This window comes from Bdellovibrio svalbardensis, from assembly GCF_029531655.1.
Classification (GTDB): domain Bacteria; phylum Bdellovibrionota; class Bdellovibrionia; order Bdellovibrionales; family Bdellovibrionaceae; genus Bdellovibrio; species Bdellovibrio svalbardensis.
The window spans coordinates 1-230,686 of sequence record NZ_JANRMI010000001.1; the positions used below are offsets into that span (position 1 = coordinate 1).

At 44.8% G+C, this 230,686-nt stretch carries 225 protein-coding genes, 5 tRNA genes and 1 other RNA gene (1 of these 231 cut by a window edge); 98 read left to right on the forward strand and 133 right to left on the reverse strand.

Features of this window, described 5'->3' with window-relative positions:
• Positions 1-79: 79 nt before the first annotated feature.
• From NWE73_RS00005 to rpsU, 7 genes are all read right to left on the reverse strand, one after another.
• Positions 80-156 (reverse strand) — tRNA-Met (locus tag NWE73_RS00005).
• 109 nt (positions 157-265) lie between these two features.
• Positions 266-2,035 (reverse strand): DUF885 domain-containing protein, encoded by a 1,770-nt coding sequence (locus tag NWE73_RS00010; RefSeq protein WP_277576213.1) that lies wholly within the window; start codon positions 2,033-2,035, stop codon positions 266-268.
• A 122-nt stretch (positions 2,036-2,157) separates the two neighbouring features.
• The gene (locus NWE73_RS00015; protein WP_277576214.1) at positions 2,158-3,117 is read right to left on the reverse strand and encodes a hypothetical protein; all 960 of its coding nucleotides are present in this window, start codon (positions 3,115-3,117) and stop codon (positions 2,158-2,160) included.
• Positions 3,118-3,313: 196 nt separating this feature from the next.
• Positions 3,314-5,143 carry an RNA polymerase sigma factor RpoD gene (rpoD, locus tag NWE73_RS00020; RefSeq protein ID WP_277576215.1) on the reverse strand — a complete coding sequence of 610 codons (1,830 nt, stop codon included), beginning with the start codon at positions 5,141-5,143 and terminating at the stop codon, positions 3,314-3,316.
• A 13-nt stretch (positions 5,144-5,156) separates the two neighbouring features.
• Positions 5,157-7,025 (reverse strand): DNA primase, encoded by a 1,869-nt coding sequence (gene dnaG / locus NWE73_RS00025; RefSeq protein WP_277576216.1) that lies wholly within the window; start codon positions 7,023-7,025, stop codon positions 5,157-5,159.
• Positions 7,026-7,147: 122 nt separating this feature from the next.
• Positions 7,148-7,594, reverse strand: a complete 447-nt coding sequence (locus NWE73_RS00030; protein WP_277576217.1) for a GatB/YqeY domain-containing protein — start codon at positions 7,592-7,594, stop codon at positions 7,148-7,150.
• A 109-nt stretch (positions 7,595-7,703) separates the two neighbouring features.
• A complete protein-coding gene (gene rpsU / locus NWE73_RS00035; protein WP_407652927.1) occupies positions 7,704-7,898 on the reverse strand; it encodes a 30S ribosomal protein S21 in 195 nt (64 codons plus the stop codon).
• Positions 7,899-8,128: 230 nt separating this feature from the next.
• Between rpsU and tadA the strand changes: the two genes are divergently transcribed.
• The gene (gene tadA, locus NWE73_RS00040; RefSeq protein WP_277576218.1) at positions 8,129-9,085 is read left to right on the forward strand and encodes a tRNA adenosine(34) deaminase TadA; all 957 of its coding nucleotides are present in this window, start codon (positions 8,129-8,131) and stop codon (positions 9,083-9,085) included.
• Between the two features lie 110 nt (positions 9,086-9,195).
• On the opposite strand, the gene NWE73_RS00045 is transcribed toward tadA, so the two are convergent.
• The 6 genes from NWE73_RS00045 to NWE73_RS00070 form a co-directional block, all read right to left on the reverse strand.
• Positions 9,196-9,873 carry a response regulator transcription factor gene (locus NWE73_RS00045; RefSeq protein WP_277576219.1) on the reverse strand — a complete coding sequence of 226 codons (678 nt, stop codon included), beginning with the start codon at positions 9,871-9,873 and terminating at the stop codon, positions 9,196-9,198.
• 98 nt (positions 9,874-9,971) lie between these two features.
• Entirely contained in the window at positions 9,972-10,334 is a 363-nt protein-coding gene (locus tag NWE73_RS00050; RefSeq protein WP_277576220.1) for a translation initiation factor, read from the reverse strand.
• Entirely contained in the window at positions 10,331-11,866 is a 1,536-nt protein-coding gene (locus NWE73_RS00055; RefSeq protein WP_277576221.1) for a SpoVR family protein, read from the reverse strand. Before NWE73_RS00055 ends, NWE73_RS00050 begins: the two co-directional genes overlap by 4 nt.
• Positions 11,867-11,962: 96 nt before the next feature.
• Positions 11,963-13,060 (reverse strand): DUF444 family protein, encoded by a 1,098-nt coding sequence (locus NWE73_RS00060; RefSeq protein ID WP_277576222.1) that lies wholly within the window; start codon positions 13,058-13,060, stop codon positions 11,963-11,965.
• The gene (locus NWE73_RS00065) at positions 13,060-15,135 is read right to left on the reverse strand and encodes a PrkA family serine protein kinase (protein WP_277576223.1); all 2,076 of its coding nucleotides are present in this window, start codon (positions 15,133-15,135) and stop codon (positions 13,060-13,062) included. The genes NWE73_RS00060 and NWE73_RS00065 overlap by 1 nt, the downstream gene beginning before the upstream one ends.
• Before the next feature lie 78 nt (positions 15,136-15,213).
• Positions 15,214-15,867 (reverse strand): hypothetical protein, encoded by a 654-nt coding sequence (locus tag NWE73_RS00070; protein ID WP_277576224.1) that lies wholly within the window; start codon positions 15,865-15,867, stop codon positions 15,214-15,216.
• 17 nt (positions 15,868-15,884) lie between these two features.
• On the opposite strand from NWE73_RS00070, the gene NWE73_RS00075 reads away from it, so the two are divergent.
• Positions 15,885-16,508: a hypothetical protein gene (locus tag NWE73_RS00075; RefSeq protein ID WP_277576225.1), complete on the forward strand. Its 624-nt coding sequence runs from the start codon at positions 15,885-15,887 to the stop codon at positions 16,506-16,508.
• On the opposite strand, the gene NWE73_RS00080 is transcribed toward NWE73_RS00075, so the two are convergent.
• From NWE73_RS00080 to NWE73_RS00090, 3 genes are all read right to left on the reverse strand, one after another.
• A complete protein-coding gene (locus NWE73_RS00080) occupies positions 16,492-18,618 on the reverse strand; it encodes a hypothetical protein (protein WP_277576226.1) in 2,127 nt (708 codons plus the stop codon). The two genes, NWE73_RS00075 and NWE73_RS00080, sit on opposite strands and share 17 nt — an antisense overlap.
• A gap of 11 nt (positions 18,619-18,629) precedes the next feature.
• Complete coding sequence (locus NWE73_RS00085) at positions 18,630-20,501, reverse strand: tetratricopeptide repeat protein (RefSeq protein ID WP_277576227.1); 1,872 nt, start codon at positions 20,499-20,501, stop codon at positions 18,630-18,632.
• Positions 20,502-20,574: 73 nt separating this feature from the next.
• Positions 20,575-21,063, reverse strand: coding sequence for a hypothetical protein (locus tag NWE73_RS00090; RefSeq protein ID WP_277576228.1), 489 nt, complete (start codon positions 21,061-21,063; stop codon positions 20,575-20,577).
• Positions 21,064-21,370: 307 nt separating this feature from the next.
• Between NWE73_RS00090 and NWE73_RS00095 the strand changes: the two genes are divergently transcribed.
• Positions 21,371-21,898: a polyhydroxyalkanoate synthesis regulator DNA-binding domain-containing protein gene (locus NWE73_RS00095; protein ID WP_277576229.1), complete on the forward strand. Its 528-nt coding sequence runs from the start codon at positions 21,371-21,373 to the stop codon at positions 21,896-21,898.
• Between the two features lie 134 nt (positions 21,899-22,032).
• Here NWE73_RS00095 and NWE73_RS00100 read toward each other — a convergent pair whose 3' ends face one another.
• Positions 22,033-23,280, reverse strand: a complete 1,248-nt coding sequence (locus NWE73_RS00100; RefSeq protein WP_277576230.1) for a COG3014 family protein — start codon at positions 23,278-23,280, stop codon at positions 22,033-22,035.
• Positions 23,280-23,876 carry a penicillin-binding protein activator LpoB gene (gene lpoB, locus NWE73_RS00105; protein ID WP_277576231.1) on the reverse strand — a complete coding sequence of 199 codons (597 nt, stop codon included), beginning with the start codon at positions 23,874-23,876 and terminating at the stop codon, positions 23,280-23,282. Before lpoB ends, NWE73_RS00100 begins: the two co-directional genes overlap by 1 nt.
• A gap of 170 nt (positions 23,877-24,046) precedes the next feature.
• On the opposite strand from lpoB, the gene NWE73_RS00110 reads away from it, so the two are divergent.
• On the forward strand, positions 24,047-24,466 hold the full coding sequence (locus tag NWE73_RS00110; protein ID WP_277576232.1) for a JAB domain-containing protein: 420 nt from the start codon (positions 24,047-24,049) through the stop codon (positions 24,464-24,466).
• Between the two features lie 3 nt (positions 24,467-24,469).
• Here the strand turns inward: NWE73_RS00110 and NWE73_RS00115 are convergent, their stop codons facing one another.
• Positions 24,470-25,093 (reverse strand): hypothetical protein, encoded by a 624-nt coding sequence (locus tag NWE73_RS00115; RefSeq protein WP_277576233.1) that lies wholly within the window; start codon positions 25,091-25,093, stop codon positions 24,470-24,472.
• A 248-nt stretch (positions 25,094-25,341) separates the two neighbouring features.
• On the opposite strand from NWE73_RS00115, the gene NWE73_RS00120 reads away from it, so the two are divergent.
• Complete coding sequence (locus NWE73_RS00120) at positions 25,342-25,836, forward strand: hypothetical protein (protein ID WP_277576234.1); 495 nt, start codon at positions 25,342-25,344, stop codon at positions 25,834-25,836.
• A 52-nt stretch (positions 25,837-25,888) separates the two neighbouring features.
• On the opposite strand, the gene NWE73_RS00125 is transcribed toward NWE73_RS00120, so the two are convergent.
• The 10 genes from NWE73_RS00125 to NWE73_RS00170 all read right to left on the reverse strand — a co-directional run bounded on the left by NWE73_RS00125 (position 25,889) and on the right by NWE73_RS00170 (position 36,433).
• Positions 25,889-26,809: a spore coat protein U domain-containing protein gene (locus NWE73_RS00125; protein ID WP_277576235.1), complete on the reverse strand. Its 921-nt coding sequence runs from the start codon at positions 26,807-26,809 to the stop codon at positions 25,889-25,891.
• Positions 26,806-29,196 (reverse strand): fimbria/pilus outer membrane usher protein, encoded by a 2,391-nt coding sequence (locus NWE73_RS00130; protein ID WP_277576236.1) that lies wholly within the window; start codon positions 29,194-29,196, stop codon positions 26,806-26,808. Before NWE73_RS00130 ends, NWE73_RS00125 begins: the two co-directional genes overlap by 4 nt.
• A gap of 26 nt (positions 29,197-29,222) precedes the next feature.
• Positions 29,223-29,957: a fimbria/pilus periplasmic chaperone gene (locus NWE73_RS00135; protein WP_277576237.1), complete on the reverse strand. Its 735-nt coding sequence runs from the start codon at positions 29,955-29,957 to the stop codon at positions 29,223-29,225.
• A gap of 98 nt (positions 29,958-30,055) precedes the next feature.
• On the reverse strand, positions 30,056-30,280 hold the full coding sequence (locus NWE73_RS00140) for a hypothetical protein (protein WP_277576238.1): 225 nt from the start codon (positions 30,278-30,280) through the stop codon (positions 30,056-30,058).
• A 31-nt stretch (positions 30,281-30,311) separates the two neighbouring features.
• Positions 30,312-32,174, reverse strand: a complete 1,863-nt coding sequence (locus tag NWE73_RS00145; RefSeq protein WP_277576239.1) for a HAMP domain-containing sensor histidine kinase — start codon at positions 32,172-32,174, stop codon at positions 30,312-30,314.
• Between the two features lie 101 nt (positions 32,175-32,275).
• The gene (locus NWE73_RS00150) at positions 32,276-33,247 is read right to left on the reverse strand and encodes a hypothetical protein (protein ID WP_277576240.1); all 972 of its coding nucleotides are present in this window, start codon (positions 33,245-33,247) and stop codon (positions 32,276-32,278) included.
• Positions 33,228-33,698: a hypothetical protein gene (locus NWE73_RS00155; RefSeq protein ID WP_277576241.1), complete on the reverse strand. Its 471-nt coding sequence runs from the start codon at positions 33,696-33,698 to the stop codon at positions 33,228-33,230. Before NWE73_RS00155 ends, NWE73_RS00150 begins: the two co-directional genes overlap by 20 nt.
• Positions 33,699-33,708: 10 nt before the next feature.
• Entirely contained in the window at positions 33,709-34,752 is a 1,044-nt protein-coding gene (locus NWE73_RS00160) for a rod shape-determining protein (protein ID WP_088616163.1), read from the reverse strand.
• A gap of 112 nt (positions 34,753-34,864) precedes the next feature.
• Positions 34,865-35,905 (reverse strand): hypothetical protein, encoded by a 1,041-nt coding sequence (locus NWE73_RS00165; protein ID WP_277576242.1) that lies wholly within the window; start codon positions 35,903-35,905, stop codon positions 34,865-34,867.
• Between the two features lie 15 nt (positions 35,906-35,920).
• Entirely contained in the window at positions 35,921-36,433 is a 513-nt protein-coding gene (locus NWE73_RS00170) for a hypothetical protein (RefSeq protein ID WP_277576243.1), read from the reverse strand.
• 370 nt (positions 36,434-36,803) lie between these two features.
• On the opposite strand from NWE73_RS00170, the gene NWE73_RS00175 reads away from it, so the two are divergent.
• The gene (locus tag NWE73_RS00175; RefSeq protein ID WP_277576244.1) at positions 36,804-37,259 is read left to right on the forward strand and encodes an AP2 domain-containing protein; all 456 of its coding nucleotides are present in this window, start codon (positions 36,804-36,806) and stop codon (positions 37,257-37,259) included.
• A gap of 27 nt (positions 37,260-37,286) precedes the next feature.
• Here NWE73_RS00175 and NWE73_RS00180 read toward each other — a convergent pair whose 3' ends face one another.
• Together NWE73_RS00180 and NWE73_RS00185 are read right to left on the reverse strand one after the other, a co-directional pair.
• Positions 37,287-38,921 carry a glycerol-3-phosphate dehydrogenase/oxidase gene (locus tag NWE73_RS00180; RefSeq protein WP_277576245.1) on the reverse strand — a complete coding sequence of 545 codons (1,635 nt, stop codon included), beginning with the start codon at positions 38,919-38,921 and terminating at the stop codon, positions 37,287-37,289.
• Between the two features lie 4 nt (positions 38,922-38,925).
• Entirely contained in the window at positions 38,926-39,381 is a 456-nt protein-coding gene (locus NWE73_RS00185; protein WP_277576246.1) for a hypothetical protein, read from the reverse strand.
• A gap of 53 nt (positions 39,382-39,434) precedes the next feature.
• Between NWE73_RS00185 and NWE73_RS00190 the strand changes: the two genes are divergently transcribed.
• Positions 39,435-40,178: an HAD family hydrolase gene (locus NWE73_RS00190; RefSeq protein ID WP_277576247.1), complete on the forward strand. Its 744-nt coding sequence runs from the start codon at positions 39,435-39,437 to the stop codon at positions 40,176-40,178.
• 76 nt (positions 40,179-40,254) lie between these two features.
• Here the strand turns inward: NWE73_RS00190 and NWE73_RS00195 are convergent, their stop codons facing one another.
• From NWE73_RS00195 to NWE73_RS00225, 7 genes are all read right to left on the reverse strand, one after another.
• Complete coding sequence (locus NWE73_RS00195) at positions 40,255-41,574, reverse strand: aminopeptidase P family protein (RefSeq protein ID WP_277576248.1); 1,320 nt, start codon at positions 41,572-41,574, stop codon at positions 40,255-40,257.
• An 8-nt stretch (positions 41,575-41,582) separates the two neighbouring features.
• Positions 41,583-42,611, reverse strand: coding sequence for a patatin-like phospholipase family protein (locus tag NWE73_RS00200; protein WP_277576249.1), 1,029 nt, complete (start codon positions 42,609-42,611; stop codon positions 41,583-41,585).
• Positions 42,571-43,353: a TlyA family RNA methyltransferase gene (locus tag NWE73_RS00205; protein WP_277576250.1), complete on the reverse strand. Its 783-nt coding sequence runs from the start codon at positions 43,351-43,353 to the stop codon at positions 42,571-42,573. Before NWE73_RS00205 ends, NWE73_RS00200 begins: the two co-directional genes overlap by 41 nt.
• A 9-nt stretch (positions 43,354-43,362) precedes the next feature.
• Positions 43,363-44,232, reverse strand: coding sequence for a polyprenyl synthetase family protein (locus NWE73_RS00210; RefSeq protein ID WP_277576251.1), 870 nt, complete (start codon positions 44,230-44,232; stop codon positions 43,363-43,365).
• A 1-nt stretch (position 44,233) separates the two neighbouring features.
• The gene (locus NWE73_RS00215; protein ID WP_277576252.1) at positions 44,234-44,458 is read right to left on the reverse strand and encodes an exodeoxyribonuclease VII small subunit; all 225 of its coding nucleotides are present in this window, start codon (positions 44,456-44,458) and stop codon (positions 44,234-44,236) included.
• 2 nt (positions 44,459-44,460) lie between these two features.
• Positions 44,461-45,888 carry an exodeoxyribonuclease VII large subunit gene (gene xseA / locus NWE73_RS00220; protein WP_277576253.1) on the reverse strand — a complete coding sequence of 476 codons (1,428 nt, stop codon included), beginning with the start codon at positions 45,886-45,888 and terminating at the stop codon, positions 44,461-44,463.
• A gap of 97 nt (positions 45,889-45,985) precedes the next feature.
• Positions 45,986-46,204 carry a hypothetical protein gene (locus NWE73_RS00225; protein ID WP_277576254.1) on the reverse strand — a complete coding sequence of 73 codons (219 nt, stop codon included), beginning with the start codon at positions 46,202-46,204 and terminating at the stop codon, positions 45,986-45,988.
• 77 nt (positions 46,205-46,281) lie between these two features.
• Here NWE73_RS00225 and ssrS point away from each other — a divergent pair.
• The 3 genes from ssrS to NWE73_RS00240 all read left to right on the forward strand — a co-directional run bounded on the left by ssrS (position 46,282) and on the right by NWE73_RS00240 (position 49,093).
• Positions 46,282-46,457, forward strand: a non-coding RNA gene (gene ssrS, locus NWE73_RS00230) — 6S RNA.
• 141 nt (positions 46,458-46,598) lie between these two features.
• The gene (locus NWE73_RS00235) at positions 46,599-48,557 is read left to right on the forward strand and encodes a hypothetical protein (protein ID WP_277576255.1); all 1,959 of its coding nucleotides are present in this window, start codon (positions 46,599-46,601) and stop codon (positions 48,555-48,557) included.
• Positions 48,539-49,093 carry a hypothetical protein gene (locus NWE73_RS00240; RefSeq protein ID WP_277576256.1) on the forward strand — a complete coding sequence of 185 codons (555 nt, stop codon included), beginning with the start codon at positions 48,539-48,541 and terminating at the stop codon, positions 49,091-49,093. The genes NWE73_RS00235 and NWE73_RS00240 overlap by 19 nt, the downstream gene beginning before the upstream one ends.
• A gap of 5 nt (positions 49,094-49,098) precedes the next feature.
• Here the strand turns inward: NWE73_RS00240 and NWE73_RS00245 are convergent, their stop codons facing one another.
• The 7 genes from NWE73_RS00245 to NWE73_RS00275 form a co-directional block, all read right to left on the reverse strand.
• Complete coding sequence (locus NWE73_RS00245; RefSeq protein WP_277576257.1) at positions 49,099-50,586, reverse strand: pyridoxal phosphate-dependent decarboxylase family protein; 1,488 nt, start codon at positions 50,584-50,586, stop codon at positions 49,099-49,101.
• Positions 50,587-50,975: 389 nt separating this feature from the next.
• Positions 50,976-51,536 (reverse strand): NifU family protein, encoded by a 561-nt coding sequence (locus tag NWE73_RS00250; RefSeq protein WP_277576258.1) that lies wholly within the window; start codon positions 51,534-51,536, stop codon positions 50,976-50,978.
• Positions 51,533-52,762, reverse strand: a complete 1,230-nt coding sequence (locus NWE73_RS00255; protein WP_277576259.1) for an aminotransferase class V-fold PLP-dependent enzyme — start codon at positions 52,760-52,762, stop codon at positions 51,533-51,535. The genes NWE73_RS00250 and NWE73_RS00255 overlap by 4 nt, the downstream gene beginning before the upstream one ends.
• The gene (gene sufD, locus NWE73_RS00260) at positions 52,759-54,021 is read right to left on the reverse strand and encodes a Fe-S cluster assembly protein SufD (protein ID WP_277576260.1); all 1,263 of its coding nucleotides are present in this window, start codon (positions 54,019-54,021) and stop codon (positions 52,759-52,761) included. The genes NWE73_RS00255 and sufD overlap by 4 nt, the downstream gene beginning before the upstream one ends.
• 143 nt (positions 54,022-54,164) lie before the next feature.
• Positions 54,165-54,917, reverse strand: coding sequence for a Fe-S cluster assembly ATPase SufC (sufC, locus tag NWE73_RS00265; protein ID WP_407652928.1), 753 nt, complete (start codon positions 54,915-54,917; stop codon positions 54,165-54,167).
• A 19-nt stretch (positions 54,918-54,936) separates the two neighbouring features.
• The gene (gene sufB, locus NWE73_RS00270; RefSeq protein ID WP_277576262.1) at positions 54,937-56,394 is read right to left on the reverse strand and encodes a Fe-S cluster assembly protein SufB; all 1,458 of its coding nucleotides are present in this window, start codon (positions 56,392-56,394) and stop codon (positions 54,937-54,939) included.
• Positions 56,387-56,842 (reverse strand): RrF2 family transcriptional regulator, encoded by a 456-nt coding sequence (locus tag NWE73_RS00275; protein WP_277576263.1) that lies wholly within the window; start codon positions 56,840-56,842, stop codon positions 56,387-56,389. Before NWE73_RS00275 ends, sufB begins: the two co-directional genes overlap by 8 nt.
• A gap of 217 nt (positions 56,843-57,059) precedes the next feature.
• Between NWE73_RS00275 and NWE73_RS00280 the strand changes: the two genes are divergently transcribed.
• Positions 57,060-57,920, forward strand: a complete 861-nt coding sequence (locus NWE73_RS00280; RefSeq protein ID WP_277576264.1) for a PI-PLC domain-containing protein — start codon at positions 57,060-57,062, stop codon at positions 57,918-57,920.
• A 2-nt stretch (positions 57,921-57,922) separates the two neighbouring features.
• Here NWE73_RS00280 and NWE73_RS00285 read toward each other — a convergent pair whose 3' ends face one another.
• Positions 57,923-58,837 carry a coiled-coil domain-containing protein gene (locus NWE73_RS00285; protein WP_277576265.1) on the reverse strand — a complete coding sequence of 305 codons (915 nt, stop codon included), beginning with the start codon at positions 58,835-58,837 and terminating at the stop codon, positions 57,923-57,925.
• Positions 58,838-58,961: 124 nt separating this feature from the next.
• Here NWE73_RS00285 and tolQ point away from each other — a divergent pair, with 124 nt between their 5' ends.
• The 6 genes from tolQ (at position 58,962) to NWE73_RS00315 (ending at position 65,515) form a co-directional block, all read left to right on the forward strand.
• Entirely contained in the window at positions 58,962-59,714 is a 753-nt protein-coding gene (tolQ, locus tag NWE73_RS00290; RefSeq protein WP_277576266.1) for a protein TolQ, read from the forward strand.
• Positions 59,715-59,716: 2 nt separating this feature from the next.
• Positions 59,717-60,136: an ExbD/TolR family protein gene (locus NWE73_RS00295; protein WP_277576267.1), complete on the forward strand. Its 420-nt coding sequence runs from the start codon at positions 59,717-59,719 to the stop codon at positions 60,134-60,136.
• Positions 60,133-61,011: a TonB C-terminal domain-containing protein gene (locus tag NWE73_RS00300; RefSeq protein WP_277576268.1), complete on the forward strand. Its 879-nt coding sequence runs from the start codon at positions 60,133-60,135 to the stop codon at positions 61,009-61,011. Before NWE73_RS00295 ends, NWE73_RS00300 begins: the two co-directional genes overlap by 4 nt.
• Before the next feature lie 67 nt (positions 61,012-61,078).
• Positions 61,079-62,470 (forward strand): translocation protein TolB, encoded by a 1,392-nt coding sequence (locus NWE73_RS00305; RefSeq protein ID WP_277576269.1) that lies wholly within the window; start codon positions 61,079-61,081, stop codon positions 62,468-62,470.
• Complete coding sequence (locus NWE73_RS00310) at positions 62,463-64,778, forward strand: [protein-PII] uridylyltransferase family protein (protein ID WP_277576270.1); 2,316 nt, start codon at positions 62,463-62,465, stop codon at positions 64,776-64,778. The genes NWE73_RS00305 and NWE73_RS00310 overlap by 8 nt, the downstream gene beginning before the upstream one ends.
• 230 nt (positions 64,779-65,008) lie before the next feature.
• On the forward strand, positions 65,009-65,515 hold the full coding sequence (locus tag NWE73_RS00315) for a peptidylprolyl isomerase (RefSeq protein WP_407652929.1): 507 nt from the start codon (positions 65,009-65,011) through the stop codon (positions 65,513-65,515).
• Between the two features lie 81 nt (positions 65,516-65,596).
• Here NWE73_RS00315 and NWE73_RS00320 read toward each other — a convergent pair whose 3' ends face one another.
• The 5 genes from NWE73_RS00320 to trxA form a co-directional block, all read right to left on the reverse strand.
• A complete protein-coding gene (locus tag NWE73_RS00320) occupies positions 65,597-66,049 on the reverse strand; it encodes a DUF4430 domain-containing protein (protein ID WP_277576272.1) in 453 nt (150 codons plus the stop codon).
• Positions 66,050-66,107: 58 nt separating this feature from the next.
• Complete coding sequence (locus NWE73_RS00325; RefSeq protein WP_277576273.1) at positions 66,108-68,114, reverse strand: di-heme-cytochrome C peroxidase; 2,007 nt, start codon at positions 68,112-68,114, stop codon at positions 66,108-66,110.
• Between the two features lie 3 nt (positions 68,115-68,117).
• Complete coding sequence (locus tag NWE73_RS00330; RefSeq protein ID WP_277576274.1) at positions 68,118-68,483, reverse strand: DUF1304 domain-containing protein; 366 nt, start codon at positions 68,481-68,483, stop codon at positions 68,118-68,120.
• 12 nt (positions 68,484-68,495) lie between these two features.
• On the reverse strand, positions 68,496-70,811 hold the full coding sequence (locus NWE73_RS00335) for a cytochrome P450 (protein ID WP_277576275.1): 2,316 nt from the start codon (positions 70,809-70,811) through the stop codon (positions 68,496-68,498).
• Positions 70,812-70,997: 186 nt separating this feature from the next.
• Positions 70,998-71,399 carry a thioredoxin gene (gene trxA / locus NWE73_RS00340; protein WP_277576276.1) on the reverse strand — a complete coding sequence of 134 codons (402 nt, stop codon included), beginning with the start codon at positions 71,397-71,399 and terminating at the stop codon, positions 70,998-71,000.
• A gap of 10 nt (positions 71,400-71,409) precedes the next feature.
• Here trxA and NWE73_RS00345 point away from each other — a divergent pair, with 10 nt between their 5' ends.
• The 6 genes from NWE73_RS00345 (at position 71,410) to NWE73_RS00370 (ending at position 80,776) form a co-directional block, all read left to right on the forward strand.
• Positions 71,410-71,886, forward strand: coding sequence for a DUF3015 family protein (locus tag NWE73_RS00345; protein WP_277576277.1), 477 nt, complete (start codon positions 71,410-71,412; stop codon positions 71,884-71,886).
• The gene (locus NWE73_RS00350) at positions 71,876-73,705 is read left to right on the forward strand and encodes an Lnb N-terminal periplasmic domain-containing protein (protein WP_277576278.1); all 1,830 of its coding nucleotides are present in this window, start codon (positions 71,876-71,878) and stop codon (positions 73,703-73,705) included. The genes NWE73_RS00345 and NWE73_RS00350 overlap by 11 nt, the downstream gene beginning before the upstream one ends.
• A gap of 128 nt (positions 73,706-73,833) precedes the next feature.
• Positions 73,834-76,680: a hypothetical protein gene (locus NWE73_RS00355; RefSeq protein WP_277576279.1), complete on the forward strand. Its 2,847-nt coding sequence runs from the start codon at positions 73,834-73,836 to the stop codon at positions 76,678-76,680.
• 178 nt (positions 76,681-76,858) lie between these two features.
• On the forward strand, positions 76,859-78,328 hold the full coding sequence (locus NWE73_RS00360; RefSeq protein ID WP_277576280.1) for a DUF1254 domain-containing protein: 1,470 nt from the start codon (positions 76,859-76,861) through the stop codon (positions 78,326-78,328).
• Positions 78,329-78,361: 33 nt separating this feature from the next.
• Entirely contained in the window at positions 78,362-79,888 is a 1,527-nt protein-coding gene (locus NWE73_RS00365) for a phospholipase D family protein (RefSeq protein ID WP_277576281.1), read from the forward strand.
• 183 nt (positions 79,889-80,071) lie between these two features.
• On the forward strand, positions 80,072-80,776 hold the full coding sequence (locus NWE73_RS00370; protein ID WP_277576282.1) for a hypothetical protein: 705 nt from the start codon (positions 80,072-80,074) through the stop codon (positions 80,774-80,776).
• 50 nt (positions 80,777-80,826) lie between these two features.
• Here NWE73_RS00370 and NWE73_RS00375 read toward each other — a convergent pair whose 3' ends face one another.
• Together NWE73_RS00375 and NWE73_RS00380 are read right to left on the reverse strand one after the other, a co-directional pair.
• Positions 80,827-81,579: an OmpA family protein gene (locus NWE73_RS00375; RefSeq protein ID WP_277576283.1), complete on the reverse strand. Its 753-nt coding sequence runs from the start codon at positions 81,577-81,579 to the stop codon at positions 80,827-80,829.
• Positions 81,580-81,586: 7 nt separating this feature from the next.
• Positions 81,587-82,375 carry a flagellar motor protein gene (locus NWE73_RS00380; RefSeq protein WP_277576284.1) on the reverse strand — a complete coding sequence of 263 codons (789 nt, stop codon included), beginning with the start codon at positions 82,373-82,375 and terminating at the stop codon, positions 81,587-81,589.
• Positions 82,376-82,422: 47 nt separating this feature from the next.
• Between NWE73_RS00380 and NWE73_RS00385 the strand changes: the two genes are divergently transcribed.
• The 5 genes from NWE73_RS00385 (at position 82,423) to NWE73_RS00405 (ending at position 85,868) form a co-directional block, all read left to right on the forward strand.
• Positions 82,423-83,016, forward strand: a complete 594-nt coding sequence (locus NWE73_RS00385; protein WP_277576285.1) for a phosphatase PAP2 family protein — start codon at positions 82,423-82,425, stop codon at positions 83,014-83,016.
• The gene (locus NWE73_RS00390; RefSeq protein WP_277576286.1) at positions 83,013-83,999 is read left to right on the forward strand and encodes an NAD-dependent epimerase/dehydratase family protein; all 987 of its coding nucleotides are present in this window, start codon (positions 83,013-83,015) and stop codon (positions 83,997-83,999) included. Before NWE73_RS00385 ends, NWE73_RS00390 begins: the two co-directional genes overlap by 4 nt.
• 1 nt (position 84,000) lies before the next feature.
• A complete protein-coding gene (mtgA, locus tag NWE73_RS00395; protein WP_277576287.1) occupies positions 84,001-84,819 on the forward strand; it encodes a monofunctional biosynthetic peptidoglycan transglycosylase in 819 nt (272 codons plus the stop codon).
• 63 nt (positions 84,820-84,882) lie between these two features.
• Positions 84,883-85,536: a protein-glutamine glutaminase family protein gene (locus NWE73_RS00400; RefSeq protein ID WP_277576288.1), complete on the forward strand. Its 654-nt coding sequence runs from the start codon at positions 84,883-84,885 to the stop codon at positions 85,534-85,536.
• Positions 85,536-85,868 (forward strand): hypothetical protein, encoded by a 333-nt coding sequence (locus NWE73_RS00405; RefSeq protein WP_277576289.1) that lies wholly within the window; start codon positions 85,536-85,538, stop codon positions 85,866-85,868. The genes NWE73_RS00400 and NWE73_RS00405 overlap by 1 nt, the downstream gene beginning before the upstream one ends.
• Here the strand turns inward: NWE73_RS00405 and NWE73_RS00410 are convergent, their stop codons facing one another.
• The 6 genes from NWE73_RS00410 to lysC form a co-directional block, all read right to left on the reverse strand.
• Positions 85,869-86,657, reverse strand: a complete 789-nt coding sequence (locus NWE73_RS00410; RefSeq protein ID WP_277576290.1) for an ABC transporter permease — start codon at positions 86,655-86,657, stop codon at positions 85,869-85,871. It abuts the gene before it with no gap.
• Between the two features lies 1 nt (position 86,658).
• Positions 86,659-87,585 carry an ABC transporter ATP-binding protein gene (locus NWE73_RS00415; protein WP_277576291.1) on the reverse strand — a complete coding sequence of 309 codons (927 nt, stop codon included), beginning with the start codon at positions 87,583-87,585 and terminating at the stop codon, positions 86,659-86,661.
• Positions 87,585-89,399 carry a translational GTPase TypA gene (typA, locus tag NWE73_RS00420; protein WP_277576292.1) on the reverse strand — a complete coding sequence of 605 codons (1,815 nt, stop codon included), beginning with the start codon at positions 89,397-89,399 and terminating at the stop codon, positions 87,585-87,587. The genes NWE73_RS00415 and typA overlap by 1 nt, the downstream gene beginning before the upstream one ends.
• A 111-nt stretch (positions 89,400-89,510) precedes the next feature.
• Positions 89,511-90,524 carry a tRNA dihydrouridine synthase DusB gene (gene dusB, locus NWE73_RS00425; protein WP_277576293.1) on the reverse strand — a complete coding sequence of 338 codons (1,014 nt, stop codon included), beginning with the start codon at positions 90,522-90,524 and terminating at the stop codon, positions 89,511-89,513.
• Positions 90,525-90,678: 154 nt separating this feature from the next.
• The gene (locus NWE73_RS00430; RefSeq protein WP_277576294.1) at positions 90,679-91,278 is read right to left on the reverse strand and encodes a nitroreductase family protein; all 600 of its coding nucleotides are present in this window, start codon (positions 91,276-91,278) and stop codon (positions 90,679-90,681) included.
• A 10-nt stretch (positions 91,279-91,288) separates the two neighbouring features.
• On the reverse strand, positions 91,289-92,653 hold the full coding sequence (gene lysC / locus NWE73_RS00435) for a lysine-sensitive aspartokinase 3 (protein ID WP_277576295.1): 1,365 nt from the start codon (positions 92,651-92,653) through the stop codon (positions 91,289-91,291).
• Positions 92,654-92,751: 98 nt separating this feature from the next.
• Here lysC and NWE73_RS00440 point away from each other — a divergent pair, with 98 nt between their 5' ends.
• Positions 92,752-93,240, forward strand: coding sequence for a hypothetical protein (locus NWE73_RS00440; protein ID WP_277576296.1), 489 nt, complete (start codon positions 92,752-92,754; stop codon positions 93,238-93,240).
• 18 nt (positions 93,241-93,258) lie between these two features.
• Here the strand turns inward: NWE73_RS00440 and mltG are convergent, their stop codons facing one another.
• From mltG to NWE73_RS00465, 5 genes are read right to left on the reverse strand one after another with little or no spacing between them, the layout of a single operon-like run.
• Entirely contained in the window at positions 93,259-94,347 is a 1,089-nt protein-coding gene (mltG, locus tag NWE73_RS00445) for an endolytic transglycosylase MltG (RefSeq protein ID WP_277576297.1), read from the reverse strand.
• Positions 94,347-95,864, reverse strand: a complete 1,518-nt coding sequence (locus NWE73_RS00450; protein ID WP_277576298.1) for a succinylglutamate-semialdehyde dehydrogenase — start codon at positions 95,862-95,864, stop codon at positions 94,347-94,349. Before NWE73_RS00450 ends, mltG begins: the two co-directional genes overlap by 1 nt.
• Before the next feature lie 5 nt (positions 95,865-95,869).
• Complete coding sequence (locus NWE73_RS00455) at positions 95,870-96,910, reverse strand: arginine N-succinyltransferase (protein WP_277576299.1); 1,041 nt, start codon at positions 96,908-96,910, stop codon at positions 95,870-95,872.
• Positions 96,907-98,253: a M20 family metallopeptidase gene (locus NWE73_RS00460; RefSeq protein WP_277576300.1), complete on the reverse strand. Its 1,347-nt coding sequence runs from the start codon at positions 98,251-98,253 to the stop codon at positions 96,907-96,909. The genes NWE73_RS00455 and NWE73_RS00460 overlap by 4 nt, the downstream gene beginning before the upstream one ends.
• Positions 98,254-99,630: an aminotransferase class III-fold pyridoxal phosphate-dependent enzyme gene (locus tag NWE73_RS00465; protein ID WP_277576301.1), complete on the reverse strand. Its 1,377-nt coding sequence runs from the start codon at positions 99,628-99,630 to the stop codon at positions 98,254-98,256.
• Between the two features lie 176 nt (positions 99,631-99,806).
• Here NWE73_RS00465 and NWE73_RS00470 point away from each other — a divergent pair, with 176 nt between their 5' ends.
• Positions 99,807-100,592: a tetratricopeptide repeat protein gene (locus tag NWE73_RS00470; RefSeq protein ID WP_277576302.1), complete on the forward strand. Its 786-nt coding sequence runs from the start codon at positions 99,807-99,809 to the stop codon at positions 100,590-100,592.
• On the opposite strand, the gene NWE73_RS00475 is transcribed toward NWE73_RS00470, so the two are convergent.
• Positions 100,529-101,314 carry a hypothetical protein gene (locus NWE73_RS00475; RefSeq protein WP_277576303.1) on the reverse strand — a complete coding sequence of 262 codons (786 nt, stop codon included), beginning with the start codon at positions 101,312-101,314 and terminating at the stop codon, positions 100,529-100,531. The genes NWE73_RS00470 and NWE73_RS00475 overlap by 64 nt on opposite strands.
• A complete protein-coding gene (locus NWE73_RS00480; protein ID WP_277576304.1) occupies positions 101,274-101,612 on the reverse strand; it encodes a hypothetical protein in 339 nt (112 codons plus the stop codon). The genes NWE73_RS00475 and NWE73_RS00480 overlap by 41 nt, the downstream gene beginning before the upstream one ends.
• Positions 101,613-101,708: 96 nt before the next feature.
• On the opposite strand from NWE73_RS00480, the gene NWE73_RS00485 reads away from it, so the two are divergent.
• From NWE73_RS00485 to NWE73_RS00560, 16 genes are all read left to right on the forward strand, one after another.
• The gene (locus tag NWE73_RS00485; protein WP_277576305.1) at positions 101,709-102,428 is read left to right on the forward strand and encodes an outer membrane protein assembly factor BamD; all 720 of its coding nucleotides are present in this window, start codon (positions 101,709-101,711) and stop codon (positions 102,426-102,428) included.
• Positions 102,428-103,153: a tetratricopeptide repeat protein gene (locus NWE73_RS00490; RefSeq protein ID WP_277576306.1), complete on the forward strand. Its 726-nt coding sequence runs from the start codon at positions 102,428-102,430 to the stop codon at positions 103,151-103,153. The genes NWE73_RS00485 and NWE73_RS00490 overlap by 1 nt, the downstream gene beginning before the upstream one ends.
• 32 nt (positions 103,154-103,185) lie before the next feature.
• The gene (gene hpt, locus NWE73_RS00495; RefSeq protein WP_277576307.1) at positions 103,186-103,704 is read left to right on the forward strand and encodes a hypoxanthine phosphoribosyltransferase; all 519 of its coding nucleotides are present in this window, start codon (positions 103,186-103,188) and stop codon (positions 103,702-103,704) included.
• 434 nt (positions 103,705-104,138) lie between these two features.
• Entirely contained in the window at positions 104,139-104,327 is a 189-nt protein-coding gene (locus tag NWE73_RS00500; RefSeq protein WP_277576308.1) for a Flp1 family type IVb pilin, read from the forward strand.
• 28 nt (positions 104,328-104,355) lie between these two features.
• Positions 104,356-104,538, forward strand: a complete 183-nt coding sequence (locus NWE73_RS00505) for a hypothetical protein (RefSeq protein ID WP_277576309.1) — start codon at positions 104,356-104,358, stop codon at positions 104,536-104,538.
• Between the two features lie 2 nt (positions 104,539-104,540).
• Entirely contained in the window at positions 104,541-104,792 is a 252-nt protein-coding gene (locus NWE73_RS00510; protein WP_277576310.1) for a TadE/TadG family type IV pilus assembly protein, read from the forward strand.
• Positions 104,793-104,800: 8 nt separating this feature from the next.
• A complete protein-coding gene (locus NWE73_RS00515; RefSeq protein WP_277576311.1) occupies positions 104,801-105,469 on the forward strand; it encodes a hypothetical protein in 669 nt (222 codons plus the stop codon).
• Positions 105,463-105,984: a hypothetical protein gene (locus tag NWE73_RS00520; RefSeq protein ID WP_277576312.1), complete on the forward strand. Its 522-nt coding sequence runs from the start codon at positions 105,463-105,465 to the stop codon at positions 105,982-105,984. Before NWE73_RS00515 ends, NWE73_RS00520 begins: the two co-directional genes overlap by 7 nt.
• An 8-nt stretch (positions 105,985-105,992) precedes the next feature.
• Positions 105,993-106,913, forward strand: coding sequence for a Flp pilus assembly protein CpaB (gene cpaB / locus NWE73_RS00525; RefSeq protein WP_277576313.1), 921 nt, complete (start codon positions 105,993-105,995; stop codon positions 106,911-106,913).
• Positions 106,914-106,953: 40 nt separating this feature from the next.
• Positions 106,954-108,480: a BON domain-containing protein gene (locus NWE73_RS00530; RefSeq protein WP_277576314.1), complete on the forward strand. Its 1,527-nt coding sequence runs from the start codon at positions 106,954-106,956 to the stop codon at positions 108,478-108,480.
• Positions 108,481-108,539: 59 nt separating this feature from the next.
• Complete coding sequence (locus tag NWE73_RS00535) at positions 108,540-110,759, forward strand: ATPase, T2SS/T4P/T4SS family (RefSeq protein ID WP_277576315.1); 2,220 nt, start codon at positions 108,540-108,542, stop codon at positions 110,757-110,759.
• Between the two features lie 3 nt (positions 110,760-110,762).
• The gene (locus tag NWE73_RS00540; protein ID WP_277576316.1) at positions 110,763-111,638 is read left to right on the forward strand and encodes a type II secretion system F family protein; all 876 of its coding nucleotides are present in this window, start codon (positions 110,763-110,765) and stop codon (positions 111,636-111,638) included.
• A 62-nt stretch (positions 111,639-111,700) separates the two neighbouring features.
• Entirely contained in the window at positions 111,701-113,353 is a 1,653-nt protein-coding gene (locus tag NWE73_RS00545; RefSeq protein ID WP_277576317.1) for a DUF6531 domain-containing protein, read from the forward strand.
• A 13-nt stretch (positions 113,354-113,366) separates the two neighbouring features.
• A complete protein-coding gene (locus NWE73_RS00550; protein ID WP_277576318.1) occupies positions 113,367-113,642 on the forward strand; it encodes a DUF2059 domain-containing protein in 276 nt (91 codons plus the stop codon).
• A 240-nt stretch (positions 113,643-113,882) separates the two neighbouring features.
• Positions 113,883-114,074 carry a hypothetical protein gene (locus NWE73_RS00555; RefSeq protein ID WP_277576319.1) on the forward strand — a complete coding sequence of 64 codons (192 nt, stop codon included), beginning with the start codon at positions 113,883-113,885 and terminating at the stop codon, positions 114,072-114,074.
• 248 nt (positions 114,075-114,322) lie between these two features.
• Positions 114,323-114,511, forward strand: coding sequence for a hypothetical protein (locus NWE73_RS00560; RefSeq protein ID WP_277576320.1), 189 nt, complete (start codon positions 114,323-114,325; stop codon positions 114,509-114,511).
• Positions 114,512-114,532: 21 nt separating this feature from the next.
• Here NWE73_RS00560 and NWE73_RS00565 read toward each other — a convergent pair whose 3' ends face one another.
• From NWE73_RS00565 to NWE73_RS00575, 3 genes are read right to left on the reverse strand one after another with little or no spacing between them, the layout of a single operon-like run.
• A complete protein-coding gene (locus NWE73_RS00565) occupies positions 114,533-114,793 on the reverse strand; it encodes a hypothetical protein (RefSeq protein WP_277576321.1) in 261 nt (86 codons plus the stop codon).
• Positions 114,780-115,172: a response regulator gene (locus tag NWE73_RS00570; protein ID WP_277576322.1), complete on the reverse strand. Its 393-nt coding sequence runs from the start codon at positions 115,170-115,172 to the stop codon at positions 114,780-114,782. Before NWE73_RS00570 ends, NWE73_RS00565 begins: the two co-directional genes overlap by 14 nt.
• Before the next feature lie 43 nt (positions 115,173-115,215).
• The gene (locus NWE73_RS00575) at positions 115,216-116,415 is read right to left on the reverse strand and encodes a hypothetical protein (RefSeq protein WP_277576323.1); all 1,200 of its coding nucleotides are present in this window, start codon (positions 116,413-116,415) and stop codon (positions 115,216-115,218) included.
• 77 nt (positions 116,416-116,492) lie between these two features.
• Between NWE73_RS00575 and NWE73_RS00580 the strand changes: the two genes are divergently transcribed.
• Complete coding sequence (locus NWE73_RS00580) at positions 116,493-118,115, forward strand: outer membrane beta-barrel protein (protein WP_277576324.1); 1,623 nt, start codon at positions 116,493-116,495, stop codon at positions 118,113-118,115.
• Positions 118,116-118,190: 75 nt separating this feature from the next.
• Here the strand turns inward: NWE73_RS00580 and groL are convergent, their stop codons facing one another.
• The 7 genes from groL to NWE73_RS00615 form a co-directional block, all read right to left on the reverse strand.
• Positions 118,191-119,837 (reverse strand): chaperonin GroEL, encoded by a 1,647-nt coding sequence (gene groL, locus NWE73_RS00585; protein WP_328517221.1) that lies wholly within the window; start codon positions 119,835-119,837, stop codon positions 118,191-118,193.
• Positions 119,838-119,933: 96 nt separating this feature from the next.
• The gene (gene groES, locus NWE73_RS00590; protein ID WP_277576325.1) at positions 119,934-120,236 is read right to left on the reverse strand and encodes a co-chaperone GroES; all 303 of its coding nucleotides are present in this window, start codon (positions 120,234-120,236) and stop codon (positions 119,934-119,936) included.
• 129 nt (positions 120,237-120,365) lie between these two features.
• The gene (locus NWE73_RS00595) at positions 120,366-120,935 is read right to left on the reverse strand and encodes a hypothetical protein (RefSeq protein WP_277576326.1); all 570 of its coding nucleotides are present in this window, start codon (positions 120,933-120,935) and stop codon (positions 120,366-120,368) included.
• 117 nt (positions 120,936-121,052) lie between these two features.
• Positions 121,053-121,640: a hypothetical protein gene (locus tag NWE73_RS00600; protein WP_277576327.1), complete on the reverse strand. Its 588-nt coding sequence runs from the start codon at positions 121,638-121,640 to the stop codon at positions 121,053-121,055.
• A 239-nt stretch (positions 121,641-121,879) separates the two neighbouring features.
• Positions 121,880-121,955: transfer RNA gene (locus NWE73_RS00605), tRNA-Asn, on the reverse strand.
• 75 nt (positions 121,956-122,030) lie between these two features.
• Complete coding sequence (locus tag NWE73_RS00610) at positions 122,031-122,492, reverse strand: hypothetical protein (protein ID WP_277576328.1); 462 nt, start codon at positions 122,490-122,492, stop codon at positions 122,031-122,033.
• Between the two features lie 109 nt (positions 122,493-122,601).
• Positions 122,602-122,678 (reverse strand) — tRNA-Arg (locus tag NWE73_RS00615).
• A 144-nt stretch (positions 122,679-122,822) separates the two neighbouring features.
• Between NWE73_RS00615 and NWE73_RS00620 the strand changes: the two genes are divergently transcribed.
• A tRNA-Ser gene (locus NWE73_RS00620) sits at positions 122,823-122,913 on the forward strand.
• A gap of 80 nt (positions 122,914-122,993) precedes the next feature.
• On the opposite strand, the gene NWE73_RS00625 is transcribed toward NWE73_RS00620, so the two are convergent.
• The 10 genes from NWE73_RS00625 to NWE73_RS00670 all read right to left on the reverse strand — a co-directional run bounded on the left by NWE73_RS00625 (position 122,994) and on the right by NWE73_RS00670 (position 135,326).
• On the reverse strand, positions 122,994-125,336 hold the full coding sequence (locus NWE73_RS00625) for a phosphoenolpyruvate carboxylase (protein WP_277576329.1): 2,343 nt from the start codon (positions 125,334-125,336) through the stop codon (positions 122,994-122,996).
• A gap of 47 nt (positions 125,337-125,383) precedes the next feature.
• Positions 125,384-125,908, reverse strand: coding sequence for a preQ(1) synthase (queF, locus tag NWE73_RS00630; protein WP_277576330.1), 525 nt, complete (start codon positions 125,906-125,908; stop codon positions 125,384-125,386).
• Positions 125,909-125,948: 40 nt separating this feature from the next.
• On the reverse strand, positions 125,949-127,988 hold the full coding sequence (locus NWE73_RS00635) for a hypothetical protein (RefSeq protein ID WP_277576331.1): 2,040 nt from the start codon (positions 127,986-127,988) through the stop codon (positions 125,949-125,951).
• Positions 127,989-128,058: 70 nt separating this feature from the next.
• Positions 128,059-128,526, reverse strand: coding sequence for a nucleoside deaminase (locus tag NWE73_RS00640; protein WP_277576332.1), 468 nt, complete (start codon positions 128,524-128,526; stop codon positions 128,059-128,061).
• Positions 128,527-128,613: 87 nt separating this feature from the next.
• Positions 128,614-129,633 carry a 3D domain-containing protein gene (locus NWE73_RS00645; protein ID WP_277576333.1) on the reverse strand — a complete coding sequence of 340 codons (1,020 nt, stop codon included), beginning with the start codon at positions 129,631-129,633 and terminating at the stop codon, positions 128,614-128,616.
• Between the two features lie 112 nt (positions 129,634-129,745).
• Complete coding sequence (locus NWE73_RS00650; protein WP_277576334.1) at positions 129,746-130,381, reverse strand: DedA family protein; 636 nt, start codon at positions 130,379-130,381, stop codon at positions 129,746-129,748.
• A 90-nt stretch (positions 130,382-130,471) separates the two neighbouring features.
• Positions 130,472-130,561 (reverse strand) — tRNA-Ser (locus tag NWE73_RS00655).
• A gap of 128 nt (positions 130,562-130,689) precedes the next feature.
• A complete protein-coding gene (gene serS, locus NWE73_RS00660; RefSeq protein WP_277576335.1) occupies positions 130,690-131,982 on the reverse strand; it encodes a serine--tRNA ligase in 1,293 nt (430 codons plus the stop codon).
• A 17-nt stretch (positions 131,983-131,999) separates the two neighbouring features.
• The gene (locus NWE73_RS00665) at positions 132,000-132,308 is read right to left on the reverse strand and encodes a hypothetical protein (protein ID WP_277576336.1); all 309 of its coding nucleotides are present in this window, start codon (positions 132,306-132,308) and stop codon (positions 132,000-132,002) included.
• Positions 132,309-132,410: 102 nt separating this feature from the next.
• Entirely contained in the window at positions 132,411-135,326 is a 2,916-nt protein-coding gene (locus NWE73_RS00670; protein ID WP_277576337.1) for a tetratricopeptide repeat protein, read from the reverse strand.
• A 260-nt stretch (positions 135,327-135,586) separates the two neighbouring features.
• On the opposite strand from NWE73_RS00670, the gene NWE73_RS00675 reads away from it, so the two are divergent.
• A complete protein-coding gene (locus tag NWE73_RS00675; RefSeq protein ID WP_277576338.1) occupies positions 135,587-135,982 on the forward strand; it encodes a hypothetical protein in 396 nt (131 codons plus the stop codon).
• Between the two features lie 177 nt (positions 135,983-136,159).
• Here NWE73_RS00675 and murA read toward each other — a convergent pair whose 3' ends face one another.
• The 4 genes from murA to NWE73_RS00695 all read right to left on the reverse strand — a co-directional run bounded on the left by murA (position 136,160) and on the right by NWE73_RS00695 (position 139,756).
• Entirely contained in the window at positions 136,160-137,413 is a 1,254-nt protein-coding gene (gene murA / locus NWE73_RS00680) for a UDP-N-acetylglucosamine 1-carboxyvinyltransferase (RefSeq protein ID WP_277576339.1), read from the reverse strand.
• Positions 137,406-138,287 (reverse strand): peptide chain release factor N(5)-glutamine methyltransferase, encoded by an 882-nt coding sequence (prmC, locus tag NWE73_RS00685; RefSeq protein WP_277576340.1) that lies wholly within the window; start codon positions 138,285-138,287, stop codon positions 137,406-137,408. The genes murA and prmC overlap by 8 nt, the downstream gene beginning before the upstream one ends.
• A gap of 5 nt (positions 138,288-138,292) precedes the next feature.
• Positions 138,293-139,366 (reverse strand): peptide chain release factor 1, encoded by a 1,074-nt coding sequence (prfA, locus tag NWE73_RS00690; protein WP_277576341.1) that lies wholly within the window; start codon positions 139,364-139,366, stop codon positions 138,293-138,295.
• Between the two features lie 144 nt (positions 139,367-139,510).
• Complete coding sequence (locus NWE73_RS00695; protein WP_277576342.1) at positions 139,511-139,756, reverse strand: type B 50S ribosomal protein L31; 246 nt, start codon at positions 139,754-139,756, stop codon at positions 139,511-139,513.
• 196 nt (positions 139,757-139,952) lie between these two features.
• On the opposite strand from NWE73_RS00695, the gene NWE73_RS00700 reads away from it, so the two are divergent.
• Entirely contained in the window at positions 139,953-140,660 is a 708-nt protein-coding gene (locus NWE73_RS00700; RefSeq protein ID WP_277576343.1) for a DUF2461 domain-containing protein, read from the forward strand.
• 121 nt (positions 140,661-140,781) lie between these two features.
• On the opposite strand, the gene rho is transcribed toward NWE73_RS00700, so the two are convergent.
• A complete protein-coding gene (gene rho, locus NWE73_RS00705; RefSeq protein WP_407652930.1) occupies positions 140,782-142,104 on the reverse strand; it encodes a transcription termination factor Rho in 1,323 nt (440 codons plus the stop codon).
• 1,134 nt (positions 142,105-143,238) lie between these two features.
• Between rho and NWE73_RS00710 the strand changes: the two genes are divergently transcribed.
• Entirely contained in the window at positions 143,239-143,607 is a 369-nt protein-coding gene (locus NWE73_RS00710) for a PilZ domain-containing protein (protein WP_277576344.1), read from the forward strand.
• Positions 143,608-143,673: 66 nt separating this feature from the next.
• Here NWE73_RS00710 and NWE73_RS00715 read toward each other — a convergent pair whose 3' ends face one another.
• From NWE73_RS00715 to gatC, 6 genes are all read right to left on the reverse strand, one after another.
• Positions 143,674-145,029 carry an LPXTG cell wall anchor domain-containing protein gene (locus NWE73_RS00715; RefSeq protein WP_277576345.1) on the reverse strand — a complete coding sequence of 452 codons (1,356 nt, stop codon included), beginning with the start codon at positions 145,027-145,029 and terminating at the stop codon, positions 143,674-143,676.
• A gap of 106 nt (positions 145,030-145,135) precedes the next feature.
• Entirely contained in the window at positions 145,136-145,573 is a 438-nt protein-coding gene (locus tag NWE73_RS00720) for a DUF192 domain-containing protein (RefSeq protein ID WP_277576346.1), read from the reverse strand.
• Positions 145,542-146,462, reverse strand: a complete 921-nt coding sequence (locus NWE73_RS00725; protein ID WP_277576347.1) for a Ppx/GppA phosphatase family protein — start codon at positions 146,460-146,462, stop codon at positions 145,542-145,544. Before NWE73_RS00725 ends, NWE73_RS00720 begins: the two co-directional genes overlap by 32 nt.
• Position 146,463: 1 nt before the next feature.
• On the reverse strand, positions 146,464-147,897 hold the full coding sequence (gatB, locus tag NWE73_RS00730; protein WP_277576348.1) for an Asp-tRNA(Asn)/Glu-tRNA(Gln) amidotransferase subunit GatB: 1,434 nt from the start codon (positions 147,895-147,897) through the stop codon (positions 146,464-146,466).
• Positions 147,887-149,359, reverse strand: coding sequence for an Asp-tRNA(Asn)/Glu-tRNA(Gln) amidotransferase subunit GatA (gene gatA, locus NWE73_RS00735; protein ID WP_277576349.1), 1,473 nt, complete (start codon positions 149,357-149,359; stop codon positions 147,887-147,889). Before gatA ends, gatB begins: the two co-directional genes overlap by 11 nt.
• 11 nt (positions 149,360-149,370) lie before the next feature.
• A complete protein-coding gene (gene gatC, locus NWE73_RS00740; protein WP_277576350.1) occupies positions 149,371-149,652 on the reverse strand; it encodes an Asp-tRNA(Asn)/Glu-tRNA(Gln) amidotransferase subunit GatC in 282 nt (93 codons plus the stop codon).
• 179 nt (positions 149,653-149,831) lie between these two features.
• Here gatC and ligA point away from each other — a divergent pair, with 179 nt between their 5' ends.
• Positions 149,832-151,865, forward strand: coding sequence for an NAD-dependent DNA ligase LigA (gene ligA / locus NWE73_RS00745; RefSeq protein ID WP_277576351.1), 2,034 nt, complete (start codon positions 149,832-149,834; stop codon positions 151,863-151,865).
• Between the two features lie 91 nt (positions 151,866-151,956).
• On the opposite strand, the gene NWE73_RS00750 is transcribed toward ligA, so the two are convergent.
• Both NWE73_RS00750 and NWE73_RS00755 read right to left on the reverse strand, forming a co-directional pair.
• Positions 151,957-152,151, reverse strand: a complete 195-nt coding sequence (locus NWE73_RS00750; RefSeq protein ID WP_277576352.1) for a hypothetical protein — start codon at positions 152,149-152,151, stop codon at positions 151,957-151,959.
• Positions 152,152-152,277: 126 nt separating this feature from the next.
• Entirely contained in the window at positions 152,278-153,738 is a 1,461-nt protein-coding gene (locus NWE73_RS00755; protein WP_277576353.1) for a metallophosphoesterase, read from the reverse strand.
• A 29-nt stretch (positions 153,739-153,767) separates the two neighbouring features.
• On the opposite strand from NWE73_RS00755, the gene murD reads away from it, so the two are divergent.
• On the forward strand, positions 153,768-155,072 hold the full coding sequence (gene murD / locus NWE73_RS00760; RefSeq protein ID WP_277576354.1) for a UDP-N-acetylmuramoyl-L-alanine--D-glutamate ligase: 1,305 nt from the start codon (positions 153,768-153,770) through the stop codon (positions 155,070-155,072).
• A 9-nt stretch (positions 155,073-155,081) separates the two neighbouring features.
• Here the strand turns inward: murD and NWE73_RS00765 are convergent, their stop codons facing one another.
• The 11 genes from NWE73_RS00765 to NWE73_RS00815 form a co-directional block, all read right to left on the reverse strand.
• Positions 155,082-157,202, reverse strand: a complete 2,121-nt coding sequence (locus tag NWE73_RS00765) for a hypothetical protein (protein ID WP_277576355.1) — start codon at positions 157,200-157,202, stop codon at positions 155,082-155,084.
• 57 nt (positions 157,203-157,259) lie between these two features.
• Positions 157,260-157,700 carry a hypothetical protein gene (locus tag NWE73_RS00770; protein ID WP_277576356.1) on the reverse strand — a complete coding sequence of 147 codons (441 nt, stop codon included), beginning with the start codon at positions 157,698-157,700 and terminating at the stop codon, positions 157,260-157,262.
• Entirely contained in the window at positions 157,700-158,347 is a 648-nt protein-coding gene (gene fsa / locus NWE73_RS00775; RefSeq protein ID WP_277576357.1) for a fructose-6-phosphate aldolase, read from the reverse strand. Before fsa ends, NWE73_RS00770 begins: the two co-directional genes overlap by 1 nt.
• Before the next feature lie 63 nt (positions 158,348-158,410).
• The gene (locus NWE73_RS00780; protein WP_277576358.1) at positions 158,411-158,917 is read right to left on the reverse strand and encodes a 2-amino-4-hydroxy-6-hydroxymethyldihydropteridine diphosphokinase; all 507 of its coding nucleotides are present in this window, start codon (positions 158,915-158,917) and stop codon (positions 158,411-158,413) included.
• Entirely contained in the window at positions 158,914-159,600 is a 687-nt protein-coding gene (locus NWE73_RS00785) for a 4-hydroxy-tetrahydrodipicolinate reductase (RefSeq protein WP_277576359.1), read from the reverse strand. The genes NWE73_RS00780 and NWE73_RS00785 overlap by 4 nt, the downstream gene beginning before the upstream one ends.
• A complete protein-coding gene (gene dapA / locus NWE73_RS00790) occupies positions 159,597-160,481 on the reverse strand; it encodes a 4-hydroxy-tetrahydrodipicolinate synthase (RefSeq protein WP_277576360.1) in 885 nt (294 codons plus the stop codon). The genes NWE73_RS00785 and dapA overlap by 4 nt, the downstream gene beginning before the upstream one ends.
• Complete coding sequence (dapF, locus tag NWE73_RS00795) at positions 160,478-161,332, reverse strand: diaminopimelate epimerase (RefSeq protein ID WP_277576361.1); 855 nt, start codon at positions 161,330-161,332, stop codon at positions 160,478-160,480. Before dapF ends, dapA begins: the two co-directional genes overlap by 4 nt.
• A complete protein-coding gene (locus tag NWE73_RS00800; RefSeq protein WP_277576362.1) occupies positions 161,329-161,559 on the reverse strand; it encodes a lipoprotein in 231 nt (76 codons plus the stop codon). Before NWE73_RS00800 ends, dapF begins: the two co-directional genes overlap by 4 nt.
• Positions 161,543-162,430 carry a tetratricopeptide repeat protein gene (locus tag NWE73_RS00805; protein ID WP_277576363.1) on the reverse strand — a complete coding sequence of 296 codons (888 nt, stop codon included), beginning with the start codon at positions 162,428-162,430 and terminating at the stop codon, positions 161,543-161,545. Before NWE73_RS00805 ends, NWE73_RS00800 begins: the two co-directional genes overlap by 17 nt.
• Positions 162,431-162,433: 3 nt before the next feature.
• Positions 162,434-163,012 (reverse strand): DUF3108 domain-containing protein, encoded by a 579-nt coding sequence (locus NWE73_RS00810; protein WP_277576364.1) that lies wholly within the window; start codon positions 163,010-163,012, stop codon positions 162,434-162,436.
• A gap of 100 nt (positions 163,013-163,112) precedes the next feature.
• A complete protein-coding gene (locus tag NWE73_RS00815) occupies positions 163,113-165,521 on the reverse strand; it encodes a DNA translocase FtsK (protein WP_277576365.1) in 2,409 nt (802 codons plus the stop codon).
• Positions 165,522-165,677: 156 nt separating this feature from the next.
• Here NWE73_RS00815 and NWE73_RS00820 point away from each other — a divergent pair, with 156 nt between their 5' ends.
• The 5 genes from NWE73_RS00820 (at position 165,678) to NWE73_RS00840 (ending at position 169,570) form a co-directional block, all read left to right on the forward strand.
• A complete protein-coding gene (locus NWE73_RS00820) occupies positions 165,678-166,316 on the forward strand; it encodes a radical SAM protein (protein ID WP_277576366.1) in 639 nt (212 codons plus the stop codon).
• Positions 166,317-166,380: 64 nt separating this feature from the next.
• Positions 166,381-166,680 carry a helix-turn-helix domain-containing protein gene (locus NWE73_RS00825; RefSeq protein ID WP_061834327.1) on the forward strand — a complete coding sequence of 100 codons (300 nt, stop codon included), beginning with the start codon at positions 166,381-166,383 and terminating at the stop codon, positions 166,678-166,680.
• Positions 166,681-166,849: 169 nt separating this feature from the next.
• Positions 166,850-168,265, forward strand: a complete 1,416-nt coding sequence (dnaB, locus tag NWE73_RS00830) for a replicative DNA helicase (RefSeq protein WP_277576367.1) — start codon at positions 166,850-166,852, stop codon at positions 168,263-168,265.
• Positions 168,266-168,339: 74 nt separating this feature from the next.
• Positions 168,340-169,209 (forward strand): SDR family NAD(P)-dependent oxidoreductase, encoded by an 870-nt coding sequence (locus NWE73_RS00835; RefSeq protein ID WP_277576368.1) that lies wholly within the window; start codon positions 168,340-168,342, stop codon positions 169,207-169,209.
• A 148-nt stretch (positions 169,210-169,357) separates the two neighbouring features.
• Entirely contained in the window at positions 169,358-169,570 is a 213-nt protein-coding gene (locus NWE73_RS00840; protein ID WP_277576369.1) for a hypothetical protein, read from the forward strand.
• Here the strand turns inward: NWE73_RS00840 and NWE73_RS00845 are convergent, their stop codons facing one another.
• From NWE73_RS00845 to rpsF, 4 genes are all read right to left on the reverse strand, one after another.
• The gene (locus tag NWE73_RS00845) at positions 169,571-170,410 is read right to left on the reverse strand and encodes a S1 family peptidase (protein WP_277576370.1); all 840 of its coding nucleotides are present in this window, start codon (positions 170,408-170,410) and stop codon (positions 169,571-169,573) included.
• Between the two features lie 144 nt (positions 170,411-170,554).
• Positions 170,555-171,001: a 50S ribosomal protein L9 gene (rplI, locus tag NWE73_RS00850; protein WP_277576371.1), complete on the reverse strand. Its 447-nt coding sequence runs from the start codon at positions 170,999-171,001 to the stop codon at positions 170,555-170,557.
• A 42-nt stretch (positions 171,002-171,043) separates the two neighbouring features.
• The gene (locus NWE73_RS00855) at positions 171,044-171,937 is read right to left on the reverse strand and encodes a DUF2232 domain-containing protein (protein WP_277576372.1); all 894 of its coding nucleotides are present in this window, start codon (positions 171,935-171,937) and stop codon (positions 171,044-171,046) included.
• Between the two features lie 20 nt (positions 171,938-171,957).
• Positions 171,958-172,413 carry a 30S ribosomal protein S6 gene (gene rpsF, locus NWE73_RS00860; protein WP_277576373.1) on the reverse strand — a complete coding sequence of 152 codons (456 nt, stop codon included), beginning with the start codon at positions 172,411-172,413 and terminating at the stop codon, positions 171,958-171,960.
• A 185-nt stretch (positions 172,414-172,598) separates the two neighbouring features.
• On the opposite strand from rpsF, the gene NWE73_RS00865 reads away from it, so the two are divergent.
• The 9 genes from NWE73_RS00865 to NWE73_RS00905 all read left to right on the forward strand — a co-directional run bounded on the left by NWE73_RS00865 (position 172,599) and on the right by NWE73_RS00905 (position 183,247).
• On the forward strand, positions 172,599-173,288 hold the full coding sequence (locus tag NWE73_RS00865) for an FHA domain-containing protein (protein ID WP_277576374.1): 690 nt from the start codon (positions 172,599-172,601) through the stop codon (positions 173,286-173,288).
• A gap of 22 nt (positions 173,289-173,310) precedes the next feature.
• On the forward strand, positions 173,311-174,180 hold the full coding sequence (locus NWE73_RS00870) for an alpha/beta fold hydrolase (protein WP_277576375.1): 870 nt from the start codon (positions 173,311-173,313) through the stop codon (positions 174,178-174,180).
• 337 nt (positions 174,181-174,517) lie between these two features.
• On the forward strand, positions 174,518-175,054 hold the full coding sequence (locus tag NWE73_RS00875; RefSeq protein WP_277576376.1) for a protease: 537 nt from the start codon (positions 174,518-174,520) through the stop codon (positions 175,052-175,054).
• 24 nt (positions 175,055-175,078) lie between these two features.
• Entirely contained in the window at positions 175,079-177,835 is a 2,757-nt protein-coding gene (locus NWE73_RS00880) for a hypothetical protein (protein ID WP_277576377.1), read from the forward strand.
• Positions 177,835-178,434 carry a hypothetical protein gene (locus tag NWE73_RS00885; RefSeq protein ID WP_277576378.1) on the forward strand — a complete coding sequence of 200 codons (600 nt, stop codon included), beginning with the start codon at positions 177,835-177,837 and terminating at the stop codon, positions 178,432-178,434. Before NWE73_RS00880 ends, NWE73_RS00885 begins: the two co-directional genes overlap by 1 nt.
• Positions 178,435-178,481: 47 nt before the next feature.
• Positions 178,482-179,534, forward strand: a complete 1,053-nt coding sequence (locus NWE73_RS00890; protein ID WP_277576379.1) for a protease — start codon at positions 178,482-178,484, stop codon at positions 179,532-179,534.
• A gap of 54 nt (positions 179,535-179,588) precedes the next feature.
• The gene (locus tag NWE73_RS00895) at positions 179,589-181,172 is read left to right on the forward strand and encodes a hypothetical protein (RefSeq protein WP_277576380.1); all 1,584 of its coding nucleotides are present in this window, start codon (positions 179,589-179,591) and stop codon (positions 181,170-181,172) included.
• Complete coding sequence (locus NWE73_RS00900) at positions 181,172-182,035, forward strand: hypothetical protein (RefSeq protein ID WP_277576381.1); 864 nt, start codon at positions 181,172-181,174, stop codon at positions 182,033-182,035. The genes NWE73_RS00895 and NWE73_RS00900 overlap by 1 nt, the downstream gene beginning before the upstream one ends.
• Positions 182,036-182,038: 3 nt before the next feature.
• Complete coding sequence (locus NWE73_RS00905) at positions 182,039-183,247, forward strand: hypothetical protein (RefSeq protein ID WP_277576382.1); 1,209 nt, start codon at positions 182,039-182,041, stop codon at positions 183,245-183,247.
• 3 nt (positions 183,248-183,250) lie between these two features.
• Here the strand turns inward: NWE73_RS00905 and NWE73_RS00910 are convergent, their stop codons facing one another.
• From NWE73_RS00910 to NWE73_RS00925, 4 genes are all read right to left on the reverse strand, one after another.
• The gene (locus NWE73_RS00910) at positions 183,251-183,799 is read right to left on the reverse strand and encodes a DUF4383 domain-containing protein (RefSeq protein ID WP_277576383.1); all 549 of its coding nucleotides are present in this window, start codon (positions 183,797-183,799) and stop codon (positions 183,251-183,253) included.
• A 232-nt stretch (positions 183,800-184,031) separates the two neighbouring features.
• Positions 184,032-185,672: a S8 family serine peptidase gene (locus NWE73_RS00915; protein WP_277576384.1), complete on the reverse strand. Its 1,641-nt coding sequence runs from the start codon at positions 185,670-185,672 to the stop codon at positions 184,032-184,034.
• Positions 185,673-185,896: 224 nt separating this feature from the next.
• Complete coding sequence (locus NWE73_RS00920) at positions 185,897-186,148, reverse strand: hypothetical protein (RefSeq protein ID WP_277576385.1); 252 nt, start codon at positions 186,146-186,148, stop codon at positions 185,897-185,899.
• 285 nt (positions 186,149-186,433) lie between these two features.
• Positions 186,434-187,243, reverse strand: coding sequence for a TIGR02147 family protein (locus NWE73_RS00925; RefSeq protein ID WP_277576386.1), 810 nt, complete (start codon positions 187,241-187,243; stop codon positions 186,434-186,436).
• A 157-nt stretch (positions 187,244-187,400) separates the two neighbouring features.
• On the opposite strand from NWE73_RS00925, the gene NWE73_RS00930 reads away from it, so the two are divergent.
• The 3 genes from NWE73_RS00930 to NWE73_RS00940 are packed head-to-tail and all read left to right on the forward strand — an operon-like array spanning position 187,401 to position 189,745.
• The gene (locus NWE73_RS00930) at positions 187,401-187,751 is read left to right on the forward strand and encodes a hypothetical protein (protein WP_277576387.1); all 351 of its coding nucleotides are present in this window, start codon (positions 187,401-187,403) and stop codon (positions 187,749-187,751) included.
• A gap of 8 nt (positions 187,752-187,759) precedes the next feature.
• Positions 187,760-188,308, forward strand: a complete 549-nt coding sequence (locus NWE73_RS00935; RefSeq protein ID WP_277576388.1) for a hypothetical protein — start codon at positions 187,760-187,762, stop codon at positions 188,306-188,308.
• A gap of 45 nt (positions 188,309-188,353) precedes the next feature.
• Positions 188,354-189,745, forward strand: coding sequence for a hypothetical protein (locus NWE73_RS00940; RefSeq protein WP_277576389.1), 1,392 nt, complete (start codon positions 188,354-188,356; stop codon positions 189,743-189,745).
• Positions 189,746-189,797: 52 nt separating this feature from the next.
• Here the strand turns inward: NWE73_RS00940 and NWE73_RS00945 are convergent, their stop codons facing one another.
• From NWE73_RS00945 to NWE73_RS00955, 3 genes are read right to left on the reverse strand one after another with little or no spacing between them, the layout of a single operon-like run.
• Positions 189,798-190,586, reverse strand: coding sequence for a succinate dehydrogenase/fumarate reductase iron-sulfur subunit (locus NWE73_RS00945; RefSeq protein ID WP_277576390.1), 789 nt, complete (start codon positions 190,584-190,586; stop codon positions 189,798-189,800).
• Positions 190,587-190,596: 10 nt separating this feature from the next.
• Entirely contained in the window at positions 190,597-192,513 is a 1,917-nt protein-coding gene (locus tag NWE73_RS00950; protein ID WP_277576391.1) for a fumarate reductase/succinate dehydrogenase flavoprotein subunit, read from the reverse strand.
• Positions 192,514-192,526: 13 nt separating this feature from the next.
• On the reverse strand, positions 192,527-193,186 hold the full coding sequence (locus NWE73_RS00955) for a succinate dehydrogenase cytochrome b subunit (protein WP_277576392.1): 660 nt from the start codon (positions 193,184-193,186) through the stop codon (positions 192,527-192,529).
• Positions 193,187-193,364: 178 nt separating this feature from the next.
• Here NWE73_RS00955 and NWE73_RS00960 point away from each other — a divergent pair, with 178 nt between their 5' ends.
• The 9 genes from NWE73_RS00960 to NWE73_RS01000 all read left to right on the forward strand — a co-directional run bounded on the left by NWE73_RS00960 (position 193,365) and on the right by NWE73_RS01000 (position 201,540).
• Positions 193,365-194,138, forward strand: coding sequence for an electron transfer flavoprotein subunit beta/FixA family protein (locus NWE73_RS00960; RefSeq protein ID WP_277576393.1), 774 nt, complete (start codon positions 193,365-193,367; stop codon positions 194,136-194,138).
• A 12-nt stretch (positions 194,139-194,150) separates the two neighbouring features.
• On the forward strand, positions 194,151-195,119 hold the full coding sequence (locus NWE73_RS00965) for an electron transfer flavoprotein subunit alpha/FixB family protein (RefSeq protein WP_277576394.1): 969 nt from the start codon (positions 194,151-194,153) through the stop codon (positions 195,117-195,119).
• 15 nt (positions 195,120-195,134) lie between these two features.
• Positions 195,135-195,788, forward strand: a complete 654-nt coding sequence (locus tag NWE73_RS00970; RefSeq protein ID WP_277576395.1) for a lysophospholipid acyltransferase family protein — start codon at positions 195,135-195,137, stop codon at positions 195,786-195,788.
• A gap of 53 nt (positions 195,789-195,841) precedes the next feature.
• Positions 195,842-196,651: a peptidylprolyl isomerase gene (locus NWE73_RS00975; RefSeq protein ID WP_277576396.1), complete on the forward strand. Its 810-nt coding sequence runs from the start codon at positions 195,842-195,844 to the stop codon at positions 196,649-196,651.
• 63 nt (positions 196,652-196,714) lie between these two features.
• Positions 196,715-197,683 carry a peptidylprolyl isomerase gene (locus tag NWE73_RS00980; protein ID WP_277576397.1) on the forward strand — a complete coding sequence of 323 codons (969 nt, stop codon included), beginning with the start codon at positions 196,715-196,717 and terminating at the stop codon, positions 197,681-197,683.
• Positions 197,676-198,620, forward strand: a complete 945-nt coding sequence (locus NWE73_RS00985) for a peptidylprolyl isomerase (protein ID WP_277576398.1) — start codon at positions 197,676-197,678, stop codon at positions 198,618-198,620. Before NWE73_RS00980 ends, NWE73_RS00985 begins: the two co-directional genes overlap by 8 nt.
• Before the next feature lie 10 nt (positions 198,621-198,630).
• Positions 198,631-199,581 (forward strand): 4-hydroxythreonine-4-phosphate dehydrogenase PdxA, encoded by a 951-nt coding sequence (locus tag NWE73_RS00990; RefSeq protein WP_277576399.1) that lies wholly within the window; start codon positions 198,631-198,633, stop codon positions 199,579-199,581.
• A gap of 74 nt (positions 199,582-199,655) precedes the next feature.
• Complete coding sequence (locus NWE73_RS00995) at positions 199,656-201,026, forward strand: phosphomannomutase/phosphoglucomutase (RefSeq protein ID WP_277576400.1); 1,371 nt, start codon at positions 199,656-199,658, stop codon at positions 201,024-201,026.
• Between the two features lie 232 nt (positions 201,027-201,258).
• The gene (locus NWE73_RS01000) at positions 201,259-201,540 is read left to right on the forward strand and encodes a hypothetical protein (protein WP_277576401.1); all 282 of its coding nucleotides are present in this window, start codon (positions 201,259-201,261) and stop codon (positions 201,538-201,540) included.
• A gap of 71 nt (positions 201,541-201,611) precedes the next feature.
• Here the strand turns inward: NWE73_RS01000 and NWE73_RS01005 are convergent, their stop codons facing one another.
• The 11 genes from NWE73_RS01005 to dnaA form a co-directional block, all read right to left on the reverse strand.
• Positions 201,612-202,598 carry a MerR family transcriptional regulator gene (locus NWE73_RS01005; protein WP_277576402.1) on the reverse strand — a complete coding sequence of 329 codons (987 nt, stop codon included), beginning with the start codon at positions 202,596-202,598 and terminating at the stop codon, positions 201,612-201,614.
• A 120-nt stretch (positions 202,599-202,718) separates the two neighbouring features.
• Positions 202,719-203,030, reverse strand: coding sequence for an ATP synthase F0 subunit C (locus NWE73_RS01010; protein ID WP_277576403.1), 312 nt, complete (start codon positions 203,028-203,030; stop codon positions 202,719-202,721).
• Between the two features lie 36 nt (positions 203,031-203,066).
• Positions 203,067-203,756: a F0F1 ATP synthase subunit A gene (gene atpB, locus NWE73_RS01015; protein WP_277576404.1), complete on the reverse strand. Its 690-nt coding sequence runs from the start codon at positions 203,754-203,756 to the stop codon at positions 203,067-203,069.
• The gene (locus tag NWE73_RS01020; protein WP_277576405.1) at positions 203,746-204,114 is read right to left on the reverse strand and encodes a hypothetical protein; all 369 of its coding nucleotides are present in this window, start codon (positions 204,112-204,114) and stop codon (positions 203,746-203,748) included. The genes atpB and NWE73_RS01020 overlap by 11 nt, the downstream gene beginning before the upstream one ends.
• Positions 204,115-204,116: 2 nt before the next feature.
• Complete coding sequence (locus tag NWE73_RS01025; RefSeq protein ID WP_277576406.1) at positions 204,117-204,341, reverse strand: AtpZ/AtpI family protein; 225 nt, start codon at positions 204,339-204,341, stop codon at positions 204,117-204,119.
• On the reverse strand, positions 204,341-205,138 hold the full coding sequence (locus NWE73_RS01030) for a tetratricopeptide repeat protein (RefSeq protein WP_277576407.1): 798 nt from the start codon (positions 205,136-205,138) through the stop codon (positions 204,341-204,343). The genes NWE73_RS01025 and NWE73_RS01030 overlap by 1 nt, the downstream gene beginning before the upstream one ends.
• A 1-nt stretch (position 205,139) precedes the next feature.
• Positions 205,140-207,617: a DNA gyrase subunit A gene (gene gyrA / locus NWE73_RS01035; protein ID WP_277576408.1), complete on the reverse strand. Its 2,478-nt coding sequence runs from the start codon at positions 207,615-207,617 to the stop codon at positions 205,140-205,142.
• A 31-nt stretch (positions 207,618-207,648) separates the two neighbouring features.
• Entirely contained in the window at positions 207,649-210,066 is a 2,418-nt protein-coding gene (gene gyrB, locus NWE73_RS01040) for a DNA topoisomerase (ATP-hydrolyzing) subunit B (RefSeq protein WP_277576409.1), read from the reverse strand.
• 76 nt (positions 210,067-210,142) lie between these two features.
• On the reverse strand, positions 210,143-211,267 hold the full coding sequence (gene recF, locus NWE73_RS01045) for a DNA replication/repair protein RecF (protein WP_277576410.1): 1,125 nt from the start codon (positions 211,265-211,267) through the stop codon (positions 210,143-210,145).
• Complete coding sequence (gene dnaN / locus NWE73_RS01050) at positions 211,267-212,373, reverse strand: DNA polymerase III subunit beta (protein WP_277576411.1); 1,107 nt, start codon at positions 212,371-212,373, stop codon at positions 211,267-211,269. Before dnaN ends, recF begins: the two co-directional genes overlap by 1 nt.
• A 232-nt stretch (positions 212,374-212,605) precedes the next feature.
• Complete coding sequence (dnaA, locus tag NWE73_RS01055; RefSeq protein ID WP_277576412.1) at positions 212,606-214,027, reverse strand: chromosomal replication initiator protein DnaA; 1,422 nt, start codon at positions 214,025-214,027, stop codon at positions 212,606-212,608.
• 264 nt (positions 214,028-214,291) lie between these two features.
• On the opposite strand from dnaA, the gene rpmH reads away from it, so the two are divergent.
• From rpmH to rsmG, 8 genes are all read left to right on the forward strand, one after another.
• A complete protein-coding gene (rpmH, locus tag NWE73_RS01060; RefSeq protein ID WP_080602459.1) occupies positions 214,292-214,441 on the forward strand; it encodes a 50S ribosomal protein L34 in 150 nt (49 codons plus the stop codon).
• A complete protein-coding gene (gene rnpA / locus NWE73_RS01065) occupies positions 214,431-214,790 on the forward strand; it encodes a ribonuclease P protein component (RefSeq protein ID WP_277576413.1) in 360 nt (119 codons plus the stop codon). The genes rpmH and rnpA overlap by 11 nt, the downstream gene beginning before the upstream one ends.
• Positions 214,759-215,037, forward strand: coding sequence for a membrane protein insertion efficiency factor YidD (yidD, locus tag NWE73_RS18095; RefSeq protein ID WP_407652923.1), 279 nt, complete (start codon positions 214,759-214,761; stop codon positions 215,035-215,037). The genes rnpA and yidD overlap by 32 nt, the downstream gene beginning before the upstream one ends.
• Complete coding sequence (yidC, locus tag NWE73_RS01070) at positions 215,012-216,634, forward strand: membrane protein insertase YidC (RefSeq protein ID WP_277576414.1); 1,623 nt, start codon at positions 215,012-215,014, stop codon at positions 216,632-216,634. The genes yidD and yidC overlap by 26 nt, the downstream gene beginning before the upstream one ends.
• Positions 216,635-216,717: 83 nt before the next feature.
• Complete coding sequence (locus NWE73_RS01075; protein WP_277576415.1) at positions 216,718-217,278, forward strand: Jag family protein; 561 nt, start codon at positions 216,718-216,720, stop codon at positions 217,276-217,278.
• A gap of 23 nt (positions 217,279-217,301) precedes the next feature.
• On the forward strand, positions 217,302-218,765 hold the full coding sequence (gene mnmE, locus NWE73_RS01080; RefSeq protein ID WP_277576416.1) for a tRNA uridine-5-carboxymethylaminomethyl(34) synthesis GTPase MnmE: 1,464 nt from the start codon (positions 217,302-217,304) through the stop codon (positions 218,763-218,765).
• A 3-nt stretch (positions 218,766-218,768) separates the two neighbouring features.
• Positions 218,769-220,700 carry a tRNA uridine-5-carboxymethylaminomethyl(34) synthesis enzyme MnmG gene (gene mnmG, locus NWE73_RS01085; protein ID WP_277576417.1) on the forward strand — a complete coding sequence of 644 codons (1,932 nt, stop codon included), beginning with the start codon at positions 218,769-218,771 and terminating at the stop codon, positions 220,698-220,700.
• A complete protein-coding gene (gene rsmG / locus NWE73_RS01090) occupies positions 220,651-221,313 on the forward strand; it encodes a 16S rRNA (guanine(527)-N(7))-methyltransferase RsmG (RefSeq protein WP_277576418.1) in 663 nt (220 codons plus the stop codon). The genes mnmG and rsmG overlap by 50 nt, the downstream gene beginning before the upstream one ends.
• A gap of 39 nt (positions 221,314-221,352) precedes the next feature.
• On the opposite strand, the gene NWE73_RS01095 is transcribed toward rsmG, so the two are convergent.
• On the reverse strand, positions 221,353-221,886 hold the full coding sequence (locus NWE73_RS01095; RefSeq protein ID WP_277576419.1) for a hypothetical protein: 534 nt from the start codon (positions 221,884-221,886) through the stop codon (positions 221,353-221,355).
• Positions 221,887-222,014: 128 nt separating this feature from the next.
• Between NWE73_RS01095 and NWE73_RS01100 the strand changes: the two genes are divergently transcribed.
• The 11 genes from NWE73_RS01100 to NWE73_RS01150 all read left to right on the forward strand — a co-directional run.
• Complete coding sequence (locus NWE73_RS01100; RefSeq protein WP_277576420.1) at positions 222,015-222,848, forward strand: ParA family protein; 834 nt, start codon at positions 222,015-222,017, stop codon at positions 222,846-222,848.
• Positions 222,841-223,875, forward strand: coding sequence for a ParB/RepB/Spo0J family partition protein (locus NWE73_RS01105; RefSeq protein WP_277576421.1), 1,035 nt, complete (start codon positions 222,841-222,843; stop codon positions 223,873-223,875). Before NWE73_RS01100 ends, NWE73_RS01105 begins: the two co-directional genes overlap by 8 nt.
• Positions 223,863-224,228, forward strand: a complete 366-nt coding sequence (locus NWE73_RS01110; protein WP_277576422.1) for a bactofilin family protein — start codon at positions 223,863-223,865, stop codon at positions 224,226-224,228. Before NWE73_RS01105 ends, NWE73_RS01110 begins: the two co-directional genes overlap by 13 nt.
• Before the next feature lie 113 nt (positions 224,229-224,341).
• Positions 224,342-224,776, forward strand: a complete 435-nt coding sequence (locus tag NWE73_RS01115; protein WP_277576423.1) for an ATP synthase F0 subunit B — start codon at positions 224,342-224,344, stop codon at positions 224,774-224,776.
• A 13-nt stretch (positions 224,777-224,789) separates the two neighbouring features.
• The gene (locus NWE73_RS01120; protein WP_277576424.1) at positions 224,790-225,359 is read left to right on the forward strand and encodes an ATP synthase F0 subunit B; all 570 of its coding nucleotides are present in this window, start codon (positions 224,790-224,792) and stop codon (positions 225,357-225,359) included.
• Positions 225,356-225,904: an ATP synthase F1 subunit delta gene (gene atpH / locus NWE73_RS01125; RefSeq protein WP_277576425.1), complete on the forward strand. Its 549-nt coding sequence runs from the start codon at positions 225,356-225,358 to the stop codon at positions 225,902-225,904. The genes NWE73_RS01120 and atpH overlap by 4 nt, the downstream gene beginning before the upstream one ends.
• Positions 225,905-225,906: 2 nt before the next feature.
• Positions 225,907-227,430 (forward strand): F0F1 ATP synthase subunit alpha, encoded by a 1,524-nt coding sequence (gene atpA, locus NWE73_RS01130; RefSeq protein WP_277576426.1) that lies wholly within the window; start codon positions 225,907-225,909, stop codon positions 227,428-227,430.
• Positions 227,431-227,442: 12 nt separating this feature from the next.
• Positions 227,443-228,327, forward strand: a complete 885-nt coding sequence (gene atpG / locus NWE73_RS01135; RefSeq protein ID WP_277576427.1) for an ATP synthase F1 subunit gamma — start codon at positions 227,443-227,445, stop codon at positions 228,325-228,327.
• Positions 228,328-228,338: 11 nt separating this feature from the next.
• Positions 228,339-229,745: a F0F1 ATP synthase subunit beta gene (gene atpD / locus NWE73_RS01140; protein ID WP_277576428.1), complete on the forward strand. Its 1,407-nt coding sequence runs from the start codon at positions 228,339-228,341 to the stop codon at positions 229,743-229,745.
• Between the two features lie 29 nt (positions 229,746-229,774).
• Positions 229,775-230,191: an ATP synthase F1 subunit epsilon gene (gene atpC, locus NWE73_RS01145; protein WP_277576429.1), complete on the forward strand. Its 417-nt coding sequence runs from the start codon at positions 229,775-229,777 to the stop codon at positions 230,189-230,191.
• A 118-nt stretch (positions 230,192-230,309) separates the two neighbouring features.
• Positions 230,310-230,686, forward strand: partial view of an ATP-dependent DNA helicase gene (locus tag NWE73_RS01150; RefSeq protein ID WP_277576430.1) — the 5' end (the start) only. Its footprint extends 2,038 nt past the window's final position; the window shows 377 of its 2,415 coding nt (coding positions 1-377); its start codon is at positions 230,310-230,312; its stop codon lies off the right edge, out of view.

Here is a 230,686-nt window from a genome sequence, read left to right on the forward strand (position 1 = left end):
ACAATAAATAATTTATGTAAAGTTCTGATCTATTTCGATTTCTTAAAAACACGAAAACCACCTTGCGGTGGTTTTAAAATGGTAGGGGCTGAGGGACTTGAACCCACGATCCTCCCGTTATGAGCGGGATGCTTTAACCAACTAAGCTAAGCCCCCATCGGGCTGGTTGGAAAATACCTTACCAAAAAGGACGAGGACTACAAAGCCACAGCGCGCCACCCCAAACTTTATCTGGTCAGGTGGAGCGCTAAAACTTACCAACTGCTTAATCGAGAGCCAAACAAGCCGGGCTGTTCTTCACCTTATCGAAAATCATCGGCAGCGGCAGCAGGCCATAGGACAGAACCTGATCATTGAAGCATTTAGGGTCAAAGTTCTGCCCTGCTCTTGCCTCAGCCCATTCTCTGGTTTTTTTAACCATCAAGTAGCCATAGTAATAAGACGGCGCCTGGCCCGGGGCCATGATCGAATAACGACGCAGTTCCAGCTCGGCCATTTCCTTGGAAACGCCCAGTTCTTTGGTGAAAACATCAAACACACGTTGATCTTTGATTTTACCTAACTGAATTTGCGGATCCAAGAAGGCTCTCGCCATTCTCCAAAGACGCATTTGCAAGCCCACAAATTTTTCCTCGTCTTTGACATAAGGATAAACCATGTCTTCCGCATACAAAGCCCAACCTTCGACATTCACGCTATTCATGGCATAAGTGGCGCGAATCATCGACATTCCGCCTTCCAACATACGACTGAACTGAAGATCATGCCCAGGACGCCCCTCATGAGCCGTCAACATGATCGCCGCATACTGATGAGTGAAATCGTCATAAGGCATTTTGCCCTTCGCCGTCGGCACAACAAACTCAGGACGCTCCCCTTTATTATTTACGAACGGAGGAGGATTCAAATGTGGAACTGGAGCGGCTTTACTTTCTGCCTCCCCAGCAAGGCGAATCACCAAAGGTTGCGCGGGCAAAGTTGCGATTCTGTTCTTGATAATAATGTCTTTCAGACGGGCATCCGCTTCGTGATAAAGCTTTTCCACTTCATCATGCTTGGTCACTTGCTTCTTTTTCAAGAAAGCCATGACGTCTTTCGGCTGTGACGACTGCAAGTGATACTTTTTAGCTAAGTTTTTCGCCAATGCCTGATAGCGAGGATAAAGCTCTTTGTACCCTGCCTCGCCGATCTCGATCAGCTCTTCAGGACTTACTTGGAAGCCCATGGCCTTTAAGTTAAAGGCATACAGATCACGGGGTAGCTGAGCTTTCGTGCGCGCATAAGGTAAAATGTCGGATTTAACAAAGGCATCGAACACCACGGCCTGACTTTTAAACTTTTCATAGTCTGCCTGCCAATCCGTGCGCCCCGTTGATTTCAACAACTCTTCAATTCCCGCCGTGTAGGTCGGACTTTCGGAAAGATACAAATCCACTTCGCGCTTATACGGATAAACAGGATTTTTTCCGGCAAATTCTTTCGCTTGCTCTTTCATGTGCTCTGCACACGCCACCAGGAAAGGCTTGTACTTGCCAAAACCATTCACGTACTTTTTAAAACGATCCACAGCCTTGGCCTGTCTGTCTTTCGGGATCTGTGGATTGATCATGGCCTGCAAGCCTTGGAAAATGTCCTTCGTCCCAGCGTTAAAGGTCATCACCGCCAGCTTCTTATCCAGCTCGGTTCCTTCAATGGTCAGTTTCACTTTTTCCTTAAGGATTGCAATGTCCTCAAGAGTTTCAGGGGGATGAGATTTCTTCGATTCAGATTCAAGCTTTGCCAACCATTTCTTTTCAAAAGAAAGAATACGTTCTTCATACGTGGAATCTAGCCCTGTGACCTCGGTATCAAATTCAGAGAATCCCAAGTAAGAAGCCATCTCTGGTGAAAGACTTCCGCGTTCGCGTGAATATTTATTTGCGATCTCGTCAGACTGGCGAATCCAATCCTTCACAGAAGGCAGGGTCGACGTTTTTTGATGGGAACAAGATGCCAATACAATCAATGCAGAAACAAGGACAGTCTTCCAGGTCATAATATCTCCTAGTCAAACTTGATTTGATTTTCAAATCTGTTCATTGGCAATATCTTTCATGACTGGAAAAACAAAAAGCCCTCCGAAGAGGGCTTTAAAGTCGTTCAAATTTTTTTGAAGGCTTATCTAACGGCTCCAGATCTTTCCGCCTTATTCTCTTTTTCCTTAGGCGCAGATTTCGGTGAAATTCCACCACCCATCATCACCACGCCGCCGCCAATCATCATACCACCAACTCCTGGCATCATGCCCATGCCGTATATGCCACCACCATAGACACCCATACCCCAGGCTTGGTCTGCCATCGTGCATGCTGCTATCTTAGAACCGAGGTCAAAATTCCCCATCGCATTAGGTTTCTCGCTCTCAGCACCCAAGAAGCTAGAAAAAGATTTTCCTTCAGCCTTGAGTTCTTTCGCACGACCGTCATAAGCCATTTGCGCTTGAGCGAATAAAGATCCACATTGAGCCGCATTTTGTGAGCCCATTTGCTTCACAATCGGAGTCAAAGCATCACAGAATTTTTTGTCATAGTTGACCTTAGCTTCGACTGCTGCTTTTTCATCTTTTGCTTGGTACGCAATATCCTGGTTCACAGCGCAGTTGTCGCCATCGTAGACAAAAGTGCTTTCCAACGATTTAAGAACAGGCATCTTCATCGTACAAGTTGGACAGTTATACTTTTTCGCCAATTCAACCTGCTTTTTCATATCAAAAAGCTTATTCACAGACATGATTTTTCCATCTTGTCTTTTGATTTCGACAGTTTTTCTAACGGTCTCAAAAATCATTTTACCGCTACCATCCATACGCGGCTCTTTAGATTTATAAACGATTGTCTCTACGCCATTGGCATTTGATCTTGAAACAATTCTATTTGCATCAAACACTTCCGTTTGGCCTTCTGGATTGATTGCGAAAGCTGCGCCATCTGGATCCATTCCCACAAACATATCCATAGTGGCTTGATTCACCTTCGCCTGACAGGCAAAGTTCTTATTCATTTTAGCCAAGTCCATGCCAGATGCCGCCATTGCTGTCGTCGCTGAACACATCAATGTCAGCAGAATTCCCAATCTCACCAGAGCCTCCCATTTAAGTTTTGATTGCAGCTTATCAGAGGATCTACAAAACATGATATGGTCTAAGAAAAGAGCAGGTCCTTGGTCTACGGCAGAAATCCGAAATTTGTGGCTCGGAGGGATCTATACAGCGATAACGATAAAAAAAACGGGGACAAATTGTCCCCGTTTTAATCTTCAATATTTTTTTATAACCTTAGTTATCAACGAAGTTTTTCAACTTGTTGCTGCGAGAAGGATGACGAAGCTTACGAAGAGCCTTCGCCTCGATCTGACGAATACGTTCACGAGTTACGTTGAAGTCTTGCCCCACTTCTTCCAACGTGTGATCCGATTCTTCACCGATACCGAAACGCATACGAAGAACTTTTTCTTCTCTTGGAGTCAAAGTCGAAAGAACACGGCGAGTTTGTTCCGCCAAGTTCAGGTTCACAATCGCTTCTGCAGGATTGATCACCTTTTTGTCTTCGATAAAGTCGCCCAAGTGTGAATCTTCTTCTTCCCCTACTGGAGTTTCCAAAGAAATCGGCTCTTTTGCGATTTTCAAAACTTTACGAACTTTGTCTACCGGCATGTCCATTTTATCAGCGATCTCTTCAGGGGTTGGCTCGCGGCCAAGCTCTTGAATGAGGTAACGAGATGTACGAACAAGCTTATTGATAGTCTCGATCATATGAACAGGGATACGGATCGTACGCGCCTGATCGGCAATCGCACGAGTGATCGCCTGACGAATCCACCAAGTTGCGTAAGTCGAGAATTTGTAACCACGACGGTACTCGAATTTATCAACGGCTTTCATCAAACCGATGTTACCTTCCTGGATCAAATCCAAGAATTGCAAACCACGGTTCGTGTACTTCTTAGCGATCGAAACCACGAGACGAAGATTCGCCTCTACCAACTCAGATTTCGCTGCATCGGCCTCACGCTCACCTTTCCAGATGGCTGTGTATGTTTCTTTCACCCAAGTGTGATTCATTTCAGTTTCTGAATCCAAACGCTTGATACGGACTTCAGCTTCTTGAGCCTGGATCACGTAAGATTTGTACTTTTGATAGTTCAAACCTGTATCGCGAGTCATTCTTGTTAATTCTTTTTCATTCGACTCAACAAGCTTCATACGCTCAATCATCGATGCAACGTCTTTAGAGAACGTGCGCTCAACACCGTCTTTAATACGACGACGAAGAGTTCCGATACGACCTACCAAGTTTTTGAACTTGATCACGATACGGTTGATGGTTTTACGGTTGAAGTTCACTGATTCAAAATTCGCCATCAACTTGTCATTCATTAGAACAAGTTCTTTCATGGCTGCTTGACGAGCAGGCGTGTTCGTTTCTTCTTTACGAAGAACTTCGAACTGCTTCGCTGAGGCTTTTTGGTACTCAGTGACTTTGCCGATCAATTCATGAATTTTGTCGATGTACTCTTTTTCATCGTACTGAGTGTCTTCGTCCTCAAGACCACGGAAGATCGCCTTAACTTTGATACGTCCTTCATCAAGACGTTTACCAAGTTGGATGATCTCGTAAGTTCCCAAAGGAGACAAAAGGATCGCACGAACGATCTCGCGCTCCCCTTTTTCGATACGACGAGCAATCTCAACTTCACCCTCACGAGTTAGAAGCGAGACGCTACCCATTTTACGCAAATAAAGACGAACAGGGTCATTGCCCTTAACGTCTTCGCTTTCAGCTTTTTCTTCTTCATCTACTTCTTCGTCGTCAGAATCAGGGCTTTCAAGGAATGAACCTTCGCCTTCTTCGTCTTTCGAAGTTTCAGACAAGTCTGAAATTACTACACCACCAGCCTCTAGGCCATGCATGAAGGCATCTAGAGCTGCGGGGGCGATAATTTCAGGAGGAAGGAGGTCGTTGATCTCTTCGATCGTCAACGCGCCTTTCTCTTTTGCAAGCTTCAGAAACTTCTGAATTTCTTCTTTAATTAGAAGTTCTTGTTCCTGCAAAGAAAGAACTTTTGTAGGTTCTTTCTCTTGTTTGTTTGGTAGGTTTTGTTTCATCAATACCTCGCCTTTACCCTTTATTCAGAGAGAGTCTATCTCTATGAGCTTTCATTATCTGTTCCAACTTTTCTGAGCTTGGCTCGGACTTTAATTCCTGAGCCAATTGCTTCGCTTGATCACGCAAGAAATTGTCGCGTACGCGCTTAAAGCAATCGCCTAGAAGCTTCATCTCTTTCTCTTCGTCAAACCCTGGGTCGCCATCTGGAGTCGGCTCCGCAACAAATAATAATTCAGGGTGATCTACATAAGAGACTAGAAGACTGGTCAATTTATCAAACTTATTAAGATCTTGTCTATACACATCGGAAGCTTTCTCGAGGATCTTTTTCACTCCCGTGTGTGCAATGTAATCGAGTACTTTTTCATTCACAAAACGCTCGAAGTTGGCACGACTTTTGAGCACCAGGCCCAGCAGCATTACCTCGGCTTTGGAGGCACCTTTCAAGCTAATCTTGCCCCCTTCTGCACTGTCTGACACAGCTGCAGGAGGTGTTGGGTTAGCATTTTGAGGCTGCATACTTGGCTGCACCGTCCTAGAGATTCCAGGGCGATTTTGCGAATATACAGGTCCGCTGCTTTGTAGACCCACAGCCTGACGGAGCCAAGGCAGGGTCACACTCATCTTCTGAGCGGCCTCAGCCAGGTACAAATCGCGCAAACGCTGATCTGGGATCACCTCATACAAAGGCTTCAATTTATCCGCGAGCTTAACCTTCTCAGAGGCATCACCGCGATAACCTTCCATCCAACGTGCCAAGATCATTACAAACAAATCTGGGGCGCGTTCCAGCTCAATTTTCAAAGCTTCCGCACCATACTTCTTCACATAATCATCAGGGTCCATGTTGTTTGGAAGCGTCAGACCTTTCGGATACAAATCAGCCGCCAACAAGATTGGCAAACTTCTTTCCGCCGCTTCCATTCCCGCAGAGTCACCATCAAAAAGTGCCACGACGTTTTTAGTCATACGTTTCAGCATTCTTCCATGATCCGGAGTCAAAGCCGTTCCCATGGTCGCCACAGAGTTGCGAATGCCCGCTTGATAAAGCGACACCAGATCCATATAGCCTTCAACGATCAAGGCCATATCTTCGCTGCGAATGTATTTTGCCGTCTGCGAAAGTCCGTACAGAACTTTGCCTTTTATGAAGACCGGCGTTTCTGGAGAATTTAAATATTTAGGTTCAGTTTCTTTTTTCTCGAGGTAACGTCCACCGAACGCAATGGGCTCACCCATTGGAGAAAAGATCGGGAACATCAAACGATCTCTGAACAGATCGAAGTAACCTGGCTTGCCATTGCGGGCTTTTACCAAGCGCGCTTCTTCAGCCAGGGTCATTGAGATTTGCTTGCCTTGCAGATGTCTTTCCAGACCATCCCACTCAGCAATCGCGTATCCAATACCAAAGGTTTCGATCACTTCCTGAGTCAGTCCACGACTTGCGATGTACTTTTTCACAGGATGATCATTGGAAACGCGTTTTAGCTGATCAGAAAAATAATCAGCTGCAACTTTATTAACTTTTAAAAGGGCCTTCTTTTTATCCGCCAGCTGATCACGGTTTGGATCATCATTTTCAGGAGCCGGAATCGGAATGCTCGCGCGATTTGCAAGATACTCCACAGCTTCCGGGAAATTCATCCCCTGGTAGTCGCGCAAGAACGAGAACATGTTCCCGCTTTTGTGACATCCGAAGCAATGATAGACCTGTTTGGTTTCCGAAACGGAGAACGACGCCGTTTTTTCAGCGTGATCTGGAAACGGACAGCGGCCCATAAGGCCGCTACCACTAGGTTTTAACTGTGTGTATTGAGAAATGAGGTCTACAAGGTTATTCGCCTCGGAAACCTTCTCAATAAAGTCTTGAGAAAATCGCATGCTTGTCTACACTCCGGCTTCGCCGGAGTAGTCATCCAATTCAGCTTTCCTGAATTGTCTTCCCTATCTCCGACCACCATTAAGAACATGTTCACAGATTGACTTGCGTCAAGGTCTGGGAACTAGGCCAATTTAGCTTTAATAACTTCGCTTACGATTTTGTTGTCGGCGGCGCCACCGGATTTTGCGATGACTTCTTTCATCACAGGACCCATGTCCTTCACGGTTTTAGCACCCAATGCTGCAATAACTTCTACAACCAAAGCTTCGATCTGTTCACGGCCCATTTGCGCTGGCAAATAGACTTCAAGAACTTTCAACTCTGCAGTTTCTTGATCAACGAGATCCTGGCGGCCAGCTTGTTGAAACTGATCGATAGATTCTTTTCTTTGTTTTACTAATTTTTTGATTACGAGCAACACTTCATCTGGAGTGATTGCATCCGGGCGCATATCGATTTCACGATTTTTGATCGCTGCTTGGAGCATACGAAGAGCTCCCAACTTAACTGATTCTTTTGCGATCATTGCGGCTTTAACGTCGGCGGCGATTTTATCTCTGATTTCCATAGGGTCTCCCAAAAGTCATAAGAATGCGGAATAGCGTACTTTTGATAGAACAGAGGCGACCAGTGGCCGCCTCTATCAAACGTTTGAAAAACGAAGTTCTTATTCAGAACTAGTCGTTCCAACCTTTTCTAGATTTCTTAACAGCGCGCTTACGAGCTGCGATAGATTTCTTTTTAAGTCTTACTGAAGGCTTTTCAAAGTGTTCACGTTTTTTAACTTCAGAAAGAATACCTGCTTTTTCGCAAGATTTTTTGAATTTTCTGAATGCAGATTCGAAAGACTCTCCGTCTTTGATCTTAACCATTGCCACGACAATCACCTTCCCTTCAACTGTGGAAACAAGAAGCAGAGTGTATAACAAAGCAGCAGCAAAGGGGCAACCCTATGAGGTCGTGACGCGGCGAATTGTTCATTTCCCCGGTGTACCCTTTTGGATAAAGATCGCGTAGGGTTTTGTTTATGATAGTTATCTATTCAATTTCATTGAGATTATTAATAACTTAATTGATTCCTGTTCATCGAGGTCTGAGGGTTATGAGTACTGAATTTTCTTCTCCAACGATCCAGTTGGCGAGCAAGTTAGACGAAAAGTGGATGAAGAAAGCGCTGAAATTGGCAGCCAAAGCTGGCAACAAGGGTGAAGTTCCAGTCGGAGCAGTCTTGGTCTCCCCTTCCGGCGAAGTTTTGGCCCAAGCCTCAAATGTGCGCGAGACCCTTGCGACAACACTCGGTCATGCAGAACTTCTTGCGATCCATCGCGCTTCCAAAAAACTTCAATCATGGCGTTTAGAAGACTGCACTTTGTATGTAACTCTTGAACCCTGTGTGATGTGCGCCGGCGCCATTCAACAAGCTCGCTTGGGTCGTGTCGTGTATGGCGCAACTGATGCGAAAGCAGGCGGCGTCGAAAGTCTTTACAACATTCTTGCAGACACTCGCTTGAATCATCAGGTGCAGGTCACTCGCGGAGTTTTGGCGGCTGAATGTTCGAAGCTGTTGACTGATTTTTTTCAACATCGTCGTGATGAAATCAAAAAAGAAAAGTCGGAAAAAATTTATCGCCCCCGCGCCTCTGTCATCGTGGTTCACAAAAACAAAGTATTGGGATTCAATGCCGTGGATCCTCATTCAGGACAGAAGTATTTCTTCATGCCCGGAGGTGGTGTCGAGACTGGCGAATCCGCAGCCGTAGCGGCCCAACGGGAAACACTCGAAGAGACGGGTTACAAAATTCGCGTTCTTGAAGAAACTGAATTCCGCAGAAAGTATGACTTCCCCTGGAACGGCAAAATCAATCACTGCGATACGGTCTTCTTTCTTGGCGTCCTGGATGAAGAATGGCATGCACCTAGCGAAGTGCAGGATGCCGATTATCATCGAGGCGTTCAGTGGATCGAAGGGAAGAATGTTGATAAAGTCTTTGCATACAACAAAGATATTCTCTGGGCGGCACAAAAACTTATGAAGGTGGCGAGGAAACAGCGCCTTTAGAGTGGACATGTTTCATTTTGCTCTCTGAGCTTATAAAAAAAGCGGAAGTTTCCTTCCGCTTTTTTATTTTTTTTGCGCGCTGTAGACCCAAAAAAGAAGCAGGTACCTTTTTATTCTTGGGCTTCCAGGCGGTAGCCCAAAGATGGAACGGCGACGATGCGGCCGTTGAATTTTTGGATCTTGCGTTTCAAATAGTTGATTTGAGAATCGACGTTACGTGATGTCACTTCCGTGTCTCCCCAAATTTCCATCAAACACTTTTCGCGAGTGACTAGGTGGTTCTTCGCGGCAACTAGCATTTTTAGGATATCAAACTGTTTCGGCGTAAGATTCACTTCCTCGCCATCTACATAAACTTGACGAGACAGAAGGTTCATCTTCAAGTTGGCAGCAGTCAGTTCCGCAGCCACATCTGGCTCTTTCTCGGAAAGGCGTGCCTTGATTCTAAGAATCAATTCTTTAACGTGGAACGGCTTTGAGATAAAATCATCAGCGCCTGTCTCGAAGGCTTTGATACGTTCATCAATAGTTGCCGCACCAGAAACGAAGATGATCGGCGTATTTTTAGTCGCCTCATTTTCCTTCACTTCACGGCAGACATCCACACCCAACAAACCAGGCATTTTATAATCCAGCAGGATCAGATCTGGTTTTTTTGAATTAATCAGATTGACCGCAGACATGCTGTCCGAGGTGTATGAGCATTCATAAGTTGAGCCCAAAATTTCTGCCAAGAGCTTGCAACTTTCTTCATAGTCATCAACGATCACTATTCTTTTAGCAGCCAAACTAGCTCTCCTCATGGAATCTGTAATGTTCGTAAACATATTCATATTTGAAGAATGTCGCTTATCGAACAAAAATACAAGTTTTGAAAAGTCTAGATTTACATACCTTTGTATCGTAGGCCCTTCGCATCAAAAATCTTTTTGAGCTGCTCGCGCTTGTCGCCTTGAATTTCGATGGTTCCATGCTTTTCGCCAAGGCTGTGGGATCCACCCACACCGCATTTTGCCTTGAGCTCCTTGGAAAGGTCTTTCAAATAGTTTTCATTTCTTGGAAAACCGTCCATAACCGTGACCGTTTTGCCGCCCCGGCCGTTTTTCTCTAGACGGAAAATAACGGTAAACTTAGCCCCCTCGGCGGAATCTTCCGGACGACAACGGCATTCCGCCTTCAATTCCTTGCAGTTTGCACAAACGACATTGTCTTTTGGATCGGTACTATAAACTAAACGAGTATTCTTCATGAACCTGTGCTCTCTTGATTTGACGAATTCGAGCCCGAACTCGCGCCCGGCCCCTCTCCCAGTTTATGCTGGGTATATTCTTTTCCGTCAAATCTGAAAAGCTGCGGGCTCTCGTCCATCACTGTGGCGATGTTCACCGGTCTTTTCCAGAGCTTAAATACGTTTTTTAGAGTCTCACTCATGAAGTCGGGCTGCATGTCGATGCCTTCGTGCAGATGCGTCAACAAAAGCTCACCACGATTTTCAAAGTTTGCATCTTCGATACGAATAATTGGTTGTCCAAAGTTCGTCATATGAAACAGCAACTGCGCTTTGATCGCCTTGAAATTTTGCGTATCGACTTCAAACTTCTGGGTCTTCTTATTGAACTTGTAAACGAACATCTTGTTCTTAACGCAGAACTCTTCTGTTAAGAACTGGTCAATAAAGGTCACATCGTTGCAGACCTTGCGCACTTCAAAGATTTTCTCACGGCCAAGATTCAATTTCTTGTCCCAGTGCTTTCTTTCGCGAACATCATCGCACTCATCCCATTCGCGCCCGAATTGACCTTTATTCCAGCGTTCTTCGATATTGCGCATAAGTTCGATGCCGACCTTATACGGATTGTATCCGTTGGGTGCCATCGCCATAGTCCCGGCGTGATGATCGGCGAAATCAATGATCTCTGAATCATCCAGAATTTTTGTCGTCATCAATTTTGAATGCCAGTACGAAGCCCAACCTTCATTCATGGTCTTGGTCATACCCTGCGGAGAGAAGTAGTAAGCTTCATCTCTGATAATGGTCAGTACGTCCACCTGCCAGTCCGCCAGCGGAGCGTGGTGAATCAAAAATTTTAAGATGTCTTTTTCAGGTTCTGCCGGGAATCGTTGCGCTCTTTGCAAAGCTTCGTCCTCAGCACGTTTCTTTTGTTCCGCCACGAAAGCAGGCGGATTGATATAATCGCGCATGTAATCGCGATCTACGCGAAGCAAATAGTTATTCTCTTTCGGAGGCTCTGGAGACTTAGTCACAGACTTTTCCACAAAGGGACTATAGCGATCGATAAGATTTTCAACGCTCAAACAAACGTCGATGAAGTTTTCCACCACATCAATACCATAGCGATCCATGTAACGGCGAATGCGAGTCGCATGATTCGCCATTTGGTCCATCATTTTCCTGTTGGTCTTAGAGAACCAGATATTGTTCTTAAAGAAATCGCAGTGACCATACACATGGGCCATCACAAGCTTCTGATCCATCATCGCATTGCCTTCCATCAAGTAGGCATAGCAGGGATCCGTGTTGATCACCATTTCGTAAATTTTTGAAAGACCGTACTCATAGCTTTTAGAGAGATGTTCATACTCCATCCCGAATTTCCAATGTGGATAGCGAACCGGGAAACCACCATAAGCCGCAAACTGATTGATCTGATCGTAAGAGATCAATTCAAAAATAGTCTCGAAGCAATCCAGACCCGCTTCTTTGGCAATCTGACAAATTCTTTTTCTCTCTGCTTCTAACTCAGGTGTTAAATTAGCCATATGGTTCTCGCCTCTCTGCAAAAGGTGCCAGGCACCTTTTGCTTCACTCGCTGCATAAATTGCTGCTCTGAGCCTCAAAAAGGTACGGCGTACCTTCTAGCGTCCTTTGCCGAGGAAATCTTTGATGGAATCTAGGATTTTGTCTCGGGTTTCGATTTGGCTTGTTGTGATTCGTTCATCTTCGCCGAACTCTTTTTGCAGATCTTTTAGGAACTGGCCGCTGCCGTATTTACTTTCGACTTGGCCGTATCCGAATTGATTGCAGTTCGGGAGGAAGAACTCCTGCAACATCTTAATACATAGACGCGTATCCTCGCCGCTCCAGTTATCGCCATCTGAAAAATGGAACGGATAAATGTTCCATTCGTTCACCGGGTAATCGGCCTGGATGATTTCCTGACAGAGCTTGTAGGCAGAACTGATCAAAGTTCCGCCGGATTCGCTGGTCCTAAAGAAAGTGTCTTCATCAACTTCTTTTGCCGAGGCATCGTGGATGATGAAGCGGGTCTCTAAACCCTTATAATGTTTCTTTAACCAGGTATTAATCCAAAAGCTTTCAAGGCGAACGATTTCTTTTTGTTCGTCCCCCATACTGCCCGACACGTCCATCATATAAATGACGACGGCCTGAGTTTGCGGCTTCGTCACCTTCTTAAAGGACTTATATTTCATATCGCGCTTGATCGGCAGAACCACCGGATCTTCCGCATTATAACTTCCTGAAGAAACATGACGTTTTAAGGCCTGCTTATAGGAAGATTTAAAATGGCGCAGACCTTCAGGTCCCACCGGAGCAAGCCCCGTGAATTTGGTCTTCACCGCTTCAATATTTTTAGAACCTTTGGGCTGGATGCGCGGAAGCTCGAGCTTTTCACCAAGAATATCTGCGAGTTCTTCCATGGAAAGCTCAACTTCAAGCAAGTGTTCCCCTGGGGCTTCACCGGCTCGACCTTTACCACCTTCACCTGGATCACCGACATCTTGACCGGGCTGACCCTCGCCTTGACCAACACCGCCCGATTGTTTCGGACCATATCGGAAATTGGGAATGTCGATGCGAGGAAGCGGAATCTTTACGAACTCGTCTTCACGTTTCCCAATCATTTCGCCTTGGGAAACGTATTTGCGAAGGTCTTCTTTAACCTTGCCTTTGACGATGTCTTTAAATCGATTTTGATCTTCCCGTATCGACATTATTTACTCTTTACATCCCCACGAGCGAAGATACTAGCAACGTAATGAAGTACGTCCGTCGCAGAAATCTCATCATAACCAAAGTCTTTGATGAGACGGGTTTTAACTACATCAATCTTTTCCTGGGTATCCTTGTCGGCAACATTACTTACAAGCGTCGTAAGTTTGATGCTGTCTTTTTGATCTTCAAAAAGTTTCAGCTCAATCGCTTTGTGCAAGCGTTCATTCATCTTGTAGTTGAACTTTTTGCCTTCCAAAGCCAGTGCACCGATGTAATTCATAATCTCGCGGCGGAAGTCGTCTTTGCGAGACTCAGGAATTTCGATCTTATCCTCGATCGATCTCATCAAACGCTCATCCGGCTCTTCATCGTTCCCCGTGAATTGATTTCTTACGCGCTCTCTTTGTGTGTAAGCCTTCACGTTGTCGATGTAATTGCCGCAAAGTCTTTGCATCGCACTTTCGTCAGCGCTGATCGCTCTTTGCACTTCGGCCTTAATGATCTCTTCGTATTCCTGCATCACCACGCCCAAAAGTTCGCGGTATTCAGTTTTCAACTCTTCATCAGAGATCAAGGAGTGACTCTTCAACCCCGATTCCAACTCTTTAAAGACCATGAACGGATTCACAGAGCCTTTGTTGGACTGTTGAGCTGCGACCAGGGCGTTCGATAATTTATCTTGGATGTAACGAGCGGAAATACCCTCCAGACCCTCGCGCTGAGTTTCTTTACGAAGCTCACGCACGTTGTCTTCGGTATAGTTCGGCAACGTTTTACCATTATACAGTTTGAGTTTTTGCAAACGTGTGAGGTTTGCTTTTTTAGGTTTTTCCAAACGAGTAAGGATCGCCCACATCGCTGCCATCTCAACCGTATGCGGAGCAATGGATATACCACGCACCTTCTGCGAATTGAAATCGCGCTTATAGATATTCACTTCATCTCTCCAACGAGTAATATAAGGAATATCTATCTTCACAGTACGGTCACGAAGCGCTTCCATGAATTCGTTGTCTTGAAGACGACGGTACTCTGGTTCATTCGTATGACCGATAATCACTTCATCGATATGAGTCTGTGCGAATTTCTTTGGTTTGACTCTGTGTTCTTGTGATGCGCCCAAAAGGTCGTACAAGAACGCCACGTCCAATTTCAATACCTCAACGAATTCGATCATACCGCGATTGGCGATATTAAACTCTCCGTCAAAGTTGAAAGCCCGTGGATCTGAATCGGAACCGTACTCTGCGATCTTACGGTAATTGATATCACCCGTAAGCTCCGTGGAGTCCTGATTCTTTTCATCTTTCGGTTGGAAGGTACCAATCCCTACACGGTCAGCTTCGGATAAGAACAAACGTCTTACGCGGACATGCTTGAAGACCTGCATCAAGTCGCCGTCGTATTTTTCCATCAAAGCCTTGAAAATAAAGCGCGATGGCGGACTGAGCTCACCGTCCACATTGACCCGGAAGCTGCCGTCTTGTCCTTTATTCAGGGAATCATAAACAGAAGAGCGTAGGTCATCCGGAATGAGTAACAAAGGCTCCTCATTCATTGGCGTTGGGAAAATTTTAACGCCCTTGCCAAGAATGCCATCAAGTTCAAGTTTTTCATCGACCCAGTCAAATGTGTAAACCGCACCGGTGTCAGAGTAAGAATAGCGTTCAAGGCCTTTTTTAAGCATCCGACAGATCGTCGACTTTGCCGAACCCACCGGACCGTGCAGAAGAATAACACGCTTCTCAGTTCCGTAACCAAGAGCCGCGGCTTTCAACACGTTCACCAGTTTCATCAACTGCACGTCCAATCCAAACACCGCATCTTTACCGTTGTTGAATTTGTCGTCGAAGAACTTATAGCGAACGACTTCTTTTTTAAAATCTGTGTAGGTTTCTGTGCCTTCTTCAACAATCATGTCGAACATGCGTTGATAAGCATTGCGCGTGACCTTGGGGTTCTTTTTGACGATATCAAGATACTCGTCAAAGGTTCCGCTCCAATGTGCTTTTGCAGTCGCGCTTGAGTTTTGCCAGTTGGCTACTAACGAATGAAGGTCGAACTTAGAGGCCATATTATCTCCCCCGGTGGTGATGGGTGACACACCTACTAAGTTAGATTATGCATCATTGCTAGACGGTTAACGAGTTTTTTAATTTATTTGTATTGCCTTGAAGCCCTCAGGCTGCTTCAGCGTGAATGTCTCAGATTTGAACTCGACCTCTGTCTGGGGTGCTTTAAACAGCCACTGCATCTCGAATTGCGGGGCTGTAATCACAACTTTTTTCTGACCTTCATTTCTATCTTTCCACTCAACACGAATAGCTCGCTGAGCGTTCTCACACCTTGCAATCAATCCTATTGCATCTGAATAGCATTTCCAGCCCATTCCACGCACCGGCTCATCGAAGGCAATATAGGTCAGATTCATGGGATGCAAAGGCAATCCTATCATTCGTGCGACGGCGCTTTCTGAGTTTCTTCCATAATAAAATTTCTTTTCGGGATAGATAGCATAAGAAATTTCTTTGGGAGACATAACCAAACTTGCTACCTGAAAACCCAGCAAAGCAGTGATCTCGAGTCTAGCTCGATCGTTCTTAATCGCCATGATATCGATATTTACTGACTGAGTTTTTTGTTCTTTGAGGTTGCGAATCAACGCTTTTGTTTCCCATTGAGCTTTTTGAAATCCACCTTCGTGCACTGGCTTCGTCGCGCAACCACTGAAAACCCAAGTCGCGCAGAACAGAACAAGCGAAACAAATGCCGGAGAAACAAAAAAGAGATTGAACCTATTTTTCATTCCCTTAGCATAGGGAAATGAATCCTGTTAAACAAGCCCTGATCGCATTTAAAACAAATTGGAAAGAAAGTCTTTACCTCGGAGCTGCGGCCACCGTGTTTATCTTCTTTTCACAGGTTGTTCCTTTTATCGGCGCATTTCTAATCTCATTGGGGCTTTTGATCTTCCAGGAGCTCACCAATATTCGCCTGCGCACAGGTCAATGGAAGTTGGATCTCTCTCATTTTCAAAATGATTGGATGTCATTGATAATCACAGCCATCATCCTGATGCCCACGGGCATTTTATTAGGCTCTGCATTTGGCCTTTTGCAAAGCCCACAAGAACACTGGCGAACCTTCCCCATGTCACTGGGACTTTTCATTCTGGGCATCTACTTCTTTATGATTCTTTCCCACGGCTTTAATCTTCAACAAAAGCTGCATGGTGGAATCGCGAAGGCCCTGGATGCGACGGCTTTGGCTTCTATCAAAAATTTTAAACTCTATTTGGTTGCCAGTTTTTACACGAGCGTGGCACTCATGATTGGCGGGCTGCTTAAAGGCGTGGGCTTTGTCCTGGCTCTGCCGTTTCTATTCTATGTCGGCTACTTTGTTTTCGCCGACATGGTCAATAAAGACGCTTTTAAAAAAGGTTCTTGAAGAAAGAAGCAATCTTGCCAAAGAAGTTGCTAAAGAATCCGCCGCCCTCTGCAGGTTTCGGCAGATTCGCAACGGAAGCTGAGGCAATTGGTTGCGACGAAGCCGCTAAGGCGGCCGCTTTGCGTTTGCCATCCAAGATATCGCGCGGAGTTGCCACCACCACAGAATTAGATCCACAGGCTCTTTGAATTTGCTGGAATTGATTCTGCATACGGCTGTGAATCATAGAGAAACTGCCGTCCTGCCCATTACACACACCACTCGTATCGCCTTGCACGCAATATGATTTCGTCAATTTAGCGTAGCTATCTTCAAGCATGGTAGTGTTCTGTCTGATCAATTCACTCTCAACCAAAGAATCCGTGTCTTTATCCACAGTTTTACTCATGGCGATCATATTCAAACAACTTTTCTCGTGATCTTGATAGTTCTGCTGCTCCATGCACAAGTAGTTACACTTCTGCGAGATGGTCGCGGCACCGCATTTACAGTCATTTTCTGAGATGAAGTCTTTGACGACATCCAGCTTGCTGTCTTTACATTCATTGCGCTTTTTGCGATCTGAAGCCAAAGACTCATTCGCCGCTTGTGTCGCCTTCTCAGCCCCCGTCGCCAACGAGACCATATCATTCAACAAGACAGAACGCGCGTTGTGCATCTGAAGCTCTACATTGGCCCACTGCTGATACATGCGATCAAAGCCAGCACACAATTCCGCTTGAGAGCGAGGCTGCTCAGACTGCAAGATCGGCTGCATTTGTTTAAGCAGCTCAACCTGCTGACTCATCTCACGAATCGCAGAACTACACTGCATACGAGATGCATTGTCAGAAGATTTATCCATCACACTTTGAAGCTTACGGATATCACTTTCCAGAAGCAGACGACGATCTTCAAGTTCATTGGCAACCACCAAGGGATCTTTGCCATTCAAAGAAGTCAGAACCGCCAGACGCAATTGTACATTTTTATCAATCTCAGCGACTTTCTCAGAAAGCTTTTGCAAATCATCCCAGGCCTTTTGCCCACGACCCGTCATACGCTCGCGCGTTGCCGGATCCATTTGCCCTGTCACCTCGTAGAAAATCTTTTTAACTAAAGAAGCAGCCCCGTCCGTTGCGAACTGCACCAGCATGGAACCCAAGGTGTATCCAAAACCGCTGGCCAGACCAATCTTGAAGAAGGTCTTTGGATCCTGAAATCCCTGAAGAGTCTTATTGATATCACTCACCGAGCTCCTCATAGTCTCCGTTGAGTTCGCAATTGTCCCTTGAATGGAATGCGCTTCACCCGCAAGATTGTTCACAGAGGAGGAGGCATTATTGATGGAACTCGCGATATTGTTTCCCGCACCCGCGACATTGTTTCCCGCGCTGGCAAGTCCATCCACAGAACCTTTAATCCCGCCGACGGTGTTGTTCAGACCATCCAAGGATCCCTTCACACTGTTCACTGCGCTGGAATCAATATTAATATTTGGAAGATTGACGTTTGGAATATTGCCATTGAACCCGCTGGTCAAATCTGCCAATGAAAATCCATCCGCCGCATAAGCCGGACTTACGAAGAATTTAAATAGACGATTCCAGTTTTGATGAGACTCTAAAGAGGCTACTGCCTGTGTCCCTTCAATTTGCTGGCGCTGCAAAAGTTCAGCTTCATAGTAGGTTGGCAACATGTAAGCAAGACGAATACTTGCTACAGAGTATTTAAAGTTCTTTTGATCTTTAGATACAAATAGCTTAATCAAACGCGCTTCATTGGGAACAGGTGCCTCATAGGCAATATAAGATCCGCGATCTTCTTTTTTCCACACCTTAATCCCCATCAGCTTCGACATCTCTGCCGCAAGATCCTTGGGAACACCTTTGCCGTGTGGAGATTTAATTTCACCGGAAGTCATTGTCGCGACAGGTATCACGTTGCCGCGCAACCTGATCATTCGCTGACGGCCTTGGGTTGTAACGCGAACCCCGCCTTCGGAGATGGAATACTTATCCGAAGTGGCCCAGTTTCTTTCGATAGATGAAATAGCCTGAGGGCTTGCTGATTTAGCAAACCCCAAAGACGAAGCTAATAGTATTGAAATTCCGACTACGTACGAAATCATCTAAAACTCTCTTATTTGCTTGTATGTTCGGCTAACGGAGCCTCCACCGATGCTGGCAAACGTGGGGTGCTCAACTCTTGTTTTTCTATTGCAGTAATCTTGTTGCGAATCTCTTTAACCTTGTTCTTGTCAGATTCCAGATCCGCAGCTTTGCGATACATCTTCTTCGCTTTATCCACCATGGATTGCTTGTAGTATGCGTCGCCCAAATGTTCCGCGATAACACTCACTGTGCCTTGGAATTTATGTGCGGCTTCCAGGAATTTCACTGCCTCAGTGAATTTACTTTGCTTGTACAAAATCCAACCCAATGTATCGAGCACGTAACCATCTTGTGGTTCGAGCTCCATCGCTCGACGAGCCAATTTCTCTGCATCCGGAAGATTTTGATTCAACTCAGCCCAGGTGAAAGCCAAATAGTTCAAACCTTGTACGTGGTTTGGATCCAATTCCAAAACTTTTTTCATTTCAGTGATCACAACGTCTTTTTTACCAAGGCGATCATTGATAGTTCCATAATAGAATCGCAATTGCGCATTCTCTGGGAACTTCTCCAAACCTTGCTCAAGAACTTTTGCAGCCGCTTTGTAGTCATTCTTTTCATCCAAAAGCGAAGCGTACATAGCGTAAACTTGCGGTTGGTCACTTCTTTCAGCCAAACCTTTGGAGATAACCTCCACAGCCTCATCCAAACGATTCATCCCTTTAAGAAGGTAAGCCGAATGAACCGTCGCCTCACCAAAGAATGTGCTGGATGCCGGAATCTTTTTAAATTCACGCACCGCTTTTTCATTTTGATGAGTTTCTTCGTAGACCGCCGCCAAATAGAAGCGCACTTTATCAGATTCTGGAGCTTCCTTAAGAACAGCCTCCAACTTTTCAGTCGCCAGCGGATACTTCTTCTGCTCAATCAAAATCAAGGCCATTTTCATTTTGACGTTCAATGGCTCATCCGTATTTTGCTCCAACACTTCCAATTGCTCATAAGCCAGGTCATATTTACCTTGCTCAATGAAAGTTTGTGACAACACTTCAGCGATCTTCGGACTAGGAGAGTTCTCTTTCTGGAAATTGCGATAAAGAGTGATCGCCTTTGCTTCGTTTTTTTGCTTGCTATACAAAGCACCCAAAGACAGAACTGCATCAGCAAAATCTGGTTTAAGAACCAAAGCTTTCTTGAAAGCTGCCTCAGCTGCTTTTTGGAATTTCGCTTCTGGCTGCTCCATGCGAACACGGCCAATATAGTATTGTGCCAGATACGGGGAAGTGTAATCTGGATTTTTCACCAAAGACTCAAAATAGCTGACTGCTTTATCCGATTGCTTTTGTTCAGAGTACAATGCCCCAATGTACAATGGAGCTTCTGTATTTTTTGGATCCAGCTTCAAGACCGTGTGATATTGATCCATGGCTTTTGGATACAATTTCATTGAAGAGTACAAACCACCCAACAACAAATGAGCATCAACATTTTTTCCGTCTTTCTTCACTGCTTCTTCAGCCTGTGTCAAAGACTCTGAGATCATACCTTGCTTAAGATACTCTCCTGCCAAACGCATATTTACTGTTGGAGAATTTTGATCATAAATCAAAGTCATCTTGAAGGACTCAATCGCCTTCGCTGCATTCCCCTCAAGACTGTAAGCTTCCCCCATAGAGAAGTAGTAGTCCGCTTGAGTGCGCATATAAAGAGGATCCAAAGTTGCTTGTCCATCTTGGCTGCTGATCACTGGAGGAGTGAGTGAAGCAGGAGCGCGATTCTTATCATCGAAGGAAGCTTCGAAATAAGGTGCTTTGTCATTTTCATTCGTAGTGAAAGTCGCGCAGGCGGTCAAAGAGAGAAGCAGGGTCGCCGAAATCGCGGTCTTAGTGAAGGAAAGCATGGAATCTCCTTAGTCACTAGGCTGATCGGCGAATTTTGAGAAGACCTTGAAGGCTCAGGACCTCATCAGGACTTTAGTTTTGAGTCATGCTCAGAACCACCCCGATATCGTCGCCAACATAGATTGGTTGGCTGGAGATGGCTTTAGATTCATTTTCCAGTTCTGCGGTATCGGCTTTCTTGTTTGGCCCCGAAGACCAAACTAAGATGCGCATAGCTTTGTTTTTTTCTGCAGACAGAATGCGGTAATGAAAAGGCTGGCCCCATGGATCATTTCCCATGGTTCCCGTCGTTCTGAGGCTTTCCAAGGTGGTTTCTGGGGCCACAGAGGCAGGGTTTCGGCCTGATTTGCTAAAAGACAGGGCTGAAGTTTTTGCCGCCTCGCGATAAATTTGCACGACTTGGTAACCAACAACCTCAGCCTTCTGCAAGGCAGCATCCACTTCAGTGTCGCGATGTGAACGGTTCCAGGGCGCAGCTATGATTGCTGCCGAAAAGCCAACAAGTCCTAACAGCGTCAGAACACCAGATGACTTAAACTCTTGTTTTCGTTCATTATTCATTAATTTATTTCCCGCAACGTGGTTTGCCTAAGATACCTTTCGGCAGCCTTTCGGAAGAACTTTAGACAAAGGTCTAACAATTTTAAAAAACAAACTTATGTTTGTGATTTTAAAAGCCCGCTGGGATTGATTTAATAACGCTTAGAGTCTTTTCTTTTGATCTGAGGACCGCTTGACAAGGGGTGGCGCCGGCGATAGGTTGCGCCCATCGACCGGGGGATGTGCTGAATACTTTAGCACTTAATCAGTTGATAATTTTGGGAAAATTTCAAATTGGGAGGCACTTTTGATCAACCAAAACGAAACAATGACATCTAAGCCAAATTCAAAAGTTAAAATCATTAAGCGTTATCAAAACCGTAAACTCTACGATACACAACAAAGCTGCTACGTTACTTTGGACGACATCGCTAAGATGATCCGTACTAACGAAGAAGTTATGGTTATCGATAACAAATCTAAAAACGATATTACTGCAGCGACTTTGACTCAGATCATTTTCGAAGCTGAAAAGAAAGCATCTCAATACGCTCCTCTTTTCACACTTCGCGAAATCATCCAAAACGGCAACGGCAGCATCTCAGGCTACCTAGCTAAATTGGGCGCTTTCCCTCAGGACTACATGACTAAACAACAAGTAAACACAGTTGTTGAAAATGCTTCTACTGACAGCGTAAAGCAAAACTTGGAAAACCGCGTTGCGACTGCAGCAACTCGCTACAACACAGACACTACTGCTAAAGTAGCTGCTGAAAAAGCGACTGTACTTCCTGGTTTGCAACAAGACGAAGAAACTCCAAATCTTCCTGGAATTTCTCTTGGCTTGAACAACTAATCTTAGCCTCGGCTAACTTAGTGAAAATAGGCTCTGCTTCGGCAGGGCCTTTTTTTTTGCGCCTACGCCAAGACTTCGGCCACAAGGCACCCTTCAAAGTGGACAAGGTCCGCAGTAGCTTTAGCGATGGTGGATTATTTTAACGAACGCCAGACAACGAACTTCTTTTTCCCTGCCTGAATCTCAACTTCTTGGTCTTTCAAACCTTCACCGGTGGGAACGCCCGCCAAAGTTAAACCCTCAAGATTGAATTTGTACTTTCCCGGAGCCAAAGGGATGCGAATCATCTGAATGCTTTGCGGAAGGAAGGACCATTGACGAAGATCAGCTCGGTCCGCCAAGTTCAATGCAATATAAGTCAGGTCACCCAAAAGTCGATCCTGTTGGCGAACTTGATCTGCGGCTACAGCCTTGGCTGCAAATCCCGCCATGCGCTTTGCCACCAGAATTCCATAATCATCTTTCAAAGTTTGAATAGCCGCCATTTCGACATCATAAATTAGACGGCTCACGTAATTCCCCCCACCTTCAAAGGAAAGTCGGGTCAAAACTGTTTCACTGCGGACGGGCATAAGAGCCGGCAAACGATATTCATTCGAGGAAGGAACCTTTCGTGGCCCCCAACCTTGTTGAAATATGACCACCAACTCCCCTATGTTTTTATCATACCAAGTTTTCTCTTCCTTCACGTCGGGAAACTTCTTTTTCCAGCTTTGATAGGCATCATTTCGTCGCGCCAATTTTGCGGAACGAATGAGGTCTTCCCCAATAGGCCCAATCGTAGGATCAATTTTGTAAGCCTCAGTGTAAGCAATGTAAGCATCATCGTAGTTCTTATTGGCTTCCCAAATCACTGCCGACAAATACTTACTGAAAGAGTTCATCTCGAATGACTTTTTCTCTTCCTGACGATTCTTGATAAATTTTTCGTTAATACGACGAGCTTCGACCAAAGCGTCATCCAGGTTTCCAAGCTCCAAAAAATTCATCGCCAAATACGCATTGATGAATATCTTTTCGAAGGTATCACCTTTGTATTGAACCATTTCCTGATTCAAAAGAAGCGATCCCGTCTGCCGGGAGATAGATTGATAGTCGACGAGTTCAGACAGGCGGTCGGCCTTCAAGAAGGCATTGTTACTGTCCTTGTAGTTTCCGGAAATCTGCAAGGCCGTTGCATAATCCAGAAGATACACCAGCTGATCCCCATTTTCATTCGCAGCCAAGGGCTCCAAATCCTTCAAAGCTTTGCTGAAGTCATGACTCACCAAAGCCTGACGCGACTCTTGGACTTTATTTTGATAAGTCGCACAAGCCGTCAGAGATAAGCTAAAAAAAAGACCCGCTGCAAGCGCGAGTCCTTTTGAAAAATCAGTATTCATTAAAGACCGATAGTTTTCTTTTTATATGTTTTACGAATTTGCTTTTGATCAGACCAAGTAATCATACTGGATTTTAGGTTCGTCAGATTCAAAGTGATTTTGTAGTAGACGGATTTGTCTTTGCCAACTTCTTGAACGATAGAATCAAGACGTCCATTGATAATATAGTCGGCACCAATTTGACCACCAGGTCCCTTTTTAGTCTCTTGGGAAACTTTGCCAGAATTCTGGTAATCATATTCGTTCGCGATATCTTCGCGAGCTTCTTTATCAATGAAACCTACTTTTCCAGATTTCATCAGCTCAACACGAACCATATCCATAATGCTTTGAGTGTCGATATGCTCGCTGGTTTTGTTCTGAAGATTTGTCACCATCACAACTGGCATTTTTTTAGCTTGAGCCAAGGAAGGAGAGTTCAATGCACTCGCCACCAGATCATGAACAGCTTTTTGCATATCTGTTTCTGACCACTGATCGTTCAAATTGTTTTCTCTATTAACATCATCGTACTCGCCTTTAACAAAGGCTTTAGGACCACATGCGGTCAATGCAAGCATGGTGACAATTACTGAAGGGAGCATCCACTTAATCATAAAAATACCTTCCTTAAACCTTTTAGGTTCTAACACACGCAAGTTTATGCCTATGACTTACAGGGCGCAAGTCATGCCCAGCCGTTTCAAGACGGGTGTCCTAAAATCGAATATAGAAGGCCCCATAGTGAATAATTATGAGGGGCATTAATTGCAGAGCCCCATTTATTATGACGAACGAAGTTAACTCGAGCCTGCATGCCTTCGAAACACTGAAACAGTATTTCAACCCTTACGCAGAAGAAGTTTGGGCCGTGGCGCTGAATTCCCATCTTCAGGTCTTAGGTCGAGAGATGATTTTTCGGGGGACTGCAGATCAATGCCTGATTCATCCACGGGATATCTTTAGGTTTCTAATTCTATCTAATGCCAGTTCCTTTATTCTCGCACACAATCATCCAAGCAAAGAAGTTTTGCCATCGGATCAAGATCTGATTCTGACTCGAAAAATCCACAATGCGGGCGTCCTGTTTCAGATTCCACTCCAAGATCATATCATTTTCAGTAAAGAAAAATATTTCAGCATGGCGGACCACGGATATTTTAAATCTTGGAAGAAATCATTTCGCGCAGAAAAATTTAGAAGCTAATACCTACTGAAGGGCTTCACCATTTGAATTGAGGATGTCTTGATCGCCACCACCCTGATCTGAAGGGCTGCGAATTGGCGTGACTGAGAGAACTTTAAAGTCTTCACCTATCTTCACTTTATATCCACCACGACGAGCATTCTCTATAAATTGACGAACGTACTCTTCTTTGTAGGCTTTCGAATACTCTGCCTGCTGCTGCTGATTGAAGAGTTCTTTTTGAACGACGTCATTGGGATTTTCAAACGACTCTGCTCGTTTATCTCCGCGCCCTAGCTCATTGGCAATTTCAGCAGCACGGGAATCACTTGATAGATCCACACCGCCTTGCGGAGGTGCATAGACAGGCTGAGCGGATGTCGCATCAAAGTCTTTCGCCAGTCGGGCGTTTTCAATCTCCATGCGTTGACGAGCCATCGCCATGGTTTCATTTGTCACCATAAGATGCTTGTTCACGGCTTTCTCATACTTTTCGGATTTTACTGTGGCAGAGATTTCTGCAAATTTCTTTTTTGTTCCGTCAGAACCCAGATAAAGAAATGCCATAACTCCTGCTCCCAAAAATAGAAGCAGAGCCAGAAGTTTGGAACTATCCTTTTCTTCCTTGTTGGCATTCTCGGATGACATAGAAACCTTATCGGAGAATATGAGAAAAGCCTTTAGTCCCAATGAAATGGAACACATAGCTAACCGGAATCAACTTAAGTGGTGTCAGCGTATTAAGGTCGGGTGTCTATGAATTTGACACCCACAAACGCGATATTTTATCCCAAAAGAATCATATTCCATTAAAAACCAGTAAAGATACTGGCACGAGTAGTGAATTAGGGTCTTCATGTCTAGTGTTGAATAACAAAACCGAAAGGATCCCTCATATGCATATGAAATCTGTTAAATTCGCGGCAGCCCTCTTATCAACTATGGCTGTTGGAACTTCCGCAATCGCTGCTTATGGACCGACTGGCACTCTCACGATCTCTGGAGTTGTGACGGCTGTGACCGAACTTGAAGTGACTGCTGCTCCAGACGCCACCACGTTGAATATCCTTGCTGGCGAAACGGACAAGCTTGTTGCTTCTGTTTCTGAAAGATCAAACAACATCGGTGGATATAAAGTGACATTGACCTCTGTGAACAATGGCCAGTTGGTGAATGGCGCGAATGCAACCTTAAAGACAGCTTACAAAATTGGCTACGACGGTGGAACGAAATTGAGTCTTACTAACTCTGCAACTCAAGTTAAAAACGTGACGGCGTTAACGGGTCTCACGACTGTAGCTTCTGCGATGAGAGTGGAAGTAACAGCTTTGCCAACGGCAGCTGCTGGTACTTACTCTGATACCATCACTGTTGCGATCACTGCGAACTAAGAATTTCTTTTATTGAAAAAACAAAAAGCCACCTCATAACAGGTGGCTTTTTTTATTCCGTCGTTTCAATCGTCAACTGAACTTGATCGCTGTAGGCTCCGGCCTTTACATTCCCAAAGTTTCCTATGGTCACAGTGATAGGAATAGAGGTTCCCGACGCTGGAGAGACCCCAAATACGCGATAGAGTTGTTGTGGACTTGTTGTCAAACCCACGGTGTCGTTATTGAATTTGATCGTGTACGGAATATATTGCGCATCAGTTTGATGTTTGAGTCTTCCACCATTTGTCGAAGAAACATAAAGAGTATAGCCCGCATTGTACTTCATAACTGCACTGGCTGACCGAGTAGCTCCCGCCGAGAGTGTACCAAAGTTCATCACTTCATCCGTGTCGCCCAATACAAATGCACCACCCGAGGCCACCATGGAAACGTCGACTCTCTTTGGTGCATTATAATTCAGTGAGATGAGGCGTGAGGAAACGAAGCTATAGTTGGACAAAGTCCCTCTATACAGATGAGCACTTATGTATTCAGTGTAGTTTCCGAATCGCAGCCATGGGTTTGTCATATTCAAAGCCGCCCAATAAGAAACATTCACTTGAGCGTCGTTATTTCCATCAGGCAGAGTTCCACTAAGAATGTCACTGTTGCTGGAAGCATCCGTGACGTTCTTGATAATATTCACCCCCGCAGAGTCCTTATAAACCTGATAGGGCCATTCATAGCCTGACATTTTGAGACTGCGATTCACATAAGAACTGGAATAACCGTAATCAAACACAATGAAGAAATCACAGCCGCCGGGATTGGTGTTGGCTTTGACCGTGAAAGTTCCTTGAAACTGAGGATTGGATGTAAAATCAATGTTGGTTTGCCCCGTCTGCAGTTGCATATTTACGCACGGAGCTCCCAGAGCATAACTCGAAAAAATGGTTCCCAAAATTAAAATCACAGAATTAAGAGTTCTCAATCTTCGCCTCCGGTCTTAACCGTGATATTTCCAAGGTCAATGACACTGTCTGGGCTCTCTTTAACTTGCACTGTTACAGAAGATAGGTCAGGACGATCTGTTACAATTCTATATTCGCCTGGTTCAAGACCTTCGATCAAGAAGCCACCCTCTTTGTTTGTAAAAAAGCTGTTGTCCACAAGGCGGCCCTTGGCATCTATGACATCTCCAGCAGCATAAGACAGCACTTCGCCATTTTCTTTAACGAGGCGCCCTTTCACCATCACTTTGTGTGTAAAGTTCAGCGAGATCAAGATACCGCTACGATATGTTGGCTGAATGCCGTAATACTCTTTTTCCAGCAAATAACCCGGGGGCAATGAAGTCGAATCTAAATTCACAAGGTATTTGTAGTAAGCTGTTTGATCTTTAAGAACCGTCGATGAACGAGGCCCCAACTGAGCTTCCCCGCGAGTCCCATTCGGATTGATGATCAGCTCTTGACCATCTGGAAAATTATTGGCAGCCACCAATACAAAACTATCCGTGATTGGTTGAGTAAAGGCCCCATGACTTCCGACCCAAGCAAAGCCCGTATTGATCCCAAGGGTGGTGATATTGTTGGTTGTACTGCCAATTTGGGTTGAGTATTGATCCAAGCGCAAACTCGCCGGCTGAGTAAAGTACTCTGCAGACAAGCTCTCTTGAGTGTTCATCTCGTTATTCTGTATCGACGCTGAAGCCCTGAAGTCATCATACTTCGAAAGATTATTTTTGCTTAGAGTGACATTGGAATTCTTTTGTTGAGAGTCATAGAATGAACTTGCGCTGTACCGGCCCTGAAGTTCATTCCAGAAGAATGAAATGTAACCGCGATCATCCACAGCGTTATCCACAACCTTATTGTAACTCACTTCGACGCGACAATTCCCTGCGAGAGGAAAAATGACGTTGGCGCGGTACAATCTTTGATCCGCGGTATTGCGCTGTTCAAGGTAGCTACCACCGATTCCGATAGTCCAATAAGATCCGGGACGGAAATTCAGTTGTCCGTCATAGCGACGTAGAAATGTTGAAGGCACCAGGTTGTTCGCCGATACCGGATTAAAATCCTGATCGTGATTTTCAGATTCCAAAGTCAAAGTGACAGGCATGTCCACACCGGCCATACGATCCAAAGTGCGGTACCTAAACTTCTCAGCATATCCCTTTTGACTGGAAGTCTGCGCCGAGTATGCCACGTCCGCAGAGAGATATCCCCAATTGGTGATTCCAGAAGCCTCAACACCCGTAAGCGATTGTGAAAGGTAATTTTGATAATTAAATCCTACGGTCAGTTCATCAGAAAGACCCACGCGATGAAAGGCATTCGCAAAGACAGCATCTTTCACATAGGCGCGATCGGCACCTGATTCAGTCCACGGAGCCCCCGCGCCATAAGAAAACTCCTGCACCCCTTTGGGAAGAATGCTGTTTTCAAATAAAACTGAAAAGTCGTAAATTTCTTCCTGGCCAAAATTATCGCGCACCTTAACTTTCACATTGTTCTGACCAATTGCCAGAGGGAAATCGCGAATGTTGAAGACCCCAGGGGCCAGACGCATTTGACTGTACATGAAGCCGTTTACATACACTTCAACCTGCGATGGCCGTTTAATCACTATTTCTGTGGAACTGAGAGGGCGCAAAGTTTTATATGGCTGAATTCCAAACTCTCGCACCAATGAGAATCCCGCCATATTGGGAGCCATTTGAAATCCCCGGGAAGTCAGAGTTAAATCACCCAAGGTATAGCGATTCATGCGCTGTTCATCATCCCAACGAAGACGTGTGTCCTGTCGCTTCCAGGGATGGTCATCCTGCTCAAGGTAGTCCGCCATGCTTTCCAGAACGAAACCATGGATGTTTTCTACAAAGTCGACGTGGCCGGAAAGAGGAAGCTTCTTATTTTCCGTATTCAATGACCCGTACTGATAAGACTGATTAAAACGAAAATTCAAATAACCACTTTGCTGACTGGGTCTTAAATATTTTTGATTTCCGTCATCGAAGTAGTTTAAGTCGACGTCGTTACTGCGACGATACTTTAACGGAAGATCCAGACGCAGCTCCAAATTGGCGTCGTTAAAATATGCTGAAACACCCGAGGCCTTCAGATCGCGCATCGTGATCACTCTCTCCGAGGTGACTTTCTGTTTCAAGTTGGCAAAAAGATCTTCCTTCATTCGCATTTGCAAAACCTGCAATAGAGGCTCTGCTTCTATTGAGAAATCACGATCTGTATCTCGTGGAAAAATCCAGGCTTCCTCGATGACCGCTCCATCTATTACGATCGGCGCCACCACATAAGGCTTTGCCAAAGCAGGGCGAGGACCCACCGCTTGAGCCGCTAAACTAGATAGAAACACAAATAGAAAAATAAAAGGCAGAATCCTCAATCACCAAGCTCCGCAAACTCAAGCTCTGCTTTTACACCTTGAGGAATTTCTTTGGATAAAGTCAGAGTGACAGTCTTTTCGGTCTTAGCCAAAAGATTCAAACCCTCAAATTCTTTGGGATCGGCGATTTCCATCACGATTTTATTGCCAGAAACAAGTTTCAACTTTTTTGTGTGAATCACCTTGTGAGCCGTGCCTTCATTGACCAAAGTCACCAGCACTTTTTTCGGGCCAAGTACTTTGGTCTCTTTCACTCTCACCTTGGCTGCGGCATTGCCGGGAGTGACGTAAGCGGATGCTACATATTGCAGAAGAAAATTCAGACTGACGCCGGGTTTTTTGGATTTTGCATTTTGCTCTTTAAATTCAACGGGAATTTGTGAAACAACGATGCGATATGATTTCTCATCGTCTCCTTTAAATTCCCCGGCCCAAGTGACGCGTACATTTCTTTTTTCGTTGGGAAGCAGAACCACCTGTTCAGGATAAACATTAAAGTCCGAACTCTTAACTCGAACCTCTTCCCCTTTGGCGTCCACCCCACGCGTGAAAACCTCTATCTGCACAGGAATCTTTTCGGAATCTGGATTTTCCAAAGTCAAAACCTGCGTCGATTTGCTTCCTGAAGGCGCAAAATAGATCACCATCGGTGACATCTTAAATGCGTAAGAAAAGACCGGAAATAAGAAAAGAAACGATATAAAAAAGAGTCTTAAAAACTTTCTTTGCATATAGATATAAGTTAGAGCACCGCAAAGAGATCGGATATCGGTAAAGAATGGGTTAAGACAATCTGGCCTTAAGGACTTATCCGTGGGAATGCATGCAACTAAGGAGCCGTGGCACTTACGACGGAAGCCGGTCCTCTGCGAGTCATTTGGATTTTAAGCTTATCAGGAGAGTTCTGTTTGATGGCGACTTTGCCTGCAGATGAAGCCTTTATTTCAATATCTCCACGCAATGGAACTGTGCCCGCAATAAACAAACTTTTTGAGTTTGCCTGTGCGGTCAAAGAACCTACTAAAATTGCTGTGAACAATATCGCGAGCCTCATAGTCTTCCTATCGGAAGACTAGACTAAAGCTTTAGGACGTTAGTTGGGGATGCTTATCTTGTACTGGTGGGTAAACTGGGATAATTACAATAAATTCAGTACCTACGCCCACTTGTGATCGCACCTGAATCTCTCCGCCGTGATTTTGAACAATGCCGTATGAAATACTTAAGCCCAACCCTGTACCTTGTCCCACGCCTTTAGTCGTGAAGAATGGATCAAAGATCTTCTCAAGAGTTTCCGCGCTCATGCCCTTGCCACTGTCTTGAACTGAGATTTGCACCCAACCCGTTTTATCTTTCGAACCTTTATAATCTTTCAACGCCATCGTTGAAATCCACACATGCCCCTGCCCGTCGATGGCCTGAACTGCGTTGGAAAGAATGTTCATAAAGACCTGATTCACTTGGCTCGCATAACAATGCACCAACGGTGTTGGTTCATACTGTCTGTGGATTTCAATACGATTTTTAATTTCACCCTGCAAAAGATTAAGAGTGGTATCAAGACTTTGATGAACATCAATCTCTTGCAACTTCGCTTCTTCCAAGCGTGAGAAATTGCGCAAGCCTAAGACGATATCGCGAGTTCGGCGAGCTCCGTCCTGACAGGAAGAAACCAGTTTCGGCAAATCTTTTACGATATAGTCGAACTCGTATTCCTCTTTTAAGGCTGTTAGCTTCTTAGGATCTTTTTCTGCGACATCCGCAATCTCAATCAGCTTTTCCGAGTAGTCTTGAAGATGAGTCATGTTGCTGTAGATAAAGCCAATCGGATTATTCAGCTCATGAGCCACACCAGCAACAAGTTGCCCCAGGCTGACCATCTTCGCTGAATGAACCAGTTTTGTCTGAGTGTCTTTAAGCTCTTTATTTGCTGACTCAAGTTCTGTGATTTTTTTGCGAAGATCCGATCGGGCAGTCCAAATCTTCTTACTCATCTCGTTAAAGCTTTCGGTCAACAGACCAATCTCAGTGTCATTCTTCACTGGAATTGTGACTGCCTGCTCTTGGGATTCGAAAGACTGAAGAGCTTCCACAAGATCATAAAGTGGTTTAAGCACCCAACTTGAAGTCACCAGGATTGTCAGAATAAGCAAAACAACGACAGCTCCGACGACAGTCATGAAGGTGTAGTTAACGTTTTTCAAGACGGCAATCGCTTCAGATTTAGAGGCGCCTAGAGCGACGTAAAATTTCGTAATACCCCAATCAAGTGGGTAAACCAAAAATCCGTAGGGATTTCCACGCACATTCAAATCAAAGAAGGGCTCTGCACCTGGTCGGAAATAATTTTTAAAGAAATCTTTTTTGTAGAGATAAAAGTCAGGATGACTTGCGACAACCACTTGGCCGTTATCTTTAAAAAGAATCAACTCCAATTTCAATCTATTCTTAATTTTTGAAAGAAAGTCTTTATTCAAATCGACGATTTGTTCGATATAACCCACAGTGCGCCCGCCAGCAGCCGTCACTTTTGAGATCAAAATCAAATTGAGCTTTTGGTTTTCAGTAAATTCCGCAAGACTGATTTCTTTACTGTCTTTCAAATCCGCCATGTACTTCGCTGACAGAAAAACCGCATCTTGGACAGGAACAAAACTTCGGACGTTTTCTTTGTCATCTTTGAAGACAGACGCCAGCATGCGACCTTCTCTATCAAAGAACGTTAGGCTGGAAATCCCATCGGATTTTAACCATCCGGAAGAGAGTCCTTTAAGAGTCGCGCCATCGCCTATCGAGATATGGTAGGTTAGACTTGGATCCCGAACATAACGATCTCTTTTTTGCAGAAGATTCGTTTTATAGTCATTAAGGATGATTCCAATTTCACGGGCGTTTCCACTCAAGCGCTGAGAAAGCTCATGGTCGATGGCCTTTTCATACTTGATCATGGAGTATCCGGTAACGAAGGCCAAAGGAACAACGGAGAATAGGACGAACCAAACGATTAGAATCGTTCTTAATGATCGCTTAGGTTTACGTCTTGATGTTTTCACTTTTTAGCTTCATCCACAGTCAGAATCAGACGAATGATTCCGTCAGGCATCACACGCGGATGTTTTTCTTTTCCGATGTGAACCTTCCCGTAGGTCGCAAGATAGTTTGAAAGTTCCTGATATTTCGCCTGAGGAATTGTGAAGTGATAGTACATTGACTTGGATGTCTTCTGCCAACCAAGCTCTACCCCACCGGCTTTACGACCGCCCAATTCAATAATTTTATCGGTGATCTTAGGGCCGACTACCGCCAGGTTGGTCACCCCGATATCACCACGGAAAAGAAATCCACCAGAACCCGCAGGCGCAATATCAGATTTCTCTTCTTCCATCTTTGCCACCGCGGTCGGTGACGGAGCTGGAGTCGGAACTGCTTTCACTGGAACCGCAGGTGCCGCCGGAACTTTCGCTGCTGTTGCGGCAGGCTTTGGAGTTGGCGTCACCAAAGGTTTCGCCGTCTTAGCATCTTCATCCACAAATTGTGGTTTTTCCTCAATCGGCTGTTGAGCTGTTTCGGTTTTAGAAACTTCCGCCAACACAACTTCTTTAGAACCGGTCGAAATACCCATGTTCAAAAGTTTCTGCCACGGAGCAATCGTCAGAACGGAAACAATCACCGCAACCACGACAAGAGCTTCAAGACCCCACTTCAAACCTTGAGGCCATTTGTCGAAGTTCGACTTCTGCATCAACGTTGTAAGATAAGTCGACGTGGTATTGATTTGTTCAATGATTGGTTGAGAAACGATGGTGTTAGCCAACTGACTTGCGTAGGCATCTCCATTTTGGATTTTATTAAGATCCAACTGTGCATCACGAGAGTATTTAACATGATCAGCAACTGCGCTTGAGCGCTCCTCATCGAGCATCCCAGAGAGATAGTCATAAAGAAGCTCATGCCCGATAAAGGGAGAAATCTCCCTCTTGCCTTTTTTTGAGAACGGAATCTTATTTTCCTGCTGAGCCATGCTTTAGTTTACTCACACCTTGGGTCATCGTTCCTAGTTTGCGTAAAGATCTTCCAAGACGATAACGAATCGTGCCTGAAGTGATCCCCAGCCCCTCTGAGATATCTTGATCATCAATTTTTAAAATTTTAGACCAAATAACTGTTAAAAGCTCGTCTTCAGAAGCAGTCTTCTGAAATTCACGCCATGGGCCTAGATCGACACCCTCTGGAACAAGCCAGCCGGATTCGACGGTGGTGTTAGGACGTCCACGTGCTACGCGCACTTTGAACTTATCCCAAACAGCTTTGGTTGCGGAAACCAAAGCCACTGAGTTTTTAATTTCTGGATTTCGTTTTTTCTTGTCTAGACAAACGGCTAGGGCTTGAGTCGAAGCCTCGATCGCCTTTTTATCATCTAGCAAAGCAAAGTAGAAGAAGAGTGCGATCGATTGAATGTCAGCTTCGGTCATATAATAGATACTAATCGACAGTTAGCTGTCTGAGAAGGTCAAGCTGGTCTAGAACTTTACCTGATCCCATCACGACACAGCTCAAAGGATCTTCCGCGATAGAAACTGGAAGACCAGTTCTTTCACGAAGAAGAACGTCGAGGTTTGCAAGCAAAGCTCCCCCACCTGTCAGAACAATACCGTTATCAACGATATCAGATGCAAGTTCTGGTGGAGTTTTTTCAAGCGCCGTACGAACAGCATCGACAACCTCTGAAAGAGGATCCATCAATGCATCGTTCACTTGTGAGCTAGTGATCTCGATAGTTTTCGGAGCACCGGCAACAAGGTCACGACCTTTGATTTCCATCGTTTTTTCTTCTTCGAACGGATAGGCGTTACCAATTTGGATTTTGATGTTTTCCGCAGTTCTTTCACCGATCAACAAGTTGAACTGACGACGTACGTAGTTCACGATCGCTTCATCGAACTTATCGCCTGCAACCTTGATAGATTTACAGTAAACGATACCGCCCAAAGAGATAACTGCAACACCAGTCGTACCACCGCCCATATCGACAACCATGTTGCCTGATGGTTCAGTGATTGGAAGACCGGCACCGATCGCAGCTGCCATTGGCTCTTCGATCAAATACACTTCACGTGCACCTGCAGATTGAGCTGCTTCTTTTACCGCACGTTTTTCAACCTGAGTGATTCCGTAAGGAACGCAGATAATGATACGTGGACGGATGAAAGATTTTTTCTCACCAAGTGATTTACCGATGAAATATTTAAGCATGGATTGTGTCACTTCAAAGTCAGCGATAACACCGTCTTTGATCGGACGAATGGCAACGATACTACCAGGAGTACGTCCCAACATGTCTTTCGCTTCTTTACCGACAGCAAGAACGCGGTTTTGCATTCCGCGATAGTTCTTTTGAACTGCGACAACGGATGGTTCATCAAGAATGATACCGCGGCCTTTTACGTAAACGAGAGTGTTTGCGGTGCCGAGATCGATGGCGATATCATTCGAAAAATAGTCTTGTACTTTATCAAAAAAACTCATGCTGAAACTCACTTCAGAGAAAATTTCAAATAGGGCCTAATATCTGTTAACAGCTCAAGTCTAGGTATAATGAAAACCAGAGTCAATGCGGATATTTAGGCCCACCAGTGAGTTATTTTGACGCAGGAGCACAACTAAGGACTATGTTTATCCCTGAATCTCGCGAACTAAATCGAATCTCCAGACCTTCATTCAGTGTGCTTTCAGCCCTCATAGATTTGTCATAGTCGAGGTCTGCAATCTCCAACTCCACTTTCTCGTCTTGCCCATTCATCGCGGGTTTCAGACGCAAGGAGATGTTTTCAGAAGCGCTATTTCCGAAGATCTGTTTGGACGTTTCGGAGCGCATGTCCCAGTTCACCAGCTCTTCCCGAGGGTTGCGATTGCCGTCCGATTTATAGGTACAGCGCACCTGGTGAAGATCTACTTTGGGTTTTTTAAATGAGCTGTCGCTCATGCAAACAACCTGGGTTTCCTGCTGGGCACTCTCATTTTGCACAAACAATGAGATTTGCGAGCCTAAGTTACTACGCACCAAGTAGGCATCGCTGCCATTGCCTTGAACCAGACCCACAACACCCTCCGCCGGAAGATTTCGTTGAGAGGCGTTCATGGTGAACTTTGCTCGCCCAAAGGTTGCGGAGATGGTTCCAAGAATGTCGTAAGAACGATCTGCACGGCCATCCCAGAAAATGTCGCGAATCACTTGGCGATTTCTTGGATTGAACGGGTTCAAGCTCTGCAACAAAGTGCGATCCTTAAGATCACTACCATTCACCACACAACGAGCGGAGTTCATGATATTCATCGTTCCCGGCTGAATCACCGTCCCACCGTTCACACACAAGCGATTGAAGGCCGCGACACGAAGCTCGCGCGCGCAGTTGTTGTTAAGGGCGTCATTCAGCATGGCATCACAATAGCCTTTTACGCTGGTGAATTCGCGTCGCCCCGTCGAGCAGGTATTTGTTGAAAATTGATAGGTATATTTTCCGTTAACCACTGGAATTGTGTTCGGGGTTGTCGGAGTCGTCGTGGTTGGAGTCGCCACCGGCGAAGGCACTGGAGTTGCCCCACTTCCGCCGCCACCATTGGAGCAAGCGGCAATGGAAAGAGAGAGCATCGCAAAAGTTATTTTCAATGTGCTTTTCATGGTGACCTCCGGGAACTATTTTTGACAAGTGAACTGTGCCGACGCCAAAGTCGCTACCAACAAAGCTTTCGCCTTATTTTGCGCTTTTACGCTGACCAATTCGTTGCCATCATATCTCAAACCAATTTGAATAATCATTTTAAGACCTTTCAAAGACTCTCCTGTCTGTGGAAGATCATTCGTATCCAGTTTAAAAGTTTCACCATTCGAAAAAATGTTCTCCGAATGAGTGAAATAGGAATACATACCCTTACTCTCTTCAGCGATGCCCAGGACCTCACCGCCACCTTTTTCGCGAATCTCAGTTCGCGGGCCATAGCCATCGCTTTTTTCTGCGATAATTTCAAAAACCTGGGAAGCACCCTCAAGAATAACGCTTTTTAAGAGGTCACCCTCTCTCACAATCTTCACCGCACAGGCTTTTCCATCAATGCCGATGCCTTTCATAACTTGCGTTTGCTCCGCAGCCACACCCTTAAGGGAAAAAAGGATCCCGGCACACATCAGAACCAGCTTCGTTTTCTTCATAGTTTCTCCTGTACGTTCAAGAATGGGTTTACTTCCTAATCGGAATGCAGATATGCCACTTTCATTCCACCCCCTCAGCGCCATGGCGAGACGGTCATGTGATTTTAGGGCAGCCTCAGGTGTCGATGAACTAGACAAGGGCCACAAAGGGGCACCCCGAAATAAGCGCGGATGCAACAATACTTCCGTAGAGATTTTGATTTTCCAATACAGATTGGGACCCAAGCAGCTATAAACTGGTAGCTATTAACTGACCCTCAGAATAGGACCTCATCAAATGACTGAAACGCCGACGACCAGGGACTGGTGCTACCTCACCCTCAACAAAGGGCACAAAGTAAAAATAGACAAGGAAGATTCTGCTCGAGTTATGCAGCATACATGGCGTGTCCTGCAAAAAGAGTCGGGACGACTTAAGGTAGTCACGACCATCGTAACTGAAAAAGGCAATCGCGTGCTGTCACTTGGACAGTTTCTAATGAACCCACCCAAAGGAAAGATGGTCTATCCCAGACGATTCCAAGACGGTCTTGATTATCGCAAATCCAACTTGATCGTCTGCACGATGGCAGAACGTCAGCGTCTGCTGCCCAAAACCAGAGGAGAAAAAAGCTCTCAATTCAAAGGCGTTTCTTACTCTGCAAAACAGAAAAAATGGCGCGCAAGTATTCGGATCAACGGCAAAGGCATTGCATTGGGAACTTTTGAAACAGAACTAGAAGCAGCCAAAGCCTATAACAAGGCCGCCAAAGAGCACTTCGGTGACATCGGTTATCAAAACCAAATCGTGCCACGCAAAAATATTAAAAGACCTGGTGATGATTAAACCCGATTGAGATCGTGGAAGAAGTTTTTAGAGGTGCTTCTTCCACTCTAATTCGTGAGCCATATACTCATTCAGCATTTTCTTTTCATCGTTCAATCGAGAATCCGTCCATCCCATTTTTTCCTGAAAGACCTTGCCGATTTCATCCATATACTTCACACCATGATGGCGATCCGCCAGGAAGAGATGCACGCGTCGAGCATAGAAGTCGCGTAAATGAAGACACATAGTATTGTCGATAGCTTGAGCGGCTTCAAGCTGCCAGTAGCTATAGCTTTCGCTGTATTTACTGCAAATCACTTCGGCTTCTTTGCCATATCTGTCTACGAGCTGCTGCAGATCTTCTGCAGAACGAGCCAATTCAGAAGACCAACTGTAGACCAAAGATTGCGCCTGTTGGAAGTTTTCAACGCCCGTGTAATCGTTCAACGGTAAAGTTGTATCCGGTCTCGCGAACTTAATCTTTTCTTCCATCGAGAAGAATTCCAGAGCCTTTTCCACAGTCTGTTGGCACATCAAGCGATAGGTCGTATATTTACCACCCGCCACAAAAGTGACTCCTCGATGATCATTGATGATCGTATGTTCGCGGCTGGTTTTACCCTCGCTGGATGATCCATCATTTACCAGAGGTCGCACCCCTGCATAAGTTGCAATAATATCCTGCGCTGTCACTTTCGCACCCGGGAAATATTGATGGGTGATATCCAACAAATATTTCACATCTTCAGGGGTGGTCGTAACGTTTTCTGGAGCTTCTTTATAGTCTGTGTCCGTCGTCCCAATGATAATCATCTCGTGACGAGGGATACCAAAAACAATGCGATCTTCTTTTTCCGCTCCCATCACCACCGCACTTGAAAGCGGCAGGCGATGTTTTGGCAAGGTGAGATGGACCCCTTTGGTTGGACGAAGAATTTTTTTCCAATCCTTCAAAAGATTCTGACCAACCTCATCGGTCCAAGGGCCGACAGAGCTGATCACATGGCGGGCTTTAATGGCAAATTTTTCTCCGCCCACTTGATCTTCACAAAGAACAGCGGAAATCTTTCCATCGCTGCCAAACTGGGCGCCACTGGCTTTTATATAGTTCGCACAAATCGCCCCATTTTCATTGGCAGAGCGTAAAGTCTCAATCACAAGGCGGTCATCATCCATATAGGCATCAGAGTAGATATAAGAGCCTACAAGATTTGTTTCACGCAAAGCTGGCATTCTTGCCAAGGATTCCTTCGAGCTGCAGCGTTCATGCATCTCCGGAGTTTGGAACAAAGACAAGGCATCATAGAGCCACATCCCAAGGCCCATTTTGAACATTCCCACTCGGCTTTCCTGATACAAGGGAATCATAAAGCGCAAAGGATGCACTAAGTGCGGTGCCATTTCGAACAACTTCGTGCGTTCATTCAAAGCTTCGAAAACTAATTTAAACTCCAGATTTTCCAGATAGCGGATGCCACCATGAATAAGTTTGCTGGACTTGGAAGAAGTCCCAGAAGCGAAGTCTCTGGTTTCAATCAAAGCGACTTTCATGCCACGAGCCGAAGCATCACGCGCGACTCCGGCACCGTTAATTCCTCCTCCAATGATCACAAGGTCAAATTCTTGTGTTTTCATTTTTCCAATATTTTGGATTCGATTGGCGAAAGAGAAATTTTTCATAAGATCACCCTTTTGTAGTCTTCACAGAAATCGTCCCAGGCTTCCATGTCTCAGGCTTAAAGCCGCTTACAGAGTTAGGCACTCCATTTTCCTGCGGGAAGTAGACACGTTGTAGATGTTTTTCGCGGCCCAGTTTATACGCCAACTCACACAACTCATCGCGGGCTTGCAATGAACAATGCTGAACATGCTCAACCCAAAGAGACTGAGTTTGACCGTCTAGAAATAATAATGGCTGCGCAATGAAATAGCCCATTAGTTTATGAGTTTCACTGTCTCTGGCCAGAAAACTCCAGCCCATTGGAATATAGTGATTCAGAGCTTCAAGGCGAAACTTGGAGTTCCAGCCTGCTATCATGCGCTCCATTTCATCGGGATATGCTTCCTGCAATTTTTTGTTTTCAAGATCCAGGATTTCTTGCAGGTCTTCTGCCAAAATTACTTTGCAATAGAGGCTCATGGTCGCGGGGCTCCCCTTGTCAATTTACTGATCCTATTTCATACTAAGAGAGCATGAAATACAAAGACTATTCCCAAGACATTTGGACGCGCCTTCATTCGACACTTGATGAGGTTTTAAAATCAGATTCGCATCCTGTTGCAGCCTTCGACGCGGATGGAACCTTGTGGGATATCGATTTGGGAGAAAGCTTTTTCCACCACCAGATTGATAACAAACTTGTGCAACTCCCCAATAATCCGTGGGAACACTATGAGACTTTGAAAGCCGCTAATCCGGTCGAGGCCTACCTTTGGCTAGCTCAAATCTGTCAAAGCCAAGAACTTAAAACAGTTCATGAGTGGGCGAAGGATTCCTTAAAAGGAATCTCTCCAGTTCCTGTCTTTTCAGAACAGAAAAAACTGATCGAGCTGTTTCTTTCCCGAGGAGTTCAGGTCTACATCATCACCGCCTCAGTGAAGTGGGCAGTGGAGCCTGGCGCGGCTCTGTTGGGTCTTAAATATGAGGATGTTCTGGGTGTAGAAACCATCCAGATCAACGGTGTCATCACTGAACAGCAAAAGGGAACTGTGACTTACAAACAGGGCAAGGTAGATGCTTTGCTTGAAAGAACCGGTGGGAAGAAGCCGTTCTTTGCCAGCGGCAACACCATGGGTGATTTCCAGCTTCTGCAATCAGCAACTCATTTAAGCCTGGCTGTCAGCGCTGCTTCTCGCGACGACAAACTCTTTAAGACAGAGGCCGAACTGGCGCAACACGCGCAATCCAGTGGTTGGTTGTCACATCGCTTTATCTAATTTGATCGCTAATTCTAAAAATAAAAAAAGCCCGTTCAACATCATTGAGCGGGCTTTTATTTTCATTTAATTCAGTTTAGTTCTTGCCGACAACTTTTTCGATGTCAGAGATTTCTTTTGGTACTGAAGTGGTCATGTTTTCAGTTCCGTGAGACGTCACACGAATGTTGTCTTCGATACGGATACCGATTCCACGATACTTCTGAGGTGCTGATGTATCATCCGCAGGGATGTACAAGCCTGGCTCAACAGTGAAGCACATATTCGCTTCCAAAGGGCGAGGCTCGCCTTTTTTAAAGTAAAGCCCTGAATCATGAACATCCATCCCCAACCAGTGACCGATACCATGTGGATAGTACTTCTTCTGTGCAAGAGCTTGGATCAAGTCTTCTTTGCGACCAGAAAGCAATCCCAGTTCCAACATTGCGTCCGTTAGCATCGATGTTCCCATATCATGCAATTCTTTAAACACCACACCTGGTTTGATAAAGTCGATGATCGCCTTTTGAACTTTCAATACAGCCTCATAGACACGCGCTTGCTCATCCGTGAACTTACCATTCACTGGATAAGTTCTGGTGATGTCACCGGTGTAATAGTTGTACTCTGCACCCGCATCAATCAAAAGAAGATCACCATCTTTGCAGACTTGATCGTTGAAATTGTAATGCAAAGTCGTCGCCGAATTTCCTGATGCCACGATGAAGCCGTAACCTTCACGCGCTGACCCCTTCATGTAGAAATGATGAGCCAAAACAGCCTGAACCTGGCGTTCATTCACGCCTGGACGAGTGAAACGCATCGCTGCCAAGTGCGCCTGTGCGGAGATTTCGCAAGCCTCGCGCAATTGTGTCAGTTCATATTCTGATTTCACCAAACGGTGCTCACCGATCAAAGTGTCAGCATCATGAATAGTCAGCAAACCGTAACCAGTGCGGCCCTGAAGGGCTTTCACAGTTTCCAGAACTGTTTGCATTCTCTCATCAACTTCTTTGTTTTTAAACTGACGATAGTAAACGCGGTCCACTTCTTTCAAAAGTTGCGGAGCGACTTTTTCAAATTCGTCGATTGGGTAGCATTTCTCGATTTTGAATTCACGTTCGCAACCTTCCGGTCCATAACGGAATCCATCCCACGTTTCTCTTTCAACGTCTTTACGACGTGTGAACATTACCGTTTCTGGTTTCAAACCTGGGCGATAGATCAAGATCGAATCTGGCTCTTCCCATCCGGTGAGGTAAAACAAATTCGAATCCTGACGATATGGGAAATGCACATCATGGTTGCGAATCAATTCCGGGTGAGCAGCAACTACCAAGGCTCCACCTTGGATCTCTTGTCCAATTTTTCTTCTTCTCTCTGCAAAAATACTCATGTCGTAGATTGGTTTTCTCATCGTTGCTCCTATATGCCCCATTTACGCGTCAATGATTTCAATTGTTTGGCCGCCGATTCTGCGCCCTTGTTCATGATCTCACGGCGTTTATCGAAATCCATAATACCATACTCAGAAGTGTCCAGCGAGATCACACTGTCGACTCCTGGCAAAGGCTTATTATACACGCCCGAGATCTCACTCCATAATACATTATCAGTTGCTGAGGTGTCCAAAGTGAAGGGTTTAGCCCCTCCTGGTGGTTGCAATACGTTCACGAGAACGATGTAGTTGGCACCTTTTGAACGCAGATAATTGGCCAAAGCAGTGACATCCCGAATGGCACTGATATTCCCTTGGTAAGGTTGAAAGAAAGGCGGATAAGCCATGCAGAAATAAAGAATCTGCTCGAGGCTTCCGCGATTCATCAAGAACACCTGGTTCTTTTTCATGTTGTAAGAGGGACATGCAAACGGAAGCTTAAAATCTTCCACCTTTGCTTTGTTAAATGCCGTGTTCGCAAAATCTTTCAACAGAGATACTTCGTTGTTTTTATGAACCGAGCCCAAAAGGCTCTTCTTCACAACCTGATCATCTTTAAGTTTGAACATCTGCCACTCGACATCGTTAGCCAACTCACGGTTTGCATACAATGCCGCCATCGGCGTCGCCAACTCAATGCCCCCAATGGCATAGACTGGAACCTTGAATTTCGCGAGCTCATGCAAAAAGCCGATGTGTGCATAAGTTTTGGCCCCGCCCGCGCCCAGGATAATTCCAATTTTTGGCAAAGCCGGAATCACTGGAGCCGGCAAAGGAGGTGGCGCCATTTCTGTTGTCTGTGGAATATTCTCTGATTGAGTTACAGGTACTGGAGTGGGTTGCTGTTGCTCGCGCGGAGCCGAAGGTGCCGAAGTTGATGGATGCGATGAAGAAGGTTGAGTGCTTTTACGAATGTCTTCTCTGGTACGAACTGATTGGCAGCCCGCCAAAACCAGTAACGCCAGGAACCAACTCTTATTTGCTCGCAGATTTTTTTGCGAAAACAAAGAACTCATGATTGCCATCCTTTCCTTCGATGGAAGATGCAAAATAGTCTTTCACTTCAAAGCCGTGATTTGCACAGCAGGATTTGATCTTTTCTTCGACTTTTGCATAGAGAGAAACATCCTTGACGATACCACCCCTAGCCAGCCCGTCAACGCCGACTTCAAACTGAGGCTTTACAAGACTCAACAAATGGCCAGTGGGCTTTAGGAAAGTCGCAAGCTCAGGAATGATCAGCTCAATGGAGATAAATGAAACGTCCATGACAATAAGATCAAACTTCTGTGAAGGAGTTAAAGCCAAAACTCTATCCTCTTGGGATAGAGCTCTCGCGTTCACACCTTCTAATACTTTTAGCTTCGGATGATCTTTGAGCATGACACTAACTTGTCCATGACCGACATCTACACCCAGAACAAAGTCAGCACCCTGTTGAAGCAAGCAGTCTGTAAATCCACCCGTTGAAATGCCAACATCTAAAGCTTGCAGACCTTTCACGGAAAGACCAACATGTGCCAATGCTCCCTCAAGCTTCAGGCCACCGCGTGAGACATAGCGATTGGCGGGACCCAATTCAACAATGATATTGCCGGCCATTCCAGGCTCAACTGCCAAACTTGATTTTTTAAGTGGTTTCTTTTGGGTACCTTGCTCGAGGAAAACCTGACCCGCTTCGATCAACTCCTGAGCATGAGTCCGCGAAGATGCGAAACCCTTTTCCACGAGATAGAGATCTAAACGAGTCTTTGCCATACGGCTTCCTTAAACTTGGCGATTCTGATTAAAATTGATGAGATATTCCAACATTGGCGCTTCAGCCGAAACCTTATGAAGTTCCGCGAGAGTTTCTTTACTGATTTTTTGCAAATACTCTTTGGTTCCATCAAGACCCAAAATTCCAGTGAAGCTGCGCACGTCTTGATCCTTTTCGCCGTGATCCAAAACATCGTCAGCTACCTGGAATGCCAAACCCAAACCTTCACCAAATTTTTTCAGACTTTCAATTTCAGAAGGCTTCGCACCTGCAATTGTGGCAGCACCCTCGACGGACAGACGAATCAAAGCGCCCGTTTTTAGACGGTGCAAATGAGTCAGCTCTTCCAAAGACATGGGCTTGTGGCCGGCACGAAGATCAATGGCTTGACCGCCAACCATCCCACGTAAACCTGCCGCATCGGAAAGCAATTCAGTCAGACGTCCGATCAAAAAACCGCTATCACTGTAGTTCTTGGCAAGAAGCATGAACGCTTCCGTCAACAGGGCGTCCCCAGCCAAGAGAGCGAAGTCTTCACCGAAAACTTTGTGATTGGTCGGTTTACCACGACGGATGTCATCGTTATCCATGCACGGCAGATCGTCGTGAATCAGAGAATAGGTGTGGATGAACTCCACAGCCGTGGCAAAAGGAAGAACCTTCTGCACCGGACAATTAAAAAGCTCTGCAACCAGTAAGGACAAAACCGGACGAAAGCGTTTGCCGCCATTCGTAGCTGAATACAGCATGGACTTCCGAAGTTCTGCAATGGCCTGCCCCTTGGGAAGATCCATATCAGACAGGTATTTTTCCACAAACTGATTCACAGTTTGCACTCGCAAAGCCATTTCCTGCTCAAGCTGAATAGCCAAATCCAAACTAATTGTCCTCTGGTGTGAAGTCTTTAGTTACAGGATTGCCGTTGGCATCCACACTCATCAAGATTTTTACTTTGGTTTCCGCTTCATTCAGACGTGAATGACATTCACGAGAAAGCTTTACGCCCTCTTCAAACAATTTCAAAGAATCTTCCAAGGCCAAATCGCCTTTTTCCATTTTCTGAACGATCTCTTCAAGACGTCCGAGTTTCTTTTCGAAATCCATCTTTAATCCTTCTTCACTGTTTCAGCCACTGTATCGACAACAGCCGTTAGTGAACCTTGCGCCAATCGAATATCGAGCATGTCGCCCTTCTTCACTTGGCTTGCTGATTTAATAACTTCATTATTCTTGGTTACAATTGAATAGCCACGCTCAACAACTTTGAGCGGACTCATACTGTCCAGCATGGCCATCACACGACTTAGCCGCGCCTTCTTCTTTTCGATAGAGTACAACAAAGCCTTCTCAGATCGCGCGAAGAAATATTCCAATTCCTTTTTCTTACGATCGATCAAATTTTGCGGACTGCCCAGCTTTTGCTGCAAAAGCTCCACACGATGCTTACGGACAGCGACGACACGATTCATCGCCAACTCAAGACGAGTCAACAGGTCATCGTTGCGCAGTTCAAGATCCTGCAGGCGACGTTGCGGATCCACTAAGCGTTTAGAAAGACCCAGCATCTTTTCACGCAGATACTTCATCTTTTTCTCAAAAGACATATGCAGCATGCGCTCTGCCGCTTTTACTTTGTTTGAAAGTTCTGATGAACTTTTCGCTACCAGCTCTGCCGCGGCCGATGGAGTCGGCGCACGAAGATCCGCCACAAAGTCAGCAATCGTAAAATCAATCTCGTGTCCTACTGCTGAAATAACCGGAATGGGGCTGGCCGCAATTTGTCTTGCCAGTTTTTCGTCATTGAAGCACCACATGTCTTCAATGGATCCCCCGCCACGCCCAACGATAATCACATCCACGCCTGGCAGAGTCGTGGCCTTCAACAAGGCCTCGCTGATTTTTAAAGCCGCGCCCTCACCCTGAACAACTGTCGGCACAACCGTGACTTGAATAGACTTTGCTCTGCGCGAAAGAACATTGATGATATCGCGAATTGCCGCACCTGTTGGCGAAGTCACAATGGCGATATGGCGAGGAAATGTCGGGATAGGACGTTTTCTTGTCGCCTCGAAAAGACCTTCTGACTTCAACTTCACCTTGAGTTGTTCGAAAGCTTTTTGCAAAGCCCCCGCACCCACCGGCTCCATCATGTCACACATCAACTGATAGTTCCCGCGCGGTTCATAAACCGTGATACGTCCGCGCAGAATGACTTCCATGCCGTCAGTGGGCTTGAATTTCAAACGGGCATTATTCCCGCGAAACATCACCGCCATGATCTGGGATTTAGAATCTTTTAAACTGAAATAGAAATGCCCGGAAGTATGCGCTTTGAAATTTGAAAGCTCCCCGCGCACCCACACCTGACCAACTTGGCCCTCTAACAGCTGTTTAATATAAATATTCAATTGCTCAACAGAAAGTACTGAGGGCTCGTTGGATTTTTCCGCAAGCACATTTTCACCCAAAGAAATTTGGGCACTAAAATCTGATTTACGAAGAGGCTGATTTGGAGTGTTTGAGCTATCGGACATTGGGGCTCAAGCTAATGGGAGCCACCTTCGGAGTCAATACATTCAGAGTCAAAGAGCCGGCCCGCCAGGCCCGCTCCGGACACACAATTTCAAGGAATTATAATGAAGAATACCAGATGTTTTGTGCAGCCCAAACGCCACCCACAAAGAAACACACCCAGCCCAAACTTTTATGACGAGCGAGGTTTTGGAATGCCGCTCCCATGCGCTCTTCACCGATGCGCACCAGATAAGGGTTTTCCAACACAAACACCATAAACAGTCCATAGAAAAAAACGACGAAAGGAAAAATAAAATCTAACTTTTGAGGCGTCATAAGCAATTTATCGGTGCTTTGCCGAAAAGTAAGAGTCCGGTTCGATTGACGGGAAATAAGATTATGCTAGTATTGTTTCTAGGGTTCGACGGCGTAAAGCTCATCGAAAATAAACCTTACAAGCATATTTTTGGGGACTGTCCCTGATGATGGTGAGCAAGCTCAGCTCGTACTGAGAAGCCTAAAGTCGTTATAATGGTCACCCACCTTAGCTACTGGGTTTACTTTTCAGAGTGGCCTTCGAGCCTTTTTTTTTGCCTTTTTTTATTTCCCCACCAGCTTTCTCAACTTGATACGGTCCTGAAAATAACTTCGACATTTTCCATTAAACATTTCTCATGAAACTCCTGTCGCTCACATACAGCAGAGTTTACCTAAGTCCGATAAGTTCTTCATGGATTTGCGACTGTTCTGGGTGGTGTTTTTCACCGCGATCACATTTTTATTCACGGGTTGTGGACAGGGTTTGGTCGCGGGAGACTTTGCCTCGAGCGGTCCAGCAACATCAGAACCAGAATACAAGGCCACCCCAACGGTGATCGCAAATCCCATTGCCGTCCAGATGAAAGCCAAGTTCCTTTATCGCGCGCTCGTCTTCAGCCCTTCGACACCTACTTTAAACGGACTGCGTGATGTGGTGGCCTCAGGCTCAGCATTGCCAATTCCATTTGCGGAATTTCACATTTATGACTCCGCAGGAAACCGAATTCAGCAGGGCGAAACGGACACCACAGGAACTGCAAAGTTTAATCTGCCGAAAACAGCAGGTACTTTCACACTGAAAGTCTTCTCGCGCGCTTACAATCAGTTTCTTCGCGCAAGTGTTTTGGAAGACACTTACGCCAATCAACCCTATTCAATTTCAAAAGACTTTACGATCAGTGCTGCCGACATCACTGCGGGCACGAAAGATCTCACGAGCACTCCAGTCTTTGCCCAGGCCGATGAACATCTGTCCACTAAGATTGAAGGTGCGGCATTTAATATTTTATTTGATATCCTTTTGGCCAATGAATACATCCGCGACCAAATTGGTAAAAACATCCTTGATGGCAACGGCGTTCCTTCAACAGTAGCTGGGCAGTGGTGGGTGGCTGATAAAGTCACAGCTTATTGGAAAGCGGGATTCAATCCACGCAGCTATTTCTCTACAGACGGCGCCAATCTTTCGTTTTACGGGATGGGTACTAACAAGCTTTACATCTTAGGCGGCGCTAACGGTGATGTGAAAAATGCGGATACCGATCAATTCGATGACTCCGTCATTTTGCATGAATACGCGCACTTCCTGGAAGACAACTATGGCAACTCTGTTTCGCCCGGGGGTTCCCATAACGGAAACTTCATCATTGATCCACGTTTGGCGTGGAGTGAAGGATGGGCGAACTATTTCCAAGCCGCTGTCTTAAATGGCAATGATCAAATTCCCAGCGATATACGCCTTCGCTATTATGTCGATACCATTGGATATAAATCCAGTGCCGCCGATGCCAATGGAAAAATTGGTATTGCCTTTGACCTGACTGCAAATCCACGCTCTGCAACTTATGACAGGATTGACCAGGATCCGGAAGACACAGGGCTATTCAGGGAACTTTCGATTTCTCGCACTCTTTACAAATCAAGCCGCGCCGGTGATCAACTTTACGATACTGCAAAGTATGGTGGTGGAATTATTTTCAAAGATATTTGGACGACCTTCTCTGGGGAAAACAATTCCGGAAAAGATCGTAGCAATCCTGTCAGCACAAGTCTGCGCAACACAGGAACCTATCCGATTTCAAACATGGGTCTTTTCAATTACCTTTTGAATATCAATACCACAGTCGCAAGCAAGACGAAGTGGAACGCCATTTTAGCGGATGAAACTCAGAAAGTGACGACAGTGGATTATGCCCACTATCTTTCGACTGGCGGCAGCTGCACTTTCAAATTTGACAACCCGGCGCCTGAAGTGAACTTTGCCGATGTGCCAAGATCCAATCCACAGATGAGCAATAACTTCTATTTGTACTATCACAATGGATCGCAAAGTGAATCCATTGCATTGACCTATAGTAACACCGGAACACAAACGTTGGATCTAGATCTGATTGTGTATAAAAAAGATTATGTCTATTTTGAAGACTACTACATTGGAAAATACAGCACCTCTTCAATCGCCAACCAAAGTCGGCGAATCGCCTCCCTAGACGGCGGAGTGGAAACTGTTTCTATGGCAAACCAACCTTCCGGCTGGTACATCATCGACATTAAAATCAATGCCTATAATAAAAGTGCTGCGGCTCTTAATGGCAAAGCAACTTACACTTTGAAGATGAATGGAGTGGAACTATGCGGTTCAGAGCGATAGTCATCGCAGCAACAGGGCTTCTTTTGGGGATCACGGGCATGGCTTTGCTGCAAAAAACACCAAGTCGCAATCCCGCGAGCACTCATAAAGCAAAATGGATTCCGCAGGAATCCGCCAAGCATCTGGCAGCTTTGAAAGTAGAACTTTCCACTGAGAAAGCCATCCCAGAATCTAGTGATGCGGAAGTGACTTTGATTGGAAAAATCACACTTCAGCAAAATGCCCAGAGCGAAGTCACTTACTCCTGGACTTTGCCGGAAGGTGTGGAAGTTCTTGAGGGCGATCTCAGCGATAGCTTCCCGAACGTCACTGCTGGCAAGACCATCGAAGTGAAACTCATCGTAAGTGGTTTTTCCAAAGAGAAACAAAGTCTCATCGCCTTGCAAAGCTCTGTCATAGCCAGTGGCGTGCAACTGGGTGGCTCTGCGGTTATCACAAGTCGTCCGGAAGACACATGGGAGGCTGTTGCTCCGCAAATGCAACAAGCCGCCGAGGAAAACTTGGGAGTTGAAGCCTTCCATGGACGCCGTAAATAGCACCTTTAATTGCCTGATAGATTCACAGATAGTTCCCGCACCAGTTGCGTAAACTCAGCGGGATAATCAGCATTTGATTCCTTGTTCAAAAAGAATGGATTCATGACTGTCAGGCGCAATAGCACCAAACCTGAATCATCCACTTCGAGATTCCAATCCTTTGCAGCCGACTGTATCAGCTCCTCATATTCAGGGCGTTTTAGGAAGGTTTTTGAAACAATAAATCGGTTGCTCTCATTGATTTTCTCCACAAGCTTCGCCGTCTGTTGATTTACTTGCTTTAAGCTTTTGGATTCTCCAATAAATGATAAAGATAGAAGGTTCAACCCAGGAACCTCGAGAACCTTCACCAACGAATTGCTTTCTTTCATTAGGTCTTTGATCTTATTTCTACCGGCAATAGTTCGTTTCAATATTTTTCCATAGCCGTTATTATCAAAACCAATGGTGTGCCCAGTCATCCAGGTGGCGGTCGCGCCCGAGGCACTTCGCGAACCCTCAAGAGTCTTCATCCAACGATCCACGCTGTGATCCGGTGATTGAATGTATTTGGCATCAAAGGCAGATACTCGGTAGTTCAAAAGATCTCGGACTATGATTGCTCCACAAGCATAAGGGACATAACCCAACTTGTGAGGATCCAAAGTGACTGAATTCACTCTTCCAATCGCCCCCAGGGCCTGCATCACGACATCATCAACATCACTTTCCGTATCACCAATCATGCTGCAGAAATATCCACCATAAGCCGCATCAACATGATGCCAAATATCCAGGCGCAGAGTTTTTAGATAAGAATCCAAAACGTCCTGCACCAGATGAATGGGATCAAATTCGCCCAGTTCTGTCGTTCCACCGACAGAGACAACCATCATCACCGGACGACTCTCGCTGTTCGCTTTCTCAATTTTTTTCTTCAAATCATTGATGTCCAAAATTCCATTGCGATCCAGATTGACAGGCCAGAAAGCCTCCTCGCCCAAGCCCAGCAATGAAACACCTTTCATCCACGAATAGTGCTTAGAATTTGGAACTAAGACGACAGGGCCTGAGTAATTGATAGCGAATGCCTTTTGATAAACAGCCATGACCTGCCAAGGGCTGTTAGCCACGGCGCTGTACTTCCGCAATTCATTTTCTGGAATCTGATATTGATCAAGATAGGAATTATAGCGTTCCCAGCCCATGTGTGCCGCTTGCACCACCGATAGTTTTTCCGTGGTGTTTAAGTTCAACCAGCATCCCAAGGAAATAAAGTGATCAACCCGGTAGCGAGCCCGCCATAGGGCTTCGATGTTCGCCACAGTTCCACCACTGGTGAAGTGCCCGGTTGCTTGGCCTTTACCATATCCCAGCATCTGTGCTAATTTTTCAATGGCTTCATCCTCGATATATGCACCGACCTTCGCCGCTTCCGTCGAGATGTTGTTCGGGTTGTGCAACAATGCAATGAAATGTCCAAACAAAGCGGGCAAAGAAATTTCCGAATACATATGTCCTATGTAGCGCGGAGAAAACTGGGGAATTTCCTGCTCAAACCTGACGCATAAATTTTCAAGGGCATTATGAGTACTAGAACGTCTTTTTAGAAACTCAGGGGATTTTTGATCTTGCCTGGAGATGGCCTTTCCATCTTCTGGAAAGATGTCTTGTCGCCACTGAAACCAATGATCCAAGATGGAAATCAATTCCTGGCGGACCCAATCTGCATTTTCTGACTGAGGGCCAAGAAAAAAGCTCTTTAATGATGCTTCATCGGGATTGCAATTTACGTCATGTGTATCCATGACGTAAAAGATGGCATATCTCCCACGGAAATAGCATGACCGAAATCATGCTATTTTACTTTCCGCAAAAAATATCGATCTGTGTCTGGACACTATTACATGGGAATCACTTCAATCTCAGGATTGAACTGGTCTCTTAAAATTCCTTCGATGGCCATCAAAGTTCCAGAAGTCGCGCTTGGGCAAGTTCCACAAGCACCTTGATAGAAGACCCACAATTTATTGTCTTCGTATTTCACAACATCCAAGTCGCCACCGTCACCTTGCAGACCTGGACGAACGGTTTCATCCAAGATCTCTTCAATTCTTTGAACTTCAGGAGGCAAAGAGGCTCTGCGCAGTTTCTTTTCATCCGCTTGGGTCTGATTTGGATTGTGCGCTGGCATTCTCGTTTGAATGACCGCGACAACATTCTTCTGCAGCTCTTCTGGATCTGCATCGAAGTTATGAGTCACTGTGATCACATTTTGAAAAAAGTGAACTTGGCGAACTCCCTCAACTTGGAACAAAGCGCTGGCTAGCATGCTTTGCTCTGCTTCCGCAGCATCAGCATAAGTCGCTTTACCATCGTTCAAAACCGGGCGGTCCATAACGAACTTCCAAGCATTTGGATTCGGTGTTGCTTGAATGCGGATCAAAACATCTTGGGTACTCATAGTAACATCTCCCGAGCCTTCACTACGGCTTTCACTAAGGCATCAATATCATCATAATTATTATACACAGAAAAAGAGGCACGTACGGTGCCAGGAACCCCAAGTCTTGCCATCAAAGGCTGAGTGCAATGGTGCCCCGCTCGAACCGCCACACCTTCCTGGTCAAGGATCTGACCTACGTCGGAATGGTGAGCGCCCTTCAGATTAAATGAAATAATCGGACCTTTATTCGCAGCAGTTCCGAAAATTTTCAGATCTGGGATTGCAGACAATTTTTCAGTCGCGACCTTCAATAGTTCCATCTCATAGGCATGAATTTTATCGAAGCCAATGGTTTCAATAAAATCAATAGCCGCGTGCAAACCAACCGCACCCTCAACATGTGGCGTCCCCGCTTCAAAACGGAAAGGCACATCATTGTAGGTCGTTTTAGCAATCGTGACCTTCGCGATCATACTACCGCCTCCTTGGTAAGGAGGCATTGTTTCAAGAAGAGCCTTCTTGCCATAAACAACCCCAAAACCAAAAGGTCCGAAAAGTTTATGGGCAGAGAAAACAAAAAAATCACAATCAATGTCTTGGACGTTCACTGGAGCTTGCGAAACAATCTGCGCCCCGTCGATCACAACTTTGGCACCAACATCATGTGCGAGCTTGGTCAATAACTTCATGTCGTTATTCGTACCCAGAGTGTTGGAGCATGCTGTGAAGGACACAATCTTTGTTTTATTAGTCAGCTTCCTCTTGAAATCTTCAAGATCAAGCTCACCATTATCCAAGATCCCTGCCGCAATAACTTTCGCACCCTTTTCTTCGGCCAGCATTTGCCAGGGAACGATATTCGCGTGATGTTCCATCTCTGTGATCAGAATTTCATCGCCTTCTTTGACTGAAATAAGTCCGAAGGTCTGGGCAATCAGATTGACACCTTCGGTGGTTCCCCGCACAAAGATGATCTCATCAGAACTGGCCGCGCCCAGGAAACCAGCCACCTTGTGACGGGCACTCTCAAAAGCTTGGGTCGCCACATCACCCAGGTAATGGGCACCTCTGTGCACATTGGAAGTTTCATAAGAATAAAAATGCGTGATGCGATCAATGACAGACTTTGGCTTCAAAGAGGTCGCCGCGCTATCCAAGTAAGACAAATTTTTACCATGCACCTTTTGAGTGAGAGCGGGGAACTCCCCGCGAACTTTGGCAAAAAAATCGTTCATCGAGCTCATTTCAATGACTCCACATGAAGACGTTTGAACGCTTCATCCAAGTGGCGAGAAAGCCATTTCTGAATATCCTCGTCAGAAATTTTATAAATCACTTCAGACAGGAAACCATAACTAAGCATCTGCATCGCTTTGTCTTTAGGAATTGCGCGAGACAACAAATAGAACAATTCTTCGCGGTTCAATTGGCCCACGGTCGATCCATGTGCCGCTTTAACGTCGTCCGCGTAGATTTCAAGACTTGGCTTACTGTCGGCTTCAGCTTTTGAACTGAGCAACAAATTGTTGTTCAACTGTGCCGAGTTTGCTTTTTGCGCGTCCTTTTGAATAAGAACTTTTCCACAGAAAACAGCCTTCGATTCATCGTCCAAAATGCCTTTGTAAAGTTGGTTCGTATTGCACTCTCCAACTTGATGATCAATCACCGTCGTATTGTCGGCGTGTTGAGATCCCTTCACCGCATAGACACCCAAAACATCTGCATTCGCACCATGACCTTTTAGCAAAACCTCAAGGCTGTGGCGGGAAAGTGATGCGCCCGTTGCCAGCACCAGGCTTTGCAAATTTGCATTTTTTCCCAAAGTGATGCGCGTGCGACCAATATTGATAGCCGAATCGTTTTCCGCCTGTATGCGCGCATAAGTCACTGTCGCACTGTCTGCAACATGCAAATCAAAAACGGAATTAACAAAGTAAGCGGCACCCTGACCGTAATGACTTTCCAAAACCTTCACGGAAGATCTTGTCCCTACATCCAAACGAATGCGTGGGTGGATCATCAACGCCGGACCGCCTTCGCTGGAAGTGAAAAACACGAAATTCACAGGTTTTTCCACAGAGGTTTCCTTAGTTACATTCAAAGCAAAGGGCTTTGTCATGTAGGCGCCATTCAGGGCATCAAAGGTATCGTGAAACATCGCTGGATATTCGGAAAGTTCACGCAACGTGAATCCCGTCGGAAGATCATTCGACAAAGTTCTGTTCAAAACACCATTGAAGAAAACCACGTTAACAAAATCAGGGTTTAAGATCTTTTTGATCTCAAGCAAGGTTTCATGGCTAGGCTCCATGGGGTTCACTGCGCTGGGTGTGAACTCTTTTTCACCTAAGACCTTAACACTCGTATAGTGCCAGTCTTCGTCTTTACGAGTCGGAAGACCTTTTTTAGAAGCATAATCAAAAGCCGCCTGACGGTAAGAAGCAAGAGCTCCTTGCGCCGGATGGGCCTGATTGAATTTTTCGTATGCTGAAAGCAAATTCATAATTTTCCCTCAATATTAGGGTCGATCAAAAAGGTTCAGCCGCAAGGCGGAGGGTCTTATCTGCAACGGAGGCGTACTCTATGTACGCCGAAGAGGAAGATAAGGCCCGACAACGCAGTCGGATGGGCCTTTTTCACCGAGCCCTAGTTGATCAACCAGTCGTAGCCTTTGTCTTCAAGCTTCAAAGCCAAAGAGCTATCGCCCGTCTCAACAATCTTGCCGTTCAAAAGAACGTGCACGTAGTCAGGTTTGATATAGTCCAAAAGACGTTGGTAGTGAGTCACCATAACAATCGCATTGTCTTTGCGACGAAGCTTGTTCACACCGTCGGAAACCACACGAAGAGCATCGATATCAAGACCTGAATCCGTCTCATCAAGCAATGCCAAACGCGGTGATAGAACCGCCATTTGCAGGATTTCATTCTTCTTCTTTTCACCGCCAGAGAAACCAGTGTTCACTGGGCGATCCAAATATTCAGGCTTCATGCTGACAAGTTTCAATTTTTGCACGAGGAATTCGCGGAACTCCCCTTCAGGCATCGGCTCTGAACCCTGATGTTGAAGAACAGAGTTAAAAGCGGTGTGCAAGAATGTGAAGTTCGAAACACCTGGAACTTCAATTGGATATTGGAACGCCAGGAAGATACCTTCTTTGGCTCTTTCATCCGGAGCCAGCTCCAAAAGGTTTTTCATCATGAAGTTCACTTCATAGTTTACAGTTCCTTCAGTCACTTCGTACGCTGGATGACCAGCCAAAACTTTAGATAAAGTAGACTTGCCAGAACCGTTAGGTCCCATGATGGCATGAACTTCACCGGCTTTAATAGTCAGGTTAAGGCCTTTAAGGATTTCTTTTTCTTCTACACGTGCATGGAGGTTTTTAATTTCTAACATATTCATTACCTTTGTCGGATTAACCGACTGAATTTTCCAATTTCATTTCGATCAACTTCACGGCTTCCACAGCGAATTCAAGAGGAAGTTCTTTGAAAACTTCTTTACAGAATCCGTTTACAAGCATCGAAATTGTTTTTTCCATATCCAAGCCACGAGATTGCAAATAGAAGATCTGATCTTCACTGATACGTGAAGTCGTCGCCTCATGCTCTAGCGTCGCTGTTTTGTTTTTCACTTCAATATATGGGTAAGTACTTGCGCTGCACTTATCACCCACCAGCATTGAATCACACTGTGAGTAGTTACGCGCATTTTCTGCAGAAGGCATAATCTTCACCTGACCACGATAGCAGTTTGAAGACCTGTCCGTAGAAATACCCTTAGAGATGATCGTGCTCTTGGTATTCTTACCAATATGAATCATCTTTGTGCCAGTATCCGCTTGCATCAAATCATGAGTCAGTGCCACCGAGTAGAAAGCACCTTCAGATCCATCCCCCTGCAAGATACAAGATGGATATTTCCAAGTGATCGCAGAACCTGATTCCACTTGAGTCCATGAAATCTTAGAGTTCTTACCAGCTGCCTTTCCACGTTTCGTCACGAAATTATAGATACCACCACGACCTTCTTTGTCGCCCGTGTACCAGTTTTGCACTGTGGAGTATTTGATTTCCGCGTTATCCAACGCCACCAATTCTACTACAGCAGCGTGAAGTTGATTTTCGTCACGCTGAGGGGCCGTACAGCCCTCAAGATAGTTCACATAGCCACCGTCATCACAGATCAACAATGTTCTTTCGAACTGACCCGTGTCTTTCGCGTTGATACGGAAGTAAGTTGAAAGGTCAATTGGGCAGCGCACTCCTTTAGGGATGTAACAGAAAGATCCATCCGTGAAGACTGCCGCATTCAACGCTGCATAGTAGTTATCTGTATAAGGCACCACTGTGCCCAAATATTTTTTCACAAGATCCGGGTGATTTTTGACCGCTTCCGAGATCGAACAGAAAATCACACCCGCTTCCGCAAGCACCTCATTATGAGTGGTACCGACGGAAACTGAGTCAAACACTACGTCCACGGCAATGCCGGAGATACGTTTTTGTTCACTCAATGGAATGCCCAGTTTCTCGAAAGTTTTGACCAATTCAGGATCCAAATCTTCAATCGACTTCGGCTTATCGCCTTCTGATTTCTTTTTCGGAGCCGAATAGTAACGAACTGCTTGGAAATCAATCTTTGGATAGGAAACCAAGGCCCACGTAGGCTCAACCATCGTCAACCAGTGACGATAAGCTTTCAAGCGGTACTCAAGCATCCACTCAGGTTCATTTTTCTTCGAAGAAATAAGACGAATGATGTCTTCATTCAACCCCAGTGGAACTTCGTCGGTTTCAATATTTGTCTCGAAGCCATATTTGTATTCATAGCTCTCAAGAACATTTGAGGAGTTGTTATTCTTATTATCCATGGACAACCACCTCAGTCTTCTTCATCGGCATTGCTGTGTTCTTTTCTACGAGGAGGTCTTTCAAGCTTACGCTTTTATAGAATTCCGTCAGTTTGTGATTCAAATTCTTCAAAGGAGAAACAATGTTGCAGGTCGAGTGAATGTCGCAAGGAGCCTCACTGTTCATACATTTCATCAAAGCCGTTGGACCTTCGATAACCTCTACGAGGTCATGGAGAGAAACTTTTGCGAGGTCCTTAGTAATTTGATACCCACCGTTGGCTCCATACTCGGCGCGAAGAATTGCACCCTTCTGTGCCATCTGCTGCATGACTCTAGCTGTCGCATCAAAAGGCGTATGAAAAGCATCGGAGACTTCTTTTGCGGAAGTCAGCTCTCCTGGAATTTTCTGGCTCATGTATTTTAAAGCCATTAACGCATATTCGAGTTTGCGATTGATTTTGTTCATGATTTCCCTGCCGAACTTTAGTTTCGACTGTCTTTGACCTTGTTTAGGCCCACTCTTTGGCCGCGCAATTACAGCCCTGTTATCTAATAGAAAGCTAATTGAAAAACAAGAAGATATACGCCTTATTTTAGCGTATTTAAGATTCTGACAGTAAACTTTCAGTTGGTTTTGAAAAAAGGTGCTGTTTTCAAAGTCTTAGGGTGCTATACGGAGGTCTATGAGAATTATTTTAGCCACAGTTATCACCCTAGTTATGACAGGTTTTCTTATCCTTACCACCCGTATTTGGGGTTTAGGACAGACTTTCCCTGACTTTCAAAGTCCCCTCTTCGCGGGAGAGACTCCCATTGTTATTGTGAAGGCGAACACTTTGGCCAAAATTGATGAGGCCTTAAAGCTCAAATCCGATGCGGTGATTTGGGTGGATGTCCGCATTTCCAAAGGAAATATCCCATACATCTTAGCCCCTTCTCGTGATGCCGAATTCTTGAATCTGAAAACAGAGCAACAAAAAGCCAACCCAACCGTGCCAATTATGCAGGGCGGGAAATTGTCGGATTACTCTTGGGAACAGATCAATGAGTTCTATAAAGACACCCCGGCCCTTAAAGAACTTTACGAAAAATTTCCGACAACTCGCTTTGTTTTGAACGTCGTCGACAATGTGCCGGACGTGCACACCACAGTCGTAGAAGCCATTAAAGATTTTAAACCTGACAATCGCACATTGATTCAAAGCGATGCTTTGGTAGTGATGTCCGCCATCAAAGATCTGAAGCCGGTGTTTGTTTATGGGACCAGTGTTCCGGATCTGATGCGTTTGTTGAGCTTTGATTCGCTGTTCATCCTGCCTGCGACTCAATATAAGGGCGACGTCTTTATTGCGCCGTTCACTATATTAAAGCGTCCGGCATTTAACGACGACATCATCACAGAAATGCGTCGTCGTCATAAGCGAATCTACTTGGGACCGATCGAAAGCCAGTCACAGTTTGATATTGCCGCGAAAGTTAAAGCTGATGGCTATATTACGGAAAATCTTCCGCAACTTCTGCAAATGATGCCGGCTAAAAAATAGCTCTACTCTGTTTTTGTAAGCTGTTCTTGTTTTTGACGAATTTCATTCTGAATCGACTGAACTTGAGCAGCTTGAGATCTGTAATCCCGCTGCGCTTGACTGACCTGAGAGTTTAAAGTGGTCATGCTCATTCGGGATTTATTTTGCTCTTGCTGCAAGCGCCGAATCTCCGCTCTTAAAGTTCCAATCTCGTCGACGATGTCATCTTGATCCTGCGAATAGGTTCCCACAACCTGCTCGACATCCGCCTGAGTGCTTTGAGTCCGCAATAACGCTTGAGATGAAAGCTCTATCCGCTGAGCCCGCATAGCTTGCAAACGCTCTTCTTGAGCTGCTAAAAGCGGGATCAACTCATCAAGATGGGCTTGTCTTTCGGGATAATAGTTGTACATAAGATGCCAATACTCAATATCCTCTTTCGTCTTTCGAACCATCTCCTCCTGCTGGCGAATATTTTCATCCAACTGATCTCTTGCCGCACTCAAAGCGCTGCTTTGTTCACGCAAAGCATCCGCTGCTCTTCGACTTAAATCACCTTCTGCTTGTTGATAGTCACGCAGATCAGAAGTCAAACTGTCGATTCGCTCACTGTGCGCTTGAATCTGTGCACTATAGTTAACCGACTGTTCCTGCGCCTGGCGATTTTTGAGGCTCTGTAAAGTTTGATTTCGCGTCGCAAGTCGCTGCTGTTCAGCGGCAAGTTTTTTCTTTAGATCTTCAAGATCTTTTTGAATTTTATCTTTTTGATCTGCGCTAACTGTGGTTGTAATCCGTGTGACTTCACGCGTGACGCGAGTGGGGCTCTGCTCAGCTAACAGTTCTTTGGTTTCTTTGAAGTCTTTCTTTAGACTAAAAAACCAAAAGCCCGTCACTGCCGCAAAAAAAATGAGAATAATCAGAAGTGATTTTCGCGTCATAAAAATCCCTCATTATTTTTGATTTTCCCCCTCTCGATTATCGAAAGCAATCTGGACTTAAGCCGTGCCCTAAAGGTTGATTACAGATGCCTTTAGGCATAAGGTGAACCTTGGAGGATTTCCCATGATGTTACCACTATTTGTCAGTCTGCTCGGAAGCACAGCTCAAGCAGCACCCTCTGTTTCTGTAAACACAAGTTCCGTTGATGCAATTATACAAGCAAGTCCGGTGGTCCAGCTTACCTTAGTCATCCTTATCGTGATGTCGGTATTTTGTTGGGCGATTGGTTATAGCAAATATCAAACGTTTAAAAAAATGCGTGAGTCTGATGATTTGTTTTTGAATAAATTCTGGAAAATAAATTCATTGGATACTTTGTTTGAAGATATCGATCAATATAAAGAGTCTTCTGTGGCCCGAGTGTTTAAGGCCGCTTACTTGGAAATGAAAAAGATTTCTGAATCACCGCTCATGGCAAAAACAGAGGGTGATAAACCGGTTTTGACTGGCATCGACAATCTTGAACGTATTCTCAATAAAGCTTCAGAAAATGAAATGGCCAAATTGGAATCCCGCCTGACCGTTCTTGCAACCACCGGCAGCACGGGTCCTTTCATCGGTTTGTTCGGAACAGTCTGGGGGATCATGGGATCTTTCCATAAGATCGGCATGACCGGCTCAGCAAGTCTTGCGGTTGTGGCTCCTGGTATCTCAGAGGCTTTGATCTCAACTGCCATCGGTCTGGCAGCGGCGATTCCGGCGGTTGTCTTGTACAATAATTTTATTTCTAAGATCCGTAAGCAGGAAATCACGTTGAATAACTTCAACGCAGACTTCTTGAACATTGTTAAAAGAAACTTCTTCCAAGGGAATTAATCATGGGAATGAGCGGTGGCGGCGGCGGTAAAAGTCGCGCGACATTAAGTGAAATCAACGTGACTCCCCTGGTGGACGTCATGTTGGTTCTTCTCATCATGTTCATGGTGACGACACCCTTGATGCAACAAGGGATTGAAGTCGATCTTCCGAAGACTTCGGCTTCGGGTGTTGAACTGAATGAAGAACCTTTTGTTTTGGTTATTGGTGCTGATCAAAAAATGACGATCGCCAAGACAAAGATTTCAATGGCGGATCTTCGCACTAAAGTTAAGGCGATCTTCGAGAACAAGAAGAACAAACAAGTCTATATCCAAGCTGATCGAAAAGTAGATTATGGCATCGTCGCGGAAGCCATGGCAGAGATTCGTGCAGCAGGGGTGTTTAACATCGGACTTTTAACAGTACCTAAAGACAAGTGAATCCAGAAATCGAACTCGAAACAGAAAATGATGAGCAATTACCCCGCGGCTTAGGGGTTTCCTTTGCCGTTCACGCTCTTATTCTTTCATTCTTTGCATTGAAAGCGGCCTTCTTTACGCCGGAGCAAATTGATTTTTCTCAAGCTGTTCGTGTCGATATGGTCGGACTTCCCGATAAAATAGATAAAGCCCCTCCAGCGGCAAGCAAAGAGGAAGCGAAGCCGGCTATGCCGGAAAAGAATCCGGTTGCAGAAAAGCCTGTGGAAAAAACCGTGGAGAAAAAACCTGAGCCGGTGAAGCCTGAGCCCGTCAAACCGGCTCCGGCCAAACCCGCGCCCGTGAAACACGAAGTTCCCGCGCCAAAATCGACGGCGAAAGCTGACAAAGACGCGATCAATTTGGACAAAACTAAATCGCAACAGCAAAGCGCCATTGAGAAATTGAAAGCCATGGCGGCACTAGAGAAAATCAAAGAAGACGTGGCTCAACAAAAAGCCAAACCCGCACCCGCTGCTGGAAAAGACAAGATCGGCGGAGCCAAGATTAAAGGCAATGCGATTTCACCAGGAACTGCGTTGACCGGACTTGCGAAATTGCAGCACGACACTTATGCCGTAGACCTTGATCATCATATCAAGCAGCATTGGGCATTGCCTGAGTGGTTGGCGAATCGTGATTTCAAAGCCCAAGCGAAAGTTTATATCGATTCGCGTGGAAATATTTTAGGACGTAAAATTATTAAAACGAGTGGAAACCAAAGCTACGACGATGAGGTTCTTGCGACAATTGATCGCGCGGCCCCATTCCCGGCTCCACCGGAAAAATTTGTATCTATCGTGGAAGTTGATGGCATCCTCATTGGCTTCCCAGAATAAGCTCCGGTATACCGGAGTGAATAACCCTACTCCGACAAAGTCGGAGTGCGTAAAACGGAGATCGTTTATGAGACTGTTATGCATCCTTCTTGCGCTCATCACTTTTGCACAAGTACCCAGTCAAAAGGCAGCCGCGCAAGAAAATGGCATCTATATCAAATTAGGTGAAGCCCGCACCAAGAAAAGTCTTTTGGCTTTTCCGGCACTTCAATATTTTGGTTCTCCAACTTCTTCTTCCAAATATCAATCTGTCGGCGCCGAGATGTTTAATACCATCACGAATGACCTGTCAGTATCGTCCTACTTTCAGTTCATTAACCAAAGTGCCTTTTTGGAAGACACCAGCAAAACAGGCTTGATGCCGGCTCCGGGCCAGGCGAATGGATTTAAGTTTCAAAGCTGGTCAGCTATCGGGTCCGACTTCTTAATTAAAGCTGGTTTCTCTATTGCCGGTGATGAAGTGACTTTGGAAACTTACACTTACCATGTGCCGCGTGCAAAATTGATCTTGGGCAAGAAGTACAAAGGCCCTCTCAGCACTGCTCGCCGAATTGCCCATACTTTTTCTAATGACGTTCTGGAAGCATTAACTGGCAAGGAAGGCATGTTCCTTTCTCGCGTCGTCGTATCAACAGATCGTGGCGGCGGACAAGCAAAAGAAATTTATGTGATGGACTGGGATAGCGCGAATGCTTCACAAGTTACCAGCCATCGCAGTATTTCTATTTCTCCAGCCTGGTCTCCAGACGGTAAGAAAATCGCTTACACCTCTTATGTTAAACGCGTTGGTGCGAAGTTTAGAAATGCCGACATGCTTTTGTTGGATCTCTCTTCTGGCAAAAGATCACTGATTTCTTACCGTCAAGGGATCAACTCAGGGGCCTCTTTCTCTCCGGATGGAAAACATATATATCTGACTATTTCCCAAGGCAGCAGCCCTGACATCTACAAGATGACTTATGATGGTTCTTTGGTGGGAAAAATCACGAACGGACCTGCGGGCGCGATGAATGTGGAGCCCTCTGTAAGCTGGGATGGATCGAAAGTGGCCTTCTCTTCTGACCGTGCTGGGAAGCCTATGATTTACACCATGAACGCTGACGGCAGTGGCGTAAAACGCCTGACATTTGCGGGCGTTTTCAACTCTTCTCCTTCTTGGTCTCCTGATGGCAAGAAGATCGCTTTCGCCGGTCAAAGTGAAGATCACTTCGACATCTTTGTGATGAACTCTGATGGCACAGGCATGGTTCGTTTGACCTCTGCAAAAAAACCGAATGGCCGCTGGGCCAGCAATGAAGATCCAAGCTTTTCTCCAGACGGTCGCTTCGTCATGTTCACCAGCAACCGAACTGGAAAAAATCAGATCTACATTGCAACAGTGGATGGCAGCGAAGAACGTCGCGTGACTAACGACAATAACAATTACTTTAAACCAAAGTGGTCACGAAACGTTGAGTAATCTTTCTTTTGATGAACAGCTGCGCAGAGAGCGGAACGAGATTTGGTCTCGCTGCGCTCTGGCAGCAAAAGAAAATTCAGAAGATCCTCAGCAAATCTGTCTTCACTGGAGTCACTCCGCAGACTCCCTTCTTGCAAAAGCCTTTCAGGCTTGTTTTTCCTCAGAAAAAATTGCGCTCTTTGCCTTAGGAAAATTAGGTTCGTCAGAGCTGAACCTTAGCTCTGACGTCGACCTGGTTCTGGTGACCGAAGAAGAGTCTGCATCGGCTCTTTCCGCCCTTCGAAAATTTCAAAAAATTCTTGGTGACCGAACCAGCCATGGCTTTGTCTTTCGCTTGGACTTTGATTTACGCCCCGGAGGCAAGCAAGGCCCCTTGATTCCCACTCTTGAACAATTTCGCGACTACTACGGGAATTACGGTGAAACATGGGAGCGTCTGGCCTTCGTTCGGCTGCGCCCTCTGGCCGGAGACCCCACTATCATTGATGCCGTGATGACTTTTGCAAAAAAGTTTTCATTCCGCCGTCATTTGGATTTCACTTTACTTGAAGATTTAAAAACCCTTCGCACAAAAATTCAGGGCCATTACTGGGGTCGCACACAAAACAATACGGTTGATCTTAAATTAGGCGTGGGTGGAATTCGCGACGTGGAACTCTTCACTCATGCACTGCAAGTAGTTCACGGCGGCAAAGATCCGTCCTTGCAAATCAAAGGGACCCAGCAAGCCTTACAACTTCTTGCCGAGCGAAAGCTGCTGCCTGAAGAGGAAGCTTTTTTTCTGCAGAGGCACTACTGGAATTTGCGCAGACTTGAAAATTATGTTCAAGCCTTGGAAGATCAACAGACGCATTTGCTTAAGACAGACGAAAATCATCCCGACTTTGTAATCAAGGCTCTTGCAAGTCTCTCCTTTGAGATGAAACGTTGTGATCAGATCGTCAAATCTCTTTTGGGTGAGGCACCCAAAGAGATCTCTGTGGAGGAAGAACTTAGTAAAATCGGCCTGCCCCAGGAAGAACTACAGGATCTCTGGAATGAAATCTTGGGCCAAGAAGTTCTCTCACGCCATCGTGGTCGGGATGAAATTGCCAGAAAGGCCTTCCTACAGGAATTCTTGCAAACTTTGAAAGAGCAAGGCGGAGACATCCATCGCGCCCTACTACTGCTAAAGGATTTCATCCAGGGCACTCGTGCAAAGGCGACTTTTTTTTCTCTGCTGTTGCGAGAGAAAGATTTAATGAAAAAGCTGGCCTGGCTTTTTGGGCACTCGCCGTATCTTTCCAGAATTCTTTGCAACCGGCCTGAACTCTTGGATAGTTTTGTTTATCGGTCGCAGGATAAACCTTCTGAGGACATGGGCTTGCTGCTGGAAGAGCTTGCCGAGAAAAGACTTCTTTCTGAATTGATTAGCGGAAGTCAATTTTTGGAAGACAAGGACCTGACTCCCCTCCTGACAAACTTAACTTCCACCGCCGATTCGATTGCCGAAACTCTTTTGCCGGCAATCAAAAAGGAATATCCTTCCTCGCTGCGAATTCTTGCTCTGGGAAAATGGGGTGGAGCCGAGTTGGGCTTCCGCTCAGATTTGGATTTCATTTTTGTGATCCCTGATCAAGCGACTGACAATGATTTCAAAGTCGCCAAGCGATTTATTAATCGGCTGACGGAGTCACATCGTGGGGGAAATATTTTTTCCATCGACATGCGCCTTCGCCCTTCGGGAAAAGCGGGGCCGATCGTCATGCCTCTTGCGGATCTTCAAGACTATCTTCACCAAGAAGCTCAAGCTTGGGAACGCCAGGTTTATTTGAAAGCCCGCTGGATTGGCGAATCCGACTCAAACTTTTTGCCGGCGGTCGCACTTGAATATCTTGATAAAGGCCTTAGCGCCGAGGAACTCATCGAGTTGAATCGCATTCGTTTGGAGCTGATCTCAAAGTCTTCTTTGATGAATTTGAAGTACAGCGAAGGCGGTCTGGTTGATATTGAGCTGGCAGCTCAAGCCTATGTTTTGGAGAAAAAATTAGATTCTCAAAGCACCCAAACTTTTGATTTTATCTCTCTGATGGGGCCGCTTGCTGCTGATCTACAGAAGAACTATGGACGGATGCGTCAGATTGAGCAGATGCTTCAACTGGTGGCGTCAGAATCCTCTTCCGAACTGAATCCAAATCATGAGTCCTTTCAAGCTCTTGCCTTGGCGCTTCATACTTCGCCTGCGAAGCTCTTAGAAGAGGTCCGAGAGCTGCTCACTGCAAATATTGCCATTTTGAAGGAACTTGACCCTCGTAGGAAGCCTCAATAATAGTGAAGGTGTTCATACATTAGGAGTTCAACGTGTCGAAAAGTATCGATATCAAAAAGGTATTTTGGATTTACCTTTTCGCTTTCTTATTGGCTGCCTTCAGCTTCCGTGCGGATGCTGCTGAAACCAAAAAGTCTGACGAAACCAAGCAATCTGAAACTAAAAAGTCTGCAAAAGCATCTAAAGCAGATGATAAAGCTAAAGCTACTGAAAAAAAGAAGGGTCCACCAATGTTCGCAATTTTCGAAACAACTAAAGGTAATTTCAAAGTTAAATTCTTCGCTGATAAAGCTCCAAAGACAGTTGAGACTTTCGCAGGCCTAGCAGAAGGCACTCGCGAATGGACTGATCCTAAAACTGGCGAGAAAGTAAAAAAGCCATTTTATGATGGTTTGACTTTCCACCGCGTGATCAAAGATTTTATGATTCAAGGTGGTTGCCCACTTGGAACTGGCACTGGCGGTCCTGGCTTCCGTTTTGAAGATGAATTCCCAGCTGGCGCTCCTAAGCACACGAAGCCTGGTATCTTGTCTATGGCGAACGCGGGACCTAACACTAACGGTTCTCAGTTCTTCGTAACAACTGTTGCAACTCCTTGGTTGGATGGTCGTCACACAGTATTCGGTGAAGTTGTTGAAGGTATGGACGTAGTTCACGCTATCGAGAACTCTAAAACAGGCCCAATGGATCGCCCTGTTGAAACTGTAACTATCAAGCACATTCAAATCATCAGATAGTCTTCACTCCTCATGATTTAAAAAATAAAAAACCCGCTTCGAAAGAGCGGGTTTTTTTATGTCCAAATTATGGCCGTCCCCTTACTTCTCGCAGAATTGGGCGGCTTTGATTTGATAGCCAGGGACACAGTAATCTGTCCATTCGTTTTGGATATTGGTGGAATATCCGTAGAACCAGGCAATGGTGTCTTCTTGATTTTTTGGTGTGACTTGATCAGGCATGACCTTAGGCATTCGGCCATTCACGGCATAGCACCAACCGTAGGCTCTCATGACTTCGTCGGAAACAACCTCCAAGGCGTCCAAACCGATAGCACTGTTGTTGATCGAATTAAAGCCTGCAGCCACTCCCACGTATGGAATTTTGTTTTTGTCGAAGATTTCGATAGAGATCTCCCCAACTGATTTTTTAAGGTCCGCTTCATAGGTGCCTTGAAAAAGAGGCTTGTCAGAGCAAGGGCCCAAGACCTTCCATTTGATGGCATTGGCAGAAAGTGGCAACAAAACAAATAAAAAGAGGATCACATTTTTCATGTGACCCTCTTACTTCAGTGTTTAATTTAGCTCAATACATTTCGGATAATTGAACGAACTACCAGGAGTATTCTGGCTCTGGTGGCAGAACTTTCAAGTACTCGATCAAGGCATGCTTATCCGCATCTGGCAGGTCTGTTCCGTAGTAGCGTCCTTCGTGGCCCGTGTTATGGTTGCCCGTCAAAGTCGTATCAAAACATCTTTGCTCGCCCTTGCCGCAACTTTTTGTGAAGCCCAGCATGTTCTTCTCACGCTCATACTTCAACCCCATCTTAACTGGATTGAACTCTTTGTCTTTCACGTTGAAGATCTTTGGTCGTAAATGAGCCGGCTGCAACAAGTCCCACATAGATGGAACTGAACCATTATGCAAGAAGGGAGCTGTTGCCCACACACCCGCAAGATGACGGGCTTTGTAGCCAGTTCCCGCATCGACATTGCCATAATCAAGACCGTTCTTCTCTTGATTTGCATATCCGTTCAAAGTATCCCGGAAGAACTCTTTACCACGAAGACTGCGATACTCGATCTCAGCTTGCTGCTCGTCAGTCATGTTGTTCTTTTGATAGTATCTTGCTTTAACTCCGCCGACTCCGTTGAAGATTGAATCTTCAAAATGAACAGTGCCCACAGATTTCACCGCGTTACGAGCAGCATTTGGATCCGTACCCAATTCAGCAAGTGGCATCATGTTGTACAAGCGCAGTTGACCCGAAGGACCCACAAATTTATTCGACTCATGACATTCGATACAGCGGCTTTCATAAACCTGACGACCACGTTCTGCCAATTGTTGATTCACCTGCAATTCAGTCACGCCGGCAAAAACTTTTTCCCAACGTGGAACTTGAATCTTGTGAACCAAAGCTTCCAAGCGTCCCAAGTTGTGAACATTCACTGTCGATGTGCCGTCTTTGTCCAAGATCAATGCGCCAAGGCCCAATGATTGACCGACGTTACGAAGAATCACAGAGTTCGAGTTGCCGTTATAGTGCAACATCGCCATATACTTGATTCCCCAAATCCATGGCAAAGAAACGGGAGCGGTGTAGGAGATCGCATCGTCTCCGCGCAAAACCAAGTTTCCAATGCGTCCGAAAGCATCTGTACGACCGTAGCCGGACTCAGTCTCATCCGTTTTTGGATCTGTGCCCACCATCAAAGTTCCCAGGAACTTCATGCGCGCCTTAAGCTCCCCGATATCATCGGTCTCAGAGAATCCATAGGTCATACGCAAAAGCTTTTCCAAAGAATCCGCAATGGCTTGTTTTCCACGATACAAACGATGTGTGTCTTTCAAATACTTCGCTTTAATCAAAGTCAGTTGAGCACTGATTGGCCCTACTTTAACCAAGCCGTAAGTCGTCTCTCCCAAACGGCGCAGGAAGTACTCATGCAGCTCCTTCGCCTTTCTTTCAGGTTCTGAAACCTTCATGCGTTTCAAGAAATCCACAGCCGCTTCTTCTTTAGCCAAGACCGCCAAAGTAGATGTCGCCATGTCTTTGAAGAAAGAGCGCACGTCCGTTGTGCTTTGGGTTCCTTGCACGCGATAATTTGTGCCTCTGAAATCGAGAGAGCCCGAGTGACAGAATGAACAGTTTGTTCCAACCATTTTGATGGATTTCACTTCACCAATTTGACGAACAATCTCTTCCTCAGTTTCTTTGTAAGCTTCGCTTTGCTGTGGAGGATGATTGCTCCAAGCTGCAGTTAAACCTACGTAAGGAATCAAATAAGTATTTCCGTTTTCGTCCTTCAGGTTTGAGCTTGGTAAAATTCCAAAGCGATTATAAAAATCAGAATAGAATGGCTTCGTCGCCTTATCATTAGCATCTTTGAAGGCCACTGAACGCAATGCCTTCATCCACTCATAGGGATAGATGTCTGCACCTTCGGAAAGATGCTCAAAATTTGCGAGGTCGGCACCTGAAAGACCCGGTGGTTTTTCATAAACAACAGCTGAACCCGACGGATTTCTGGAATTTTTTGAACTCAGATTCACGCAACCGATGACCAATGTCACCAACGCTGCCGAACCTACGAGAATACCTGATATCTTCTTCATGAACTATCTCCCTAGAAAAAGAAATACTAAAGCTAATAATGCTGGTGTCGCTTGAAGAATGGCGATTTTTTTATTTACGGTCAGGCCACCGAAAATTCCCGCGACAACGATACAACCTAAAAAGAAAACTCGCAGAGCGAATGCCATTTCACTCTCTGCAAAAAAGGACCATACGAGTCCCGCCACCAAGAATCCATTGTAGAGACCTTGGTTTTTGGCCAAAGCGGCCGTGGAGCTTGCAAACTCTGGAGTCATACCGAAGGCCTTACGGCCTTTCGGTGTTGTCCAAAGAAACATTTCCAGGATCATGAAGTAAATATGTTCGACCGCAACAAGGCCGACAAGGATCAAGCTGATGGTAGCCAACATTGAATCCCCGTCTTATTTCACGTCTTGATAGTTTAACTTGCGACCCAAAACTTCTGTTTCATAGAAGTATTTTTCAGTGCGAGATAACGCGCCTTCTTTTTTGAAAGTGGCTTCATTATAAACGCCGTCCTTACACTTCTCATAAGTGGATTCACGATCCTGACCCAAAAGACCACCAGTATAGCGATTTAAAAGAACTGGCTTTCCCATGCAAAGACGGAAATCCAAGTTCAAGCGAGCATACATGATCATTTCAGGATCTTGGAATGCACTGAGGCCGGCTGGGTTCATGAAGCACTCACGATACGTGTAACGATCGTAGAACTTCAAATAGTCTTCAAATGCATATTTAGGGCCTGAATTGCGTTGTGACTGACGGTCCGAGATCTTCGACTCATCCAAGCCTTGCCCCAACATCACGGCGCGGTAGTACGCCGTTTCAGTATCAGTTAAGTTTGCCTTGCTCGAGCAAGTTTCAAAAGCTTTTTGATGAGCTTCATTTGCCTCTAGGACATGGAATTTAACCTTGTTTTGCTCTGAAGCAATGCAAGATCTGTATTCCTTGTTCAGACGGCAATACAAAAGCTCTTTGTTGTCTTGAGAAACGGCATTGAATTTGTGCTTTTCGGAATTTCTGAAGATTGCCGCAGTGACTGCGATCGGCTTCAAAAGACCTGACGCGGGATTGATTCCAGCCAGACAACGACGGTATTCGCCGCGGTCGAATTGCATTAAATAGTCTTCATAAGAGTATTTCTTAGAAGCAACTTCGACTGATTTGCGATCACTCGCATGAACATCGTACTCAATGCTATAAGATTCTGGGAATGAAACGCTGTTATCATCTGCCTTCAAAGCATTTGCTTTTGTGCGTTTTCTGAAGTCAACCAAACCGGCCTGACCCGATGCCGGGCGCACATTTGGAAGCTTCAACAAGGCCATCACGATCTCTGGAACCTGAACCATCGAAACGTAATCACCCAGACAACGATGATGACCATAACCTAAATGGAAGAATTTGTTTTGGTTACGGTTAATATTGAACTCATTTGGATTTTCAAAGCCTGGCTCTGAATCGTCAAACATTGCCGATTGAGTGGCGATCATCAAGTGTGATCCTTTAGGAATTTTCACACCGCTTGATAGGGTCACATCTTGTTCAGCGTAACGAACCACAAATGGATTTACCGGATGGAAACGCAAAGCTTCCCAAACATATTTAGCAACAGTATCAACGTCATTGCGAAGAGCCGCATCACGAGCTCTTTCGAACTCTACCGGGCGCATGAACAATTGGGCCATTGACTGCACAATGGCAGCTTGCGTGGTTTCCACACCGCCCACCAATGTTCCAATGATATTCGCACGAACGCGGTCGTCTTCCGCATTTCTTGGTGCAACAAAATCAGTGGTTTTTGAACGGATTAGACGAGACAAAATGTCATCATCGTTAGCCCCCGCCGCAATTCTTTTGGATTTTTGCTCAATCAATGATTTCAAATAGGCATGCATTTCTTTGCCGGCTCTTGTTGCCGCTTCTGCCACTTCTGTTTCATTTTTTACGTTATGGAAGAAATCATTTTGAGTCGCACGGGACCACTCGAACATTTTTTCTTCGCTGGGCCCAGGGAACCCAAAGTATTCACCCGTTAACTGGATTGGAACTCGGCGCGCCACCTGATTCACAACTTCCAAACGACCGAATGTAGCACCACCCGGGTCTTGCCCGATGTATTGACCATTAGCGATGGCCTCATTAACCAAGCGACGCACGATCTCACGCACCTTTGGTAGGTCGCTCATCGGCATCATTTCTCTCATCCAAGGCTTTTCCTTGATGTTGTACTGAGTACCGTCGTAGGCCAACATATAGGGCCCGACAGAGCCTTCCATTCTTTTCGAATAGTTGCGCACCGTAAACTTTGTTGGCTGATTGAGTGCCTCAACAACGTCTTTATAGCGACTTAGAACATAGGTTTTTCCAAATTCATAAGGACTGTTCTTGATTGGCAATGATTCCAATGACAATACCGGAGAGTTTTTGCGCACGTCTTGGAAAGTGGCAATTGGATTTGCACGAACCCATTTTGCAAAAGTTGAAAGTCTTGGCTTTAACAAAGCAGGTTTAATATTTTGTTCTTCAAATTCTTCCCAAAATGTTTTGCCCGTCTTAGGATTCGCGAAAGTGATCGGCTCTTGGGTCGATGCAAATTGACGAACATATTGATTCTGCCCGTATTGCGACTGACTCGAGTTCTGAGAACTAGTGCATGACAACATCAATGCACAAGACGCAAGCAATACAGATTTTGAACAAACTCGGAACACGAGGCCTCCTATTTTTTTGCCATATGCTCTTGAGTCTATTCATTTTTTGTCAGGTGAAACTTGATAGTTATGTTTGTCATTTAAAACTGGATCAAAGGTCTAGGTACTAGATCCAGTGCCAAAATGCCGATGAGATATATTTCTTAATAAACTGTCCCGAATTTAAGTCGGGACAGGACCTAAAAACTACTTACTGTTCTTGCGAACTTCTTCCATGTCGAGACTCTTCGCGCGTTGAACTACTTCTTCCAGAATCTCCTCGGGAATAGCTCCCGGCTGAACGAAAACTATTTCCTGTTCTTTGATCACCGCCACCGATGGAATCGATTGAATTTCAAACATGCTGGCGAGTTCCTGCTCTTCATCTGTATTCACTTTTACAAACTTGATGTCCGGATGTTTGGCGGCAACAGACTCAAAGACAGGACCAAATCTTTTACAGGGCCCACACCACACAGCCCAAAAATCAAAAATCACGATCTTATTATTTTCAACGATCTCTTTTATAGACTGTCTTGTGACTTCCAGGACCACCTTGAACTCCCCTTGATGTTCCCTCAATACTAAGTGAGCATTGTTGAAATACAAGGAGGTTCTCGTGAAAAAGGTACTTTGTGCTCTATTATTAATGTTCTCTGCGAACGCATTTGCTAACGACGCTGGTTGTGGTCTTGGTAGTTTGGCAATTAGCAGAAACTCTAAACTTATGCAGCTCTTCGCTGTAACAACGAATGCGACTCTCTTTACCCAAGTATTTGGTATTACATCTGGTACTTCTGGCTGTACAGCGAGCGGTATCGTTATGAATGACAAAGAAGTTCAATATTTCGTTGAAGTGAATCAGGAAGAACTTTCTCGTGAGATGGCTCAAGGTCATGGCGAAAAACTTTTCACGCTGGCTCAAATGAAGGGCTGCTGGAAAGAATCTTCGCAAAAAGCTTTTGGTTCTTTCGCTCAAGATTCTTATTCAAGAATTCTACCGACTGCCAACACAACAGCTGTCGAGTTGGTTAAGAACTTGAATGCTGAAATGTCTTCTCAGAAAGAACTCGGCCAATTGTGCCATGGTTCTTAATTTCCTTTTCTTAGTAATTATTTACTTAGCCCCACAGTTCTCGTGGGGCTTTTCCCCAGAAAGAACCGAAGCTTATAAAAAACAAGCTTTGCAGTCTCAACTTGCGCGCTCTTCCCAGTGGCTAAGTCTGGGGCATTATCGCCAGCGTCTTTTCGGCTCCTATTATTCCCCAATCCGTGGGAACTTTTTTATTTCTCCTCAAGGCGCCAAAGATCCACAAGCAGAGTTGCTTGCGACGATTGATTTTCTATTTTCCGATAAGACAGACAAAAACCAAGGACAATGTCGATACCTCGCGCGCATGTCCTGGCTTAAGAAAGAGCTTACCCTCGCCCCTGAAGACATTCTTCCCTGTCCTGAACGAGACCGCTGGAAAGCCCAGCTAGGTGTTACGGAAGCCCACCTTATTTTTGCGGCGAGCGACCTCAGCAGTGCCGCCTCTAGTTTTGGTCATACTTTTCTAAAATTTCACAATCCCAAGAACATCGGTAAGCTTGAATTGTTGGATTACGGGGTCAATTATGCCGCCATCACAGGAACCGAAGACGGCGCCCTGTATGCTATTAAGGGACTTTTTGGTTCTTACCCTGGCGCCTATTCAATGCAGCCCTATCATCAAAAAATTCGCGAATACACCAACCTCGAAGGCCGTGACCTTTGGGAGTATAAGCTGCATTTAAATCCCGACGAAGTTGCCTTTATTCTGGATCACTTGCTCGAGCTCGAGGGCAGCTATGCTCCTTATTACTTCGCCGATGACAATTGTTCCGCGCAGATCCTGGAGTTGATTGAAGTTGCCAAACCCGATCTGGGATTGACAGCAGAATTTCATGATGTGGTAATTCCCATCGATACTGTCAAAGTCCTCAATGACAAGTGGATGCTCGATGGAGAAAAAGTACGAAGCTCTCTTCAAGCAGAATGGCACACTCGCTATGCCCACCTCAATTTTTTGCAAAGAGGCGCCGTCAAAGAGATAATCAAAGACAATTCACTCTCTGAGCCCGCATATCGATCTCTCACAGCGAAGGAAAAGGCAGAAAGTCTTGAGGCTTCACTCAGCTATCTCGCACTCACAGAGTATCGTGATCAAAAAAACAAAAAAGACGAAAAGTATAGTTTGTCTTTGGAGCGCGCGAAGTTGGGCGCCATTACAAATCCTGTGCAGATACCAAGTCCCAAGTCTCCCTTAACCAGTCTTGATGCTTCCGCCTTCTATCTTGGAATTGGGCAGGATCAGTCTGTAGACTTTTATTCCCTAAAATGGCGTCGGGGGTTCCACGACTTGCTTTCTGATGACAGTGGCATCACCCCATTTTCACAATTGGATTTCCTCAGTTTCGACCTGCGCTATCGACCCACCAGACAAAACTGGGACCTTCAACAAATCGTTCTTTTAAATATCATCACAACCTACCCGTGGACAGAATTTGAACACCCCATCAGTTGGAAAATTGATGTTGGTACTGAACCGAAGCTTGCACCCTATTTCAATGGTGGTATTGGTGCCGGGGTTGACGTAGCTTTACCTCAAGCCGCTCGCTGGAATATTTTCGCGATTACTGAAAATGATCACCTCGCCGACGATGTAAATCCTCACTTAGGAGTCGAAAGTCTTCTCGTGAATAAATGGACGGAACACATTAGATCCTTATTGGATGCAAAGTATCTCTACTCGTTCTCAGAGCAAAAATCCCTCGGGGAGTTCACCTTGGGGATGTCTTACTCCCTTCACAAAATTGAATACCGCCTCGAGGGGGAGCTCCGTGACAATCAGAACTCCTGGCAGAACTCCTGGAAGCTCTCTGTTATCTTTTAGACAGCCTAGTGCCCTAAACAGGCTCTGTCTCATTTTGAGGCATGCCATCTGAAAGCTAACGGAGTTCCGAGGCACCAAGCTTGCTTCTCTTCATCATGAGACAGTTTCTGTCGCAATGAGGAGAACTTATGAAATGGTTCAGTAAAATCCTAGTATCAATCGCCCTATTCAATATCGCGATTGGACCAGCGTTTGCCGGAAACATGACTGATGCTGATAAGGCAAAAATGTCACAGTACCGTGATTACCTTGAACCAATGGGCTACCGCCTCGTTGTCGACGAAGACACCAAAAAAGCCATGGTCTATGATAAGACATCGAATAAATTGGCAATGGAGATTCCTTTTGGCGAAGAGGCCAATCTCCGCAAGTTCTCTCCAAAATCATTGAATAGAATGCTTCTTGATGAAATGGTACGCATTAAAGGTGCCGGTAAAGCCGCGTTTTCTCACTCAATGAAAGCCCTGCCGACTGAAAGTTTGATCTTCTTCGTGGCCATGGGTGCTGTGGTTGCCGGCCAGCTGATTGCCAACTACTCGCAGAATCCTATCGCGATGAAACAGCATATTGAGCACCAACTTTCACCTATCGGAGTTTTCGGTTTCTTCGCATTTATGGCCTCACAAGGTCTAACTTCCAATGTTTTGGCCATGTATATGACCAATCCAAAATTCCACCATATGATTCCTTATCTTGGAATGACGGTAGGTGCTTTCGTACAAAGCTATCTTTCTCAAATTGCTTCTGATCCGAATGTCATGGCTTGCGGTAAAGTGATGATGGGCGGAACTGTCTCTCAAAAAGATCAAGAAGCCGGCATTGATGCGGACCCTTGCGCAAAAGCATATGAATATCTTGTTCTTAAAAAGAAGATCTGGGAATTCGCCCCAGGTATCGTTTCTATGTTGGCCTCATCTGCTTTGGCCGGTTTTGGACAAGCCATGGTCACTCGTGCGGTCTTGAAATTAACTGGCGTAGATATCGCCTTGTGGTTGATGCCAGGTTCAATGCAACTAAAAGGAGTTCGCCTTCTCGTTGTTAAAGGATTGCAGATCAGTGCATTTATCGCGATCGATGCTTGGCTCAATCGGAAGGTCGTCTATGCCTGGAAGAACTTCTTCGACGGAGCTGATTTTAATGACATGAATAAAAACCTGGTCACTCAGGTCAATGACCTGAAGAAAAGCCAATGGTCGACTTCAAATAAAGAACTGCAAGGTCAGATCAAAAATTTCCGCTCAAAGATGGCTGAGTGGCGCATGATGAATCTTTCTGAAGTCTATGAAGCACATCAGGCTTGGTCAGAAAACCTTCATCAGCTAACAAGCATGTACAACTCAAGCTACGCCTTCTACAATGCCTTCGTAAACGAAGTACGCAATGCGCGCTTTGATCAACAGCCTTTGAAGCCACTATTGGTTTCTTATCCACTGAACGGTGTTCCGGCAAAGGGGCTCGAAGCAGGTAAAGAAGATTTGTATTTCCAAAGTCCAAAAATGTTAGAGAACTGGCAGGCTGACACCGTCGCCGATGTTGTGGCCTTTATTGATCAGCTCACAAACGGCAAAGATGCGAAGTATCTCTATCCACCAGAAGCAAAAAAATTGAAGGCTATTCGTGATCTCCTTGCGAGTGATGATCGTATGAAAATGGGTGAAGGCCTTGCCTTGTTGAACAGTGAATTGCAGATTGCTGTTCAAAACTTGGCTGGCAGCCGTCACTTCCCGACTATGCTCTCTGAAATTAAAAAACAACTTGGCAGACCAGATCCAATGTTAGAACCAGGTCGCGGTTTCTTGGCGACTTATGAAATTGCTCCGAGCACCGCGGAAAACTTCAAAGGAACATCATACTACCGCCAGGTCGGAGTGTTCTACACTCCGCATATGACTGACTATCTTATGATGCAAATGATCTGTGGACCGGATACTGAAAAAGGCGAGAAAGCAGTGAAGAACTCACGCGGCTTCCCTTCTGTGTTCTTGCCACCACAGCTCAAGTCTTCGAATGATGATTTTGGATCAGTTTGTGATTCCTGGTCTTCCCGTGTTCCGGCAGAGCAAATTTACAGATGGCCAATTAAGGCAGAAAATAAAAAGCAATATAAAGGATTCTTGTCTTACCTCGTGGATAACGCACGCCCGGGCGTTGTCGGAACTGCCGATACAGCCGCCTTCCCACAGTGGTGGGTAAAAACCACCGAGTCACAAATGCAAGCCGCGTTCGAAGAGTATGCAAAAGGCTATGACGGCATCGTAGCCAACATGATGCGCACAATCTACCGCCAAGAGCGCAATTCTTACTCGAATGTTTTTGCCAAGTATTGGGATAAAATTGGCAATAGCACCAAGAACATTTTCGACAAAGGATTCTGGGGCGAGGTTCGTGATGATAAAGCCACTTTCAATCGTGGCCCAATCTCTAACGGTGCCATGAATTCAGCTTTCCAAGAAGAGCGCGTTTACCTTTCGATCCTGAATGAACTTCTGGCTCCAACGGCGAAGTACAGCTTGGATCTTGCGACAATTCTAACGAAGACCCCGACACAAGCTCAATTGAAAGAAGTGGAAAATCAATTTGCGGCTCTCAACGGCATGATTCAACAGATTAAGGTCACACAAAAAGACGGACGTGACGTTATTCAGTCAAATCTTGAAAACTATCAACTTGAAGAGCAGCTACAAAAGATTCAAGCCGCTTTAACTCAAGTATCTTCTGCTCTAGGAGTGGGTGATGCTGCTGCGGGTGCGCTTGTCCAATTGAGCCCAGCTCAGCAGGAAGTTGCTGTTTCTTGCCTGGAAAATTTGCAAGCTCTTGCTTCAGAAGTGATGATGTACGGAAGTATGGCAAATGCGGTCAGCTGGGAAAAGATCCGCAATATCAAACAAGCCAACATCCAACAGAAGAAGTTCAATAACGAAGTTCAAGAAAGACTGGCAGCTATGAGAGGCATGACAATGCCTGGAAAACCTTAGTCAGATCCGGTTTATTTGCGGGACCTTAACGAAAGGTCCCGTGTTGAGTTTTGAAAGAGTGATTGTTAGCATCATCTCTCTCTTCGATCTTCTCTTTAATCTTATTTCTTTTCATTCTGTTTCAGAACAGAAGGCAAATTCCCAAAGGCATGTTGAATCTCTAGGATGGAGGTTGATTATGATGACGCGAATTCTATTAGCCGGGCTGATCAGTTTGATACTCATCGGTTTAAGCTCATGCAAAAGTCCCTCTGACAAAAATATTGATGTCAGCCAAAACCAAGTTCTTACGGGAACGAATGAAGCCCGACTGCTCGCAGAACAGATCTATGCCTATGGATATCCTCTTGTAATCATGGATGTTACCAAAGATATGATGACCCATTCGGCCTATCCCACCGACAATGCGGCACCTACAAATCAATTTGTTCATAAAAAGACTTTTCCCGATTATTCCTTCACTGATGTCGTTACACCCAATGCAGACACTCTCTATAGCTCTGCCTGGCTTGACCTCACAAAAGAGCCTATTGTCCTTAGTCTTCCCGATACTGGAAATCGTTACTATCTCATGCAAATGATGAGTGCGTGGACTGAAGTCTTTGCTAATCCTGGATCGCGCACGACAGGAAATCGCAAAATTGATTTTGTCATCACGGGTCCTCGCTGGACTGGAACCGTCCCTGCTGGAGCAAGACAGATCAAATCACCCACAAACGATGTCTGGATCATTGGTCGTACCCAAACCAACGGAACCAATGATTATGCAGTCGTTCAGGAACTACAGAAGAAATATAAACTCACTCCACTAAGTGCGTGGGGAACAAACTATAAACCGCCAAGCACTTCTGCAGTCAAAGCCGGCGTTAACTTAAGCCAGATTCCCGTCGATCAGGTGGAGTCTCTTTCCGGAGTGGATTTCTTTGTGAAAATGTCTGAATCCATGAAACGCAATCCACCTCTTGTCCAAGATGGCTTTATGATCGAAAAAATGAAACGCATCGGCCTCATCCCTGGTCAAAGTTTTGATCCCGCCAATTTGTCGCCTGACCAAAGAGCCTCTCTCAATGAGGGTGCACGTATTGCCCTTTCAAAAATTATAAATGCAGCAAAGAATCCTAAGGTCGAGAAAGTTGATGGCTGGGTCTACAACTTCAACACCGGTCGATATGGCACGAACTATCGCAATCGGGCCGCAATCGCCATGACTGCTCTGGGTGCAAATCTGCCGCAAGATGCGGTCTACCCAAGAACTCAAGTCGATACGCTGGGAAGAAAACTGAATGGCAAAAATAGATACATCATTCACTTTGCCAAACATCAACTTCCTCCTGTAAATGCCTTCTGGTCGATCACCATGTACAACAATAAAAATTTCTTTGAAAAGAATCCGATCGACAGATACGCACTCGGTGACCGCAGTAAATTGATCTATAATAGCGATGGCTCGTTGGATATCTACGTACAATATCAAGCACCAGACAAACGAAGACTTTCGAATTGGCTGCCATCCCCTCGAGGTGACTTCAATATGGTAGCGCGACTCTATTGGCCAAAGAGAGAAGTGCTCACCCGAAAATGGCATATGCCTGGAGTCCAACGTCTGGAGGAAATCAAACAACTTTCTCAAAACGGAAATCTTGATTGATGAAGATTTGAACCTGATTAAAGCGAGCACGTCATGAGCCGCTATCTAGTCCTTTCAATTTTGGCCACCTTGGTTGCATGTAAGAGTCTTCCCAAGAATATTACGCGCGAACCTTCGGTGGCCTTTGCTCCCGATCCCAATACGCAGTTTGGAAAGCTGCTTAACCCAAAACTTAAAGAACATCCGGGGCAGTCTGCGCTATACCCGCTTTCTTCCGGTCAAGATGCCTTGATAGCGCGAATTGGATCGGCCCAAGGAGCCGAGCATTCGCTGGACTTGCAATATTATATTTGGATGAACGATCTCACCGGAAATTTTCTTTTAAGCTATGTTCTTGCCGCCGCCGACCGTGGAGTCCGCGTGCGAATTTTGCTGGATGATTTGAATCAGGGAAAATACGAAAAAGGGTTAGCGGTTATCGCCTTGCATCCCAATGTTGAAATTCGCATGGTCAATCCTTTCGCACACCGAAGCTGGCGTTTTCTTGAGGCCTCAAGATTTTCCGAAGTGAACAAGCGCATGCATAACAAGGTTTTTATTGCTGATAACCAAGTAGCCATAGTGGGCGGAAGAAATATTGGGAATGAGTATTTCTGGGCGAGCGATGAAACGAACTTTGGTGACTTCGATCTATGGGTTGCCGGGCCCGTAGTTGCGGATCTCTCCTCTGAATTTGACAGTTATTGGAATAGCACCATCGCCTATCCGATCTCAGCTCTCGTGCCAGGCTTTCAACCACAACCGGAAGATCTATCTTTGCTCCGCGAAAAGGCCTCAGCGGCCATTCTTGAATTGCAGGGAACTGAATACGCCAAAGCCCTTCGTAATACGGAATTTTTGAAGAAATTTAACATGGGTAAAATCTCACTCTATTGGGGAATCGCCCATGCTGTCTTCGATCCGCCCGCGAAACTTGAGGGTCATGACAAACAGAATCTGCAGCATCAACTTCTACCGTTTCTTCAAGAAGCAACCACAGAGGTCATATTGGTTTCCCCCTATTTTATACCTGGTAAAAATGGGATTGAATTCTTTAAGCAACAACAAAATCGCGGTGTCAGATCCATTGTCTTAACAAACTCTCTCGCGTCGAGTGATGTCTCAAGCGTTTTCGGCGGATACAAGGGCTACAGAAAAGATCTTTTAAAAAGTGGGGTGGAACTTTATGAGCTGAAAGCTCGTCCCTCTAGTTCCATGAAAACAGCAAAGTCTCTGGGTTCAGGTTCTTCCCGTGCGGGACTTCATGGAAAAACTTTTGTCTTCGACAGGAAAACTCTTTTCGTAGGTTCCATGAATCTTGATCCTCGTTCTATTCACCTTAACAGTGAAATGGGGGTCATCGTCGACAGCCCGGAACTGCTTCGGGATTTCGTTGCTCAATTCCAGGAGATCTTGCGAGAGGACGCTTATAAGCTCAAGCTCTCCCCCCAAGAAGATCTTGTTTGGGAAAGCCTGGAAGATGGCAAAATCATTGAGTATTTCCAGGAGCCAGAAACCGGCTGGTGGAAGCGGTTTAAAACCGGCTTCATCTCCATCTTCGTCCCGGAATCTCAACTCTAACTGTCTCATCTTGAGACATAGTTACAGGATACCTTTTAACCCAGTGCCCAGAAGTGTCGCTACTAAATGGTCTTAGACATCTGTGAAGTCTTAAAATCAAATAAATGAACTTTCAGGTAGCACCGCTTTTGCTCTCTAATCCTGTGAAACAATATTTACTTTTTTGACTAAGGAGAGAGAGTCATGAAAAAAGCATTTGTAATCGGTATGGTCGCTTTGGCAACAACGGTGTCTTTTTCAACGGCCCACGCTGCTGGCGTAACGGGCGCCAAATCAGTTAAAGAGTCATTGGTTGATTATACAAAACAAATCAAAGAGGCCGCTTTCGGTAAAGGCGGAACAGCAAAAGGCTTGAGTGCACAACAAGCACAAATCGCCCGCGATAAGATGATTAATGAACTCAATCTTCCTGCAGGTAAGAACAATGCTTTGGCAATGTCTTTGACATCTGACTCTGCAAAATCATCACAACGCCTTGAAAACTTGGCGACAGTGATTGCAGCTAAAAAGATGGCTGTTGAAATTTCAAAACAAGATGCCGTTGAAGGAAAATCTATCGATGAAGCAGCCACAGCTTCTGCAAAATTGCTGGCTAACGCTTCATTGACTGGCGCTCGTAAAAGCGCAAAGGAATTGGATGCTGCAGAGTTGGCAGATACTTCAGCTGCTTTGACCAAACTTGAAGGACTTCCTGAGGGAATCCTCACTCGTTTCTCAAAGGCAGAGCGCGATTCTTATACTAAGATCATCGAAAAACATGATCAGCTTGTAGAGACTGGCGCCAAATCAACTTCAGAAGAGGCCTTTGTTCAGGCGATCATGGATGTGAAAAAAGTGGACAAGGCAAAAGCTCTTGAGATCGTGCGCAAACTTAAAGAATGCGTTTAGTAACTTGCTAGATATTTTTTCTTAAGAAACGCCGGGCATCCCCCGGCGTTTTACATTTCGGCTTTCTTCTCGTCTGTGACAATCAGAATTTCAATTCGACGATTCATGGCTTTGTGTTCCTCACTGTCATTAGGAACTACAGGTTTTTGATCCCCATAGGAAATCGAGACAAAGCGCTTCGGATCCAGGTTGTGATATTTCACGAAATAGCGAACGACTGAAGAGGCCCTGCCGCCAGCCAACTCCCAGTTGCTTGGAAATTGTGAATCTTCAATAGGGCTGTCATCGGTATGCCCTTCAATGATGACTCTTTTATTATTTGATTTCAAAACCTCAGCCACTTTATCCAAAGATGGCAAAGCTGACAGCTTCAATTTCGCCGATCCTGCCTGAAAGAACGTTGAAGCGGTCAAGGCAACGCGAACTCCGACGGCATCATGATAGATGTCTTGAATGGCGCTTTTCTTTTGCTCCCCGGTCATGGACTTATCCAGAGATCTTTCCACATAGTCCTGCACTTCGCGATTCCCACCTTTTTGTGGAAAACCTCCGATAGGCATAACTAGTTCGGCGATAATGTTGTCAATAGCACTTCCATCCTGATCACTGCCGCCCTTTCCCACTAAGTGGAAATTCAGCTTGATCGAGTTTTCGAAGTCCTTCTGCTTTTCCTCGTTCGCACTTGAGGTCGCGTACATCACCACAAAAAAAGCAAAAAGCAGCGTGATGAAATCCGCATAGGATACCAACCATCTCTCATGGTTTTCATGCTCTTCATGTCGGTGCTGCTTACGACCTGCCATCTATTGACTACTTTTGATCACTGTGAAGGAAGGCGAAAAGCTTCTGTTCAACGACGAGAGGATTTGTTCCCTTGCCGATCAAAAGCCCGCCTTCTAATACCATTTGCTTCTCACGAGACAACGCATGAACTTTTCGTTTTAGTTTATTACCCAATGGAAGAAATAAAAGATTTGCAGAACCCACACCATAGACGGTTGCAACAAAGGCCACCGCAATACCGCCACCTAATTTACTTGTATCAGTCAGATTGCCCATCACGTGAATCAACCCCAAGACCGCCCCGATAATTCCTATCGTTGGAGCAAATCCGCCGGCATCGGCCCAAATCTTTGCACCCGCAAGCAATTCATCCTCTTCAGTTTGAATTTGCGTCTCAAAAATATCGCGAACCGTCTCTGCCTCAACGCCATCTATGACACAGCGAAGGACATTCTTCAGAAGCGGATCTTGAACCCGGTTTAAATGAGGCTCTAAAGCCAACAACGATTCTTTTTTTGCAAGGCGTGAACACTCAACAATTTCCTGCACGCGGCCCTTTGCTTGGCTCACTTCAGTATTGAATGCAGATTTTGCTAGATTCAGTCCGGTCTTCAAATCTTTTTCAGAACTTGAAACCATCACAGCGCCGATTGTTCCGGCAAGAACGATTATAAATGCAGTGAGCTGCATAAGTGAGCCCATGTGGCCACCTTCAAGAAGGTTTCCCGCAATAATCCCACCAAAACCCACTATGAGGCCTGTCCATGTTGCTTTGTCCATGTACAAAATGATGCCACAGGAGGTGAGTGATGACACTTGGCCTCTCTGAAGACCTAGACTTTCTGCGGGCGAAAAACTGAGGTATGATTTCGCACATGCTCGAATTTATAGTGAACCTCGATAAACGTCTTTTTGTACTGATCAATTCTCAGTGGACCTCTTCTTGGGCAGACCACTTTTTTCCAAACATCACAGACCTTCACAAAACACTTCCCTTCAAGTTGACGGTCGTTCCCCTGTTAATTGGTCTCTTCATTTGGACTCGCGGACTGAAAAAAGGTCTGACTATTTTGCTATTTTGCGTGATGGCCGTTTTAATTTCTGACGGTATTGGCAACTATGCCTTTAAGAAAACAGTGCAACGACCAAGACCTGCAGAAACCCAAGATCTTACAGTTCAAGTCCGTGCACCTTTCGGCGGATACAGTTTTGTTTCAAATCATGCGACAAATATGTTCAGTGTCGCGACATTCCTCTCTATTATCTATCCGTTGGCGGCAATTCCACTTTATTTCATTGCTTCCTTGGTTGGTTATAGCCGTATTTACAATGGTGTTCATTTCCCGCTAGATGTCATCTGTGGTGGTCTATTGGGTGCGATGGTTGGATTTATGTTTGCGAAGCTCTGTCAAAGAGCTATGGGACGTATTGATACAAATGGAGCAACGACAACATGAAGGTTCTGGTAACAGGTGCAAACGGATTTCTGGGTAGCTGGGTGACTCGTGCTCTGGTCGATGAAGGCCATGAAGTGTTTGCTTTGGTCAGACCGAATGCCGATGTTTCCGAACTCCATGGCGTCAATTGTAAGTTCGTTCATGGTGACGTGACCGACATCCTGTCCCTTCTCGAAGCTTTCAAAGGAATCGATACTGTTTTTCATTTGGCGGGCGTTATTGCCTACAAGAAATCAGAACGTGCAAAAATGGAAAAAGTGAACGTGCACGGGACCGCGAATGTCATCGAAGTTTGCCGTGAATGTAAAGTTCGCCGAATGGTCTATCTGTCTTCAGTCGTCGCGATTGGCAGCAGTCGCAGCGACGATCAGGTTCTGAACGAAGGCTCAGACTTCAATGTCCATGATTTGGATCTGGGCTACTTTGAGACAAAACACAAAGCTGAAGAACTTGTCAAAAAAGCCTGTGATCGCGGCGAGCTGGATGCGGTGATTTTAAATCCCTCAACAGTCTATGGCCCCGGCGATGCCAAAAAAGGCAGCCGCAAAATGCAGGTCAAAGTGGCGCAAGGTCGATTTAAATTTTACACCTCTGGCGGCGTGAATGTTGTCGCTGTTGAGGATGTCGTACAAGGAATCCTGAGCGCATGGAAGAAAGGCAAGAAGGGGGAACGCTATATTCTTGCCGGGGAAAACATTCGCATCAAAGATCTCTTCACGATGATTGCCAACGAAGCTGGCGTAACACCTCCTCCTCACCACTTGCCCGATCAAGTGATCCATGTTGTCGGTGCCGTCGGTGACTGTTTGGAAAGAATCGGCATGAAAGGTCCTTTGAGCCGGGAAAACGCCTGGACCGCAACGATGTATCATTGGTTCGATTCCAGCAAAGCCCAACAAGAACTCGATTTCAAACCTCGTCCCGCGCGTGAAGCGATTCACAACAGCGTTCAGTGGATGAAAGAACACGGGCTTCTTTCTTAATATGAAGTGGTTTGGCGTTTTTTTCTTTGCGATTGCTGCGATGATGTTGGCTGCTGCCTTGTTCTTATGGAACTGGCTCCCCACTCAAACGGAAATCAAAGGCTGCATGATCACAACAATGTATCACGTCACGCTTTGCCCTGGATCTAAAGACTATGTTCCATTGAAACAAATCTCGCCGTATCTGCAAAAAACTATCCTCCTGACTGAAGATTCGAATTTCTATAACCATCATGGCTTTGAATGGGATGCGATTGAGAAAAACTTCCGCGAGGGCTGGGAAAAAGGCGTTTACAAACGCGGCGGTTCGACGATCACTCAACAGCTCGCCAAAAATTTATTCCTAAATAAAGATAAAACTTTCTTACGAAAAGGTCTTGAAGCGATCATCACCGACCGTATTGAAAAAACTCTGACGAAAAAGGAAATCCTGGAACGATATCTGAATGTTGTCGAGTTTGGTAAGGACATTTACGGAGTTAAAAAAGCGGCGGCATATTACTTCAAGAAAACTCCCGCAGAACTTGATGTCGTGGAAAGTGCATTTCTCGCCATGGTTCTTCCTAATCCCGAAAAGTATTCCCGCTCTTATTTTAAGAAAGAGCTCACTCCTTTCGCTCGCAAAAGACTCAATCGCATCGTCAGCGATATGTTCCAATACAGTCGCATTAGCCAGACCGAGTACGACATCGCGACCGTAAAAATTCAAAATTTCTTAAGTCCGGCACCTCCCCCTGAAGAGCCTGGAGCCGTCGAGGATTCCATGACTTTACAAGACTTGGAAAAAATTGATCAAGAGGACCAGGAAAACGAAGAGTAGTTGTAACTTAGCTAGACCAAGGGCCATTCAGACAGTCGTTAGAAATTCCGATCTTCATTTAACATGATTTTAAGAATTCTACTTCTAGCTCTGATCGTACTTGCGGCGTCCATGCCGATTCCGGATGCATTTGACGAGTCCCATAATGTCGACGTCACTGTTATTACCCAACAACGTGCCGATGAGCTGTTCGCAGAATTCAAATCGCACACAGAAATTCCCTTCGGCTTCCCCATTGACGGCTGTTATGCCCGGGCCACAGCCATGGCTCGCATCGCCGAGGCCGAGAAGATCGAAATGGGTAAAGTCTGGGCAACAGGAATTTTAAGAGTCAAAAGTAAAGATCCCACTTTTCCGGAAATTGAATGGGGCTATCATGTCGCCCCTGTTCTTTATGTCAAAGCACCCACTGGGGAAGCCAAGTTGATGGTCTTCGATCCTTCACTTTTCGATAAGCCTGTGACCGTCGATGAATGGACCGACAAAATGAAAGCGGAGGGCATTCCCAAAGCCCAAGTCAAAAAGGTCTACTATGGTGCGCGCTTCCAATATGGTCCCTTAAAAAGTGAAGACAAGAAATACAATTGGCATACCGAGGACCTCAAAGATGCCAAAGAAGTCATGGAACAATACAGTGGTTATTTAAAAATTATAAATATGCGCCGACTGGGATCTGGAAAAGCGACTAACTCGCAAACTCAAAAAGGAGTGAACTAATGAAACATCTGATTGTATTGCTCTTTATCCTCTTGGGAGTGCAGACTATAGCCATGAGTGCTGAAGCAAAAACTTTTACTGGTTTTAAAAGAATTCCTACGTCCATCGTCAACGAACTCAACGGGCCGGTCAGAGAGTTTATTGAAACCGACAGCCAATTCAAAATTCTTATAGGCAAGCACGCGGCTTTCTATAATTTCCCCAAAGATCAAAATGCTGTCGAGCTAAAGCAACTTCTCGAAGAAAGCACCAAGTCTAAGAAGACCTTGAAATTCAAAGTCGACGCCGTAACTCGCCAGATTATCAGCATTGAAACTGGCGATTCTCTGTAATTATTTAAGAAGTTTTTTACGAATGCGTACGAAAGCCACATTCATGCAGATCCAGGTGGCTAGTAGCAATATCAAGACGTGAACGGAAATCCATAGCGGATTCCCATTATGCAGAATCCCCCGCACCGCCGCCACCCCGTGCGTCAGCGGAAACAAGTAGGCAACATAGCGCAGGCCCAGTGGTAATTGATCAAGCGGGAAATAAGTTCCGCTGAGCAAACTCATAGGGACAATCAATCCCGATGTTGAATAGATAAATGAATCATAGTTTCTGGCAATCGAAGTGAAGATCATTCCGATGCATGAGAACAAACTTGAAAGTAAAAATAGAACAGGCAATGCCAACAAGATCTTATAAGAATCAATAAGACCAAAGAAAATCGCAACAATCGTCACGCCCATCACCCCGAAGAATCCCTTTGAGGCGGCCCACAACAATTCTCCACCCACAATTTCCTCAGGTCCCACACGAGTCAGCATAATCGTCGCGTAAGTTCTTTGATGAGTCAGCTTCGTGTAGTTCCCATAAGTTCCTTCAAAGAAAGCGACAAGCATCGCCGTCGTACAAAGCAACGCCGGAAAGAAAAATTCGATATAAGACATGCCGCCCATGTTATTAACGAAGGCCCCAAGGCCGAAGCCAATTGCACCTAAATAAATAACCGGCTCAAGAACAATCCAGAATAAAGAAACCAACCATGTTTTTTTGAAGTACAAAAAATTGCGCTGCCAAACCTTAAGGGCACCATCATTGACTTGAGGAATAGAGAAAAGCTCTTTGATTTTCATGCTATTCATCCCTCAATTGGTGGCCTGCCAATTTTAGAAACACATCATTCAAAGTGGGTTTACGGATAAAGATCTTATCACTTGCAATCAGGTCCACAACTTTGCGACCTTCTTGATGTTCTTTTACCAAAACCGAAACTGTATCTTTGATAACCTGATAGGCATAGCCTTCAGATCGCAAACGCCCAAGGTAGTAGTTCAAATCCACAGGATTTGTATCGAATTCAACCACTTCCTTGCCGATCAATTCGCGGATCAAATCTTTCGGCTTACCGATCGTCAAGATCTTGCCGTTATCCATGATCGCAACACGATCACACATTTGCTCCGCTTCTTCCATGTAGTGAGTCGTCAGAACCAAAGTGCTTTTTTCAGATTTAAGATGCTTGAAGAAATCCCAGATCCAGATTCGCGCTTGCGGATCTAAACCCGTCGTCGGCTCATCCAGGAAAATAACTTCCGGAGAATTAATCAATCCCCGGGCTATCGCCAAACGGCGTTTCATACCGCCACTCAATGTCTCCACTGAACGATCTTGGTATTCTTCCAGCTTCATCAGACGCAACAATGCCTGAGCTCTGAGATCAGCCTCAGCAGCAGGAATATTATGATAACTTGCATAAACGAGAAGATTTTCGAGGACTGTAAAGTCGGGATCGAGGCCGTCCTCTTGAGGGACGACGCCGATTCTAGATTTGATTTCGCGGAAATTCTTTTTAACATTCAAGCCGAGAACATAAAGTTCCCCGCTTGATACGAGGGCCGAGCAATACATCATCTTCATCGTTGTTGTTTTGCCAGCCCCGTTAGGACCAAGAAGTCCGAAACATTCGCCTTTGTAGATTTCCAGATTTATTCCGTCGACAGCAATTTTGTCTTCGTACTTCTTTGTTAAATCTTTAATCTCAATGGCGACGTTTGTACTCATTATTCCTTCGCTGCTCTTGCACGTGCATTCGGGCTGAGCTCGCGGCAACGAAGACGGATGTTCTTCGGAGTCACTTCGATCAGCTCTGATTCTTTGATCCATTCCATCGCTTTTTCCAATGTCATAGGACGAACTGGAACTAGACGGATAGCTTCATCAGAACCTGAGGCACGTACGTTAGTCAATTTCTTCTCGCGGCAGATGTTTACTTCAAGATCATTGTCCTTAGCATGCTCACCAACGATCATGCCTTCGTAAACGTCTTGTCCATGCACAACGTACATGATGCCACGCTCTTGAAGATTCCAAATAGCAAATGCAGTTGCTTGGCCTTTGCGGTCAGAAATCATGGCACCATTCATACGGTGTTCGATTTCGCCTTTGTACGGTTCCCAGCCATTGAATTGTGTATTCAAAAGACCTGTACCACGAGTGTCAGTCAAGAACTCTGAACGGTAACCGATCAAACCACGTGAAGGGATCAAGAACTCAAGACGAGTACGTCCAGAACCTTTTTGTACCATGTTTTGCATGACACCTTTACGTTTACCAAGTTTCTCAGTAACCGCACCAACGAAAGAATCTTCGATGTCGATAACTGCGATTTCCATTGGTTCCATTTTCTTGCCGCCTTCTTCTTTGAAGATAACTGACGGTTTAGAAACTAGAAGTTCGAAGTTTTCACGACGCATTTGTTCGATCAATACGCCCAATTGCAACTCACCACGGCCAACAACTTTGAACGCATCTGTGTTCTCAGTTTTTTCTACGCGGATCGCAACGTTATAAAGCAATTCTCTTTCAAGACGCTCTAGGATTTTACGAGAAGTAACGTTCTTACCTTCCATACCTGCGAATGGACCGTTATTCACTGAGAATACCATTCCCACTGTCGGTTCATCGACACGGATACGAGGAAGAGGGCGTGGATCAGTTGCAGATGTGATAGTGTCACCGATAGTGAAATCTTCCATACCCGCGATAACCACGATATCACCGGCGCCAACTTCTTGAGCTGGAACTTGTGAGTTCACTTTATACTGGTACAAAGCTGATACTTTTACTTTTTTCTGAGTGTGCTCTTGCACGCAAAGAACTTCGTCACCCACTTTGATTTTACCAGCTCTCATACGACCGATAGCCAAACGGCCTACGTAGTCATTGTATGAGATGTTAGAAACCATAACTTGAAGTGGAGCTTCTTCATCAATTTTTGGTGGTGGAACCAAGTTTACGATAGCATCGTAAAGAACTTCCAACGTACCTGTGTTAACTGCAGGATCCAAAGTTGCCATACCTTCACGCGCGATAGCGTAAACAGTGTGGAAATCACATTGTTCTTCAGTCGCCTCAAGGTCGATGAACAAATCGAAAAGTTCATTGTGAACTTCTTGAATACGAGCATCTGAACGGTCGATTTTGTTGATACAAACGATAACTTTTAAATTTTGCTCAAGAGCTTTTTTCAATACGAAACGTGTTTGCGGAAGTGGACCTTCAGAAGCATCGCAAAGAAGGATACAACCATCAACCATGTTCAAGATACGTTCAACTTCACCACCGAAGTCACTATGTCCCGGTGTATCTACGATGTTAACTTTGATATCTTTGTAAATGAACGAAGCATTCTTCGCTGCGATAGTGATACCACGTTCTCTTTCAAGATCCATAGAGTCCATCAAACGATCATCAACGTGCTCATTGTCACGGAATGTACCAGCTTGCTTAATCAAATGGTCCACCAAGGTAGTCTTACCATGGTCGACGTGGGCGATAATCGCGATATTTCTAATCTTCTTTGGATCTTGAATCATATTTAACCCTTCTTAAATTCAATTCGCTTAAACTAACATTTTCTAAAATCAAAATTACTTGGCGTCGCTAGCGCTATTTTTTGCGCCAGTGGAGCCCTTCAGACCCGGTTGCTAGCCGTGTCCGCCCATCAAAAACTCTTCAGAGCTAGTATCTGCCTGCTCTACAGAACCGATGCCGGAGAAAAACTCATCCGCCAGGGTCATGATCTCTTCGTTGCTTTTGGATTGGAAAAGATTCTTTCTGAATTGTGCCGCACCAGAATACCCTGTTGAGAACCAAGCTGCAAACTTTCTGAGCTGGATACCAGTGATGTGTTCATCACAATGCGCAACGATCTCATGTTTCAGACTATTGAACAGACTTACGTAGTCTCTGCTCACATCTTTAACCGGCTCCCCTCGCCATAAGGAGAGGGCATCCATAAAGATAAATGGATTTTTTAGACATCCGCGACCAATCATCACCCCGTCACAGCCCGACTGTTCAAGTCTTAAAATGGCTTGTTTTGGTGTGAGAATGTCTCCGTTTCCAATAATGGGAAGCTTCGCCTTGGATTTAACCTCTGCGATAAAATCCCAATCCGCAAATCCTGAATAAGCTTGATTGCGGGTGCGACCATGAATGGCCACCCATGAAATGCCTTCGTTATAAGCGATATTGCAGATTTCCGAGGCATTTCTAGAGTTTGAATCCCAGCCCGTGCGAATTTTAATTGTCACTGGAATGTTCACGGCGCCTTTAACCGCGGCGAGAACTTTCTGCAACTGAACCGGGTCTTTCAACATCGCTGAACCCGCGCCCTTTTTAACGACCTTGGGTACCGGGCAACCGAAATTCAAATCGACAAAATCACAGCCGTCAGCTTCAGCAACTTTTGCCGCTCTTGCCAAAATCTCGGGCTCTTCACCAAAAAGTTGGATGCCGATGGGTCTTTGCGACTCATCGAAACTCATAAGCTTCAACGTTCTTTCAGATTTGTATTCAATACCGCTCGCGCTCACGAGTTCTGTGACAACGACACTGGCATCAAGTTTTTTCATGAAAGTGCGGAAGGCGTGATCCGTAATCCCTGCCATAGGGGCAAGAACAAAGGGATTAGTCTTTAGTGCTTCAACTGGATTCATAAGGGATGCGGTATATCAAACTACATTACCAGAAGGTAGGGAAAAGGTGCTTTTGTTCGCTCATTTCGAAATAAAACCAGCTACTTACTGAACCTTGACGCTTCCGAGTACCTTTTACACATCAAAACGCCCTCAAAAGAGCTCTCGAACCCAACTATTCCAGCCAGGTTACACGGCTTTCTGTTTGGCGAGGAGCCTTCGGTGGGTTGTGGTCAGGGTAGCCAATGACCATTCCACACAGAAGTTCGAGTTGGCCACTTTGATATTCTGGCAATTTATCAACACCCAAGAAGCGATCCACCTCTTCCTTGATTTCCAGCGGAGCCCCCATCGTGCAGCTGCCGAGACCCTCAACAAGACAGGCCAAATTCATGTTTTCGACGGCCATATAAACTGAACCGATGCTGGTGTAGTGGCGTTCGTTCACATCGTTGAGCGAATAGGCAAAGATCAACACGGGCGCTTCGCCCAGCGTGAAGAAAAATCTCTCCGTAAAATCGTACAGGGAGGGCTTCAATTTTTTTGCCAGAATATCCTTAAGGCTGAGCCAGGACTTTTGCGAGTGCTGCAAATACTCATCACGCTTTTTACCGGTGACGACGAAGAATCGCCAATTTTGCAGATTCTTCCCAGAAGGTGCGTGCATTCCGGCATTCAGAATTCTTTCAATCACCTCACGTGGAACCGGATCCGTTTTGAATTTACGAATGGATTTTCGTGACTCCAGCAATTGATAGAATTCTTCTTTTTGCATCTTTAAACCTCTAAGCTTCCACAAACTTTTTATGCAGGCGCTGAATCGTCTCTGTGCTTTGATCTTCACTGACCAGGAAGCAGAAGTTGTGCTTACTGGCCCCTAAACAAATCATACGCACATTGATATCTGCAATGGTCTCGAAGATTTGCTTTCCAAGGCCCGGCGTGTGGTTGATGTTGTTGCCAATCAAAGAGATCAAAGTCAGATTTTCTTCGACCTGCACATCTGCAATTTCAGACAGATCGGCAATCAATCTCTTGTTCAACAAAGTAGAATCATCCAAGGTCACACTGACTGAAATTTCTGAAGTCGTGATCGCATCGATACTGACTTTATGATCATTGAAGATTTTAAAAATCTGAAACAAGAAGCCGTGCGCATGAAGCATTTCCGGGGTCGAAAGCGTGACCAGAATCTGCTTCTTACGCATCGCCATCGCGCGAATCAACGGATAATCCGTCACTTCCTTGCGGACCCAAGTTCCTCGCGCTTCAGCATCAAAACTTGAACCCACAAATACGGGGATGTTCTTGCGAATAGCAGGAAGCAAGGTTGCTGGATGCAAAACTTTTGCTCCGAAGGTTGCAAGCTCTGACGCTTCTTTAAAGGAGATTTCATCGATAGGCTTAGCTTTCGGACAAATGCGCGGATCCGTTGTCGCGATCCCCGCAACGTCAGTCCAGATTTCCAAAACGTCAGCGGAAACACCCTCTGCCAATATTGCCGCAGAATAGTCACTTCCACCGCGCCCCAAGGTCGTGGTCATCCCTTCTTCGGTGCGACCAATATAGCCTTGAGTAACGACTACAGTTTTGAAATCACGCAAATACCCCAGATGTTTATTGCTGAGAGCCTCAATATCTTTAGTAATCGGTTTCGCTTTCCCGAAGGCATCATCCGTACGAAGAACATCGCGGGCATCGACCAGCTTCGCCGACTTCGCATCTTTGTGTTTACGAAGAACTTGAGCCATAGCCTCTGTGCAAAGAACCGAAGACATCCGTTCACCCAAACTCATCAAGGCATCCATAGCCTTGACTGAACAATCTTTCAAAAGATGAATCCCCTTTGCCAAGGAAGCCATTTCTTCAAATAAAGTTTCCAGTGCCTGAAGCAAATCCGTCGGAAGGTTTAAATCGGAAGCAATCTTGACGTGGCGAGCGTGAATCTTTGAGATGATTTTCTCAGCCTCTGACCAGGACTGAGATTCAGCTGTTTTTCCCAAAGCGATCAAATCATTGGTTGTTCCAGAGGTGGCTGAGACCACGACCATGCTGGATCCCTGGCGATAAGCGACTTCCGCACTACGAAGCATGCACTCAGCATCCCCCATGGACGTTCCACCAAATTTAGACACAATCAGCTTTGCCATTTGGACTCCTTCATCTTTCTCCAGCAAAGCCGGAGTGCACACAGATCTTATCTGTTCTTTTGTTTCTACTTCAATGACTTTTGTGGCAGAATTTCAGTATGACTTCGAAGACCGAAAATGCCTTTAATAAAAAAGAACTCATCCTCATGATCGCACTTGCTGTCCTGGCAATGGCTTTAACAACTGTTGCCGTGATCCCGTCATTGCGTACGAAAGTAAAAGAGGCTTTTTCAGTTGAGGATCGAGAGATATTAGCAAAAGTTTCTGGTAAAATTGGCGCCCAGGGGCCTAGAGTTACTGTTCTAAAAATCAAAGGGCATAATTCCCTGAGTCTTGAGGTTTACGATCTGGATGCCCAAGAAGGAACAGCCCTGTTGGCAAAGATTCCATTGGCTGAATCTCGCGATGGATATTTTTCTCTGCAAGGGAATGCTACGAATTTGGCTTTGACGGATGTGGATTCTGACGGACAGATGGAAATTGTAGCTCCGACCTATGACGATCAGATGGTCCCACGGTTGAATATATTCAAGTACAATGCTGCGACAAAAAGTTTCGACCGAGTCAGCGCCCCCGAAGGGCACTGATCCCTGATTCAGATGCTCCTACTTTTTAGGAGCGACAGGCTGAGTTTCTTTCTTCTTAAGCTCTTTCCAAGAATGACCTTCACGAGCCTTTGCATTGAGCTGAAAGCTCTGTACGGCCTTTTGATGAGCTTTGTAATCTTCTGAGAAAATATGTGTTCCGTCGTTTTTACTGACGAAGAACAAGTAGTTTGTGGACGCTGGCTTAATCGCAGCCAGTAAAGCCTCACGACCAGGGTTGGCGATCGGTGTTGGCGGCAAACCGTCGATTACATAGGTATTGTAGCGGGTCGGCGTTAATAGGTCCGCGCGAGTGATATTAATCACGATCTTTCCAAGTTTTTCGGCCTTCCCATAAATGATGGTCGGATCCGTTTGCAGCTTCATTTTTTTGTTCAGACGATTATGAAAGATTGAAGAAATCAATGGACGCTCCTCGGGAGCTCCCGTTTCCTTTTCAATGATACTCGCCAAAGTCACAATCTCGCGGCGACTCATCCCCTTAATTTCAGATTGAGGAATGATTTCGTTGTACACGTATAAAAATCTTTTCACCATGTTGGTAATCAATGTTTTTGTGTCCGTGTACTTCGTAAGCATGTAGGTCTCTGGGAACAGGTAGCCTTCTAAACTTTCCTCCGGCTCACCCAAAAGACTTTGGATCAGTTTCGGATCGCGGACCAATGCCAGGAAATCTGCGGCCGTTCCGAACTTCTCTTTTTCATAAAGATCAGCAATTTCATAAATGCTCAATCCTTCCGAGACAGTGAAACTTCTGGCAATGCTCTTACCTGACATTAAGGTCTGCAAGATATCTTCTGGCAGCATATTGGTGCGCAAAAGATATTCCCCGACCTTCACCTTCGAGCGCTCACCCTTGAATCGAGCCCACAAAGAGAACAGCGTCGCATTTCTAACGAGACCCTTGTTTTCAAGATCTTTGGCGATGGTATTAAAAGCCTTTCCAGGCTCTACTTCATAAACAACATCCTGCGCGACTTCGCTTGGGCGGGTGTGTGTGAAATCATAGACAAAATAGCCTACCCCCGCACCCACTGCTGTCAATAAAGCCACTACTGCGATAATTAAAACAAGGATCGTCTTCTTCATTATTTCATGTCCAGGTTCATGCCAGGCAAAGCTTTAGTTGGATCGAAAGCCGTTGGGTCTTCCAGGCTTGCCACCGGCACCGTACAGTATTGAACTGCAAAATGCGCGGACGGTCTGTCATTTCCAGATTTCCCCATGCCTCCGAATGGCAAACGAGAACTTGCGCCATTCGTTGTGCGATTCCAATTCAAGATCCCCACGCGGGCTTTGAACTGAGCCTGCTCATAAAGCTCTTTGTTTTTTGTAAAGAGAGCCATCGCCAATCCATAACCCGTCGAGTTCACGATATTCATCGTTTCGTCGAAATCATCGCTGCGATAGATAGCTACATTAGGTCCGAAGATTTCGCTTTTTTGATATACACTGTTTGGGTCGAATTTTTTCACCAAATGGATTGAAGGCGTGACGTAATAGCCCTTGTGCTTCAGATCCAAAGATTTACCGCGCATCACGCTTTCACAATTTTCACGATTCGCGATCTCTTGATAGCGAATGTATTTTTCCACCGCCGCTGCATTGATCAAAGTACCCATGAAGGTATTTTCAGACCAGTGACCAATCGAAAGTTTTTTAGCCGCTTGATAGAATCTCTCTGTGAATTCATCCGCCAATTTTGGATGAACGATAATACGGCTAGTTCCAGAGCATCGCTGACCTGACGTCATATAGGCTCCGACCAGACTCTCATAAACCGCCTTATCCATATCAGCATCATCCCAAACGATGGTTGCATTCTTACCGCCCATTTCGAGAGCAAGAATCTTCCAATAATGAGTGAGCGTCTCTTGTTTGATTTTCAAACCCACTTCGTAAGAACCTGTGAATAGAATTCCATCCACATATTCATGCGCGACCAAAAGCCCGCCAGCAGCGCCATCCCCTTGCACTAAGTTGAAGACACCCGGTGGGAATTTTGCTTTTTCAAAGAGTTCAGCCATGAACTGACCCACCGCTGGAGTTTGCTCAGATGGCTTAAAGACCACGGTGTTACCGGCGATCAAAGCAGGAATAATATGACCGTTTGGCAAATGTGCCGGGAAGTTGAATGGACCCACAACCGCCATCACACCACGGGAACGGTGACGAATCACCCCATCCACTTGAGGAAGAGCGTTCACAACGCGTTCTTCAGCGATGAGCTTAATGGAGTGATTCAACGTAATGTCGATTTTTGCACCCAACGCTTTTGCTTCCGTCATCCCATCCCACAGAGGCTTCCCTGTATCACGGCAGATGAGCTGAGCCATTTGGTCTACATGGGAATCGTACATTTCTTTTAGGCGCATCAAATAGGATTTGCGCTCGTCCATGGAAAGCATCGCCCATGATGGATAAGCTTTTTTAGCAGCAGCACAAGCTTGATTGATATGATCATGTTTGAAAGGAACAGCCATTACGACATCATTAAGATCCGCGGGGCTGATGTCTTTGAACTCGCCGTCACCTTTGACGACAGGAACAAATTGACCGTTGATAAAATCACCTTTGTAACTCACTGGAAAAATGGTGGTGTTCATAACTCTTACTTTCCTCTGTTGTAGTGAAAGGGTGCTAAATAAACTTCATCGCCAACTTCGAGACCCAAGATCGTGCGGGCCTTCGGTGCAACGGCAACCTGATTGCCTTCCGCACTGGTGCGCAAATCAACGGAACACAGGGAGGCCATGAACTCTTCGCCCGTGGTTGCCACCAGCATCTGATCTTTATAAGAAGCATCCGGAAATTCAGTGACTTTGGCACGTTTGCCGTACTTTACCGGCAGGATTTCATGCAAGCGGGCTCCATAGTGAGGCCCACCATCAAAAGGATCCACTTCATCTAAATAGTGGAAGCCGATGCTTTCCAACAAATGCTGAGCAGGCTTAGTTGCCTCCCCGACACGGCCCAAAACCAAACGCGCTTTGGAATCAAGAAGAGCCAAATAGATGTCTTCTTGAGGGAACAGGCTTTCAATAAATTCTTTGTGCGATTGACTGAGTAAATCTGCTTCCTGATAAGGAAGACCTGTGAACCTTCTTCCCAATGCTTCCCAGAATTCGCTGCGACCTTCCTCAGTCAATGGCGGAGTCAGCTCACACAAAACGCGTTCTTCAAAACGGTCCGGATGAAGAGCCATGTAAAGAAAACGACTGAGGCTAATCTGTTTGCCTAATTTTTCGGGACGTCTGCGGTAAGATTTATCGACAAGAAGTCCTCCGATTTCTGTTGGGCCGTCAAAGTCCAGCTGAAAGCGCAATACTTGATGAATAAAACCAATTCCTAAATCCGAAGAAAAATGATCGCGCTTCAAGACTTTGAAGGCACTATGAGGAACGTCATCATTACCATGTTTGGCGATGACTAAAGAACTTCCGACAATCAGCTTTTCTTCCAAATCTTCAACAACAAACAGATATTCTGCTTTATCTTTTTCCAACTTACCTGCGAACGATTGTTCGCTGCGGTCGATTTTTTCACTCAGAACTTTTCTATCACCCGGTAGATTTAGCAAATTAAACTGTTTTGCCAAGTCTACAAGCTGATTCAAATCGTCGTGACGGACCGATCGAATTATAAAACTCATAAACAAAACCTTTCGATAATCTTCTTATAAAACTCAATGGCCTTTTCTAAATCAGCAATGGCCACATGCTCTTTCGGTGTATGCACATTATCTTCCCTTTTTCCGGGACCAAAGCACACACACTCAATTCCCACCCGCGAAAAAATACTCGCTTCATTGGTGGAGGGCTGAGTGATCGGTCTGTCACTCATGCCAAGGGCGCGAAGTTCGTCCAAACAGCCTTTCACCAGCATCGAATTCATCTCTGTGCGGTACGGCTTTTTGTAATCATTCACACGGAAGATAGCGCCATTTCTTTCGCAAACCACACGAAGATCATCCATCCACTTTTCATAAACTTCGTGGGTGATGATCGGCGGTATGCGGCAGCTGCCCGAAATTTGAATGTCATCTTCGTTTGTACGAATGAGGCCGATATTCAGAGTGGGAGTGCTGGGGTGGAAATCATTATCTTTGTAGTTAAGGAAATCCAATTCCATAGCTTTAATAGCACGGAAGATATTCGCAATTTTTTTTGCGATCGGCTCCTTCACAGCTGAATCAATATCGATTTCCAAAAAGGCGTTGCTCGGAACGGTATTGAAATTCACACCGCCATCGATCTCCATGACGTTCACCGAATCCGGAAGCATCATCAGATATTCAAGCATTTTGGAAATCGCACTCTCGCCCAAATGCGGGGTCGACGAATGCGAAGCTTTTCCGCGGAACAACTTCGACTGGGTTGAAGTACTTTCGCGAAGATTATGTTCTTGGCGATACTGTACCTCTTCATCCGAGAAAGGAATGCGAATTTCAACACTCGCAAAACCCTTTGCCGCATTGATCAACTGCAAATCACTCGGTTCACCGATCAAAGCCATCTTGGCGGCGATCTTATTTTTTCGAATCAGTTTTAAGGCACCCTGCATTCCGGTTTCTTCACCGAAAGTGCCCACCAGAACAGGATGCAGTTTCCAGACACGATCTTTGCCAAAAGAAGCCAAAGCCCACAGCTTACAAAGGAAATCCAACTTCACATCGGCGGCGCCCAGACCATAGATCCTTCCATCAATGATATGTGCATCAAAGGGATTGCTCCCCGTCTGAGTCCACAAAGAAAAAGGACCCGGTTCAACTGTGTCGAGGTGATTCTGCAACAAGAATTCTGCAATAGGCCGCTCGTTCGTAGGACGGGCGATCACATTAACCTGCTCTAGGTCGCCAACAATTTCCTCTTGCTCTTCGACGTACAAACCCTGTTGACGACAGAAGGCCGCCGCCCACTTTGCAAGCTCGCGATTGCCATGAGTGGGCGTGCTATCGATAGAAATTAGCTGACGACAAGCTTCGACGAAATTCAATTAAGCCCCTTCAAGAAGAGTTTTTTCGATCGCTTTCAAAGCCACGTCGATATCTTCGTCTTGGATAATAGCTGGAATCAAGAAACGCGCACGAACAGGATCCTTACCACATGGGAATGCGATCACGCCGTTTGCAAAAAGCTTATTCAAGAATGAGTTCGCGCTTTCCTTTTTGCCATCGTGTGGGGTGAAAGCCACCATCAAGCCCATACCACCCGCATCGGAAGCGATCCCTTTGCAAGTCGTTTCATTCAATTTATTCAAGCCGCTGATAAAGCGTTTATGAATCTGTTGAATACGGCCATTTGGTCCCAGGAAGCCTTCTGAAAGCATGTCGAGCATTTCCATACCCGCAGATAATGAAGGCGTAGATCCCGAGAAAGTTCCCGCAATCAAACCTGGCTTTGGATTGTATTCCTCAGTGTAAAGCGTTGCCCCGATTTGCGCGGTTTTTGCGATGGTGCAAATGTCGATGTATTTGCCCAAATCCAATGTTTCAAACGCAAAGTATTCGCCGGTACGAGTGAAGGTCTGCACCTCGTCGGCCCAAACTGCGATATTTTTAGATTTACAATACTCAAGAAGGGGCACAAAGAACTCACGTGGAGCCGCCTGATAACCACCTTCACCCAGCATCGGTTCAAATCCAAACACGGCGATATTGCCTTCGTGCTTCGCAACGTGCTCTTTTAACGCTGCCAATGCTTTTTCGCCAGATTGAGGATCACGCTTATCATAGAAAGGAATGCGCAGCACTTCATGATATTCCGGCAGTCCTTGTTTGTAAGCTGGGTTATCAGTCACTTCCGCCATCATTGTCGAACGACCGGCAAAAGCATCTTTGAAACTTAGAACGTATCTGGCTGGTGAATTTTTTTGACGAGCCAATTTCAGCGCATTTTCATTGGCCATCGTTCCGCAAGTCGCAATCCACGCGTACTTCAAACGGCTGTTGCGAGAAGCAATCTTCACCATTTTTTCTGTGAACAGACGATATTCATTATTTGGCTGAAGATTTCCTTGCGTCAAAATATCAGACAATGAACCACGCACCGCCGCTGCGATCACGCGAGGATTTGCGTGACCCATCAAGTGAATGCCAATGCCATTGATAAGATCCAACTTAACGCTGCCATCTTCTAGCTCCACGTAGGGTCCACGACCAGCACCCGTTCCCATGTATGGGTAATGAAGAGGACGACCACGATTTAAACCAATTGCTTCGATTTTTTGTTTTGCTGCCTCTTTGCAATCATCTTGAGGTGCGCGAATGCCAGGAAGCTGAGAATTTAGCTTTGTCACTTCACCCACAAGCTCTTGAATCAAAGAATTAATTTTTTCAGATTGTTTAATTTGGTGGCCAACAAGAGAGCTCATAATACCTTTCGTGAGGTCTGTGAATTGATCCAGACCTTACCTGCGTTCCAGCTTCGCCGGAGCGGTTGTTATTTGAAATGCCCGTCCAGTTTACTCTCGGGCCAGGACTAAGACAAGACATCTGAAAGACAAGTGTGTAGACATCCAGAGACTTTTATTTATAAACTTAAAATCCTATGACGAAGCGACTCATCGTGTTCTTTTTTACTCTGATTTTGCCCTCTTTACTGTGGGCCCAAAATGCAACTTTCGCCGAATACTTTAAGCAAGGGACTCAATTTTATAGCGCGAAGGAATACGAAAAGGCGCGTGACGCATTTGCCAAAGCCGTGGAGACAGATCCACACAACGCAACAGCTCTTACAAACTTGGCTTTAGCCCAGTTTCAGCTCGGAAAAAAGCCTCTTGCTATTGGCCTTCTGCGCAAAGCTTTGGCTTCCGATCCAGAACTTACCACGGCGCGAGCTGGACTAAAGTATGCCCAATCACAAATGGAAATCAAAGACGTTCCCCATCAAATAGAGACTTACGAAAGTGTAAGATCTAAGCTGTTGGCACCTGTTCCTTTGCTGGCTTATCTCATTCTTACCGCACTTTTACTTTTTGCTGCGGGATGGGTTCTTCTTTCTTATTTGGGTCGTCGTCGCACCGCTTTGCATGAAGAAAAATCGCCCCCACCAACACCGGTGATCGGTCTTCTTTTTTCTTTAGGATTCATAGTTTCCTTAACTTTGCTCTGTCTGAAAATCTACGACAGCAGCATTCTGCGTGCGACCGTTATCGAAGAAAAAGTTTCACTGCAAACTGCGCCAGGAGAAAACCAAGCTGCAATCTTGGATCTATATGGTGGAATGGAAGTTGTCGTCAAAACCCTTGATAAAGACTGGGCACAAGTCACTTACCCCGGCTCATTAACTGGTTGGATTAAGTCTTCGTCGGTCATCATCACATCTGGGCAGTAGTACAAAGACGCCAGGGCAAACATCGAAAATGTGAACGAGGAAAGGTCCTTCATCATGACCACAAATCCTCCGTGCAAAACCAAAACAAAAAACCACGCCCACTCTTTTTTTCTGATAAATAAGAGTGGAATCAGAAGCTCCAACGCGATCACCGCGTAAGAAACCATTGTTGAAAATCCTGAATTCAAAAGAGGACTCCACAGGAATTTTTGCAAACCTGTGGTTGTCTCCATTTGGCGAAGGGCAATGATGTGGAGGGTCTCACCAGTCACAAATTGATCAAATATTTTTGAGAGTGCTCCGAAAGTATAAACCAATACGATTTGCCACTTTAAAAATTTTCGCGCCGGAATATTTTTTCCCAGATCAGTCAAAGCCACAATCCACAGAACTATCCACAGTAGAATTTTCTGATTTTGCATCATTTGAGAAAGACTTAAGCTCATTGCTATTGCGGCAAAGAATGCGCCTTTTCTTTTTTCATTGGTGAACAGCAACACTCCCCCCGTCAATGCCAGCGCCCACTCCAAGAGCAAACCTGTCGTACCATACAGCGGAAAATATCCCGGATGGCGGTACGGAAAAATTGCACCGGCATGAATGCCCCAACGCCCCAGCAGAACATCATCTAGAAGTCGCAGCAAAACTGCCGCCCCTAAGAACATATAGAATAATCGCAAACTATTTTTTTCGAGGTATGCAGTCACTTGCTTGAAGCTCATAACTTTCCCTTTCGACTTGCAAAATCCAATGTGGAATCTCTTGATGCTTTTTGCATATAAAAGTCGCCACCGATTGGGCGGTGGAAGCGCTAAAATCATAGTAAGTTTCCGGCAAGTAGCCCCGAAGTGGAACCTCATGGCCGCGGTCATCCTTGAGGCTGACTGACTCGACCCAGTCCACATGGGAAAACATTTTCCAGCCCGGAAGAGGCGGAATCATGAGGGCCAAAGCTAAATAAAGAATTTCCACAGCCAGTAAAATGGTAAAAAAAGGCTGTTTTAGCGAAATTCGCAGCATTTTTCCTCCTTCTTTGGCAGCATTGATGTCCCTTTATTGACAGTAGGTCCTAGACCAAAATATGATTCAAGTCCTATGCTAAAAACGCTCCGAGTCATGACACTTATTTGCGCAAGCAGCTTGTTCATCACAGGCTGCTCTTCTGTGGAGAGAAACTCCAATACGCCGGAAGGTGCTTTTGCTATTGCCGAGGAATTCGACAAGGGCGAGCGCTTCGAAGAGGCGATTCGTCGTTATACAGAAGTAAAAAATAAATTCCCTTATAGCAACTTTGCGACCAAAGCAGAACTTGCGATTGCGGATGTTTACTACAAGCAAGAGTCCTACGCGGAATCGCAAGTAGCCTATCAGATGTTTAAGGATCTTCATCCGACAGCACCGCAAGCGGATTATGTTCAATTCCGTTTGGGTATGAGCTACTACAATCAGTTGCCGGCAACAATCGATCGTGACTTATCTCTGGCGAATGACACAATCCTCAATCTTACTGATTTGATTAAAAAATATCCAAACTCACAGTACGTGGCAGAGGCTAAAGAAAAACGCACTGCGACTGTAAAAATGCTGGGTGAAAAAGAAGAATACATCGCAGATTTCTACTTTAAACGTGAGATCTATGACAGTGCTTTGGGTCGCTATGAAGGTCTTTACAAAAACTTCGGCGGATTGGGCTTTGAAAAGAAAGCTTTATCTCGCATCGTGATCAGCGCGAAGAAGATCGACGACACTCCGAAAGCAGAAAAATATATGAAAATTCTTGCCGCGGATTTCCCAGGCAGCTCTGAATTCAAAGCCGCTGAAAAGGTGATGAAATAATGATGAATTCAATCACTGACGACATGCTTTCCGAGGCCCGTGGAAATTTCATCAATGGCAATTACAAGATGGCAGAGCCCATTTTGAATCAGATGCTATTGCAGAACACACGCAATCCTGAAGTTTATCAGATGCTGGCCACAATCTTTTACGATAAAGGCCAATTCAGCAAAGCGATCAAAACTTTCCGCAGAGCTCTTGAGATTGATCCCACTTACACGGACGCCAGCGTAGGGCTTTCTATTATCCTCAATGATTTGGGTAAGTATGATGAAGGCAAACAGGTCTTCCTGGATGCTCAAGCTCAATTGGATAAAAAATCAGGCAAACAAGACCCCTTCGTGGACGAGAAGCTTGCTTCTAAACACGAAGAACTGGCTGACCTTTACTACCAGTACAAGCGCTACAATGAAGCTTTGGAACAATTGTTAAAAGCACAGAAGCTTTCGGGCAGAAAAGCCGAGATCACTTTGCGTGTTTCCGAAGTAAATGTGCAATTAGGCCATACTGAACGTGCTATCAAAGATCTTAAGGCTTTGATTCGCGAGTACCCACACTTAATTCCAGCTCGCCTAAAGCTTGGGGCTATCTACTACAACTCAAACAACATTGCTGAAGCCACAGAACAATGGGAGAATATTCTCATTCGGGATCCACAACATCCCGAGGCGCTTCGTTATCTTAAGATGGCACAAGCAGCAGGCATTACATCGATTGATTTGTAGAGACAGACTTGTAGAACAGAAGAGGCACAACAATGGCACAGCTTAAAGATCAAATGGTTCCTTTCCTTACGCGCGAAGAAATTGACGGGCTTATCTCTGAGCTTGCAGAACAAATCGAAGCTGATTACGACGGCAAGGAAGTGATCTTCATCTGTCCACTCCGTGGTTCTATGCATGTCACGGCTGATTTGATGAGAAAAGTGGATCTTCCACAGCAAGTCGACTTCGTTCACGTTCAAGCGGTTGAAAAAGGCGGAGCGATCAAAATCGTTAAAGATATCTCTGTAAACATCGCTGGAAAGCACGTTTTGATCGTTGAGGAAATCATCGATACTGGCCGCACTTTGAGCTTCCTAAGAAGCCGTTTGTTCGCTTCAGCTCCAGCTTCTCTTAAAATTGTCACTTTGCTTGATAAACCCGCTCGCCGTGAATTGCCGATCAAAGCTGATTATATTGGTCAGACTATTGATGATCGCTATGTTGTGGGTTACGGAATGGATTCTGAGGAAATCGGAAGAAACTATCCAGATATCTATACTTTGAAGAACTAGTCTGACTTACACTCCGACTCCGTCGGAGTAGGCGTTACGAAACGACGACGTTCACGACAAAAAGTACGAGAACACAAAAAACATAAAGAAAAACTACTTGCTTCGGCATGATGAGGGCTCCTAGTTCTGTAAATTAGGCGCTCTTAGGACTTTCGTCAACACTTGTAAGAATTTACGTTCACTTCTTCACATTCCACACTGGACCTCCCCACCTTAGGTCCAAACTCGAAAAACTCAAAATACACCAGACCACAAGAGTTGCGCTGGCAAATAATTAGACAAGACCTTTGACGAGAAATCTGAGTGTAAATAAGTTGGCCGCTTCAGATCCCTTTTCTTTCTCAAAATAAGACACCGTTCCAGTCACATTCTCCCTCGTATGCCCTCAAGAGAATCCCCGTTTGAGCCGATAAATTCTGAAAGGGGGAACATCCATGAAGAAGTTCAAGAACTTTTCTAAGAAGCTTTTTAAAAATCAATCAGGTCAAGGTGCTACTGAGTACATTCTTTTGCTCGTAGTTGTCGTAAGCCTAGTGATGATTTTCAAGAAGGATATTCAATCTGCTGTATCTGACAAAATTGGTCAGCTTAAAGACGGCATGGGCCAAGTCAACGTTCAGTAATTTCATTAGCTTAAGAAGCTGAGGATAAATGACCATAGAGTATGTCCTGTTGCTTTTTGCAGTGTTCTTCATCGGGCTGAAGGTTTTTATCTCAGCCCCGGGGAAAGCATTCAAAGAGTCAGGACCACGAATGGCCGCTCGAGTGGAAGCCCATCTGGAAACAGGTGGTGGCTTTACTCCCAAAGGCCAACGTAACAAGTGGGAAGAGTGAGTATGAAAAGCACTCTGCAAAACCAACGTGGTCAATTTGTTATCGAAGCTGTTTTGCTAATGGTGGTGATGCTTGGAGTTTTTATCGCGAGCATGAATACACTGCGTGAAGGAAAATATCTGGCAAACCTGATCGAACGCCCCTGGGCCGAAGTTCAAGGAATGCTGGAATGTGGCGTTTGGGGCCCTCCTTCCAAAGCATGTAAAACATTGCCCGGTCAGCTAGGAAGACAAGTATCGCTGAAACCTAACTAAGGTGGATAATGAAGGAACAAGGACAAGGTAGAAAGATCATAGGAAATTCGCGCGGAATCATTTCCGTCGATTTCATTTTTGCACTCACTCTGTGTGCAGGTCTTTGTATTGTCCTCTTCTCACTGACTTTTACTTTGGCTATGGCTGAAGTTGGTCAATATATAACTTTCTCAACAGCAAGAGCTGCATCCGCAGCGCATGAAAATCCTGAAAAGCAAGCCTTAGTGGGAAAGGATAAGTTCAATGAACTTATCAATCGTCCGGTTCTAAAAGATCTATTCGCAAAACCGGATGGAAGCTGGTTCTTGCTTGGAACCACGCAACCAGGAAGTGCGCCCAAAGCGGATATCCGCGGCGGCTTCGAGGGTTCTGATTTTTCAAACGAATACAGCAGCGTCAATTCAGAGGAAATTCCTCTGACTGGGGCCCGCATCGTTTTCGTACCTCGCCTACTCAATATTAAAATCGCCTTCTTGGGAAGCACCTCATCAGATTCTGATACCGGTTTTTCTGCAAACTTGACGGCATTCATGATTCGCGAGCCCACTCAAGCTGAGTGCTGGGCGCAAATCAAACAGCGTAACGACGCTATACTTAGTCTTTCAAATACAACTTATAAAGCGATGGGCGGAGCTACTTCGTCCAAATACATTCCTATGGAGGACAACGGATGTTAAAATCTAAAAAGTCCTCCCAGAGAAATTCACCACTAAATAATGAAAAAGGAATGGCGATCTTTGAGATGATTCCAATCATCGTGATTATCGTATTACTTATTAATTTCTCGCTGGGATTCTTTGGAGCGGTTCACACCGGCATCATGAATTCAATGGCTGCGCGCAACTATGCATTTAGCACTTTCAATCATCGCGCAAATTTGACTTACTTCCGCAGCACCAGAAATGCAGATATTCACTACAAAGCCTATGGCATGCGTATTCATGGAACTCGCGATGAAAGCATGAACAGTGGTGACAACTGGGCTGCGACTAAAAGAAAAATCGACTTCTTTGACTTCAAAGATCGTCCAGCAGTCGAAGGTGGCAGTGCGGCCCATAATAATCAAGTGCCGACTGTCTGTGATTTCAGTGCTCAAGGTTGTACAAACCCCAGGAATGATAGGGTCAGTGTAAGTCCTATCTGGATTAAATCATCATATGGCATCTGCTTGAATGCAGCTTGTGGAACTTAGGGAGAGCTATGGGACCGAATGACACACGAAATTTATGGCTTTCGATCGGAGCAGGAGTCTTCGCGACCTTCCTGTTATATAGCTATTCTCAAGAGAAAAAAGCTGAGTACGATAAACGCTTCGGCTCTACAAAGCGTGTCGTGGTCGCCAAAGACGATATTGCCGAAATGCAAACGATCTATGATACAATGGTAGAGACCAAAGAACTTCCTGCTGACTTTATTCAGCCTGAAGCGATCACCGTCCCTGATGAAATCATCGGTAACGTGGCAGCTGTTCCTATTCGTAAAGGACAGATGGTTTTGAAAAATAACTTGCTGACTCCAGGACCTGACACGGGGATTGCGTTGCAAGTGGCGCCAAGTAAACGCGCCATCGCCATTCCGGTGGATGAGGTGCGTGCGGTGGCAAAAATGATTCGCCCTGGTGACCGCGTTGATATCTTCGCCGCTGTGGACAGTGGCAAAGGTGTAAATCAAAAGCGTGAAGTCTTCACGATGATGAGTGACGTTGTGGTTCTTGCTACCGGCGTGAGTGTTGTGAACAACATTCCACGTATGTTCGAACTCGATGCCTCTGGAAAAAATCTCAGTCAGATTGCGCTGACTGGTGATACCAAATATACGACGATTACTGTGGAAGCGACTCCCAAAGAGGCTCAGGATTTGTTCTATATCCTGTCAACAGCTCCGGGAAATCTCTTCTTCGCTTTAAGAAATCCTAGTGACAGAACTGTCCCGCCTCGCATGCCGAGTTCGACGTCAGATTCTGTAGCTGGAAGACCGGTTGTTTCTTTGGAGGGAGCTCCGCCAGCGGCTGTGGCTCCACCAATGATGCAGCAACCGGCTAGACCCGCAATGGCTCCAACGATGCAACAACGTACGGCACCTCCACCAACACAACGACCGGGTGGATTTCACACTTTGTAGTTCTGGTTTGTTTTAGGGGAATGTTAGTTAAGGGGGACTTATGAAATACGAACTACTCATACTAAGTTTGCTTCTTAGTCTGAGCGGAAATACGGCCCGCGCTGAGGATGATCTCACTGCGGATCCAACTGTTTCTGTCTCTGAAGAATCCGGCGGATCCTATCGCTCTCGCAAATTCTTAAGTCTTACTCTTGGCATTGAACATGACGAGAAGCTTCCCCCTATTCCAAACGAAGTGGAGTTCCGTGGTGACTTCCGTCGTATCGTGACAGCGGCTTATGCCAAGGATCTCAATGTCATTCGCTTCACTCCCAAAGCGGATGGCTTTGCGACTCTGACTATTCATGACAAAAAGAATGGCAAAATCGTTGCCGAGTACCGCATCGACATCAAGAAAAGCAAACTCGATAAAGTGGTCCGCGAAATGCGCGCCCTTCTGGGTGATATCGAAGGTATTAATATCAAAATCGTAAATAACAAAGTTGTCGTTGACGGCCAAATCCTTCTCCCTAAGGATTTAGCGCGCATTTACAATGTGGTTCAACAGTTCGGTGATCAAGCTTCGTCTTTGGTGACTTTAAGCCCTCTGGCACAAAAGAAAATTGCAGAATTCATCACTCGCGACATCAACAATCCTGAAATCGAAGTTCGTGCCGTGAATGACAAAATCATTCTTCAAGGCTGGGCAAATAGCGATGACGAAAAAGTTCGCGCAGAGATTATTGCAAAGACTTACCTTCCCGACATCGTCATTGAAGCGGCTGAAGAAAAAGGTGTGATCAAGAAACGTAAACCGGCAAATGATGGCGTGATCAATCTTATTCAAGTCAAAGAAGCGGCTCCAAAGCCACCTTCTAAAATGATTCAAATGGTTGTTCACTATGTAGAACTGAATAAGGACTATTCGAAAGCGTTTAAGTTCCAGTTCACTCCTGAACTTGCTGACAACTCTCAGCTTACTGTCTCCAGTGGCGGCAGCGCTGCCGGCGGTGTGGTAAGTTCACTCACTGGTGTCGTTTCCAATCTCTTGCCTAAATTAAATTGGGCAAAACAACATGGTCACGCTCGTATTTTACAAAGTACTAGTTTGATTGTTGAAGATGGCAAAAAAGGTGAAATCAAACAGGTGACGAACCAACCGTACGCGGTGATCGGTCAGAATGGAACTCAGGGAACTGCCTTCGCCGAAGTGGGTATCGTGACAACCATCACGCCAATGCTTTTGGGTGAAAAGTCAGGTTCCGTGCATATTGATATGGCCTTTAAGGTCAGCAGTATGATCGGTAGCACGCCAGCGGGTGCTCCAATTACCAGTAATAATGAGATGACAAGCTCCGTGATCGTGCGTGACCGTCAAAGTGCGGCCGTGGGCGGTCTGATCCGTAACTCTTCAACCACTGGGTACAATCGTCCAGCTGGTCAGAAGAATCCGATCATCAGCTTGTATGCCTCTAAAGAGTTCGCGAAAGATCAAAGCCAGTTCGTGGTGTTTGTGACTCCAGTCGTAAAGACTTCAGCCAGCGCCGGAGCTGAACAGATCAAGAAGAAGTTCCGTTTACGTGATTAGGGCCTAAGTCTCGTATAAAGACAGTGCACGCCGGCCGATAAGGAAGACGGAGGTCCGCATTGGCTATCAATCCTAATTGTAATCTCATCGCTGTTGTTGGTGGTAAGGGAGGCGTCGGTAAGAGCGTCTTCGCTGCTAACTTTGCCTGTGCACTTATGACTGAGCTCCGCACTCAGGTTTTGCTTGTCGACGCTGATTCAAAAAGTGTCGGCGACCAAAACGTGATCATGGGTTTGAAACCCGTCAAAACTCTTAAAGAACTTTCAAGCTTCCAAGGCTCTTTGAATTCACAGCCGATGAACACTCTGGTGACTATGCATCCTTCGGGACTTGCCTACGTCGGAGCAGTTCGTGGACCTGAAGAAAGCATGAACATCGCGCCGGACATGCTTGGCAAACTCCTTGATTTTTTCAGTCGTGCATTCAAATTCGTCGTTGTGGATTGTGGTAACGATCTAGGCCCTGCGCAAATGGCGGTCCTTCAAGAAGCGACAGCCATCATGATCGTGACTACACCAGAGGTGCTCGTCGTGACTCAAACTCAGCGTTTGATTAACGAGCTTCTTTCTGCAACTTTCCCTAAAGACATGTTCCAGCTTGTGATAAATAAAGCCTCTCCAACGGGTCTTTCTCCTCAAGCAATTTCCAATCAATTGCAATTGCCGTTCTTAGGAATCATTCCTCAAGACGAAGCGACCTCAACAATGGCGATGCAAAAATATCAACCTTTCGTTTTGGCAGCTCCCAAAGCTCCCGTAACGGCTGCATACTTTGATCTATCAAGAAAGCTTACGGGCGGAGTCATTCAACGACTCAAAACTCTCTCTCGTCCAAAGCCGGCTCCCACTGTCAGCGCGGAAGGCGGCAACGCCGCGGCTCTTCCGGGGACTGCGGGAATGGATCCACGCACGATCCTCAAAATTCGTATTCATAATGAACTCATCCGAACAGTCGACCTTAAGAAGCTTCTTATGGACACCAAGGATGAGAACAAAGAAAAAGAGATTCGCGAAAAAACCAAACGTGAAATCACTTTGATCGTGGATAAAGAGGCTCCAGATACTGCGCGTGAAGAGCGCTCAAAAATTATTAAAGAAGTGCTGGAAGAAGCGCTGGGCTTGGGTCCTTTGGAAGATCTGCTTGCCGATCCAGCTGTCTCTGAGATCATGGTGAATGGTTATAAGAAAATCTTCGTTGAGAAAAGTGGTAAGGTGCAACTCAGCCCGGTCTACTTCACTTCGAATGATCATCTTCGTCGTATTATTGAGCGTATCGTGACCCCACTCGGCCGTCAGATCAACGACTCGACTCCCTATGTGGATGCGCGCTTGAAAGATGGTTCCCGTGTGAATGCCGTGATCGAGCCTTTGGCCATCGATGGCCCCGCTCTAACAATTCGTAAATTTAAAAAAGGCGGAATCACGCCTGAAAAATACATCGAATACGGAAGTATCACTAAGAACATGATCGACTTCCTTCGCATCTGTGCTGAAAACGGTTTGAACATCGTTATCTCTGGCGGTACCGGTTCAGGTAAAACATCTTTGCTGAATATGATGTCTTCATTCATTCCTTCGAATGAACGTGTTATCACTGTCGAGGATGCGGCCGAGCTGCAGCTTCAACAGGAGCACGTGGTCCGACTAGAGACTCGCCCAGCTTCGATGGAAGGCACGAACTCAGTCACGATCCGTGACTTGATTAAAAATGCCCTGCGTATGCGTCCTGATCGTATCATCGTGGGTGAGTGCCGTGACGGTGCCGCTCTAGATATGCTTCAAGCCATGAACACGGGTCATGATGGTTCAATGACCACTACACATGCCAACAGTCCCCGTGAATGTATTGCGCGTCTGGAAACTCTGTGCTTGATGTCAGGTATGGATCTTCCAATCCGCGCGATTCGCGAACAGATCTCTGGCGCGGTCAACTTGATTGTTCAGATCTCGCGTCTTTCTGATGGTAGCCGTAAGATCCTGAGCATCACTGAAGTTGCCGGAATGCAGGGCGAGATCGTGACTTTGGCGGAAATCTTCCGTTTCAAAGAAACTGGTTATGATAAAAATCGTAAAATCCAAGGTGTGTTCCAAGCAACTGGTACAATCCCTAGCTTCATTCAAAAATTAAGCGACAAGGGTGTTGTCATTCCGCGTGAGATCTTCGCCAATGACCCAGCCGCTGCGAACCCAGCCCCTGCAGCAAAGGCAGCAGCTCCAAATATCGCTGCACCGAAGATGCCGGGAATGCCAGGAGTCACACCTCCTAAGAAGGTGGGATAGACTATGCGTTTTCTTTTTAACGAATGGATTATGATTCCTCTTTTCGGTATCTGCGTTTTCGTGATCATTTTGATGTGGTCCGAGAAAGCAATCACATGGCTGCATAAGCGCAGCCTTGGTCAAAGAGAAGAAGTCGTCAAAACACTTCGTTTGATGGGCAATGATGTTGACGAAAAGAAAATCACCATCATGATTTTACTTATGAGCTTTGGTGTGGGCGCCTTGGCTTTCCTGCTCTTCTGGCCAAATGTTCTTTTAGGAGTTGTGTTTGGCGCAGCTCTGACTATCGGAGGCTGGCAGCTTCCCTTATTGCTTGTTCGCTTCATGTATGAAAAACGCTGCTCCGTCTTCACAGATCAAATGGTGGATGGACTTACTATTATGGCAAACGGTATTAAAGCCGGTTCCAATCCACAAGAATCCATGAAGCGCGTGGTGGAAATCATGGGAAATCCCATCAGCCAGGAGTTCTCACAAGTTCTTTATCAAATGCAAGTCGGTGATAGTTTTGAAAGTGCATTGAGTGATTTGGGAAATCGCATCCCTCGCCCTGATGTGCAGATGTTTGTAACCTCTATCAATATCCTGAAAGAGACCGGCGGTAACTTGGCCGAAACTTTCCAGACCATAGTCACGGTCATTCGTGAAAGACAAAAGGTAGAGAAAAAAATTCAGGCTTTGACAGCACAAGGGCTCATGCAGGGAATCATCGTGACCATGATCCCGTTTATCTTGATGGGCGTATTTTTAATGGTGGATCCTAATTTCATCAAACCCATGTTTACCACAACCCTTGGTCTAGTGTTGTTGTTCGTGATGCTGGCTCTACAAATTATCGGTGGCGTGGTTATCAAAAAGCTTGTTACCATCAAAGTGTAGTTTATCAGTTTCAAGCATGCACTTTGGTTTTAACTGAAGTAGTTACTGAAGAGGTAGAAATAATGAAGAAGACTCTCTTGGCGATCGCAGTTCTTTTTTCTGCGCAAGCGCACGCGCTTGTCGACATGAAAAATGCCAACTATTCGAATACCTGGATTGATATGGATGTTCCAGGCAGCGGATACGATTTGAAAATCGTTAGGACTTACAACAGCCGCTCACTCTTCAATGGTATGTTCGGCTTCGGCTGGTGTTCAGATTTTGAAACCAGCATGGAAGTAAATGCCGAAGGCAACTTGAAGGTGAAAGAATGCGGAGGCGGTCTTGAAGTAACTTTCTCTCCTCGTGAAGTCAGTCGTAAAGATGTCGACAACACGATCAACGCCATCGTTGCTAAAATGAAGGCCGAGAAAAAAGTCGGCGTGACGGAAGCTTACATCAACGGCTTGAAAACTCAGCTCGTTGAAGACGATAACGCCCGTTCAGAGTTGGCAGCCAAGTACGGATTAACGGCGCCAGTTAAAGAAGGGACGAAATTCTATGCAAACGGTCGCGAGGTCGAGCACTTTGTCTTCAATAAGACTTACTACACCCGCAATCTTCCAGATGGCAGCGCTCAACGCTTCAGTCTTCAAGGAAAATTGACTCATATCTACGATAAAAACGGGAACTTCCTGAAATTTACGTATGACAAGGATTCGATTGCTCAACTGGAAGACAACAATGGACGTCGTTTGGCTTTCAAATATTTCCAGAATAAAAAAGTTAAAACTATCACGGGTCCAAACGGCCTCATGGCTGAATATAAATTCGCCAACCTGGATGACTTGGCTTCTGTAAAGAATGCCTGGTTGAAGACATATACTTACGAGTACGATGATCTTCACAATCTAACCAAAGCTTCTTGGCCAGATAAAACTTTTGTCGCTTTGAAATACGACAAAAAGAATGACTGGGTTATCGGTTTCGCAGATCGCGATAAGTGTATCGAGTCTTATAAGTACGAGTTCGCGACAAATGATCCTAAAAATCACTATTGGTCGACTGTTAAGAAAGTCTGCGGCAAAGAAACTATCGCAGATAATAAGTACGAATTCTGGCATCAACAACGTGCTGATGGTCAGTTCTTCCTACAGCGTGTTATGACGTCAGTAAACGGCAACACTACGGATATCACTTATCACGAAGTGTTCGGCAAACCGACTTCTATCCGTCGCAACACAGATCGCATCACTTACGAGTACTTCCCAGACGGACTTGTGAAGGTAAAAGCGACAGCAGCAATGCGTATGACTTACGAATACGATCCAAAAGTTAAGAAGGTCAGCGAAGTGACTTCGGTCTTCTTCAACGCGAAGGGTGCAAAAGTAGCCACCAAGCAAACGAAGTTCCAATACGATCCTAAAGGAAATTTGGCGTTTGCTCAGAACACTGACGGTCAAAAGATTTCAATGACTTATGACAATCGTGGCCGCATCGCAACGATCACTGATCAAGCGAAGAAGGTTGTGAAGATCGAATACGAAGAACGCTACGGCAAACCAGCAGTAGTGACTCGCCCTGGCTTGGGCACCATTCAGGTTTCTTACAAACAGAATGGTGAGATCAATAAGGTCGACAGCAAAGAAGGTCCTTCAGTGGCAATGCAAGTAGCCAGCACATTTAATAACTTGCTAGATATTATCGCTCCAGCTACGGCTGAGCTTTATCTGTAAGGAAGGTGACTGTATGAAAAAGATTTTAGTTGCTGCAACAATCTTAGTTTCTTTAGGTTCGGCCTTCTCTGCATTTGCACAGGAATCAAAACGCTCAGTAAACCCTGGCGAAGACCCGAATGAAGCAATGACCTCACAAGGTGCCGCTGTTGCCACTGTTGGCGAGTGCAAGGAGTGCTTGGCTCGTCTTAAACATATGCGCCTCAGTGATCCTACAGCTGCCCAACCTGCAACTGGCTCAGGCCAAAACCAAGGCACTGGAAGCAAAGCCAACGAAGGTACAAACTAATCAGACGACCCGCAAAAGGTGCCAGGCACCTTTTGCTTCACTCGGCGAGTCAGATTGTCTAGTTATTATTCACAAGATGAACACAAAAGGGCTCAGGACAACCTGGGCCCTTTTCTTTTGCGCGAATCACACCTTAAATACCCGAAATCTGACTGATTACGTCTCAGACTGAGACACAATTCATGGCATGAGCGATGCAATACCTCCTATTGAAGATTAATTACACTCAAAGGAGTCCCTATGAAACTTGCTAAAATTCTAATGGCTGCTGTTGTGCTTGCGTCTGCATCTATGTCATTCGCAGATCCAAAGTGCGCTCACAAGGAAAATGGGTCTTTGTTCGCATCAACGAACCCGGTTATGAAGGCTCGTTCATCGACAACTTCTCCGACTGTTCCTGTAAGAGCCCACTCTAACGGCGCAGTTAAATAATTTGAAAATGCCCCCAAAAGGAGAGTGGCTTCCCCCCCAATGGTCGCTCTCCTTTCCCTTTTGTCTACTCCCTTATCAGGAGCGGAACGAAAAGCGCGCGTGACGGCATTGGCCTTCTCAGTCTGAGAAGACATCTCTCTAAGTTGTTGATTTGACGACTTGGCAATCTCATTGTGATTCACAAAATCTGGCACGGGCGATGCAATACCCTCTTGTGTACGACGAACAAATACACACTAGGAGCTCCCATGAAAATCACTCAAGCAATCATCACAGTAACAATCCTAACAATCGCTTCAACTTCTTTTGCTGGTTCTAAATGCTCACACATGATGAGTTCACAAGGTAACAGCCTTTTTGCGCATACTGCAGCAGCCCCTGTTTCAGCACAAGGTTCCACAACTGCAACTACAGCAGCTCAACAAGCTGTTAAGTAATCACTACCTTAGGCAAAGTAGTTAGCGAATAGCCTTTTCGTGCGCACCTTCTTGAAATCCATCAACGGTGCTAACCACGCCATCTTTCACATGACCACTCAAATTTTTCAAAGCCATTGCGCCACCAGCCGCTGCACTCTGAATCCATTGAGACACTGTCGAATGTTGCAGCCATCTGAATGAATGGCTTTCAATTGAAGCTCCGCCCACTTTGACCTGCATCAGCACAATCAACAAACAAGTAAAGGCGAAGGTTTTAAGAACGAATTTAAGTTCTTCCATGAGTTGTTTCCCCTTGGTGCGGTAACACTTTATCAATAGCTTTTAAAATTTGATCTTTAGTAAATGGTTTCGTGAGATAGGCATCGAATCCCGCCTCTTTAGCCTTCTCGATAAGATCCTCATTGTCGATGGTAGAACATCCGATGATTTTGGTTTCAGGGGCGAATTCCTTGATGGCTTTTGCAGCCTCAATGCCATTCTTCTCTGGCATGACCATATCCATAAATACAAGATCGGGAAGGGTGGATTGAATGAGCTTAACAGCCTCTTCGCCGTTCTCAGCTTCTCCCACGCACATGCCACCGGCAGAGGTCACAATATTTTTTATGAGCTCACGAAGGAAAGCGGCATCGTCGACAACAGCAAAACGTATCTTCATCCGCTTCAGTATAGGTATTTAAACTAACTTTGGTGAGTGGATTTTAATGACCCCAACGATAGCCTAGGTTCATCAAATACATGGTATTCGTCACACTCACACCAGAAGGTATTAATCCCGTACTTGAGTCTGGCAAAGTCGCAGAACCGGTAAAAAGATTTTTCTCTGAAGTAACACCCAGGCTCCAAATCATCTGACTGTGGCGAGAGAACTTCCATTCTCCACCCACATCAAATCCAATGCGCGTGTTTTCGTCTGTAGAACCAGAACTGACATTCACTGCGGTCGCTGACTCTGAATGTTGTAAACGCGGGAAAAAGGTGCCCCCCACGGTCCAAGCATAGCTCATTGAAGTAGGGAAACGACCTTTTAGGCCCACACCAACACCAGAGGATTTAATGCGAGGATGCATGGTGCTGTCTTTTGAAACTTTGAAATTGTTATCGCTGTATAATACCGAAAATTCCAATGAATTGGATTTGCGGGATACTCCAAAGAACTTCCTAAAGTTAAAGCCCAGATCTAAATTTTCATATTTGGCAGAAACTTTTGAGTGATTCGCATCATCAATATCCCCGCCGAAAGAGAATAAAATCTGTCCACTCACACCAATCAAAGGAGTAAGCCAGACATTGGCTTTTAGTTTCAAAGCCTCAAAGAAATTTTGGTATTTTCTGAATGAATAGTTCGACGAGGAATCGTTATAACCTAATAACGGAGAAAACTCGACTTCAACTTTGTTGTTGCGAATATCATCAGGATGAATTTCCTGGCGATAGTAATCATAGACCTTTTCGGACTGACTTGAAAAAAGCGACTCCGCCTGCTCGGAAATACTCGGCTCTTCCACATCTGCGGCAGCCACCGTGACTTCGGATGCCTTTTGATCTTCAATTATTTTCTTATCCGCGACAGCTTTATCCTCAACAACTTTTTTTTCCGCCGTCTTCTGCTCTGCCAGTTTCTTTGCCTGAATTTCTGCAGCCACTTTTGCCTCGGCCGCTTTTTCTGCCGCCAACTCTGAAGGAGTTAGCAATCGAACCTTCATTCCGTCCGCATCCGTCACTGGCTTGGATTCTTCACCTTCAACAGAGGAGGGCTTACGAGAGGACTTTGCAGATTTTGAGGACTTATGAATCTCATAGCGACCCGTAGAGAAGCCTTCTAGACTAGACTGCGCAAGAGCGTAAGTGCCACTAAGGAGAGTCACAACTGAAAATAGAATCGAAACAGAAGATTTCATGATTTTTATTTCGGCTCTCGGTCTGAATTACTTGATGTCAAATTGACGAGTTTTCATGTGCAAGGCACAATTAAAACATGAAATCATTCCTTCTTAGTTTTAGCCTCGTGTTGTCTAGCATTTTCATGCCTCTTCATCTGGTCCAGGCCCAAGCAAAGAACCCTACGGGCGGCCAGACCAATGCCCAGAATACATACATCAGCGCTGTCGATCAGGATTTAGCAATTAAATCTCTCGTGCTCGTACCCACTACGGACAACGTGGGAGGCATTTATGCAAAGCCCATCGACGAAGAATTGCGAAAGCTTTTGAATGACGACAAGCAGTGGTCTCTTTCAGAGTTTCCCAAAGATTTGAAAATCAAATCAGAACTTTTGGATGAACACCCGGAGGACGTTAAAAAAATTCTTCAAGCAGGTGCTTCTGAAGCTGCGCTTACCTCCAAACTTATCAAAGGTCCTCGCGGTATCTCTATCACGTTGACTCTTTTTGTTGGTCGAGAAGGTCTACCTCTGCTGCAGGAAAATATTGCTGACTATAAAGGTTTTGAAATCGGTGATATCAAATCGCAAGTTGCAAATCTGTTTATGAATTTGAAAAATCGCATGCCTTTCCGCGCGACCATCCTGAGCCGTCGCGGCCAGCAAGTGACTTTGAATTTAGGTAGCAATTATGGTCTTAAATCCGGCAACCGGGTCTCCGTCGTGCAAATCATCAAGATCAATCGTCATCCAAAATTAAATTTCATGGTCAGCACTGACAAAGAAGTTCTTGGTAGAGTAAAGCTGTTCAAAGTTGAACCTTATCTCAGCTTTGGTTATGTCGAACTCGAAAAGGAAAGCGGCGTCATTGCAGTTGGCTCAAAGGTAATGCCGGACGAATTCGTAAAATACTCTCTTCCAGTTACCACCCCGTCCGGCAAAGTCATGCAAGACATCACTCAACGTCCTGACAAGGACGTGGCCTTCGGAGATGAACCGAAAGAGTGGGTTCCGGAGTCGGCTCCACAATTTGGTAAAGTGGAATTAATGGCGGGATTTTCAAACTACACCCAGAACGCCAAACTCCAAACGGCGGGATCCATCAGCGGCAGCAACAACCTGTCTCCTAATATCCTGGTCCGAGCAGAACTCTGGATCAATCCAGAATGGTTCGTTGGTGTAAACCTTAGACAATCTGTTTTCTCGATCGACAATGGCTACTCGGGATCCTCTCCCGGAAAACTCAATATGTCGGTGAGTCAATACGGGGTCAATGGTGGCTATAACTTCCTGCTCAGCAATGATTTTTTTGGTCCGAAGATCCGATTGAATGCTGGTTTCTCTTCAACAGATTTTAAGGTGGATGACAGCACACCAACGGCCTTCACATCTATGAAGTACAGTGGCTTGCTTTTGGGAATCGAGGGTCAGTTCCCTCTTTCTGATGAGCTCCCTATTGATTTGGGCGGTAAGTTTGATCTTTACGTAAACCCCAGCTTAAGCGAAAGCAAATCCAGTGGAGCTTCTTCCAGCAACACTATCAACGCCTTTAGCTTCTTCATGGACTATCGCTTAAAAACAAGATTCAAAATCAGAGGCGAGTTGCTATTTGAAAATTACAGCTCAAGCTTCAGCGGAGCTGGCCAGCGCAGCGATCCTGCTTCGAGCATCAGCCACAAGATGACCACCCTCATGGGCGGTATTCAATATTTGTTCTAGACAGCTTTAGAAAATAAAAAAGCCTGGGGTTTAAATCCCAGGCTTTTTTTCTTAGCAGTTAGGCGGGCGCCTGAATTACATCATATCGCCCATGCCACCCATTCCGCCCATACCGTGGCCGCCGCCAGCAGGCATAGCAGATTCTTTCTTAGGTGCTTCAGCGATCATAGTCTCTGTAGTAAGCATCAAAGAAGAAACAGAAGCTGCATTCGTCAAAGCGCAACGAACAACTTTAACTGGATCGATAACACCGTCTTTGATCAAGTCAGTGTATTCGTCAGAGTAAGCGTTGAAGCCCCAAGAGATTGATTTGTTTTGAAGGATACGATCCAAAACAATCGCGCCATCCAAACCAGCATTTGCTGCGATTTGACGGATAGGCTCTTCGCAAGCACGTTTGATGATGATTGCGCCGAATTGTTCGTCTTCAGAGAACTTAGTTTTATCAACTTTAGTAGAAGCGCGAAGCAAAGCAGTACCACCACCAGCAACGATACCTTCTTCAACAGCTGCGCGAGTCGCGTTCAAAGCGTCTTCTACGCGGTGTTTTTTCTCTTTCATCTCAACTTCAGAAGGAGCACCAACGTGGATAACAGCTACGCCGCCAGCCAATTTAGCCAAACGCTCTTTCAATTTTTCTTTATCGTAGTCAGATGAAGTTTCTTCGATCTGAGCTTTGATAGCGTTAACACGTGCAGTGATGTCCGCTTTTTTACCTGCGCCATCAATTACAGTTGTGTTGTCTTTGTCTACAACGATGCGTTTCGCAACACCAAGATCAGCAACAGTCGCTTGCTCAAGTTTCAAACCGATATCTTCAGAGATCACTTTTGCACCAGTCAAGATAGCGATGTCTTCAAGCATAGCTTTACGACGGTCACCGAAGCCAGGAGCTTTAACCGCACAGATATGAAGAGTTCCGCGAAGTTTATTAACAACCAAAGTTGCCAATGCTTCACCTTCAACGTCTTCAGCGATGATCAACAATTGACGACCTTGCTTAGCAACGCCTTCAAGAATTGAAATCATATCTTTCATAGAAGAGATTTTTTTGTCGTAAACAAGAACGTAAGCGTTCTCAAGAACCACTTCCATTCTTTCTGCGTTAGTTACGAAGTATGGAGACAAGTAACCACGATCGAATTGCATACCCTCTACAACTGTAACTTCAGTTTTAGCAGTTTTAGATTCTTCGATAGTGATAACGCCTTCTTTACCAACTTTATCCATAGCGTCTGCCAACATTTGACCGATTTCTTTGTCATTGTTTGCAGAGATCGCACCAACTTGTGCAACTTCGTTAGAACCTTTTACTGGTTTCGCCATAGTTTTCAATTCGTCGATAACGATAGCTACTGCTTTGTCGATACCGCGTTTGATTGACATTGGGTTGTGACCTGCAGAGACAAGTTTCGCACCTTCGCGATAGATCGCTTGAGCCAAAACAGTAGCAGTTGTTGTACCGTCACCGGCTTCGTCATTGGTTTTAGAAGCAACTTCTTTAACCATTTGCGCGCCCATGTTTTCGAATTTGTTTTCCAATTCGATTTCTTTAGCAACAGTCACACCGTCTTTAGTGATCAACGGTGAACCGAAAGATTTGTCGATAACGACGTTACGACCTTTAGGTCCCAAAGTTACTTTTACTGCGTTCGCAAGAGTGTTCACACCTTTCAAGATGTGTGCGCGAGCGTCTTCTGAGAAAACTAATACTTTAGACATGATTTACTCCGTTATCTGATTCACTCCGACTTCGTCGGAGTAGATAAGTTTAATTATTTTTTCTAGTTAAACTGTGTTCGACTTACGTCGAAGCAGCTAGTTGAAAACGCCTAGAATATCTTCTTCGCGCATCATCAAGTATTCAGCACCTTCAAGTTTCAATTCTGTACCTGCGTATTTGCTGAATAGAACTTTGTCGCCAACTTTAACTTCCAACGGAAGAACTTTTCCGTCTTCAGTGATACGACCTTTACCAGTCGCGATGATTTCGCCTTTTTGTGGTTTTTCTTTTGCTGTATCAGGAATGAAAAGACCGCCAGCGGTTTTTTCTTCTTCTGCCATTCTGCGAACTAGAATTCTGTCGTGAAGGGGACGAACGCCGATTTCACTCTTAGCCATGGTATGCCTCCGTTAGTTATTAACGGAGTTAATATGGATCGGCTGCGATAGGAGTCAAGGTCAGGTGCCTTAAATTTTTTTGGGTCTGAGGTCCTAATGCCAAGCGTAAATTTAATGTTATTTTGGGGACTACTTAACTGGATCTTTTGCCACGTTCGCCGCACTAGCAGGCAAATCCGCAGCGTGGGCTCCAAATACTGAATTCGCATAAGCTGTCATCAACTCTGCGACTTCATCCGGAGACAACTTTCCAGCCACTTCCTGAAAGGCTGCTTTCTTGTTTTGCACCTTAGTAAGATAACCCACGAAATAGTCGGTCACCGTCAAATCGTTAGCAACATCAAGATCATACTGTTCCGCGCGCAAATCCTTCTCAAGCTTCTCTAAAGCCAAATCACGAGATGCCACCGCCTCAAGGCCATGAGTTTTTCCAAGATTTGGATCGGTGCCTTGAGCGACCCCGCGACTTTGTTTGCGTGATTCGATTTGCGTTTTAAGCATCATCACTTTGCCCTGGGCATCCACGACCAGTTCGTGTTTCCATTCACGGTAGCTTTTTACATGAGATGCGGGATTGGCAGCAACTGCTGTAGGTTTAGCCTGAAGAGTAAGGGCCGTCGGGGACTGCGCTTGTGCTTTTACGGTGATCGCGGTTAACGCAAGGAATGCGATCAAAGGCAGTTGCTTTACTAGGTTCATTAGGTCCTCCAACAGACGTCAGCTATCCGGAGCAGTGTGTTACAAACCCCGTGCCTGTCAAAAGATGACTCAAATGCAATATATAAGCTTTAAAGAGTGATTAGGAGCCCTTTTGTGTCAGTATGAGCCGTTCATGGGCGCCGAAGACGACTCGCAAAAAGGAACATCAAAATTACCGCCGACTTCAGTGCGACCCGTGTTTTCGGCTTTGAAATCGCCTTGAACGGACCCCTTCACGCGGCCATTTTTAATACTGGTCACACGGATCTCACCCTTACTGGCAACCATGTTATTGCGATAGTTCGAACTCTCTGTCAGATCAGAGAAAATAATGGCAGGAATTAAGCTGAATGGATCACCCGGATCAATCTTTCCTGTGCTGACTTTGTTTTCAGAGTATAAACGAATCTGAAAAGTGGATCCAAAATGCTGTTCACAAGGAGCAGCATAAGACTGATTCCAAAGTTTAATCTCTAAATAGCGCTTTCCATTTCGTTTAAAAACAGAAGCGCGGCCGTCTACAAGTTTCCAGGCACGCCCATTCACAGATCCCTCTGCAATATTATCAAAAACTGGCTTCTCAGCGGGCGGAGGTGGGACAGGTGGTTGCGCTGCAGGATTTGAATAATCCGATGCCTGACAGGCCAACAAAGAATAAAAAGCAAACAATATAAGACATTTAGCAACGCACTTAGAGTATTTCATCTAACCAAAATCCTATCTAAATGCAGGGACGCGGACAAGTTGTATTAATAAAGTAACTTATCTTTCGTTTAGAAACTCAGTCCATTTTGTTCCTAATGCATTCGAAACACAGAAACCCAATGTCAAAAGAGGTACCCAAAGCCCGTTAGAATATTAAAATTTTGATTTTACAGAGCCAGAAAATAAAAAAACCAAGCTTGTGGCTTGGCTTCTTCTTCATCCTCATTTTTTTAAAAAAATGGCTCAGGAGGAGGGACTCGAACCCCCGACCCAGCGGTTAACAGCCGCTTGCTCTACCGACTGAGCTACTCCTGAACATCGGTGAGAAACTAAATTAGTGGTTCGGGTCTTTCTTGTCAAACGAAAATCTGCCCCAAATCCAGGCCATTTTTATGGAGCCGTCGAACTGTTTAAACGCTGTAATGATTTTTCTAACATCGGGGAGGTAAAAGGCATCTCTTGAACGCGAAACAAACCGCCCTCTTTGGCTTGCTCGAGGACTCTCTCGTCTTTTTCTCCCTTTCGCACTACCAGACGACGAATAAATACGGCCTGAGACAACTTATCAGCTGTGACTCCACCAATCATCGTTTCGCAGAGTGAACTGATTTCAGCGGGATCCTGAATAGTTTTAAGAATAGATCCGTCATCTTTCAGAATTTCCATCTGAGTGGTCTTTTCAAAGCACCAATTTAAAGGACGGAGATCACTTCCCAACAACAAAGAGATCGCGTTATCTGGATCATTAGATTTTTGAGAAAATTCTGGGGATTTTAAAGTTTTAATCCCGTAGATGACGGCGCCTAAGGCCACCACGAGCATCACGACTTTCAATAATAACTTAGTATTCACGCATCCCTCGCAGCTTAAAAAGAGATTGTGATCCCGCGAACGAAATATCGCAAGTATTTGATTTTGTATGCTTTTTAAAATTACCTGGGGGATTTTTTAGGGGAAAAAATGGTGCACTCGAGAGGATTCGAACCTCTGACCACTTGATTCGTAGTCAAGTACTCTATCCAGCTGAGCTACGAGTGCACTGTGAAAGAGAAGTATTTCTAAGCTGCGGTCAGAGAAAAATCAAGCATTCTTACCAAAAATTGCAAAAAGCACCTGGCCAAACCCTTGATTTGGGTTCCCCGATATGGCACCTTGAACCCCTAGTCGATTTATATCGACCGCGGAGAAGTGGGAGAGTGGCTGAATCCAAGCGTTTGCTAAATGCTCGTACACCAAAAGTGTACCGAGGGTTCGAATCCCTCCTTCTCCGCCATTTTTTCTTCAAAAAAATGCAAAGTCGGCACAAAATATCGAAAAAATCTTATTTTTGAGCTCTATTTCGACTCGCTCGCTTTAACCAGTCGTCAGCATTCCACTAGCCACACCTGTGACAGTTTCCCGAAGCAATCTAATATCCTTCGTTTCAAGCGCAATCAGCTGAAGGACGTTCAAAGGATGTATCAGCGGGGAGCGAAGCGCGATGCTGGTTTCAAGCCATGGGCGATACCACAAAAGACTTTTCTCGCCAGTTATCTCGCGCACACACCGAATACTTTGAAAGTACTCCTCGTGAAATTTTCTTTCAAATTTATCTATAACAACATCCGAAAGTTTTGATGAATGAAGATACATCGAGAAAATATCGAGCTCAATTTTCTCTAGGGTAAAACCCAAGACTTTGACATAAGAACGAAACAGAGCCGATTCATGAAATGCCTTTTTGAATTTTACCTTTTGTGCCGGCTTCAAGGTCCTCCAATAAGAACCCACACCCCACCAACTTGGGAACAACGCCCTTGTTTGTGTCCAGCAAAGAACCCAGGGAATCGCACGCAAATTTTTTATCTGCACAGCCCCTTGTCGCTTCGCTGGTCGTGAACCAAAGCGCAAATCTTTTAAGAACGCGTAAGGGGTTCCGTGTTCAATCAAATCCAAGAAGTCAGGATCTGCTAACATTCCCTGATAGGATCCTTGAATAGCAGCAGCCAAATCTGACAGCACCGATTGAGTCTGACGGCTTTGCGCCTTACCTTTTTTTCGAGCCCGCTGGTCGCGGGTTTGCGTGATAAGATCAATCTGCCTTTGCAACAGAGATGTCGACGTATAATTGCGGTAGATCACCTCACCTTGAATCGTCATCTTCACTGTAGACAAAGCAGAGGCTGGCCACCACTCCGTTTGCTCCTGAATAGAGCCGCCCCCACGCTCTACACTTCCACCAGAACCGTGGAAAAAAATGGGTGTTAATTTATATTTCTGAATCACGTTTTCCAGCTTACGAATCGCCGACTGAATCAGAAAACGAGAGGGAAAGGATCCATTTTCCTTTGCGGAATCAGAGTATCCCAACATCACTTCGAATTGCGCATTCCACTGTGCTTTAATCAAAGCGGAATTTTTTTTAACCTTTAAAAGCTCTTCGACAATGTCCGACGCATTTTCCAAAGAATGAGCACTTTCGAAAAGAGGCACCACCGGCAGTTGCGCTTGGCCTAAATATTTCTCAACAAGCCGAATGCCCGCGACAATATCCTGGGCTGATTCGGTTTGGCTAAGTACAAAGCCTCGCACATAATTTCGGGGATCATGCTGAGGGGAAATTTTCGCCAGCTTATCTAACATCCGCGATATATTCATTTTCTTGCGAGCATCTTTAAGAGCTTCATGGACCAAAGAGGAATCTTCGCGAATCTCTAACGGAACGACCAAGGCTGGAAAAACCTTATAGATCTCCAAGGCGCGCGAAAGATACCTGCTCGTCCCCGTCGTGTTTTCTAGAAAGGCTTTTTCGAGTTCCAATAGATTTTGTCGCAGCTGATGAACTTTCTGCGAATCCTTTTCCAGAATCACTTTTAACTTCGGCAAGTTCCGTTTCAAATCTTTGGTTGCCGCTACCAATTCGCGGAATTGCTTGCGATCCACCGTTGCTGACTTTGCCACAGGAGTGAGTTCGCCCAAGAACAAATCCAAGGAATGCATCAGCCAAGTTAAGATCATCGCCCGAGAACGCTGCAAACTTCCCAGCATTGTTTTTTCATCAACACCGGGATGGCCATCTTTATCTCCCCCAACCCAAGTACGAATATAGAATGGCAACTTTGCTCTTCTTTGCTGAAGATACAAATTAATAGACTCATTCTGCAGGGCGAGAGAATAGACATAATCGGCCTCGTCCATAACCGTGGGTTTGCGTTGTTTGGAAATTGGAATCTTCCACGCCAGACAAAGATTTTTATGCAGCTCCGAGGCATCCTGTGGCGTTGGATTTTTAAGATGCTCGACCAGCAGATTTTGAATTTTTTTAAAAAAGAAAATGATATCAGGATTGCGTGATTCTGTAGGGTGCGCCGTCAACACGTGAATGATTCGGCCAAAATTGTGTTGTTCTTTATCCGGTGTGAACTCTTCCTGCAGCCTGTGGATGCGATAAGCCGCCTCACAGGTATTGATCACTTCCAACATCAAGGCAAAGGCATGAGCGATATAGAATTGCTCAGTGGAATCAAGTTTTGCAAGATCCGCCTTCAGCTTAAGAAGGCCCCGCAAGCTATTGCCTTCAGATGATTTTATATAACGACGGATTTTTTCAATTCGATAAAAAGACTTTTTTCCAAGTTCAGATTGTATCACCCGCCCCAGCTCGGTAACGGACCAATCCACAAGATGGGTAAACTCGGGGGATAACTTCTTTTGCATACACGACCCTCACAAACAAATTTTGTCGAGGGTCTCCATGCGGACCCCTAGTAGAGCTTACTAAGTTCCATTGAATATTTGCCAGGCGCAAACTCACTCAAACGTTTTTGCCAAAGATCTTGATAGAATTTCTCTTTATTGCCGTAACTCGCATAAGGGAAGATGGCAATACCACCGCGCGGGGTGAACTCTCCGACCACTTCCAAATACTTAGGCTTCAAGAGCTTTACGAGATCATCACAGATTGTTTGCACGCAATCTTCGTGGAAATCACCGTGATTACGGAAGCTGAAAAGATATAGCTTTGCTGATTTAGATTCGACCATCTTCTTATCAGCAATATAGTTGATAAAGATTTTTGCGAAATCAGGCTGTCCTGTCTTAGGACACAAAGAAGTGAACTCTGTGCAAACAAAAGTCGTCCAGGCGATTTTACCAGGATTCTTATTATCGAAGGCCTCTAGAACTTCTGGTGCATAAGTCTGTGGATAATCGGTTTTGGTCTCCCCCAAAGCGAAGTCTTTAAGTTCTTTAGTGTCTCTGCCCGTTTGCTTTTTCAAATTCTTTTTCATAGCGGTTTTCTATCTGATTGAAATGTGAATATCAATGACCTTATTTAAGATTGGGAACTTGGGAGTAACGAGCCAGCCAATAGGCATAGAGGTAATCTATTCCAGAATACTCGACACCCTTGCTACGCCCCCCTTTATAGAGGAAAGCTCCGTCCTTCCAGATGAAGTTACTATCAAATGCCGCTTTCTCAAAAACCGGATAATCGTAAAGTCCTTGATAGAAATACTCCATGGGAGGTGTGGGCTTGCTGAAAGCCTTCCAGAACATGCGCGGAAGGGGCGAGACACTCCAATCAGGTCTCTGTGAATGATCATACTGCACATCAAGGTTAGGGCGAGGATAAGGAATCTCGCGCAAACCCCATACTGCTTGCCCTAGTGCAGCTCTAAACTTTTCATCGTTGCTATCCGATCTGAAGTTGCCGCCACGAGTTCCTTGCGAATAAGCGAAGCCATAAGCAGCCAAAGTGACCAGATGACGTTGTGCTGGCGAATAAGTGACCCAAGAATCCATCAACCGTTCACGCAGCTGATCGCGAATCTTGGTTTCACCCAAACGATCGGCAATAGTAATATCCGTGATATCACCGACGACTCCCAGATTGATCCCGCTCCAGTCGGCACTGCCGTGCCAATAGAAGCTGGTGTCAAAAGAATATCCAGAGGCCTTCACCTTCAGTGAATTATAGCTTCGGACATACTGCTCTTGCAGATTTTTATCTTTGTTAATGAATGCCGCCAACCCCAAAACCGCGGGACGATTCTGTGGTTTGTCCTCGATCACTTTCAGATCCATCAAGCGACGCGATTTTTCTTTCAAGTGTCCCCAAATTTCTTTTTCGCTTTCAGGAATAACCAAGCTAGCCCACAAGAAACCATGAGTGAGACCCTTCAACATGTCATTGTTGCCACCTTCCAGCCAAATAATATTTTGGAAGGGGCCGGTCCCTTGATGCCATTTATCTGGAATCGGTTGACCCGGTCTATAGGAGACCAATGTCCGTGCGAACTCTCTGCTGTTTCCAGTAATATCCATCATAATGAAAAGACCTTTGAGGGACTTCTTCACATTTCGCAAAGCCTCAGGATCTTTGGTTGCAAGATAGCGCATAGCTTGAGAACCCACATACATCCCGGTCCACAATCCAGCGTCGCCATCGTTCTCATAATTTACAAGTTTTCCCTCTTCATTCACAGTGGCAATCGCCGCCATCCCCTGATCATTAATGTGATGATCCACGGTATTGCGCTCATAACCTTGCTGTTTTTCCTGCAAGGTCGGCGAGTAAGCATTTCTCTTAACTGAAGACTCGGTGATGCTGATGTCATCCGTGATTTTATTTACAACACGAATAACATCTTTGTTTTCACGATAGAAATCGAAATCAGTCGGATCGAAAACGATAGACGGTCTTTCATCTTCAAATTCTTTGCGATTTTTGAAAGATCGGACAAAAGGATCTTTGTCATAACCGATTTTCATTTTGAACGCGCCAATGATTGCTCGAACGGCGACTGGAATATTGGGGCCTTTTGCATCAATATTGCGACGCTCATTCACCCATAAAGACTGAGACTCAAGATTACGACGAGTGGTCAGCCATTCATTATAATTGGAAGCTTTACGATCCGAGAATTGAGTCGCCAGTCCTTTTTCAGAAGGAGAAAATCTTTCCACGACAGTAATGCTATTTTTAAAATCACCAGTCTCGCGTGAATGCTCTCCCAAGCGGGTAATAAAATCCGCTTGCTTGAGGTCATAGCTGACTGTCAGAAAATTTCCTTCAGCAACGGCTTTGCCTGTCCAAACTTCCTGAACTTTAAGACCGTCGTAAAAGTAGTTAATGTAGGTCGCAACACGAATAACACTGTAAGTTCCGTCGTTATTTTTGCGAAGCTCCAGCTCTCCATTGTAAGGTCCGCGTGTGGAACTTGTACCCTGCAGGAACCAAATCCCCTCAACGCCGTTATTCATTTGCAAAGATGCGATATCGCGAGGAATGAATTTCTCTTTAGTGGCACAGGATGAAATTAGGAAAACGCTCAAAAATAAAAAGAGGAATGAAAATATCTTTTTCATTCCTCTATTGTTCCAAGGAAGTAGTGTCCGTTGGAGTCCTATTATGTTTACTGGGCTTTAGTACAGATGCCTAGTATGGAACCTTGTCGACTTTGTGTTGCCACTCTTTAAAAACTTCCAAAGCTTCTGTGTGACCACATTGGATCATAGGAACCTTGCGATCTTTAATGTCCTTGGGAATTTCCTGATAAAGGAAGTCATCATCGAATTCAATATCAGCAGCATCTTTACGAGTATTGCCATAGTAAATTTTGCTGATACGTGACCAGTAAATTGCTGACAAACACATAGGGCAGGGTTCACAGCTTGTGTAAATTTCAGCGCCCTCTAAAGAGAAGTTTTTAACTTTACTGCAAGCATCGCGAATCGCAGTGACTTCCGCATGAGCCGTAGGATCATTCGATGACGTTACTTTATTCCATCCTTCGCCGATGATTTTTCCGTCTTTAACGATGACAGCACCAAAAGGGCCGCCAGCTCCGTCTCGCATATTGATTCTTGAAAGCTCGATGGCTCTTTGCATGAATTCGTGTTTCATAGGGAGCCCAAGTTATGGGTCTGAATAACAATAGTCAAGCAGGGATGGCTCACTTAAGAATACTTAAGATTATGGTGCTAAAAGCGCTTATTTTAGAGGTGGCATTGGAAGCTTCGGATATGCGCGACTTTTCAACACCTGCTCCGCTTTCGCTCCGATAATTTTTGCATAGGGCACCTGAGTTTTCATATCTTCAAAGCGCAATTTTCTAAACGGATTCTGACTGTCTCTCCAACTTAAGAAACCAGAGTAAAAGTCAAAACGACCTTTGCCATTAATTCCGCGTCCCTGATCGCGCACAATAAAATATCCATTGTGAGTTGTACCATCAGGCAACTTCAAACCAACTGCTGCAGGGACATAAATAACATCACCTGGTTTATAGATGTCTAAATCTGCTGCCACTGTATAGAAAGGATCCAGGCACGCGCTTCTCACACCATAGCCATAACGGCATTCTGTATTCGTCATTTCAAAGTAGCGATCTTGTCCTCTGATGCGATCAGAAATATTGAAACTGCGACGAACACCTTTTTGAATAACGGCACATGAACCTTGAAGGCCACACGAATTCAGAGTGCTCGGGCAGACGTTGATAATTTTCTCACCGCTCGTACCATGCAAGGTTCTAACTTCGTCTTTATCACAAAGTTTTTTGTCTTCGTTAAAGACTGGGAAATAGTAAACCGTCGGTTTGATCACGCCTGACTCTGCAACTTGATGCTCGGGCTCCGTAGGCTTCGTCGGAACTTTCGGATTGGAATCAGTAGATTTTGGCTCGGCGGTCGGTTCGTCCTTAGGAGTCTGCTCTGAGGAAGGTTGCTGTGCTTGGAACCACTCATCCAAGGCATCCGGCTCTTCCATTTCTGCAAAAGCTTGATATTCACTGGCGCCGAGGTCGTGCAGAGGCATCGTCTCTAAAAATTCATTTTGGGTCTGATCTTGTTGTTGTTGTTGTTGCTCTTGTTTTTGTTGCTGCTGGAATACAGACGGGGAAGTGGAGCTGATCTCCGCAGAAAGATTTCCACAGGCTGTTAATGCAGTCACTAGCGCAGAAAGCGAAATAAAATAAACTGAATTTTTGAATTTCGCGCTTAACATCTTCATAGAAGACTCCCTCATCAGAGTCCTCAGAAAGATATCAAGATTTACAGGTATTTGAGATGGTTTTGAGGCCCTTGGAAAATTGGAAAAATCCAGGGCCGAAGAACGTCACTTCTTAAGAGCGCGTGCCAAAACGGCTTTTGATCCATGGAACCAGCATCGGGATCAAAGATACGAAAATTACTCCGAAAATCACGATGTGGAAGTTGCGTTTGACCACCGGAAGATTGCCAAAATAGTGCCCAGCTAGAATAAAAATGAAGACCCACGCAATGGCGCCCGCAACGTTGTAAGCCAGGAACTTTTTGTAGTTCATAGTGCCAATTCCCGCCACAAACGGAGCAAAGGTTCTAACGATCGGTGCAAAGCGGGCCGCTACAATCGTAAAGGCTCCCCATTTCGCATAAAAGCCTTGAGTTTGCTCGAGGTATTCTTTTTTAAATATACGGCTTTTAGAATCGAAGACCTTAGGACCTAGGTATTTTCCGATATGGTAGTTGCAGGTGTCGCCCAAAACCCCAGCCAAAGTAAGCGAGCCCAGAAGAATCCAAAGATTTAACCCATTCTCAACGCTGGTCAAAGCCCCCAACGCAAACAGCAAGGAGTCCCCCGGCAGGAAAGGCGTTACCACCAAACCGGTCTCACAGAAAATAATCAGGAACATGATCACATAGACCCAAGGACCGAAGTACGCGAGCCATTGCACAAGATGTTGATCAAGATGAAGAATGATATCCATGAACATTGCCATAATGCCGATTCCTGAAAATAGGGTGGGCTTAAAAACAAAAAAGCGACCTCAATGGGTCGCTTTTTTAAAATTTAAAACCATTAGTTAAAATGGCGGAGAGCGAGGGATTCGAACCCTCGAGGCCCGCGAAGGCCTGCCAGTTTTCAAGACTGGTGTATTCAACCGCTCTACCAGCTCTCCGTCGACCGTTTTATGGGTTTTGACCGGAGACATCAAGCAGTTCCTCAAGTTAACGCACCGTAGACACTAAAAAGTGCCTGCCGTCTTTTCGGAAAAAGCGACAGACACCTTTTCGGGATGAACTTGAGTTAGCGGATTTCTGTTCTGCCGCCCATATAGCTTTGCAAAGCTTTCGGAATTGCGACAGAGCCGTCTTCGCGCTGATAGTTCTCTAGGATCGCCACCAAGGTTCTTCCTACCGCCAAAGCTGAGCCATTGAGGGTGTGAACGAACTGAGGCTTCCCACCTGCTGTGCGGAAACGAATATTTGCACGACGTGCCTGGAAGTCTTCAAAGTTAGAGCATGAGCTAATCTCACGATACGCATTCTGTCCCGGAAGCCAAACTTCCAAGTCATAAGTTTTCGCAGATCCAAAGCCCATGTCCCCCGTGCACAAAAGCATACGACGGAAAGGAAGCTCCAAGTTCATCAATACCTGTTCAGCATGAGACGTTAAGGCCTCATGAGTTTCATGCGATTTGTCAGGATGACAGAAAGTCATCAACTCCACTTTGTCGAACTGATGTTGGCGGATCAAACCCTTCGTATCTCGGCCCGCACTTCCTGCTTCTGAACGGAAGCAGGGAGAGTATGCGCAGAAACTTTGTGGAAGATCTTTCTCGTCCAAAATCTCGCTATTATAATAATTCGTCACAGGCACTTCTGCCGTCGGAATCAAATAAAGATCAGACCCCTCAAGGTGGAACACATCTTCTTTAAATTTCGGGAAGTTCCCTGTTCCCAGCAAGCTATTGCTGTTCACCATGAATGGCGGAATCATCTCTGTGTAGCCGTGCTTCATAGAGTGAAGATCCATCATGAACTGAATCAAAGCGCGCTCCATTTGCGCCGCCGCCCCTTTTAGAAAGGCAAAGCGTGTTCCTGTGGTTTTACCCGCGCGTTCGAAATCGATGATGTTCAAAGATTCGCCCAACTCCCAATGTTCTTTTGCTTTAAAAGAAAATTTAGTCGGAGTTCCGAAAACTTTAATCTCTTTGTTTTCGTCAGCAGAAGAACCCACTGGCACTGAAGAGTGAGGTTTGTTGGGAATGACCAGAGCCAGGTTTGTAACTTCTTGATCAGCTTCAGCGGCTTTCAATTCCAGTTCTTTAACTTGTCCCTTGATCGCGTCAACTTCGCTTAAAAGCGCTGAGGCATCTTTGCCTTCGCGTTTTAATTTTCCAATTTCGCCGCTTAATTTATTTTGATTCGCTTTCGCAGATTCCGCCTGAGCGATCATCTCTTTGCGTTTTTTATTCAAATCCATGATTTGATCAAGGATCTCGGAGTTGCCACCGCGATTGATCAAGCCTTGCTTGTATTCATCGAAGTAAGAAGGTCCGTTTTCAGCTTTTTTCTCAAGAAGTTTAATATCGATCATGTTCCGAAATCCTAAGTTTAAGGTGCGACAAGAATATACATTCGAAGCAGCATGCCGACAAGAACCACGATCAAATCAAAAATGAAAATTTGGCCGAAGCTCCACGCAGAAAGCAGTTTCATCACGACCGCAAGAACTACGATCGTTGCAAAAATGAGAGCAAATGTTCCGTAACCGATCAATTCTTGACCAATCAACGCCAACGTCAACCCAACTAAAAATCCTGTAATCAAACGCAAACAAATATGAAAGAAGGAGAGTGTCGAAGATTTCACCCCATCCTGTACGTTTGTTGCAAGTCCTCTCATTTTATCGCTGATTCCCATGACTTTGTCCCTTCTTCACTAACGTTCTACAAATAACAAACTTTAAATTCTTTCGCAGGCTGCTCACCTGCCCCGACGAAGTCGGAATGCAAGCCAACCGTTTTAATTGCCGAGTCGACCAATTCTCGCTTCTATTTCAGCACGATCCGGAGCATTTGGGGAGAGGCCTATATATTTATTGTAAGCCGTTGCCGCAGAGCGAGCATCCCCTTTGGTTTCATAAATCGCACCCTGCTCGCGGTAAATATCCGCATAACCACTTTCACGGGCCGCCGCCAAGGCCAGCATGTCTTCCGCCACATCCAACGAGCCGGACTGGCGATAGCACTGAGCCGCCTTCACATAAATCTCAGCCCCTTGGGGACGTAATTTCATGGCCTGAGAGTACTCCCCGGCACACTCCTGATACTGACGACGAGTCGTAAAGATTTCGGCCGCCAAGATATAAGAATCTGCTAGATTTGGGTTCAATCTTTTCTCAGCCTTCGTTGCTTCCATGGCGCCATTCAAGTCGCCGGAAGAAAAGGCCGCCTTCCCGATATAATAGTTCGTACGCGGGTAGTTAGGATTCAACCTTTGCACGCGGCGGAACTGTTGAATCGCCTCTTCAAAGCGACCTGTTTCAAAATACAATTTACCGGCCTGGAAAAGAGCTTCGCCGTCTGTTGGGTCAAGAACTGCCGCCTGCAAGAAAGCTTTCAAAGCCTTATCATTCAGACCAATCGCTTTACTGCTTTCGCCCAATCCCAACCAAGCTTTCTTATTTCTTGGATCGACTTCCACAACTTTTTCGTAAATATCCCGAGCCTGGGTGTAACGATCCTCAGATTTATAAACTTCAGCCAGGGCCACACGATAATCAAGGGTATAAGAAAAGCGTTTTATCAATTCGTTCAGGTAGGTAATACCCGAATCCACACCATTGGTGGCTGCCAGCGTTTTTGCATAAGTGATCTGCGCTTCAGGATTGGTCGCATCGATTTCCACCGCTTTGGTTGCATAGCGAACAGCATCCTTGGCAGCATTTTCTTTGCGTTCTATTTCCTTTTTATTAAGCGGCATAATCGACTGAGCCAGAACTCCATTCGCCTTTGATAACAAAATGAAGGTCTCAATATCGCCGTCGTAAACCTTTACCGCGCGAGTCGCGTAGTTGACGGCACCACCCATGTTGTTCTTGCGGAATTCCATTAAGGCCAGCCCGCGCAGAACTTCATAGTTATTAGGAGCAATACGAGTTGCATTTGTCAAAGCCGCCATGGCACCGGCAAAATCATAGCGTTGGGACATATAATCCGCCTGAAGAACATAGGCTGAAACCAATTTCGGCTCCGCACGCATTGCTTTACCCAACCACTCGATGGCCTCAAAGCTTTGATTCAGTTGCCACAAACATTTTGCCGCCTTCATTGCGGCTGTTCCACTCTTCGGATCCATTTCAAAAGCCGCTTTGAATTCAGCTTGAGCTGCGAGGAAATCACCCTGTCGCACATATTGATCTCCCAAGAATAACAATTCGTTATTTTGAGATTTGTCGTTCTTCACCTTATCTGAACCGCCCAAGCGGACAACCAGTTGGCGAAGATCGTTATTATTCGGATTCAAAGAAAACGCTCTCTGTGCAAACTCAAGAGCTTTCTTTTTCTCATTACGGAAAACATAAATCTCTGCCAGGGCATGCAGACCCTGCGCTTCTGATAAGGGCGGAACACGCACTTTGGAATCCACGGCCGCAGACAAAAGGGTGAAGGCGGTGTCTGATTTTTTAAACCCACGATACTCTACAACTCCAAGCAGTAACTTTGCTTCGCGATGTTTTGGATTTCTCTTAAGAACATCCTGCAGGATCCGGGAGGCATCCGAGAATTTCTGTTGCTCATAATACAAATTGGCAAGCTGCACTTGAGGGTGCAGCCACTTGTCCCAAAGTTGGATAGCTTTTTCATAATAGGGAACGGCATTTACTAAATCTTTTTCTCCCTCAAGCAGTTCCGCCTTGTATCCGTACAAAACCGGCAGCAAAGAAAACGGCTCGGTGCTTTCCAAAATTCCTTCAACGGTTCCACGCGCTTCGCGATACCTGCCAGAAGTAAGAAGTTTAACCGACTCACACACTTGACCTAGTGGACTGACCACATTCAAAGCCCGGGTCGCTTGGGTGACCATCGCAATGGTCCTCACATCTTGAGCATCCTGCTTGGCATAAGGCCAAAGCTCTCGATACACCATGCATAAAAGGGCCCGCACCTCAATATTGGTCGGCGATCCTTCGACAATTGTTACAAGTTTATTCTGCGCCTCTAGATACGAATCAAAAGTGTCTTGCTCGATCGCAAACAAAGATTCATTCAACTTGTCGCGAACCTGAGTTTCTGAAAGGGGAGCACTCGCTTTACCAGGTGCGAGCAAATGAATTTTGTCGCCCTTGGCTGGGCCGGTATCCCACAGCAAGAAGAAGCCGACTAAAGCCACTACTAACAGAATAACAATTGGCCCGCGCATCGCCGACAGCATTTCTCCCTTTTCCATATTCTTCAGATTTGAAAGCTCGATCACTGAATCTTTGCTTTCGTTCGAAGAGACATTCGGAATTGGAATCGTTGCCGGCGCAACTTGTGCGGGAGCCTGATACAAGTCAATTGCGGGAAACTTACCATTCTGTGGTTGCGACGATCCTAGGTTTTCAAAACTTGGAAGTTTTGGTTTCGCTTCCGTGTTCGTATTTTGAGTATTTCGCGAAGGTGATGGGGGAGGACGCATGATCACGGTCTCCGCTTCCATCTTGTGCGCTTTCTTGGGATCAACTTCGACAACACCCTCTAAGGCTTCAAGAAGTTTGTCATAGAAAGCTGTCTCTTTGGAAATCAAAGTCCACTGACCATCAGGCAGTTTTGAGATCATCTCTTGGCCAGAAAATACACCCTCACCAATCATTCGAAGAATGGCTTCAGTAGAGTAAGGTCCTTTGACCTGACCCGTTTTAGTTTTCACAACCCAAGTAACCTGAATGCGTGACATAGATAGCTGATTGTACTGAGGTTTTTATGGAAGAACTATGCGTCTGAGTGTCTAACAACAAGGTCTGTGCTTTAGTCCAATCAAATGGTTCCAGAATAGAACCCCCGTTCCATTCTGGAATTACCAAAAAGTTCCGGAATGGGTATTGAACCCAAAGTTCGTCTCTCAAATCGAATGTATAGCATCTGAGGACTGTCTCAGATTGGCACACCGTTTGCTTTATGGGAGAGTGTCGTTGATTTTTTGAGGAGACGGAAACAGTGATCAGAAACGCATTGATTGCAATTTACATCTTGGTAGTTCTAGCGATTTCAGCAGTGGCTCGCGCAGGAGTTTTACCAAACAATGCAACTCAAGGCGAAGAGATTACTTCATCTGAACTTCAAAACTACAACTTCAAGACACACGTAGGTGATGTTGTGGCTTTGGCTGATGGTTCACTTGTCTTGGTGATCGATCAACAAAACATCTTGGTTCTCAAGTCACAAATGGATCTTACTCCTTTCGTTGGTTCTAAAGTTATGATGAGCGGTATTGAACTAGATCAGCAACTTGCCCCTTCATATGGGTTTGACTCTGTGGATCCCCTCCCTGGAGTCAACTCGAGTGGCAACTCAGTTACATTCTTCGTGTTTGGTATCTCTGAGGTTAGATAATAGCCTTTGGTCATTAAGTCTCAGCCCCAATCCCCTCCGTGGGCTGAGACTGTTTTTTTTAATTCCCTAAAAAGGTCAGCGGATCCCCTCCTTGCTGGCCTTTTTCTTTTTTAAAACCTACAAAATAAAAAAGGAGAGCTTTTGGCTCTCCTTTTTTTATTTCTTTAAATGTCTTGGCTATTCAGTTCTACGAATTTTTGCGCCCAAGCTTGAAAGCTTGTCTTCCAATTTTTCATAACCGCGATCCAAATGGTAAATACGGTTCACTACCGTTTCACCCTCAGCGACCAAGCCCGCCAAAACCAGCGAGGCACTGGCACGAAGATCTGTCGCCATCACAGGCGCCCCAGTCAGCTTGCCGGGCATACCACGAACAACAGCCACGCGAGTTTTTGGCGTGATGTCAGAACCTAGACGAGTCAACTCCGTCACGTGCATAAAACGATTTTCAAAAACTGTTTCGCTGATCACGCTCGTACCATGAGCCACTGTCATCAAAGCCATGAATTGAGCCTGAAGATCCGTCGGGAACAAAGGATGTGGAGCTGTCGTGATATCAACCGCTTCCCACTTATCAGCAGGGAAGATAGTCATAGAATCTTTGGTTGTTTCAATTTTGAAACCCGCTTCACGCATTTTCAAAATCAAAGCTTCTAAGTGAGCTGGCACACATTTCGTCACAGTGACCTGACCTTTAGTGATCGCACCCGCAATCAACAAAGTTCCAGCCTCGATACGATCGGCCATGATTGTATGTTCAGCAGGCTTCAATTTAGAAACCCCTTCGATACGAATCACGCTGGTACCTTGACCAGTGATCTTAGCGCCCATCTTATTCAGATAGTCTGCAAGATCCACGATCTCAGGTTCTTTCGCGGCATTTTCAAGAATCGTCACGCCGTCAGCAAGAGTTGCTGCCATCATCACGTTCTCTGTTCCACCCACAGTCACAGTCTCAAACAAGAAAGTGGCACCTTTTAGCTTCGGAGTCGCTGCGTGGACATAACCTTCTTTTTGCGTAACGGTCGCGCCCAGGGCTTTGAAGCCCTCAAGATGAAGATCAATAGGGCGGCTGCCAATCGCACAACCACCAGGCTGAGAAACAACGGCTTCACCGTATTTCGCCAGCATCGGGCCCATACACAAGAAGCTTGCACGCATTTTACGAACAAGATCATAAGAAGCTTCATAAGATTGAAGAGGGCTTACGACAACTTTAAAAGTGTCACCATCCCAACGCGTTTCGCAGCCAAGGCTTTGCAGCAACTCGGCCGTAGATTCAATGTCTTTTAGCTTTGGAACATTTTTGAAAACGTGTTCGCCTTCAGCCAACAAAGTCGAAAACAAAATCGGAAGAGCCGCATTTTTTGCGCCGCTTGCTGCGACAGTTCCACGAAGAGGGCCATTGCCCGTCACTACCATTTTATCCATGCTTCACTCCGTAAATTACTCTGTCATGTCCCGAAAGATCTTTCACAACACGAACACTTTTAAATATTTTTAAATTTTCAAAATGGCTTTTCATCGCCATACCCTGGCTCATTCCCATCTCCATCAGCATCACTGCTTCAGAGGATAGATATGGAGCATAATCTTTTGACCACTTTTTCAGAAGGGCCAAACCTTCTTCGTCAGCATAAAGTGCCGAGGAGGGTTCGTACTTTTTCACATTCTCTTCCACCGATGGGTCATTGGCGGCGATGTAGGGCGGGTTTGACAATAGTACGTCCACAGTATCCTGTCCCATGAAGTCTTTGAAAGATGACATTACAAGATCGACATTCCCGGCATCTGAATGCACAAATTGAACGCGATCGGCCACCTCAAGAGTTTGCGCATTTCTTTGTGCCACCTCGAGGGCCTTGTCAGATAAATCAACGGCAATAAGACGCGCTTGGGGAAGCTGTTTCAACAGACTTAATCCGATGCAGCCGGAACCACATCCCAAGTCGATCATGGTCCATGGTTTTTCTTTATCAGCAGTCCACTTAACAACTTCTTCAACAATATGTTCTGTTTCTGGACGGGGAATAAGGGTCGCCGAATTCACCTCAAAACGATAACCGTAAAAATCACGGTATCCCAAGATATATGCAACCGGCTCACCCTGTACTCTGCGACGGACTAGTTCGCGCAAGCCTGCCAATTCAGTTTCCTGAAGAGGCTGATCAAATTTCATATAGAGTTGAATGCGTTCGAGTTTAAGATAATGAGCAAACAAAAGCTCAGCATCGAGGCGTGGAGTCTCGATTTTCTTATCTTTGAAGAAAGCGATGGTTATATCGAGTACTTCTTTGAGTTTCATTCAACCTAAGCTGAGGTCTGTTTTTTAAGAGCCTCTGCTTGGAAGTTAGCAACGAGTGGATCAATCAGCAACCCAAAAGATCCGGCCATGACTGAATCCAGCTGATGGATCGTCAAACCGATACGGTGATCCGTAATACGAGTTTGCGGGAAGTTGTAGGTGCGAATACGCTCTGAACGATCCCCTGTGCCGATTTGCTCAAGACGAACATCAGAAGCTTCTTTACGGGCCTTATCATCTTCAATTTGTTGAAGTTTAGCGTAAAGAATCTGGAAGGCACGGTCTCTATTGGCGTGCTGAGATTTACCCTCTTGGCACTTCACGTCGATTCCTGTCGGAATATGCACGACACGAACTGCAGATTCAGTTCTATTGACTGACTGACCGCCCGAACCTTGAGAACGCATCGTCTCAATACGAACATCAGACATCGGGATTTTAACTTCATTGATTTCAACTTCAGGAATCACCGCAACTGTGACAGTTGAGGTATGAATACGACCAGCGGCTTCAGTTTTAGGAACACGCTGTACGCGATGAACACCTGATTCGTATTTCAATTTGCTGTAAACAGAGTCGCCGGAAACACTCGCGATAATCTCTTTAGCTCCACCCACGTTGCCTTCAGAGAAAGAAAGCATTTCAACTTTCCAACCTTGAGAAGAAGCATAGTGAACGTAACCACGGAACAGCTCGTCGGCGAACAAAGAAGCTTCATCACCACCGGCGCCCGCACGGATCTCTAAGATGATATTTTTATCGTCATTAGGATCTTTCGGGATCAAAAGAATTTTCAACTGATCTTCCAAGCTAGGAAGTTCCGCTTCAAGCTCTTTGATTTCCTCACGAATCATTTCGCGCATTTCTGGATCTTGTTCAGCAGTGAAAAGTTCTTTGCTGTCTTTAAGATTCGCAGTTTTCTTTTTGAAATCACGATAAACCAAAACAATCTTCTCTAGGCTGCCAAGTTCCTTCATCAATGCGCGATACTGCGTTTGGTTCGAAGCGATGTCGGGCCTTTGAAGAGACATATTGACTTCTTCATAGCGCGATTCAACTTCTGCCAATTTTGAGAACATGGGAATTGCTCCTAGAACTGATGCTGTGGATTCTGAACTGCTAACATTATAGCAGTCTTTTTGATGATGCTCAGAAAAGAAAATGCGGTTCGAAAAGTGAACCGCATTTCATGCAAGACGTTCCTCCAGACGGAGGTATGCAATTTACTTTTTGCCGTAACGTTTTTTGAAACGATCGATACGACCTTCAGTGTCCATTACACGCTGTTTACCAGTGAAGAATGGGTGAGAAGCAGAAGAGATCTCTACTTTTACCAATGGATACTCTTTACCGTCTTCCCATTTTACCATCTCGTTAGAGTGCAAAGTGGAAGTTCCCAAGAACTGGAAATCACAAGAGATATCTTTGAATACCACTGTGTTTACTTTTGGATGCAAGTTTTGTTTCATGACCTGGTTCCTTCTAAAATAATCAAACTATTTTGGTCTTAAGCTAAAAGGGTTTAACACAGTGACCCCCCTGTGTCGAGAAAAAATCGCTGCTTTTTTTGGCAACAAACAGCTTGAAAACAGGGGCCTCTGGTTCGAGAATAACCTCATGTTTACCGTACTTTAGCCTAACTGATGGCTGTCTGGAGTTAGCCTTGTGAAAACCAGCTCAATTGTTGAAATTCAGGACTTTAGAGGGTTCTCCCCCGAGGCTTTTCGCTTCCTGAGGTCTCTAAAAAGGAATAATCGCCGCAATTGGTTTCAGCCCCGCAAAGAGACCTATGACGAACTTTTACGCCTCCCCATGATGGCTTTGATTTGCGAAATTGGTGAAGAAGCTCGAAAATTTGCACCTGAAATTCGCTTCGATCCAAAACATGCGGTCTTGCGCGTTTATCGCGATACTCGGTTTAGCAAAGACAAGACGCCCTACAAAACAAATATCGCTGCCAGTTTGCCGTTTGGAACTTATGGAAAGAATATGGACAGCCCTGGGCTCTATCTTCATATAGAACCTGGAGAAATTTTTGTCGGAGGTGGGTTGTATATGCCGAACTCCCAACAGCTTCGTAAAATACGCGAAGCTATTGTTCAACATTCAGATTCATTTTTGGAAATCATCGAAGATCGTAACTTCAAAAAACATTTCGGAGATATTTCCGGTGAACGTCTGAAGACAAATCCACGCGGCATCTCTCCCGATCACGAGATGATCGACTATCTTCGCCTCAAACAGTTCTTCGTCTCAAAAACCTTCGACGATTCCATCGCCCTCAAAAAAGATTTCCCAAAGAAAGTCGCAAAAGAATTCGAACTTATGATGCCTCTTCTACGCTGGCTCAATAAATCCCAAAGCCTCTGGTAAAGAAGTACGCCGGTCCCACCAAACGTGGGCTCGAGCAACTTTTGAGGCTCCAGACATTATCGCCAAAATAAAAAAGGGAGTCTTAAGACTCCCTTTTTTTGTTCTTACATTTTAAATCAGCTTAGTTTCCCGGGCCCGACATCGCTTTCAAGAAGTCCGTGTTTGACTTCGTGTTGCCCACTTTGTCGATCAAGAATTCCATCGCATCGATGACGTTCATCGGAGCCAGGACTTTTCTGAGGATCCACAAGCGGTTCAAGTCAGCGCGGTCGATAAGAAGATCTTCTTTACGAGTTCCTGATTTGTTGATGTCCATGCAAGGGAAGATACGTTTTTCCATAAGCTTACGATCCAAGTGGATCTCGGCATTACCAGTACCTTTAAACTCCTCGAAGATAACCTCATCCATACGAGAACCTGTGTCGATCAATGCTGTTGCGATGATCGTCAAAGATCCGCCCTCTTCGATATTACGAGCAGCACCGAAGAAACGTTTTGGTTTGTGAAGAGCATTTGAGTCCACACCACCTGACAAGATTTTTCCAGAAGGAGGAACAACCGTATTGTAAGCACGAGCAAGACGAGTGATAGAATCCAGCAAGATGACCACGTCATGTTTGTGTTCAACCAAACGTTTTGCTTTTTCAATAACCATCTCTGCAACTTGAACGTGGCGAGTTGGTGGCTCATCGAATGTTGACGATACAACTTCACCTTTTACGGTACGTTGCATGTCAGTCACCTCTTCCGGACGTTCATCGATCAAAAGAACGATCAATTTTACTTCCGGATGATTTGTCGTGATCGCATTGGCAATTTGTTGCATCAAAACTGTTTTACCAGTTCTTGGTGGGGCAACGATCAAGGCACGTTGACCTTTTCCAAGTGGCGCCATCAAATCAACCACACGTGTTGTGTAGTCACCTGGATTGTGCTCAAGCTTCAAACGCTCATTTGGATAAAGCGGCGTCAAGTTGTCGAAAAGGATTTTATCTTTACCTTTTTCAGTCGTCTCGAAGTTTAGAGAATCAACTTTCAAAAGTGCAAAATAGCGTTCGCCTTCTTTTGGAGGACGAACAGTTCCCGTCACAGTATCACCCGTTCTTAAACCGAAACGGCGAATTTGTGATGGAGAAACGTAAATATCATCCGGACCTGGAAGATAGTTAAAGTCTGGAGAACGCAAGAAACCGTAACCATCTGGCAGGATTTCAAGAACACCAGAACCATAAATGTCCTGACCAAGTTTTGCAGCACGTTTCAAAATTTCGAAAATCATATCCTGACGGCGAAGACCGGCAGCGTTTTCAATTTTTAGTTTAGTTGCAAGCTCAGTAAGTTGCGTGATGTTTTTTGATTTCAAATCCTTTGATGAAAGCCATGTTTTCTCTTCATCAGTTAATTGAATATCTGAAACGTCTACGTCTTGAGCCTGTTGAGGCATATTTGAATGTTCATCACCGCTTGGTTGAGAATCTTCATTGCTTCTTCCGTAAGGACGGAAATCACGACGTTGACCGCCACCGCCGCCATGACGATCACCGCGATCGCCTCTGTCACCACGGTCACCCCGATCTCCACGATCGTTTCTGTCGTTGCGATCATGACGATGTCCACCGCCGCCGCCACGGTCATTTCTATCTCTGTTATCACGATTGCTTGGACGGAAATCGCGACGAGGTTGTTGGTGTTGTGGACGATCTTGTCTTGTATTTTCGCGAGGCTCTTGTTGTGGAGCTTGGCTTTGAGTTGCAGCGGCTGGTGCGCCTTCTGCTTTAGCTTCAGTTGGGGCAGAAGTTTGAGGAGCCGCTACGGGCGCTTCTGCTGCAGGTTTTGGAGCGGGTGCTGGTTTTTCAGCCGGGGCCGCTTGTTGTGTTGAAGCTTCTTCAGTCGCTTTGGTTGTGCGAGTGCGCTTTTTTGGTGCTTCAACGCCGGGTTGATCTTTTGGTTCAGACAAACTGGAACTCCTTGTGGGATATAATAAGAGAGAAAGATCGGTACATAATGAAGTTTGATCCGACTGGACCCAAACTGTGTGCTTGCCCTAACTTTCCTAGAAATTGGGATATCTTGTCAATCGAAAATCTTTTTGGCCTCCGCAGGGCCTTTCTTGCAATGGATTGATTTAATGTAAGTTGCTGTAAATATTAACTAATTTTCAACTAAACAAATGGTCGCCAAGTATTAAGTTTGTGATTTATTCCTTCTAGGACACTTAAAATGGGACTCGCCAACAATGAATTTCAAGTTTGAAACCTAAACAACTATTGATTCCCTTGGCACTGGCGCTACTTTTTTATAGAAGATCGAAAGAGGCAAAAACTTCGACAGATTTCTAAACTTTCTGATCCCAAAGAGAGCCGCAGCTCTTCAGAAACACCTCTATCATGTGCTCGGTCTAGTTGATATTCAGTTTAAACAATTTCCCGCTATTTCAACACGTTAAGTATCGATTCAAGACGTCCGGTTTTTCCGGGTGCTATCATTTTTTGCAAAATTACCTCTAACAGGTATTAATTTTTGCCAAGCAATACCGAAACGTAATTATCGCACACTTATAAGCACAAGGAGATCAAAAGTGGAGGACACGATTAATGTTCCGGCACCAAGAACCCCTCTGAACCTCGAGGTATCTTTCAAGCGCAACTATGCGCGTGAAGAGACACTGGGCACGCTTAAAAATATCAGCATCACGGGAGCCTTCTTAGAGTTCGCAGGCGGAGATGTTCGCGCCAATGAAAAACTCAACTTAATGTTTGTCGTCGCAGGACGAGAAAGAAAAATCGCAGCTCATGTGATTTGGATCAATTCTGCTGGCTGTGGCATCAAGTTTATGCCAACCAACAACAGAGACGTTCAGATTGTCGATGACTTGATTTACTTCGTAGAGAACGGTCGCTCTGAAGCCCGCTCTGTTATGAACTCGATCTTTAAAAAGGTCGGATAAGTTTTAATTGAGATATCAACGATCCAACGATTAAAAAAGAAAGGGCGCCTCAAGCGCCCTTTTTCTTTATGTTCCGACGTGGGTGTGTTCCATCGCCTGCTGTTCAGCTTCTTTTTGTTTTCTTTTCTTTCTCATAACGATGAGACCTGCAAGACCCGCGGCCGCCAAACCAACAACTGCCAAAGCAAGAGTTGTATCGTTATCCATTCCACCAGCTGGAGCTTCCTCCATTTGATGCTTTTTCTGCGGAGGTGGTGGTGGATTGATAGCTTCCGCTGGAGGAGGTGGTGGTGGCGGAGCCATTTGGTTTTGTGCCATATCTGGAGGCGGCGGAGGTGGCGCCATCTCTGGAGCTTGCTCAGGCATTGGCGGTGGTGGTGGAATTTCCGCTTGAGCTTGATGTGGAGCTTCTCCTAGAGGCGCTTGCCCTGCAAGTTCAGTTGGTGCAGCTGGCATTTCCTGCGCAGGAGGTGGAGCCATTTGCATATCCGGTTGTGCCGGAGCAGCAGGTGCTGCGGCTACGTTGCCACCTTTCCAGAAATGCAATTCAGTACCTTCTGGAATTGCATCTTTAGAGTCGATAGAGTTTGTAGCCCAAACTTCTTTCCATGCATTTGGATATCCCAAAAGATTTTTTGAAACTTTACGGATATTATCACCTGATTTCGCCACGTAAACTTCAGGAGCGACACCATTGTCCTCGTAGAAGGTAATCATTCGTGCAGAATCATCAGGACGATGTGGCGAATTGTAGTAAACTTTGTCGCCCGGTTTTACAGAACGACTTTTGAAAGTTGCGTTCCCTTTTTTTAGTTCAGCAGTTTTATCAGCACCATAAATCATTTGAGAGATGCTTGCCAATGAATCGCCAGGACGTGCGAAGTAAACTGTATTGAACCAGGTTTTTCCAACCTTCCAAGGAGCCGTTGCCACCTTTTGAAGTGAGGCAGATGCCTTCTTAGGAGCCGGAGTTTCAACCGTTGTTGTTGTTGTCGTACTTTCAAGCATTGGAACAGACTCAGGAGTCGTTGTGGTTCCGCTGTCTACAATTGTTGTATTCGACTCAGCAGGTGGAGGTGCAATTTCAGCCGCCGCTGTATTTTCTGCGAATGGATCTGCAGGTAGAGCTTCATTTGAAGTTGTTTCAACAGGAGCTGGAGTTGCCGGCGCTGCAGCGATCGCTTGAGATTCAGCCTTTGGAGCCGATTCACCCAATGCATCTTCAGGAAGTTGATCGCTTGCCAACGAAGAGTTGTCAGCAGCCAAAAGCGCTTCATCGCCTTCAAGCTTTTCGAGATCGGCGGAATCTACGTCAGCGGTTACTTCTGCGTCGGATTTATTTTCGCTGCTGAATAGACTGCAGCCACTAAGCTGTACGGCCAGTCCAAGAGAAGCGATTAAGACAACGAGCTTTTTCATCATTTTTTCGTCCTTGAGTGATGCTACGAAACATACTGTTTCGGTAAAGCGTTATTAACAATCTAAAGCCAAGATGGAAGGCTGGCAAATATTTCCGCCGCCACTGGACTTAGGGGTGTATCTTCAATTTCGAACCCAGTTTGATTTTGTTCTTATCAAACCATCCCTTATTCATCTCTAGTGCATATTTCGCGGGTTTCGCACTCGCATAAGAAGGAAGGTTTGCATCACTGATATTTTGTCCTGATTTCATCTCCTGGACATCGACTAAAGTTTTATCTTTGTCAAAAAACCCAATTGAAAGATCAATCAAAGTATTTTTCATCCAAAAAAATCGAGTCTCTTCATTTTTAAAAATAAAGAGCATGCCTTGATCTTCATCGAGTTTATTTACAAACATTAAACCGCGCTCATGCTGAGGCATGGTTTCAGCCACTTCCACGACAAAAGTCTTGGAGCCCAGTGTGACTTTCTTTTTTGTAAATTGAAGAGCCGCGAATGAGTTCGCAGAAAAACTAAGAACGAGAGCTACTACGAAGCATCTCAAGAGCGACACCATATCTCACCCCTTTAGTGGATACACAGATACCATCCATGTTAAGAGCTTCCACGACATTTAACAAAATAGAAGCCCCCGCAAAGATAATATCGGCTCGACCACCAAGTTGGTACTTTGTTCGCTTTTCCTCGACAGAAGTTTGGGAAAACTCATGAACCCAAAATTTCAGACGTTCTTTTGAAAGAAAGAAGCCGTCAACTTTCTTTTCGTCAAAACCGCCCACCTCAATGGCAACAATCGACGTGGGAGTTCCCGCCACTGCAATAATTTGATCCAGCTTATTTTTCTGCAGATCTGGAAGAATCTTTTGAATCTGCTCATTTATATATTGAGAAAGTTGTTCCTGCTCGCGCGGAGAAACAGGCTGTTGAGTAACAAACTTTTCGGTAAGACGAACGCCCCCGATATTCAAGCTTTCGCCAAAAAGAATCTCTTCTCCGCGTCCCACAATAAGTTCTGTTGAACCACCGCCGACATCCACGACAAGATTTGTTTTGTTTGGCTCAATGACTCCACCAGTAGCACCTTGATAGCTGATGCGAGCCTCATCCTCACCAGGTATAACCTCTATGGGAATACCCAGCTCCTTGCCGATATCAAAAAGCTCTTGGCCATTGCGAGCGTCGCGAGCGGCCGATGTAGCCATCGCAAGAATCTTATCGACATGATGCTTGTCGATTTCCTTTTTGAATTCAGTAAGGCATTTGCGTGCACGGTCGAGAGCTTCATCCTGAAGCTCTCCGGTCTTGTCGACTCCTTGGCCTAATCGAACAACCTCCACCAAGTCTTTATGAACTTTGGTTATCCCGGTCTCATTGCCTTCAGCAATCAGACAAAGAAAAGTATTTGTTCCAAGATCAAGGGCCGCCACCTTCATATTATTTCAATTTCTCCAGCAAGATTTGGTTCACAAGTTCAGGATTCGCCTGTCCTTTTGAAGCTTTCATTACAGCACCCACGAAAAAGCCAAAGAGATTTTTCTTTTTACCTGACTTATGGTCTTCAACGTTTTGTGCATTCGCAGCCAGAACCTCATCGATGATCTTTGCGATCGCCGCCGGATCCGTGATTTGCACAAGTCCTTTTTCTTTAACGATCACTTCTGGATCTTTGCCTGACTGCCACATTTCCTGGAAAACTGTTTTTGCAATTTTTCCAGAGATCGTGCCGTTATCAATCAAAGCCACCATGCGACCCAATTGTTTTGGTTTGATCGGCGAATCAGTGATGTCCTTATTTGCATTATTAAGTTCACGCAAGAGCTCAGTCATGACCCAGTTAGAAGAAGCTTTAAAGTTTTTAGACTCTTTCGCTGTTTCTTCATAGAAATCTGCCAAAGCTTTTTCAGTCGTCAAAACCAAAGCATCGTATTCCGGCAAGCCTTGTTCCGCTTGGAAGCGCTTCGCACGGGCAATCGGCAACTCCGGCAACTCTTTGCGGAAACCTTCAACCATGGCTTCTGTCACGATCAGTGGCAAAAGATCCGGATCTGGGAAGTAGCGATAGTCTTGGGCATCTTCTTTAGCACGCATTGAAACCGTACGGTTTTTATCCGGATCCCACAAGCGGGTTTCCTGAACAATTTTTTCGCCACGCTCAAGAGCGTCGATTTGGCGTTCAATTTCATATTCGATCGCTTTTTCAACGAAACGGAATGAATTTACGTTTTTGATTTCCACTTTCGTTCCGAATTGAGGTGCGCCCACTTTGCGAACGGAAACGTTGCAGTCACAACGCATCGATCCTTCTTCAAGATTTCCATCGCACACATCCAGATAGCGAACGATTTGGCGAACAGCTCTGCCGTACTCTGCAGCTTCAGCAGGAGTGCGCATATCCGGACCCGTCACGATCTCAAGAAGTGGAATGCCTGCGCGATTCAAATTGATCAAAGTGTAGTCACCAGAGTGATTTGATTTACCAGCATCTTCTTCCAAGTGGGCTCTGGTGATACTCACAGTTTTATCCACACCATCTACCTTGAAAGTGATCGTACCACTTTCGCAAATTGGCTGATCGTACTGAGAGATCTGGTAGCCCTTAGGAAGATCTGGATAGAAATAGTTTTTACGAGCAAAAACTGATTTTTTGCGGATTTCGCAACCCAATGCCAAACCTGTTTTGATCGCGTACTCGATTGCTTTTTTATTCACAACCGGCAAAGTACCCGGCATTCCGGCGCTGATGGGCGAAACGTTTTCGTTATCTCCAGCATCAAACGTCGTAGGATCCGCACAGAACATTTTACTTTTCGTACTAAGTTGTACGTGAATTTCGATACCAATTACTGGTTCATAACCTCTAGATGACATGTGGATTTTTTCCTTTCACCGGAGAAACGCTCTCAAGAGCGGCAGCAACGTTGAGCATTTTTTGCTCTTCAAAGTGGCTCGCAGTCAGTTGGATGCCGATAGGCAAGCCGGCCTTAGACATTCCAAAAGGAACGCTCATGCCAGGAAGGCCCGCCAAGTTTGTTGAGGTTGTGAAGATGTCATTCAAATACATCGTCAATGGATCATTCACAAGTTCACCAATTTTGAAAGCTGGAGACGTTGTGACCGGGCTAACAATAGCATCACATTGCTTGAAAGCCGCTAAATATTGATTCGTTAGAAGACGACGAACTTGGCCTGCCTTATTGTAGAAAGCATCATAGTAGCCGCTTGAAAGACAATAAGTGCCAAGCATAATACGGCGCTTTACTTCATTACCAAATCCTTCGCCACGTGTCTTTCCATAGAAATCTTCAAGATCGATAGACGACAAGTTTTTGAATTCCGAACGATAACCGAAGCGCACACCATCATAACGAGCTAAGTTAGAGGAAGCTTCGCTGGTCGCTACCAGATAATAAATTGGTACGGCAAACTCTGTCATTGATACTGAAACTTCAACGATTTCAGCACCCATTTTTTTTAGCGTTTCCAAAGAATCATCGAAAGTTTTTTGAACATCAGCGTCCAAGCCACCTTTCATGTATTCTTTAATAACACCAATTTTCATACCTTTGATATTGGTAGAAATATTTTTGCTCCATTGTGGAACTGCTTTTTGTGAGGTTGTAGAGTCCATCGGGTCATGGCCACAAATTGCTTCCATTGTAAGTGCCGCATCTTGCACAGAACTTACCATCGGACCCGCTTGATCCAAAGAAGAAGCAAAAGCGATAATGCCGTAACGGCTTACACGACCATACGTTGGCTTAACGCCCACGATACCGCAAAAACTTGCTGGCTGACGAATCGATCCACCTGTGTCGGTTCCAATAGTACCGGCCACCAAGCGCGCCGATTGCGCAGCTGCCGAACCACCTGAAGAGCCCCCAGGAACTCTTTCCAAGTCCCATGGATTTTTAACATTGCCATGAAAAGATGTTTCGTTCGAAGAGCCCATAGCGAACTCGTCTTGATTCAATTTTCCCATCACAACCACGCCGGCTTGCTTCAAGCGAGCCACTACAGTTGCGTCGTAGGGAGGAACGAAGTTGCTAAGCATCTTTGATCCCGCGGTAGTCGTAAGACCTTTTGTGCAAAGCATTTCTTTGATGCCAAAAGGAACACCCGCCAATGCGCCCACATTTTCGCCTTTAGCGATGCGAGCATCAATAGCTTCCGCATCTTTCAAAGCGTCTTGATTTAAAGATGTAAAAGCATTCAACTTTGGATTCAAAGCCTGAATGCGGGATTGAAAGTGCGCCGTCACTTCTTTCGCACTGACCTTCTTAGATTTAACGGCGTCAGAAATTTCACTCAATGAGGCAAATGTTAATTCCATATTCATAATCCTTATACAACCGGTGGTACTTTAAAGAGGTTGCCCGTGCGAGATGGAGCATTTGCAGTCATCTCTTCTGCGGTGAAGTCTTTTTTTGCTTCGTCATCGCGCCAGTAAGCTTCAATTTCGGTAGGGGTGATCAATGGTTCAACACCAGCTGTGTCGACCTTTGCGATTTGTTCAAAGTTATGAAGAACTTTTTCAAGTTGAGCGCTGTACTGAGCTGCTTCCGCTTCGGTGATATGCAGGCGAGCAAGTTTGGCAATATGCTCGATGGTTTTTTTATCAATCACGACAATCTCCTATTTTTCGAATCTGGCATTTATGGAGTGATCCATGGGGATTTAACGCTTAAGAATGTAATAAAAATTCCTGTGTCAGTCACCAAGTCCCTGAAGGAGGACCAGTTGTAGCGCTGCAACAGGAAAGCTTCCGCGTGATTCGCCGAGATTCCCTTGCTAAAGTCCGACCTATGTCCCAAAAGCGAACTCAGAAAAATAGCCAAGGAAGCCCCCAAGTACGTCATGAGGAGTTGAAAAAACTCATCTCAACCCATGATCACAACTATTACGTCCTCGATAAGCCAACAATTACAGATTTTGAATACGATCAATTGTTTCAAGAGCTTTTGGATCTTGAGGCAACAACTGAGGGTTTGGGCATTTCTGATTCACCCTCCCAACGCGTCGGAGGCCAGGTTCTTGAGTCTTTCAAAAAAGTAAACCATCGAATTCCGATGCTTTCCTTGGGCAATAGTTATTCGCCTGAAGATATCTTCGATTTCGATGAGCGCGTAAAAAAATTCCTCAATACTGAAAATGAAATTGAGTACTTCTGTGAGCCGAAATTTGACGGACTCTCCATGGAGTTGGTCTATGAGAAGGGTCAACTTATTCGCGCCCTCACCCGAGGTGACGGTACCGTTGGTGAAGATGTCACCCAAAACATCAAAACCATCAAAAGTATACCTCTGAAACTTGCAACCAAAGACGCGCCTGAGATTCTTGAAGTGCGTGGCGAAGTTTTAATCTTCAAACAGGATTTCGCAAAATTAAATGAAGCACAGCAAGAAAATGGGCAGCAGACCTTTGCAAATCCTCGCAATGCCGCGGCCGGATCCATGCGCCAGCTTGATCCCAAAGTTACAGCCTCGCGCCCGTTGAAGTTCTTCGGATATGCTCTGGGCATGGTCGAAGGTCTTTCGTTTAAGACCCAGGAAGGTATTGAAGAATACTTTGCAGAACATGGGATTCCGACAGCTCTGAAAGCAAATTCTGATCTCGTGCGCGTCTGCAAGGGCCCTCAAGAAGTCGTTGATTATTATCATCATATTGGAACAGTTCGCCCTTCATTGCCATTTGATATCGATGGAATCGTCGTAAAAGTGAACTCGCTCAGAATTCAGGATGATTTGGGTTTGGTTGCGCGCAGTCCACGCTGGGCCACTGCCGCAAAATTTAAACCTGAACAAGCGACAACAGTAATTGAAGAGATCAATGTTCAAGTCGGCCGCACCGGCGCCCTCACGCCTGTAGCTATTATGACTCCCGTTAAAGTAGGGGGCGTCACCGTCACTAATGCGACTCTTCACAATCAAGACGAGATCAACCGCAAAGATGTGCGCGTGGGCGACACCGTCGTCATTCAAAGAGCTGGTGATGTTATTCCCGAAGTCGTATCGGTTGTTCTGGATAAGCGGCCCAAAAATAGCATTCCCTTTTTGATGCCCACTGCATGTCCTGCTTGTAAATCACCTGTCGAAAAACTCGAGGGTGAAGTTGTCACTCGATGTGTGAATCCATTGTGTGTCGCTGTAGTTAAAGAGTCGCTCAAGCACTTTGTTGCCAGACGAGCGATGAATATTGATAAAGTTGGTGATCGTCTCATTGAAACTCTTGTCGACCACAAGCTACTAACTTGCTTCTCAGATTTCTATCGCCTGACAAAAGAACAAATCCTGTCTTTGGACCGACAGGGCGAAAAATCCGCCGAAAATATAATTGCCAGCATTGAAAAGAGCAAAAACCCACCACTCGCACGCTTTATCTTTGCCTTGGGAATTCGCTTTGTCGGCGAACAAACTGGAAAACTTCTGGCAGATCATTTTGTTAACATCGAAAACTTTTTGAAGGCCAATGAAGAAGAGCTGCTTCAAGTCCCGGAAATTGGACCAAAGGTGGCCAAATCCATTATCGAATGGACCGCGAATGCGCGTTTAGTTCAAGAGGTTCACGACATGCAGAAACTCGGTGTTCACATCACCAATCCCGTGCGTGCGACCGAAGGGGCTTTGTCGGGTATGAGCTTCTTGATTACAGGAACACTGCCTGTCAAACGAGACGACGCAAAAGATGTTATCGAAAAAAATGGCGGCAAAATATTAAGCTCGGTATCTTCTAAATTGAGCTATCTGGTCGTCGGCGATGATCCTGGATCCAAAGTCGAAAAGGCACAAAGCCTCGGGGTGAAAATCATCTCTTGGGACGAACTCCAACAGATGCTTTAGGAATTACAAATAAAAAAACCCACAGCAAAACTGTGGGTTTTTTGTTCTTTAAGGAATTGAAAAATAAGAAGACCTACTTTTCAAAAACTAATTAAAGATGATCAATAACGATATCACGAGCCATTACTGTTTTGCGGCCATCAGCTTTAGCGCTGTCTACGCCTTTCAAGCAAAGTTGCTCAATAGCTTTGCTAAGTACGTCGATAGTCTCAGCTGAAGTGTTCATGCCACCTTTTTCTTTGATCAATTTTTTTACTTTGCTAGTTACTACAAGAACTTCTGTCATGTTGAACCTCTCCATGCGTGATTAAATGTAACATTAAAAGGTTTGCATAGGGTCTAGGAATTGACAAAGAAAAATCATTTTTGCGGCGCACTAAGTTGAGATGCGCCTTAACCTCATCACGCTATTTTAACGCGCAGATGGATTCACAACTTCAGATTTTCCTTCGAGGAATCGCATCAATTCAGCCTGTCGAACGTTATTTTCTCCGGGAGAAATCCACACAAAAGTCTTTTGATCCAGAGGTTTTGTGCACTCAACATCTAGGAATGCAGGAGACCAGCATCCGCTGTTCAGATGTTCCACCGATCCAATAATTTCATGGCGAGTGATATGGGTGTGTCCATATATAATTCGCTTCACCTTCGTGATCGCGCTGGCCATAGCGAGCACACGATCATCCGGCTCTTTGTAGCTTGAAACCAAAGAGCTGATTGATTTGCTATAAAACAAAAAGAACGGCAGCAAAGCAAATAGGGGAATAAACGCCCAGAAAAATGAAGCTTCATATACCGATCGCACAAAGACCATCAGTTGGAAAATCAAGAAGAAGGCAATAAATACGATGAACGCCCGATCCAACCATAATTCACGCGCCAGGAGCATGGGCTGACTCGCGGCTGGGTCCGAAAACAACTCCTTCAACTCACGCACCATTCGATCTTCCGCATTGGCCTTTCGTGCGATAAGCGACACACGGTCTTCAATGCTTAAGGGATTGCGAATTGGAGCCGACAAACGGTCAAAAGAAGCGTGAATTAAGGTCGCAAGCGAGCCCCAAAACCAGGTAAAAACCAGCCCCGGCTGCGCCTTCCAAATATATTTGAAGAAGAACTTAATATACTCGGACAGGGTCATAATATAGTTCGTGTCCACATGAGGATTGAAAAATCCCATACCATTCGAAATGTACCGCGAAGCCAAATTTCCAAACGGAAGCTTCAATGAGACATAATTATATCCTCGAACATAGGGATTGATCGGGTCTTCGCACATGCAATATGGGTCATACTGATTGCCGTGCTCAATCAGAGTGTCTTGATTGGAGATATAAAACCATTCGACAAAACGTATTTGCTGAACTTTATCTTCGGGCAGATTTAAAGACCGAAGAATTTCCTCTTGCACCGCCGGAAAATGAAGTTCGAGATCGTGATTGCCTGTCACAAATATGACTCGATGACCACGCAATACAAATTCACGCAACGATTTCATAAAATCAGCATGATCTTTAAGAATTTTTTCGATCTTAAATCGTGAACGCTCTTGGCGCGGGAAGAGGCCGCGATGACGTTCTAACCAGCTAACATGAAAAGCCGGCTGCTCAGGCAGGGCCATAACACTGTCAAAATCAAAGATATCGCCATTAAGAATCAACTCGATGGGAGCGCCTTGAGCTTTTTCTTCGATATGTTTAAGAAAGGTTTCAAAAACATCATCAAAGAAGAATTGCCTCGTTTTAAACTTCTTCCACAATGGGAAGCGGATATTCACAGGCTCTGCCTCTGATAAATGCAAATCACTGATCACCGCTGTGTACTGCGCCGATCGAAAGTCCGTACCTGTGTTATCAAAAAAAGAAGTGGGCAAATCTGCCTCCCACGAATATGATCCTCGAGATGAACGAATTTATCAAGAACCTCAAGACACCAATTGCAATTGTCGGTATGGGAAAAAGTGGTGAAGCAGCTAAACGCCTGCTTCTAGCCGCCGGGGTCTCCGCAAACGCTATCAAATGCTTTGATGGAAAGTTAGCGACCGCAGACTACAATGATCCGAGTAAACTCATGTCTGAGGTCCAACCGAAAACCCTCGTCGTCTCTCCAGGCGTTCCCCTTGCTTCCCAATGGATCCAATCGGCTCGCCAACATGGTATTGAGGTCACCAGTGAGATTTCACTTTCATGTTCATTTCTTACCACTGAAAAATTGATTGGAGTTACTGGGTCCGTGGGAAAAAGCACCACAGTATCTCTTCTGCAGGCAGGTCTAGCCGCATTTTCAAAAACCGCTTTTGTGGGCGGAAATTTAGGAACCCCTTTTGCTGAATATGCCGCCGACTTAGTCGAAGGCGTTCGTAAACCTGCCGATTGGGTTGTTTTAGAACTTTCGAGCTATCAACTGGAAAATTGCGATGGTCTTTTCTTGGACCTATCGGCCATTACCTTCCTAACTTCGAATCATCTTGAACGTTACGAAAATCTTCAGCACTACTACGAAACAAAGTGGAAGATCCTTTCTATCACAAAAGACAAAATGCTCCTCAATAGTGAGGGTGGGGATCTTGTCGAATATGCAAAGACCATGAATCACTCTGAGCAAGTTCGCTTTATTTCAAGAAATGATACAGAATTAAAATCTTTGCAACTTGATAAGGCTCTATTAATTGGTCAGCACAACCAAGACAACCTCGCCTTGGCGGCAACCCTGGCTCTTGAAGCGGGATGGCCACACTCTGCGATTGAGGCCATGAAGAACTTTACCGGACTTTCTCATCGACTTGAAAATTTAGGCACTTCTAAAGGCATTCGCTTCATCAATGACAGTAAGGCCACGGCAATAGACAGCGTTCTAATAGCCGCGACGGCCGCTTTTGACACATTAGTTCCCGGTGGAAAATTATTTTTACTTTTAGGGGGCCGGGATAAAAATCTGCCATGGGAGCAACTGAAAGTCTTAGCTGCCTTCATTGATATCGAGTTCATCTTTTTCGGTGAATGCCGGGAGATCGCGCAAAAGAAATCTGAACTTGATGGGGTTAGCTTTTCAAGATTAGACGAGGCTTTGACATATGCCTTTGATCACGCCAAAAGCGCAGATACAGTGCTACTCAGTCCTGGCGGAACCAGCTTGGATGAATTTAAATCCTTCGAAGATCGCGGAAATTTCTTTAAGAAAAAAGTAGAGGAATTTTCTTCAAAATAATTCCGCGAACTACTCGCGGAAAGATAACACCGACAAGGAATTCGGATCGACCGGAAGAACTCGAGAGTAAATCTTTTGAGTTCTGCTTCCCACAACCACAATTTCATGAGTGTCTTCAGGAACATTATAAAGAATAAAGCCCCCGCCACTCATACCCTTGCGATTCTGTAAGATGCGCCCCTGCATATCAAAATATACGACATTATGCGGATTAAAATTATCGTAGCCCGCAATATAAACTTCAAAATCTTCGTCCGGCACAAATCCAACGATGATGGCGCCACTTGGTGAATCATCAATCTTTAAGAACGACTTGATTGCGCTCAGCCAGCTAAATTGAACCAACGGTACGTGAATGAACTCTTCATTGTCATTATAGATGTAACGAGCTGGAATGTAATCCGCCCCCTCTGGATGAACTCTCATTAAACCAAGACGATTCAAATGAGGAAGCATCAAAGATTGAGTTCCGTTTTCAACATTGAGCTCATCCTGAAGACTCTGCATGGTTACGGTCGCCGCTCGGGCTTCGCCGGTAAAGGCATCATAGACCTTTAATGGAACCGGCTCAGATTTAATCGTAGAATCAATATCACCCTGAGCAACAGTACCTTCTTCGGCCACCACATTTACGTAGCCAAAAATTGAATCCGAACGGGTCGCCAGCAATGAGTGGAATCCAGGATTCACGTCAACGAAAGCAAACAAACCATTCTCGCTGGTTGTTTTGAGTTGCGGATCTGGAATCATGAATGAGTTGAAATAGACCGGCTGCAATCCTGGGTTTGATTCCACAGAAACATCAATACCTGCCAAAGTTTTTCCATCGAGGGCAACTCGTCCCCAGATAATTGTAGGCTCACCATCGAAAGACAAGGCTCTCTGTTGCGCGACGATGTCCTGCAGGGCTTTAATCATAGAGGAAGGGTACAGAGATGTTTTGAATTCCTGACCTGAAACGATAATTTGCGTGGTCTGTAAATGCTTCGGTGCTGCCACTCTCATGACAGTAGTCGAACCCTTGGCCACGTTATCCATGGCGACAAGGCCATCTTTTTTTACCGGAACATCACTAACGCCTTTTACAAAAGTCACCCGCGTCTGAGCTGGAGCCACTTCGGTTGGCTTAGGATTGTAGGCGCTGGTCACAATTCCTGAGAAATCCGCATGCGGCTCAACCTTCAACTTCGGACCCTGCAGATAATTGGTATTATTTGTGGCGACTCGGTTCAGGCGGAAGCTTCCTTCACCCAAGGTCTTCCCATCTTTATCCACCAAACGAGCGACCACAGATCCTGAAGTCTCTTCGACATCTATATTATAAGTACCCTGAACAAGATCGACTCTTCCAAGTTCTTTGAGAATGCCTTCGTCATTACGGCGAATTTCAATATGATGTTCATTTGTAACTGCAAGACCGCCGGTAATTTCAATCGGTCCAACAATTCGGCGACCACGCGCTTGCTCTTCTTTAGAAGGCACCAGACTTTGCTCACCCAAGGTGCGTGTTACAGAAGGGTGGCCGGTTTCAACTGATGGACGGGGCGGTTCAGAACGAGTGTGCCCATTTGCGTCCGTCGAAGCGACATAAATTTTATTGTTGGGAACAGATCCTCGAATTGAATTTCCAACCAAGACACCTGATTTCTCAAGTACCTCTTGGGCTTTTTCGGAGAAGCTTGCTTCCTTCCATTCCTGATTCAACACTTCAGAGCGATACTGAGCCTCTTGCACGCGTTTTCTTTCAGACGGTGAAAGTTGGTCGACCCACGAGCTGTCAGTGATGGACTCACTTGCCGTCAGGCGCCCTGGAGCGGCGCTGGCGGCGGGAATCGGTTCCGGTATTTTCTTTAGAACCATTTCCGAAAGAACAATTCTTTGCGCGAACAACGGCGCAAAACTTTTGCCAGAATCTAAATGTATCGCAGTCTTATTTTGAATTTGCTCCCACTCAGAGGCGGGTTTTCTGGTTTCAATTAACTCTTCGAACGCGACATAAGCTGGAGAATTTTTTTGAGCTTTAATTGTGAGGGCTTCGTAAATAGGAATGAACTTCACGCCGCCAATATTACTTGACCACGCAAAGCATCCTGCTACGACTGCGATCGGCAAAAGCCGTCTGAGCTGCATTCCTCGCAACGTCCACCTCATGAAGAATAGTCAGTACTTGACTACTCCTCATGGTATTTAGAATGAGCGGAAGTCGTCAATAACGTTACGGGAGTCACGACTTTGGTTAAGTGCTTTTTTGATCTTTTCCGCAATGGCAGCGGCTTTGTCGTCATCGCGGTCAGTGAGTTCAAATCCACCTTCAGTATCGCGATCTTCGATTAAAACCTGGACCTGAATGTCATAAGGACGACGATCCCCGAGGATCGTCACACGCGTAGAGTAGCGCTCCTTGGCCATATCCATCTTCGCGATTTCCTTGCCTTTTTTATCATAGTACTTTGAAGCCATCTCTCGCCCGTTTTCGCTAACCATGCGTGGCTCACCGATAACTGACACAATGACTTTTCTTGTTTCGCTGACGTTTAAAGGAGTTTCACGAAGAACAATCCCTCCGGTGCGGCAGCTAGACAAAAGCAGTGCTGAACTACAGATAAAAAGGCTAAGAAGTCGTTTCATTATTTCTTTTGACCTTTATTCCAGTCATCCATGAACTGCTTGATGCCCTTATCAGTCAATGGATGAGAGGTCATTTGCTGCATCACTTTGAATGGAATTGTCGCAATATCGGCGCCCATCTCTGCAGCAAATTGCAAATGCATAGGACCACGGACACTTGCTACCAATACTTCAGTCGCGAAATCGTACTGGTCATAAATTTGAATAACCTGACTAACCATCGCCATGCCGTCTGATCCAATGTCATCCAAACGACCTACGAAAGGTGAAACCATAGTTGCACCAGCTTTCGCCGCCAACAAAGCCTGAAGGGGAGAGAATACCAATGTGACGTTGGTCTTGATGCCTTCAGCAGTCAGTTTTTTAACTGCGATCATACCATCTTCACACATCGGAATTTTCACAACGACGTTAGAAGCAATCTTCGCAAGCTCTTTACCTTCGCGTACCATTTCTTCATGCTGAAGGCTGATTACCTCAGCGGAAACAGGACCCGGGATCTCTTTGCAGATTTCGCGGATGATATCGTGAAAAGGGCGGTTCTCTTTTGCAATCAAAGAAGGATTTGTAGTAACACCATCAACCCAACCACGAAGATTGGCTTGTTTAATTTCTTCTAGATTGGCTGTATCGATAAAAAACTTCATGGGAACTCCCTGACTGATATGTGGCAATTTAATCTTACATAGAAATTTGTACGTCGCCTGATATTAAAAATCAACCAGGCTTTTACCTTGAATATAAAACTCAGCCATTCGGGCTGGAGCTGCTGTCCGCGAAATTTCACTGAGGGTTTTCTGAAAGATCGGGTGCTCGTATTGACCCCAGGCTTCCGCAGCACATCGGATTATGAGTGGATCTGTATGCATCTCTGGATAGGGCAGAGTCAGACGTGGAGACATCAAGATTGCGTTATCATACGAGAGCAGAATCAATTCAGCATGACTTTTTTGGCTTAAACCTTGCGAACCTTGCTCGCACATAGACAAAACCATGTGCAAGCATTGATCAACACTCATCACCGTTTCAAACCGGATAACAAATTCCATGCGAGCGTTAAGATCCACTCGCGCATCCGTAAGATACCTTTTATAAACCGAAGAAATAGATACAATTTCGCCGCATTCAAGGATCTTGGCCAATAGATCTTTCGCCTTGGCATCGCCACCGACTAAATCCAAGGCTACAAATATCAGCGCATTATGCGGTTGATTCATGCTTTCTTTCCGAAAAGAACATCACGAATCTGATAGAGACCAGGTTTTTGTTTTGCCAACCAAGATGCCGCACGAACCGCGCCTTTTGCAAAAACAGTTCTATTTAGGGCGCTGTGTTCGAAAGTTAAAACCTCTTCATCACTCATCGCAAAGATTTTGTGAACACCGAAAACACCACCACCTCGGATTGCTAGGGGCTCAGGAATTGTTTTACCAACGGCTTTAACCAGGTTTTCCTGTAATGTAATGGCGGTCCCAGAGGGCTTATCTTTCTTTCGATTATGATGAATCTCTTCAATCTGAAAATCAAAATTTGAAATTGCAGACAAAGACTTCAATGCTTCGTTAAGTACCGCAACACCCATACTCATATTGGAAGCCCACAGCAGCGGAATCTTCGATCCGTATTTTTTAAGCAGTGCTTTTTCTTTTGCTGTGAAACCGGTCGTTCCACAAACAACCGGAGTGTTATACTTTGCCGCCATCTTTAAAACACCCGCGAATGCTTCCGGGGTGGAAAAATCAATCCACACGTCGACTTTAGAGGCTTTTTTCGGATCAACCTTCTCATCACGAAGAAGGGGATAAAATAATTCGCAATCGGCACCCTGCTCGAGAACTGAAGCAATCTCTTTACCCATGCGACCACCGGCGCCAACCAGGCCGATTTTCAGTTTCTTCATGCCAGAACTCCAACTTTGGTCATTTCCGCTTTGAGTTTTGCCGAGTGCTCTTCACCCAGTTCAACCAAAGGAAGGCGCATCTCTGCGGAATCAATAAGGCCCATCAACTGAACCGCTTTTTTAACCGGGATAGGATTTGCTTCAACGAACAGCAGGTTAATCAGGTCATTGTACTTCGCGATGTCTTGGCGGGCTTTATCCATTGCACCTTCAGCCGCCCAAGCTTTCCACTGAGCCATCTGCTTTGGAATAACATGAGTCGCGACTGAGATCACACCATGACCGCCAACACCCAAGAATTCGACATAAGTGCCGTCGTCACCAGAAAGCATCACAAATTCTTTGCCACAGGCTTTGATAATCTCTTCTGCGAAATCAACTTTTCCGGTTGCCTCTTTAATACCAATGATGCCAGGCACTTTGGAAAGATCACGAATTGTCTCCGTCGCCAATGAGGTGATTGTGCGCCCCGGAACGTTATATAGAATCGTCGGAATCTTTACAGATGATGCAACCGCCTTGAAGTGCTCGTACAATCCGCGTTGTGGAGGTTTATTGTAATAGGGGACAACAACCAGAATTGCATCGGCACCAAGACTCTCTGCCTTTTTTGAATCTTCAATGGTCTTCGCCGTGTCATTGGATCCCGTTCCCATAATCAGCGGAACTTTGTCCCCGACCATTTTGCGAACGTATTTAAAAAGTTCAACTTTTTCAGTTTCAGTTAAAGTCGGGCTTTCCGCTGTGGTGCCGTTGATAACAAATCCATCCACGCCATTTGCAAGCTGATGTTTTACCAAACGGTCAATAGAACCAAAATCAATTTTGCCATTCTTAAATGGTGTCAAAAGAGCCGTGAACGTACCTTTAAAATTTTTCATCTAACCACCTCTAGATTGTACAGAAAATCTCCCACAAATACCGCCTCCCCCGTCATCAACGGGTGAGTGTCGCCTTCAACAAACTGAATCATCATAATTCCGCCAGGCATTTGCACTTCAATGCTTTTCTCTTTGCTTTCTTTGGAATGAACCAATGCGGCTGCTACCGCACCTGTTCCACAAGCCAAAGTATAATCTTCCACTCCGCGTTCAAAAGTCACAGCTTGGATTTTTTTTGAATTTTCAATTGTATAAAATGTTACATTTGCACCAGCGGGCTTCAAGTCCACATGCGAACGGCACTCACGCGCCATCTCTTTCAAATTTTCAACATCTTCCATCGTATGAATTTTTTGAACCAGATGAGGGACACCGGTATTAACCAAGGCAAATGTTTCTGTCGAGCTGGATTGAGTCTTCAGTTCAATACTCTCACGCACGTATTTAGCCTCTGGCATGCGAACCCGAACACGACCATCACCAAGAATCTCCGCGGTCACCAATCCAGCGCCCGTCTTAAAACGAATGCTCTTAAGTTCATTAGCCAGGTTTTCCTGACAATAGCGAGCGGCACAGCGAGCCGCGTTTCCACACATCTCTGCGGTCGACCCGTCGTTGTTATAGAAATCCCAATTGAAATCAAAGCCGTCAGAGCCAGTTTCAATCAAAAGTAGTCCATCCGTTGCAACACCCAATACAGTGTCACAAACTTTTTTTGCAAATTCTGGTCTGGAGATATGCAGATCTTTTTCCACATTCTTCCATACCGAAGAATCACGGGCGTCAATCAAAGCAAAAGTATTTCCTGCTCCCGACATCTTCGTGATTCGAACTGGCAAAAAAGAACTCACAAACCCTCCTGATTATCGGAGGCTGGAGTCTCTTCCAGGTCTTCATTCTTATATTTCTTTTTATCTTTGGAGGATTTTTTTGTTGTCTCTGAATACGTTGGTTCGCCACGACCCAGCGGCGCCGGGGTTAGGGGAGGAAGCGGCATGCCCTTCACTCCACAACCAGATAGCAAGGCTCCAATAACAACAGCAAAAAAATATTTTGAAAATTTATTCAGCAATTCCATTTGACCCCTTAAGATCTGCCTCTACCTCAACGACATGGCGGCAAAGCATGGGGTCTATCATATACTGTCTATACTGGTTGGCTGAAATGTTTTTGCAGGTAATCACATATTTCTGTGCATCTTCCAAGCCCGGCTTCTTAGCCACTTGCACCAACTTCCATGACCAATATGAAACTTCAGGGTATTTCCCATCAATTTTCTTCAAGTTCGCGGCAATTTCCTGTGCTTTGGTGTAATTCTTGGTCTTAAAGTAGCGGTCGACTTCAAGAATAAGCCAAAATTTTTGAAACGGGGACTTACGAACCTCATTGCTGTCATATATTTTGCCATATTCGACCCATGCAGACTGACATACATAGGCTTGGGCTGCGGTCAGCTTCAGCTCCTCGTCGTAGGGCAAAAGCTTGGCTTGTTTGCTCATCAAATCTTGCGCCCCAGAGCAATCACCCTTCGCTATCATGGTCCGCGAAAGTTCACTTAGAATTGCCGTATTGTCAGGTTCCAAACGAGAAGCCTCATTTAATTTACCCAGAGCTTGGGTCAAATCTGTTTTTCGCAACGAAATTCCCGCTTCAAACATTTGCTGGGCTTTATCACTGATAAAAACATGGGCCACATCATTAATGGCCTTGCGCAGATCGGCCACGGGTTGAGGGCGATTTTCCTTCTGCAAGGCTGCTATCAAAATATTCAGAGCCTGTTGACGGTCTTTTTGCAGACTCAAGTTATAGGCTTTTTCAATAATGTCTTTATAGGTTTCAGATTTATTTGCAATTGCTTTGCTTTGAGAGAAGGCCGGGGAAGAGAACATTTGGAAGGAGAGGAAAGCCGCAAAGAATGCGGCTTTCAAAAAACTAAAATTCAATTTCATCGACTAATTCTTCTTAAAAGATTTCAAAGTTAATGTCATTGTTCCAAACTGAGTTGGAGCTGTTTGCTTCAGCGTCCCGCCCACTGGAACCACCTGTGGGTTTAACCAAACGTTGATTTCACCCTTATCACTAGAAGCTTTATCACGAGCAGTTACATGAATGCTATCAAATGTTCCTGCTGGCACTGTGATTTTTTCTTCTTTCGTATCAATGATTTCCAGGTCCTGCTTAGGAACTTGTTGCTCTTGACCATTAGCGATGACCTTTTTGATTTCTCCGGTATTTGCATCAATCAGGGTTTGAATCTTTTGTTTTCCAGCGAAGCCAAGATCTGCGTCCTGATTCATCCAAATTCCATCAGCACCTATAGAGTCGACCGACATCACCATCGATCCTTTAATAAAGCCACCAATGTTCAGATCGTAGTTTGACGTGTCGCCAACCTTCCAATCCAAACCCATTGTTTGGGCTTCCATAATAACATTGGCCTGAACATGAACCAGAGTATCCTGAATAGACGGGGCAGCCTGAGCGTTGAGTGCGAATGCAAATCCGAGAACCGCGATAAGAGTCTTAAACATACTTCCTCCTTGAATGGTTTGGTGTGTTCCTAATGAAAACACACCCGCAAAGAGGGTCAATATGCCATTCTACGGTCTACTCCGGCAGAGCCGGAGTGCATTAGGTTTCGCTATAGCTAGAAACCAAAACCTGTCGCGGCTTACTGCCATTTGCAGGGCCCACAACACCTTCTTTTTCAAAGACTTCAATCATGCGCGCCGCACGAGGGTAGCCCAAGCGGAATTTACGCTGAATCAAAGAGGCAGAGATTTCTTTTTGGCTAGAAGCCCAAGAAAGAATCTCATCGTATCTCTCATCGTATTCCTCGTCGCCAAATCCTCCGCCGTCACCACCATCGCCGCCAGATTCAGAATCGCCACCCGCAAAGCCTTCAAGGGCTCTCATCGCAAGTGGGTCATATTCCGGCTCAGCTTGATCTGACCAATGCTTTACGACATTCGCAATTTCTGAATCCTTCATATAAGGACCGTGATGGCGCGTCGGTTTACCAATACCAGGAGCTTGGAATAACATGTCCCCATTCGGAAGAAGACGTTCTGCACCCGAATCATCAATGATAATTCTTGAGTCCATTTTCGAAGCAACTTTTAAGGCCACACGGCCTGGGATATTTGTTTTAATCAAACCCGTCACAACATCTTTACGCGGTGACTGTGTCGCAAGAATCAAATGAATACCGCAGGCGCGGGCTTTTTGCGTCAGGCGTTGAATCGGCTCTTCGATGTTTTGCTTTTCAACAATCATCAAGTCGGCAAGCTCATCCACCACGATAACAACATAAGGAAGCGGCTGATAATAGTACTGATCCAGTTTGGCTTTGCCTTCTTCAAGAGCGATATTGTGGCGTTCATGTTCATCAACATCAGCTTTGGACATTTTCGCGGTTTTCTCGTTGAACAATTCGATCTTACCAACGCCGAACTTCGACAAAGACTTATAGCGTTTTTCCATTTCGCGCACGGCCCACTTCAAAGCTGTCGCAGCCTTCTTCGGTTCTGTGATGTGGGGAAGAGCCAGGTGAGGAACTCCGGCGAATGGTGCTAAGTCGACCATTTTCGGGTCAATCAAAACCAGACGCAAAGTTTTCGGCGAATGTCTGAACAACAATCCAGAAATAATTGAACCCACGAAGACGGATTTACCAGAACCTGTTGTACCCGCGATCAACAGATGCGGCATCTTGCGCAAATCGACAATCTTAGGTTCGCCGTCAACCGCACGGCCTACGGCCATCGGCAACGCCAAGTCCTCACTCCAGAAGGTATCTTCCGCAATCAAGTCCTTGTAATAAACAGTTTCGCGCTTCAAGTTCGCGGTTTCAATACCAACCACATCAGTTCCCGGAATGTGACCGACCACACGCACGGATTCTGACGACAGAGCCAGCGACAAGTCGTCTTCAAGCTCAGAAATTTTTGAAATTTTCACGTCAGCATTAGGCTTAAACTCATACATCGTAACCAGCGGGCCGGGCTTGGCATCAGTGATCTGGCCTTCGATTGAAAAGTTCTTAAGCTTTTCAACCAATGAGTCCGCTTTTCTTTGGATTTCCGCCTTGTCGATTTTAATTCGCGATGCCGGTGGATCTTCCAACAAAGAAAGTTTTGGCATTTCCCAATTTTCAATACGACGTGGAGGCTTTGCCTTCATCACAACTTTGCGTTTTTGAGCCAAGCGGACTGCAGGAACTTCTTCTTCGTCATCCTCTTCTTCAGTCTCGTCTTCGGCGTCGGCCGCTAAAATTGCTTCCAAATCCTCATCTTCTTCTTCGTCTTCAGCATCTTCTTTAAATTTTTTATCAGAGAGAGGGAAAACCAATTGCTGCGCCTTGCTCATATCGCGCTTTTCTTCTTTTTCTTCCTTCTTCTCTTTTTTCACTGGTTTTGCTTTTTTAGCGCCTGAATCCCCAACAAACATTCCAGAAAAGAAGCTGCCTATTTTGTCAGAATATTTCTTCTTTTTCCAATCAGCGAAAAATTCTTGAGGAATCTCCGCCAGCTCCTGCAAAGTTTTTTCTGAATAGAAGACCACCAAAACGGCCATAAACGACCACAGGATGACCTGCACCCCCGCCGACGCAAAAGCACGCATTAGGGCCTGAGCGACGCCAAGTCCAAGAAGTCCACCCAAATAGATCTGGTTCTGGAAAAGCTTCGTATTAGGCAAATAAAGCGATAAAAGGGCGGCCACATTGATGATCAATAAGAGGGCCCAGACAAAGCGAATATTTTTTAAATTCAAAGATTCGCCTTTAAAGCTCGCATAGGCCATTTTCAACAGGCTTCCGACCAGCACCCAAGCAGCTAAGCCCAGGAACTGATAAAGCATATCTGCAAGGAAACTGCCGACGATTCCGCAGTAATTTGCAGCTTTTAAGCCTTGGCCAATGGAGTTCAATGAAGGGTCGCGGGGGCTGTAGCTGATAAGAGCTAAGGCGAGGAAAAGTCCTAGGCCTAAAAAGCCGATTGCGATAACGTCCTGACGAAACTTTTTAAGGAATTGGTTCATTTAAAAAATTTACGAGATTCCGATGAGTTAGTCATGCGGATGAAGCGCTTACTTGACTTAGGACTGGCGGTGCAGGACAAATGCGGCACGTTACTGCCGACGTCAGAAACGCCAAGACTTTAGAGCGCAAGAAATCAAGACAAAGAGCCAGTTAAAATGCTTAAAATAAATGAGATTTTTTATAGTATCCAAGGTGAAACCAGTTATGTGGGAAATCCCACGGTTTTTGTGCGCACTACAGCCTGCAACTTGCGCTGCACCTATTGCGATACAAAATACTCATATTATGAAGGCGAGATGCAGTCCCTTGAGGCCATCATGCAGGAGATTGATTCTCATCAAGCTCCTTATGTTTGCGTTACTGGTGGCGAACCCTTGCTGCAAAAAGAAGTTCACACCTTGATGAAAACTCTTTGCGATCGCGATTACAAAGTTTCTTTGGAAACAAGCGGATCAAAAAGCATTGAGGCTGTTGACCCACGCGTAAAAATTATTTTGGATGTGAAAACTCCAGATAGCGGTGCTGCCGATTCCTTCCTTATGGAGAACATCGGCTTTTCCACGCCCAGCACGGAATACAAGTTTGTGATTTGTTCAGAAGAAGACTTCGATTGGTCTGAAAATTTCTGCCGTCAACACAATTTGTTCGAAAAATTTATGGTTTTATACAGCCCATCATACGGCCAAGTGTCTGAACGCTGGTTGGCAGAAAAAATTTTGCAGAAAAAATCATCTGCACGGTTGCAATTACAGCTCCATAAGTATATTTGGTCTGCAGAAACACGCGGAGTATAGGCTTACACTTCGGTTGCACTGAAGTAGACCACTCCAAACCTAAGCCGACATTTTTGGGAGTTCCATGACGCCGAACCTGAACAGTTCTGATAATCTTTTTGTCGCCAACCTTCAGTCAGTAAGTTTGGAGAAGCTAGTTAAGAGCAAACTTGAAGTTCTTTTTGCTCAACAAAAAGAGGCACAAGTTGAATTGAACGGTCTATATAACGTCGTTATTGAACAAGTAGAAAAACCTCTTCTAGAGCTAGCTCTGCGCGCCTACAACGGCAACCAAGTTAAAACGGCACAAATGCTTGGCATCAATCGCAATACTCTTAAGAAGAAAATTGACAACTACAAGATTAGAGTCAAAAAACTAAACTAAATTCTTACTACTCCGACCTCGTCGGAGGGTAGACAAGATCACACAAAGTTTTGCATCAGCGGGCCACCTCGAACCACCACCACGCGTAAGGTCCGCAACTTTACTTCGCTAAAATCGAAGTGTAAAATATGTTTCGTCCGATTAATTTCGTGTCTCGAGAGGGGTTCTAATGAGCACGCGAATTCCGCCTCAAAATCTAGAGGCTGAACAATCTATTCTCGGCGGTCTAATGCTAGACCGCGAAGCTTTGGATCAAATCGGTGACCTTTTGTTCGCCGAGGACTTCTATAAGCCGGGTCATCAAAAGATCTATGCTGCTATCAAGGAATTGCATAGCAAAACTCAACCTATTGACATCATCACCGTGACCAACGTTCTTCAAGCTGAAGGAACACTGGAGATGATCGGCGGTCCTGAGTATTTGATTAGCTTGCTTGATAAAACTATTTCGTCAGCCAATATTGCGTCGCACGCCAAGATCGTTCGCGAAAAAAGTTTGCTTCGCAAAATGATCCTTACGAACAGTAAGTTGATTGAACGCGCTTATGATTCTGACTTCGTGGACGTTGAATCCTTCATGGACTCAGCGGAAAGCGAAATTTTCAAACTCAGTGAAAATAAAACCCAAACGGGCCTTGTTGGCTCTATGGAAATCGTTAAAGCGTCTATCCAAAAGATCGAAGAGCTTTACAAGCGCAAAGCCGATGTCACAGGCCTTGCGACAGGTTTTACCGAGTTGGACAAAATGACTTCAGGCCTTCACCCAGGTGAGATGACGATCATCGCCGCTCGTCCGTCGATGGGTAAAACAGCCTTCTCTCTGAACGTTGCACAGCACATCGCCCTTCGCGGTAAGAAATGTATCGCTTACTTCTCTCTCGAGATGGGTAAAGAGTCGATGATGATGCGTATGTTGTCTGCCGAAGCACGTGTGAATATGGGTGAGATCAGAAATGGTAAAATCCAGGATTCAGCTTGGCCGAAGTTAATCAACGCGGCCAGCGCGCTCAGCGAAGCATCCATCTTTATCGATGATACTCCGGGTATGTCGCCATTTGAAATTCGTTCTCGTGCCCGCCGTTTGAAAGCAGAACACGGCCTTGATTGCATCATGATCGACTACTTGCAGTTGATGAGCATGAAACAAAAATTCTCTTCGCGTGAGCAAGAGGTTGCGGAAATTTCCAAGAACTTAAAAGCGATCGCCAAAGAATTGCAAATTCCGATCATCGCACTGGCGCAGTTAAATCGCGGTGTGGAAGGTCGTTCGGATCGTCGTCCAATGCTTTCAGATCTTCGTGAGTCCGGATCTATCGAACAAGATGCCGACGTTATCATGATGCTTTATCGTGATGACTACTACGACAAGGAAGATCCAGATAAGCAAGGTCACGCTGAGGTCATTGTGGGCAAACAGCGTAATGGTGCCACAGGTACAGTGAAACTTCGTTTCGATGCGAAATACAATCGATTCAGAGATGCTGATAATGAGGGTGGCGCGGTGAATCCGCTTCCTCCTCCACAGGCACCACCACCTATGCCAGGTGGCAGACCAAAAAACTTTGCTCCTGGAGCTCCCTCCTAGGATAATCAAGGCCACTTATGTGGCCTTTTTCATTTCGACATCACCTCAAGAAAGCCGATCAAAATTTTAAGCCCGTGATCTTGGTCACTGGCTGCTCTTCAGGTATTGGACTTGCGCTGGCAAAAATGCTTCACGCGCACAGTGAATATCGTGTCGTCGTCACGGCTCGTGAAAAAAGCATCGATAAAGTCCGCAAAGAATTCCAAGAAGATGATCGTTTTTTGATTCGCGTTCTTGATGTCACCTCCGAAGATGATCGACAGCGTTTAATCGCCGACATTCAACGTGTTTGGGGTGGCGTCGATGTTCTCGTGAACAATGCTGGCATCTCTTATCGCGCTGTCGTGGAGCACATGACAGCCAAAGATGAGCTCTTGCAGATGGAAACAAACTATCTAGGGCCGATTGGACTTATCCGGTTGGTGCTGCCACATATGCGCGAAACGGGAAGAGGGAAGATCATCAATATTTCTTCGGTAGCCGGAATGCTCGCAATGCCAACTATGTCTTCTTATTCCGCCTCCAAGTTTGCTCTGGAAGGCGCTTGCGAATCCCTCTGGTATGAAATGCGACCCTTCGGTGTCACCGTATGCATGGTTCAACCCGGATTCATACACTCCTCCTCATTTCAAAATGTCTATCACACTGACAAATCTGACCCGACACGCAACTGGAGCGGTCCTTACAAAGACTTTTATCAAAACATGACTCCCTTCGTAGCCAAGATGATGAATATGTCTCTAACCACTCCGGAAAAAATTGCCAAGATCATTATTGAGGTCATCGAGAAGGAACGCGCACCCTTATGGATTCCATGCACCTTGGATGCGAAGCTCTTTTACTATATCCGCCGAGCCTTCCCACGCAGACTTCTTCTGCCATTCCTTTATTGGTGCCTTCCCAAAGCCCGCACCTGGGGCAAGGAATACTCACACCGACGTTAAATCACGCCCAGTCCCTTTCGCTGGACCAAGGCCTAATTCGAGCGATTCCCATTGTGTTCAAATTAACCTCTTGATTGAGTGGAAGAGTCGAATGATTAAGAGGTGCAAGATTTTTGCACCTCAAATAGACACGCACGGAGGCGGGCCTATGGAATCAGAGTCAGGACTTTTACAGACAGTTGTTGAAGCGACGGGTTTACCAGAAAGCCCCGTATACAACGAGCTCAATGCACTCATCACAAAAAATGGTTTCAATCCTGCTGATTTAAATCTCGAAGAATTGCGCGAAGTGATGGCTGAATATCTAAATTTGGTTTTTCTGGAAATGGCTGAGGCAGAAAAGAACTCTGCTTCCGCTTAATTAAGGGCGAAAGCCCAATTTTATCAGGGCAGAATCGATAAACTCATGCTGCGAGTTGATTTTGGTATAAACACCATTCGAGTTGCAATTGTCATCGCCCAAGCCACGACTGATCACTCCCCACAAGAACAAGGAACCTTTGATCGTCACGAAGGCTGGGCCGCCAGAGTCTCCATGACAAGCGCCCTTTCCATTTGATTGATCCAAGATAATCTCGGTGTCGCCAAATGACTGGCCCAGGATCACATCAACTTTACGCAATTGATTGTCAGTGGCCTTAGTGATGCCGTCATTCAAACCATAGCCAGCCAATGTCACGGTCAACTTCGGCTTTAAAAGCGAATCATTAGGAAGCAATCGAGCCGCGCGATAACCTTGTGGGAAAGATCCTGGATACTTTAATAATGCAATGTCATTTGAATCTTCGCCCATAGGTCCACTTTGACCAAACTTGGGATGAACCACTTGATCAGTCACAAGGCGAATATCGCTGTCTGAAAGGTTGTCCAGATCAGAAGTGAACACAACATACATGCGAGTATCATAGTGCTTATCCGAAGGTGGCACACAGTGCGCGGCCGTAAGAATAACTCCCGAGCGAAGTAAAGAGCCCGTGCAGAGATATTGAGACTCAACATGATTGCGATCGAAGCTGGATATTAAAATCGCAACAGTAGTTTTACTGATCAGATCTGAAGAGATTACTTTTGCCCCGCCAACAATAGCGGAACTGATCAATTTTGGATTTACTTCCCGCGATGATGGAGAACCCGAACAGGCCGACAACATAAACAAGCAAGTAGATACTGCTAGCGATGTTAAGACCTTGTTAAAACTCATGGATTTCCCCCGGGAGAAAACCTTAAACACTTAAATCAGAGTGGGGGCAATTGAAAAAAGACATCCTAACAAAATTAAAAAGGTCCTCGGTGTAAGCCGAAGACCTCTAAACAATTTTTAATTGTTATCTAACAATCTGTCGAACTACGCGCGCTCAACAGAGATCTGGATCTTAGCTTCCAAACCTTCTGCATAACGAACAACCGCTTTGTGTTGACCCAAGAATTTGATTGGCTCTTCCAAGTGGATGTCGCGACGATCTACAGAGTGACCCAATTTTTGAAGCTCTTTAGAGATATCAGTAGTTGTTACTGTACCGAAAAGCTTGTCTGAATCAGCGCCAGCTTGCAATTTGAATGAAACAGTTGTGTTGTTGATTTTAGCAAGAAGTGCTTGGCGTTCAGCCAAAGCTTTTTTCTTCTTCGCATCAGCAACGCGTTTCAAGTGATCATACTCTTTTACGCGTTTTTCAGTTGCTTCAGCAGCTAGTTTACGTGGGAACAAGAAGTTTCTTGCGAAACCTTCAGAAACGTTCACCAATTCACCAACACGACCTACATCCTTAACGTCTTTTTGAAGAATAACTTTCATGTGATCTCCATATCTTCTCTGACTAGGTCAGAGCGAAAAAATCTACTGTTGGTCAGCTCCAGCGATCTTCATTCTGCGAATGCGACCTCTGAAATCAACCCAGTAATCGATCAAACCAACGATGCTTAAAATAAGCAGCAACTGGCCGACCAAGATTATGTATGTCAAAACTCGAGTGAAGGTACCGACCTTCAACGAATTCAGAAATACCTCCAACACCGCCAAACCCTGAAAGAAATAAAGAACGAGTGCTACGTTCACAATATTCGCTGCGAGGATGGCAATGGCCTTACCGCCAAAACTCACCATTGTTAGAAGGAAGGCGATCATCGCTACCCAAATAAAAAACTCAGGCACACGATATTCTAACAACTTGAGCTGAGAGGCAATTTTCACGCGGGGCAAATTGAGCCACGAGAAAACCCTTCTCTCAAAAATTAATCCCACACCTAATGCCAAAATTAACAAGATGACAATGGCTGATGGAATTTGCTGCATCAGAATTGAAGCGTCTAATTTAACAGCGGGGTTCGCTTGTTGAACCTTCTCTGCAAATTGTTCGACCAACTTCTGAACTTCAGCGTACGTGTTAATCCCGTTCACTTTGAACGCGCCATAAATACTGATGCTTGCAGCACCGGCACCCAATAGCACACTCAGAATTCCTGAGAGCCACCACCCAAGACCTCTTTGTTCCATTTCATTGTATGCGCCTAAAGTCATCCAAACGGAGCCAATGAAAAGAGCAAGCGGTTGAGCGTTGAGGAGCCACGCAGCCCCTGTTACTGACAGTCCAAGGATCCAAAAGGCCCAAGGACCGTAAGCCTGGCGTAGCACGCGAAGAAGAGGAGCGCCAAAAATCACAGTTAACATCGACAACAAAATCGAGAGAGATGAAATTGTGATGAACTTCTGCGGACTGGCGGTCTTCTTCATGAGCTATGCGCCTTTACTAACTATTCGCGATCTGAACGATCAGAACGGTCAGCTTTTGCAGCAGCAAACGCAGCTTTACGAGCTAGCATTTTAGCTTCGCGCTCTTTTTCACGAGCAGCAGATTCAGAAAGACCTTTTTTGAAGCCTTCCACGAATTTAGCTAAAGGTACGCGCTCATCAAGGCGAGTATGCATAAAGCGAAGAACTTTGTCGTTGATACGCATAGTTCTTTCAAGCTCAGCAATAGCTTGAGTATCTGCTTCGAATGTAGAATGGAAGTAGATAGCTTTTTTCAACTTACCGATTTGAGTCGCCAAGTTGCGTTTTCCCCAAGTTTCCAAAGAGTTCACAGAACCTTGGAACGATTCAATTGTTCCTTTGTTCTTTTTGAACAGATCTTTTTGTTCTTCGAGAGTTGAATCAGGGTGCATAAGCACAACAACTTCATAAGGTTGTTTTGCGATTGTTTTTTCCATGTATTTTCCTTTCGGTTTATAGCCCCCACCATACAGGAGCGGGAGCAAGGATGACTTTTATTAACTTTTTAAATACTTGTTTTCACTCCAGCTTACGCCGGAGTAGGTAGGGTTTAGCACGGCCAAAGCCCAAGCACAAGTAATAGGCAATTGAATACCCCAGAATCCAGCCCTATCATTCAATAATGGCTACATTTATCGAGATCGTTGAGGGCGCAAATGAAGGATCCAGGATTCAGGTCTCTGAGGGGATGACTCTTGGACGCACCAAGGCCGATATAATCATTAAGGACCCGAAGGTCTCTAGCACCCACGCCGAGATATCCGTAAACACCAAAGATCAACTGGTTTTGGTCGATTTGGAATCCTCCAACGGCATACATATAAGTGGTCGCCGTGTAAAAAAAGTGACGTTATTACCGGGAGTTATCTTCGAGATCGGGCGCACTCAGTTTAAAGTCATTGTCGTTGAGGAAGAGCTCGCCATTAACTTTGAGGTTTTCGTAACTTGGCGCAGCAAGGTGATCAATGGGGTTCGCCAATCAGCAGTCGTCGACGGCTCGGCAAGCTCAAAACCCGAGAGTTTTTCACCCGCACTCAAGCTTCAGTTCATTCAAGGCATCCAGACCGATGAGGAAATAATTTTAGGGTATGGTCCACGCCAAGCCGGGGCTGACTCCCTGGATATTGAGCTATTGGATGAGGAGGCCCCGCGGGAAGCCTTTGAACTGCTGCCGGGACCTGGGATGGTTAAAATAAAAATCAACGCCGTAGGCAGGGTGACCCTTAACAAGAAAGCCGTAGATGCCGAAATATTAAAAGATGGAGACTTGATTTCCGTGGGTACAACCCTCATTAAAGTCTCTTATCTTTAAGCGCATCTGAAGCAAGGGCCTCATGGAGACGATACCAAAATCAACAGGCAGTTTTGAAAGCTTTGACGGCACGCCGATCTATTACGAGGTGCGTGGCGAAGGCGATCCGCTTGTTCTTATTTATGGCATCGCGTGTCCCATCAATCATTGGCACTATCAAATCGAATACTTTTCCAAAAAATATAAAGTCATCGCATTTGATTTGCGCGGACACCACAAAAGCACACCGATCGCCGACATGAGAAATCTCACCATGGATGCGCTGGGAAAAGATGTCATTGGTTTGTTGGATCATTTGAAAATCAAACGTGCGCATTTTGCCGGACACAGCTTTGGCGCGCCTTTACTATTACATCTTTATGAAATGAAACCCGAAGTCATTCGCTCCATGATCTTCATCAATGGCTTTGCGAAAAACCCAATCAAGGGCATGTTTGGCTTAGATGTCATTGAGCCTTTTTTCTATTTCATTAAAGCACAGTACGAACAGCAACCGGATCTGTGGAATACTCTGTGGAAATTGGCTGTGGATAACCCAATGTCCATGTACCTTGCCGCATTGGCTGGTGGATTTAATTTAAAGGTCACGCACTTCAAGGATATTGAGGTTTATACTCGCGGCGTAGCGAGAATGAATCTTGAAGTGTTTCTGAATCTCTTCGAAGAATTAATGAAATATGATGGAGAGTCAGTTCTTACAAAGATTGAGGCGCCAGTTCTTATTATTTCCGGTGAACGAGACATGGTGACCCCGATCAGATTTCAATATCATTTCAAAGAGAAAATTAAACATTCTGAATTTGTTCTCGTTCCTTATGGCTCTCACTGCACCCAATTAGACTTCCCAGATTATACCAATCTAAAAATGGAGAAGTTCATCTCAGAGTCTTAGATCACCCGAAAGGGTTAGGAAATTGGTTTAAGAGTATATAAATACTTTCTGTTGTTATTTAACAATGCGACACCATATATAAGAATGGTTTCTGGTTTAATCTGAGGAATATCTCTATTTTTACTTATACTTAGTGAAAAAATCGATAAGTGCTCCACACTGCTCCGCTTTACCTGCCAAATTACAATAAAAAAATATTTCGTCATTTTTGTGTTAAATACTCGTCAATTACAGTATCTCTCTGCCTCATTACAAAAAATGAACCCGGGCGCTCGAGAAAAATTGTACGTACCAGCTTAAATCGACCGCCCAACCAAGGTAACGGAGAAATTAGAATATGAAACTAAAATCCCTCATGGCGATTTTGGCAGCCCTTTGCGTAAATTCAACCGCATTTGCCGATGAGTTCGATGGCGGCAGCGGTGAGTTCGATCCAAAACCACTTCCAAACTACACTGAAGCAGAAATTCAAAAGAAAATCGCTCAAGAGATGGAAATCGCATGCTCTGGCAACTTGTGCCGCATTGTTGGCACTGACAGCTCTGGCGAAGGCTGGACTGTTTCTTTCAACGTTGGATACGGCAACGGCAACGGCAACAGCGGAACTTCTATCTACATCGGTGATAAATATAACAACAATCCAAACGACACGACTTGGAACGCTGGCATCACTGTCACTTACAAAAACTACCATTGCCAATCAAATTTGCGCGTGACTCCAGCGGTGTACCGCTTCGTCAACACGTACATGTACAACATGGTTAACAGCGACGGATCTACGAAAAGAAATTTCTCTCCTGCAGATCAGACGGTAATTTTGTTCTACACAACAATGTTGAACAAAGTTGATTCTTGCGCAAACGCGGCTAAATAGATTTCAAACGACGGGAATATTTTCATGTTTTCCAAATATGCACTCCTGAATTTCTGGGTTTCTGCATCAACACTGCTGTTCTCGTCGAACTCTATCGCCCAGGTTACAACATCCTCTCAGATGAACAACCTGCGCATAACCAATCGTGCACAATGTGCGATTGATTCTGATTATCCAACTGCTTCTGCTTTCTTGATCCTAGATGGCTATAACGCCGGCAAGCTGGGCAACTCGTTAGCTAAAAACATCGGTCTTGACGAGGCACAAACCTCACAAGACACGATGAAAGAGTTCCGCCTCTCCGTCAGTCATCTTACTTTAACGATCATCAACAAGATCATGACGGGCAAACTGCCTCTCTTGCCGATGAATTTGAAAGTGGCGAAACTTTACAATTATACTTCTTTGGCAAATTCATGCGGTGATAAAGTTTATTGCGCAGAACTACAAAACCATTTGGCAAAAATCTGGGCGTTATCTGAAAACTCCGCGATTACCTCTGTCAGCCCCGAATGGAAAAAGATCGACAACTTCTCTGCGTCCAACTTCATGTCTCAACAAGGCAGTCGTCGCGTCGGATGTTACTACTTAAAAAGGTTTTCACCACTTCAGGGGCAACTTCACAACACGACACTTGATACAGCCTCTTTGCAGGAAATGGCTGTTGCTTTCCTGGAACAGGAAAAATACATCACCAGCTGCTACGACACCGATGCATCTTTGGACTCTCGCAACGCCGCTCTTCAAATTGATATCAAAACAGGGGAGCTCGACAGTTGGAATGCAAAAGGTTTTGATTTCTGGAATAGCGTAAAAATTTATCTTTCATGGGCTTGGCGCAATACCGACGTTGTGAACCACATGAGCCCGCGCTTTGGTGAAGTTTTTAAATCTGTGGCTCTTGAAGAGTCTATGATGCTGATTCCAAACGGATGCAAGAGCATCACCAAGCCTTCTTGCGACAGTGAGCATTTGGCTCTTAATAACCTTCGTGAACTTGCTAAACAAGACACAAAAGATTCTGGCTTTAATACGGAAGTTCCACAAAGCCCTGACAAAACAATGCTTGAGCGCGGTGCTCGCGCAGTGAATAACGACTTCCTCAATACCAAAGGGTATATGTCGGCCGGGGAGTGGGTTGAAAACTTCCGCAAAAATTTCGTGCAAACTCGCGGTTCTGCTAAGAATCGCCTGCAAAGTTCCGTTCAATTCATGAATATCCTGGCGGACACGATGACTGCCGATACTCTGGTTGAGTTCGTTAAGCCAATTGCTCTTGCCTCAAAACTTTCATCACTTCAGCGGGACGAGCTTTACTATCTTTGCACCGAAGTTCGCCTTGCCGGCGATAAACGTCTTGATTTTATGAAATCAGATATTGATGGTATCGCTGGGCTTAAGAACATGAATAAGGCCTTGGATAGTTCAAAACGCTCAATTGAGCAATTTGTCGCTTACTTTGACGTTGTCTCGAAAGGAATTCTTCCTTACTGCGATCAGCTCGAAAAAACCAATATCTGGCAGGCAGCGGGATACACTGTAAATAAATCTGGTTTTAAATCTTGGGCGAAAGAAGTTTTAAGTACTCCGACGGAAGAAACTCCTTCAACTTTCCAACCGCAAATTTACGGCGCACCACTTTTAGTGTGGAATTCTTCATTGGGTGCTCAAGAAGGAAATGTTATTTGTGCTTCTGGTGTTGACTGTGCTCGGGGCGTTATCAAGGCCATGGTAGACCTTTATGCAGTCGCTCAATATGCTGATGCTTTCCTGCCAATCTCATCAACGGCCGCTTCTCCTGACGTCTTCAATCCTTATTCTGAATTGAAAGCCTGCAAAATCTACGATCCTTGGTATCAGTCAAAGCGAGCGAATCGCGTATTCATGGCAGACCTCGCCAGCACAGCCTTGTTTGGCTGGAACTTCATGCCCATTTATATCGACGCGGACTATACGCCTCCAAAAGTTACTTCGTTCCAACGTTTGCTTAAAGATGGCGTGATTAAGTTTGATGCGAATATCGAAAAGTCGAAGATGGTGGCCTCCCTCCTTGCTGACTTCGGCCCCCTAACTGGTGCTCCATGTGCAGTTTCGATTGCACCAAATGCAAAGACCTTTAACTTCCTCGCGTTCGACGGAATTTCTGTCAACTATTGCGACAGCAAATCCACGGGAGGCGCTATTGCCAATGGAGCAAATAATATCTCGACCAATCCAGAGAAGACTCGCTCTTACTGTGGTGGCTGTTCTATCAATTTTGTGGGTGTTGGATCTGCCGCGTCTGTGACCAGCGCTGCAACTTCATTCAATCCTATTAAAATGGGTGTCTATCTTTTCAGAGCGATTTACCGTTTTGTTAATGCCAAGAAAGACCCCGTCAATGTGCCGATGTCTTACAATGTTGATTTGGCAAAGGTTGCGGATGCTTATCGCCGCTACGGCACCATTCCAAAAGATTGCGTAAATCAATTAGGTCAAGGATTGAAATGCTTCCAAGACATCTGCTCTGCAAAGGCCGCAGATTTCTTTGAACGCCTCACTGGCGGAAAAGTTACTACGATTTCGATTCAAGATGCCAACGGCCACAATGACAACGGTTTCTCTTCCAACTCATACCAAAGAAGAGCCTGGGTGAAGTCAGATCTTTGCACAGGCGAAACTGTATTCAATTTCTCATGTAGAGAAAATGGGTCGGGATTCTATGTTGGTGGCACAGACGGAAATATGTGGGGAGCAAGTGGCTCCTGCAAAAAATATATTAGAGAAGGGCGCTGGAAATAATGATCTCTAAAGCTATTCTTGCAGCTGCTATTATTCTGGTTTCTTCTGTTTCATTGGCTTTTTCAATCAACAGCCGTTATGCCATCAATGAAAAAGGTGCCTACATCAAAGAAACTCAAGTTCTTTGTGATATGAATGAGGCCGAATATTGTCAGGTACTCTGCAAACAAGATAACGAGTGTCGCAGAACTGAACCTTATTGCTTAAATTGCGCCGGAACAACCTCCACTGTTTTGAGAACTCTGTTTAGTCAAATTTCTCAAAATTATGTTCCCACTCAAACGGAAATTCCAACATCTGCGATTGTTCGATATTTAGCTACTACGAATTATATCTTGATCGGCGCTAAAAGCGTTTACAACTACTACAAGCCACTCAACTCTGGAGAGTTCCTAAGTAATCTTCAGGCGCTATGCCCGACGCCTACGGATGATCCTCTTTTGGCAATTAAACTTTCACCGGTGCAAGAACCGGAAAAAATGAGCTTCATCCTGTGTAAAAGTGCGGATGGAAGAACTCAAGCCTTCGATGTCAGTCCTCGCCAGCCAGGCTTAGGCAATCAAGTGCTGGGTTCACAAATTAAACTAAGTCTTCAATAGGTACGTATTTAATAACAAAACCCCAAAAGGGAAATTAAGGAGAATCAATGAAAAAAATTATGATGATGCTCGCGGCAGTTACTATGTTCGCAGCAGCTCAAAATGCGAACGCGATTTCTTTGCGTTTCAAATTCAAAACTTTCAGCTCTGGTCCAAGCATGTACGCGTGTAACGCGGGTATCATGACTCCGGCTGAAACTAAAAAGGTTTGTTACTTCGAAGGTACTACAAACACTTGTACACCAACTACATGTGATAACACACAAGCAGTTTGTGACACTCGTTGCGTTTGTACTGGTGCTTCAGGTGGCGACTACTTGATGAACTACGGTAAAGTAGAATATCAAGACTGGAAAGACAATGGTGACACTTCTTCTGCTACAGGAGCTGGTTCTACGACTTTCTCTTCTGCTTCACCTAACCAAAACAACTGGACACAAGCTTATGATGATTCAACAGCTTGGGGCCGTACAATCAAAAATCTTTCTTTCAACTTGGGTTCTGAACTTTATGGCGCGAAATATTTCGTAGACATCTGCTTCCGTGGTCCTCAAATTGAGTACTTCGAAGACGGTGTTGTAGCTTCTTTCAACTTGAAAGCTCAAGCTAACGCGACTGATTTCTTGGCAACTGGTGTAAATGGTGGCGACAACAATCGTGATGGTTTGGTTATCCCTGGAACAGTTGACGGCAAAAAATACACTGAACTTGCTGGTTTGAAAGTTCAAGCTTTCGTAGTTTGCGATAAGCAAGGCGAAGGTACTTACAAATATGCTCGCAACAACTCTGGTTCTTACAACACAACTATCAACGAAGCGATCTTCGCAGGATTCAACTCTGCAGGCATTCCTTCAACTGGTGGCGACTTGTTCGTAGCTGGCTCTCAAGCAACTCTTGGAACTGGTAACGTTTCATTGGTTGATGGCTGGGTAAACCAAAACAACACTCACACTCCACGTTTCTGTAAAGTTCGTTATGTATTCACAGAATCAAACGCTGCGACTGCAACTCCTAACTTCAGAAAATGGCAACGTCACGGTGCTGAAATGTGTACTTTCACTGATATCGAAGAAGGCGCAACTTCTGAAGGTCTTAACTAGTTAGTACATCCTACTCCGGCGAAGCCGGAGTGAGAACAGGCAAGGAGTTGAAATATGAAGAACACAAATTTTAATAAAAGCGTGATCGGAGTTCTCACACTTCTTGCCGTCGTCTTTCATGGCAGCGGGGCTATTGCAGGTTGCAAAATGTCCCGCGACCCTAAAATGAACTATTTTATCTCGTATGAAAATAAAGCACTCGGAATGTTTTCTGAAGCTGCTGAGAAGGCTCAAGCTCCTTCTGTTATTGAACGCTGCCAGCTCGATTCTGGTAAATTTTTAATGCTTTCACTGGGGGTACGTCGTCCCACTTTGAATTCTGATGTCGCCGACGTGTCATTTGATGGCCAGCTCATCGATACGAAATGTTCTATCGAAAATTCTTTTTTTAAAGAGCAACCGGACTACTCTGAGCGCAGTAAAATTATTGAACAGCAGCACAAGGTTTTGCGCACTTGTACTTATATGCAAATCTTCGATCTCGATAATAAACCTATCGAGTTTAAACCTGAACAAAGCCATTGCAAAATCACTCGCATGCCGACAGGTTCCCTGAAGGCAGAAGGTGATTTTTGCTTCGTTCGTATCCGTCCCATCAATCGCTTCGCCGTTTCCACAGTTGTAAAAGATGAGTGCCGCGATGTGAATTTCCTTAAAGCCAACAATATTGCTCCTCAAGATGTTGAGGCAGCGTTAAATGCCTACGTCGTTGGCGACGACAGCGGTCTAAGTACCGAGGTTGATCCTATCGGTTCAACAAAAACTCGCCTCTACATTGCTCCACACAGCAAGATGCTCAATCTTTCAGATGATTTTGGTGCGGATACGCCACGTTTTCCAACTGAATTCAATGCTGATGTTCATATGGGAGAATTGAAAATTCGCGGCTCAAAAGAGACCTTCACCGTTGATATGTCACTTTTGGTGAACAATCGTTCCCAAAAAAGCTGCTATCAAGGAATGTGTGCAAGTCCAAGTGACTTCGATGTTCCCGTGGTGGGACAGGTTGAACTTTTTGAAGTTCAAAAGGGTGGTAAAGAAAACTACATCGATGCCTGGTGGCATGCGGGTCTTGCAAATCCAAATTGGCAAGGCCTCATGAAAAGTGGTCCCCACGTTCTGAATGAAACTGAACTCAAACCCGGAACTCACTATCGCATGACTGTGACATTTGTAGATCCTGCGGAAGACTTTACATTGTTCATCAAAGACATCCAGCAGATGACCATTGATCTTAAAGGACTTCAAGGGACTGCGGGCCTTGATTCGATAGCTCCGATCATGGCGCTAACCTCTCTTGTAGGTCTTCCTCCGATGGAAAACCTTCCCTCTATGTCTTCGCCAAATATGGAGGTCGAGATGGAGCGGGTGTTGAAGACACTGCAAAAACTTGGGCAAGATCGCCAATGGCCTTCTTATTACAATGATGTTTGCAATTCAAAACGCGCCTCATGCATCAAGGCTGGAAAGTCGAAGTTCTACTCAAAACTAACTCTCGATTTCACGATGGGTGATTTTAATATTGAAACGGGTAGCTGGGATCTCAACAGCTACACGGTGAAACGGGAATCTCCGGTATTTGGCAATTATACAGTTAATCCGAAGGCATTGCCGACTGTTTCCTGCGAGGTTCAGTAATGAAACTCCTCATTTCTCTTTTTGCCTTTCTTCCTGCCATGTCTTTTGCCACCGTCGTTATTAGACCCTCTGTGAATGAGGGCTTCTTTGTCTGCAATGCTGGCATCGCTCACAAAGTCTCAACTGGAACTTCTTGTGTGAACCAACTCACAGGCCTTGCATGCACGAGCAGCGACGAAAGTTCTTGTGTCTGTTCTGATTCGACGGCCGGCGATGATTCACTTGCTGCAAGCTGGGAAGATCTGACTGTTGCAGCTTCAAGCTCCATGCGCTTCCGCTCCAATATTATTGCTTCAAGTGCATCCGGTGATTTCACAAGTTTGTTTACAGATCTAAATGCCTGGAGCAATCAAGTTAATGAAGTTCAAATTAACAGTTCGTCAGAAACTTATGGCACAAAGTACTTTATCGACTTTTGCTACCAAGGTCCCATTGAGAACATCGTTAAAAAGAAAGACAACTCTGAAGGAATCTATACCCTTACAGCTGGGATCAATGCGCAGAATTTAGCGAATGGTTCATCTTATGCTGCTGATTCAAATCTTGCGATGAATCTGGCGGTCAATTGCGATCTTCGCAATGTCGGGAAGAATAAAGATCCCCGTAACTCCAATCAGTTTGCACCCGAAGGTAGCATCCTTGAAAGCGACGTGGACTTCACAACCACTGGATATCCTCGAGCGAATTCTTTAAGTCTTTCTCAAAGAATTAACGGGCAGGTTAAGCTTGTTCCCAGATTCTGCGTGGTCCGTGCCACTTTCGCAGAAATGGCTAACACCACTTCTGTTAAAGTACGTCCCAACAATGAAACTCCAACTGAATTTACAATTGATCTTGATATCACCAATGGTAGTGCGTTTTAACTTATGAAGCTTCTTGTTCTCGTTTCTTTTCTAATCAGCACCACCGCGAGCGCCTCAGTATGGAAAGCAAATCGCAGCTGGACAGAACAAGACGAAGTTAAATTTTCGCTGTTCTTGCAAAGCGAGTGGGCGGCAGATGTTTTTGCCAATCCTCAATCTGATTTCTACGGAATAAAGACTGATTGCGCGGATGCCGTTTATGCGGCCCGTATTGTGTTTTCTGCACGGGAAGGCCTGCCCGTAAAGTTTTCTGACGTCACAAAATCGGGAAGCTATTTAACCCAAGAAATGTCCCGTTGGGATGGGCTTTCCCCTTTGGAGCGCATCAAAAGATTTATTTCTTATACAGGAGATCTTGTCTCCACCTTGACCTTAGAATCTGACACTTATCCGGTCGCCATCAATAAAGACTTCTTTCGCCCGGGTGTTATTTTCTTAAGCCCAATTCTTTCAGATTTTGAAAAGCGCGCGACGGGATTCCACGGTGGGCATGCAGAATACGTAAAAAGGATTGATGATATCGGATTTATCGAAGCCATCGCTTCGACTTCACCAAAGGCCGTAAGAACACTCAGTCTTAATAAAAATCCATATATGGCAGCCTTAGTGACACGCGGTGGATTTCGCAGATGGCGCCAGCCTCAACAGTTCGGCGTCAATGTCGAGAATCTTACGGGCTATAGTTTAGAACAGTTCAATATTGCTGACTGGGCACCTCTAAAGCTCATTACTCGTAGACAAATATACCAATGGCATGAAGCCATTCGCAGAACTCTTAGAACACGCGCTCCCTCATTTGATGAGCGTGTGGATATCGTTGTGGATAGCATCTGCAGCCTGCTCACCACTCGTGCTGAACTGGTTCAACAGGGCTGGAGTGAAGTGACAAAAAATGGGGGTCGATGTCTTTCGGCAGATCTCGCTGATCAATACTCTACGGATAGCCGGGACCAGAGAATTCGCGGATCTTATTTCCAATTGGGTGATCTTTATGATTGGAAGAAACGAGAAGACGGGGACGACATCCTGGGATCCGTCGAGGACGCTCAAAGTAAGTTGGAGAAATGCCGTATTCAATATTGGCCGGGACGTTTTATGAACACCTGGGAGATCTATCCACGCGTCAGAGACGGCCTGCTTGAGTCATCAGCAAGCTATGCCCCAGCAGTGCGCTGGGGATTTCGTCCCAAAGGGACCAGAGACTGCCGTTAATTTTTAATATCCTTCTTTCGGCACTTTGACCGTGAACTTCATAATCGCAGCAAGCAAGAATGTAATTCCCACCAACAAATGAATTGCATGGTCGGTGGTTCCAAATTCCAATACTTCAGGTATAAATCTCCACAGAAAGCGGTCCTCTACAGGATTGGCTACTGAAGCGATCCCGGGAGTCCCGGCAACAAAACCTAATAGCCCTAGGACTGCGTAAAACGCTCCCGCAATATAACAAAATCTTTTCGCTGTTATGTTGCGATCGAAGCCAAACCACAAAGCAAGAGTCCCGGTGACAACGTGAATGATGTTATTAGTGTAGCTTAGATGGAAGTTTAAAAAATACGGAATTACAAAACCCAGTAACCCCACAATGACGAATGAGAATCCTAAGACAATTGATGTCTCTTGAGCATAGTTCTTTCTGATCGTTTCGAACTGGATATGATCCTCAGGCTCTTTTCGAAACTCCGGCGGCATTGTTTCAGACTCTTCTTCTGAAGGGCGCTTTTTGGGAACTCTAGGGCGCAGTCGCTCTTTTTCTGGCTCCATAATTTCCTCCTGAATAGTCTCAGTATGAAATTTTTAAGGAGTGAAGACATTGATGGTTGGAAAAATACAAACATTCAGACAAGCATCTGGTGTGAAAAAGCAAAGATGCTAAATCAAAAAAGAAAAGCCACCTCATCGGTGGCTTTTCCGCTTTAGAGACCCATCAAGTATTCGACGACAGGCATTCTATCACTAAAATTTTTGCGATACTCCGATCAAATCGAAGCAGGACTTATCTGTAAGCCGCTTTGTCGATATCCCAACCGTTACGGTTTACGGAATCGTCAGAAGTGAATACCATTTTAACGTATTCGCCATCTACAACCGGACCGAATGAATCATCATTCTTACCGCTCATAGTTCCTACAAGCTTACCAGTAGCATCATAGAACTGAACTTTATCATAGTCTCTTTCAGTGTCGAAAGTAGAGAAGTGAACTGCTACTTGTTTCGCACCCGGAACACGAACTTCATAAGTCTCATTTGTTTTTCCAGCATATGGGTGAGCTGAAAAAACACTTACTGACATTGACTGCCATCCAGATGGATCGTTTGGATCAGGTTGTGGAGTTGTGTTCGTCAACATTGCGTATGCGTTTACAAATCCAGCAGAAACTTTTCCACGAATTCCAGCAAGTGGGCGAGAAGTCGCGATGATTCTTTGCTTCATTTCAAGGCCAGTAATATTTGGCTCATGAGAAAGAAGAAGGGCTGCCATACCAGACACATGTGGTGTCGCCATAGAAGTTCCAGACCAAGAATCATAACCAGTGCCCGTGATTGAAGAGAAGATATTCACTCCAGGAGCTGCTACGTGAACTTTTGTTTTACCGTAGTTTGAGAATGAAGCGATTTGCCCACGGTTATCAACAGCTGCTACTGAAAGAACGTTAGGCACGTCGTATGTAGCAGGGTAAGTTGGGTTCGAATCATTGTTGTTTGATTCGTTACCAGCCGCTGCGATAAAGATCGCGCCAGCATCATTAGAGCGTTGGATAGCTTGTTTCAAAGTTTCAGAGTAACCGCCGCCACCCCATGAGTTCGAAAGAATTTTCGCGCCCATTTTGGTTGCGTAGTCGATTGCTTTCAATGCGCCTTCCAAAGAACCAGAACCGTCTTTGCTCAAGAACTTCACGCCCATGATACGAACATTCCAAGCGACACCTACGATACCTTTGCCATCGTCGCCGCGTGCGCCGATTGTACCAGAGCAGTGTGAACCGTGACCATGATCATCCAAGTTATTACCAGTTGGTTTAGCTGCATCAACGAAGCTAGCGCCATAAATGTCGTCAACGATACCGTTGTTGTCATCGTCCACACCTGCTTTACCGTTTAGCTCAGCATCATTTGTCCAAAGATTATCTTTAAGATCTGGATGGTTGTAGTTAATACCAGTATCGATAACTGCAACGATTGTGTTTTTTGAACCGGTTTCGATATCCCATGCTTGAACCGCACCGATATCTACGCCAGCAACGCCTACTTTGTTTTCAGAGTCTTTTTGACCAACGTTTTGCATGCCCCACAATTTTCCGAATGAAGGATCATTAGGAACTTTATTGATGCGATAGATGAAGTTTGGTTCAACGATTTCAACCAAAGGATTTTGCGACATTGTCTTAACAACGCTGTCTGTAAGTTCGAAGACAGGGCGTTTAACTACGACGATACCTTGATCGGGGATTGTAGACTTAACGTAAGCGCCAAGTTGTTGGCTCAAGATGTTTACAGAAGAGATCGCATAAGTATTCTTAAGCTTTACAACGTACTCTCCAGGAACTGCTTCAGGTTGTGCTGCAAACGCATTGAATCCAACCAAAGTTAGGCAAATCGCCACAACTTTAGAGGCTCTTTCCATAAGCCCTCTCATATAATCCCCTCCTTCAATGGGTGATTTTCAGAACCAACGACTGGGAAATCTTTTCCTAGGTCGCTTGTCTAGTTCCAAAATGGTACCAATGGCGGGGACAAGAGCTAACTATTTTTTTGGTGAAAATAGGAATTCATGCAGTTCTAGCTTAAAGTCCGGGCAAATATGGAGAAAACCTAGACCTTAGTCTTGCAAATTGATGTTTTGCGCAATAATTCAGTCTACTAAGAGACAGCTTTTTTTCCAGTCTTCGGCTTTGGTATTTCTTCTTCCACAAATCCAAAACTAAGTTGTTGTGGCGTCTTAAATTGAACGATACGGGTCGGATTCTCCTCGATCTCTCGTTTTTCAGAGGGCGTAATCACGTTTACACCTGTCGAGGCCTTGATGAGATGCTTAATAAAAGCTTCTTTCACGCTGTCCGGCGCATTTTTGTTAAATCCCAAATCTTGCATTAGCTGATCAATCTTCTTCATAAGCCATTCCTTGGTCTAGTGATCGGAAGTTTGATGTTCGAGCTTTAGAAGAAAATCATGATGGATGCCGTCGCTAAGATGTCTCTCAATAAGACAGACCCACGACGCAGAATTTAAAGGTTAAAGCTTTAGGATATTTTCAGCGCAATTAAATGCTCGGCGCATTAAGTGCCCGCAACCTTAGGGACTATCAAATACACATCTGGAGAAACGCATAATAAAAAAGAACGAAAAGGTGCCTGCCGCTTTTTCCGAAAAGATGGCAGGCACCTTTTCAAACCAGGCCTATTTTTTTAAATCAAAGAAGTCCATTGTCAGACAGAAAAGTTGTTCTTCCTTGGATTCCTTAATCACAGAAATGCTGTTCTTAATCGATTCCAAAAGAAGATCTTTGATTTTCACTACGTCTTGCGTGGAAAGACTGACGACACCTGAATAGTGCAGTTCATTCAGACGTTCGCGCTCAAGACTTTGCATCGCTTGCAGACGCCAGTTGGTATGATGCTTAAGAATATAGTGCGAATCTTTACCCAGGCGAATCTCTTGTTGGCCAGGATGAAATTCGAAGCCTTCTTTTCTTACCAAACCAATCGCTTCAAGATGTTCCAGGGTTTCAACTATTTTCTCTGATGAAACTTGCAGGGCCTCGGCGATTCTTTCGACCGTTCTTAGCGTGGGAATTGTGGTCGCAATGTGTACCGCAGAGGGAATCCAACTGGAATAATACCAACTGCGATCTTTATCTTCGAGTTGTTGAGTCTTCCCCAAGCGCTCGGTCAGAACCAAACGTGATTTTAGAATGTCTTCCATTTGCTTTTGAAAATACTCACGCAAGGTTTTCGTACCGGCACGGTCTTTCTGAACTAATAGTAAGAAGTAGTGTGCTTCCTGGGTCGTATGCTTAAAAAAGATATTCGCAGCCTCTGCCTGTTCAAGGCTAAGATGCGCACTTTCCTGAAGTACTTGCGACACATAAGTGGCCTGCACGCCCATGATGATTGCAACCTGTGCCTTGCTGCCACGAGCCCCGGCGGCCTCAAGTCGCGCCCTCAAATAGGGTCTATAATGTGAAAATTTGAAAACATCTTTTTCCATATATTTCAGCATCTTATCGTCATTTATAAATTTTTACTTAAGTTATTTATGAATAATAAAGTTATTTCATCTGGAAGCCTTAGTCACATTGCGTTAAAACTCATCCATCGCAGAGATGCATTACTTTAACGACCCTTTAAAACCTTGGAGGTTTGAAATGAAAAAGACTCTACTTTTGACCCTTGTGATTCTAGCAAGTTCTTTAGCCCAAGCCGAAATTAGCGGTAACTGCAAAAACAGTATGAAAAAAGTGGCTGTTGGCTATCACGAAACACTGGAAGCCATCAAAACTGGCGACATCACTTCTGAAACCGCACAAGTCCTTCTGGGTGGATGGGAAGATGCGGCTCGTTCAACTGCACTTGGTTGTGTCGGAATCATGCAAATCAATATGGAAAGATCGCTTCGCGGAAGAATGGGATTAATCTCTGACAACGAAGTTGAGCGCAAGTCGGCGCAAACTTATGAAGAAGCAATGTCTTACTACAACTCACTTATCACTAAATAGGAGAATTTATGAAAACATCAAACATCAAAAAACAAATGGTTTCGTTGGCGACTCTTTTTACTCTTGGAATGACAATGCTTGCTGGAAATTCGGCATTTGCCTCGCAAGAAGTAAGCCCTGGAGTTTCACGCTTTGCTGCTCTTTTCACACTTAAAACAATGGTTTCTTCAAGCGCTGAAAGCACTGGAAGACTTGAAGAAAGCGTACAGGAAAACAGCGAGTACTACCAAAGCTTACGATTCTTTCAACTGAGTGAAAAAAGCAGAGCGGGCAGAACGAATTGCGCAAATATTCAATCAACATTTATGACTAGCGCAATCATGCTTTCAACTGTGATTGAAGCAAATCGTGAAGCATTAAAGCAGATTCCTGAAATAAATAACGACGTCACTTTAGCAAAGCTTTCTAAAATCACCGAATACCTTCATGAAGCGAAAGCGGCGCAAGACAATTGCTCTATCCCCTCTGCAAGTCTTGTCCATGTTAAGAAAGCACGTCTGCTGATCACAGAGGTAAATGCTTATCTTGAAAAGATTCAGAACGAGCTTCCTCAATAAGTGAACCTTGGCCCTGTCTTTGCTTTTACTATTACAGGAGGCTTTATGAAGCTGTCTCAATTTGGAACAAAAATTTTTGCTTTAGCGACATTCACATTGCTAGCTGCAAATAGCTTCGCAGTGGCGGGTGAGAGTCTCAATCCGAGCCAAGAGGTTTTGGCATTTAAAGCCCGCCTAAAGCAAATTTACGAGGACAAAAATCGTCCCGTTCCTAAGGATTCGACAGCTGAGCTTTCGATCAAAACAAATAAGAAAATAAAGTTTCCTGTGTCCAATGCGGCAGTCAAAATGGGTGGGGTCAGCGACGGTGGCGGCAATGCTGTTGGCAGTACTCTTTTTGATTTTTATGAAAACGCGGGCTCGTTGGAAATTACTCTTGAACAGCTTTTAAATCTGGAGCCAAAAGCAAAACAAATGGTTGAGTTACTGAATCAGCAAGTGCCAGCGGTCGACCATGTTGAATCGGGTGGCTTGGGTGAGATTTTGAAAAACTCATTAAACGGAAAAAAGATCTATCTTGAATCAAAGCCTATCTCATCAGAGGCCTGTAAAAATCAAAGTCTTGTTTCTACTGATCAACAAATCGTAGCCGCCTGCCAGTCAGACAAAGAACTGCGTCTTGATGTAAACTGGTTGCAAAGCGCCTCTGCAAATAATCGCGCTGGGCTTATCAATCATGAATTGATTCTGGCTTGGGCCAGAAAGAAAAGTGCTTCAGATGCCAAAGACGTTCTCGAGCAAAAAGTTCGTGAGCTCAATCGCGAGTGCTTTGTCGCGCACTCCAGTGGCGATCAAATGCCAGATGCGGTATCGCGTATTTTTTCTGTTCGGGCGTTTAGCGCCAAAAGATTCAAAATAGCTGCCGGTCTTCCAGCTAGAGTCAAAGCAGCAACAGTGGCTTTCTGTAATAATCCCACAACTGATATCAATTCTGCATTTCAAGATGTGTGGAATGATGATTTCCTGACATCTGAAGCCCGCATTGTGCCTGGCAACCTTCAATCAATGAAAGAAGTTTCAATGGCGGCTCTACTGGGTGAAGACAAAAGTATCGTGGCGAAGTCACAAGCTGATTTGTGCAAATACTATAATATCGACAATACGCCAATTCATGAACCACGCATGGATATTATTCCTGATGGTTGTGTTAACCATCTTCAGAAATCAATCGACATGACCGCATCTTATTACACCGCCGAATTCAAAGACATCACTGCGGATAATTTGATGTATTTTAGAGCTAGCGCAAAAGATGTGATTGAGTCGAGCGCGCTGCTTTGCAAAGGCCTCAGAGGAAATCAACTACAGAAGCAGTGGTTTATGACGAAAGAAAAGGGCTATGCGATGATGGACGAAACTTACGGCGAAGCCATCAATTTCGTTAGATATGTTTTAAAGAAAAAGAAAATTAACTATTCTTTCTTCGATCCAAAATAAAAAAAGGGAGTCCTAAGACTCCCTTTTTAATTTCTTAATTTGCCAAATCAGACTATCCAGCGCCGCCGTCAGAATGCTTCGGACGTTTTGTTGTCGAAGCGACGAAGAATTCGCGATTCATGCGTGAGATATTCGTAAGTTGAATGTCTTTAGGACAAGCGGCCTCACAAGCACCTGTTGTTGTGCAAGATCCAAAGCCTTCAGCATCCATCTGTGCAACCATGCGAAGAGCACGTTCTTTTCTTTCAACCTGACCTTGTGGAAGCAAAGCCATATGAGAGATTTTTGCAGAAGTGAAGAGCGCTGCAGAGGCATTTTTACAAGCCGCTACGCACGCGCCACAACCGATGCAAGTTGCAGAAGACATTGCTTCGTCAGCATCCGCCTTCGGAACCAAAATCGCGTTAGCGTCAACAGGATTGCCGGCATTTTGAGAGATATAGCCACCTGCTGAGATCACGCGGTCAAAAGCAGATCTTTCAACCATCAAATCTTTAATCACAGGGAAGGCTTTTGCGCGGAACGGTTCGATTGTAAGAACGGCACCGTCAACAAAGTTTCTCATGTGCAATTGGCACACTGTTGTCGATTTCATCGGACCATGAGCTTCACCATCGATAACGAAACCACAAGCGCCACAAATACCTTCGCGGCAATCGTGGTCAAAGGCGATAGGGTCATCACCTTTTGAAATAAGCTCTTCGTTCACAGCATCGATCATCTCCAAGAATGAAGCATCTTCAGAAACGTTGTTCGCTTTATATTCAGCGAAACCGCCTTTATCTTGAGGACCTTTTTGTCTCCAAACTTTCAAAGTCAAATTGATATGTTTTCCAGCCATTTTTCGCCTCTTATTTATAGCTACGAGTTGCCAAGTGAACGTTTTCGAAAGTTAGCTCTTCTTTGTGACGAACTTCTGGTTTGTTATCGCCAGTGTATTCCCACGCAGCTACATGACAGAAGTTTTCGTCATCACGTTTTGCTTCACCATCAACTTGATATTCTTCACGGTAGTGACCACCACAAGACTCTTTACGTTCAAGAGCATCGCGACACATCAACTCACCAAGTTCGATGAAATCAGCCACGCGGCCGGCTTTTTCAAGCTCAACGTTTAGGTAGTTAGCATCACCAGGAATGCGCACGTTATTCCAGAACTCTTCTTTAAGCTTTGGAATTTCTTGCAACGCTTTCTTAAGACCTGCTTCATTACGACCCATACCGCAGTTTTCCCACATGATATTGCCAAGCTCTTTATGGAAGCTGTCAACCGTGCGGTTACCTTTGATATTCATCATTTTAGTGATCTCAGTTTTCACGCCGTCTGCAGCAGCTTTAAACGCATCGTGAGTCGTCGTAACTTTATCAAGCTTCGTTCCACCAAGGTAGTTACCCAATGTGTATGGAAGGACAAAATATCCGTCTGCCAAACCTTGCATAAGCGCCGAAGCACCCAAACGATTTGCACCATGATCTGAGAAGTTTGCTTCGCCAGCACAGAACAATCCTGGAATCGTTGTTTCCAAATTGTAGTCTACCCACAAGCCACCCATTGTATAGTGAGGCGCAGGATAAATCATCATCGGTTGTTTGTAAGGGTTTTGACCTGTGATTTTGTCGTACATTTCGAACAAGTTTCCGTATCTTTCAGAAATCTTATCTTGTCCCAAACGTTTAATCGCATCTGCGAAATCAAGGTAAACTGCTTTACCGGTTTCATTCACGCCACGGCCTTCATCACAACGGTACTTCGCTTGACGAGAAGCAACATCACGTGGAGCCAAGTTACCGAAAGAAGGGTAAACGCGCTCTAGATAATAATCGCGTTCGTTTTCTGGGATGTCATTTGGATGACGTTTATCGCCAACCGCTTTTGGAACCCAAACACGTCCGTCATTACGAAGAGACTCAGACATCAAAGTTAGTTTTGATTGGTTTTCACCGTGAACAGGAATGCATGTTGGATGGATTTGCGTGTAACAAGGATTTGCGAAGTAAGCGCCACGTTTGTGAGCTTTCCAAGCCGCTGTCACCGCACAGTTCATCGCATTCGTAGAAAGGAAGAACACGTTAGAGTAACCACCACTTGCGATTACAACTGCATCAGCTTCGTGGGATTCAATTTCACCAGTCAAAAGATTGCGCACGATGATACCACGAGCTTTTCCGTCGATGACGACAACATCGAGCATCTCGCGGCGATAGCGAAGCTCCACCGTTCCAGCATCAACTTGTCTCATCATTTCAGAGTAAGCACCCAACAACAATTGCTGGCCGGTTTGTCCGCGGGCGTAGAACGTACGGGAAACCTGCGCTCCACCGAAAGAACGATTTGCCAAAGTTCCGCCGTATTCACGAGCGAAAGGAACACCTTGAGCAACCATTTGGTCGATGATGTTCGCTGACACTTCAGCCAAACGGTAAACGTTCGCTTCACGAGCACGGAAGTCTCCGCCTTTTACTGTGTCATAAAACAATCGGTAAGTAGAGTCGCCGTCGTTTTGATAATTTTTTGCGGCATTAATACCACCCTGAGCCGCCACAGAATGGGCGCGGCGAGGAGACTCATGCACGCAAAATGCTTTAACTTTATAACCAAGCTCACCAAGTGAAGCAGCTGCCGAAGCACCCGCAAGGCCGGTACCAACAACGATGACAGAGTGTTTTCTCTTGTTCGCTGGGTTTACCAGTTTGTAGTCAAACTTAGTGTCTGACCATTTCGACTCAATAGGGCCACTAGGAATTTTGCTATCTAGTTTGTTAGCCATGTTCAAATTCTCCTTATTGAGCAATCAAAAAGAGGTAAGTAGGTTGAGCGATAAAACCCAAAGCAACGATAACTGCATAAGCGTAGCTTAGTTTTTTCCAAGTATTGCGATAAGTGCCTTCCATCAAACCCAAAGATTGGAATGTGGATCCCACACCGTGACTTAAATGGAAACCAAGAAGGATCAAGCAGACAACATACCAGGCTACATAGCCCGGGCTTTGAAAGACTTCGGCCATCAACTTCGCAAGGTCACGCATCTCAACGCCTTTAACAGTCGTAGAGTAGTAAGTGCCATACTTGAATGTGATGATGTGAAGAATGATAAATACTAGAATCAAAGAACCTTGGATCGCCATTGTACGTGAAGCCAAAGAAACTTTTTTCTTTCCGCCCGCAGACACAGCATATCGCTGATCTTTAGCCGTACGATTGCTGATCGTCAGTGAGATCGCAGTGTAGACGTGAACAATCAATGCCAAAACTAGCACTGTTTCAGCAACGTAAATGATGTTGCCGCTAGTAAGTGCGTGGCCATATGAATTGTAAGCATCGTGACTTACGAAGATGAGTAAATTTCCGGCCATATGAGCCAGCACAAAGCCCGCCCAAATCAAACCAGTGATCCCCATTAAGTACTTTTTCCCGACGGTAGAACCGAGAAATCCAGACATGGTGTTGAACCCCTTATTTGTTAGTTTTGTATTCTCAATAAGTTTTTAATAAACTACTCCTCCGGCCTAGAACTGTCCATGACACAGGTCATGTTTCGCAATACGTTAAATTTGGATTTTAGTTTTGCGTTTCCTAGACTTGCGATAGAACAAAACCTCTAAAAAACGGGGTAAAACTATGAAGATTTTTGTGTGCATCAAGCAGGTGCCTGACACCGAAACAAAGATTAAAATCTCTCCCGACCAAACCGGAATCGAAGCGGCGGGCATTAAGTGGGTTATGAACCCATATGACGAGTATGCAGTTGAGGAAGCTAACAAGCTTCGCGACGCCAACCCAGGATCCCAAGTTTGGGTTTTGAGTGTTGGACCAAAGGCTCGTGTTGTGGAATCTCTTCGCACCGCTTTAGCAATGGGCTCTGATGAAGCCATTGTGGTGAACGCTGAAGGTTTGGACAGTTTTGCAACTGCAAAAGCACTTGCTGAAGTGATCAAAGCTGAAGGTGGCGCAAAAGTAATCTTCTCTGGCAAGCTTGCGATTGATGACAATGCTTCATCCGTCAGCCAAATGATGGCTGAATTCCTGGGTGTTCCGCATACAACTGTGGTTTCTAAGTTTGCATTCACCCCTGAAAGCGTCACTGTAGAACGTGATATCGAGGGCGGAGCAAAAGAAGTTGTACAGATGATGACTCCAGCAGTAGTTGCGGCAAACAAAGGCTTGAATATGCCTCGTTACGCAAGTCTTCCGGGAATCATGAAAGCAAAAAAGAAAACGATCAAAGAGATCGAATTTGCTTCTTTAAACATTCCAGCGACAGACATCAAAGTTAAGTACTCTGGTATGACTCTTCCTGCTGAAAAACCAGCTGTGAAAATGATCTCTGGCGATGCGGCTGCACAAGCTTCTGAGTTGGTTAAACTTCTTCGCGATGAAGCGAAAGTTCTGTAAGGAGCAATGAATATGGGTAAAGTATTAGTTTTTGCTGAACACACGAACGGAAAACTCAAACGCAGCTCTATCGAACTTATTCAAGCGGCTGCAAAATCTGGAAACACTGTGGTTGCAGTAGCATTCGGAGCTCACGCTGCGGATGTAACAGCAGCAATGGGTCACAATGGCGCCAACGAAGCTCACATCGTAAAAGATGCAGCTTTGGACGCTTACAATCCAGAATCTTTTACTGCAAACATCGTTGCAATCATCAACAAAGTTCAACCTTCCATCGTGCTTGCGTCTGCTTCTTCTACTGGTAAGGACTTGTTCCCAAGAGTTGCAGCTCGTTTGAACACAGGCGTTGCAAGTGACTGCACAGAGCTAAAGATCTCTGGCGACAATGTTACTGCTGTTAAGCCTATGTATTCTGGCAAAGCATTTGCGACTGTAAACTTTGAAAACAGCCCTATCAAAATCGTTTTGATGCGCGCAAATCAACTTCCAGTTGAAGCTGCTGATACAGCAAAAACTGCAAACGTTGTTGAACATGCCGCTGCCGCAACCGACCTTAAAACTTTGATCAAAGAGATCGTTAAGGGCGCTAGCGAAAAGCTTGATTTGACTGAAGCAAACATCATCGTTTCTGGTGGTCGCGGCTTGAAAGAGGCCGGCAACTTTAAAATGTTGAATGATCTTGCTGACGTATTGGGTGCCACTGTTGGTGCTTCCCGTGCCGTTGTTGACGCTGGTTGGGTAGGACACGGCATGCAAGTTGGACAAACTGGAAAAACAGTTGCTCCTACTTTGTATATCGCTGTTGGTATCTCTGGCGCGATTCAACATTTGGCTGGCATGAGCGGTTCTAAAGTTATCGTTGCTATCAACAACGATGCAAATGCGCCGATCTTCCAAAAAGCCACTTATGGTATCGTTGGTGACGCTTTTGACATTGTTCCTAAATTGACTGAAGAGTTCAAAAAAGCTCTTCACCACTAAAGAAATTTGGGCTTGGTGTTTAGAAAATATATCCTTCCGATAATTGTTTTCATTTTTTATCGAACCCTCTCGTGGACGTGGAGGGTTCGAATCATCGAGCCTGAATCTCTTCAAAAATCCCTTGAAGATAGAAAACCTGTTGTTCTTTCTCACTGGCATGGCGATGAGCTTGCGTTGATTTCCATTGTTAAACGCTACAACATCGCCACCATTGCCTCCCAATCCAAAGATGGCGAATTGATGTCCAAAGTACTTGGATGGCTGGGCGCAAGAACCAGTCGTGGCTCTTCATCTCGCGGTGGAGTTCAGGCCCTTAAGGGCTTGTTGCGTTTACTAAAAGACGGGGGAAATTGCAGCTTTGCAGTAGATGGCCCGAAAGGTCCGTTACACAGAGTGAAGCCTGGAGTCTTTGAACTTTCGCGCATGATTCATGGCCCAATTTACGCTGTCGGTGTGTACTGCGATCGCGCTATTTATTTTCCAAAATCTTGGAATAAAACTTACCTGCCGAAGCCCTTCGCTCGAGTGATCATTTATTGGGTTGGCCCCATGGATGAGATCAAAAAAGAGGTCGATCCAAGAAACCCAGACCTTGCTCTAGAGTTAGAGACGCTTTTGCACCACGCACGGGCCCAAGCTCTTAATTCCATTGCCGATAATGATGCCTAGTGCTAGCCTTTTTCCATAGTACGAATTCAACTTTTTAAAGGGACTTTTAAAGTATGAAACTTGTTATCAGCATCTTGATGCTCATCTCGGCGACCTCTTTTGCACAGAAATCCACGGAAGTGGTGGCGCAAGTGGGTAATAAAACAATCACACTTGAGGACTTCAATAAAAAGTACAATGAAATACGTACTCAAACGATCAATCCTCCATCGAAACAACTCTTCCTTGAAGATATGATTCGTTACGAAGTGGGCGTTCAGGAAGCTAGAAAACGTGGCTTCGAGAAGGATCCCATCGTTCAAGACCAATACAATCAGGTTCTTTACAAAGCTCTTCTTGAGAAAGAGCTAGGTCAAAAAGTTCAAAAGATCCAAGTTTCAGACAAAGAAATGGAAGCTTGGTATAAAAACAATCCAGAACTTCGCACCAGCCATATCTTGATCGAATACAAGCCAGGCGCGACGCCAGCCCAAGTCGCAGAAGCACAAAAACGTGCGACTGAAATCTTCGAAGAAGTTAAGAAAAGCAAACGTCCTTTTGAAGAACTTGTTAAATTGTACTCTGACGATGCTCTTTCAAAACAAGTTGGTGGCGACATCGGCTGGCAATCTCGTGTAACGCTTGTTCCGAATTATTACGATGCAATCCAAGCAATGAAAGTCGGTGAAATCAAGGGCCTCATCGAGACTCAGTTTGGCTTCCATATCGTAAAATTGACAGGTCGTAGAAGCTTTGAGAACGCAAATAAGCGCCAAATCAGAGCTGCAGTATTCGATGAAAAGAGAAAAATGCTTTTCAACGAGTACTTTGAGAAGTTGAAAAAGACTTACTCTATTAAAGAAAATAAAAGTGCTCTTAAATAATTGATTGTCTCGCTAAGGCGAATAACAATCCCTTTTGCTTAGGCAAAAAAGGAAACACTTTAAATGAAATTTCTTAAGAGCCCCGCAAAAACGGGGCTTTTTATTTTGATGACTCTCGCATTGGCAGGATGTCCTTCCAAATATCAACGTCTTTCCAAAAAGCCGGTTGAACAAGTGAATGATCACGTTTTAACAACGAAGGAATTTGCCAACCAGCTTGCCAGAAAACTTCGCAATTTCGACGCGCTGGCCGCCAAAGACCCGAATAACATTCACCGAATTAAAGAAGAAATTTTGCGCGATTTCCTGGTGAAGAGTCTGACTCTGGATTGGGCAAGATCACAAAGCATCGTCGTTTCGGAAAATGCTCTGGATAAAGAAGTGGATAAGTTGCGAGCAAACTACCCGGATGATCTGTCATTCAGAAGATCCTTGGCTCAAGAAAATCTCTCCTTTTCGGAATGGCGTGAAGAACTTCGTTATGTTCTGATCGAGCGGGAAGTCTTTAAAAAAATTAATGAAAAGGTGAAGAATCCCTCCGACGAGGAGATCAAACGCTATTACGAAGACCGCAAGGATCAGTATAAACGCAAAGAACGCATCTATATTCGTCAGGTTGTTGTAGATAACGAGGCTAAGGCTGACGCCATCAAGGTCGATCTTAAGTCCAAGGACTTTGCCGATATCGCCAGGAAGTTTTCCATCACTCCAGAGGCAAAAAACGGTGGCCTTGTCGGTTGGATTGAAAAAGGGACTGTAGACTACTTTGATCCTCTTTTTAATGCAGGCTCCGGAATCCAAACGGTTAAAAGCCCCTTTGGCGTTCATCTTATCAAGGTCGAAAAGAAGGCCCCTGCTTCAACAGCTCCACTGGAAGAGGTTAAAGCTCAGATCATACGAGCTCTAAAAGCGCAACGCGAGCAGGCAGAATATGTCGCATGGCTTGATGCACAGCTCAGAAGTAGTAAAGTCCTCAAAGACTATGATTTGATGAACTCTATCTCTGTCGACACTCGAGGGACGAATGATTAGTGTATTAATTGTTTTGATGTTTTCTGCACCAGTAAAAGCCGAAGTTGTTGAAAAAACTTTGGCCGTGGTTAATTCCGAGATCGTCATGGAATCGGATTTAAAGCTTTTGCAAAAACGTATGACGAAGCCAGGCATGGTTGATGATGCTCTTTTAATGGATAAATCCGTTGAGAGCCTTAAAGGCGATCGCAAAGCTCAGCTCGATTATTTGATTAACGAAAAGATTATTGAATCAGAGATCAAGCGCTTGAACTTAACCATCACCAATGATCGCGTGGAATCCGAATTCAAAGACATGGCGAAAAGAAACAATGTGCCTGAATCAGAATTGGAAAATATTCTTAAGGGCCAAGGCATCTCGTCCGCTGAATATAAAGTCTTCTTGAAAGAGAAGATCGAGAAGCAATCACTCATGGATCAGGAAATCATTTCGAAACTTCGCATTTCTGATGACGATGCATTGAATGAATACCTCAAAAACAATCCTAACAGCCGCCCTTCAATCGACGAATTTAGCGTGGCGCATATCTTCTTCAGCCCTAAAAAGGGTGGGCCCGAGGCGGCTTATAAAAGAGCCGAAACAGTTCTGGCTAAACTTCGCAACGGTGAAAGTTTTGAAACTTTAGCGGAACAATACAGCGAAGATCCCAACTTCTCTTCTGGTGGAACCTTGGGAACATTCAAATCCGGCGAATTCCTTCCGGAGATCGAAGCAGCGATTTCAAACCTCAAAGTAGGTGAAACGACTGGAATCGTAAAATCACGTTTGGGTTACCACATCGGCAAATTGACTGGTAAAAAACTCACAACAGATCCCAAGTTTGAGAAAGCCAAAGAACGAATTAAAGCTCAACTTTTGGAAACCAGTTTTAAACGTCAACTTAAGTTCTGGCTTCAGAATAAGCGAGACGAGTCTTTTGTAAGAATTAACGAGTAGATCTGTGGGTGTGCTTAAAGTCGTACTCACCACTGGGGATCACGACGGCATTGGCTTGGAAGTCACTGCCAAGGCACTTCATAAAATGGGTCCACAAAAAGGAGTTCAATTCTTTTTGTGGCGTAAAGACGGAATCTCATCAAAATACCTAAAACTTATCGACCAAAAATTCACTCGCATCACGGTCGATGATCTCGAAGAGGCTTTAAAAATTGAAGGCCCTTATCTTGTCGACATAGCCTCAGATCTGACACCCGCACATTGGGTCGAACAGACCGCTAAAGCCTGCTTTCAAAAGAAGGTCGATGCCATGGCAACGGCCCCTCTATCTAAAACCTCAATCAAAGAGGCTGGCTTTAAGGATCTTGGACATACCGATATTTTGAAGCGCGTTTCAAAGGTTAAATCCGTGCATATGGGTTTTATTGGCGATCACTTCAACGTCGTTCTGGCTACCGGGCACCTGCCGATTGCCCAGGTGACCAAACATCTTAGCTTTTCTGTTGTTGCCGAAGCTCTCCTGCACGCGAATCAAGTGCGCAAATCTCTTCCACCGGCACAACAAAAAAAGCCAATCGGTATTTTGGGGTTAAATCCTCATGCCGGCGAAAATGGTCTGATTGGGCAAGAGGAGCTTTTGATTTTTCCAAATCTAAAATCCTTTGCGAAAGAACATAAGATTCCGATAGAAGGACCCTTGGTTCCCGACGCTGCTTTCTTCCCGGAAAACTGGAAGAAGTACTCCGTCTATGTGGCTCTTTATCATGACCAGGGCTTGATTCCGTTTAAGATGATTCATGGGCAAGATAGTGGAGTTCATATCTCTTTAGGCATTCCTTTCGTCCGCACGAGTGTCGATCACGGCACAGCGAAGGATATTTTTGGTAAAAATAAGGCTAATCCAAGCTCAATGCTTGATGCCATTCGCTGGGCTATAAAATTAGCTCGACAGCATTCATAGTTAATATTATTTCTAATGGTTTCAATTACTTACTCGGACGAAGTCAGAGTGTAGATAGGTAAAGTGAGGTTACAATGTACGTACCAGTAATTTTCAGAGAATACGATATCCGCGGCGTTTATAACGGTCAGTTCGACGATCATTTCGCATACCTTTTGGGTCGCGCTTATGTTGTGTACATGAAGCAAAATAAGAACATTTCCAACCCAACAGTAACCATCGGTCACGATGCTCGCGTAAGCTGTGATGCTATCGTAAAAAATCTTGCAAAGGGCCTTACTGATTCTGGTGCTAAAGTTATTCACTTGGGTCTTGTTACAACTCCAGTATGTTACTTCTCAACATTTGAAATGAAGGGTGTGGATGGGGCTGTGCAAGTCACAGGCTCGCACAATCCTCCAGAATTCAACGGCTTTAAGATCTCTGTTGGTAAATCCACGATCTTCGGGGCTGAGATTCAAAAGCTTCGCGAAATTATTGAGAAGAATGAATACATCGACGGCAAAGGCTCCGAGGAGCATTTCGATATCAAACCGATGTATTACGAGCGTTATAAAAAAGAATTCGGCCAAATGAAGGGCATTAAAGTTGTCCTGGATTGCGGAAACGGTGCTGGCGGATCTGTTGTTAAAGGTCTTTTTGAGGCAGTCGGATTGACGCCAACAATTCTTTTCGAAAAACCAGATGGCACATTCCCGAATCACCATCCGGATCCTACCGTTGAAGAAAATTTGCAGGATCTTGCGAAGCAAGTTCTTAAAGAGGGCGCTGTTTGCGGTATCGGTTTCGACGGAGATGCGGATCGCATTGGTGTTGTTGATCACACCGGCCGCATGATTTATGGCGATGAATTGATGGTCATCATTTCTCGCGCAATTCTTGAAACACAAAAGGGTGCGAAAATTATCGGCGACGTAAAATGCTCTGATCGTTTGTATCACGACATTGCTAAACATGGCGGTCACCCAATCATGTGGAAAACTGGTCACTCTTTGGTTAAAGAAAAAATCAAAGTAGAAAAAGCTCCCTTCGGCGGCGAGATGTCTGGTCACGTCTTCTTTGCGGATCGTAATTATGGATACGACGATGCACCTTACGCAGGACTTCGTTTGGTAGAAATCTTGGCAAAAACCGGTAAAACAATTCCACAATTGCTCGAAGGTTTGCCTCCAGCTTTCAACACTCCAGAAATTCGCATTGATACAACTGAAGAAAAGAAAGTTCTGATCGTAGAAAAAATGATCGAAGCCTTCCCTGAAAAAGCAGGGGCTGATTATAAAGTGGATTTCACAGACGGTATCCGTTTGAGTTTTGCAGACGGTTGGGCTTTGTGCCGCTCTTCAAACACACAACCAGTTTTGGTTGTTCGTTATGAAGCAACAACGGCAGAGGGTATGAAACGCATTCAAGATCGTGTTGAAGCTGTCGTAAATAAATATCTCTAAATATTTAATCGACTTCTTACTCTTCAAAAAAGGACCTCTAGAAATAGGGTCCTTTTTTTATTCTGCATTTCTTAATTTTAAGAAATGAGCCATGAAATCTGTGGCTACCCACAGAGCCTCGTATAAGACTTTTATAATTCGAACCACTTTTCACAAGCTTCCGTAAATAATTTGACTCAGATGAGTAATTCTACGATTTAGAGGCACAACTTATTAATCGAAAGGATTTTCCATGAAAGCACTTCTTGCTGCTATGACTTTGGTATTCGCTTCTCCAGTATTCGCTAACTGCGTAAGCGAAATGATGGCTACAACAACTCACGGTGACCGTGACGCTGCTGCTCGTCTTTGCTCACACAGCCAAGCTGTTTGCAACCTTAGCCAAATCATCGCTACTCACAATGGCATGAACTACAGCCAAGCTATCGAACTTTGCGTTCGTAACTTGAAATCAAACGCAGACGTTATTGAGTGCGTTTCTAAAGGTTACAACTACTCTGAGTGCCAACACTAAGAATAGTACATACAGCAATTTATTGCGTATGAGAGAAGGACCACCAAAAAGTGGTCCTTTTTTATTTTAGACTAAGAAATTCTTAAATTATCTTGATCGATTCCAGCGGTCAAAACAGCAGCTATAGAAGATAGCAGTGCAATCTCTTCTTCGTACGCCATGATGCGATTTAACTTCAGGTGCACTTTGGGTTTCAAGTTGAATCCATACATGTCCAACTCTTCGCCATCACTGATAACACCACCTATATGTTGAATCTGTGACTCCAAAGCCCGATTCTTAGAAAAATAGAAAATTCGCCCTTTTTGAACCTCCAGGTTTCCTGCAAAAGAAACAGAAGCACGATCATCCGCATTGATCACTGTAGTTACGTGGGGGCCTGCCTCAGCGAATAAGCGAAGATAATTTCGCTCCACCTCATTCGAGTGTGTACTTAGACTTTTAATAACTATCACGTCGGCATTGATGGCCAAGACTTCATCCGAAGATAGATATCTCTCTGGAACAACTAAAATATAAGGTTTTTCGTCCGGTAATATAAAGCCCTCATACCACTGAAGAATCGAGATATCTTGATGTGAGTTGCGGTAGTGCTGTTGAATAAAAATTGCGGTTTTATCTAAACCCTCACAGCCCGTAACAAGAATCGAAACCTTACCATAAAAACTCATGATCGCTCTCCTTTGTTGAGCCTTTAGTGGCTCTGTTTTCTTTTGCAAAGAGGAGAGGATATTTTCGATTTGATTTTTTTGTTCACGAAGAAGGTCTGCTTGCCCTTCAATGAATGATAACCGAGACTTCATTCCAACTATCAATTTTTCGGAATCAAGATCACCATCGGATTCTAATAGACCCTTGATATCGGCCAAAGAAAATCCAAGATCTTTGAATTCCTTCAAACGACGAGCTTTATGTAGCTGATCCTCTTGATAATAGCGATAACCGTTTTCGCCACGAGCATGGGATTCGATAAGACCTATTTTCTCATAGAGGCGTAGTGCCCTAGCAGACACGCCAATTTTTTTAGAGAATTGTCCGATGGTAAGCCAGTTCTTCATCCTAACCTCAAAAAGACTCTCGAGGTTGCCCTTGGGTCAAGGTCAAAGACTTTTGGAAGGGTAGAAAATAAAAAAGGCCGGGTTTCCCCAGCCTTCTTAAAATCATTTTTGAATTTCTAATTAAGAAAGTTTCAAAGCGATGATCAACGCGTAGATAACCAATGACTCGATCAACGCAAGACCCAAGATCATTGGGATCAAAAGTTTACCAGAAGCCGCTGGATTGCGAGCGATACCTTCAAGTGCTGTAGCAGCAGTTTTACCTTGAGCCATGGCGCCACCGAATACTGCAACTGCGATAGTCAAAGCAGCAGCCAAAGCAACCATACCTTTATCAGCAGTAACAACTGGAGCAGCAGCAACAGCAGCTTCTTGTGCGAATGCAGATACAGAAGCCAACAAAGCAACCATAGCAACGATCATTTTTTTCATGTGAATCTCCTCTTATTGAGTGGTTATTTTTGCTTTTTAGTGATCGTGTGCAATCGCGAATGCCACGTAGACCATTGAAAGCAAAGTAAATACAAAAGCTTGAACAAAACAAACGAACAATCCCATTACGTAGAATGGAATTGGAACGCCAATTGGAACGAGATCAAGGAACACAGAAAGTACTGTGTGGTCACCCATCATAACGTTCGCAAGACGAAGACCTAATGAGAAAGGTCTTACCAAGTGAGATACGATTTCGATTACAAACATCAATGGAGCCAAGAAAATCACCGGACCCATGAAGTGCTTCAAGTAAGCAACGATCCCGTTTTCTTTCACACCCTGGAAGTTATAAAACAAGAACATCAAGATACCGAAACCGAATGTCGTATTGATGTTTTCAGTCGCAGGAGTCATTCCTGGAATCATACCAACCAAGTTGTTGAATACGATAAAGAAGAATACTGAAGTGAAGAACGGAACATAGTGTTTACCGTGCTCGCCGATAACCATTTCAGCTAAGCCTGACATTGTCTCAGTCAGCATTTCCATAACACCACGAAGAGAGAATTTATCTGCAGGCAATACAGCGGTTTCGCCTTTACCCAAAGATGCACGAGCAGCAACACCGATACCGACAGTTGCAGCTGTTGTGATTGCAAGAGTTGCAACGTGATCGTAGTGGTGGCCTACGCCAGGAATAAGTTGTGTCCAATTAAATGACATTGTCGTTTCCTTCTTTTAAAGCTGATCTAAGGGACTCGTCGATGGCAAAATAAATCGCCGAGAGTACGAAACTCGCAACTCCCATCGCAAACCACAATGGTGTGAACCATGGCAGCTTCACGATCGTGAAGATAATAATCCCTAAAATCGCATACTTAAATACAATGATCGAGATGGCTAGGGCAATCAATTTCTTCTCGAAGATAAGGCTGAAGCCAATTCCAAGCATAAGAAAGCTAAGAAAAATAACTAAAGAGCCGGCCAGGAATGAATAACCCTGGTGCGCCGCGGTAAAGATTGCTATCAGGAAGCTTCCCAAGGCACTGACAAGCAGGTGGGAAATAAGGACTTTTTTCATTTTTACTTTTCGTCTTTTTTCGAACTTTTATCTTCTTGGTCCTGCATACGCTTTAAAAGCCAAATGACTCGAAAAAGCCATCCCATCAAGCTTGCCAAACTCAGACCCACAAAAATAAGGCCCTTTGTGTGAAACTTCGTATCCAGATATTCACCTAGGTAAAAACATCCGATGATCAACCCGACAAGTTCAAAGCCAATAGATGCAAAAATTATATAGTTTCTCATTACTTCCTTAAGCCTCGCGCGCCGGGAGCATTCTTTTGGCGTTCTTGCAGTCTCTTAATGCGAAGTTCAATATATTCAGGAGGGTTGTACTTCCCCCGGTATTCTTCCAAAACTTTGATGGCTTCTTTGAAGTTGTTATTTTCCTCATAACAGACGGCGAGCGTAAGGCCTACGTTCTCTTGTATCGATTTTTGAGGATAGTTCTGCATGAGCGTTTTAAAGATGTCCGTGGCTTTAGCGTACTCCTTTTTACCGACCAGAATATTTCCTTTAAGCATAAGCGCATTGAACCTGATGTTGTCGTCGGCCCTTAATCTCAAAAGGTTGTCGATTTCCGACTCTGCTTGAAAGAAATTGTTCATATAATAGTGAGCCCGCGCCACATTCATTTTGTACTGTGCAGCTTCAAGATCCGTGTGTGGCATCTGTTGTAGCTTGCTGTATTCGATAATCGCCAAATGATAGTCTTGAAGGTTGTTGAAATAGATCGAGGCAATTTGTTTTTGAGCCTCAAGACGCTCTTTTTCATTCGGAGCATGTAAAACAATGAAGTGATAATATTGTATCGTCTTTGGATAGTCTTTGAGTTCAAAGAATGAAATTCTAGCGGCCTCTCGGGCTGCCTCTAATGGGAGTTCGCTGGGTGAATTTCGCAAAATCACACGGTCCAAAAAAGTCAGGGCCACCTTATGGTGACCCTGTGCAATGTTTTTCTGTGCTTGTTTAAAGTCGCCCTCTTCCTGCGAAGAACAGGCGGAGAGTACCAGCACTAAAACAATCAGAAGAGTTCTGATCATTTTAGTGTTTTTCACCCTCTGGAACCACAACAGCTTCTTCAGAGTGATCATCTTCGACCACTGCAACCCCTGTTACAGTTTCATCTTTTTCATCGATATTGATCAGGCGCACACCCTGAGTGTTACGTCCAAGAATCGAGATGTCAGACATCTTCATACGGATAACTTGTCCGTTATCAGTTGAAAGAATCAGCTCGTGTTTCTCTGAAACTTTTTTAGTTCCGATTACAACACCAACTTTATCGGTTGTTTTCTGAGTGATAATACCGACGCCACCTCTTGATTGGATGCGGTATTCGCTCGTCTCAGAACGTTTTCCGTAACCTTTAGAAGTAACCATCAGGATTGTATCAGTAGTGTTTTTCTCCAAAACTTCCATTGCTACAACAGAATCATCTTTAGCAAGAGTGATTGCTTTCACACCGCGAGCGGTACGACCCATTTCACGAACATCATTTTCGTTAAAGCGGATCGACATACCTTCCTTAGTCGCAATGAAGATATCACTTTGACCGTCAGAAATCTTAACAGCGATAACACCGTCATCAAGATCTGTCGTCAAGGCGATAATACCTGCTGTTCTTGGATTCGCGAATGAATCCAAAGAAGTCTTTTTGATAATACCTTTTTCAGTGAGCATAACAACGAACTGTTTATCATTGAACTCGTCAACCGGAAGAATCGCACGAACGCTTTCTCCGTTAGCAAGTTGAACCACGTTCGCCAATGACTTACCTTTTGAAGTTCTGCTGCCTAGTGGAAGTTTATGAACTTTACACCAGTAAACTTTACCCTTGTCAGTGAATACAAGAAGCATCGTTTTAGTCGAAGCAGAGAAGAGATCCGTTACGTAATCTTCTTCTTTAGTCTCCATACCTTTCAAGCCTTTACCGCCACGTTTTTGTACGCGGTATTCAGCTGTCGGCATACGCTTGATAAGTCCTGTGTTTGTCACAGTGACAACCATATCTTCATCAGCGATCAAATCTTCGTCTTCAATATCTGACAAATCACCTGTGATTTGTGTACGACGAGGATCTGCGAAGCGTTTTTTGATTTCTTCGAGTTCGCCAACGATAATTTTGTAAATTTCTGAAACGTCTGCCAGAACAAATCTCAACCAATCAATTTGTTTTTGAAGTTCTGCTAGTTCAGCGATGATTTTATCTCGCTCCAAACCGGTCAAACGTTGTAGACGCATTTCCAAGATCGCAACAGCTTGACGTTCGCTGAACTCAAATTTCTCCATCAAAGCTTCACGAGCCGCATTAGCTTCTTTAGAAGCGCGGATCGTTTTAATTACTTCTTCAATGTGATCCAGTGCTTTTTTCAAACCCTCAAGGATATGAGCGCGTTCCAAAGCTTTCTTAAGTTCAAAGATACAACGTTTTGTAACAACGTCACGACGGTGATCAATGAATGCTTCCAACATGCCTTTAAGATCGAAGGTAACCGGTTGGTTCTTCGCATCCAAAGCAAGCATGATGATACCAAAGCTGGTTTGTAGCTGAGTGAATTTATAAAGTCTGTTCAGGATAACGCTGGCATTTTCGCCGCGCTTTAGAACAACAACGATACGCATACCTTCACGAGAAGATTCATCACGGATATCAGAAATACCTTCGATTTGCTTATCACGAACAAGGTCCGCCATGCTTTCGATAAGCTTCGCTTTATTCACTTGATAAGGAATTTCTGTGATGATGATTTCTTCGCGATCTTTTACGCTAACAACTTCAGCAACACCCTTCAAAGAGATGATGCCACGGCCTTTTTTGTAAGCCTGAAGAATACCTTCACGGCCAGCGATCACACCAGCAGACGGGAAGTCCGGGCCTTTGATAAACTGAAGTAGATCCTCAAGTTGCGCCGTCGGATTATTGATGAGGTGAATACAACCATCAATAACTTCGCCCAAGTTGTGCGGAGGAATGTTGGTCGCCATACCTACGGCGATACCAGTTGAACCGTTTACCAGCAAATTCGGGAATTTAGCAGGAAGAACAAGTGGAATTTCTAAAGAGTCATCATAGTTGGGACCGAAAGGAATTGTTTCCTTCTCGATATCCGCCAGCAATTCTTCTGCAAGATGAGTCATACGGATTTCGGTGTAACGCATAGCTGCTGCGCTATCGCCGTCGATAGAACCGAAGTTTCCTTGACCATCTTCGAGTGGATATCTCAAAGAGAAGTCCTGGGCCATACGAACCATGGTTTCGTAAACCGCAGAGTCACCATGTGGATGGTATTTACCGATTACGTCGCCGACAACACGGGCTGACTTCAGATAAGGACGATTCGAACGATTGTTCATCTCGCTTTGCGCGAAAAGAACACGACGGTGCACGGGTTTCAAACCATCACGAACGTCAGGAAGAGCACGACCAACAATGACCGACATTGAGTACTGAAGATATGCGCCACGCATTTCTTTACTAATATCGACGAGTGTTACGCCTTTTTCGTTATTATTTTCCATAAACTTTTCACCAATTCTAAGTAACTAAAAATTAAACGTCTAAGCTGCGAGCGAGGAGGGCGTTGTCGTGAATAAATTGACGACGAGGCTCTACCATTTCACCCATAAGGATTGAGAAAGTCTCATCAGCCGCCACTGCGTCTTCGATACTCACTCTTAAAAGAGTTCTGTTTTCCTTGTTCAGCGTAGTTTCCCACAACTGCTCAGGATTCATCTCTCCTAATCCTTTATAGCGCTGGATATAGATTCCTTTTTTAGTTGATTCCATAATATGCGCCGCGAACTCGTTATAGTTTTCAAACTGGAATTCAGTTTCACCTTGAAGAATCGTGATTGGCAAAGTGCTGATACTTTGAATCTCAGCCCAGATTTTACGAAGCTCGATGATTTCTGAAGAACGCAAGTTATCAAGACCAAACTTCGTCGTCATGCGATCTGCATAGCGAACCGTGTAGATTTCACTGAATGATTTGCCAGTTTCCGGATCTTGTTTTACTTCGCCTTTGTATTCAGTGATTCCAAGTTTTGGATCAGAGTTAATCCATGCACCAAGATCTTTTAAGATCTCAGTCATTTTCTTGTCATCAGCCAAAGTTTTTTCGAAGTCAGGAATTTTACTCAACAAGAAATACAGAACGTCTTTGTCGTATTTTTTAGAAGAAACACGAAGAAGATCGTTAAAACGTTGAATGTTCAAGATCAACTGGCGAAGCTCGCTTTCAGGTAAGTTTTCTTTGCCTTTGATTTTGAAGTTATTCAAACCAGAGCTCAAAAGATACTCAGTCAAAGCGGCTTCATTTTTCAAATAAGTTTCTTCTTTACCTTTTTTCGCGCGGTACAAAGGTGGTTGAGCGATATACACATAACCGCGCTCAAGTACCAACGGCATTTGACGATAGAAGAACGTCAAAAGAAGAGTCATGATGTGCGAACCGTCAACGTCGGCATCCGTCATGATGATGATTTTATGATAACGGATTTTATCAACGTTCACGTTGTCTTTTCCGATACCAGTTCCTAATGCAGAGATAATAACTTTGATCTCTTCAGAAGAAATAATTTTATCAAAACGCGCTTTTTCTACGTTTAGGATTTTACCTTTCAAAGGCAAGATCGCTTGAGTACGACGGTCACGACCTTGCTTCGCAGATCCGCCGGCAGAGTCCCCTTCCACCAGGTACAATTCGCAAAGTGCGGGGTCACGTTCTTGGCAGTCCGCCATTTTTCCTGGCAAAGATCCGCCATCCAACGCTGTCTTACGACGAGTCAAATCACGAGCTTTACGAGCGGCCTCACGAGCACGCGCTGATTCTACGCACTTCATGATAATATTTTTTGCAACCGAAGGATTGCGATCCATCCAGTCAGCCAATTTTTCGTTTACCAATGACTCAACAATACCTTTAACTTCAGCATTACCGAGTTTGGTTTTTGTCTGACCTTCGAATTGTGGTTCAGTAACTTTAACTGAAATAACTGCTGCCAAACCTTCACGGATATCTTCACCCTCAAGGTTTGTTTTCAAATCTTTCAAAAGATTTTTTTCTGTTGCATAGGCGTTGGTTGTACGTGTCAAAGCGGCACGGAAACCAACAAGGTGAGTACCACCTTCATGGGTATTAATATTATTCGCGTAAGTGAAAATAGATTCTGAATAAGAATCGTTCCACTGCATAGCAATTTCAATTTCTACATTGTCCTTTTCACCTTTGAAGTAGACCACTTCATTGTGAAGAGCTTTTTTGGACTGATTCATGTATTTGACGAATTCAGCAACACCCAATGCATACTGGAAATCTTGTTTTTTTCCTGTGCGCTCATCCATCAAGGCGATGTGAAGTCCCGCATTCAAGAATGCCAATTCACGGAAACGATTTGCCAGGGTAGCGAAGTCGTAGATGATTGTTTCATCTTTGAAAATTTCACGATCTGGTTTGAACGTAGTTTTTGTTCCGGTCTTGGTAGTCGCTTCACCTTTTTCAACCGGAGCCATGATTTTTCCACGCTCGTAGTTTTGTCTCCAAAAGTGACCTTCGCGTTGAACTTCAACAGCAACGCGAGTTGAAAGGGCGTTCACAACAGAAGCACCCACACCATGTAAACCGCCAGAAACTTTATAACCACCGCCATCGAATTTACCACCGGCATGAAGCACAGTCATAACCAATTCAAGAGCAGATTTTCCAGTTTGTTTTTGAGTCGCAACAGGAATACCACGACCATCATCTTCAACCGTTACAGATTCGTCAGCGTTGATTGTGACTTTGATAGTTTTGCAATAACCCGCAAGATGTTCGTCTACCGAGTTATCCACAATTTCATACACAAGGTGATGATAACCTTTGAAAACTGTATCACCGATATACATACCGGGACGTTTACGAACTGCCTCAAGTCCTTCTAGGACCTGAATCGAATCGGCGGAATATGATGTTTGTTCTTCGGACACTCTGTACCCCTCACTGAAAATCTGCTTACTTCAAAAAATTCACGATGAAAAATTTCATCGAAAAATTAAAGTAGCGTTAATCAAGGATAAGACCATCCTTGATTCGCACGACGGAAAGCTGATCGAGGCTGAAACTATCAGGTAAAGTGAAATCCGTGGTCGTTACAAAAATCTGCGTATTGATCTCGTGTAAGAACGTAATCAACGCTTCTCTTTTGGCTTTATCGAGCTCGGAAAGTACGTCATCTAACATCAGCACAGGATAGGTTCCGTGAGCCTTCCTATGATACACAATTTGGGCCATTTTGAAAGACAATATGATCGCTCTCTGCTGCCCCTGGCTACAAAAAAATCTTGAGTCTTTTCCACCATATAGGAAGACGATGTCATGCTTGTGAGGACCCACCAAACTTGTTCCACTTGAGAGCTCTGCATCATGAAGTTCGCGCAGACGTTTTTCTAGTGCATTTTGGATTTCTTCTCTTGTGAATTTCAGCGCATTTTGATCGGAAACCACATATTCCACGGAGATATCCACAGCAGAGTTGCTGGAAATGTACTGCATGGCATTATTGAACTCTTTGGCCAATCCTTGCAAAGCAGAGACGCGGGCATAGGTTAAATCGGTCGCCAAACGCACAAAACTGGGGCTTAGAGACTCCAAAAGGTTCTCCGTGACCATTTTATCCTGCAAACCCTCCAAAAAGTTTTTAAGGATCTTGTTGCGCGTTTTGAGTGCTTTTCGATAATCGGAAATTAAATTCATATTTTTTCGGTCAAAAGTAACTAAAAGTTCATCCACGAGTTCGCGGCGATGATCAGCGCCTTCTTTTATGGAAGCCAGACTTTCAGGACTAAACACTACACTAGCAAATATTTTTCGAATGTCTGATGAGTTCACACGCTTTTCATTCAAGGTCAGAACTTTGCGACTTTTGCTTAAGCCCATTTTTAATTTGTAGTGAAGGTCGTTTTGACTAATCAACGCCTGGATAAGTGCTTCCTGATTATTTGAATTTATCAATGTGGAATTGTCAGAGTAGCGGAATGAGTCTCCTTGAGAGATCATATACATGGCTTCAAGAAGATTTGTTTTTCCTTGGCCGTTCTCTCCCAGAAATACATTCACTCGAGGAGAGAAAGAGAGCACTACGTCTCGGTAATTCCGAAAATTAACAAGACGTAGTCTTTCAAAAATCATCAGATTCTCATAGGCATGATCACGCAAGTGTAAGACTGGTCATTGTGAGGTCTTACTAAGCCTGGTGATAGATGATCATTTAACTCAAAATCAACTTTTTCGTTGTTGATGCTAGTTAGAATATCCGTGATGTACTTTGCATTGAAACCAATTTTGATTTCATTACCTGAATACTCAACTTCAATTTCTTCTTTCGCATCACCCAACTCTGGATTGTTAGAAGAAATTTCCATACGGCCGTTAGTTAGATTCAAGTGGACTGCTTTTGACTTTTGGTTCGCCAGCAAAGACACACGTTTTAAAGAAGTTAAGAAAGCTTCTTTGTTGATCATAACTTTTTGCGGAAGTTTCTGTGGAATAAACTGTTGATAATTCGGGTACTTTCCCTCAATCAAACGAATCATCAAAATTGTCGATGAATGTTTTAGTACGAATTGAGATCCTTCAACTGCAATTTCTACCTGGCCATCGATACCTTCCAAGATTTTTTTAATCTCATGAAGACCTTTGCGAGGAATGATTACACCTTGGGTTGTAGTAACTTTAATTTCTGATGAAGCTTTACTTACCAAGCTCATACGATGGCCGTCTGTAGCAACCATCTTAAAACCTGTTTGTGGATTTAATTCAAAGAAGACACCGTTCAAGTGGTATCTAGTTTCATCATTCGATACAGAGTAAATAGTTTTATCGATCATCTCTTTCAAAACTTGGGCATCAATTTTAATAAATGCCTGGGAATTGAATGTTGGGAAGATCGGATATTCCTCAGCTGAAATACCAACAATTTTTGAAGTGTACTTGCCTTGTTTGATTTCCAACCAATTATTTTCTTTTTTGATCAAAGTGATTGGACCCTCAGAAAGCTCTTTGGCAATTTCGAAAAGGCTTTTTGCCGAGACTGCTACTTTTCCTGGTTGATGTACTTGAGCTTTGATTTGGTCAGTAAGACTTACTTCCAAATCTGTAGCGAAGACTTTCAACAAGTTTTGATCTGCCTCAAGAAGTACGTTGATGAGAATCGGCATGGTGTTGCGCTTCTCAACAATGTTTTGAGTTTTTCCGATAAGGCTTAACAGATCTCTCTTATCAATTTCAATTTTCATAAAGTCCTCTTAAAAACGCTCTCTTATTATCTATTACTTATAATATAAATAACTAGTAGTAGTAGTAGGGGCGTGGAAAACCTAACAAATCCCCTAAGTACGTGTAAACACTAAAAAACACTTGTGGATAAAGACCCTGTACAACTTTGCCTTAAAAGCTCTGTTTTTGGGGGTAACTCGGATCCACATTTTTAACCCCAGAGACTTCCACACCTCTATCCACAGTCCACATTCACACCCCTGTGATATTGTGGATTCTCTGTTCCAAGTCTTCGATATCCTTCGCGATATCTTGATCCGTAGCCTGTAGATTCTTGACCCGTTCCAGAGCATTCATCACAGTTGTGTGATCTTTTCCGCCAAAAGCTTTGCCGATATCTACTAGAGATTTATCCAAAAACTTCTTAATTAAATGCATGGCAATTTGACGTGGAACGACAATTGGCTTCGCTCTAGTTGATGCTTTTAGGTCTAAAACTCGCACTTTAAAGTGATCTGCGACCAATTTTTGAATCTCTTCCACTGAAATAGTGGATTGAGTTTCATGATGCGAAAGAATGCGTTTTACGAGCTCACCATCAATCGGTAAACCTTGAAGCTCAGAGAACATCTTAACTTTTTTAAGGTTGCCCTCTAGCTCTCTAATTGAGCGTTTGGAGATCCTTGCGATATAGGTCGCTACGTCTTCAGGCATACGAACATTATATTTCTCTGCCTTATAGCGAAGAATGGCGATACGGGTTTCCAGATCCGGCATTGTAATATCCACAATCAAACCGCGTTCAAGGCGGGTACGACTGCGGTCTTCAAGGCCATGAATATCCTTAGGCATGCGGTCGCTAGCCAGGATAACCTGCTTGCGGCTATCGATAAAACTATTCACAGTATGAAAAAATTCCTCTTGGACGGCTTCCCCTCGGGCAATAAATTGAACGTCATCGACGAGCAAAATATCTGAATTCTCTCGGTATTTTTGTCTAAACTTATCCATCTCGTGACGGCGAATTGCCGAAATACACTCGTTCATAAAGCGTTCTGCAGAGATGTAAGTGATCCTAAGGTGTTGAAATTGATCGCGAATATGGTTTCCAGTCGCGTGCAAAAGATGGGTTTTACCCATTCCAACCGGTCCATATATATAGAGGGGATTGTAATCGTCAGCTCCGGGGTTCCTAGCTACGTTATAGCAGGCCGCATGGGCAAACTCTGAGTTCTTACCCACGACAAAGGTCGAAAAAGTAAGATCACTATTTAAAGAGCCTTCAGAACTAGACCTATGTTGAGTAGTCTGAGTACCCTGACTACGCCCAAGTTGAGCCTGGAGGACTTCAGATCCACCAAGGGCCTCCTCAAGAGAGCTCCCAGCCGTTTCGATATGAGCATTCACTTTGCTTCCAGTAATACTGAATTCAACTTCAAATGGCCTATTGTAAGTATCTGAAATCTCTGCATAAATCTTGTCTTGCAGGTTCTCAATAACAAAGTATTGATGTAGGGCATTGGGTACCCCGAGTATCAATTTGGGACGCTCCTGAGTACCCGCGGTGCTGATATACTCAATCGGATCAAGCCAAGTATCCAATAACTTATTGTTATCGTTACGGCTCTTCATTTTCGTTTTAATCAAATTCCAGAAAGAAGAGTTTAACTCCACGCTCACGTCCCCTCGAACTGGCTTAGACTCCGACTCCTTCGGAGTGTGAGCTTAGGCCTAGGGCACCTCTTAACAAGGGGAGCTGAAGTTTTCAACAGTTGACCTTGATGCTGCATTGTGATTAATTAGTGCCCCACGTATCTAGTTGGAAGCAACTTTGTGGGAAGCACATTTAGTCGCCGTTGAAGCAGTCAGTTTTTTTGGCTTCAGTTGGACGGCGTAACTGACGTTAATCGTCGTAAAAAGTATCAGGAGAGAGAGAACATGAAACGTACATACCAACCATCAAACAAACGTCGCAAAACTACTCACGGTTTCCGTGCAAGAATGGCTACAAAAGCTGGTCAAGATGTTCTTAACCGCCGTCGCGCAAAAGGTAGAAAACGTTTGACGGTTTCTACTGGTGGAAAATAGTTCTCCACTAATTATTAAGCGCAGTTCTGAATTTCTCGCTCTCAAACAATCTGGGAAAAGACACTGGCCTACGAAATGGTTGCTTCTGAATTTTCAGAAGAACTCAGTAGGTCAGTTGCGTTTTGGGGTAACGGCAAGTCGTAAAGTCGGCTCTGCTGTTGTTCGCAATAAATTGAAACGTTGGAGCCGCGAATATTTCAGAGAGTCGCTTAAAGCTGGGAACCCACTTGAAGCCGACATCAATCTTATCTTTAGACCCATGGAAGAAAACTTCTACAAAGGCCTCCCACACGGGGAATTTGTTCAAGCTTTGGAACGTGGTATACAAGTTGTACGAAAAAACCTTTAAGGCTTTCCTTTGGTTTTTCGTCGCTGCCTATAGATCTATCGGAACCACTCATCTTGGTGGTGCCTGTCGCTTCGAACCAAGTTGTTCAGCATATGCCCTTGAGGCAATTCAAACACATAAGACACATAAAGCTCTTTGGTTAATTGGTAAAAGAGTTTGTAAATGTAGACCGGGTGGACCTTATGGTTACGATCCGGTTCCACTCCCGGGAGGGAAGCTTCATGCAGCCGCAACAACAGAACGATAAATCTTTTTTTGATCCAAAAACACTTATCGCTATCGCCGCCGTCGCATTAGTTTATTTCGGATGGCAGACGTATCTTGGTAAGAAATATCCTAACTATAATAAGCCTAAGACTGAAGTCGCTCAAACGACGGCAGCAACACCTTCCGCAACTTCCGCAGCAGCTACAATAAATCCTGTTGAATCCAAATCCGGCACTGTTTCTGCACCTGTCGTTATTCCAGAACAAAAATTTACTTTCTCGAATGATAAAGTGGCCTTCACCCTGACTAATTTCGGTATGGGTCTTAAAGATTTCACCGTTAACAATTACGAAGACAAAGAGAAAAATAAAATTAAACTTGGTGTTTCTGATCAGGTTGCTTTGTTTTCTATGAAGTTGACTGGAACAGATAAGCCGCTTGAGTTCAATGTGACGGAGCAAGCTCCAGGTCACTATGTCGGTATCGCGCAAGTTGGAGAAATGACCGTAAAAAGAGAATTGCAGTTTGATGCTGCGAGCTCTTCATTTAAAAACACGATTTCAATCTCTAAAGCGACTGATTCTATTAAGAATGGCTTCTCTTTATTGATTCCAGAACATATCCATGAGGCGAAATCTTCTTCTTTCTTGTTCCCTTCATATTCACACCAGGATTTCTTTGTCGGGCACAATGGTAAAAACGAAACGGTAAATTTTAGTGGTGCTAAAGAAAACTTCAAAAAAGGTTTTGAAAATTCTCCGCTTGTTTCTGTAGGTTCTCAGTATTTCACGGCTGTTGTTTTGGATAAATCACAAATCACTCCGGAAGTTAACTTGGTTGCTGATGTAACTAATAAAAGTGCTCTTGCAGAAGTTACCTATAAACCTGTGCAAATAGCTCCTGAGATGACTTTCAGCCAGATCTTTTATGCGGGTCCTAAATCTATCGATGTTCTTAAGTCAGTGGATCCAGAACTTGCAGGGGTTATTGATTTCGGTTTCTTTGGTATGATTTCACGTCCGTTGTTGTACGTGATGAAGGCTTTCCATGGTTTCGTGGGAAACTGGGGTTTTGCGATCATTATGCTGACGCTTTTGGTTCGTCTTTGTGTTTTGCCATTCAACTTGATGTCGGCGAAGTCTATGAAAGCTATGCAAAAGGTTCAGCCTGTCATTGCAGCTCTTCGTGAGAAGTATAAAGACGATGCTATGCGCTTGAATACAGAAATGATGGCTGTAATGAAGCAACATGGTGCGAATCCTGTTGGTGGCTGTCTTCCGATGTTGATTCAAATTCCGGTATTCTTTGCTTTGTATCGCGTAATCGGAAGTAGTGTTGAGTTATACAATTCGCCATTTATTCTTTGGATTCACGATCTCAGCGCTCATGATCCGTTCTATGTGCTTCCAGTTTTGATGGCCGTGTTTATGTTTATTCAACAAAAAATCACTCCATCAACAATGGATCCTACACAAGCTAAAATCATGTTGTTCTTGCCGCTTGTGTTCTCTGTGTTCATGTTGCAATTGCCAGCGGGTCTTACACTTTACATGGTTGTGAGCACTTTGTTCGGTATCATTCAACAGTACTTTATTATGAGAGATGTTAAGCCAGTAACTAAAGCCGTTAAGGCGTAATAACGAGGCCAGCGTAAGTTGGCCTGAGTGGTTGAAAACCACGGTGAATTTAAACTTTTATTTATTATATGTAGGGGGTTTCAGTGGGTTTTTTCAGTAAGCTTTTTGGTGGAAAAAACAAAAGTGCTAACAGCGAAGTAGAATCACTTGTTCAAACGACTCTTGAGGGGATCATCGAAAAGGCTCAGTTTGACCTTTCTTTTGAAATCACTTCCGAGAAAGAAGAAGACGGCGGCGCAATTTTGGCTATTCAATTCTCTGGCGGCGACGAAGAGATGTTGAAAGATAAAAAAGGTCAAATGCTTGATGCTTTCCAGTTGTTCTTGAAACGCGTTGTTCAACACAATTTCCCTGAAGATAAAACAAACATCACTGTTGATTGTGGTGGATACCGTGATGAATCTGCGAATGCATTGATCGAACGTGCAGAGAATTTGAAAGCGATCTGTATTGAACAAGGTAAGTCTGTTTATTACAGAGCTTTGCCTCCAAAAGATCGCAAAGTTGTTCATCAATACCTGGCTAAAGATCCTCGTATCAAAAGCCGTTCACTAGGTGACGGTCTTTATAAGAAAATTAAAATTTATCCTGCTAAAGGTGGAAATAATTCTGCTGGTGGCACTGAAGACGCTCACCACGAGTAATCTAAATTAAGTAAGAGGGCACTATGACATTCCGAGGAGATCGAGACAAAGATACCGTCTGTGCGGTCTCCACTCCACACGGAGTGGGCGGAATTTCTGTGATCAGAGTTAGTGGCCCTCTGACTCTTTCTATCGTTTCAAAGATTTGTGCCTTCTTACCTGCACATCCTGAATCTCATCGAGTTTATTTTGGGAATTTAACATATGCCCAAAGCACAAATACCCCAGGGAATCTGGAGGGTAGACAAGATGTGATTGACGAGGTTCTGGTAACTTACTTCAAGCAAGGTAAATCATTTACCGGCGAAGAAGTGATTGAGATTTCCTGTCATGGAAGTCCACTCATTTGTCAGACTATCTTGGGGCAACTCGTTCAATTAGGTGCTCGCCCGGCTGATCGCGGTGAGTTTACCTATCGTGCATTCATGAATGGAAAACTTGATCTCGTTCAGGCAGAAAGTGTTCTTTCTCTGATTGAGTCGCAAAGTCAGCAAGCTGCGAAGCTGGCCCTGCGCCAGCTTAAAGGTCAGCTTTCTCATAAGCTTGAAGAAATTGAAGACGATATGACCTGGATTCTTGCCCATGCAGAAGCCAGTATTGATTTCTCTACCGAGGGAATCACTGTGGTGGAAGATGATGTTGTGCAAGTTCGTCTTCGAAAAATTGAAGCTAGTCTTAAAGAATTGGTCGCTACCTTTAAGGTGGGCCGTCTTCTTAAAGATGGTTTTAGAATCGTTTTAACGGGTCTTCCGAATGTGGGTAAATCCAGTCTTCTGAACACTTTTTTGGAAGATGAAAGAGCGATCGTGACAGATATTCCTGGAACCACTCGCGATGTGATCCATGGGGATACTTCATTCCAGGGTGTGAAGTTTACTTTCGTGGATACGGCGGGACTTCGCGATGAAGCGACGGATTTGGTTGAGCGCATAGGCATTCAGAAAAGCTATGAAGCTCAGAATGAATCCGATGTGGTTTTCTTTGTCTTTGATATCGAGAAGGGCATGGGCCCTGAAGAAATCCAGATTTTGGAGTCTTTGGACCCTCAAAAGACCTTCATTTTAGCTAATAAAAACGACCGAATTGGGGGCTCTAAGCCCTTAGAAACTGTCGAAAAAGCCCTTAAAAACAGTAAATTTTTCCAAAAGATCCAAGATCCCCAGGCCTTCTTCACAAGAAGGGTGTTCTTTGTCAGCGCTCTTGATAAAAAGGTGCGTTCTGATGTGTTGAATGAGCTAGTGAAGGAATTCGCTGATTTGCAGGTGGAAAACACAGTTTTGATTTCCAATGCTCGTCACTACGAAAATCTCACAAGAGCACTTGAAAATACTCAGAGGTCGCAAGCTTTGGTGGATCAAGGGATGGGTGCTGAATTTTTGGCTCTTGAGTTGAAAGAGTCCCTCATCGCGATTCACGAAACTTTAGGAAAGCGATTCGATGATCAAATCATGGATCGAGTTTTTAAAGAGTTTTGTATCGGGAAGTAATTTATGACTAATAAAAAATTTGATGTGATCGTAGTTGGCGCCGGACATGCTGGTATCGAGGCTTGCTTATCCGCGGCTCGTTTGGGTGTTCAAACTTTGATGATTACGACCAATACGGATCGCATCGGTTACATGAGTTGCAACCCTTCCATCGGTGGTCTTGCAAAAGGTCATATGGTTCGTGAACTGGATGTCCTTGGTGGGCAGATGGGTATTGCGGCCGATGAAACGACTATTCAATACAAGCGTTTGAATTCCTCCAAGGGTCCTGCAGTTCGCGGAACTCGAGTTCAAAACGATAAACACCTTTATTCTCAATTTCAAAAAGACGCTCTTTACAATCAGCCAAATCTTTCCGTTCTTCAGGGTGAGGTGAAACGCCTTATCTTGGAAAATGATTTGTGCGTGGGTGTGGTTCTGCAGGACGGTTCTGAGATTTTCGCGAAAGCGACGATCATTACGACTGGGACTTTCATGAACGGGGTGATGCATATTGGTCTTCGCCAAGAAGCGGGTGGCCGTGTGGGCGATAAGCCTTCTATTGGTTTATCAGATCAGTTGGCTCAATTCGGCTTTGAAGTTAAACGTTTGAAAACGGGAACTCCTGCGCGTCTTCATAAAGATAGCATCGATTGGTCGAAGACTATTCCTCAGGGTGGTGATGAAAAGGTTTATCCTTTTAGCTATCGCTCATCGACTCAATTGAAACTTCCGCAGATTCTTTGTTATCTCACTCGAACGACAGAACTTACTCACGATATTATTCGTGGAAACCTCGATAAATCACCTATGTATTGTGGGATTATTGAGGGTGTTGGTCCTCGCTATTGTCCTTCGATTGAAGATAAAGTGACTCGTTTCGCGGATCGCGTGAGTCATCAGACATTCTTAGAACCAGAGGGCTTGAATACAGATTTAATTTATCTTCAAGGTATCTCTACATCCTTGCCGGAAGAAACTCAGGATCAGTTCCTTAAAACTATTCCTGGCTTGGAAAACGTTAAAGTTGTTCGCTATGGCTATGCCGTAGAGTACGACTATATTGAACCCACTCAAATCTGGCATCGCCTGGAAACAAGGACAATTCGTCAATTATTCCTGGCGGGGCAAATCAACGGAACTTCTGGTTACGAGGAAGCTGCTGGACAGGGTTTGATTGCTGGAATCAATGCGGCCCACAGCATCCTCGGGCGAGAAGAATTTATTCTTGGTCGCGATGAAGCCTATATGGGTGTGTTAATTGACGATCTGGTCACTAAAGGAACTCGTGAACCTTACCGTATGTTCACTTCACGTGCTGAACATCGTTTAGTTTTAAGAGAAGATAATACTATCGATAGATTAGCTGATATTGCAGCTCGTATTGGTATTGTTTCTACTGAGTCTTTGGACATTCTATCTTCGCTTAGAAGCCGTAGACAGGATCTGCATGAGAAAATGCGTTCTACGAAGATTTATCCGACCAAAGATGTGCAAGAGTTGTTGGCTAAAATTCCTTCTGCAGAAATGACAAAGTCCTTGTCTTTCGAAGAGTTGCTGCGCCGTCCTGAGATTTCGAGTTCTCATTTAGAGATATTTAATTTTACGGTAGATCCTGATCCAAATGTAACAGAACCGGTTGAAATTGAAGTGAAGTACTCTGGTTATATTAAAAGGCAAATGGACCTAATTGAGCAGTCTAAAAGGCTCGAGGAATTGGTCCTTCCTGAGGCACTTTCTTATGCGGAAATCCGTGGTCTTTCTAATGAAGAGAAGGATAAGTTGCAACGCGTCAAGCCCCGTACCTTAGGTCAAGCTCAAAGGATAAGTGGTGTTAATCCATCTGCCATTCAGGCTATAATGATTCATCTAAAAGGTCATAAGAAGCTCAAGGAGATCAGTGTAGATGGACAACAACGAACAGCAGGCGCCGACGATATACTGGCGCGTGGATGAGTGGTTCCCTGATCTAAGTCCAGAAATAAAAACTCGACTAAAGACGTATCACGAAGAGTTGATAAAGTTTAATCGTACATTGAATCTTATTTCGCCAAAGACGGTCTTTGTTGCTGATGCGATCCATTTTGCAGACTCCATCATTGCTTGTAAGACTATTATTCTGTCTAACCCCAATATTGATAAAATCTACGACCTTGGTAGTGGAAATGGCTTCCCTGGGGTTGTGATGGCCCTTCTTAAGCCTTCAACTCAAGTTGTGCTTGTTGAGGTGGATCAAAAGAAGTGTGAGTTTCTAAAACATCTCGCGAACGTGCTTGGTTTAAAGAATGTGACTGTCGAGAACAAGAACGTCGATACTTTGCCCGATAATTCAATTCAATATGCTGTCACTAGGGGATTCGGAAATATTTCTCGCACGATTTTAAGTGCACGGAAGTATATGGTTAAAGGCGGGGCTCTCTATCATCTGAAAGCCGAAGAGTGGGGTATTGAGGTGGGAGAAATTCCAAGTCAACTCTGTGCAATCTTTTCGCCGTCACTTGTGGGTGAATATAAGCTTCCAGTGGGTGCCGTGAAGTTTGGTATCGTTAAAACCGAAAAAGTCCGATAGCTTTTGGTGATTTTGGAATGTTCCACGTGGAACATTCCTTTAATGTTCGGCTTTCTCTGCCTTTTCTTCGCCTTTTCCTTCTCCGTGTCCTTCGCCTGCAGGTTTTCCACTTTCTCCAAATGAAATACCAGCTTCTTTCATGCGATCCTTAACGTCCCACGAGCGTTTGGCTTTTCTTAGCTTTTGTTCGGCCTGATAAGAAGCAAACTCTTTCGGATCGGGCCATTCTTCTTTCTTGTCGAAGGCTTTTCTGTAAGAAATGACCGCTGCCTTTCTTCTTTGCTCAATTTTCAGCGTTAAATAGTTCTTTTCTTGTTCTAGCTTGTTAATTAGAGCTTGGGATTCAAATACTCTTTTCTGAGCGAACTTAATCTGGCCTGTTTGAGGTATTGTTCCCTTGAGATCATTTTCAAAACCTTCAAGCTTCTTTTTCTCAGCTTCAACAGCGGCAGTCGTGGCACCAAGTTGTGTTTGAAGGTCAGAATAAATCGGATCCTTTAGCTCGGGGTTTGGATCCGGCTTATTACACGCGACAAGCGTAAAAAGAATAAGTATTGCGGTGATAATTCTCATAAATAGAGTTGTTCCACGTGGAACATCGGAAAAAATGCAGAAAAACCTAAGGTGAGGTGCGAAAAACTAGTCTTTATTCTTGCATGATTTTAGGAAAAGGAGGATTTTTTCTACATCAAGGAGGAATCATGGCAAAAACAATCTGCATAGCGAATCAAAAGGGTGGAGTAGGCAAGACAACGACGTCTGTTAATCTATCCTCAGCGCTGGCGACACTTGGCAAGCGAGTACTCTTGGTGGATATGGATCCACAAGGGAATGCATCAAGTGGACTAGGCATCAAACGCTTCGAGAGTCAGGATGCAAACTCCTACCACGTACTCATCGGCGAAAAAACTTTAACTGAGGCTACTCAAAATACTTCAAATCCAAACTTGAAGATATCCACGGCTAATCCTGACCTAGTGGGTGCAGAGATTGAGCTTGTTGATATGCCGCAGCGTGAGTATCGCTTAAAACAAGCGATCGCTTCAGTGGCTGATCAATATGACTATGTGTTGATTGATTGCCCACCATCTTTGGGACTACTCACTTTAAATGCATTGAATGCGGCGGATAGCTTCCTTGTCCCTCTTCAATGTGAATACTATGCGCTTGAGGGATTGAGCCAGTTGTTAAATACAGCGGGATTAATCAAAAAGAATTTGAATCCTCAATTGCATATTGAAGGCATCGTTTTAACGATGTTCGATATGCGTAATAACTTAAGCCATCAAGTTGTTACCGAAATTAAAAATCATTTTGGCGAGAAAGTTTTCAACGCCATCATTCCAAGAAATGTTCGTCTGAGCGAAGCACCAAGCCACGGTCAATCCATCCTTGAATACGACAGCAAATCCGTTGGTGCTATCCGCTATCTAGAGCTTGCTCGCGAGGTTGTTGCCCGCACTGAGGTAAAACCATCCGCAGAAATCGCTCCAGCAGCTGAACAAAATGCTTACCAAGGGGAAGTAAATGTCTGATATCGCTGTCGAATCCTCAAACAATAAGAAAAAAGGCCTAGGTAAAGGCTTTGGCGCATTGCTGGGCGAGAATACACGCACAGAAATTCCTGTTGCAAAGCCTACTTCTTCTGCGCCTGCGGTCGCTACTACTCAAGCAACTTCTGTTGCTGCAGCATCAGTAGCTGCTCCAACTATTCAAAATACGAACTCTCAACCCGTTGCTCCTCCCGTAGACCCTGAGAGCAAAATTTGGAAAGTTGCGATTGATAAGCTTTCTCCAGGTAAGTATCAGCCGCGCAGTACGTTTGAAAAAGAACCACTTCAAGAGTTAGCCCAATCTATTAAAGAGAACGGAATCTTGCAGCCCATCGTGGCGCGTAGAACAGTATCTGGAAAATTGGAAATCGTAGCGGGCGAGCGTCGCTGGAGAGCTTCACAAATTGCGGGCCTCCATGAAGTTCCAGTTATCCTTAAGAATTTCGATGATAAACAGGCTCTTGAGTTGGCCATTGTTGAGAATATTCAGCGTGAAGATTTGAATGCGATCGAAGAGGCGGAGGGATATTCTCGCTTAATCACGGAGTTCAAATTGTCTCAACAGCAAGTTGCTGAAAAAGTGGGGCGCGATCGTGCCACTGTTGCCAATGCTGTTCGTCTTCTTTCTTTGCCAACTGAAGTAAAAGAAATGATCTCAGGCAATGAGCTTTCTGTGGGGCATGCTAAAGTCCTTTTGTCTTTGCCGGATGTAAAAAAACAAACCGAAATGGCTAAGAAGGTCGTTAAAGAAAAAATTGCGGTCCGTAAGCTTGAAAAAATGGTTCAAGCCATCGTGAAGGGTAAAGAAGAGGAAGAAGCCCCTGTTTCTTTTGATTCAAATGTGACGCAAAGACTCATTGCTGGATTGAGCGACGAGCTTCAAAAAATGCTGGGTACGAAAGTGAGTATTGATTATTCCAATTCAAAAGGTAAGATCAGCATTCATTTCTATTCTGACGACGAACTGACCAATATGGTAGATAGGCTGAAAGAAGGATGGCAATCGTAACTCCCGAAGCTTTTCAAGAAGATGTACTTTCTGGCCATGTGACAGCGATCCTTGACCAGGGGACACATTTCGAAGGAAAGCTCAGCTTTGAGGGCACCGTCCAAATCGGCGGTGAATTTCAAGGGGAAATCTTTACTAAAGATACCATCATTATCAATGAGGGCGCCTCCGTGGCGGCCCAAATTGAAGCTGATACTATTATTATAAGTGGCCGGGTTGAGGGAAATCTCTTTGCCCGCCGCAGAGTTATTATGCACCCGCCGGCTATATTTAAAGGCACGGTGACCTCTCCAAGCCTTCGAATTGACGAAGGCGTGGTCTTTGAGGGTGCGTCTTATATGCCTAAGTCTTAGGCATCACCTAACAACTGTTACGCGTTTAAAACAGATTTAAGAATTGACCTTGACCTTATCAAGGCTGAAATGCTAACTCCGAATGACTAAAAAACAGTAGGGATTTCAATCAAATGGACATATTTGGACAATTAGGTATCAATTCAACCGCCGGCATCCAGTTCGTTCTTTTCGCGATTGCTTTGTTATTTTTAAATAAGGTTGTTTTCACACCTTATGCCCATGCTCTTGAAGAAAGAGAAAGAAAAACTAAGGGTGGCGAAGACCTCGCCTTGGAATACCAAGCAAAGTCGATCGAACTTCATACTCAATACGAAGCAAAAGCTCGTGAGTTGAATCTTGAGATCAAGACTATTATTGATGCTTCAAAATCAGAAGCGAATAAAAAGTATGAAATTGTTGTTTCAACAACTCGTGCAGAAGCAGAGAAAAATATTTCTGAAAACAGAAAGAAAGTTTCTGCAGCAGTTCAAACTGCCGCACAGGAGTTGAAATCACAAACTCAAGCTGTCGCATTGGCAATCACATCTAAATTGCTTGGCAAATAAGAGAGTCTATAAAATGAAAGCATTCGTAAATCTTCTCATTCTTCTTGCACCAGCGCTGGCACTAGCTGCTGGAGCTGAGCACGGTGGCGATCATCATGCTATTGAAATTCCTAAAGCCGTTATCTACCAAGCAATCAACGTTGCTATCCTGGTGGGTGGACTTATCTACTTCACGAAAGATGGAATTGTTTCATTCTTTGCAGGAAGAAAAACAGCTTACCTTGAGGCAGCTCAAAAATCTGCTTTCGCACGTGAGCAGGCAGAAAAAGAATTCGTAGATATCAAAAACAAATTGGCTAACTTGGATAACACTCGCCAGGAAGAGCTAGGCAAAGCAAAGGCTCACGCTGATGATTTGAAAAAACAAATCATTGAAGAAGCTGAACTTGTAGCAAAGCGCATTCGTGACGAAGCGGAATTGACTGCAAAACTTGAAGTGCAACGTGCACAAAAAGATCTACGTCTTCAACTTATGAATGACTCAGTCGAAGCGGCTCGTATCGTTTTAACTAAAGACATCGGTGCTTCTGATCAGCAGAAGCTTCAAAAAGAATTTATCAACAACATCGAGGTCGTTCGATGAAAGTAAATGAAGTATCTAAAAGATATGCGAAAGCCCTTCTTGCTGTAGCAAAGCAAAAAGGCATGCATGCGAAAGCATTCGCTGAATTGCAAACGGTTGCGGATTCTTTTAATAAAGACGCGGCTATTTCTGCATACTTTGAAAATCCAATGATCAGCTCTACTGAAAAAGTAACGGCGATCACAAATGCATTCCAAGGAAAAGGTCTTTCTGAAGAAGTTTTCAACACACTGATGTTGATGGCTAAGAAGAACAGAATCCAATTCCTTCCAGAAGTTGCTCTTGCGTTCCAAGGTTTCTTGGATATCGAAGAAGGTGTAACTCGCGGAACTGTACGCTCAGCTCAACCATTGTCAGCTGAAGCACAAAAAGAACTCGAGTCGAAAGTAAGCAAGATCCTTAATAAAAAGATCGTTTTGACTTACCAACAAGATCCTAAGCTTTTGGGTGGCGCAGTTGCTCAAGTAGGCGGATGGACTTTCGACGACAGCATCGAAACTCACTTAACGAAATTGAATGAAGAATTAAACAGGAGAGCCAACTAAAAATGGAAACTACAATCCGTGCCGACGAGATCAGTCGCGTTCTCAAAGAGCAAATCAATCAATACAATAAGAAGATTGAAGTTAGTGAAACAGGTAGCGTTCTTTCAGTAGGTGACGGGGTTGCCCGCATTTATGGTCTTGAAAACGCAATGGCTGGTGAACTTGTTGAGTTCCCAGGCGAAATCTACGGAATGGTGTTGAACCTTGAAGAAGGTCACGTAGGCGCCGTACTTTTCGGTGAAGATCGCCACATTAAAGAAGGCGACACTGTTAAAAGAACTAAGAAAATCGTTTCTGTCCCAGTTGGTGAAGCGCTTCTAGGTCGCGTTGTTGACGCTCTAGGAAACCCAATCGACGGTCGTGGCCCTATCAATACTCCTCACAGCCGTATCGTTGAAACTAAAGCCCCTGGTATCGTTTACCGTCATCCAGTTGAAGAGCCACTTCAAACTGGTATCAAAGCTATCGACGCTCTTGTACCAATCGGACGTGGTCAACGTGAGTTGATCATCGGTGACCGTCAAACTGGTAAAACGACTATCGCGGTTGACACTATCATCAACCAAAAAGGTCAAAACGTTCAGTGCTTCTACGTAGCTATCGGTCAAAAACAATCGACTGTTGCTCTTGTTGTAGAAAAATTGCGTGCAGCGGGTGCTCTTGAGTACACGACTATCATCGCAGCCAATGCATCTGACTCGGCTCCACTTCAATACCTTGCTGCATACTCTGGTACAGCAATGGCGGAATACTTCCGTGATACTGGCAGACATGCTTTGATCGTTTACGATGACTTGACGAAACAAGCTCAAGCTTACCGTCAATTGTCTCTTCTTCTTCGTCGTCCTCCAGGACGTGAAGCTTACCCAGGAGACGTGTTCTATTGCCATAGTCGTCTTCTTGAGCGTGCTTCTAAATTGTCTGCAGATAAAGGCGGCGGTTCATTGACTGCGTTGCCAATCATCGAGACACAAGCGGGAGACATCTCTGCTTACATCCCTACAAACGTTATCTCTATCACTGATGGTCAGATCTTCCTTGAATCAGACTTGTTCTACAAAGGTATCCGTCCGGCTATCTCTGTGGGTAAATCTGTATCTCGCGTGGGTGGTGCTGCTCAGATTAAAGCGATGAAACAAGTTGCGGGTTCTATGAAACTTGAACTTGCTCAATTCCGTGCGATGGAAGCATTCGCTGCGTTCGCTTCTGACTTGGATAAAGCGACTCAACAACAGTTGGCTCGTGGTCGTCGTCTTGTGGAAGTTTTGAAACAACCACAATACCAACCAGTAAAAGTTGAAGAGCAAATCGTAATGATCTTCGCAGCTTCTAACGCATTCATCGATAGCTATCCTGAATCAGATGCTAAGAGATACGAAGTTGAAATGGTAGAGTTCCTGAAAAACAAGCACTCTGACATTATCAAAACGATTTCTGAGAAGAAGGCGATCGGCGACGATACTAAAAAAGCGTTGTTGGCAGCTCTTAACGAGTTCAAAGCTATCTTCCAACCTTCTAACAAGTAATTTGGTGCTTAAATGGCAAGCTTGAAGGATATCCGGGCTCGAATTGAGTCCACAAAAAACACCCAGCAGATCACGAAAGCTATGAAGCTCGTGTCTGCTGCAAAGTTGAGAAAGGCGCAGAATAACATCGTTAACATGCGTCCTTATGCTCTGACTTTGCGAAAGGTGATTGCGGATATCGCTGTGACTAATAAAGTTTCGCATCCGTTGATGGAGAAGAAAGAACAAGTAAAGAATGTTTTGCTTGTTGTTATCACCTCTGATCGTGGTCTATGCGGCGCTTTCAACAGCAATATCAACAAATTTACTGAAGCTTATTATAAAGAAAACAAAGAGAAACTCGAAAAAATTGATTTCTTATTCATCGGTCGTCGTGGCCATGACTACTTTATCAGAAGAGATATCAAGCCGATTGATTACATCACGAAGCTAGATAAAGACATCTCTTACGAGTTGGCTTCTAAAGTCGCAAATCGCGTGATGAACGATTACCTTGAGGGTAGCTACGATGAAGTTCGTATTATCCACAATGAATTCAAATCTGCGATTTCTCAAATTGTCGTCGCTGAAACAATCTTGCCAATTGATCTTGGCTTGACGACTTTCAACGTTGAAAACGAGACTGCGACTGATTTTGCTGTCGACATGATTTTCGAACCTGCTCCTGAAGCTATTATCAAAGAACTTCTTGAGAAGCATTTCGATCTTCAAGTTTACAGATGTATGTCTGAATCGGTTGCCGGCGAACATGGTGCTCGTATGAGCGCGATGGAGTCAGCGACGAATAATGCGAAAGAGATGATCAATAAACTCACTCTGACATACAACAAATTGAGACAAGAAAAAATTACTACAGAATTGACTGAAATCGTATCGGGCGCGGAAGCGCTTAAATAGGGAGCTGAATAATGGCATTCGGTAAAGTAAAACAGGTATTGGGTCCCGTAGTGGACGTTGAATTTGAAGGCGGAGAACTTCCTGCAATCAATTCTGCTCTTCGTGTTACAAATAAATTTATCTCTGAAACTGAGTATAACCTTGTTCTAGAAGTTGCCCAACATTTGGGTGACGGTGTTGTTAGAGCAATCTCTATGGACCAAACTGAAGGTTTGGTTCGTGGTGAAAAAGTTAAGGCATTGGGAACTCAAATCACTGCACCAGTTGGCCGTGAATCTTTGGGTCGAATCATCAACGTAGTTGGTGAACCAATCGACGAACAAGGTCCAGTAAATGCAAAAGAACACTGGGGTATCCATAGAGCTGCTCCTAAGTTCGAAGAGCAAGCGACATCTGCAGCAATGTTGATGACTGGTATCAAAGTCGTCGACCTTCTTGCTCCATACGCAAAAGGTGGAAAGATCGGTTTGTTCGGTGGTGCGGGCGTTGGTAAAACAGTTCTTATCCAAGAATTGATCCGCAACATTGCTACTGAGCATGGTGGTTTCTCTGTGTTCGCAGGCGTTGGAGAGCGTACTCGTGAAGGTAATGACTTGTGGCAAGAGATGAAACAGTCTGGCGTATTGGCCAAGACTTCACTTGTATTCGGTCAAATGAATGAACCTCCTGGAGCACGTGCGCGTGTTGCATTGACTGGTTTGACTGTTGCTGAATACTTCCGTGACGTTGAAAACCAAGACGTTCTTTTCTTCGTAGATAACATCTTCCGCTTTACACAAGCTGGTGCCGAAGTTTCTGCGTTGTTGGGTCGTATCCCTTCTGCCGTTGGTTACCAACCAACTTTGGCAACTGAGATGGGTGCCCTTCAAGAGCGTATTACTTCAACTAAAAAAGGTTCGATCACTTCAGTTCAAGCGGTATACGTACCAGCCGATGACTACACGGATCCAGCTCCTGCAACAACATTTACTCACTTGGATGCGACTACGAATCTAGACCGTGATATCGCAGCTATGGCGATCTTCCCTGCGGTTCATCCATTGACGTCTACTTCACGTCTTTTGGATCCAACTGTTATCGGTGAAGAGCACTATAAGTGCGCTCGTGACGTTCAAGCTTTGCTTCAACGTTACCGTGAACTTCAAGATATCATCGCGATCCTTGGTATGGACGAGTTGTCTGAATCAGATAAACTTGTTGTATCTCGTTCTCGTAAAATTCAACGTTTCTTGTCTCAACCGTTCTTCGTTGCTGAGCAGTTCACAGGTCTTCCAGGTAAATACGTGGATATCAAAGACACTGTTAAAGGCTTCAAAGAGATTCTTGAAGGTAAACATGACGCTCTTCCTGAGCAAGCATTCTACCTTGTTGGAACTATCGAAGACGTTATCGAGAAAGCTAAAAAACTTCAGGCATAGTCCTGAAGTCTTTTGCGAAAGGTTGATGTATGTTTAAACTGACTATCGTGACTCCAGAGCGCCGCCTTCTTGTCGACCAAGAGGTTGAAGAAGTAACTGTGCCTGGTTTCAAAGGGGAATTAAATATTCTTCCTGGTCACGCGCCTCTAATCACTACGCTAGGAATTGGCGTGATGAGATGGAAGCTTAAAGGTCAAGAAAAGCAATCCCAAGCAGTTATCAGCTGGGGATATTGCCAAGTAAGTACCGAAGGCGTGAATGTGTTGGCAAATGTTGCTAACTTGCCGGAAGAAATCGATCTTGCAGCTACTAAAGAGCAATTAGCTAAGTCTGAGAAGAATGTTCTAAACGAACCAATCGCAGCTACAGACTGGGACGAATTGCAACGTGAGTGGATTTATGCAAGAGCGAAAATCGAAGCTGCTGAAGGCCTTCCTAAGAAGTAATCCTTCACACTCTGATTCTGCAAAAATATATAAAGGCTCAAGTTTTCGAACTTGGGCCTTTTTTATTTAAATAATCCGCCGGTCCATTTGCATTTATGCGATAAGATGACCTCAATCCATGGCGAAAAAAACCACTCAAAGAAAAATTAAAGTCGATATCACTCAGTTTGCGGTTCCTTGTCCGCGGGTGGGCAGTATTGAGCTGTATTCGGGCTATGGTCAGGTTCCGCAGCTGGGGCAGGAGATACACCAGTCCGTTCAACGTCGCCGCATACGCGAGGTCTCGGGCTATGTGGCTGAAAAAAAGATGAGTATCGAGTTTTCTCGGGGCGAATATCTTTTTGTGGTGTCTGGTCGCGCCGATGGATTTATCGAAACGCCGGACTGCCAGATCGAAGAAATCAAGTCAGCATTTGATGTTGAAAGCCTTGAGCGCAAGGTTTCGGGCGACGAAAATCATCCCTATGTTTGGCAGCTTCGCACCTATGGCTACAT

Bases quoted from the DNA above. Each gene is read 5' to 3' on its own strand.
- NWE73_RS00010 (WP_277576213.1), bottom strand. From the start codon at position 2,035: ATGACCTGGAAGACTGTCCTTGTTTCTGCATTGATTGTATTGGCATCT.
- rpoD (WP_277576215.1), bottom strand. From the start codon at position 5,143: ATGAAACAAAACCTACCAAACAAACAAGAGAAAGAACCTACAAAAGTT.
- dnaG (WP_277576216.1), bottom strand. From the start codon at position 7,025: ATGCGATTTTCTCAAGACTTTATTGAGAAGGTTTCCGAGGCGAATAAC.
- NWE73_RS00030 (WP_277576217.1), bottom strand. From the start codon at position 7,594: ATGGAAATCAGAGATAAAATCGCCGCCGACGTTAAAGCCGCAATGATC.
- rpsU (WP_407652927.1), bottom strand. From the start codon at position 7,898: ATGGTTAAGATCAAAGACGGAGAGTCTTTCGAATCTGCATTCAGAAAA.
- tadA (WP_277576218.1), top strand. From the start codon at position 8,129: ATGAGTACTGAATTTTCTTCTCCAACGATCCAGTTGGCGAGCAAGTTA.
- NWE73_RS00050 (WP_277576220.1), bottom strand. From the start codon at position 10,334: ATGAAGAATACTCGTTTAGTTTATAGTACCGATCCAAAAGACAATGTC.
- NWE73_RS00055 (WP_277576221.1), bottom strand. From the start codon at position 11,866: ATGGCTAATTTAACACCTGAGTTAGAAGCAGAGAGAAAAAGAATTTGT.
- NWE73_RS00060 (WP_277576222.1), bottom strand. From the start codon at position 13,060: ATGTCGATACGGGAAGATCAAAATCGATTTAAAGACATCGTCAAAGGC.
- NWE73_RS00065 (WP_277576223.1), bottom strand. From the start codon at position 15,135: ATGGCCTCTAAGTTCGACCTTCATTCGTTAGTAGCCAACTGGCAAAAC.
- NWE73_RS00070 (WP_277576224.1), bottom strand. From the start codon at position 15,867: ATGAAAAATAGGTTCAATCTCTTTTTTGTTTCTCCGGCATTTGTTTCG.
- NWE73_RS00075 (WP_277576225.1), top strand. From the start codon at position 15,885: ATGAATCCTGTTAAACAAGCCCTGATCGCATTTAAAACAAATTGGAAA.
- NWE73_RS00080 (WP_277576226.1), bottom strand. From the start codon at position 18,618: ATGATTTCGTACGTAGTCGGAATTTCAATACTATTAGCTTCGTCTTTG.
- NWE73_RS00085 (WP_277576227.1), bottom strand. From the start codon at position 20,501: ATGCTTTCCTTCACTAAGACCGCGATTTCGGCGACCCTGCTTCTCTCT.
- NWE73_RS00090 (WP_277576228.1), bottom strand. From the start codon at position 21,063: ATGAATAATGAACGAAAACAAGAGTTTAAGTCATCTGGTGTTCTGACG.
- NWE73_RS00095 (WP_277576229.1), top strand. From the start codon at position 21,371: ATGACATCTAAGCCAAATTCAAAAGTTAAAATCATTAAGCGTTATCAA.
- NWE73_RS00100 (WP_277576230.1), bottom strand. From the start codon at position 23,280: ATGAATACTGATTTTTCAAAAGGACTCGCGCTTGCAGCGGGTCTTTTT.
- lpoB (WP_277576231.1), bottom strand. From the start codon at position 23,876: ATGATTAAGTGGATGCTCCCTTCAGTAATTGTCACCATGCTTGCATTG.
- NWE73_RS00110 (WP_277576232.1), top strand. From the start codon at position 24,047: ATGACGAACGAAGTTAACTCGAGCCTGCATGCCTTCGAAACACTGAAA.
- NWE73_RS00115 (WP_277576233.1), bottom strand. From the start codon at position 25,093: ATGTCATCCGAGAATGCCAACAAGGAAGAAAAGGATAGTTCCAAACTT.
- NWE73_RS00120 (WP_277576234.1), top strand. From the start codon at position 25,342: ATGCATATGAAATCTGTTAAATTCGCGGCAGCCCTCTTATCAACTATG.
- NWE73_RS00135 (WP_277576237.1), bottom strand. From the start codon at position 29,957: ATGCAAAGAAAGTTTTTAAGACTCTTTTTTATATCGTTTCTTTTCTTA.
- NWE73_RS00140 (WP_277576238.1), bottom strand. From the start codon at position 30,280: ATGAGGCTCGCGATATTGTTCACAGCAATTTTAGTAGGTTCTTTGACC.
- NWE73_RS00145 (WP_277576239.1), bottom strand. From the start codon at position 32,174: ATGATCAAGTATGAAAAGGCCATCGACCATGAGCTTTCTCAGCGCTTG.
- NWE73_RS00150 (WP_277576240.1), bottom strand. From the start codon at position 33,247: ATGGCTCAGCAGGAAAATAAGATTCCGTTCTCAAAAAAAGGCAAGAGG.
- NWE73_RS00155 (WP_277576241.1), bottom strand. From the start codon at position 33,698: ATGACCGAAGCTGACATTCAATCGATCGCACTCTTCTTCTACTTTGCT.
- NWE73_RS00160 (WP_088616163.1), bottom strand. From the start codon at position 34,752: ATGAGTTTTTTTGATAAAGTACAAGACTATTTTTCGAATGATATCGCC.
- NWE73_RS00165 (WP_277576242.1), bottom strand. From the start codon at position 35,905: ATGAAAAGCACATTGAAAATAACTTTTGCGATGCTCTCTCTTTCCATT.
- NWE73_RS00170 (WP_277576243.1), bottom strand. From the start codon at position 36,433: ATGAAGAAAACGAAGCTGGTTCTGATGTGTGCCGGGATCCTTTTTTCC.
- NWE73_RS00175 (WP_277576244.1), top strand. From the start codon at position 36,804: ATGCAGCATACATGGCGTGTCCTGCAAAAAGAGTCGGGACGACTTAAG.
- NWE73_RS00180 (WP_277576245.1), bottom strand. From the start codon at position 38,921: ATGAAAAATTTCTCTTTCGCCAATCGAATCCAAAATATTGGAAAAATG.
- NWE73_RS00185 (WP_277576246.1), bottom strand. From the start codon at position 39,381: ATGAGCCTCTATTGCAAAGTAATTTTGGCAGAAGACCTGCAAGAAATC.
- NWE73_RS00190 (WP_277576247.1), top strand. From the start codon at position 39,435: ATGAAATACAAAGACTATTCCCAAGACATTTGGACGCGCCTTCATTCG.
- NWE73_RS00195 (WP_277576248.1), bottom strand. From the start codon at position 41,574: ATGAGAAAACCAATCTACGACATGAGTATTTTTGCAGAGAGAAGAAGA.
- NWE73_RS00200 (WP_277576249.1), bottom strand. From the start codon at position 42,611: ATGAGTTCTTTGTTTTCGCAAAAAAATCTGCGAGCAAATAAGAGTTGG.
- NWE73_RS00205 (WP_277576250.1), bottom strand. From the start codon at position 43,353: ATGGCAAAGACTCGTTTAGATCTCTATCTCGTGGAAAAGGGTTTCGCA.
- NWE73_RS00215 (WP_277576252.1), bottom strand. From the start codon at position 44,458: ATGGATTTCGAAAAGAAACTCGGACGTCTTGAAGAGATCGTTCAGAAA.
- xseA (WP_277576253.1), bottom strand. From the start codon at position 45,888: ATGTCCGATAGCTCAAACACTCCAAATCAGCCTCTTCGTAAATCAGAT.
- NWE73_RS00225 (WP_277576254.1), bottom strand. From the start codon at position 46,204: ATGACGCCTCAAAAGTTAGATTTTATTTTTCCTTTCGTCGTTTTTTTC.
- NWE73_RS00235 (WP_277576255.1), top strand. From the start codon at position 46,599: ATGGATTTGCGACTGTTCTGGGTGGTGTTTTTCACCGCGATCACATTT.
- NWE73_RS00240 (WP_277576256.1), top strand. From the start codon at position 48,539: ATGCGGTTCAGAGCGATAGTCATCGCAGCAACAGGGCTTCTTTTGGGG.
- NWE73_RS00245 (WP_277576257.1), bottom strand. From the start codon at position 50,586: ATGTATTCGGAAATTTCTTTGCCCGCTTTGTTTGGACATTTCATTGCA.
- NWE73_RS00250 (WP_277576258.1), bottom strand. From the start codon at position 51,536: ATGAGTACCCAAGATGTTTTGATCCGCATTCAAGCAACACCGAATCCA.
- NWE73_RS00255 (WP_277576259.1), bottom strand. From the start codon at position 52,762: ATGAGCTCGATGAACGATTTTTTTGCCAAAGTTCGCGGGGAGTTCCCC.
- sufD (WP_277576260.1), bottom strand. From the start codon at position 54,021: ATGAATTTGCTTTCAGCATACGAAAAATTCAATCAGGCCCATCCGGCG.
- sufC (WP_407652928.1), bottom strand. From the start codon at position 54,917: ATGTTAGAAATTAAAAACCTCCATGCACGTGTAGAAGAAAAAGAAATC.
- sufB (WP_277576262.1), bottom strand. From the start codon at position 56,394: ATGGATAATAAGAATAACAACTCCTCAAATGTTCTTGAGAGCTATGAA.
- NWE73_RS00275 (WP_277576263.1), bottom strand. From the start codon at position 56,842: ATGAACAAAATCAATCGCAAACTCGAATATGCGTTAATGGCTTTAAAA.
- NWE73_RS00280 (WP_277576264.1), top strand. From the start codon at position 57,060: ATGAGAATTATTTTAGCCACAGTTATCACCCTAGTTATGACAGGTTTT.
- NWE73_RS00285 (WP_277576265.1), bottom strand. From the start codon at position 58,837: ATGACGCGAAAATCACTTCTGATTATTCTCATTTTTTTTGCGGCAGTG.
- tolQ (WP_277576266.1), top strand. From the start codon at position 58,962: ATGATGTTACCACTATTTGTCAGTCTGCTCGGAAGCACAGCTCAAGCA.
- NWE73_RS00295 (WP_277576267.1), top strand. From the start codon at position 59,717: ATGGGAATGAGCGGTGGCGGCGGCGGTAAAAGTCGCGCGACATTAAGT.
- NWE73_RS00305 (WP_277576269.1), top strand. From the start codon at position 61,079: ATGAGACTGTTATGCATCCTTCTTGCGCTCATCACTTTTGCACAAGTA.
- NWE73_RS00315 (WP_407652929.1), top strand. From the start codon at position 65,009: ATGTTCGCAATTTTCGAAACAACTAAAGGTAATTTCAAAGTTAAATTC.
- NWE73_RS00320 (WP_277576272.1), bottom strand. From the start codon at position 66,049: ATGAAAAATGTGATCCTCTTTTTATTTGTTTTGTTGCCACTTTCTGCC.
- NWE73_RS00325 (WP_277576273.1), bottom strand. From the start codon at position 68,114: ATGAAGAAGATATCAGGTATTCTCGTAGGTTCGGCAGCGTTGGTGACA.
- NWE73_RS00330 (WP_277576274.1), bottom strand. From the start codon at position 68,483: ATGTTGGCTACCATCAGCTTGATCCTTGTCGGCCTTGTTGCGGTCGAA.
- NWE73_RS00350 (WP_277576278.1), top strand. From the start codon at position 71,876: ATGGTTCTTAATTTCCTTTTCTTAGTAATTATTTACTTAGCCCCACAG.
- NWE73_RS00355 (WP_277576279.1), top strand. From the start codon at position 73,834: ATGAAATGGTTCAGTAAAATCCTAGTATCAATCGCCCTATTCAATATC.
- NWE73_RS00360 (WP_277576280.1), top strand. From the start codon at position 76,859: ATGATGACGCGAATTCTATTAGCCGGGCTGATCAGTTTGATACTCATC.
- NWE73_RS00365 (WP_277576281.1), top strand. From the start codon at position 78,362: ATGAGCCGCTATCTAGTCCTTTCAATTTTGGCCACCTTGGTTGCATGT.
- NWE73_RS00370 (WP_277576282.1), top strand. From the start codon at position 80,072: ATGAAAAAAGCATTTGTAATCGGTATGGTCGCTTTGGCAACAACGGTG.
- NWE73_RS00375 (WP_277576283.1), bottom strand. From the start codon at position 81,579: ATGGCAGGTCGTAAGCAGCACCGACATGAAGAGCATGAAAACCATGAG.
- NWE73_RS00385 (WP_277576285.1), top strand. From the start codon at position 82,423: ATGATTTCGCACATGCTCGAATTTATAGTGAACCTCGATAAACGTCTT.
- NWE73_RS00390 (WP_277576286.1), top strand. From the start codon at position 83,013: ATGAAGGTTCTGGTAACAGGTGCAAACGGATTTCTGGGTAGCTGGGTG.
- mtgA (WP_277576287.1), top strand. From the start codon at position 84,001: ATGAAGTGGTTTGGCGTTTTTTTCTTTGCGATTGCTGCGATGATGTTG.
- NWE73_RS00400 (WP_277576288.1), top strand. From the start codon at position 84,883: ATGATTTTAAGAATTCTACTTCTAGCTCTGATCGTACTTGCGGCGTCC.
- NWE73_RS00405 (WP_277576289.1), top strand. From the start codon at position 85,536: ATGAAACATCTGATTGTATTGCTCTTTATCCTCTTGGGAGTGCAGACT.
- NWE73_RS00410 (WP_277576290.1), bottom strand. From the start codon at position 86,657: ATGAAAATCAAAGAGCTTTTCTCTATTCCTCAAGTCAATGATGGTGCC.
- NWE73_RS00415 (WP_277576291.1), bottom strand. From the start codon at position 87,585: ATGAGTACAAACGTCGCCATTGAGATTAAAGATTTAACAAAGAAGTAC.
- typA (WP_277576292.1), bottom strand. From the start codon at position 89,399: ATGATTCAAGATCCAAAGAAGATTAGAAATATCGCGATTATCGCCCAC.
- dusB (WP_277576293.1), bottom strand. From the start codon at position 90,524: ATGAATCCAGTTGAAGCACTAAAGACTAATCCCTTTGTTCTTGCCCCT.
- NWE73_RS00430 (WP_277576294.1), bottom strand. From the start codon at position 91,278: ATGCAAAAAGAAGAATTCTATCAATTGCTGGAGTCACGAAAATCCATT.
- lysC (WP_277576295.1), bottom strand. From the start codon at position 92,653: ATGGCAAAGCTGATTGTGTCTAAATTTGGTGGAACGTCCATGGGGGAT.
- NWE73_RS00440 (WP_277576296.1), top strand. From the start codon at position 92,752: ATGACTTCGAAGACCGAAAATGCCTTTAATAAAAAAGAACTCATCCTC.
- mltG (WP_277576297.1), bottom strand. From the start codon at position 94,347: ATGAAGAAGACGATCCTTGTTTTAATTATCGCAGTAGTGGCTTTATTG.
- NWE73_RS00450 (WP_277576298.1), bottom strand. From the start codon at position 95,864: ATGAACACCACCATTTTTCCAGTGAGTTACAAAGGTGATTTTATCAAC.
- NWE73_RS00455 (WP_277576299.1), bottom strand. From the start codon at position 96,910: ATGAGTTTTATAATTCGATCGGTCCGTCACGACGATTTGAATCAGCTT.
- NWE73_RS00465 (WP_277576301.1), bottom strand. From the start codon at position 99,630: ATGAGCTCTCTTGTTGGCCACCAAATTAAACAATCTGAAAAAATTAAT.
- NWE73_RS00470 (WP_277576302.1), top strand. From the start codon at position 99,807: ATGACGAAGCGACTCATCGTGTTCTTTTTTACTCTGATTTTGCCCTCT.
- NWE73_RS00475 (WP_277576303.1), bottom strand. From the start codon at position 101,314: ATGAGCTTCAAGCAAGTGACTGCATACCTCGAAAAAAATAGTTTGCGA.
- NWE73_RS00480 (WP_277576304.1), bottom strand. From the start codon at position 101,612: ATGCTGCGAATTTCGCTAAAACAGCCTTTTTTTACCATTTTACTGGCT.
- NWE73_RS00485 (WP_277576305.1), top strand. From the start codon at position 101,709: ATGACACTTATTTGCGCAAGCAGCTTGTTCATCACAGGCTGCTCTTCT.
- NWE73_RS00490 (WP_277576306.1), top strand. From the start codon at position 102,428: ATGATGAATTCAATCACTGACGACATGCTTTCCGAGGCCCGTGGAAAT.
- hpt (WP_277576307.1), top strand. From the start codon at position 103,186: ATGGCACAGCTTAAAGATCAAATGGTTCCTTTCCTTACGCGCGAAGAA.
- NWE73_RS00500 (WP_277576308.1), top strand. From the start codon at position 104,139: ATGAAGAAGTTCAAGAACTTTTCTAAGAAGCTTTTTAAAAATCAATCA.
- NWE73_RS00505 (WP_277576309.1), top strand. From the start codon at position 104,356: ATGACCATAGAGTATGTCCTGTTGCTTTTTGCAGTGTTCTTCATCGGG.
- NWE73_RS00510 (WP_277576310.1), top strand. From the start codon at position 104,541: ATGAAAAGCACTCTGCAAAACCAACGTGGTCAATTTGTTATCGAAGCT.
- NWE73_RS00515 (WP_277576311.1), top strand. From the start codon at position 104,801: ATGAAGGAACAAGGACAAGGTAGAAAGATCATAGGAAATTCGCGCGGA.
- NWE73_RS00520 (WP_277576312.1), top strand. From the start codon at position 105,463: ATGTTAAAATCTAAAAAGTCCTCCCAGAGAAATTCACCACTAAATAAT.
- cpaB (WP_277576313.1), top strand. From the start codon at position 105,993: ATGGGACCGAATGACACACGAAATTTATGGCTTTCGATCGGAGCAGGA.
- NWE73_RS00530 (WP_277576314.1), top strand. From the start codon at position 106,954: ATGAAATACGAACTACTCATACTAAGTTTGCTTCTTAGTCTGAGCGGA.
- NWE73_RS00540 (WP_277576316.1), top strand. From the start codon at position 110,763: ATGCGTTTTCTTTTTAACGAATGGATTATGATTCCTCTTTTCGGTATC.
- NWE73_RS00545 (WP_277576317.1), top strand. From the start codon at position 111,701: ATGAAGAAGACTCTCTTGGCGATCGCAGTTCTTTTTTCTGCGCAAGCG.
- NWE73_RS00550 (WP_277576318.1), top strand. From the start codon at position 113,367: ATGAAAAAGATTTTAGTTGCTGCAACAATCTTAGTTTCTTTAGGTTCG.
- NWE73_RS00555 (WP_277576319.1), top strand. From the start codon at position 113,883: ATGAAACTTGCTAAAATTCTAATGGCTGCTGTTGTGCTTGCGTCTGCA.
- NWE73_RS00560 (WP_277576320.1), top strand. From the start codon at position 114,323: ATGAAAATCACTCAAGCAATCATCACAGTAACAATCCTAACAATCGCT.
- NWE73_RS00565 (WP_277576321.1), bottom strand. From the start codon at position 114,793: ATGGAAGAACTTAAATTCGTTCTTAAAACCTTCGCCTTTACTTGTTTG.
- NWE73_RS00570 (WP_277576322.1), bottom strand. From the start codon at position 115,172: ATGAAGATACGTTTTGCTGTTGTCGACGATGCCGCTTTCCTTCGTGAG.
- NWE73_RS00575 (WP_277576323.1), bottom strand. From the start codon at position 116,415: ATGAAATCTTCTGTTTCGATTCTATTTTCAGTTGTGACTCTCCTTAGT.
- NWE73_RS00580 (WP_277576324.1), top strand. From the start codon at position 116,493: ATGAAATCATTCCTTCTTAGTTTTAGCCTCGTGTTGTCTAGCATTTTC.
- groL (WP_328517221.1), bottom strand. From the start codon at position 119,837: ATGTCTAAAGTATTAGTTTTCTCAGAAGACGCTCGCGCACACATCTTG.
- groES (WP_277576325.1), bottom strand. From the start codon at position 120,236: ATGGCTAAGAGTGAAATCGGCGTTCGTCCCCTTCACGACAGAATTCTA.
- NWE73_RS00595 (WP_277576326.1), bottom strand. From the start codon at position 120,935: ATGAACCTAGTAAAGCAACTGCCTTTGATCGCATTCCTTGCGTTAACC.
- NWE73_RS00600 (WP_277576327.1), bottom strand. From the start codon at position 121,640: ATGAAATACTCTAAGTGCGTTGCTAAATGTCTTATATTGTTTGCTTTT.
- NWE73_RS00625 (WP_277576329.1), bottom strand. From the start codon at position 125,336: ATGCAAAAGAAGTTATCCCCCGAGTTTACCCATCTTGTGGATTGGTCC.
- queF (WP_277576330.1), bottom strand. From the start codon at position 125,908: ATGAAAAAGAATTTGAAAAAGCAAACGGGCAGAGACACTAAAGAACTT.
- NWE73_RS00635 (WP_277576331.1), bottom strand. From the start codon at position 127,988: ATGAAAAAGATATTTTCATTCCTCTTTTTATTTTTGAGCGTTTTCCTA.
- NWE73_RS00640 (WP_277576332.1), bottom strand. From the start codon at position 128,526: ATGAAACACGAATTCATGCAAAGAGCCATCGAGCTTTCAAGAATCAAT.
- NWE73_RS00645 (WP_277576333.1), bottom strand. From the start codon at position 129,633: ATGAAGATGTTAAGCGCGAAATTCAAAAATTCAGTTTATTTTATTTCG.
- NWE73_RS00650 (WP_277576334.1), bottom strand. From the start codon at position 130,381: ATGGCAATGTTCATGGATATCATTCTTCATCTTGATCAACATCTTGTG.
- serS (WP_277576335.1), bottom strand. From the start codon at position 131,982: ATGATCGATATTAAACTTCTTGAGAAAAAAGCTGAAAACGGACCTTCT.
- NWE73_RS00665 (WP_277576336.1), bottom strand. From the start codon at position 132,308: ATGGGAATCAGCGATAAAATGAGAGGACTTGCAACAAACGTACAGGAT.
- NWE73_RS00670 (WP_277576337.1), bottom strand. From the start codon at position 135,326: ATGTCACGCATTCAGGTTACTTGGGTTGTGAAAACTAAAACGGGTCAG.
- murA (WP_277576339.1), bottom strand. From the start codon at position 137,413: ATGGATAAAATGGTAGTGACGGGCAATGGCCCTCTTCGTGGAACTGTC.
- prmC (WP_277576340.1), bottom strand. From the start codon at position 138,287: ATGAAACTCAAAGAAGTACTCGATATAACCATCGCTTTCTTCAAAGAT.
- prfA (WP_277576341.1), bottom strand. From the start codon at position 139,366: ATGTTCTCAAAATTGGCAGAAGTTGAATCGCGCTATGAAGAAGTCAAT.
- NWE73_RS00695 (WP_277576342.1), bottom strand. From the start codon at position 139,756: ATGAAACAAAACTTGCATCCAAAAGTAAACACAGTGGTATTCAAAGAT.
- rho (WP_407652930.1), bottom strand. From the start codon at position 142,104: ATGCCTCAACAGGCTCAAGACGTAGACGTTTCAGATATTCAATTAACT.
- NWE73_RS00715 (WP_277576345.1), bottom strand. From the start codon at position 145,029: ATGATGAAAAAGCTCGTTGTCTTAATCGCTTCTCTTGGACTGGCCGTA.
- NWE73_RS00725 (WP_277576347.1), bottom strand. From the start codon at position 146,462: ATGAAGGTGGCGGCCCTTGATCTTGGAACAAATACTTTTCTTTGTCTG.
- gatB (WP_277576348.1), bottom strand. From the start codon at position 147,897: ATGTCATCTAGAGGTTATGAACCAGTAATTGGTATCGAAATTCACGTA.
- gatA (WP_277576349.1), bottom strand. From the start codon at position 149,359: ATGGAATTAACATTTGCCTCATTGAGTGAAATTTCTGACGCCGTTAAA.
- ligA (WP_277576351.1), top strand. From the start codon at position 149,832: ATGTCCCAAAAGCGAACTCAGAAAAATAGCCAAGGAAGCCCCCAAGTA.
- NWE73_RS00750 (WP_277576352.1), bottom strand. From the start codon at position 152,151: ATGACAGAAGTTCTTGTAGTAACTAGCAAAGTAAAAAAATTGATCAAA.
- murD (WP_277576354.1), top strand. From the start codon at position 153,768: ATGAACGAATTTATCAAGAACCTCAAGACACCAATTGCAATTGTCGGT.
- NWE73_RS00765 (WP_277576355.1), bottom strand. From the start codon at position 157,202: ATGCAGCTCAGACGGCTTTTGCCGATCGCAGTCGTAGCAGGATGCTTT.
- NWE73_RS00770 (WP_277576356.1), bottom strand. From the start codon at position 157,700: ATGAAACGACTTCTTAGCCTTTTTATCTGTAGTTCAGCACTGCTTTTG.
- fsa (WP_277576357.1), bottom strand. From the start codon at position 158,347: ATGAAGTTTTTTATCGATACAGCCAATCTAGAAGAAATTAAACAAGCC.
- NWE73_RS00780 (WP_277576358.1), bottom strand. From the start codon at position 158,917: ATGAATCAACCGCATAATGCGCTGATATTTGTAGCCTTGGATTTAGTC.
- NWE73_RS00785 (WP_277576359.1), bottom strand. From the start codon at position 159,600: ATGAAGAAACTGAAAATCGGCCTGGTTGGCGCCGGTGGTCGCATGGGT.
- dapA (WP_277576360.1), bottom strand. From the start codon at position 160,481: ATGAAAAATTTTAAAGGTACGTTCACGGCTCTTTTGACACCATTTAAG.
- NWE73_RS00800 (WP_277576362.1), bottom strand. From the start codon at position 161,559: ATGGAATTGCTGAATAAATTTTCAAAATATTTTTTTGCTGTTGTTATT.
- NWE73_RS00805 (WP_277576363.1), bottom strand. From the start codon at position 162,430: ATGAAATTGAATTTTAGTTTTTTGAAAGCCGCATTCTTTGCGGCTTTC.
- NWE73_RS00810 (WP_277576364.1), bottom strand. From the start codon at position 163,012: ATGTTTAAGACTCTTATCGCGGTTCTCGGATTTGCATTCGCACTCAAC.
- NWE73_RS00815 (WP_277576365.1), bottom strand. From the start codon at position 165,521: ATGAACCAATTCCTTAAAAAGTTTCGTCAGGACGTTATCGCAATCGGC.
- NWE73_RS00820 (WP_277576366.1), top strand. From the start codon at position 165,678: ATGCTTAAAATAAATGAGATTTTTTATAGTATCCAAGGTGAAACCAGT.
- NWE73_RS00825 (WP_061834327.1), top strand. From the start codon at position 166,381: ATGACGCCGAACCTGAACAGTTCTGATAATCTTTTTGTCGCCAACCTT.
- dnaB (WP_277576367.1), top strand. From the start codon at position 166,850: ATGAGCACGCGAATTCCGCCTCAAAATCTAGAGGCTGAACAATCTATT.
- NWE73_RS00840 (WP_277576369.1), top strand. From the start codon at position 169,358: ATGGAATCAGAGTCAGGACTTTTACAGACAGTTGTTGAAGCGACGGGT.
- NWE73_RS00845 (WP_277576370.1), bottom strand. From the start codon at position 170,410: ATGAGTTTTAACAAGGTCTTAACATCGCTAGCAGTATCTACTTGCTTG.
- rplI (WP_277576371.1), bottom strand. From the start codon at position 171,001: ATGAAAGTTATTCTTCAAAAAGACGTTAAGGATGTAGGTCGTGTTGGT.
- NWE73_RS00855 (WP_277576372.1), bottom strand. From the start codon at position 171,937: ATGAAGAAGACCGCCAGTCCGCAGAAGTTCATCACAATTTCATCTCTC.
- rpsF (WP_277576373.1), bottom strand. From the start codon at position 172,413: ATGGAAAAAACAATCGCAAAACAACCTTATGAAGTTGTTGTGCTTATG.
- NWE73_RS00865 (WP_277576374.1), top strand. From the start codon at position 172,599: ATGGCTACATTTATCGAGATCGTTGAGGGCGCAAATGAAGGATCCAGG.
- NWE73_RS00870 (WP_277576375.1), top strand. From the start codon at position 173,311: ATGGAGACGATACCAAAATCAACAGGCAGTTTTGAAAGCTTTGACGGC.
- NWE73_RS00875 (WP_277576376.1), top strand. From the start codon at position 174,518: ATGAAACTAAAATCCCTCATGGCGATTTTGGCAGCCCTTTGCGTAAAT.
- NWE73_RS00880 (WP_277576377.1), top strand. From the start codon at position 175,079: ATGTTTTCCAAATATGCACTCCTGAATTTCTGGGTTTCTGCATCAACA.
- NWE73_RS00885 (WP_277576378.1), top strand. From the start codon at position 177,835: ATGATCTCTAAAGCTATTCTTGCAGCTGCTATTATTCTGGTTTCTTCT.
- NWE73_RS00890 (WP_277576379.1), top strand. From the start codon at position 178,482: ATGAAAAAAATTATGATGATGCTCGCGGCAGTTACTATGTTCGCAGCA.
- NWE73_RS00895 (WP_277576380.1), top strand. From the start codon at position 179,589: ATGAAGAACACAAATTTTAATAAAAGCGTGATCGGAGTTCTCACACTT.
- NWE73_RS00900 (WP_277576381.1), top strand. From the start codon at position 181,172: ATGAAACTCCTCATTTCTCTTTTTGCCTTTCTTCCTGCCATGTCTTTT.
- NWE73_RS00905 (WP_277576382.1), top strand. From the start codon at position 182,039: ATGAAGCTTCTTGTTCTCGTTTCTTTTCTAATCAGCACCACCGCGAGC.
- NWE73_RS00910 (WP_277576383.1), bottom strand. From the start codon at position 183,799: ATGGAGCCAGAAAAAGAGCGACTGCGCCCTAGAGTTCCCAAAAAGCGC.
- NWE73_RS00915 (WP_277576384.1), bottom strand. From the start codon at position 185,672: ATGAGAGGGCTTATGGAAAGAGCCTCTAAAGTTGTGGCGATTTGCCTA.
- NWE73_RS00920 (WP_277576385.1), bottom strand. From the start codon at position 186,148: ATGAAGAAGATTGATCAGCTAATGCAAGATTTGGGATTTAACAAAAAT.
- NWE73_RS00925 (WP_277576386.1), bottom strand. From the start codon at position 187,243: ATGGAAAAAGATGTTTTCAAATTTTCACATTATAGACCCTATTTGAGG.
- NWE73_RS00930 (WP_277576387.1), top strand. From the start codon at position 187,401: ATGAAAAAGACTCTACTTTTGACCCTTGTGATTCTAGCAAGTTCTTTA.
- NWE73_RS00935 (WP_277576388.1), top strand. From the start codon at position 187,760: ATGAAAACATCAAACATCAAAAAACAAATGGTTTCGTTGGCGACTCTT.
- NWE73_RS00940 (WP_277576389.1), top strand. From the start codon at position 188,354: ATGAAGCTGTCTCAATTTGGAACAAAAATTTTTGCTTTAGCGACATTC.
- NWE73_RS00945 (WP_277576390.1), bottom strand. From the start codon at position 190,586: ATGGCTGGAAAACATATCAATTTGACTTTGAAAGTTTGGAGACAAAAA.
- NWE73_RS00950 (WP_277576391.1), bottom strand. From the start codon at position 192,513: ATGGCTAACAAACTAGATAGCAAAATTCCTAGTGGCCCTATTGAGTCG.
- NWE73_RS00955 (WP_277576392.1), bottom strand. From the start codon at position 193,186: ATGTCTGGATTTCTCGGTTCTACCGTCGGGAAAAAGTACTTAATGGGG.
- NWE73_RS00960 (WP_277576393.1), top strand. From the start codon at position 193,365: ATGAAGATTTTTGTGTGCATCAAGCAGGTGCCTGACACCGAAACAAAG.
- NWE73_RS00965 (WP_277576394.1), top strand. From the start codon at position 194,151: ATGGGTAAAGTATTAGTTTTTGCTGAACACACGAACGGAAAACTCAAA.
- NWE73_RS00975 (WP_277576396.1), top strand. From the start codon at position 195,842: ATGAAACTTGTTATCAGCATCTTGATGCTCATCTCGGCGACCTCTTTT.
- NWE73_RS00980 (WP_277576397.1), top strand. From the start codon at position 196,715: ATGAAATTTCTTAAGAGCCCCGCAAAAACGGGGCTTTTTATTTTGATG.
- NWE73_RS00985 (WP_277576398.1), top strand. From the start codon at position 197,676: ATGATTAGTGTATTAATTGTTTTGATGTTTTCTGCACCAGTAAAAGCC.
- NWE73_RS00995 (WP_277576400.1), top strand. From the start codon at position 199,656: ATGTACGTACCAGTAATTTTCAGAGAATACGATATCCGCGGCGTTTAT.
- NWE73_RS01000 (WP_277576401.1), top strand. From the start codon at position 201,259: ATGAAAGCACTTCTTGCTGCTATGACTTTGGTATTCGCTTCTCCAGTA.
- NWE73_RS01005 (WP_277576402.1), bottom strand. From the start codon at position 202,598: ATGAAGAACTGGCTTACCATCGGACAATTCTCTAAAAAAATTGGCGTG.
- NWE73_RS01010 (WP_277576403.1), bottom strand. From the start codon at position 203,030: ATGAAAAAAATGATCGTTGCTATGGTTGCTTTGTTGGCTTCTGTATCT.
- atpB (WP_277576404.1), bottom strand. From the start codon at position 203,756: ATGTCATTTAATTGGACACAACTTATTCCTGGCGTAGGCCACCACTAC.
- NWE73_RS01020 (WP_277576405.1), bottom strand. From the start codon at position 204,114: ATGAAAAAAGTCCTTATTTCCCACCTGCTTGTCAGTGCCTTGGGAAGC.
- NWE73_RS01025 (WP_277576406.1), bottom strand. From the start codon at position 204,341: ATGAGAAACTATATAATTTTTGCATCTATTGGCTTTGAACTTGTCGGG.
- NWE73_RS01030 (WP_277576407.1), bottom strand. From the start codon at position 205,138: ATGATCAGAACTCTTCTGATTGTTTTAGTGCTGGTACTCTCCGCCTGT.
- gyrA (WP_277576408.1), bottom strand. From the start codon at position 207,617: ATGGAAAATAATAACGAAAAAGGCGTAACACTCGTCGATATTAGTAAA.
- recF (WP_277576410.1), bottom strand. From the start codon at position 211,267: ATGATTTTTGAAAGACTACGTCTTGTTAATTTTCGGAATTACCGAGAC.
- dnaN (WP_277576411.1), bottom strand. From the start codon at position 212,373: ATGAAAATTGAAATTGATAAGAGAGATCTGTTAAGCCTTATCGGAAAA.
- rpmH (WP_080602459.1), top strand. From the start codon at position 214,292: ATGAAACGTACATACCAACCATCAAACAAACGTCGCAAAACTACTCAC.
- yidC (WP_277576414.1), top strand. From the start codon at position 215,012: ATGCAGCCGCAACAACAGAACGATAAATCTTTTTTTGATCCAAAAACA.
- mnmE (WP_277576416.1), top strand. From the start codon at position 217,302: ATGACATTCCGAGGAGATCGAGACAAAGATACCGTCTGTGCGGTCTCC.
- mnmG (WP_277576417.1), top strand. From the start codon at position 218,769: ATGACTAATAAAAAATTTGATGTGATCGTAGTTGGCGCCGGACATGCT.
- rsmG (WP_277576418.1), top strand. From the start codon at position 220,651: ATGGACAACAACGAACAGCAGGCGCCGACGATATACTGGCGCGTGGAT.
- NWE73_RS01095 (WP_277576419.1), bottom strand. From the start codon at position 221,886: ATGAGAATTATCACCGCAATACTTATTCTTTTTACGCTTGTCGCGTGT.
- NWE73_RS01100 (WP_277576420.1), top strand. From the start codon at position 222,015: ATGGCAAAAACAATCTGCATAGCGAATCAAAAGGGTGGAGTAGGCAAG.
- NWE73_RS01105 (WP_277576421.1), top strand. From the start codon at position 222,841: ATGTCTGATATCGCTGTCGAATCCTCAAACAATAAGAAAAAAGGCCTA.
- NWE73_RS01110 (WP_277576422.1), top strand. From the start codon at position 223,863: ATGGCAATCGTAACTCCCGAAGCTTTTCAAGAAGATGTACTTTCTGGC.
- NWE73_RS01115 (WP_277576423.1), top strand. From the start codon at position 224,342: ATGGACATATTTGGACAATTAGGTATCAATTCAACCGCCGGCATCCAG.
- NWE73_RS01120 (WP_277576424.1), top strand. From the start codon at position 224,790: ATGAAAGCATTCGTAAATCTTCTCATTCTTCTTGCACCAGCGCTGGCA.
- atpH (WP_277576425.1), top strand. From the start codon at position 225,356: ATGAAAGTAAATGAAGTATCTAAAAGATATGCGAAAGCCCTTCTTGCT.
- atpA (WP_277576426.1), top strand. From the start codon at position 225,907: ATGGAAACTACAATCCGTGCCGACGAGATCAGTCGCGTTCTCAAAGAG.
- atpG (WP_277576427.1), top strand. From the start codon at position 227,443: ATGGCAAGCTTGAAGGATATCCGGGCTCGAATTGAGTCCACAAAAAAC.
- atpD (WP_277576428.1), top strand. From the start codon at position 228,339: ATGGCATTCGGTAAAGTAAAACAGGTATTGGGTCCCGTAGTGGACGTT.
- atpC (WP_277576429.1), top strand. From the start codon at position 229,775: ATGTTTAAACTGACTATCGTGACTCCAGAGCGCCGCCTTCTTGTCGAC.